The 226,856-nt window shown below is 68.3% G+C and carries 192 protein-coding genes, 1 tRNA gene and 9 pseudogenes (1 of these 202 running past the window's edge); 90 read left to right on the top strand and 112 right to left on the bottom strand.

Annotation, left to right across the window (positions count from 1 at the left end; genetic code table 11):
- Window positions 1–327 precede the first annotated feature (327 nt).
- Window positions 328–2,721, top strand: coding sequence for a putative bifunctional diguanylate cyclase/phosphodiesterase (locus AC07NN_RS02435; protein ID WP_494637548.1), 2,394 nt, complete (start codon window positions 328–330; stop codon window positions 2,719–2,721).
- Window positions 2,722–2,911: 190 nt separating this feature from the next.
- Window positions 2,912–6,472 (top strand): TonB-dependent receptor, encoded by a 3,561-nt coding sequence (locus AC07NN_RS02430; protein WP_494637547.1) that lies wholly within the window; start codon window positions 2,912–2,914, stop codon window positions 6,470–6,472.
- An 89-nt stretch (window positions 6,473–6,561) separates the two neighbouring features.
- Here AC07NN_RS02430 and AC07NN_RS02425 read toward each other — a convergent pair whose 3' ends face one another.
- Window positions 6,562–6,810 carry a GlsB/YeaQ/YmgE family stress response membrane protein gene (locus AC07NN_RS02425; RefSeq protein ID WP_494637546.1) on the bottom strand — a complete coding sequence of 83 codons (249 nt, stop codon included), beginning with the start codon at window positions 6,808–6,810 and terminating at the stop codon, window positions 6,562–6,564.
- A 100-nt stretch (window positions 6,811–6,910) separates the two neighbouring features.
- On the opposite strand from AC07NN_RS02425, the gene AC07NN_RS02420 reads away from it, so the two are divergent.
- On the top strand, window positions 6,911–8,071 hold the full coding sequence (locus tag AC07NN_RS02420; protein WP_494637545.1) for an aminotransferase: 1,161 nt from the start codon (window positions 6,911–6,913) through the stop codon (window positions 8,069–8,071).
- A 173-nt stretch (window positions 8,072–8,244) separates the two neighbouring features.
- Here the strand turns inward: AC07NN_RS02420 and AC07NN_RS02415 are convergent, their stop codons facing one another.
- Together AC07NN_RS02415 and AC07NN_RS02410 are read right to left on the bottom strand one after the other, a co-directional pair.
- Complete coding sequence (locus AC07NN_RS02415) at window positions 8,245–10,797, bottom strand: hybrid sensor histidine kinase/response regulator (RefSeq protein WP_494637544.1); 2,553 nt, start codon at window positions 10,795–10,797, stop codon at window positions 8,245–8,247.
- A gap of 79 nt (window positions 10,798–10,876) precedes the next feature.
- Window positions 10,877–11,641: an SDR family oxidoreductase gene (locus AC07NN_RS02410; protein WP_494637543.1), complete on the bottom strand. Its 765-nt coding sequence runs from the start codon at window positions 11,639–11,641 to the stop codon at window positions 10,877–10,879.
- A gap of 272 nt (window positions 11,642–11,913) precedes the next feature.
- On the opposite strand from AC07NN_RS02410, the gene AC07NN_RS02405 reads away from it, so the two are divergent.
- Window positions 11,914–12,399 carry an SRPBCC family protein gene (locus AC07NN_RS02405; protein WP_494637542.1) on the top strand — a complete coding sequence of 162 codons (486 nt, stop codon included), beginning with the start codon at window positions 11,914–11,916 and terminating at the stop codon, window positions 12,397–12,399.
- Window positions 12,400–12,623: 224 nt separating this feature from the next.
- A complete protein-coding gene (locus AC07NN_RS02400; RefSeq protein ID WP_494637541.1) occupies window positions 12,624–13,988 on the top strand; it encodes an MFS transporter in 1,365 nt (454 codons plus the stop codon).
- On the opposite strand, the gene AC07NN_RS02395 is transcribed toward AC07NN_RS02400, so the two are convergent.
- The 4 genes from AC07NN_RS02395 to AC07NN_RS02380 all read right to left on the bottom strand — a co-directional run bounded on the left by AC07NN_RS02395 (window position 13,979) and on the right by AC07NN_RS02380 (window position 17,976).
- Window positions 13,979–14,749, bottom strand: a complete 771-nt coding sequence (locus AC07NN_RS02395) for a hypothetical protein (protein ID WP_494637540.1) — start codon at window positions 14,747–14,749, stop codon at window positions 13,979–13,981. The genes AC07NN_RS02400 and AC07NN_RS02395 overlap by 10 nt on opposite strands.
- A 31-nt stretch (window positions 14,750–14,780) precedes the next feature.
- A complete protein-coding gene (locus AC07NN_RS02390; protein WP_494637539.1) occupies window positions 14,781–16,769 on the bottom strand; it encodes a methylmalonyl-CoA mutase family protein in 1,989 nt (662 codons plus the stop codon).
- 98 nt (window positions 16,770–16,867) lie between these two features.
- Complete coding sequence (locus AC07NN_RS02385; protein WP_494637538.1) at window positions 16,868–17,128, bottom strand: hypothetical protein; 261 nt, start codon at window positions 17,126–17,128, stop codon at window positions 16,868–16,870.
- Window positions 17,129–17,244: 116 nt separating this feature from the next.
- Entirely contained in the window at window positions 17,245–17,976 is a 732-nt protein-coding gene (locus tag AC07NN_RS02380) for an enoyl-CoA hydratase/isomerase family protein (protein WP_494637537.1), read from the bottom strand.
- Between the two features lie 269 nt (window positions 17,977–18,245).
- Between AC07NN_RS02380 and ccrA the strand changes: the two genes are divergently transcribed.
- Window positions 18,246–19,520, top strand: a complete 1,275-nt coding sequence (gene ccrA, locus AC07NN_RS02375; RefSeq protein ID WP_494637536.1) for a crotonyl-CoA carboxylase/reductase — start codon at window positions 18,246–18,248, stop codon at window positions 19,518–19,520.
- An 89-nt stretch (window positions 19,521–19,609) separates the two neighbouring features.
- Here ccrA and AC07NN_RS02370 read toward each other — a convergent pair whose 3' ends face one another.
- Entirely contained in the window at window positions 19,610–19,999 is a 390-nt protein-coding gene (locus AC07NN_RS02370) for a nuclear transport factor 2 family protein (RefSeq protein ID WP_494637535.1), read from the bottom strand.
- Window positions 20,000–20,034: 35 nt separating this feature from the next.
- Window positions 20,035–21,243 (bottom strand): MFS transporter, encoded by a 1,209-nt coding sequence (locus AC07NN_RS02365; RefSeq protein WP_494637534.1) that lies wholly within the window; start codon window positions 21,241–21,243, stop codon window positions 20,035–20,037.
- 174 nt (window positions 21,244–21,417) lie between these two features.
- Between AC07NN_RS02365 and AC07NN_RS02360 the strand changes: the two genes are divergently transcribed.
- The gene (locus tag AC07NN_RS02360) at window positions 21,418–21,987 is read left to right on the top strand and encodes a DUF1353 domain-containing protein (protein ID WP_494637533.1); all 570 of its coding nucleotides are present in this window, start codon (window positions 21,418–21,420) and stop codon (window positions 21,985–21,987) included.
- A gap of 1,311 nt (window positions 21,988–23,298) precedes the next feature.
- Here the strand turns inward: AC07NN_RS02360 and AC07NN_RS02355 are convergent.
- From AC07NN_RS02355 to AC07NN_RS02340, 4 genes are read right to left on the bottom strand one after another with little or no spacing between them, the layout of a single operon-like run.
- Entirely contained in the window at window positions 23,299–26,109 is a 2,811-nt protein-coding gene (locus AC07NN_RS02355; protein ID WP_494637532.1) for an AAA family ATPase, read from the bottom strand.
- Window positions 26,106–27,173 carry a hypothetical protein gene (locus AC07NN_RS02350; RefSeq protein WP_494637531.1) on the bottom strand — a complete coding sequence of 356 codons (1,068 nt, stop codon included), beginning with the start codon at window positions 27,171–27,173 and terminating at the stop codon, window positions 26,106–26,108. The genes AC07NN_RS02355 and AC07NN_RS02350 overlap by 4 nt, the downstream gene beginning before the upstream one ends.
- Before the next feature lie 2 nt (window positions 27,174–27,175).
- Complete coding sequence (locus AC07NN_RS02345; RefSeq protein WP_494637530.1) at window positions 27,176–28,201, bottom strand: trypsin-like peptidase domain-containing protein; 1,026 nt, start codon at window positions 28,199–28,201, stop codon at window positions 27,176–27,178.
- Between the two features lie 9 nt (window positions 28,202–28,210).
- Window positions 28,211–29,623: a hypothetical protein gene (locus AC07NN_RS02340; protein WP_494637529.1), complete on the bottom strand. Its 1,413-nt coding sequence runs from the start codon at window positions 29,621–29,623 to the stop codon at window positions 28,211–28,213.
- A gap of 128 nt (window positions 29,624–29,751) precedes the next feature.
- Between AC07NN_RS02340 and AC07NN_RS02335 the strand changes: the two genes are divergently transcribed.
- Entirely contained in the window at window positions 29,752–30,840 is a 1,089-nt protein-coding gene (locus AC07NN_RS02335; RefSeq protein ID WP_494637528.1) for a hypothetical protein, read from the top strand.
- 132 nt (window positions 30,841–30,972) lie between these two features.
- On the opposite strand, the gene AC07NN_RS02330 is transcribed toward AC07NN_RS02335, so the two are convergent.
- Window positions 30,973–31,272 carry a hypothetical protein gene (locus tag AC07NN_RS02330; protein WP_494637527.1) on the bottom strand — a complete coding sequence of 100 codons (300 nt, stop codon included), beginning with the start codon at window positions 31,270–31,272 and terminating at the stop codon, window positions 30,973–30,975.
- 274 nt (window positions 31,273–31,546) lie between these two features.
- On the opposite strand from AC07NN_RS02330, the gene AC07NN_RS02325 reads away from it, so the two are divergent.
- The 4 genes from AC07NN_RS02325 to AC07NN_RS02310 all read left to right on the top strand — a co-directional run bounded on the left by AC07NN_RS02325 (window position 31,547) and on the right by AC07NN_RS02310 (window position 35,292).
- Window positions 31,547–33,025: a M20 family peptidase gene (locus AC07NN_RS02325; protein ID WP_494637526.1), complete on the top strand. Its 1,479-nt coding sequence runs from the start codon at window positions 31,547–31,549 to the stop codon at window positions 33,023–33,025.
- Window positions 33,026–33,311: 286 nt separating this feature from the next.
- The gene (locus AC07NN_RS02320) at window positions 33,312–33,491 is read left to right on the top strand and encodes a hypothetical protein (RefSeq protein ID WP_494637525.1); all 180 of its coding nucleotides are present in this window, start codon (window positions 33,312–33,314) and stop codon (window positions 33,489–33,491) included.
- Window positions 33,492–33,524: 33 nt separating this feature from the next.
- Window positions 33,525–34,631 (top strand): Rieske 2Fe-2S domain-containing protein, encoded by a 1,107-nt coding sequence (locus tag AC07NN_RS02315; RefSeq protein WP_494637524.1) that lies wholly within the window; start codon window positions 33,525–33,527, stop codon window positions 34,629–34,631.
- A 142-nt stretch (window positions 34,632–34,773) separates the two neighbouring features.
- Window positions 34,774–35,292 (top strand): CPBP family glutamic-type intramembrane protease, encoded by a 519-nt coding sequence (locus AC07NN_RS02310; RefSeq protein ID WP_494637523.1) that lies wholly within the window; start codon window positions 34,774–34,776, stop codon window positions 35,290–35,292.
- 360 nt (window positions 35,293–35,652) lie between these two features.
- Here AC07NN_RS02310 and AC07NN_RS02305 read toward each other — a convergent pair whose 3' ends face one another.
- On the bottom strand, window positions 35,653–36,210 hold the full coding sequence (locus AC07NN_RS02305; protein WP_494637522.1) for an SH3 domain-containing protein: 558 nt from the start codon (window positions 36,208–36,210) through the stop codon (window positions 35,653–35,655).
- Window positions 36,211–36,414: 204 nt separating this feature from the next.
- Window positions 36,415–37,056, bottom strand: coding sequence for a glutathione S-transferase family protein (locus AC07NN_RS02300; protein WP_494637521.1), 642 nt, complete (start codon window positions 37,054–37,056; stop codon window positions 36,415–36,417).
- A 105-nt stretch (window positions 37,057–37,161) separates the two neighbouring features.
- On the opposite strand from AC07NN_RS02300, the gene AC07NN_RS02295 reads away from it, so the two are divergent.
- Together AC07NN_RS02295 and AC07NN_RS02290 are read left to right on the top strand one after the other, a co-directional pair.
- Window positions 37,162–38,856 (top strand): acyl-CoA dehydrogenase family protein, encoded by a 1,695-nt coding sequence (locus AC07NN_RS02295; RefSeq protein WP_494637520.1) that lies wholly within the window; start codon window positions 37,162–37,164, stop codon window positions 38,854–38,856.
- 228 nt (window positions 38,857–39,084) lie between these two features.
- Entirely contained in the window at window positions 39,085–40,707 is a 1,623-nt protein-coding gene (locus AC07NN_RS02290; RefSeq protein ID WP_494637519.1) for a serine hydrolase, read from the top strand.
- Between the two features lie 6 nt (window positions 40,708–40,713).
- On the opposite strand, the gene AC07NN_RS02285 is transcribed toward AC07NN_RS02290, so the two are convergent.
- Together AC07NN_RS02285 and AC07NN_RS02280 are read right to left on the bottom strand one after the other, a co-directional pair.
- The gene (locus AC07NN_RS02285) at window positions 40,714–42,264 is read right to left on the bottom strand and encodes a M56 family metallopeptidase (protein WP_494637518.1); all 1,551 of its coding nucleotides are present in this window, start codon (window positions 42,262–42,264) and stop codon (window positions 40,714–40,716) included.
- Complete coding sequence (locus AC07NN_RS02280) at window positions 42,257–42,625, bottom strand: BlaI/MecI/CopY family transcriptional regulator (protein WP_494637517.1); 369 nt, start codon at window positions 42,623–42,625, stop codon at window positions 42,257–42,259. The genes AC07NN_RS02285 and AC07NN_RS02280 overlap by 8 nt, the downstream gene beginning before the upstream one ends.
- A 106-nt stretch (window positions 42,626–42,731) precedes the next feature.
- On the opposite strand from AC07NN_RS02280, the gene AC07NN_RS02275 reads away from it, so the two are divergent.
- Window positions 42,732–44,906, top strand: a complete 2,175-nt coding sequence (locus AC07NN_RS02275; RefSeq protein WP_494637516.1) for a TonB-dependent receptor domain-containing protein — start codon at window positions 42,732–42,734, stop codon at window positions 44,904–44,906.
- A 16-nt stretch (window positions 44,907–44,922) separates the two neighbouring features.
- On the opposite strand, the gene AC07NN_RS02270 is transcribed toward AC07NN_RS02275, so the two are convergent.
- The 4 genes and pseudogenes from AC07NN_RS02270 to AC07NN_RS02255 form a co-directional block, all read right to left on the bottom strand.
- A complete protein-coding gene (locus tag AC07NN_RS02270; RefSeq protein ID WP_494637515.1) occupies window positions 44,923–45,531 on the bottom strand; it encodes a TetR/AcrR family transcriptional regulator in 609 nt (202 codons plus the stop codon).
- A 78-nt stretch (window positions 45,532–45,609) separates the two neighbouring features.
- Complete coding sequence (locus AC07NN_RS02265) at window positions 45,610–46,257, bottom strand: TetR family transcriptional regulator (protein WP_494638173.1); 648 nt, start codon at window positions 46,255–46,257, stop codon at window positions 45,610–45,612.
- Window positions 46,254–46,478, bottom strand: a complete 225-nt coding sequence (locus tag AC07NN_RS02260; protein WP_492857875.1) for a CC0731 family SpdR-regulated protein — start codon at window positions 46,476–46,478, stop codon at window positions 46,254–46,256. Before AC07NN_RS02260 ends, AC07NN_RS02265 begins: the two co-directional genes overlap by 4 nt.
- Window positions 46,417–46,549, bottom strand: a pseudogene (locus AC07NN_RS02255) (hypothetical protein); the annotation flags it as partial. The pseudogene AC07NN_RS02255 and the gene AC07NN_RS02260, both read right to left, overlap by 62 nt.
- A gap of 293 nt (window positions 46,550–46,842) precedes the next feature.
- Between AC07NN_RS02255 and AC07NN_RS02250 the strand changes: the two are divergent.
- Complete coding sequence (locus AC07NN_RS02250; protein WP_494637514.1) at window positions 46,843–47,043, top strand: twin transmembrane helix small protein; 201 nt, start codon at window positions 46,843–46,845, stop codon at window positions 47,041–47,043.
- A gap of 40 nt (window positions 47,044–47,083) precedes the next feature.
- The gene (locus AC07NN_RS02245; RefSeq protein ID WP_494637513.1) at window positions 47,084–47,662 is read left to right on the top strand and encodes a cob(I)yrinic acid a,c-diamide adenosyltransferase; all 579 of its coding nucleotides are present in this window, start codon (window positions 47,084–47,086) and stop codon (window positions 47,660–47,662) included.
- Window positions 47,663–47,773: 111 nt separating this feature from the next.
- On the opposite strand, the gene AC07NN_RS02240 is transcribed toward AC07NN_RS02245, so the two are convergent.
- Window positions 47,774–48,109: a hypothetical protein gene (locus AC07NN_RS02240; RefSeq protein WP_494637512.1), complete on the bottom strand. Its 336-nt coding sequence runs from the start codon at window positions 48,107–48,109 to the stop codon at window positions 47,774–47,776.
- Between the two features lie 208 nt (window positions 48,110–48,317).
- Here AC07NN_RS02240 and AC07NN_RS02235 point away from each other — a divergent pair, with 208 nt between their 5' ends.
- Both AC07NN_RS02235 and AC07NN_RS02230 read left to right on the top strand, forming a co-directional pair.
- Window positions 48,318–49,064 carry an electron transfer flavoprotein subunit beta/FixA family protein gene (locus tag AC07NN_RS02235; protein ID WP_494637511.1) on the top strand — a complete coding sequence of 249 codons (747 nt, stop codon included), beginning with the start codon at window positions 48,318–48,320 and terminating at the stop codon, window positions 49,062–49,064.
- Window positions 49,064–50,005 (top strand): electron transfer flavoprotein subunit alpha/FixB family protein, encoded by a 942-nt coding sequence (locus AC07NN_RS02230; protein ID WP_494637510.1) that lies wholly within the window; start codon window positions 49,064–49,066, stop codon window positions 50,003–50,005. Before AC07NN_RS02235 ends, AC07NN_RS02230 begins: the two co-directional genes overlap by 1 nt.
- Before the next feature lie 99 nt (window positions 50,006–50,104).
- On the opposite strand, the gene AC07NN_RS02225 is transcribed toward AC07NN_RS02230, so the two are convergent.
- Window positions 50,105–50,227, bottom strand: a complete 123-nt coding sequence (locus tag AC07NN_RS02225) for a hypothetical protein (RefSeq protein ID WP_494637509.1) — start codon at window positions 50,225–50,227, stop codon at window positions 50,105–50,107.
- A 161-nt stretch (window positions 50,228–50,388) separates the two neighbouring features.
- Here AC07NN_RS02225 and gcvA point away from each other — a divergent pair, with 161 nt between their 5' ends.
- Both gcvA and AC07NN_RS02215 read left to right on the top strand, forming a co-directional pair.
- On the top strand, window positions 50,389–51,282 hold the full coding sequence (gene gcvA / locus AC07NN_RS02220; protein WP_494637508.1) for a transcriptional regulator GcvA: 894 nt from the start codon (window positions 50,389–50,391) through the stop codon (window positions 51,280–51,282).
- A gap of 33 nt (window positions 51,283–51,315) precedes the next feature.
- Window positions 51,316–52,137: a hypothetical protein gene (locus AC07NN_RS02215; RefSeq protein WP_494637507.1), complete on the top strand. Its 822-nt coding sequence runs from the start codon at window positions 51,316–51,318 to the stop codon at window positions 52,135–52,137.
- Window positions 52,138–52,141: 4 nt separating this feature from the next.
- Here the strand turns inward: AC07NN_RS02215 and AC07NN_RS02210 are convergent, their stop codons facing one another.
- A complete protein-coding gene (locus tag AC07NN_RS02210; RefSeq protein ID WP_494637506.1) occupies window positions 52,142–52,678 on the bottom strand; it encodes a YcxB family protein in 537 nt (178 codons plus the stop codon).
- A 59-nt stretch (window positions 52,679–52,737) separates the two neighbouring features.
- Entirely contained in the window at window positions 52,738–53,754 is a 1,017-nt protein-coding gene (locus AC07NN_RS02205) for an NAD(P)H-binding protein (protein ID WP_494637505.1), read from the bottom strand.
- Window positions 53,755–53,847: 93 nt separating this feature from the next.
- On the opposite strand from AC07NN_RS02205, the gene AC07NN_RS02200 reads away from it, so the two are divergent.
- Together AC07NN_RS02200 and AC07NN_RS02195 are read left to right on the top strand one after the other, a co-directional pair.
- Window positions 53,848–54,762, top strand: coding sequence for a LysR family transcriptional regulator (locus AC07NN_RS02200; RefSeq protein WP_494637504.1), 915 nt, complete (start codon window positions 53,848–53,850; stop codon window positions 54,760–54,762).
- 119 nt (window positions 54,763–54,881) lie between these two features.
- Window positions 54,882–58,904, top strand: coding sequence for a beta strand repeat-containing protein (locus AC07NN_RS02195; RefSeq protein WP_494637503.1), 4,023 nt, complete (start codon window positions 54,882–54,884; stop codon window positions 58,902–58,904).
- Window positions 58,905–58,950: 46 nt separating this feature from the next.
- Here the strand turns inward: AC07NN_RS02195 and AC07NN_RS02190 are convergent.
- A pseudogene (locus AC07NN_RS02190) lies at window positions 58,951–59,103 on the bottom strand (hypothetical protein); the annotation flags it as partial.
- Between the two features lie 115 nt (window positions 59,104–59,218).
- Here AC07NN_RS02190 and AC07NN_RS02185 point away from each other — a divergent pair.
- Window positions 59,219–61,708, top strand: coding sequence for a TonB-dependent receptor (locus AC07NN_RS02185; RefSeq protein ID WP_494637502.1), 2,490 nt, complete (start codon window positions 59,219–59,221; stop codon window positions 61,706–61,708).
- A 166-nt stretch (window positions 61,709–61,874) separates the two neighbouring features.
- On the opposite strand, the gene efp is transcribed toward AC07NN_RS02185, so the two are convergent.
- On the bottom strand, window positions 61,875–62,441 hold the full coding sequence (gene efp, locus AC07NN_RS02180; protein ID WP_494637501.1) for an elongation factor P: 567 nt from the start codon (window positions 62,439–62,441) through the stop codon (window positions 61,875–61,877).
- Between the two features lie 117 nt (window positions 62,442–62,558).
- On the opposite strand from efp, the gene epmA reads away from it, so the two are divergent.
- Window positions 62,559–63,605: an EF-P lysine aminoacylase EpmA gene (gene epmA, locus AC07NN_RS02175; RefSeq protein ID WP_494637500.1), complete on the top strand. Its 1,047-nt coding sequence runs from the start codon at window positions 62,559–62,561 to the stop codon at window positions 63,603–63,605.
- Window positions 63,606–63,609: 4 nt separating this feature from the next.
- Here epmA and AC07NN_RS02170 read toward each other — a convergent pair whose 3' ends face one another.
- Together AC07NN_RS02170 and cytX are read right to left on the bottom strand one after the other, a co-directional pair.
- On the bottom strand, window positions 63,610–64,098 hold the full coding sequence (locus AC07NN_RS02170) for a hypothetical protein (protein WP_494637499.1): 489 nt from the start codon (window positions 64,096–64,098) through the stop codon (window positions 63,610–63,612).
- Window positions 64,099–64,155: 57 nt separating this feature from the next.
- Window positions 64,156–65,433, bottom strand: a complete 1,278-nt coding sequence (gene cytX, locus AC07NN_RS02165) for a putative hydroxymethylpyrimidine transporter CytX (RefSeq protein WP_494637498.1) — start codon at window positions 65,431–65,433, stop codon at window positions 64,156–64,158.
- 133 nt (window positions 65,434–65,566) lie between these two features.
- On the opposite strand from cytX, the gene AC07NN_RS02160 reads away from it, so the two are divergent.
- The 5 genes from AC07NN_RS02160 (at window position 65,567) to AC07NN_RS02140 (ending at window position 70,621) form a co-directional block, all read left to right on the top strand.
- Window positions 65,567–66,607 (top strand): lysine-2,3-aminomutase-like protein, encoded by a 1,041-nt coding sequence (locus AC07NN_RS02160; RefSeq protein WP_494637497.1) that lies wholly within the window; start codon window positions 65,567–65,569, stop codon window positions 66,605–66,607.
- A 138-nt stretch (window positions 66,608–66,745) separates the two neighbouring features.
- Window positions 66,746–67,624, top strand: a complete 879-nt coding sequence (locus tag AC07NN_RS02155) for a 3-hydroxybutyryl-CoA dehydrogenase (protein ID WP_494637496.1) — start codon at window positions 66,746–66,748, stop codon at window positions 67,622–67,624.
- Between the two features lie 36 nt (window positions 67,625–67,660).
- On the top strand, window positions 67,661–68,911 hold the full coding sequence (locus tag AC07NN_RS02150) for a DUF418 domain-containing protein (protein WP_494637495.1): 1,251 nt from the start codon (window positions 67,661–67,663) through the stop codon (window positions 68,909–68,911).
- Window positions 68,912–69,382 (top strand): DUF6790 family protein, encoded by a 471-nt coding sequence (locus tag AC07NN_RS02145; protein ID WP_494637494.1) that lies wholly within the window; start codon window positions 68,912–68,914, stop codon window positions 69,380–69,382. It begins immediately after the preceding gene.
- A gap of 201 nt (window positions 69,383–69,583) precedes the next feature.
- Complete coding sequence (locus AC07NN_RS02140; protein WP_494637493.1) at window positions 69,584–70,621, top strand: AraC-like ligand-binding domain-containing protein; 1,038 nt, start codon at window positions 69,584–69,586, stop codon at window positions 70,619–70,621.
- On the opposite strand, the gene feoB is transcribed toward AC07NN_RS02140, so the two are convergent.
- Window positions 70,618–72,525, bottom strand: a complete 1,908-nt coding sequence (gene feoB, locus AC07NN_RS02135; protein WP_494637492.1) for a ferrous iron transport protein B — start codon at window positions 72,523–72,525, stop codon at window positions 70,618–70,620. The two genes, AC07NN_RS02140 and feoB, sit on opposite strands and share 4 nt — an antisense overlap.
- A gap of 4 nt (window positions 72,526–72,529) precedes the next feature.
- Window positions 72,530–72,853: a FeoA family protein gene (locus AC07NN_RS02130; RefSeq protein WP_494637491.1), complete on the bottom strand. Its 324-nt coding sequence runs from the start codon at window positions 72,851–72,853 to the stop codon at window positions 72,530–72,532.
- 188 nt (window positions 72,854–73,041) lie between these two features.
- Here AC07NN_RS02130 and tipF point away from each other — a divergent pair, with 188 nt between their 5' ends.
- Complete coding sequence (gene tipF / locus AC07NN_RS02125) at window positions 73,042–74,316, top strand: flagella assembly cyclic-di-GMP phosphodiesterase TipF (protein ID WP_494637490.1); 1,275 nt, start codon at window positions 73,042–73,044, stop codon at window positions 74,314–74,316.
- Here tipF and AC07NN_RS02120 read toward each other — a convergent pair whose 3' ends face one another.
- On the bottom strand, window positions 74,317–75,909 hold the full coding sequence (locus tag AC07NN_RS02120) for a hypothetical protein (RefSeq protein ID WP_494637489.1): 1,593 nt from the start codon (window positions 75,907–75,909) through the stop codon (window positions 74,317–74,319).
- Between the two features lie 215 nt (window positions 75,910–76,124).
- On the opposite strand from AC07NN_RS02120, the gene AC07NN_RS02115 reads away from it, so the two are divergent.
- From AC07NN_RS02115 to AC07NN_RS02105, 3 genes and pseudogenes are all read left to right on the top strand, one after another.
- Window positions 76,125–76,850 carry a methylated-DNA--[protein]-cysteine S-methyltransferase gene (locus tag AC07NN_RS02115; protein ID WP_494637488.1) on the top strand — a complete coding sequence of 242 codons (726 nt, stop codon included), beginning with the start codon at window positions 76,125–76,127 and terminating at the stop codon, window positions 76,848–76,850.
- Window positions 76,847–77,533, top strand: coding sequence for a 2OG-Fe(II) oxygenase (locus AC07NN_RS02110; RefSeq protein ID WP_494637487.1), 687 nt, complete (start codon window positions 76,847–76,849; stop codon window positions 77,531–77,533). Before AC07NN_RS02115 ends, AC07NN_RS02110 begins: the two co-directional genes overlap by 4 nt.
- A 10-nt stretch (window positions 77,534–77,543) precedes the next feature.
- Window positions 77,544–77,660 (top strand): annotated as a pseudogene (locus AC07NN_RS02105) (hypothetical protein); the annotation flags it as partial.
- A 17-nt stretch (window positions 77,661–77,677) separates the two neighbouring features.
- Here AC07NN_RS02105 and AC07NN_RS02100 read toward each other — a convergent pair.
- Complete coding sequence (locus AC07NN_RS02100; protein WP_494637486.1) at window positions 77,678–78,244, bottom strand: NnrU family protein; 567 nt, start codon at window positions 78,242–78,244, stop codon at window positions 77,678–77,680.
- A gap of 148 nt (window positions 78,245–78,392) precedes the next feature.
- Here AC07NN_RS02100 and AC07NN_RS02095 point away from each other — a divergent pair, with 148 nt between their 5' ends.
- From AC07NN_RS02095 to AC07NN_RS02065, 7 genes are all read left to right on the top strand, one after another.
- The gene (locus AC07NN_RS02095) at window positions 78,393–79,253 is read left to right on the top strand and encodes a TIGR01459 family HAD-type hydrolase (RefSeq protein WP_494637485.1); all 861 of its coding nucleotides are present in this window, start codon (window positions 78,393–78,395) and stop codon (window positions 79,251–79,253) included.
- Between the two features lie 114 nt (window positions 79,254–79,367).
- Complete coding sequence (locus AC07NN_RS02090) at window positions 79,368–79,790, top strand: MaoC family dehydratase (protein ID WP_494637484.1); 423 nt, start codon at window positions 79,368–79,370, stop codon at window positions 79,788–79,790.
- Window positions 79,790–80,731 carry a bifunctional riboflavin kinase/FAD synthetase gene (locus AC07NN_RS02085; RefSeq protein ID WP_494637483.1) on the top strand — a complete coding sequence of 314 codons (942 nt, stop codon included), beginning with the start codon at window positions 79,790–79,792 and terminating at the stop codon, window positions 80,729–80,731. Before AC07NN_RS02090 ends, AC07NN_RS02085 begins: the two co-directional genes overlap by 1 nt.
- Window positions 80,732–80,908: 177 nt before the next feature.
- Window positions 80,909–80,953 (top strand): hypothetical protein, encoded by a 45-nt coding sequence (locus AC07NN_RS02080; RefSeq protein ID WP_181242883.1) that lies wholly within the window; start codon window positions 80,909–80,911, stop codon window positions 80,951–80,953.
- Window positions 80,954–81,032: 79 nt separating this feature from the next.
- The gene (gene ileS / locus AC07NN_RS02075; RefSeq protein WP_494637482.1) at window positions 81,033–83,942 is read left to right on the top strand and encodes an isoleucine--tRNA ligase; all 2,910 of its coding nucleotides are present in this window, start codon (window positions 81,033–81,035) and stop codon (window positions 83,940–83,942) included.
- Between the two features lie 149 nt (window positions 83,943–84,091).
- Window positions 84,092–84,601, top strand: coding sequence for a signal peptidase II (lspA, locus tag AC07NN_RS02070; protein ID WP_494637481.1), 510 nt, complete (start codon window positions 84,092–84,094; stop codon window positions 84,599–84,601).
- A 125-nt stretch (window positions 84,602–84,726) separates the two neighbouring features.
- Window positions 84,727–85,299 (top strand): DUF3035 domain-containing protein, encoded by a 573-nt coding sequence (locus AC07NN_RS02065; protein ID WP_494637480.1) that lies wholly within the window; start codon window positions 84,727–84,729, stop codon window positions 85,297–85,299.
- A gap of 90 nt (window positions 85,300–85,389) precedes the next feature.
- Here AC07NN_RS02065 and AC07NN_RS02060 read toward each other — a convergent pair whose 3' ends face one another.
- From AC07NN_RS02060 to AC07NN_RS02045, 4 genes and pseudogenes are all read right to left on the bottom strand, one after another.
- Entirely contained in the window at window positions 85,390–87,168 is a 1,779-nt protein-coding gene (locus AC07NN_RS02060; RefSeq protein WP_494637479.1) for a tetratricopeptide repeat protein, read from the bottom strand.
- A gap of 187 nt (window positions 87,169–87,355) precedes the next feature.
- Entirely contained in the window at window positions 87,356–88,264 is a 909-nt protein-coding gene (locus AC07NN_RS02055; protein WP_494637478.1) for a TraB/GumN family protein, read from the bottom strand.
- A 54-nt stretch (window positions 88,265–88,318) separates the two neighbouring features.
- The gene (locus AC07NN_RS02050) at window positions 88,319–89,272 is read right to left on the bottom strand and encodes a TraB/GumN family protein (RefSeq protein WP_494637477.1); all 954 of its coding nucleotides are present in this window, start codon (window positions 89,270–89,272) and stop codon (window positions 88,319–88,321) included.
- Between the two features lie 70 nt (window positions 89,273–89,342).
- A pseudogene (locus AC07NN_RS02045) lies at window positions 89,343–90,402 on the bottom strand (TraB/GumN family protein).
- 105 nt (window positions 90,403–90,507) lie between these two features.
- Between AC07NN_RS02045 and mutL the strand changes: the two are divergent.
- Together mutL and AC07NN_RS02035 are read left to right on the top strand one after the other, a co-directional pair.
- Entirely contained in the window at window positions 90,508–92,418 is a 1,911-nt protein-coding gene (gene mutL, locus AC07NN_RS02040) for a DNA mismatch repair endonuclease MutL (protein WP_494638171.1), read from the top strand.
- A 7-nt stretch (window positions 92,419–92,425) separates the two neighbouring features.
- A pseudogene (locus AC07NN_RS02035) lies at window positions 92,426–92,522 on the top strand (hypothetical protein); the annotation flags it as partial.
- Between the two features lie 4 nt (window positions 92,523–92,526).
- On the opposite strand, the gene AC07NN_RS02030 reads toward AC07NN_RS02035, so the two are convergent.
- The gene (locus AC07NN_RS02030; RefSeq protein ID WP_494637476.1) at window positions 92,527–93,297 is read right to left on the bottom strand and encodes a MerR family transcriptional regulator; all 771 of its coding nucleotides are present in this window, start codon (window positions 93,295–93,297) and stop codon (window positions 92,527–92,529) included.
- A 117-nt stretch (window positions 93,298–93,414) separates the two neighbouring features.
- On the opposite strand from AC07NN_RS02030, the gene AC07NN_RS02025 reads away from it, so the two are divergent.
- Window positions 93,415–93,825 carry a VOC family protein gene (locus AC07NN_RS02025; RefSeq protein ID WP_494637475.1) on the top strand — a complete coding sequence of 137 codons (411 nt, stop codon included), beginning with the start codon at window positions 93,415–93,417 and terminating at the stop codon, window positions 93,823–93,825.
- A 206-nt stretch (window positions 93,826–94,031) separates the two neighbouring features.
- On the opposite strand, the gene AC07NN_RS02020 is transcribed toward AC07NN_RS02025, so the two are convergent.
- Window positions 94,032–95,402, bottom strand: a complete 1,371-nt coding sequence (locus AC07NN_RS02020; RefSeq protein WP_494637474.1) for a hypothetical protein — start codon at window positions 95,400–95,402, stop codon at window positions 94,032–94,034.
- 119 nt (window positions 95,403–95,521) lie between these two features.
- Complete coding sequence (locus AC07NN_RS02015; RefSeq protein ID WP_494637473.1) at window positions 95,522–96,118, bottom strand: GNAT family N-acetyltransferase; 597 nt, start codon at window positions 96,116–96,118, stop codon at window positions 95,522–95,524.
- Between the two features lie 156 nt (window positions 96,119–96,274).
- Between AC07NN_RS02015 and AC07NN_RS02010 the strand changes: the two genes are divergently transcribed.
- Together AC07NN_RS02010 and AC07NN_RS02005 are read left to right on the top strand one after the other, a co-directional pair.
- Entirely contained in the window at window positions 96,275–97,582 is a 1,308-nt protein-coding gene (locus AC07NN_RS02010) for an acyl-CoA dehydrogenase family protein (protein WP_494637472.1), read from the top strand.
- A gap of 166 nt (window positions 97,583–97,748) precedes the next feature.
- Window positions 97,749–98,261 (top strand): methylated-DNA--[protein]-cysteine S-methyltransferase, encoded by a 513-nt coding sequence (locus AC07NN_RS02005; RefSeq protein WP_494637471.1) that lies wholly within the window; start codon window positions 97,749–97,751, stop codon window positions 98,259–98,261.
- A gap of 12 nt (window positions 98,262–98,273) precedes the next feature.
- Here AC07NN_RS02005 and AC07NN_RS02000 read toward each other — a convergent pair.
- The 3 genes and pseudogenes from AC07NN_RS02000 to AC07NN_RS01990 all read right to left on the bottom strand — a co-directional run.
- Window positions 98,274–98,358: pseudogene (locus tag AC07NN_RS02000) on the bottom strand (hypothetical protein); the annotation flags it as partial.
- Between the two features lie 3 nt (window positions 98,359–98,361).
- Window positions 98,362–98,790 carry a DUF4345 family protein gene (locus tag AC07NN_RS01995; protein WP_494637470.1) on the bottom strand — a complete coding sequence of 143 codons (429 nt, stop codon included), beginning with the start codon at window positions 98,788–98,790 and terminating at the stop codon, window positions 98,362–98,364.
- Window positions 98,791–98,808: 18 nt separating this feature from the next.
- Window positions 98,809–99,192, bottom strand: a complete 384-nt coding sequence (locus AC07NN_RS01990; RefSeq protein ID WP_494637469.1) for a VOC family protein — start codon at window positions 99,190–99,192, stop codon at window positions 98,809–98,811.
- Between the two features lie 178 nt (window positions 99,193–99,370).
- Here AC07NN_RS01990 and groES point away from each other — a divergent pair, with 178 nt between their 5' ends.
- From groES to AC07NN_RS01970, 4 genes are all read left to right on the top strand, one after another.
- Window positions 99,371–99,661 (top strand): co-chaperone GroES, encoded by a 291-nt coding sequence (gene groES / locus AC07NN_RS01985; RefSeq protein WP_172270611.1) that lies wholly within the window; start codon window positions 99,371–99,373, stop codon window positions 99,659–99,661.
- 62 nt (window positions 99,662–99,723) lie between these two features.
- Window positions 99,724–101,367 (top strand): chaperonin GroEL, encoded by a 1,644-nt coding sequence (gene groL / locus AC07NN_RS01980; RefSeq protein WP_494637468.1) that lies wholly within the window; start codon window positions 99,724–99,726, stop codon window positions 101,365–101,367.
- Between the two features lie 185 nt (window positions 101,368–101,552).
- Window positions 101,553–101,684, top strand: a complete 132-nt coding sequence (locus tag AC07NN_RS01975; protein ID WP_494637467.1) for a hypothetical protein — start codon at window positions 101,553–101,555, stop codon at window positions 101,682–101,684.
- 49 nt (window positions 101,685–101,733) lie between these two features.
- Window positions 101,734–102,048 (top strand): hypothetical protein, encoded by a 315-nt coding sequence (locus AC07NN_RS01970; RefSeq protein ID WP_494637466.1) that lies wholly within the window; start codon window positions 101,734–101,736, stop codon window positions 102,046–102,048.
- An 8-nt stretch (window positions 102,049–102,056) separates the two neighbouring features.
- Here the strand turns inward: AC07NN_RS01970 and AC07NN_RS01965 are convergent, their stop codons facing one another.
- The gene (locus AC07NN_RS01965; protein WP_494637465.1) at window positions 102,057–103,106 is read right to left on the bottom strand and encodes an IMCp domain-containing protein; all 1,050 of its coding nucleotides are present in this window, start codon (window positions 103,104–103,106) and stop codon (window positions 102,057–102,059) included.
- A 176-nt stretch (window positions 103,107–103,282) separates the two neighbouring features.
- Between AC07NN_RS01965 and AC07NN_RS01960 the strand changes: the two genes are divergently transcribed.
- The gene (locus tag AC07NN_RS01960; protein WP_494637464.1) at window positions 103,283–104,443 is read left to right on the top strand and encodes a DUF3089 domain-containing protein; all 1,161 of its coding nucleotides are present in this window, start codon (window positions 103,283–103,285) and stop codon (window positions 104,441–104,443) included.
- 82 nt (window positions 104,444–104,525) lie between these two features.
- Here the strand turns inward: AC07NN_RS01960 and AC07NN_RS01955 are convergent, their stop codons facing one another.
- Complete coding sequence (locus tag AC07NN_RS01955; RefSeq protein ID WP_494637463.1) at window positions 104,526–104,708, bottom strand: DUF1328 domain-containing protein; 183 nt, start codon at window positions 104,706–104,708, stop codon at window positions 104,526–104,528.
- A 106-nt stretch (window positions 104,709–104,814) separates the two neighbouring features.
- Between AC07NN_RS01955 and cobT the strand changes: the two genes are divergently transcribed.
- The 4 genes from cobT (at window position 104,815) to AC07NN_RS01935 (ending at window position 108,892) form a co-directional block, all read left to right on the top strand.
- Entirely contained in the window at window positions 104,815–106,740 is a 1,926-nt protein-coding gene (gene cobT, locus AC07NN_RS01950; RefSeq protein ID WP_494637462.1) for a cobaltochelatase subunit CobT, read from the top strand.
- Window positions 106,737–107,822, top strand: coding sequence for an esterase-like activity of phytase family protein (locus AC07NN_RS01945; protein WP_494637461.1), 1,086 nt, complete (start codon window positions 106,737–106,739; stop codon window positions 107,820–107,822). Before cobT ends, AC07NN_RS01945 begins: the two co-directional genes overlap by 4 nt.
- A 207-nt stretch (window positions 107,823–108,029) precedes the next feature.
- Window positions 108,030–108,341: a hypothetical protein gene (locus AC07NN_RS01940; RefSeq protein ID WP_494637460.1), complete on the top strand. Its 312-nt coding sequence runs from the start codon at window positions 108,030–108,032 to the stop codon at window positions 108,339–108,341.
- A 251-nt stretch (window positions 108,342–108,592) separates the two neighbouring features.
- A complete protein-coding gene (locus AC07NN_RS01935) occupies window positions 108,593–108,892 on the top strand; it encodes a hypothetical protein (protein WP_494637459.1) in 300 nt (99 codons plus the stop codon).
- Window positions 108,893–108,955: 63 nt separating this feature from the next.
- Here the strand turns inward: AC07NN_RS01935 and AC07NN_RS01930 are convergent, their stop codons facing one another.
- The 3 genes from AC07NN_RS01930 to rpmB all read right to left on the bottom strand — a co-directional run bounded on the left by AC07NN_RS01930 (window position 108,956) and on the right by rpmB (window position 111,915).
- On the bottom strand, window positions 108,956–110,344 hold the full coding sequence (locus AC07NN_RS01930; RefSeq protein ID WP_494637458.1) for a nicotinate phosphoribosyltransferase: 1,389 nt from the start codon (window positions 110,342–110,344) through the stop codon (window positions 108,956–108,958).
- A 61-nt stretch (window positions 110,345–110,405) separates the two neighbouring features.
- Window positions 110,406–111,446, bottom strand: coding sequence for a bifunctional nicotinamide-nucleotide adenylyltransferase/Nudix hydroxylase (locus AC07NN_RS01925; RefSeq protein WP_494637457.1), 1,041 nt, complete (start codon window positions 111,444–111,446; stop codon window positions 110,406–110,408).
- 169 nt (window positions 111,447–111,615) lie between these two features.
- Window positions 111,616–111,915, bottom strand: coding sequence for a 50S ribosomal protein L28 (gene rpmB, locus AC07NN_RS01920; protein WP_125155294.1), 300 nt, complete (start codon window positions 111,913–111,915; stop codon window positions 111,616–111,618).
- A 279-nt stretch (window positions 111,916–112,194) separates the two neighbouring features.
- On the opposite strand from rpmB, the gene AC07NN_RS01915 reads away from it, so the two are divergent.
- Window positions 112,195–112,674, top strand: a complete 480-nt coding sequence (locus AC07NN_RS01915; protein WP_494637456.1) for a DUF3617 domain-containing protein — start codon at window positions 112,195–112,197, stop codon at window positions 112,672–112,674.
- A gap of 334 nt (window positions 112,675–113,008) precedes the next feature.
- Here the strand turns inward: AC07NN_RS01915 and AC07NN_RS01910 are convergent, their stop codons facing one another.
- A complete protein-coding gene (locus AC07NN_RS01910) occupies window positions 113,009–113,581 on the bottom strand; it encodes a methylated-DNA--[protein]-cysteine S-methyltransferase (protein WP_494637455.1) in 573 nt (190 codons plus the stop codon).
- Window positions 113,582–113,664: 83 nt separating this feature from the next.
- Here AC07NN_RS01910 and AC07NN_RS01905 point away from each other — a divergent pair, with 83 nt between their 5' ends.
- Window positions 113,665–115,296 (top strand): amidohydrolase, encoded by a 1,632-nt coding sequence (locus AC07NN_RS01905; protein ID WP_494637454.1) that lies wholly within the window; start codon window positions 113,665–113,667, stop codon window positions 115,294–115,296.
- Window positions 115,297–115,337: 41 nt separating this feature from the next.
- On the opposite strand, the gene AC07NN_RS01900 is transcribed toward AC07NN_RS01905, so the two are convergent.
- Window positions 115,338–116,078 carry a hypothetical protein gene (locus tag AC07NN_RS01900; protein ID WP_494637453.1) on the bottom strand — a complete coding sequence of 247 codons (741 nt, stop codon included), beginning with the start codon at window positions 116,076–116,078 and terminating at the stop codon, window positions 115,338–115,340.
- A 69-nt stretch (window positions 116,079–116,147) separates the two neighbouring features.
- On the opposite strand from AC07NN_RS01900, the gene AC07NN_RS01895 reads away from it, so the two are divergent.
- On the top strand, window positions 116,148–116,651 hold the full coding sequence (locus tag AC07NN_RS01895) for a hypothetical protein (RefSeq protein WP_494637452.1): 504 nt from the start codon (window positions 116,148–116,150) through the stop codon (window positions 116,649–116,651).
- 59 nt (window positions 116,652–116,710) lie between these two features.
- Here AC07NN_RS01895 and arr read toward each other — a convergent pair whose 3' ends face one another.
- The gene (arr, locus tag AC07NN_RS01890; protein WP_494637451.1) at window positions 116,711–117,106 is read right to left on the bottom strand and encodes an NAD(+)--rifampin ADP-ribosyltransferase; all 396 of its coding nucleotides are present in this window, start codon (window positions 117,104–117,106) and stop codon (window positions 116,711–116,713) included.
- Window positions 117,107–117,275: 169 nt separating this feature from the next.
- Between arr and AC07NN_RS01885 the strand changes: the two genes are divergently transcribed.
- From AC07NN_RS01885 to AC07NN_RS01875, 3 genes are read left to right on the top strand one after another with little or no spacing between them, the layout of a single operon-like run.
- Window positions 117,276–119,828 (top strand): helicase-related protein, encoded by a 2,553-nt coding sequence (locus AC07NN_RS01885; RefSeq protein WP_494637450.1) that lies wholly within the window; start codon window positions 117,276–117,278, stop codon window positions 119,826–119,828.
- A complete protein-coding gene (locus AC07NN_RS01880; RefSeq protein ID WP_494637449.1) occupies window positions 119,825–120,118 on the top strand; it encodes an RNA-binding S4 domain-containing protein in 294 nt (97 codons plus the stop codon). The genes AC07NN_RS01885 and AC07NN_RS01880 overlap by 4 nt, the downstream gene beginning before the upstream one ends.
- 51 nt (window positions 120,119–120,169) lie before the next feature.
- On the top strand, window positions 120,170–120,967 hold the full coding sequence (locus tag AC07NN_RS01875; RefSeq protein WP_494637448.1) for a hypothetical protein: 798 nt from the start codon (window positions 120,170–120,172) through the stop codon (window positions 120,965–120,967).
- On the opposite strand, the gene AC07NN_RS01870 is transcribed toward AC07NN_RS01875, so the two are convergent.
- Entirely contained in the window at window positions 120,964–123,048 is a 2,085-nt protein-coding gene (locus AC07NN_RS01870; RefSeq protein ID WP_494637447.1) for a putative bifunctional diguanylate cyclase/phosphodiesterase, read from the bottom strand. The genes AC07NN_RS01875 and AC07NN_RS01870 overlap by 4 nt on opposite strands.
- Window positions 123,049–123,312: 264 nt before the next feature.
- Here AC07NN_RS01870 and fdxA point away from each other — a divergent pair, with 264 nt between their 5' ends.
- The 6 genes from fdxA to nhaA all read left to right on the top strand — a co-directional run bounded on the left by fdxA (window position 123,313) and on the right by nhaA (window position 130,818).
- Window positions 123,313–123,654 (top strand): ferredoxin FdxA, encoded by a 342-nt coding sequence (gene fdxA / locus AC07NN_RS01865; RefSeq protein ID WP_494637446.1) that lies wholly within the window; start codon window positions 123,313–123,315, stop codon window positions 123,652–123,654.
- Window positions 123,655–124,007: 353 nt separating this feature from the next.
- Window positions 124,008–124,511: a CarD family transcriptional regulator gene (locus AC07NN_RS01860; protein WP_494637445.1), complete on the top strand. Its 504-nt coding sequence runs from the start codon at window positions 124,008–124,010 to the stop codon at window positions 124,509–124,511.
- A 189-nt stretch (window positions 124,512–124,700) separates the two neighbouring features.
- On the top strand, window positions 124,701–125,981 hold the full coding sequence (locus AC07NN_RS01855) for a hypothetical protein (protein WP_494637444.1): 1,281 nt from the start codon (window positions 124,701–124,703) through the stop codon (window positions 125,979–125,981).
- Window positions 125,982–126,117: 136 nt separating this feature from the next.
- Window positions 126,118–128,295: an ATP-binding protein gene (locus tag AC07NN_RS01850; RefSeq protein WP_494637443.1), complete on the top strand. Its 2,178-nt coding sequence runs from the start codon at window positions 126,118–126,120 to the stop codon at window positions 128,293–128,295.
- Window positions 128,296–128,363: 68 nt separating this feature from the next.
- Entirely contained in the window at window positions 128,364–129,656 is a 1,293-nt protein-coding gene (locus tag AC07NN_RS01845) for a DUF5690 family protein (RefSeq protein ID WP_494637442.1), read from the top strand.
- A 1-nt stretch (window position 129,657) separates the two neighbouring features.
- Window positions 129,658–130,818 carry a Na+/H+ antiporter NhaA gene (gene nhaA, locus AC07NN_RS01840; protein WP_494637441.1) on the top strand — a complete coding sequence of 387 codons (1,161 nt, stop codon included), beginning with the start codon at window positions 129,658–129,660 and terminating at the stop codon, window positions 130,816–130,818.
- A 142-nt stretch (window positions 130,819–130,960) separates the two neighbouring features.
- Here the strand turns inward: nhaA and AC07NN_RS01835 are convergent, their stop codons facing one another.
- The 11 genes and pseudogenes from AC07NN_RS01835 to AC07NN_RS01785 form a co-directional block, all read right to left on the bottom strand.
- Window positions 130,961–132,715: a hypothetical protein gene (locus AC07NN_RS01835; RefSeq protein WP_494637440.1), complete on the bottom strand. Its 1,755-nt coding sequence runs from the start codon at window positions 132,713–132,715 to the stop codon at window positions 130,961–130,963.
- Entirely contained in the window at window positions 132,708–134,636 is a 1,929-nt protein-coding gene (locus AC07NN_RS01830; protein WP_494637439.1) for an ATP-binding protein, read from the bottom strand. The genes AC07NN_RS01835 and AC07NN_RS01830 overlap by 8 nt, the downstream gene beginning before the upstream one ends.
- On the bottom strand, window positions 134,637–135,743 hold the full coding sequence (locus AC07NN_RS01825) for a protein-glutamate methylesterase/protein-glutamine glutaminase (protein WP_494637438.1): 1,107 nt from the start codon (window positions 135,741–135,743) through the stop codon (window positions 134,637–134,639).
- Complete coding sequence (locus tag AC07NN_RS01820) at window positions 135,740–136,606, bottom strand: CheR family methyltransferase (RefSeq protein WP_494637437.1); 867 nt, start codon at window positions 136,604–136,606, stop codon at window positions 135,740–135,742. Before AC07NN_RS01820 ends, AC07NN_RS01825 begins: the two co-directional genes overlap by 4 nt.
- Window positions 136,607–136,667: 61 nt before the next feature.
- Complete coding sequence (locus tag AC07NN_RS01815; RefSeq protein ID WP_494637436.1) at window positions 136,668–137,144, bottom strand: chemotaxis protein CheW; 477 nt, start codon at window positions 137,142–137,144, stop codon at window positions 136,668–136,670.
- 1 nt (window position 137,145) lies between these two features.
- Window positions 137,146–138,348, bottom strand: a pseudogene (locus AC07NN_RS01810) (methyl-accepting chemotaxis protein); the annotation flags it as partial.
- A 63-nt stretch (window positions 138,349–138,411) separates the two neighbouring features.
- Window positions 138,412–138,951 (bottom strand): annotated as a pseudogene (locus AC07NN_RS01805) (MCP four helix bundle domain-containing protein); the annotation flags it as partial.
- Window positions 138,952–138,969: 18 nt separating this feature from the next.
- Window positions 138,970–139,482 (bottom strand): chemotaxis protein CheW, encoded by a 513-nt coding sequence (locus tag AC07NN_RS01800; RefSeq protein WP_494637435.1) that lies wholly within the window; start codon window positions 139,480–139,482, stop codon window positions 138,970–138,972.
- Window positions 139,482–141,443, bottom strand: coding sequence for a chemotaxis protein CheA (locus tag AC07NN_RS01795; RefSeq protein ID WP_494637434.1), 1,962 nt, complete (start codon window positions 141,441–141,443; stop codon window positions 139,482–139,484). The genes AC07NN_RS01800 and AC07NN_RS01795 overlap by 1 nt, the downstream gene beginning before the upstream one ends.
- Window positions 141,440–141,808 (bottom strand): response regulator, encoded by a 369-nt coding sequence (locus tag AC07NN_RS01790; protein ID WP_494637433.1) that lies wholly within the window; start codon window positions 141,806–141,808, stop codon window positions 141,440–141,442. Before AC07NN_RS01790 ends, AC07NN_RS01795 begins: the two co-directional genes overlap by 4 nt.
- Entirely contained in the window at window positions 141,805–142,254 is a 450-nt protein-coding gene (locus AC07NN_RS01785) for an STAS domain-containing protein (RefSeq protein ID WP_494637432.1), read from the bottom strand. The genes AC07NN_RS01790 and AC07NN_RS01785 overlap by 4 nt, the downstream gene beginning before the upstream one ends.
- A gap of 312 nt (window positions 142,255–142,566) precedes the next feature.
- Between AC07NN_RS01785 and AC07NN_RS01780 the strand changes: the two genes are divergently transcribed.
- Window positions 142,567–143,157, top strand: coding sequence for a helix-turn-helix domain-containing protein (locus AC07NN_RS01780; RefSeq protein ID WP_494637431.1), 591 nt, complete (start codon window positions 142,567–142,569; stop codon window positions 143,155–143,157).
- On the opposite strand, the gene AC07NN_RS01775 is transcribed toward AC07NN_RS01780, so the two are convergent.
- Complete coding sequence (locus AC07NN_RS01775; RefSeq protein ID WP_494637430.1) at window positions 143,154–144,311, bottom strand: PAS domain-containing protein; 1,158 nt, start codon at window positions 144,309–144,311, stop codon at window positions 143,154–143,156. The two genes, AC07NN_RS01780 and AC07NN_RS01775, sit on opposite strands and share 4 nt — an antisense overlap.
- 176 nt (window positions 144,312–144,487) lie before the next feature.
- Window positions 144,488–144,973: an Lrp/AsnC family transcriptional regulator gene (locus AC07NN_RS01770; RefSeq protein ID WP_494637429.1), complete on the bottom strand. Its 486-nt coding sequence runs from the start codon at window positions 144,971–144,973 to the stop codon at window positions 144,488–144,490.
- 101 nt (window positions 144,974–145,074) lie between these two features.
- Here AC07NN_RS01770 and AC07NN_RS01765 point away from each other — a divergent pair, with 101 nt between their 5' ends.
- From AC07NN_RS01765 to AC07NN_RS01750, 4 genes are all read left to right on the top strand, one after another.
- Entirely contained in the window at window positions 145,075–146,067 is a 993-nt protein-coding gene (locus AC07NN_RS01765; RefSeq protein ID WP_494637428.1) for a pyridoxal-phosphate dependent enzyme, read from the top strand.
- The gene (locus AC07NN_RS01760; protein ID WP_494637427.1) at window positions 146,064–146,684 is read left to right on the top strand and encodes a glutathione S-transferase family protein; all 621 of its coding nucleotides are present in this window, start codon (window positions 146,064–146,066) and stop codon (window positions 146,682–146,684) included. Before AC07NN_RS01765 ends, AC07NN_RS01760 begins: the two co-directional genes overlap by 4 nt.
- Before the next feature lie 72 nt (window positions 146,685–146,756).
- The gene (locus AC07NN_RS01755; RefSeq protein WP_494637426.1) at window positions 146,757–147,152 is read left to right on the top strand and encodes a DUF6491 family protein; all 396 of its coding nucleotides are present in this window, start codon (window positions 146,757–146,759) and stop codon (window positions 147,150–147,152) included.
- Window positions 147,153–147,212: 60 nt separating this feature from the next.
- Window positions 147,213–148,004, top strand: a complete 792-nt coding sequence (locus tag AC07NN_RS01750; RefSeq protein WP_494637425.1) for a DUF7847 domain-containing protein — start codon at window positions 147,213–147,215, stop codon at window positions 148,002–148,004.
- Between the two features lie 9 nt (window positions 148,005–148,013).
- Here AC07NN_RS01750 and AC07NN_RS01745 read toward each other — a convergent pair whose 3' ends face one another.
- The 6 genes from AC07NN_RS01745 to AC07NN_RS01720 are packed head-to-tail and all read right to left on the bottom strand — an operon-like array spanning window position 148,014 to window position 154,047.
- Window positions 148,014–148,928 (bottom strand): RDD family protein, encoded by a 915-nt coding sequence (locus tag AC07NN_RS01745; protein ID WP_494637424.1) that lies wholly within the window; start codon window positions 148,926–148,928, stop codon window positions 148,014–148,016.
- Entirely contained in the window at window positions 148,921–149,943 is a 1,023-nt protein-coding gene (locus AC07NN_RS01740) for a stage II sporulation protein M (RefSeq protein ID WP_494637423.1), read from the bottom strand. The genes AC07NN_RS01745 and AC07NN_RS01740 overlap by 8 nt, the downstream gene beginning before the upstream one ends.
- The gene (locus AC07NN_RS01735; protein ID WP_494637422.1) at window positions 149,940–151,250 is read right to left on the bottom strand and encodes a DUF58 domain-containing protein; all 1,311 of its coding nucleotides are present in this window, start codon (window positions 151,248–151,250) and stop codon (window positions 149,940–149,942) included. Before AC07NN_RS01735 ends, AC07NN_RS01740 begins: the two co-directional genes overlap by 4 nt.
- 10 nt (window positions 151,251–151,260) lie before the next feature.
- Window positions 151,261–152,217 (bottom strand): AAA family ATPase, encoded by a 957-nt coding sequence (locus AC07NN_RS01730; protein ID WP_494637421.1) that lies wholly within the window; start codon window positions 152,215–152,217, stop codon window positions 151,261–151,263.
- Complete coding sequence (locus AC07NN_RS01725) at window positions 152,204–153,424, bottom strand: hypothetical protein (RefSeq protein WP_494637420.1); 1,221 nt, start codon at window positions 153,422–153,424, stop codon at window positions 152,204–152,206. The genes AC07NN_RS01730 and AC07NN_RS01725 overlap by 14 nt, the downstream gene beginning before the upstream one ends.
- Window positions 153,421–154,047, bottom strand: a complete 627-nt coding sequence (locus AC07NN_RS01720; RefSeq protein ID WP_494637419.1) for a DUF4129 domain-containing protein — start codon at window positions 154,045–154,047, stop codon at window positions 153,421–153,423. The genes AC07NN_RS01725 and AC07NN_RS01720 overlap by 4 nt, the downstream gene beginning before the upstream one ends.
- Before the next feature lie 141 nt (window positions 154,048–154,188).
- Here AC07NN_RS01720 and AC07NN_RS01715 point away from each other — a divergent pair, with 141 nt between their 5' ends.
- Entirely contained in the window at window positions 154,189–154,515 is a 327-nt protein-coding gene (locus tag AC07NN_RS01715) for an ArsR/SmtB family transcription factor (RefSeq protein ID WP_494637418.1), read from the top strand.
- On the top strand, window positions 154,512–154,994 hold the full coding sequence (locus AC07NN_RS01710) for an SRPBCC family protein (RefSeq protein ID WP_494637417.1): 483 nt from the start codon (window positions 154,512–154,514) through the stop codon (window positions 154,992–154,994). Before AC07NN_RS01715 ends, AC07NN_RS01710 begins: the two co-directional genes overlap by 4 nt.
- A 1-nt stretch (window position 154,995) precedes the next feature.
- Here the strand turns inward: AC07NN_RS01710 and AC07NN_RS01705 are convergent, their stop codons facing one another.
- The 8 genes from AC07NN_RS01705 to AC07NN_RS01670 form a co-directional block, all read right to left on the bottom strand.
- A complete protein-coding gene (locus AC07NN_RS01705) occupies window positions 154,996–155,517 on the bottom strand; it encodes a hypothetical protein (RefSeq protein WP_494637416.1) in 522 nt (173 codons plus the stop codon).
- Between the two features lie 115 nt (window positions 155,518–155,632).
- A complete protein-coding gene (locus AC07NN_RS01700; protein ID WP_494637415.1) occupies window positions 155,633–157,201 on the bottom strand; it encodes a serine hydrolase in 1,569 nt (522 codons plus the stop codon).
- Window positions 157,198–158,319, bottom strand: a complete 1,122-nt coding sequence (locus AC07NN_RS01695; protein ID WP_494637414.1) for a YkvI family membrane protein — start codon at window positions 158,317–158,319, stop codon at window positions 157,198–157,200. The genes AC07NN_RS01700 and AC07NN_RS01695 overlap by 4 nt, the downstream gene beginning before the upstream one ends.
- On the bottom strand, window positions 158,316–159,371 hold the full coding sequence (locus AC07NN_RS01690; RefSeq protein ID WP_494637413.1) for an N-acetyltransferase DgcN family protein: 1,056 nt from the start codon (window positions 159,369–159,371) through the stop codon (window positions 158,316–158,318). Before AC07NN_RS01690 ends, AC07NN_RS01695 begins: the two co-directional genes overlap by 4 nt.
- Window positions 159,372–159,375: 4 nt before the next feature.
- Window positions 159,376–161,622, bottom strand: a complete 2,247-nt coding sequence (locus AC07NN_RS01685) for a TonB-dependent receptor (protein ID WP_494637412.1) — start codon at window positions 161,620–161,622, stop codon at window positions 159,376–159,378.
- Between the two features lie 169 nt (window positions 161,623–161,791).
- A complete protein-coding gene (locus AC07NN_RS01680; protein WP_494637411.1) occupies window positions 161,792–163,066 on the bottom strand; it encodes a peptide MFS transporter in 1,275 nt (424 codons plus the stop codon).
- Window positions 163,063–164,076, bottom strand: a complete 1,014-nt coding sequence (locus tag AC07NN_RS01675) for a dipeptide epimerase (protein WP_494637410.1) — start codon at window positions 164,074–164,076, stop codon at window positions 163,063–163,065. Before AC07NN_RS01675 ends, AC07NN_RS01680 begins: the two co-directional genes overlap by 4 nt.
- On the bottom strand, window positions 164,076–166,112 hold the full coding sequence (locus AC07NN_RS01670; protein WP_494637409.1) for a serine hydrolase domain-containing protein: 2,037 nt from the start codon (window positions 166,110–166,112) through the stop codon (window positions 164,076–164,078). Before AC07NN_RS01670 ends, AC07NN_RS01675 begins: the two co-directional genes overlap by 1 nt.
- Before the next feature lie 135 nt (window positions 166,113–166,247).
- On the opposite strand from AC07NN_RS01670, the gene AC07NN_RS01665 reads away from it, so the two are divergent.
- Window positions 166,248–166,889, top strand: a complete 642-nt coding sequence (locus tag AC07NN_RS01665; protein WP_494637408.1) for a helix-turn-helix domain-containing protein — start codon at window positions 166,248–166,250, stop codon at window positions 166,887–166,889.
- Between the two features lie 13 nt (window positions 166,890–166,902).
- On the opposite strand, the gene AC07NN_RS01660 is transcribed toward AC07NN_RS01665, so the two are convergent.
- Together AC07NN_RS01660 and AC07NN_RS01655 are read right to left on the bottom strand one after the other, a co-directional pair.
- Complete coding sequence (locus tag AC07NN_RS01660; protein ID WP_494637407.1) at window positions 166,903–167,478, bottom strand: cytochrome P460 family protein; 576 nt, start codon at window positions 167,476–167,478, stop codon at window positions 166,903–166,905.
- Window positions 167,479–167,660: 182 nt separating this feature from the next.
- The gene (locus AC07NN_RS01655) at window positions 167,661–170,606 is read right to left on the bottom strand and encodes a TonB-dependent receptor (RefSeq protein WP_494637406.1); all 2,946 of its coding nucleotides are present in this window, start codon (window positions 170,604–170,606) and stop codon (window positions 167,661–167,663) included.
- Between the two features lie 564 nt (window positions 170,607–171,170).
- On the opposite strand from AC07NN_RS01655, the gene AC07NN_RS01650 reads away from it, so the two are divergent.
- Both AC07NN_RS01650 and AC07NN_RS01645 read left to right on the top strand, forming a co-directional pair.
- Entirely contained in the window at window positions 171,171–172,136 is a 966-nt protein-coding gene (locus AC07NN_RS01650) for a GNAT family N-acetyltransferase (protein ID WP_494637405.1), read from the top strand.
- A gap of 8 nt (window positions 172,137–172,144) precedes the next feature.
- Window positions 172,145–172,795, top strand: coding sequence for a PIG-L deacetylase family protein (locus AC07NN_RS01645; protein ID WP_494637404.1), 651 nt, complete (start codon window positions 172,145–172,147; stop codon window positions 172,793–172,795).
- Window positions 172,796–172,801: 6 nt separating this feature from the next.
- Here the strand turns inward: AC07NN_RS01645 and AC07NN_RS01640 are convergent.
- A tRNA-Arg gene (locus AC07NN_RS01640) sits at window positions 172,802–172,878 on the bottom strand.
- A gap of 113 nt (window positions 172,879–172,991) precedes the next feature.
- Here AC07NN_RS01640 and AC07NN_RS01635 point away from each other — a divergent pair.
- From AC07NN_RS01635 to AC07NN_RS01625, 3 genes are all read left to right on the top strand, one after another.
- Window positions 172,992–174,260, top strand: a complete 1,269-nt coding sequence (locus AC07NN_RS01635) for a dicarboxylate/amino acid:cation symporter (RefSeq protein WP_494638169.1) — start codon at window positions 172,992–172,994, stop codon at window positions 174,258–174,260.
- A 283-nt stretch (window positions 174,261–174,543) separates the two neighbouring features.
- Window positions 174,544–175,638 carry a sensor histidine kinase gene (locus AC07NN_RS01630; RefSeq protein ID WP_494637403.1) on the top strand — a complete coding sequence of 365 codons (1,095 nt, stop codon included), beginning with the start codon at window positions 174,544–174,546 and terminating at the stop codon, window positions 175,636–175,638.
- Entirely contained in the window at window positions 175,635–175,988 is a 354-nt protein-coding gene (locus AC07NN_RS01625) for a response regulator (RefSeq protein WP_494637402.1), read from the top strand. Before AC07NN_RS01630 ends, AC07NN_RS01625 begins: the two co-directional genes overlap by 4 nt.
- On the opposite strand, the gene AC07NN_RS01620 is transcribed toward AC07NN_RS01625, so the two are convergent.
- Window positions 175,985–176,878, bottom strand: coding sequence for a LysR family transcriptional regulator (locus AC07NN_RS01620; protein ID WP_494637401.1), 894 nt, complete (start codon window positions 176,876–176,878; stop codon window positions 175,985–175,987). The genes AC07NN_RS01625 and AC07NN_RS01620 overlap by 4 nt on opposite strands.
- A gap of 121 nt (window positions 176,879–176,999) precedes the next feature.
- Between AC07NN_RS01620 and AC07NN_RS01615 the strand changes: the two genes are divergently transcribed.
- Entirely contained in the window at window positions 177,000–177,842 is an 843-nt protein-coding gene (locus tag AC07NN_RS01615; protein WP_494637400.1) for an oxidoreductase, read from the top strand.
- Window positions 177,843–177,906: 64 nt separating this feature from the next.
- On the opposite strand, the gene AC07NN_RS01610 is transcribed toward AC07NN_RS01615, so the two are convergent.
- The 12 genes from AC07NN_RS01610 to AC07NN_RS01555 form a co-directional block, all read right to left on the bottom strand.
- Entirely contained in the window at window positions 177,907–178,989 is a 1,083-nt protein-coding gene (locus AC07NN_RS01610; protein ID WP_494637399.1) for an esterase-like activity of phytase family protein, read from the bottom strand.
- Window positions 178,986–180,221: a glycosyltransferase family 61 protein gene (locus AC07NN_RS01605; RefSeq protein ID WP_494637398.1), complete on the bottom strand. Its 1,236-nt coding sequence runs from the start codon at window positions 180,219–180,221 to the stop codon at window positions 178,986–178,988. Before AC07NN_RS01605 ends, AC07NN_RS01610 begins: the two co-directional genes overlap by 4 nt.
- Window positions 180,218–182,686 (bottom strand): glycoside hydrolase family 99-like domain-containing protein, encoded by a 2,469-nt coding sequence (locus tag AC07NN_RS01600; RefSeq protein ID WP_494637397.1) that lies wholly within the window; start codon window positions 182,684–182,686, stop codon window positions 180,218–180,220. The genes AC07NN_RS01605 and AC07NN_RS01600 overlap by 4 nt, the downstream gene beginning before the upstream one ends.
- Window positions 182,653–183,405, bottom strand: coding sequence for an ABC transporter ATP-binding protein (locus AC07NN_RS01595; protein WP_494637396.1), 753 nt, complete (start codon window positions 183,403–183,405; stop codon window positions 182,653–182,655). Before AC07NN_RS01595 ends, AC07NN_RS01600 begins: the two co-directional genes overlap by 34 nt.
- Window positions 183,406–183,415: 10 nt before the next feature.
- On the bottom strand, window positions 183,416–184,207 hold the full coding sequence (locus AC07NN_RS01590; RefSeq protein ID WP_494637395.1) for an ABC transporter permease: 792 nt from the start codon (window positions 184,205–184,207) through the stop codon (window positions 183,416–183,418).
- Window positions 184,208–184,342: 135 nt separating this feature from the next.
- Complete coding sequence (locus AC07NN_RS01585; RefSeq protein WP_494637394.1) at window positions 184,343–186,361, bottom strand: glycoside hydrolase family 97 protein; 2,019 nt, start codon at window positions 186,359–186,361, stop codon at window positions 184,343–184,345.
- A gap of 180 nt (window positions 186,362–186,541) precedes the next feature.
- On the bottom strand, window positions 186,542–187,258 hold the full coding sequence (locus tag AC07NN_RS01580; RefSeq protein ID WP_494637393.1) for a DUF6445 family protein: 717 nt from the start codon (window positions 187,256–187,258) through the stop codon (window positions 186,542–186,544).
- Window positions 187,255–188,295, bottom strand: a complete 1,041-nt coding sequence (locus AC07NN_RS01575; protein ID WP_494637392.1) for a cupin-like domain-containing protein — start codon at window positions 188,293–188,295, stop codon at window positions 187,255–187,257. Before AC07NN_RS01575 ends, AC07NN_RS01580 begins: the two co-directional genes overlap by 4 nt.
- Window positions 188,288–189,790, bottom strand: coding sequence for a tryptophan 7-halogenase (locus tag AC07NN_RS01570; protein WP_494637391.1), 1,503 nt, complete (start codon window positions 189,788–189,790; stop codon window positions 188,288–188,290). Before AC07NN_RS01570 ends, AC07NN_RS01575 begins: the two co-directional genes overlap by 8 nt.
- Window positions 189,787–191,346, bottom strand: coding sequence for a tryptophan halogenase family protein (locus AC07NN_RS01565; protein ID WP_494637390.1), 1,560 nt, complete (start codon window positions 191,344–191,346; stop codon window positions 189,787–189,789). The genes AC07NN_RS01570 and AC07NN_RS01565 overlap by 4 nt, the downstream gene beginning before the upstream one ends.
- Window positions 191,347–191,413: 67 nt before the next feature.
- Window positions 191,414–194,782, bottom strand: a complete 3,369-nt coding sequence (locus tag AC07NN_RS01560) for a TonB-dependent receptor (protein WP_494637389.1) — start codon at window positions 194,780–194,782, stop codon at window positions 191,414–191,416.
- Between the two features lie 508 nt (window positions 194,783–195,290).
- A complete protein-coding gene (locus AC07NN_RS01555; protein ID WP_494638167.1) occupies window positions 195,291–196,739 on the bottom strand; it encodes an MFS transporter in 1,449 nt (482 codons plus the stop codon).
- Between the two features lie 143 nt (window positions 196,740–196,882).
- Between AC07NN_RS01555 and AC07NN_RS01550 the strand changes: the two genes are divergently transcribed.
- Window positions 196,883–197,896: a LacI family DNA-binding transcriptional regulator gene (locus AC07NN_RS01550; RefSeq protein WP_494637388.1), complete on the top strand. Its 1,014-nt coding sequence runs from the start codon at window positions 196,883–196,885 to the stop codon at window positions 197,894–197,896.
- On the opposite strand, the gene AC07NN_RS01545 is transcribed toward AC07NN_RS01550, so the two are convergent.
- Window positions 197,893–198,690, bottom strand: coding sequence for a LytTR family DNA-binding domain-containing protein (locus AC07NN_RS01545; protein ID WP_494637387.1), 798 nt, complete (start codon window positions 198,688–198,690; stop codon window positions 197,893–197,895). The genes AC07NN_RS01550 and AC07NN_RS01545 overlap by 4 nt on opposite strands.
- An 88-nt stretch (window positions 198,691–198,778) precedes the next feature.
- Here AC07NN_RS01545 and AC07NN_RS01540 point away from each other — a divergent pair, with 88 nt between their 5' ends.
- A complete protein-coding gene (locus AC07NN_RS01540; RefSeq protein WP_494637386.1) occupies window positions 198,779–199,408 on the top strand; it encodes a DUF2306 domain-containing protein in 630 nt (209 codons plus the stop codon).
- A 117-nt stretch (window positions 199,409–199,525) separates the two neighbouring features.
- Window positions 199,526–201,703, top strand: coding sequence for a catalase/peroxidase HPI (katG, locus tag AC07NN_RS01535; protein WP_494637385.1), 2,178 nt, complete (start codon window positions 199,526–199,528; stop codon window positions 201,701–201,703).
- A 62-nt stretch (window positions 201,704–201,765) separates the two neighbouring features.
- On the opposite strand, the gene AC07NN_RS01530 is transcribed toward katG, so the two are convergent.
- The 7 genes from AC07NN_RS01530 to AC07NN_RS01500 form a co-directional block, all read right to left on the bottom strand.
- Window positions 201,766–203,037, bottom strand: coding sequence for a lipase family protein (locus AC07NN_RS01530; protein ID WP_494637384.1), 1,272 nt, complete (start codon window positions 203,035–203,037; stop codon window positions 201,766–201,768).
- A gap of 91 nt (window positions 203,038–203,128) precedes the next feature.
- Window positions 203,129–205,279, bottom strand: a complete 2,151-nt coding sequence (locus AC07NN_RS01525) for a TonB-dependent receptor (protein WP_494637383.1) — start codon at window positions 205,277–205,279, stop codon at window positions 203,129–203,131.
- 265 nt (window positions 205,280–205,544) lie between these two features.
- Window positions 205,545–206,819, bottom strand: a complete 1,275-nt coding sequence (locus tag AC07NN_RS01520; RefSeq protein ID WP_494637382.1) for a glycerate kinase type-2 family protein — start codon at window positions 206,817–206,819, stop codon at window positions 205,545–205,547.
- On the bottom strand, window positions 206,816–207,889 hold the full coding sequence (locus AC07NN_RS01515) for an AbrB family transcriptional regulator (protein WP_494637381.1): 1,074 nt from the start codon (window positions 207,887–207,889) through the stop codon (window positions 206,816–206,818). The genes AC07NN_RS01520 and AC07NN_RS01515 overlap by 4 nt, the downstream gene beginning before the upstream one ends.
- On the bottom strand, window positions 207,889–208,650 hold the full coding sequence (locus tag AC07NN_RS01510; RefSeq protein WP_494637380.1) for a class II aldolase/adducin family protein: 762 nt from the start codon (window positions 208,648–208,650) through the stop codon (window positions 207,889–207,891). The genes AC07NN_RS01515 and AC07NN_RS01510 overlap by 1 nt, the downstream gene beginning before the upstream one ends.
- Before the next feature lie 10 nt (window positions 208,651–208,660).
- Window positions 208,661–208,969 carry a DUF4387 domain-containing protein gene (locus tag AC07NN_RS01505; RefSeq protein WP_494637379.1) on the bottom strand — a complete coding sequence of 103 codons (309 nt, stop codon included), beginning with the start codon at window positions 208,967–208,969 and terminating at the stop codon, window positions 208,661–208,663.
- Entirely contained in the window at window positions 208,969–210,354 is a 1,386-nt protein-coding gene (locus AC07NN_RS01500; protein ID WP_494637378.1) for an acyclic terpene utilization AtuA family protein, read from the bottom strand. The genes AC07NN_RS01505 and AC07NN_RS01500 overlap by 1 nt, the downstream gene beginning before the upstream one ends.
- A gap of 297 nt (window positions 210,355–210,651) precedes the next feature.
- Between AC07NN_RS01500 and AC07NN_RS01495 the strand changes: the two genes are divergently transcribed.
- Together AC07NN_RS01495 and AC07NN_RS01490 are read left to right on the top strand one after the other, a co-directional pair.
- Complete coding sequence (locus tag AC07NN_RS01495; RefSeq protein ID WP_494637377.1) at window positions 210,652–211,665, top strand: phosphoglycerate dehydrogenase; 1,014 nt, start codon at window positions 210,652–210,654, stop codon at window positions 211,663–211,665.
- A 13-nt stretch (window positions 211,666–211,678) separates the two neighbouring features.
- Window positions 211,679–212,611 carry a LysR family transcriptional regulator gene (locus tag AC07NN_RS01490; protein WP_494637376.1) on the top strand — a complete coding sequence of 311 codons (933 nt, stop codon included), beginning with the start codon at window positions 211,679–211,681 and terminating at the stop codon, window positions 212,609–212,611.
- Between the two features lie 239 nt (window positions 212,612–212,850).
- Here the strand turns inward: AC07NN_RS01490 and AC07NN_RS01485 are convergent, their stop codons facing one another.
- Complete coding sequence (locus AC07NN_RS01485; RefSeq protein ID WP_494638165.1) at window positions 212,851–214,179, bottom strand: CitMHS family transporter; 1,329 nt, start codon at window positions 214,177–214,179, stop codon at window positions 212,851–212,853.
- Window positions 214,180–214,328: 149 nt separating this feature from the next.
- Between AC07NN_RS01485 and AC07NN_RS01480 the strand changes: the two genes are divergently transcribed.
- From AC07NN_RS01480 to AC07NN_RS01470, 3 genes are all read left to right on the top strand, one after another.
- On the top strand, window positions 214,329–215,096 hold the full coding sequence (locus tag AC07NN_RS01480; RefSeq protein ID WP_494637375.1) for a GntR family transcriptional regulator: 768 nt from the start codon (window positions 214,329–214,331) through the stop codon (window positions 215,094–215,096).
- A gap of 292 nt (window positions 215,097–215,388) precedes the next feature.
- Complete coding sequence (locus tag AC07NN_RS01475) at window positions 215,389–216,501, top strand: tartrate dehydrogenase (RefSeq protein WP_494637374.1); 1,113 nt, start codon at window positions 215,389–215,391, stop codon at window positions 216,499–216,501.
- A 44-nt stretch (window positions 216,502–216,545) separates the two neighbouring features.
- Window positions 216,546–216,653 carry a hypothetical protein gene (locus AC07NN_RS01470; RefSeq protein WP_494638163.1) on the top strand — a complete coding sequence of 36 codons (108 nt, stop codon included), beginning with the start codon at window positions 216,546–216,548 and terminating at the stop codon, window positions 216,651–216,653.
- A gap of 65 nt (window positions 216,654–216,718) precedes the next feature.
- Here AC07NN_RS01470 and AC07NN_RS01465 read toward each other — a convergent pair.
- From AC07NN_RS01465 to AC07NN_RS01450, 4 genes and pseudogenes are all read right to left on the bottom strand, one after another.
- A pseudogene (locus AC07NN_RS01465) lies at window positions 216,719–217,037 on the bottom strand (site-specific integrase); the annotation flags it as partial.
- Window positions 216,997–217,368 (bottom strand): hypothetical protein, encoded by a 372-nt coding sequence (locus AC07NN_RS01460; protein ID WP_494638205.1) that lies wholly within the window; start codon window positions 217,366–217,368, stop codon window positions 216,997–216,999. The pseudogene AC07NN_RS01465 and the gene AC07NN_RS01460, both read right to left, overlap by 41 nt.
- A gap of 105 nt (window positions 217,369–217,473) precedes the next feature.
- A complete protein-coding gene (locus tag AC07NN_RS01455) occupies window positions 217,474–218,256 on the bottom strand; it encodes a hypothetical protein (RefSeq protein WP_494637373.1) in 783 nt (260 codons plus the stop codon).
- Window positions 218,257–218,297: 41 nt separating this feature from the next.
- Window positions 218,298–219,617 (bottom strand): DUF418 domain-containing protein, encoded by a 1,320-nt coding sequence (locus AC07NN_RS01450; RefSeq protein WP_494637372.1) that lies wholly within the window; start codon window positions 219,615–219,617, stop codon window positions 218,298–218,300.
- Between the two features lie 456 nt (window positions 219,618–220,073).
- Here AC07NN_RS01450 and AC07NN_RS01445 point away from each other — a divergent pair, with 456 nt between their 5' ends.
- Window positions 220,074–222,065, top strand: a complete 1,992-nt coding sequence (locus AC07NN_RS01445; protein WP_494637371.1) for a winged helix-turn-helix domain-containing protein — start codon at window positions 220,074–220,076, stop codon at window positions 222,063–222,065.
- A 3-nt stretch (window positions 222,066–222,068) separates the two neighbouring features.
- On the opposite strand, the gene AC07NN_RS01440 is transcribed toward AC07NN_RS01445, so the two are convergent.
- The 3 genes from AC07NN_RS01440 to AC07NN_RS01430 all read right to left on the bottom strand — a co-directional run.
- Window positions 222,069–225,092 carry a TonB-dependent receptor domain-containing protein gene (locus AC07NN_RS01440; RefSeq protein ID WP_494637370.1) on the bottom strand — a complete coding sequence of 1,008 codons (3,024 nt, stop codon included), beginning with the start codon at window positions 225,090–225,092 and terminating at the stop codon, window positions 222,069–222,071.
- Between the two features lie 151 nt (window positions 225,093–225,243).
- Entirely contained in the window at window positions 225,244–226,296 is a 1,053-nt protein-coding gene (locus tag AC07NN_RS01435; RefSeq protein WP_494637369.1) for an alpha/beta fold hydrolase, read from the bottom strand.
- 189 nt (window positions 226,297–226,485) lie between these two features.
- Window positions 226,486–226,856, bottom strand: partial view of a tetratricopeptide repeat protein gene (locus AC07NN_RS01430; RefSeq protein WP_494637368.1) — the 3' end only. It continues 1,486 nt past the right edge of the window; the window shows 371 of its 1,857 coding nt (coding positions 1,487–1,857); its start codon lies beyond the right edge, outside the window; its stop codon occupies window positions 226,486–226,488.

Raw genomic sequence — 226,856 nt, 5'->3', positions numbered from 1 at the left:
TTGGGGCCGCCGTTCGAAAGGACGGCGGCCTTTTTCTTTGGGATCACCCCTTTTCCTCCGATTTCCCCGGCGAATGCCGGGGCCCAGATGGAAGAACGCCCGGGTGGGCTCTAATAGCGGGGCGACTTTCCAGCCCCCCAGGCGCCGTGAGATCTGGGTCCCGGCATTCGCCGGGAAGATCGGCGTGAGAAGAGCCTCGCGCGAACACACGCCCCAACTCATTTCGCGCCTCGGTCTTCTTGAGTCGCGCAATCGACTTAACCGTGTTTTTACCCGACCGAACGATGGTCTCCGCAGGGAAATTCGCTCCGTCTCGCCAGAGGGCCCGTGCGCACTGTCGCCAGCACGTTGATCCATCGCGGCCTCGCCGCCCTGTCGCCCTCGGTCCCCGAGGCGATGGCGGGTCGCGTGCGCATGGAGCAGGTGCAGAGCATCCTGCGCATGACGCCCGTGATGATGGGCGCCAACATCGTCATCGCCTTCCTGGTTTCGCTGGCCGCCCTGACCGGGCAACACCGCGTCGGCGTCGGCGTGTGGGCCGCCCTGGTCATCTGCTACGCCCTGCTGGGCCTCAAGGGCTGGGTCGCCGCCCAGAACCGCAAGTCGGTCAAGTCCACGGTCTCGGCGCGCGGCGTCAATCGCATCACCTTGCAGGCCGGCCTCCTGGGTTGCCTGTGGGGCGCCCTGCCGATCCTGACCATGTCCGGGACCAACGACTATTCCGGCGCCATGCCGATGCTGGTCGCCTCGGTGATCGCCGGCATGATCGGCTGTGGCGGCTTCGCCATGCTGACCCTGCCCGCCGCCGCCATCGCCTATTCGACCCCGATGGTCGCCGGCTCGCTCTACGTGCTGGCCGTCAGCGGCAATCCGATCCTTTACGCCCTGGGCGGCCTGCTGATCTTCTGCCACATGGTGGTCAGCGTCTCGTGCCTGTCGCACGCCAAGATCTTCGCCGACCGCATGGTCGCCGCCGAGGAGCTGGAGAAGCAGACGCAGGTCGTGTCCCTGCTGCTCTCCGACTTCGAGGAAGGCGCCAGCGACTGGCTGTGGGAGGTCGACGCCCACGGCGCCCTGACCTACGTCTCCGACCGCATGGCCGCCGCGTCCGGCGCCGACAAGGACGCCCTGATCGGTCGTCCGATGTCGGAGCTTTGCGGCGCGCCCGAGGGGCCCGCCGGCCCCATCGCCTCGCTCACCGCCCTGTTCGCCGAGCAGAAGACCTTCCGTGACGTGACGGTCCCGATCCGCGTCGGCGCCGAACATCACTGGTGGTCGCTGTCGGCCAAGCCCGTGCACGACCTGGACGGCCAGTTCACCGGCTTCCGGGGCGTCGGCGCCGACATCACCCAGGCTCGCGAGGACCAGGCCCGCATCTCGCGCCTGGCCCACTACGACGTCCTGACCCAGTTGCCCAACCGCCTGTCGTTCCTGCAGGCCCTGGGCAAGGCCTTCGCCGACCATGGCAAGATCGAAGCCGCCGGCTGCGCCGTGCTGTGCCTGGACCTCGACCACTTCAAGGGCGTCAATGACAGCCTGGGCCACCCGATCGGCGACGACTTGCTGATCCAGGCCGCCGCCCGCCTGCGCGATGTCGTGGGCGATGCGGGGCTGGTCTCGCGCCTGGGCGGCGACGAGTTCGCCGTGGTCATCGCCCCCTCGCCGGGCGCCGAGGCCCTGGGCGCCCTGTCCCAGTCGATCGTCGACCAGCTCTCGCGCCCCTACGACGTGCGCGGCCACAACGTGCTGATCGGCGCCAGCGTCGGCATCGCCGTCGCGCCGCAGGACGCCGAGGATCCCGACGGCCTGCTGAAGAACGCCGACCTGGCCCTCTACCGCGCCAAGGGCGACGGTCGCGGCGCCTGGCGCTTCTTCGAGACCTCGATGGACGTCTGGGCCCAGGAGCGCCGCGCGCTGGAACTGGACCTGCGCGACGCCCTGGCCAACAACGAGCTGAAGCTGTTCTTCCAACCGCTGATCGGCGCCAGCGAGCACGAGGCGACCGGCTTCGAGGCCCTGCTGCGCTGGCAGCATCCGCGCCGGGGCCTGGTGCCGCCGGGCGAGTTCATCGAGTGCGCCGAGCAATGGGGCCTGATCGGTCGCATCGGCGAGTGGGTGCTTAACGAGGCCTGCCGCACCGCCGCGACCTGGCCTTCGCACCTGACCGTGGCCGTGAACCTGTCGCCCAACCAGTTCGCCTCGGGCGATCTCGTGGCCCAGGTCCAGGCCGCCCTGACCGCCTCGGGCCTGGCCCCCGCGCGCCTGGAGCTGGAGATCACCGAGGGCCTGCTGCTGCACGACAGCGCCAAGACCCTGGAGCAGCTGGCCGCCCTGAAGGCCCTGGGCGTCAAGATCGCCATGGACGACTTCGGCACCGGCTATTCCAGCCTGGCCTATCTGTGGCGGTTCCCGTTCGACCGCATCAAGATCGACCGCTCGTTCGTGGCCGAGATGCAGGACAACACGGCCATCGCCGACATCCTGCGCACCATCGCCCTGCTGGGCCAGACCCTGAAGCTGGAGGTCACGGCCGAGGGCGTCGAGACCCAGGCCCAGGCGACCCTGCTGGCCGACATGCGCTGCAACACCTTCCAGGGCTTCCTGTACGGCCGCCCGATGCCGGTGTGCGACATCCCCAGCTTCCTGGTCTCGAACCTGGCCCGCCAGATGCGCCGCGAGGGCGAGGCGGGCGCCGCCACCGACGAGACTGCCGTCGGGTAAATCCCGATCGTCCGGCTGCGGAAAAACACGCCAAGCAGCCCGTGCTCCGTGCTCACCGACCGGGCGTTCCGCAATGAAGTTTCGATTTACTTGGAAGCGTCACAAATAACGCAACAGCCTGTCAGCAAGGCGAAGTAGGGGCCGTTCCAGGCGCCCTTTGTACGGGGCCGCCCGACTCGCAGGGGGTTCCATGACATTGATCCGTAAACTGGCCGCCGGTGCGGCCCTCGGCGCTCTGACGCTGGCCGTCGCGCCCGCCTACGCCCAACAGACCACCGCCGCCATCCGGGGCGTGACCGTCAGCGAGGGCGGCGCGCCGATCGCCGGCGTCACCGTGACCGTCACCCACGTGCCCAGCGGCACCGACCAGACCGCCGTCACCAACGAAGCCGGCGCGTTCGACGTGCGCGGCCTGCGCGTCGGCGGTCCCTACAAGATCACCGCCACCGGCCAGGGCCTGGCACCCCAGGCGCTGGGCGACCTGTTCCTGAACGTCGGCGACGCCCAGCGCGTGCGCCTGACCCTGGTCCCGGCCAGCGAGGTCTCGGAAGTCGTCATCACCGCCGCCAAGGCCGCCAGCACCACCCAGCTGGCCAATGTCGGCTCGCGCACCACCCTGGGCCGCCAGCAGATCGAGGCCGTCGTCTCGGTCAAGCGCGACATCCGCGACATCGGCCGCCGCGACCCGCTGGCCAATCTCGACTTCGTGGCGCGCGGCACCGGTCCGTCGGGCGGCCTCTACATCGCCGGCTCCTCGCCGCGCGCCAACCGCATCACCATCGACGGCGTCCGCTCGGCCGACAGCTACGGCCTCAACACCGGCGGCCTGTCGACCAACCGCGGCCCCGTCTCGTTCGAAGCCCTGGAGCAGGTCTCGATCCAGGCCGTGCCGTTCGACGTCGAGGACGGCGACTTCACCGGCGGCGCCCTGAACCTGATCATGCGCTCGGGCGGCAACAGCTTCCACGGCACCCTGTTCGACAACTATCGCACCACCCGCATGGTCGGGAACGAGGTGCCGAACGTCGGCTTCACCAACAACGACATCCTCCAGGCCCCGCTGACCGGCTATCGCAAGGTCAAGAACAAGATCCACGAGAGCAATTTCGGCTTCTTCCTCTCGGGTCCGATCATCCCGGACAAGCTGTTCTTCGCCACCTCGTACGAGAAGTTCAAAAGCTTCGACACCACGGGCGTCGGCCCGCTGGGCGCCGGCTTCGCCGCCAACTTCAACCGCATCCCCGGCATCTCGACCGGCGCCGGCGCCTCGCAGGCCGACATCGACGCGGTCCTGGCCAACTGGAACAGCTATTCGGCCTCCAGCCTGCTGAAGCCGGGCCAGGTCAGCCTGGTCAAGCCGATCCTCGACGAGAAGTCGTCGGTGAAGATCGACTACAACATCAACAATGACCACCGCTTGACGGCCACCTATCGCCACGCCTTCAGCTCGGTCTGGAAGCGCAGCCCGTCGACCACCGCCATCAGCCTCGACACCAACTGGTACGTCCAGCCGGAGAACGAGGACAACTACGCCCTGCAGCTGAACTCGCGCTGGACCCCGACCCTGTCGACCGAGGCCCGCGTCGCGTTCCGCGGCTACCAGCGCGGCCAGATGCCGCCGGAAGGCCAGGGCTTCGCCAACATCTCGATCTGCTCCGACCCGACCTCGGGCACGGGCTCGGCCGCCTTCTCGTGCTCGTCGGGCGTACCGTCGATCAACTTCGGCCCCGACCAGTTCCGCCAGGCCAACGTCCTGAAGACCAAGGACACCTCGGGTTCGTTCATCGCCAACTTCACCGGCATCGAGAACCACCAGATCAAGGCCGGCTACCAGTACCGCGGCATGGAGATCTACAACCTGTTCCTGCAGGCCGCGCGCGGGGTCTACTACTTCGACTCCGTCGCCGATTTCCAGAACGGCTTCTCCAACCAGCTGTCCTACGGCAACTCGCTGACCGGCACGGCCACCGACGCCGCCGCCGTGCTGGGCTACAAGGTCCACACCCTGCTGGCCCAGGACACCTGGGACGTCACCGACGCCCTGACCGTGAACTTCGGCGTCCGCTGGGATCACTACGCCGGCGACGAGAAGCCGACGCTGAACACCAACTTCCAGACCCGCTACGGCTATACGAACCAGACCACCTATGACGGCATCGACGTCGTCATGCCGCGCGTCTCGGCCAAGTACAACGGCGAGTGGTTCGAGCTGTCGGGCGGCGTCGGCCTGGTCTCGGGCGGCATCCCGGACGTGTTTCTGGGCAACAGCTACGGCGGCACCACCGGCGCCCTGACCAACAGCTTCGCCATCCGTCGCGACAGCAAGGGCACGGCGACCACGGCCGACGACACCTTCGTCGACACGGCCACCAACATCGCCATCGACCCGGCCATCGGCAACGCCCTGCTGACCATCAACAAGAGCAATCCGGGCTTCATCACCAGCCCGGCCTCGGTCGCCCAGGGCCTGCTGACCGCCGACAGCGCCAGCCGCCGCAACGCCTACACCAACTCGCTGGCGCCTGGCTTCGACATGGCCTCGGACTGGAAGACCAACCTGTCGTTCAAGACCACCCTGTGGGACATCGATTTCGGCGTCGACGCGGTGGCCAGCTGGTCGAACACCAACGTCGCCTTCCGCGACATCCGCGCCCGCCTGCTGACCGTCAACGGCGCCGTGCAGTACACGCCGGACGGTCGCGCCCGCTATGACGGCCTGGTCATCGCCGGCGCCACGCCGGCGGCGGTCAACGCCAACCGCGCGGCCCTGGGCCTGCCGGTCTCGACCAACCCCGACCTCGCCAATCTCGGCCTGTTCGGCGACATCCAGGCCTACAACCCGTCCAAGAAGAACTGGACGCGGACCCTGGCCTTCTCGGCGGCCCGCAAGATCTTCGGCGTCGACACCTGGGCGGCCTACACCTGGCAGGACGGTCGCCAGTACGGCGGCATCTCGGAGTTCGGCACCACGGCCGGCGGCAACGCCACCAGCGGCGCCTACTATCCCGACCAGGGCTTCGACCGCGATCCCAACGCGGCCACCCTGGGCAAGTCCAACAACCTGATCCGCAACTCGCTGAAGCTGAACCTGAGCTACAAGGCCGAGCTGGTCCCCGGTTGGGTCTCGCGCTTCAGCCTGTTCGGCGAGCGCCACTCGGGCCGTCCGATCACCTTCCTGATGACCGACCCCGCCGGCGGCCGCAACCCGACCTTCGGCGTGTCGCGCGACGACGCGCTGGCCTACATCCCGAACCTGGGCTCCCCGGACGCCGCCAACCCGCTGAAGTTCGTCAGCAGCGGCGGCACGACGGTCTTCTTCGACAGCCAGGCCTCGGTCGACAAGCTCAAGGCCCTGGTCAAGCAGTTCGACCTGCCGCAGGGCCAGATCGTGCCGCGCGGCTTCGGCAAGAACCCCAGCGTCGACCGCTTCGACTTCCAGTACGCCCAGGAGATCCCGGTTCCGATCCAGGGCCACAGCCTGCTGTTCACGGTGGACATCGCCAACGTGGGCAACCTGCTGAACAAGAAGTGGGGCGTGGTGAAAGAGTACACCAACAGCCGCTCGGGCGGCGTGGTGGTCAACGCCCAGTGCGCCAAGGCCGACGGCACGGTGGCCGGCGCGGCCGACCCGACCTGCGTGGCCTATCGCTACAGCTACACCACCGCCTCGCCGACGACCCTGGCCACCCCGACGGTCGACCAGACCGCCAGCCTGTGGTCGGTGGGCTTCGGCCTGAAGTACCGCTTCTGATCGGACGGAAACGTCCCTCGAAGGCAGAAGGGCGCGGCCTCGGCCGCGCCCTTTTTCGTTCGGCCCAAAAGCCGGGTTCTTCCGAAGACCTAGTTCTTCTTCAGCAGGCTCAGCAGCCAGAGCAGCAGGATCGCGCCCAGGCTCGAGATCACCAGGCTGCCGATCCAGCCCCAGAAGTGGATGCCCAGCACCCCGGCGACGAAGCCGCCGAGCAGCGAGCCGACCAGGCCCACGATCAGGTTCATCCAGAACCCGTGGTCGCGCTTCATCACCTTCTCGGCGATGAAGCCGGCCAGAACGCCGATGATGATGGCCCCAATGAATCCAACGCCGTGCATGCGACTCGCCTCCCGTTCGCGCGTGTTGGCGCGAAGCTAGGGAAAAGCGCGGGGTCCGACCAGTGTTTCAGCGACCACCGGTCGTGCTACGCCAAGCGCCATGGTCCATCCCGTCTTCGACAACCTGCCCACCACGATCTTCGAGCGCATGAGCGGCCTGGCCCGCCAGCACGGCGCGATCAACCTCGGCCAGGGCTTTCCCGACGACCAGGGCCCCCTGCCTGTGCGCGAGGCCGCGGCGCGGGCGCTGATCGAGGGCTCCAACCAGTATCCGCCGATGCGCGGCCTGCCCGAACTGCGCGCCGCCGTCGCCGGCCACTACGTCCGCGCCCAGGACCTGCAGCTCGACCCCGACAGCGAGATCGTCGTCACGTCCGGCGCCACCGAGGCCCTGGCCGCCGCCTTCACGGCGCTGATCTCACCGGGAGACGAGGTGGTGCTGTTCCAGCCGCTGTACGACGCCTACCTGCCGCTGGTGCGCCGGGCGGGCGGGATCCCCAAGCTGGTTCGCCTGGCCCCACCGCACTGGCGCTTCGACCGGGCGATGCTGGAGGCGGCCTTCAGCGACAAGACCCGCATGGTCGTCCTCAACAGTCCCCTGAACCCGGCCGCCACCATCGCGCCGGACGAGGACCTGGCCCTGCTCGCCGCGTTCTGCGTCAGGCACGACGCCATCGCCGTCTGCGACGAGGTCTGGGAAGCCGTGGTCTTCGACGGCCGCAAGCATCGCCCGCTGATGACCTTCCCCGGCATGCGCGAGCGCACGGTGAAGATCGGCTCGGCCGGCAAGCTGTTCGGCATGACCGGCTGGAAGGTCGGCTTCCTGATGGCCGCCCCGCCCCTGGCCAAGGCCCTGGCGGCGGCCCACCAGTTCCTAACCTTCACCACCCCGCCCAACCTGCAGGCCGGCGTGGCCTGGGGGCTGGAGAACCACCGCGCCTGGTTCGACGAAATGCCCGCCGACCTGCAGCGCTCCCGCGACCGCCTGACCGCCGGACTCAGGGCCGCCGGCTATGTCGTGCTGGAGAGCCAGGGGACCTACTTCCTCAACGTCGACCTGACGGCGTCGGGCATCGCGGTCGACGACGTGACCTTCTGCGAGCGCTGCGTGGTCGAGCACGGCGTCGCGGCGATCCCGGTGTCGGCGTTCTTCGCCGAGGACGCGGTGACGAACGTGGTGCGGCTGTGCTTCGCGAAGGCCGACGCGACGCTGGACGAGGGGGTCAAGCGGCTGGCGGCGGCGCTAGCGGCTTTCAGCTAAACCCTCTCCCCTTGAGGGAGAGGGTGGCCCGCGAAGCGGGTCGGGTGAGGGGTTGATGAAAGCATCCGCCGCGACAAGCGGCTGACGTTAGGGCGCCAAGCCGACAGGACGATCGACCCCTCATCCGTCGCCTGCGGCGACACCTTCTCCCGCAAGGGGAGAAGGAAGGTTGGCTAAAGCGCGCCCAACCCCGCCGCCAAATCCCGCGCCGCGCCCCGCGCCAGGCAGCGGTCCATGGCTGACAGCAGGTTCCGCAGGTCGATCGGCTTGGCGACGTGGGCGTCGCAGCCCGCCTCCAGGCAGGTCTTGATCTGCGCCGACATCACGTCGGCCGTCAGGGCGATCACCGGCAGCCTCGCGAACCGCGCGTCCAGGCGCAGCCGCCGCGTGGCTTCCAGCCCGTCCATCACCGGCATGTTGACGTCCATCAGCACGATGTCGACCGGCTCGCGCTCCAGGGCGTCCAGGGCCTGCTGGCCATTCTCGGCCTCGATCAGCTCGCACTCAAAGGGCTCGAGGAACAGACGGATGACCCGGCGGTTGACCGGATGGTCGTCGACCACCAGCACCCGGCGACCATGCAGGGCGGTGAAGCCGACCTCCTCCTCGCCGCCCTCCTCTTCCCAGACCGGCGCCTCGGGCGCTTCGGCGGCGTCGACGATCATCTCGATGGTGAAGACCGAGCCGACGCCCTCCTGGCTCTCGACGCGGATCTCGCCGCGCATCATCTCGACCAGGCGGCGGGTGATGTTGAGGCCCAGCCCCGTGCCGCCGAAATTGCGCGTGGTCGAGGCGTCGGCCTGGGTGAAGGGGCGGAACAGCTTGGCGACCGTCGCCTCGCTCATGCCGATGCCGGTGTCGCTGACCCGCAGCCGCACGCGCACCCGGCCATCGGGCTCGGGATAGGTCGCCAGGCCCACCTCGACCTTGCCGTGGGTGGTGAACTTTAGGGCGTTGGAGACCAGGTTCGTCAGGCACTGGCGCACCCGCACGCCGTCGAACAGCAGCGGCCCCGGCGCCTCGCTCTCCAGCTTGAAGGCGATCGAGACGCCTTTTTCGCGCGCCGTCGGCTGGTAGCCGCCGACGAGGCGGGCGCAGCTCTGGACGATGTCGCCGACCGTGGGCGCGATCTCCAGCTTGCCGGCCTCGATCTTGGAGAGGTCCAGGATGTCGTTCAGCAGCACCAGCAGCGTGTCGCCGCTGTCCAGGATCAGGTCGACCTGTTCGCGCTGCTCCTCGGTCAGGTCGCCGGCCCGCAGCGCCTGGCCCAGGCCCAGCATGCCGTTCAGCGGCGTGCGCAACTCGTGGCTCATCACCGCCAGGAAGGCCGACTTGGCCTGGCTGGCGGCCTCGGCGCGCTCCTGGGCGCCCTTGAAGCGGCGCGAGGCGCGGCGCTGGTGCACGGCCCAGCCGACGCCGCCGGCGACCAGCACGCCCAGCAGCACGGCGATGACCACCGACGCCCGCGCCAGGCTGCGGTTCAGCCGCACCTCCTCGGTCAGGCGGCGGCTCTCGTCGCGCTTGGCCCGCAGCTCGCTGTCGAGGGCGGCCGACATCTCGGAGACGCCGCGCGAATGGGCCTTGTTGGCGGCCAGGCCGTCGGCCTTGCGCCAGGCGTCCAGCTTCTGGAAGGCCTCGACATTGCGGCCCTCGGCCTGGTGGAGATAGGCCTCGATCAGCATCTCCACGTGCGGATCGCGCGGCGCCAGGGCCTCGGGGATGGTCTTGAGGTGCTCCAGGTCGGCGCGGGCCGGGGCGGCCTGGCCCAGCTGGGCCTCGGCCAGGGCCCGCTGCGCCAGCATCCGCACCTGCAGGCGGCGATCGGGCGCGACCAGCAGCTTGGCGGCCGGCGCCAGGCAGGCCAGCACCCGCGTCGGCGAGCCGCGCAGGTCGGCGATGCGGGCGCACAGATAGCGATCCCAGGTCAGCAGGTCGGGATCGCCGTCGGCCAGGGTCAGCTTGTGGTGGACGGCCGCGAAGCCCTCGGCGGCGCTCAGCTCGCCCAGGTCGGCCGCCGTATAGGCGATGTCGTAGACCCGCTCGATCTTGCGCACATAGAAGGCGTCGCGCTCGTCCAGCCGCGCGGCCTGGGCCATGTGGTCCAGGGCCCCTTCCTTGTCGCCGATGTCCGACAGCGTGTAGCTGTGCACCTGGTGCAGCTCGGCCAGCACCGGCTGGGCGATGCGGCCGCGCTTCTCGAGGTCGGCGGTCAGCTCGGCGGCCAGGCGTGCGGCCTCGGCCCAGCGGCCCACCTGGCCCAGGTGCCGCACGCGCTCGATCCCCGCCATCAGCCGGATGTCCGGCCCCGACCGGGTCATGAATGTCTTCCAGTCGGCGTCGGTGAACGCCCGGAAGCCGTGGGTCTCGTTGCGGTAGGCCAGGACCTCCAGCGCGACCAGCGCCTCCAGCCCCTCGTCCTTGTCGCGCGCGGCGACCTCGCGGGCGCGGGCGACCCAGGTGTCGAAACTGCCCTGGATCTGGTTGCTCTTGTACGCGTAGAGCACCCGCCACAGGCCATAGAGCCGGGCCGCGCCCTTCTCGCGCAGGGCGCGGCGGCCGGCGCGTTCGATGTCTTCGTTGTCGCGCGGCGGATCGCGGATCTCGTGCGCGCCGATCTCGCGGGAGAGCTGGTCCAGGCGCTGGGCCAGGGACGCGCCGTCCTGCGCCCACGCGGCGCCGGCCGCGAGGGTTGCGATCAGGACGATGGTCGAAAGAAGCCGCCGCAAATCCGTATCCAGAAACTCGCGGTCAGCCTTCGCGGCGATTGATGTAGGACGGGTTAAGCATACCGCCGCAGTTGCAGCGTTATATGGTCGCCCCGCCGTCCACCACCATGGCTTGTCCCGTCATGAAGCGTCCCGCCGGCGAGGCCAGATAGACCGCCGCCCCGGCGATCTCGTCCGGCTCGCCGATGCGGCGCAGCGGCACGCCCTTGGTCGAGCGCTCCAGCGTGGCCGGATCGTCCCACAGGGCCTTGGCGAAGTCGGTCTTGATCAGGCCCGGCGCGATGCAGTTGACCCGCACGTTGTCCGGCCCGAACTCGTGGGCGAGGTTGCGCGCCAGCTGGAAGTCGGCGGCCTTGGAGATGTTGTAGGCCCCGATGATGGCGTTGCCGCGCAGGCCGCCGATCGAGCTGACGATGATCACCGCCCCGTCCTTCCGCGCCCGCATCTCCGGCGCGACCATGCCGATCAGCCAGTGATTGCTGATGATGTTGTTGTCCAGGATCTTGCGGAACTGGTCGTCGCTGATCCCGGCCAACGGGCCGTAATAGGGATTGCTGGCCGCGTTGCAGACGCAGATGTCGACCTGGCCGAACGCCTTTTTCGTCTCGTCGACCAGGTTCTGCAGGTCGTCCTTGGAGGCGATGTTGGCCGGGACCGCGATGGCCGTCCCGGCCCCGTGCCTGGCGTTCAGGTCGGCCGCCACCGCTTCGCAGGGTTCCAGCTTGCGCGAGGAGATCACCACCCTGGCCCCGTGCTCGGCCATCCGCTCGGCGATCGCCTTGCCGATCCCCCGCGAGGACCCGGTGATGATCGCCACCTTGCCGGTCAGGTCGAAGAGGCTCATGGCGCGCACCCTAAACGTTTGTTTGAATTTCAGGCACAGTGCGGCGGGGAGCGCGGGCGGTCAAGACCAAGGCGCCGAGCCCTCGCCCTTCGACGGGCTCAGGGTGAGGTCTCTACTGACCCGGCGTCCAAAGTCGTTCTCACCCTGAGCCTGTCGAAGGGCGAGGACGCCTCCCAGAGAGACGCCTCAAAAAAATATCGCGGGCGATGTCGCACGCGGTGGAAGTCGTTCGTCCTTGAGGCAAGAGTTCACACCAACAAGGAGACGCCCCAATGCCCCTCGACACCGCCACCACCTTCCCCGCCGACCGCGAGCTCGTCCTGGAGCGCGTTCTCGAGGCCTCGGCCGAGAACCTCTACAAGTGCTGGACCACGCCGGAGCTGATGGAGCAGTGGTTCTGCCCCAAGCCCTGGACCGTCTCCAACGTCCGCACGGACGTGCGCACCGGCGGCAACACCTATCTGGAAATGAACGGCCCGAACGGCGAGGTCATGCCGCAGCCGGGCGTCTATCTGGAAGTCGTGCCGAACCAGAAGATCGTCTTCACCGACGCCTTCACCGAGACCTGGCAGCCCTCGGCCAAGCCGTTCATGGTCGCCATCATCACCTTCGAGGACCTGGGCGACGGCAAGACCCGCTACCGCGCGGTCGCCCGCCACTGGAGCGCCGAGGACAAGGCGACCCACGAGCAGATGGGCTTCCACGAAGGCTGGGGCATCGTCGCGGGTCAGCTGGAGGCGCTGGCCAAGACGCTCTAGCGCCCCCTTCATCCGTCATCCCGCGCTTTATGCGCGGGACCCATGGTTCAGCTTCCGCGTGAAGGCGTGAACCCGCTCCGCACCTGCGGCGGACAAATGGGTCCCGCGAACACGTCGCGGGATGACGGAGTAATTTGAGTTTCACCCCCAAGCTTCCCATACCGCCCCCGCGCCCCTAGATGAGCCCCGGGGCAACGGGGTCCCTTGCGTACGGGGGGACCTCCATGGCCGGCCTACAGATCGACCGCACCCTCGCCCCCCGCTTCGCCCTGCTCTGCCTGGGCATCTGGCTGAACGCCGCCGACACCCTTGTCACCGCCACCATCATGCCCAGCGTCGCGGGCGAGATCGGCGGCTACGAATATTTCGGCTGGTCGGTCGCGGCCTATCTCACCGGCTCCATCGTCGCCGGCGCCTGTTCGGGCAAGCTGTCGATGGCGCTGGGCCTGCGCACCGCCACGGCCCTGACCGGCCTGACCTACGCCATCGGCTGCGCCATGAGCGCGCTCGCGCCGGAGTTCGTCACCTTCATCTTGGGCCGCCTGATCCAGGGCCTGGGCGCGGGGGCCGTGGTGGCCCTCTGCTATGTCGCCATCACCGCCCTGTTCCCCGAACACCTGTGGCCGCGCGTCTACGGCGCCGTGGCCGGCGTCTGGGGCGCGGCGACCTTGCTCGGCCCCATGCTGGGCGGCCTGTTCGCCGCCGCAGGCTTCTGGCGCGGAGCGTTCTGGATGTTCGTGATCCAGGCGATCATCTTCGTCGTCGCCGTCATGGTCATGCTGCCCGCCGGCAACCGAGACGCGGGCCGAGGGCGCATCCCGACCCTGCAGCTGATCCTGCTGGTCATCGGCGTCACCCTGATCGGCGCGGCGGGCATCGTCGCCTCGCCGACCGCGGCCGTCGCGCTCGCCATCGGCGGCGTCATCGGCATGGCCGCCATGCTGGCCGCCAACACCCGCACCCACGACCGCCTGCTGCCCAAGTCGGCCGCCGACCTCACCACCGCCACGGGACTTGGCCTGCTGACCATCTTCGCCACCGAGGCGGCGGTGATCGGCTTCACGGTCTATGGCCCCGCCTTCATCCAGGCCCGCCACGACGCCTCGCCCCTGGTCGCCGGCTATGTCACCGGGGCCATCGCCGCCGGCTGGACCCTGTGCGCCATGGTCTTCGGCCACGTGCCCGCCGAGAAGGACGGCCGCATGGTCCGCATCGGCGCCGGCGTGATCCTGCTGGGCGCGATCCTCAGCGCCTGGACCGTGGCGCGCGGCAGCCTGTGGGAAATCTCCGGCGCCTTCCTCGTCCTCGGCTGCGGCTTCGGCCTCTGCCACGCCTTCATCGCCCGCCGCGCCATCGCCGGCGCCCCCGCCGAGGAACAGGCCATGGCCTCCTCGGCTGTCCCCACCGCGCAGTTGATCGGCGGCGCCGCCGGATCGGCGGGGATCGGCGCCATGGCCAACGTCCTGGGCTTCAGCCACGGCGTCGACCTGACCCTGGCCCCGACGAACGGGCTGGTGCTGTTCGGGGGATTGCTGCCGCTGGCCGTGGTGGGATTCGTGGCGGCGTGGCGGCTGGGCCGTCAGCCGTAGGTCGTCACCTTGGCGGTGTCTGGCACGTCCGTGGCGCCGTGGATCGGCAGGACGAAACCGTTCGAGGCCCAGAGCTCGATCCGCAGGTCCGGATGCACCGCGCGCAGCGCCGCCAGGGCCTCGTTGGCGTAGAGGCCCGTCGGGGCCAGGGGCAGGATCAGCATCCCGTCGCGCCGCCCGGCGGCCTGGAAGGCTTCCTCCGTCAGCATCAGGCGCAGGTCGCGTTCCCGGGCGGGCTGGAGCGCGAAGGCGATCTCGTTCCAGGCGATGGTCCTGCGCCAGGCCGGCGCGAAGACGCCTGTCTCGTCCACCTGCAGCTCGACCTTGGCCCGCCAGATCCGCAGCGCGTTGCGCGTCATCAGCGTCGGCACCAGCAGCGCGACGGCCACCGCGCCCGTCAGCCGCGGCAGGTCCCTCATCCGCCAGAGGTCCAGCCCGATGCGGAGCGCCCAGGCGAGGAAGACGACCCCGAACGGGATGGGCAGCAGTTGCCGCAGCCGCTCGGCGAGCGTGGTCCGCCATTGGCCAGGCGTCGCGGCGTTGAAGCGACCCAGCATCCGCTCGACCCGCTCGTGCGACAACAGCCATACGGCGCCCACGACCACGAACACCGCCAAGGTGAACGAAATGTCGTGCTGCTCCCGGAACGGCTGGTCGAGCCAACGGCAGAACAGGATCAGCCCGATCACCAGCGCGTAGCTGGCGGCCGTCGACTTCCAGGCCCTGGATAGCGTCTCGCGCGAGAACAGCTTGCGGATCATAGGTTCAATCTAGGCGGGCGCCGCCCCGCTGTCACGCCTCCGCCAGCGCCGTCGCCTCCACCAGCTTCACCACGTCGCCCATGATCTGGGTGATCTTGAAGTCCTTGGGCGTATAGATCCGCGCCACGCCCATCTGTTTCAGGATCAGGGCGTCCTCGGGCGGGATGATGCCGCCGGCGACGACGGGGATGTCGCCCAGGCCCTCGGCGCGCATGATCCTCACGACCTCCTGCACCAGATCCAAGTGCGAGCCCGACAGGATCGACAGGCCGACCACGTGGGCGCGGCTCTCCTTGGCGCGGCGGACGATCTCCTCCGGCGTCGAGCGGATGCCGTCATAGACCACCTCCATGCCGCAGGCGCGGGCGCGGGTGGCGATCTGTTCGGCGCCGTTGGAGTGGCCGTCCAGGCCCGGCTTGCCGACGAGATAGGTCAGGGTGCGGCCCAGGACTTCCGAGACCCGCTCGACCTCGCGCTTCACCGCCTCGACGTCCTCGGCCTCATTGGTCGAGACCACGATCGCCACGCCGGTCGGGCCGCGATACTCGCCGAACACTTCGCGGAGAGCCCCGGCCCATTCGCCGGTGGTGACGCCGGCCTTGGCGGCGACGATGGAGGGCTCCATGACATTGCGGCCCTCGCAGGCGGCGGCCTTGAGGTCGGCGAGAGCGGCGTCCGCTGCCGCCTGATCGCGGCCCTCGCGCCAGGCCCTGATGCGGGCGACGACGTCGGCCTCGAGGCGCGGATCGACCGTCTCGATCGAGCTCTCGCCAGCCGACAGCGGCGAGGCCTCAGTGTCGGTCCAGCGGTTGACGCCCACGACGGTCATGTCGCCGGTCTCGACCGAACGCACCCGCTTGGCATTGGAGGCCACCAGCTCGGACTTCATGTAGTCGATGGCGTTGGACGCCCCGCCCAGGTCGTCGATCAGGGCCAGCTGCTCCATCGCGCCCTTCGACAGCTCGGCGACCTTGGCCTCGACCACGTGGGAGCCGTCGAACAGGTCCTCGTATTCCAGCAGATCGGTCTCGTAGGCCAACACCTGCTGCAGCCGCAGCGACCACTGCTGGTCGAACGGACGCGGCAAGCCCAGAGCCTCGTTCCAGGCCGGCAGCTGCAAGGCCCGGCAACGGGCGTCCTTGCTGAGCGTGACGGCCAGGGCCTCGATGAGAATCCGGTAGACGTTGTTCTCGGGCTGCTGCTCGGTCAGGCCCAGGCTGTTGACCTGCACCCCGTAGCGGAACCGTCGCGCCTTCTTGTCCTGCACGCCGTAGCGCTCCAGCAGGATCTGGTCCCACAGCTTGGTGAAGCTGCGCATCTTGCAGAGCTCGGTCACGAACCGCACCCCGGCATTGACGAAGAAGCTGATCCGCGAGGCGACGATCTCGAAGTCCTCGTCGGGCACCTGGCCGCCGGCCTTGACCGTGTCGAGCACCGAGATCGCCGTCGCCAGGGCGAAGGCCAGCTCCTGCTCCGGCGTCGCCCCGGCCTCCTGCAGGTGGTAGCTGCAGACGTTCATCGGGTTCCATTTCGGAACCTCGCGATAGCACCAGGCGATCATGTCGCCGATGAGCCTTAAGGACGGGCCCGGCGGGAAGATGTAGGTGCCGCGCGACAGATATTCCTTGATCAGGTCGTTCTGGGTGGTGCCCTGCAGCAGAGCCCGATCCGCGCCCTGCTCGTCCGCCAGCGCCACGTACATCGCCAGCAGCCAGGCGGCCGGGGCGTTGATGGTCATGGAGGTGTTCATCTTCTCCAGCGGGATCTCGCTGAAGAGGGCGCGCATGTCGCCCAGATGGCTGATCGGCACCCCGACCTTGCCGACCTCGCCCCGGGCCAGGATGTGGTCGGGGTCGTAGCCGGTCTGGGTCGGCAGGTCGAAGGCCACCGACAGGCCCGTCTGCCCCTTGGCCAGGTTGGCCCGGTAGAGCGCGTTGGACTTCTCCGCCGTCGAGTGGCCGGCATAGGTGCGGAAGATCCACGGCGGATCCGGCGCGTGCTGGTACGGCTTCGAGGACATGGCGGGCTCCCGGCGTTTTTAGTTCTTGTTATCGCCGATCATGATCCCGGATTTGCTGCGATGCAATACTGAGTTCGCAGGTGCGAATTGGGCGTGGATCAGCCCTTCAGCCAGACCTCGACCCACCAGTCCTCGGAATTGTCGTCGAGGGCTGAGGTCGTCCAGGCCAGAATGTCCGGATGGGTCACCCAGAAACCGAGCGGCGGCGCATGGCCGGTGTTCTCGAAGCGGAGGTCAGCTTCCCGATCCTCGGGCACATTGGCGTTCGGCATCGCCCATTGCTCGTCCGGAGGCACGGCCGCGCCATCGTGGAAGTGCAGCGCCGCCTCGATCAGTCCCGCCTTCGAAGGCGTCGTCACTACCTTGTGCGTGGCGGGATGACGCTCAAGGAACGCGACACCTCGGTCATCGGTGAGAACGACGGGCTTGAACGACGAAGGCGGGGGCGTGGTCATGGCGGGAAGCTAGGCGCCCTTCACCGCCCCGTAAACACCGCCGGCCGCTTGGCGATGAACGCGGTCCGCGCCTCGGCATGATCGGCGCTGGCCGCGAGGTCCGGGATCTCGGTCTCGGTGGTCGACACCCCCGACGCCACCCGCTTGGTCGCCTCGATCGCCAACGGCGCGCGCGAGGCGATGGTGCGCGCCATGGCGAGCGCAGCGTCCAGCAACCCTGCCGCCGGATGCACCTCCGCCACCACCCCGTCCGCCAGCGCCCGCGCCGCGTCGAACGGCGCGCCAGTCAGCAGATGCGGCTTGGCGCGGCTCTCGCCGACCAGCTTCACCAGCCGTCCGGCCGAGGCCGTCAGCCCCATCCGCACCGCCGAGCAGGCGAAGCTGGCGCGGTCGCTGGCCAGGCGGATGTCGGCGGCCAGGGCCAGTTCCAGCCCGCCGCCGATGCACCAGCCGTCGATCGCCGCGATCACCGGAACCCGGCAGGCGGCGATGCTCCCGCACATGTCCAAGAAGTGCAGGATCGCCGCCGTCTGGGTCGGCACGTCGCGGCTGAGGCTCTCGGCCAGGTCGTCGCCGGTGCAGAACGCCCCGTTGCGCCCCGTCAGCACCACGACCCGCACCGCCCGGTCCGCCTCCACGCTGGCGAAGGCCTCCAGCAGCCGCACCCGCTCGGCCATGGCCAGGACATTGGCGGGCGCGGTGTCCAGTTCGATCAGCGCGATCGAAGGTTCGGGATGCGACAGGTGGATCATGCCGCCAGCGTGGCCCGCGCCGGTTTCGCCCGCAACCTTCCCCGCAAGTCACCCGGGGCGGGCATTCGCAGTCGCGATGTTGCGACGCACAAGATTCCGCTTGCCAGTTTCAAACATCTGTCTCAGCCTGAGGGTCTTCCGGGCGGATTTTTGCGCTCGGGAGCCAAAAACAGACCCCACGGGAGGCGAATTCACCGCTTCACCACGGGGCGGCGCAGCCGAGTTTGACCTTCGAGCGTTGTTGCATCGCAGAAGGAACGGGGAGTGAGATGACGACGCAAACGCTTGAGAAGACCGAGCTGAAGGACCTGTACGAGATCGGTGAGATCCCGCCGGCCTTCCACGTGCCGAAAACCATGTACGCCTGGAGCATCCGCAAGGAGCGCCACGGTCCGCCGTCCACGGCGATGCAGGTCGAGGTGGTCCCCACCTGGGAGATCGGCGAGGACGAGGTGCTGGTCCTCGTGATGGCCGCCGGGGTCAACTACAACGGCGTCTGGGCCGCGCTCGGCGAGCCGATCAGCCCGCTGGATGGCCACAAGCAGCCCTACCACATCGCCGGTTCCGACGCCTCGGGCATCGTCTGGAAGGTCGGCTCCAAGGTGAAGCGGTGGAAGCTGGGCGACGAGGTCGTCATCCACTGTAACCAGGACGACGGCGACGACGAGGAGTGCAACGGCGGCGACCCGATGTACTCGTCCAGCCAGCGGATCTGGGGCTACGAGACGCCCGACGGCAGCTTCGCCCAGTTCTGCCGGGTGCAGTCGCGCCAGCTGCTGCCACGCCCCAAGCACCTGACCTGGGAAGAAGCCGCCTGCTACACGCTCACCCTGGCCACCGCCTACCGCATGCTGTTCGGCCACAAGCCGCATGAGCTGAAGCCCGGCCAGAACGTGCTGGTCTGGGGCGCGTCCGGCGGTCTGGGCGTCTTCGCCGTGCAGCTGGCCGCCGTGGCCGGGGCCAACGCCATCGGCGTGGTCAGCGACGACGACAAGCGCGAGTTCGTGCTGTCGATGGGCGCCAAGGCGGTGCTGAACCGCAAGGAATTCAACTGCTGGGGCCAGCTGCCCAAGGTCAACGGCCCCGAGTTCGGCGACTACATGAAGGAGAGCCGCAAGTTCGGCAAAGCCATCTGGCAAATCACCGGCAACAAGGATGTCGACCTGGTGTTCGAACACCCCGGCGAGTCGACCTTCCCGGTGTCGGTGTTCCTGGTCAAGCGCGGCGGCATGGTCGCCATCTGCGCCGGCACCTCGGGCTTCAACCTGACCATGGACGCCCGCTTCCTGTGGATGCGCCAGAAGCGCGTCCAGGGCAGCCACTTCGCCAACCTGATGCAGGCCTCGGCCGCCAATCAGCTGGTCATCGACCGCCGCGTCGACCCGTGCCTGTCGGAGGTCTTCCCCTGGAAGGACATCCCCGCCGCCCACGAGAAGATGCTGGCCAACCAGCACCTGCCGGGGAACATGGCGGTCCTGGTCTGCGCCCAGCGTCCGGGCCTGCGGACGGTGGAAGAGGTGCAGGAGCTGAGCGGGGCGCTTTAGGGCCTCCCTTCTCACCGTTCAAAAACATTCCGTCATTCCCGCCACAAGGGCGGGAATGACGGAGATTTATTGAGCGGGCGAGAGCCGCCCTACGCCAGGAACCCGTCCGCCAGCGCCTGGTCGCTCTCGTGCACCCAGCACGCGTCGAGCTTCCCCTCCCGCGCCGTATAGACCAGCAGCCGCTCGACCACCGCCTCGCGACCATCGCGGCTGAACAGCTCCCGCGCCAGGATCGCCGCGCGCTCCTTGCCCACCAGCACATCCGCGATCTCGACCAGCCGGCGGTTGGTGCGGCGCGAGACCTCGGCCAGCACCGCCAGCGCCTTGGCCTTGCCCGCGTGCACGCCGGCCAGCGAATTGCGCCCCGCATAGTGCAGGGTGAAGTCGTCGTGATAGCAGCCGACCATGGTCGCCAGGTCGCCGGCCTTCCAGGCCTGGGCGTAGGTCTCGACGAGGTCGCCGACGGTGCTGGAAGACATGGAGATTCTCGCGGTTCGGATGGGAAGCAGGCGGTCTAGCCGACGCCCCGCCCAGAGCTGTCAGCAGGCGCCTTGGCGAAGGCCACCATCGCCCCCGAGGCCAGGCCCGTCAGCAGGGCCACCGGGACCAGCGCCCGCACCACGGTCCCGCCGACCATGCCCGCGCCGATCAGCTCGGCGGCGGCCAGCGGTCCAAAGATCGAGCCCAGCCGGCTGGCGGCGATGGCCGCGCCGACGCCCGTCCCGCGCACCGCGTCGGCATAGAGCAGCGGCGACTGGGCGTAGAGCGTGAACTGCCCGCCCATCAGCAGGAAGCCCGCGCCGAACGCCAGGGCCGCGATCGCGCCGCCGTCGCCCGCCGCCGCCAGCGCCAGGAACGCCAGGGCCAGCCCCGCGAAGGCGCCCAGCAGCGGCCAGCGCGGTCCGAACCGGTCGACCAGCAGGCCAAAGACGACGCCGCCGCTCGCCCCGCCCAGATTGAACAAGGCCGCCGCCCCGAACGCCGCGCTCTTGGGCAGGCCGCGCGCGACCAGGAGGGTCGGCAGCCAGTTCAGCAACAGGTGCAGCATCAGCGCCGCCAGGGCCACGGCGATCCAGAGGCTCAAGCTCACCGGCAGGCGGGACGGCGCGAACAGCGCCGCCAGGGCCGTCCGCCCCTGCCGTTCGATCGCCTCGGGCCGGCCCAGCGGCAGCACCCCATGCAGCAGCGGCGCCGCCAGCAGGGGCGCGACGCCGCCGAACACGAAGATCATCCGCCAGTCCTCGGCCAGCGGCGAACGCGCCAAGAGGCCCGCGACCGCCCCGCCCAGCGGCAGGCCCGCCGTGACCACCGCCACCAGGGTCGCCTTGCGCGCCGGACCGGCCTGCTCCGAGGCCAGGGCGATCAGCATCGGCATGGCGCCGCCAAGGCCCAGGCCCGTCAGGAACCGCACCGCCAGCAGACCGCCCAGACCGTGCGCCAGGGGCGTCAGCAGCGAGAACACCCCGAACGCCGCGACCGAGGCCGTCAGCACCGGCCGCCGCCCGATCCGGTCGGCGATCACCCCGCCCCCGGACGCCCCGACCATCAGCCCGATCAGGCTGGCGCTGAACGCCCACCCCGCCTGGCCCGGCGTCAGTCCCAAAGCCGGAACCATGCGCGGCGCCGCCACGCCCATCGACTGGATGTCGAACCCCTCCAGCATGGCCGCCAGCAGGCAGACCAGCAGTACGGCCCAGACAGGCCTGGCCTTGGCGTCGTCCATCTTCCGCTCCCCCGAACGGCGCGAGACTAAGGCGCTCCCAGGCCCGGCGCACGGGGTTTCGGCGCGAGATGCAACCTCATAGAGTAATCACGAGTCACACAGCCTGAAAGGGTTGACGGACAACCTCGCAAGGCCGCACGGTTCGGCTTCGGATGGGCTGGGGGAGCAGGACCGATGCCGTTCACGACATTGCCAGAAGCCAAGGGGCCGGAGGCCACGGGCGGCCTGGAGGCCTACGTCAAGACCATGCCCAAGCCCTTGGTCGTCGCCATCCTCGACCAGCAGGACGAGCGCGAAGGCCGCACCACCGCGATCGTCACCTATGGGTTCGCCTACGAGCATCCGGCGTCGGGCGCGCGCATGGAGGTGCCCGCCGGCTACATCACCGACTTCGCCTCGATCCCGGCGCCGGTGCGCGGCATGTTCCCGCCGTTCGGCCGGCACGCCAAGGCGGCGGTGCTGCACGACTGGCTCTACCTGGTCGGCGAGCCCGGCAAGAAGCCCTTCGCCGATCGCGTGTTCGTGGACGCCATGGAGGAGCTGGGCGTCAGCTGGGCGCGGCGCACCACCATGTACAAGGCCGTGCAGGTCGGCGGCGGCGGCGGCTATCGTCGCGAAGGCAACGCCTGGAAGGAAGCCTTCGGCGACTGGCTCACGGGCGACCGAAAGCCCCCCAACACCGAGCGCGGCGACCACTACCAGGCCAAATGGCCGACCCCGCCCCGCGCGGACTACAAGCCGTAGGCCCCAAAGCAGACGCACTGAACGTCCGGAAAGGGTGGACTTCGAACTCTCAGCCACTGAGATTGCAGGCAGCAAGCCGCTAAGGAAAGATCATCTGAATGGCCGACGCTGCCAAAGAGCACTCCAGCGCTCCGCCAAGGGAAGCGAGGAGTTCGGCTTCACAATACGCCCCCACCTCCTGGGCGGGCAAATGCGACCGCATCATAGTAAATAACGCTACGCTCAACGGAGGATTATCTGGTGAAAGAATGTCCGGATTGTAAAGGCAAAGGCTGGCTAGGACGGCCTGTTAGAAGCGCTTCAGTAGCTGCAATTATATATAGGACTGACGAGCGGCACGAAGATTGTTCGACGTGCGAGCGCACTGGATATGTTCCCGAAAGTCATAGGAAAAGCTTTTGGGGAAAAGACGTTGTTGACTGCCCTTCATGCGGAAGGGGCACCCGACGAACCGTCACCATTAGGCACTGCACCAATTGCGGCTCCAGCCTTTGGTAGTTGCACAAGGATACGGCTTTACATCTGACTATTTTAGAAATTTACCGGACAGAATTATTCATCGCCCATTGCTCTAGTTTTTGATGCATTATCTTATGATTTTACAGCTCTGATCGAAACTATATCTGACGATAAAATCCCAAATAGGCCTTTGAATTGGCAATAAATTTTAATGTCTCCGTCGACATTTACATTTATCGTATTGGATTGTCCGACATAATGGACGTCAGCGTAGCTGGTTCGCGTGAATGACGGCGGCCCCCAATGATCAAATCTCGCCTGTATCGCGTGTTGACCATGAGAAATATAGAAGCTGGCCGAATCTCCATTTGATACGTCGGACTCTGCCGATCCATCTACATAAATCGTAAGAGTAATGTATCGTCCATCGGAGCGTTTATCTCTATGGACAATGGCAGTTGGCATCCCGACCTCCAAGATGAATTTTCAATGGCATCAAAGATATCGCACTCAGCTAGCATGTTTGATGCCGTGCCGTGAAGCGATCTAGACGCTGAAGATGCATGCTGCCGAGTTCACGTCGATGAAGGCCAAAATCGTTGATTCCACTCACCTTGGGTCCTGCGGCCTTCGGTTATTGAATCGGCTCGCCCTTTTAGGCGAATACCTGGGGCGGAGCGCCGTGCACTCGCGGGATTCACCGACCGGTCTATATCGTCATCACTCGCATCGGCCCGATAGCGGCCCTTCCGAACTTCGCCAAAGGGTCGAAAGCCGACTTCGCCGCCTCCGCATTCCCCGCCATCAGGACGGGCATGACGAGCAGTTCAGCTGCTTGCCGCCAATGCCCCCCTAACCCAGAAACGCCGACCGTTCGGCCAAGGGCTGGGAGACGGCGCGTTCGAGGGTCCAGTCGACTTCCTCCCGCAGCGCGCGGATCAGCGGCGTCAGGTCATCGGGTCCGCCGTAGATCAGTTTCATGCTCAGGCCGGTCAGTTCGCGCAGCGACTCCACCGGCCTGCCCACCAGGGCCACGCCGAGCGCCGCGAGGCGTTGCGGCGAGCCGGCGGCGCTGGGAAAGGCTTCCTGGGTTTCAAAGGCCGCGCCGAGCAGTCGCGTGAGGGCTTCACGCGCGTTGCCGTCGAGCGTCGGATCCGTCAGCAGGTCCGACAGCTCCGCGACCGTCTCCCGCGCCAGCACCCGGCGCGAGAACAGCGCGTAACCGACCCGACGCATCAGCTCCAGCGCCGCCCGGCCCTCGGCGCCCCGCCGGCGATCGGTGCGGCCGGCCAGCCGCTTGCGACGGGTGCGCATCAGGCCGATGCGCGCGCCCAGCGCCACCAGGGTCGCCTCCTCCTCGTCCGATAGTCGCTGCGCCACGGCGGCGGACCAGAAGGTCTCGGCCTCGCTGAGCTTGCCCTGCCCCTCCAGCGCCCCGGCGGCGGCGTTGAACACGCCGGCCAGCACCCGGGGCGGCAAGCGGCGCGGCGTGTTGCGCAGGCGCCGCCCGGCCTGGGTCAGGTCCTCGACCCGCCCGACGGACACCAGCGCCTCGGCATAGAGGTCGGCCAGGGGCCCTTGCAGGGTGTCGGCGCCATAGCGGACCAGGGTCTCCATCGGCATGGCGCCAGCCTGCAGCTCGCGCTGCACCACGCCCCGCAGCTCGAACAGTCGCGCCTCCTCCGCCTGGAATCCGGCCGCCGTGGCCACATCGCCGGCAGGCGTGGGCGCCACGCTCTGCAACGACGCAGCCCCCAACTGACGGCGGAGCCAGGCGCGCGCCTTAGGCGGAAACTGATCCTGGACGGGGCGCAGGCGATCGGCGAAGCCGCGCCATTCCGCCCCGAGGCTCTGCTCGTCCTCGTCGAGTCGCAGGCGGTGATAGAGCTCCTCGACCCGCGCGACCTCGCCAGGCTCGCCCTGATAGAACTGCACGGCGCGCCGGTTGATCGCCAGGGCCTTGTCCGCCAGCTCGCCCTTCGCCGCCGCCGCGTCCAGGTCGCGCAGCATCAGCGCGCGGACGTCCGGTCTGTGCCAGACGGCGGCGGGGTCGGGATCGGAAGGGTCGTGCTGGAACAGCTGGCCTTCCTTGCGCGCCTTTTCGAGAAGGGCGCCGGGCGTCACCGTCGACAGGTCCAGGCCGCAAGGCTCGGCCAGGACCGCCGCGATCACCCCCGCCGTCAGGCGGCGCACCAGCAGGCCGGGGAAGGCGATCTTGCGCAGTTCCGGGTCGCGCACCCGATAGAGCACGCGATCGTAAAGCGCCGCCTGCAGCCGCTCGGGATGGTCGCGCAGCGTCCCGGCCCACTTGGCCGGATCGGCCTCCGCCCCCTCCTTCTCCAGCAGGGCGGCGGCCAGGCGCACGGCGAGCGGAGAGCGGCCGACCGCCTTCAGCACCTGGCCGATGATCCGGTCGCTGACTTCGACGCCGAGCCGCGCGCATTCGGCCGCGAGATAGGCCCTGGCCTCGGCCGGGCGCAGTTCGGTGAGCCGGACATGAAAGTTCGGTTCGATGTCGCGCCATGGCGGAGCGTCGTCATAGTCGTAGGCCTGCCCCGCCGGCCGCACCTCGGGATACCAGCGCGAGCCGTAGACCAGCAGCACGCTGTCGGCCCCGGCCCTGTCGAGCGCCGCCGCAGCGGCCATAGGACTGCGCGCGGCCACGTCGTCGAAGCCCAGCACCTGCTCGGCGCTGTCGGCGAAGATCAGGATACGGCACTCCCGCCCCGGGCGTCGCAACAGCTCCACGAGGTCCCAGGCAAGGTTGCCGTAGAGTTCCGAGCTGCGCAGGGAGCCGCTGGCTTCCAACCCCGGGTGGGAAGCTTGCGACGGGCTCGTCAGCGCGTCCAGTCGCGGCAGGTCCTCCCGCGCCACCCAGCGCCGCGCCTGGCGGACCAGTTCGGCCATGATGGTCGCCGGCCGCGCCTGCTGCAGGTCGCGCCGGTCGAAGTCGAGGTGGAAGACGGCCGACGGGCGCAGCGCTTCGTCCCCCTCCAGGATGTCGGCGACGAAGCGGCTGACCAGCAGAGACTTGCCCATGCCGCCGGCCCCTTCCACCAGCGCCAGCACCTGGGAGCGCGGGTCCCGCCAGGCCGCGTGCAGCTTGGCGAGCTCCTTTTCCCGTCCCACGAACCGATGCAGGTCCGGGCCGCCGACCATCTGCAGGAAGTCCAGGCGCTCGACCTGTTCGCGCAGTTCCGAAGGAACGAAGGACAGCGCCGCGCCCGCCGCCTGGGCGATGGCGCCGACCCGGGCCAGGGTCGACAGCTGCTCGCGATCCTGCAGGTCCGGCTTGATCGGCTCGTCGCCCAGCAGGGTGGCCAGCAACAGCTCGCTTTCGTTGCGCTCGGCCTCCGGCCGCGCCGCCAGCCGCCGCCGAGCCTCCTCCAGCCCGATCGCCTTCAGGACATCGATCCGGGCCTGGGTCGGCAGCCGCAGCGCCTCGATCCCGGCCTCGTCCAGCGCCGGCTTCGCGGCCACCTGCAGGTCCAGCGCCACGTCCGACGCCTGGTCGGCCTGCGCGTCGGAATGGGCGGGGTTGGCGTCGAACCATTCGGCCAGCAGCTCGCCCGCGCGGAAGCGCTCGCGCACCGCCGCCTCGGCCCAGAGGTCCCGTTCCGGACCGGGGCGCGCGAGATCGGGAATGGCGAGGAGCGGGCTCACGCCTGCACCCGGTTCCGCAACTCGGCCAGGCGCGCCATCACGGCGGCGCCCAGTTCACGGCCCTGCTGCGTCCCCGCCAGGGCCAGCACCGCCTGGGTTTCGGCTTCGAGATCCGCCGCGCTCAGTTGGACCTCTCCCACCGCGTTCACGGCCTTGACCGCCGAGCGCAGTTCGTCGGCCTGGAGGCTGGTCAGCCGCTCGCGCCGGGTCAACTGGAAGGGATCTTCCACGCCCGAAGTCGGATCCGGTCCCAGCAGGAACAGCGTGACGCCGGCGAAGTCCTTGTTCAGGCGCATCTGCGCCAGCTGCATGACGAACAGCCTGGTCTCCGGCGGCACGTCGCGATCCAGGTTGTCGAACACCAGCCAGACGTCCTTGCCCCATGGCGCCGGCAGCGACTGGACCCGGGCCACGAACTCGCCGCTGAAGCGCTGCGCCAGGGTGACGCCTGTGACGCCTTCGCTGGTCGGCGCGACCCCGTCCTGCAGCCCCAGCACGCGGGTCAGGTACTCGAACAGTCCCGCGACGCTCTGGGACCTCAGCGTCGGCCCGAGCAGGTCGACGAGCAGTGGCCGAACCTCCTGCCCCGCCGCCACATGCTGGATCAGATGCCACGAATGGCTGCGGCCCAGGCCCCGGTCGCCCTCGACCATGATCACCGGATAGTCCTTGCGCTCGGTCAGACCCTTGAGCAGGGCTCGCAGCGGCGAGCGGTTCACGACCGGCACGCCGCCGGCGAGACAGTGCTCGTAGGGCGGACCGGCGGCGATGGCCCGCGCCTCGCCGGCCCGCAGCCGCTCAAGGGTCGCCTCGAGATCGGCGACGGCTTGGTGCTCCGGCCAAAGGACCGCTGCAGCTGCATAGAATTCGATCGCGTAGTGCATGTTGCGTTGCAGCCAGCCCACGAAGTCCATGGCCACCACCGCCATGAGCACTTGAGGGCGCGCGAAATCCCTGTAGTCGACCACGATGGCGTCCATCAGGAAGACGCCGAAGTCGTCGGGAGCCTGGAAGTTCCTCGTCCAGCCCAACAGCGTCCGTTGCTCATCGCGCGTCAGCTGCATGGCTAGACCGGCGCCCCCTTGGCGCGGGCGTCGGCGAGGATCAGCTGCAGGGGGATCGCCTGATTGTAGCCGGGATCGCCCGCCGCCGGACCGTTCTGGTGGCCGACATGGTGCAGGGCCACGAACCGCAGGGCGGCGTCGAACACCGGCGCGCCCGAGGAGCCCTGCTCGGTATTGACGCTGTGCCGCAGGCGCGTCGGCCCCTTGGCGAGCACCGCCCCGATGTCGATCTTCATCGGCTGCGCCTTGGGATGCTGCAGCACCACCAGGCCGCTGTTCAGGATGAGCTCCGACTGGGGCGCGATCGTATCGGCATAGCCTCGAGGCTCGCCCCCGTCGACGATCGGCCGATCGCCCAGCGGCGCGGCCAGCTTCAGCAGCGCATAGTCCAGGAACTGCAGCGAGTCGTTCATCGGCCCGGGCACGGTGTCCTCCGGCGCATGGCTGCTGGAGGCCAGCACGCGGGTCGCCTTCACCTCCATGGACGGCGTCTGATAGGGCCCGACGCCTTTTCGGTCGTCGAAGATGCAGGTGACCGTCGAGGTCAGCGCCCCGTCCGCCGCCAGGACGTTGGCGACCACGTGCCGGTTCGTCAGCACCAGGTCGGGAGCGATCAGCGTTCCCGTGCCGTTGAGATCGCAGGCGATGCGACAGACCTGGCCCTCTAGCCGCGACAGGTCGGACCGGAAGACCTCGACGTCCTCATAGGGTGACTCAGGCCGACTGAGCAGCGCCTCCAGACCGGCCGTGGAAACCTTCGTGAAGCCCAGTCGGTCCAGGATCTGGGCGAACTCCGTCACGGCTGGGCGGGCATCGCGCGCCGCCGCCACCAGCTGCTCCATCGTGTTGTGCTGGTCGAAGCGGGTGTAGATGTCGAGCGCCTGGTTCTGCCACAGCAACCCCGGCCGCACGACGGCGCCATAGTTCAGGTCGAACCGCTCCTTCAGGATCAGCGCCATCGACTGATCGTCGAAGCTGTCGCGCAAGGCCCGGAGGAAGATCTTGACGTCCGCAGGCTGCAGTTTCACCGCGCCCTCCTAAAGCGTCACGTCCGAGGCCGCGAGCAACGCCTTGAGCATCACCGCCGCGCCGCACTGCTTGGAAACGAAGTTGGGGTCGTAGACGCCGTCCTCGACATACTTCCCCTTCGCGTAGTGGTTGGAGAAGCTCCAGAGGTACGGGCTGTTGATCCCCTGCTTGCGGTAGCCGAAGCCGTTGTAGCCCTCGAACCGGAACAGGGCGCGCGCCAGGCCCCAGTCGGCCTGGCCCGAATGGCCCTCGTACTCGATGGCGTCCACCGCGCTCGACACCCAGTCGCTGGGCGGATTCCACACCAGCGGCCGGCCTTTCGGAACCCGCACGGTCCGGGCCCCCAGGGGATCGCCGTTGTGCAGGTGGGCGGCGAAGTTGAACGACGCCTCCAGCGCATGGACGATGCCGATGAACCACCAGGGCGCGCCGGTGCGCGCGGACACGGCGGCGTACTGCGACCGGTACTGCAGCAGCTTCTGCCGGTGCCAGGCGACCTGGCCCTTCCACTCGGGCCGCACGATGCAGCTGGCGAACAGAGCCTCGTAGCCCGCCTTCAGCGCCTCGTAGCTGTTGGGGTCCGGCGCGACGGCCGGTGCGCTGGGGATCGGTGGCGGGGTCAAGGTGGCGGGCGCCGTCGGCCGCGGCTCGCTGGGTCCGGGACGGGTCAGGACGGCATAGCGGGCCAGGAGTTCGCCCGCCTGGTGGGCGACCACGGGATCGGCGCTGTCCTGCAGGTCGGTCAGGCGCTGGAACAACGGCGTCAGTCCCACCAGGGTCTGGGCCGCCGCATCCAGGGCCGCGATCTGCGCGTCCCGTTCGGCCCAGACGACCGGCGCGGCCGCTTCCATCGGCGTGGCCAGGCCGTTCGGTGCGACGGTGGTCAGCGCCCACTTGGCGGTGGAGTCGAACAGCGCCTTGGCGCTCTGCACGGACAGATGCACATGGTGATTGTGCGGGTTCTTTCCGCCATAGGGCCGCCAGGCCCAGGCCGCCGCCCCGCCCTTCGGCTCGGACGCGCAGATGCGGCGGTTCCAGATGATGTACTTGATGCGCGGATCGCGGCTGGCGCGCAGCCCTTCGGCCAGGGTCTCGCCGTCGCAGCCGCCGGCCGGATCGTGGGTGAAGTCGCGGGCCGTCACCACCCCGACGCCGCCGTCGGGGATCCAGGGATTGTGGTCGGAGTCCCGCGTGGCGTGGGCCGCGTCGCCGATGCCGCCGTCGCTGACCTTGCTGCGGTTCGGCGCCAGCTGGTTGATCTGGGCCCGCAGGGTCTCCAGCGCCTGGGCCATGCGCCACTTCGCGACCGCCGCCTCCAGTCCGCCGACCGAACGGCTCGAGCGGTCGTCGGGGTCGCCGTGCCCCTCGTCGTCGAGCTCGGAGGCGATCTCGTCCGTGGGCCGATCGGTCAGCCCTCTCACTACCGGTTCCATGCGAACGCCCCCCGTCTGCGACTTCGGTCAGAACTCAAAGAACGCTGTAATTTTAACTTGCCGAAGATACAACGTGAGCGCAAGCGTACCTCGAATAAAGCCTGAGGAGGTATGTGATGGCCGTGTTGCGTATCCTCGGCGACGAAGTCGTCAGCCGGTCCCGTTACCTCAGCGAAGCGACGTCGCGCGCCAGCCTGGAAGCGTTCGCGACCCCGGAGTCGCATCCGCTCAAGGCGGCCTTTTCCACGCCCGGCCTGGAGGCCGACGGCGGTCCCGGCGCGACCGAGTTCGCGCCGATCGGCCTCGGAAAGCCGCTCACCATCCTGATCCGCGATGTCTATACGGGCCGCCACCCGAAGAAGAGCGTCCTCGGCGGCGGCGGCAAGCAGATGGCGGTGGTCTCCGCCTTGAAGGACTACGCCACCTTCGCGCCCTCCAGCCGCGCCGTGAACTTCATGGAACGGGACATCGGCGCCCACAGACGCCTGCGGGCGCCGGCCGCCACCAGCGCCGGCACCAACATCGTCGCCTATTCGCCGGCCGTGCTGTCCGACCAGCTGCACTACACCATCGAGATGTCGTTCGACCGCTTCCCCGACGGGCTGCTGGAGGCCGTCAGCGGGGCGTTCAAGACCGCCGCCAACCTGCCCATCCTGCTGCCGGCCCAGAACTACCTGCTGGCCGCCGGCAGCGTCATCAAGATCGCCTCCGACTGGGGCAACGCCCTGGTCGACGGCAAGGCGGCCTTCAGCATCACCGACACCCTGGACTTCAACATCCCCGGCTCCGTGCCGCCCTCGGCGGACTTCCGCGTCCTCGGAAGCGATGAGCACGAGGGCCTGAAATATGATCCGACGCGCGGCCTCCTGCGCGCCGACGGCAAACCCTATGACGGCGACGAGCCCTATGTCGTGGTCAGCCTGGACGGCGCCGCCCGCCCGGCCCTCGAAACCTTCGCGCCGACCCTGGCCACGGCCGAGCAGCTCAAGCAGTTCTTCGCCATGAAGGACGGGGGCGAAGCCAGCGTCGAGGCCGTGCTGGAAGGCCTCAAGCTGGCCAACGACATCAAGTACCGCGACCAGGCCAAGACCCTGTCGGCGGCCCTCGCGACCGAGCCCGACGGCCCGAAGAAGCAAGAGATGCAAAAGCGCCTCAGCGCCCTGAAGGACAACATCGTCAGCCCGGACCTGAAGCTGAAGGATTAGGGCGGAACGACATTCATCGGGTGTCGATATCAATCCGTCGCCTTCCTGGGCCTTGTGCCCAGGAAGGCGGGGTTTGTTGGCTCGATTGACCATCGATCCGACCCAGCCCCTCTCCCCACCGGAGCCCCTGCCTCACAATCGCCCGCGTCGGCCGCCCTTCAGCCTGTCGATGGCGCGGGCCGGGCGAGGCTCCGGCGCATCGGGAGACGGCGGGACCGGGAAGCCGGCCGGCGCGGGCCTCCGCGTCCCGGTTATCGCCGCGACCTTCCGGGCGGCGCTGGCCAGTTCGCCGCAGACCCTGGCCTTTTCGCGGGCCTTGCGGACCTCGGCAGGGTCGTCGCTGGTGTCGATGGTCGCCCAGGCGGCGTCGATGATGGCCATCAGCTTGGCTTGGACGCGGTCGCACCAGGTGTGTACGGAGGCTTGGGTCATGGCCTTAAGTGTCCCTCCGCTCGCGGGACCGGGGACAAGAAACCTGCGTTTTCGCGTAAGCCCCCGGATTCGCTGACCTCGCCTCCGAAAAGCACGGGGATTGGCGCTTCTCGCCCCCGCAACCCTGTGGATAACTTTTCCACTGGCGAGCGCGCCGGGACCCGCGCAAGCTCACCCGGAGATCGCGCCCGGCAATAACGAGATTGTCGTGTATCGAAATCCGGCGCACAGTCGCCAAACAAGTGTTTCGGCCAGGGCGTCGGGGAGAGAAGCGATGGGTCTCGGGGGTAAGGTCGCGTTGACGGCCGTGGGCGCGGTGCTGTTGCTGGCCGGCGTGGTCGCCGTGAAGACCGCCACGTTCAAGGCGCCGGCCCAGGTCGACCCGGCTTCCCTGAAGCTGGCCGCCTCGCGCCCGGTCGACGTGGCCAAGGCCGCCAATCACCTGGCCGAGGCCGTCCGCTTCCAGACCATCAGCCACCAGGAAAAGGCCGACGATCAGCCGGCCGAATGGGACAAGCTGCACGCCTGGCTGCAGGCGACCTACCCGCAGGCCCATGCGGCCATGACGCGCGAAGTCATCGCCGAACATACCCTGGTCTACACCTGGCCCGGCTCGAATCCCGCCCTGCCGCCGATCGTGCTGATGGCCCACCAGGACGTGGTGCCGGTGACGCCGGGCAGCGAAGGCCAGTGGACCCATCCGCCGTTCGACGGCGTCGTCGCCGACGGCGCGGTCTGGGGCCGGGGCGCGATCGACGACAAGGGCTCGCTGGTCACCCTGTTCGAGGCGCTCGAAGGCGTCGTGGCCAGCGGCTTCAAGCCCACGCGCACGGTCATCATCGTCAGCGGCCACGACGAAGAAGTGCGCGGCGTCGGGGCCCGCGCCGCCGCCGCCCTGCTGAAGTCGCGCAACATCAAGGCCCAGTTCGTCCTCGACGAAGGCATGGCCGTGGTCGCCGACCACCCGGTCACCGGCAAGCCCGCCGCCATCATCGGCACGGCCGAGAAGGGCTATGCGACCATGAAGGTCGTGGCCCCAGCCGTCGGCGGCCACTCCTCGGCCCCGCCGGCCGACGGCGGCGGCGTCGTCAACCTGGCGCGCGCGGTCACCGCGATCAGCGACCACCAGGCCCCGATGAAGTTCCAGGGCCCGGGCGCCGACATGCTGAAGGCCATCGCCCCGCACGCTTCGCCCGCGGTGAAGATCTTCGCCGCCAACACCTGGCTGTTCTCGCCGCTCCTGGTGAAGGTCACGGCCAAGACCCCGGCCGGCGCGGCCATGCTGCACACCACCATCGCCCCGACCATGATCAAGGGCTCGCCGAAGGAGAATGTCCTGCCGCAGGACGCCACGGCCTGGATCAACTACCGCATCGCGCCGGGCGACACGTCCAGGATCGTCATGGACCGCGCCAAGAGCGCCGTCGGCAAGCTGCCGGTCGAGCTCTCCTGGACCAAGACCCCGGACGAGCCCTCGCCGATCTCCTCGACCAACTCGGAGGCCTGGAAGACCCTGGCCGGCCTGGCCGCCGACGAAAGCAAGGCCCCGGTCGTGCCGGGCCTGGTCACCGCCGGCACCGACAGCCGCTACATGGGCGGGGTGGCCACCGACGTCTACCGCTTCCAGCCCCTACAGCTGAAGGTCGCCGAGACCAAGATCATCCACGGCACCGACGAGCATATCAGCCTCGACAATGTCGAGCGCATGGTGCGGTTCTACCAGCGCCTGGTGGAGACGGCGGCGTCGCGGTGATCCCCTAACGCGCTCATCCCCGCGGAAGCGGGGACCCAAGCGGCCTATCCATCATCCCTATCGTCATTCCCGCCCTTGTGGCGGGAACCCCTGGTCTAGCTGACACGTGAGATGCAAGCGGATCGCTGGCGATCCGCCCCAACTGCACCTGCGGCCGATAGAGGGGTTCCCGCCCCAAGGGCGGGAATGACGGGATGTATTTGGGATTCAGCTTGGGTCCCCGCGTTCGAGGGGAGGAGCGGTGATATAGTGGCGTCGAACCAGGGGGACGCTCTAGAACAGTCTCATGTCCGAAGACGCAGCCGAACCCTTTGAAACCAAGCCTTCTGAGGGCGTCGTCGAGACAGTCGCCGATTTCCTGCATCGTCGTGCGGGCAATGCGCGTCCTTCCGACCTTATCGCTTTCCTCGACCGGGCTGGCGATGCGACGCCGGACGCCGGAGACGAACCGCTCAAGGCGTCGTAAAGACGCAATCGACTTCATCCATTCAAGACCGCCATGCCAGACGACGCCGCCACCTCCGCCAAGAGCAAGCTGCCCGCCGACAAGTTCGGCGAGGGCTTCGTCTATGACGCCTGGTACGTCGCCTGCCTCTCGCCGGACCTGAAGGCCGGCAAGAAGGAGAAGCGCGAATATCTGGGCGAGCCGATCCTGATCGGCCGCACCCGCGCCGGCCAGGTCTACGCCATCCGCGACATCTGCCCCCACCGCGCCGCCGCCCTCTCGGCCGGCCGCCTGCATCGCGAGGCCGATGGCGCCGACAGCGTCGAGTGCCCCTATCACGGCTGGCGCTTCGGGCCGGACGGGGCCTGCAAGGCCATCCCGTCCCTGACCGCCGACGCCGATTTCGACATTTCCAAGGTGCGGGTGCGCCGCTATCCGACGGTCGAGAGCCAGGGCTTGGTCTGGATCTGGATGAGCTCAAACCCGCGCTTCGACGGCGAGCCCCCGGAAGCCCCGCCAGTCATCCCCGGGATCGTCGGCGGCAAGCCCAAGCTGGTCGATCACCTCGACTACGACATCCATATCGACCACGCGGTGCTGGGCCTGATCGACCCGGCCCACGGCCCCTACGTCCATCAGCAATGGTGGTGGCGGACCAAGACCAGCCAGCACGAGAAGAAGAAGCGCTTCGTCCCGACCGAGGCCGGCTTCACCATGGCCCGGCACGAACCGTCCAAGAACTCCAAGGCCTACGCCATCCTGGGCGGCGAGCCGCTGACCGAGATCACCTTCCGCCTGCCGGGCCTGCGCTGGGAGCATGTGACGGTCGGCGACAAGCAAGTGCTGGCCCTGTCGGCGATGACGCCGATCAACGCGAACAAGACCCGGATGAACCAGATCATGTGGTCGGATCACTGGGCCTTCACGGCGCTCTATCCGATCATCCGCGTGGCCGCCCGGGCGTTCCTGCGCCAAGACGGCCGCATCGTCGAAAACCAGACCCCGGGCCTGGCCCAGAACCCGCCGCTGATGTGGGTGGGCGACGCGGATCAACAGGCCCGCTGGTACCACCAGTGCAAGCGGGAATGGGCGGCCAGCCGGCGCGAAGGCCGGGCGTTCGTCAATCCGGTAAAGGACTCGACGCTGCGGTGGCGGACGTAAAACTCCCTCTCCCCTTGCGGGAGAGGGTGGCCCGCGAAGCGGGTCGGGTGAGGGGTCGCGCTCCGCTGTCGGACAGGCCTTTCAACCCCTCATCCGTCAGCTACGCTGACACCTTCTCCCGCAAGGGGAGAAGGGAACGGGTATGGCGCTGAACTTCAAGATCTACCAAACCCGCCTCCTCACCAGCCTCGCCACCCTGCCCACCCCGCGCGGCTGGGCGTTCTGCCTCGCTGCCTCCGCCGCCACCTTGGCACTGATGATGGCGATCGGCTTCGTCACGGGCCTCTATCACCTGACCCCGACCCAGCCCGGCCTGCCGCTGCGCCTGCTGGTCGTGTTCTTCATCCCGGCCCTCGGCGAGGAGCTGCCGTTCCGGGGTCTGTTGACGCCTGGCCCCGACGAAGTGGCCAGGCCCAGGCTCGAGATCGCGGTCTCTACCGCCCTCTACACGGGCTGGCACGTCTTCGAGGCGGTCACCTTCCTGAAATCGGCGGCGAACATCTTCCTGCGTCCCGACTTCCTGGCCTGCTGCGCGGTGCTGGGCCTGGGCTGCGCGGTGATGAAGTTGAAGACCGGCTCGATCTGGCCCGCCGTGATCCTGCACTGGCTGCTGGTCGTCGTCTGGCAGACCTGGTTGGGCGGCGTCAGCGCGCTCGCCTAAACATTACGTCGTCGAAAGAACCACGTTCGTCGATCTAACCAAAGGTTCACTGGGTTCCCGCCTTGGTTGCGCGTATGTCTGCGGCCGCAACCAAGGACGCGAGAGACATGAACCGCCTCACCATTCGCCTGACCTTGGCCGTCGTCATGACCGCCCTGGCGGTGACGGCGGTCGTGGTCCCCCACTAGGCTCCCAAAACGAAAAAAGCCCGCCCCGTCAGATACGCGACGGGGCGGGCCTCTTTTCGAAACGCGGCCAGAGGGACGGAGCGGACGCGCCCCGAAAGCTCGGCGAGGGTGACAGCCGAAAGTGGTTGCCGGTTTCGGCGCCCGTCACCCTCGAAAAGCCAAGACCCCCGCGTTAGGCGCGGTAGGTGTAGGCGCTGGAGACGTAGCCGACGCCGACGCCGTCCTGGCCGACCAGGATCCACTTGCCGTCACCGGTGCGGCCCAGGGCCTGGAAGGTCGTGCCCGAGCTGACCGAACCCAGCTTGGCGCCGTTAGGCGCGGCGCGCAGGTTGACGGTCGAGCGGGTGACCATCTTCTTCTCGATCTTGACCAGCGGAGCGGCCTGGACGGTCTGGGCGTAGCGGTAGCCGCCCGACTTGTAGATGCCGCCGACTTCCTTGGCCGCGTCGCTCTTCTGCATGCCGCAGCCGACCGCCGAACCGGCGCCCGCGCCGACCACGGCGCCGATGGCCGTGCCCGTGCCGCGATCGCCCTTGCCGGCGATCTTGTTGCCGGCGAAGGCGCCCAGCAGACCGCCGACGACGGCGCCGACTTCCTGCTTGGAGCCCGAGGCCTTGCAGCCGACGACGCCGGCGCTGGCTTGCGGGGCGGCGGCCAGGGTCAGGGCCGTGGCGGCCGCGCCGATGGTCAGGGTGATGGTCTTGATCTTGGTGGTGATGGTGGTGGTCATGGTCTTTGTCCCTTTTGAAAGTTTCCGGGGTCAGCAACCCCGTGAGACAGACCATGACAGGGCGAAGCTGAACGGCTGCGCGGACCGGTTCAGCAGATTTCGTTCATGTTGAAAAAAGTTTGGAGAGGCTCTCGACTGCCCACCTAAAACTCCGTCATTCCCGCCACAAGGGCGGGAATGACGGAGTTTTAGGTGGGCCGACTTCTACGCCCCCAGCGCGTAGGGCCCGCTCTTTTCCAGCGCCACCTTCCACGCCGGCCGCGCATGCATGCGCTCGATCCACGCCGCCATGTGCGGATACTCCGCCAGCTTGCCCATCGCCTTGGCCACCTCGGGCACGAAGCTCATCTGGATGTCCGCGCCGGTCAGCCCCTCGCCGACGAAATACTCCCGCCCGGCCAGCTGGTCGTTCACGTACGACAGGTGGTTGGCGATCTCGCCCTGGATGCGCGGGTGCAGCGGCGCGCCGGCCTCGCCCAGGCGGCCGACATACATGTTGAGCATCAGCGGCAGCATGGCCGAGCCCTCGGCATAGTGCAGCCACTGCTGATAGCGGTCGTAGTCGGCGCTGGCCGGATCGGGGGCCAAGCGGCCCTCGCCGTGGCGGCGGATGACGTAGTCGATGATCGCCCCGGACTCGATCACCGTCAGGTCGCCTCCATTTTCGTTTTTGGCAACGATCACCGGCGACTTGCCCAGCGGATGGATGGCGGTCAGCGACGGCGGGGCCAAGCGCGTCTTGGGATCGCGGGTGTGGAAGACGATCTCGTAGGGGACGCCAAGCTCCTCCAGCAGCCACAGGATCCGCTGCGAGCGCGACTCGTTCAGGTGATGGACGGTGAGCACGTTTCTTCCCCTTTTTGTGATTTTATGCTGCACTGCGACATTGCTCGCAGGTGCGAAAAGAGCCACAGTGAAAGAAAACAACTGTTTGGCGCAGGGGAGCAAGCCATGACCGACACGGTCGCCGCGAACACGAACGAGACCCTCATCCTGCCTGGCCTGACGGGCCTGTTGCGCGAAGCCGCTGACGCGGCCGGATTGTTCGTCGCCGAAGCCAAACCCGCCGTGCTGGGCCACATCGCCCCCGACGGCGGCAAGGTCGACCGCAAGCTGGCCGACGTCCATCAGCACCGCGTCCACGGCTACGGCTGGTACGCGGCCTATGCCGAGCTGATGAACCAGGTCGCCGGCTGGGCCGAGCGCCTGGAGGCCGAGGGCCGGTTCGGCGAGATCGAGGCCCTGCTGGCTCAGCTGCTGTTTTCCGAATACGCCGCTCAGCTGATCGGCGGCGTGCCGATGAACCAGGGCGAGATCGTCCGCCCGGCGCACTTGGTCGAAGACCGCGCGGTGATGAACCGCCTGTTCTCCAACGGCATCATGAAGCTGATGGTCGAGGGCGGCACCCAGGCCGTGAAGACCCGCATCGCCCAGCGCCTGGCCGAGGCGCGCGGCCGTCCGACCCTTGAGTACACGGGCCTCGACGAAACCTTCGAGATGATCCGCGACCAGTTCCACGCCTTCGCGGAAGAGAAAGTCACCCCCTTCGCCCACGAATGGCACCTGAAGGACCAGTTGATCCCGATCGAACTGGTCGAGGAGCTGGGCGAACTGGGCGTGTTCGGCCTGACTATCCCCGAAGAATTTGGCGGCTCGGGCATGGGCAAGACCGCCATGTGCGTGGTGTCCGAAGAGCTGTCCCGCGCCTGGATCGGCGTCGGCTCGCTGGCCACCCGCTCGGAGATCGCCGGCGAGCTGATCCTGACCGGCGGCACCGACGCCCAGAAGGAATACTGGCTGCCCAGGATCGCCAGCGCCGAGATCCTGCCGACCGCCGTCTTCACCGAGCCGAACACAGGCTCTGACCTCGGTAGCCTGCGCACGCGGGCGACGCTGGACGGCGACAACTATGTGGTCACCGGGAACAAGACCTGGATCACTCATGCCGCCCGCGCCGATGTCATGACCCTGCTGGTCCGCACCGACCCGGCCACCACCGACTATCGCGGCCTCTCCATGCTGCTGGCTCCCAAGCCGCGGGGCGTCGAGGGGAACGACTTCCCGGCCCAGGGCATGAGCGGCGGCGAGATCGGGGTGATCGGCTACCGCGGCATGAAGGAGTTCGAATTGGGCTTCGACGGCTTCACCGTGCCGGCCGAGAACCTGCTGGGCGGCGTCCCGGGCCAGGGCTTCAAGCAGCTGATGGCCACCTTCGAGAGCGCCCGCATCCAGACCGCCGCCCGCGCCGTCGGCGTCGCCCAGGCGGCGCTGGAGACCGGCCTCGGCTACGCCCTGGACCGCCAGCAGTTCGGCCAGGCGATCTTCCACTTCCCGCGCGTCGCCAACAAGCTGGCCATGATGGCCGCCGAGATCATGGGCGTGCGCCAGCTGACCTACTACGCCGCCCGCCAGAAGGACGAAGGCAAGCGCTGCGACCTCGAGGCCGGAATGGCGAAACTGATCGCCGCGCGGGTGGCGTGGGCCTCGGCGGACAATGCGCTGCAGATCCACGGCGGGAACGGGTTCGCGATGGAGTACGCGGCGAGCCGCCTGCTGGCGGACGCGCGGATCCTGAACATCTTCGAGGGCGCCGGGGAGATCCAGGCGCAGGTGATCGCGCGGCGGCTGCTGGATGGCGGGAACTAGCCTGTCCGCTCAATCCACAAAGCCCCCTCTCTCTTAGAGAGAGGGCTGGGGTGAGAGGTTACGGTGCCCGACGGAGCGCCGGCACGCCGTCAGACCTCGTAACCTCTCACCCTCCCATCGCTTCGCGACGGGTCCCTCCCTCTCTCTCAGAGAGAGGGTCGATATTTGCGGCCTTGCCGCTTCCTCAAGCATCAGCATAGCGTGAGCCTTCCATTCGAAGGATCGCCCATGCTCGCCACGACCCGCCGCACCGCCCTCCTCTCGGCCCTGGCCACCACGGGCCTGGCGGCGTTCGACAACCGGGCCTGGGCTCAGGAGACCGGCGCCGTCGGCGCGGCCGTCGACAAGTTCGCCCAGGAGGTCATGGCCGGCTTCCCCGACCAGCCGGGCCTGGGCGTCACGGTCATCGAGAACGGCAAGGTCACCCTGGCCAAGGGTTATGGCGTCAAGCGCCTGGGCAGCCCGGACAAGGTCGACGAGAACACCGCCTTCGGGATCGCCTCCAACACCAAGGCCATGACCGCCGCCCTGCTGGCCATGCTGGTCGAGGAGGGCAAGGTCGAGTGGGACGCGCCGGTCGTCAAATACATGCCGGCCTTCCAGATGAGCGATCCGGTCGTCACCAAGCTGATGACCGTCCGCGACCTCCTGGTCCACCGCAGCGGCCTGACCCTGGGCGCCGGCGACCTGATGATCTGGCCCTCGCCCACCCACACCCGCGCCGACATCGTGGCCGGCCTGAAGTACCTGCCCATCGGCGGCCAGTTCCGGGGCGGCTACGCCTATGACAACGTCCTCTATGTCGCCGCCGGCGCCCTGATCGAGGCCGTCACGGGCCAGAAGTGGGAAGAGGTCATCAAGGCCCGGATCTTCCAGCCGCTAGGCATGAGCGACACCGTCTCCAGCCCAGCCCTCGTGGACCGCGCCCACCGCGCCGAGCCGCACTGCCGCCTGGGTCCGCCCGTGCGAGGCCTGGGTCCTCAGACGGTGCTGCCGTTCGACGCCAGCTTCGACGCGGCCGGTCCGGCAGGCGGGGTGAACTCGACGCCCAAGGACATCGCCAAGTGGATGCAGGTCCAGCTGGGCCTGGGCCTTTCGGCCGACGGCAAGCGCCTCTGGAGCGAGCAGCAGGCGCGCGAGATGTGGAAGCCGCAGACCATCACCGCCTCTTCGGACGGCCCGACCGTCGAGAACCCCGGGCGCCCGACGATGCAGGCCTATGCCCTGGGCTGGTTCGTCCAGGATCATCGCGGCGAGCGCCTGCTGTGGCACACCGGCGGCCTGGCCGGCTTCATCTCGTACACGGGCCTGCTGCCGGGCCGGAAATCCGGCATCATGGTGATGACCAACGCCGAGGAGAGTCCGGTGCTGCGCTCGATGCGCTACGGCGGGCCCGACCGCCTGCAGGGCCGCAGCGACTATGACTGGATCGCGTCCAGCAAGCGCCTCCAGGCCGAGAACGACGCCAACACCATCAAGGACGCCGCCAAGGCCACGACGCCCTCGTCCGGCGTCAAGCCCAGCCTGCCGCTGGAAGCCTATGCCGGCGTCTATCGCGATCCCTGGTACGGCACTGTGACCATCACGGTGGTCCCTCCGAAGAAGGGCGACAAGACCAAGGCCAAGAGCCTGCACGTCTCGTTCGACAAGACCCCGCTGCTGCGCGGCAAGCTGGACGCCTTCGACGGCGAGACCTTCAAGAGCACCTTCGACGACCGCACCCAGGAGGACGCCTTCTTCAGCTTCGACCTGAAGGACGGCAAGGTGGTCTCGGCCCTGGTCCGCGCGGTCTCGCCGCTGGCCGACTTCAGCTACGACTACCAGGACCTGCGACTGACGAAGGTGGGGTAGGCGCCCCTACCCCCGCAGCGGGCGCTCCGGCCGGTCCGGCCGGTCCGGGAAACCCGGCCGAGGCGCGCGCTCGAACGCGTCGCGATAGGCCAGCATCCGGCGGCCCTCCTCGATCTCGTCCGAGGTCTCGGGTCGCAGGGTGGCGGTGACCAGGAAGTCCTGGCCGGTGGGCAGTTTCACCACGCGGGTCTCGCCGGCCGCCAGGTCGACCGAGGCCGTCTGGTCGGGCCAGAACTCGCGGCCCAGGCTGATCGTCACCCGCAGGCGCTCGCCCTCCTGGACGACGCTGGTGAACAGCGAATAGCGGCTGCCGCTGCGCTCATAGGCGCCCTTGCGGTACATGCGCTGCGACCCAAAGGCGGTGAAGTCGGCCCACAGCGGCACGCCGTCGGGGGCGACGCCGCTGGCCTGCACCCGCACCGCCAAACCGGGCTCGACGGCCGAACGGTCGGCGACCGCGTGGATGATCCGCAGCTTGCGCAGGCCGGCCGCCGGGATCAGCGGCAGCAGCTCCGGCATCGGCGCGGCGACCAGTTTGGTCTCGTCCAGCCGCGCCCGCGCCAGGCGCTCGGCCTCCTGCGCCAGAGACGGCGACGGGGCTTGCGGCGCCGGCGCCTTGGGCGAGATCAGGATCTTTGGGCCGACGGCTGGAGCCGGGCTCGTGTCCTGGACGCTCACTGTCGGCTTGAGGGTCAGCACGACCTCCGGAGGACGCACGCTCCAGACCATCCCCGCGCCTGCTCCGCCCATCACCAGGGTCAAGGCTACGCCGGCGAGGCGGCGGGTGGGACTGGGCGCCGGGCGCGACAGCAGCCGCACGCGCTGGGCCAACGGATGGGCCGACCAGTGGCAGCCCAGCGGCAGCGGGCGGGCGGCCAGCTGGGTCTTCAGCATGGCCTCGGCATAGGCCTTGCGGGCCTTGGGATAGGCGGCGACCACGCGGGCGTCGCAGGCCAGTTCCTGATCGATGCGCAGCCAGCGGCTCATCACGTGGACCGCCGGATTGAACCAGCAGAGGCAGGTCAGCAGGGCCAGCAAGGCGTTCACCGGCGGGTCGCGGCGCGCCACATGGGTCTGCTCGTGCGCCAGCACCACCTCCTGCTCACGCGGGGTGTAACGGGCGTCGAAATCGTCGGGGATCACCACGCGCGGGCGCAGGATGCCGACCACTGCGGGTCCAGCCTTTCCGGCCTTGGCGGCGCGGGCGAACTGCACTTGCCTCCAGGCCAGCCAGGCCATGCAGGCGACGAGGCCCAGCAGCCAGAGGACGACCAACAGCGGCCGGGTGTCGAAGGGCGCGGCAGAGGCCGCCGCCGCCTCGGCGAAGGTCTCGCCGGTGATGGCGCGGGCCTGCTCGGGCAGGGTCGGCACGGGGACCGTCATCACCCGCGCCGGCAGCAGCAGCCCCACCACCGCCAGCGGCGGCAGGCTCCACAGCCCATAGGCCACGCGCGCCCCGAACAGCCGGCGGATCGGCAGGCGCACGGCCATCACCACGGCCACGGCGACCGCCAGGGCCAGGTTGACGCTCACCAGGCCGAAGAAGAGATCAACCATCGTCCTCGATCTCCGCGATGAGGTCCTTGAGCAGCTTCACGTCCTTAGCGCTCAGGGTGCGGTGCTGCGCGAAGTGTGCGACCAATGGGGCGACCTCGCCGCCGAACAGGCGATCGACCAGGCTCTGGCTCTCGGACTGCACGTAGTCGTCGCGGGAAACGAGGGGGCGGTAGAGGTAGCCGCCCGCCTCGCGGGCGCCGGCGATGGCGCCCTTCCTCAGCAGGCGGGTGATCAGGGTCTTCACGGTGCCGGGGGCCCAGTCGTGGGCCTCGCCGACCTCGGCCACCACACCGTCGGGCGTCAGCGGGCCGCTGCGCCACAGGGCTTCCATGATCTGGCTCTCGGCGCCGGATATCCGCACGAGCCTGCTCCACATTACAGAGATTACATTTGTATTCTGCGCGAGAGTACAGCTGTATCATACTCGAGTTCACCGCTGACGCCAGCGGCCAAGAGGGGAAGTTCCAGTGTCCATCGGTCTCGTCGCGGTCGTGCTCGCCGCCGCCCAAGCCGCCTCCGCCGCCACGGCGCCCGCGCCTCCGGTCACGGTTCAGAAGCCGACAGAGAAGCCCGCCGAGACCTCGACGGGCGTCAGCGCCGTCACGGTGACCTCCGAGGCGCCGCCGCTGCGCACCTCGATCGACCGCCGCAGCTACAGCGTCTCGGGCGACCTGGCCGCCCAGTCCGGCGGCATCGCCGACGCCCTGCGCAACGTCCCCTCGGTCGAGGTCGACGTGCAGGGCAATGTCAGCCTGCGCGGCGATCCCTCGGTGACCATCCTGATCGACGGCAAGCCCTCGGGCCTGTTTCAGGGCGAGGGCCGTGGCCAGGCACTGCAACAGATGCCGGCCGAGCGCATCGACCGCGTCGAGGTGATCACCAACCCCTCGGCCGAGTTCCGTTCGGACGGTACGGGCGGGATCATCAACCTGATCACCAAGAAGGCCAAGGGCGCCGGCCGCACCGGCTCGATCCGCGTGACCGGCGGCGACCATGGCCGCAACGGCCTGTCGGGCAATGTCGGCTACAACAGCGGCAAGCTGTCGGCCTCGGGCGATGTCAACTATCGCCGCGACTTCGCCGACCAGGTCGACTACGAGCGCCGCCAGCAGGCCAATCTGGACAGCGAGACCAAGGGGACCACCGATTTCGACTTCGAGAGCCTGACCAGCCAGGCGACGGTCGACTACGACGTCTCCGACAAGCTGCGCATTGGCGGCGAGGCGCGGGTCAGCCGCTTCAACCTGGGCGTCGACGCCGAGGCCGACACCGTCCGCCGCGACGCCACCGGCGCGACGGTCCAGGCCTATGACCGCGACCTCACCATCCGCCAGAAACGCGACAACGGCGCGCTCAGCGCCAACCTGGTCCGCCGCTTCGACGGCGACGGCCACCAGCTGACCCTGAAGGCCACCTATGAGGCGGTCGACGACAACCGCACGCGGACCGGCCACACGGTCTATCGCCTGCCGACCACCACGGGCAGCTACGACCAGCAGCGGCTGGGCTACGACGTGCGCCAGACCCTGTTCAAGGGCGACTATGTCCGGCCGATGGGTTCGGGCCAGACCCTGAAGCTGGGCTTCGACCTGCAGTTCGACGACAACAACTACACCAACACCGGCCTGCGTGGCCCGTCGCTGGGCGGGCTGACCGTCGACCCGGGCCTGACCAGCCAGTTCTTCTACGAGCAGCAACTGAGCCAGGCCTATGTCACCTACGAGCGGCCGGTCGGCGAGCTGACCGTGCTGGCCGGCCTGCGCTTCGAGCAGTCGAAGCTGGACCTGACGGCGCTGGGCAAGAAGAACGACAACGACACCACCAAGCTGATGCCCAGCCTGCACCTGTCGTACAAGCTGAACGACCAGCAGAAGCTGACGGCCAGCTACAGCCAGCGCCTGCAGCGTCCCGGCCCGTTCGACCTGAACCCCGTGCCGTTCCTGCTGGATCCGATGAACTACCGCGTCGGCAATCCGAACCTGAAGCCCCAGCAGACGCACTCGTTCGAGCTGGGCTGGCAGTACCGCAAGGCGCCGCTGACGGCCCTGGCGACCCTGTACTACCGCCAGAACGAGAAGGTGGTGACGGACGTGGTCACCGACAGCGGCGGCGGCGTCTTCGTCACCACTCGCGCCAATGTCGCCCAGACCCGCAACGGCGGCCTTGAACTGGTCCTGAACGGCAAGCTGACACCCAAGCTGACCTACAACTTCAGCACCAACACCTTCTGGGTCGAGCTGGACGGCTCGAACCTCGGCATCCCGGGCAAGCGCTCGGCCTTCACCACGCAAGGGCGCGGCAGCGTCAGCTGGCAGGTCACGCCCAAGGACCTGCTGCAGATCAACGGCTTCGTCTCGGGCAAGCGCCTGACGGCCCAGGGCTACGCCATGCCCGCCACGGGGATCGACCTGGGCTATCGCCGCAAGATCAACGACCAGATCTCGCTGCTGGTCACCGCCCAGGACTTCCTGAACGTCTTCCGCGACAAGCAGGTGATCGACACGCCGACTCTGAAGAGCCTGGTCGTCCGCGACGTCGACGCCCGGATGCTGCGCGTGACCCTGGCCTGGACCTTCGGAACCGGCAAGGCGCGCAAGGACCCCGGCTTCGACTTCCAGGGTCCGGGCGGCCCGCCGCAGTAGCGTTGAGGAAAGCCGCCTAGCGCGGCTTCCAGCCCTCGGCGATCACCCCGATCTGGCGATCCATGACCGCCGACATCTCGGCCGCCGGCAGGTTGCCGCCCGCCGCGGCGCTCATGCGGTAGTTCCAGGCGTAGGACGCCTTCAGGGTGTCGACGAGCAGGGCCAGGTCCAGGTCGACCCGAACCTCGCCCTTGCGCTGGCCGTCCACGAGGACGTCGAGCAGCATCTGGGTCAGGCGCGGATTGCGGCCGTAGGGCGTGACGCCCGGATCGTTGTTCGGATTATACGAGGCGGCGATGTGGGCCAGGAACAGCTTGGCCCGGCGCGTCTCGAACTCGTAGTGGATGGCGAAGATCGAGCACAGGCGATCGGCCGTGCTGCCCCGCAGGAACGGAATGACCCGGTCGAACTCGGCATAGAGCTCGTCCAGGCGATGGGTCATGACGTGGCTCAGCACCTCCGCCTTGGAGGCGAAGGTGGTGAACACGCTACCGACGGAAACCCCCGCACGCTCCGCGATGGCGCGGATGGTGGTCTCCTCGTAGCCGACGTCATTGAACAGGTCGCGCGCGGCTTCGAGAACCTTCTCTCGCGTTGCGGCCTTCTGATCATCTCTTACGCCCACGCACGTCCCCCTCGAACACGCTAGCGTCATTGTTGGATCGAAGACGCTCCGTCCTCCCCCGGACGGAGCGCCGTCGGGTTAAGCGCGGGCGCCCGCGAAGATGACTTTCAGTTGATCCGAAAGCCGCGCCAGCAGAGCCTCAACCGACCAGCCGTCGTAGACGGCGCGGCGGTAGTTGGCGACATACACGTCCCAGGTGATCTCAGCCAAGAGCTTGGCGTCGATATCTTTCTTCAACTGGCCTTCATCGACGGCGCGCTGGAGGGCGTCGGCGATCAGCTTGAAGATGTGCTTCAGGTCGGTGCGGGCGCGGCGCTCGGCGGCTTCCGAACGGGTCCACGACACGGCGATGCTGGCGCGCAGCAGCGGCAGTTGCTCGACGTGGAAGCCGTAGGCGATGCCGAACAGGCCCAGCAGGGCTTCGTCGATCGTCTTGGCGGTGCGCGAGGCCTGGGTCATCTGGGCGTAGATGACTTCGTAGTCGGCGGTCAGGATTTCTTCGAACAGCTCCGACTTGTCGGCGAAGCTGGCGAACACGGCGCCGGTCGACATGCCGGCGGCGTTGGCGATGTCACGGATCGTGGCGCCTTCGTAGCCGCGCTCGCTGAACAGGCGGCGGGCGGCGGCCAGGACGCGCTCACGGGTGCGCTGCTTGGCCAGCGCGCGACGGGTCAGCTTTACCGGGGTTTCGGCGCCGGACTCGATGTTGACGGACACAAAGCTCATGCGGCGGCCTCCAGGCGGGCGAGAGCGGCTTCGGCCCGCTTCTCGAATTCGATGCAGTATTCGTCGACGACGTTCTGAAGAACGTCGGCGTAGCGGCGGGCCAGCTGGCGACCGTCTTGCGCGGCGTCGCGCAGGTCGGTGATCAGCTGACGAACTTCGGCCAGGGCCTCTTCGCGATCGGACGCGGAGTGCGCGGCGGCGGTCGCTAGGCGAGCGCTCATGCGGGTCTCTCCTGTCCCCCGGTTGGGTGGGAAAAAGCGTTGAACCGATCGCGGTGGGGGAGGGTGATCATGTTCAACGAACGCGTACATCAAAATAGGAAGCGGGGGCAATAACGCTAGGGGGACGCCAGTGCAACCGCGAAAACGAACCGAAATCGCCGAACTTTGGCGTACGGTCTAGATATGGGAGCGATCCCAAAGCGTCACTGCGACAAATGTACTCAACGAACAGGTTCGCCGAATTGACTCAACGGACGGTGATCAGTGAACACGTTCGCACGCGATGCGGTGGCGGAGCGCGCCCGGCTCCTTAGGGCTCCGGGCTCTATGGCGCAGTCGGGTTCCGCGCCTTATTCTCGGCGGCATGAGCCACCTGTTCGACTTTCTCGTCCCCGCCGCGCTTCTGGCGGTTCTGATCGCCTTGGCGGCCGGCCTCTACGCCCTGTTCCGTGGGGGCGATTTCGGCCGCTCCTACTCGAACAAGCTGATGCGGCTGCGCGTGCTTCTGCAGTTTATCGCCGTCATCGTCCTGGTCGCCGCCGCCTTCTGGTGGCGCAAGGGCTGATCCTCCCTAACCCCATTCGCCGAACGAGAGTCCGCGACCGATGGTCACGCTGAACCGCATCTATACCCGCACGGGCGACGGCGGCTCGACGCGCCTGGCCACCGGAGCCCCGGTCAGCAAGGCTTCGCTGCGGGTCGAGGCCTATGGCGGGGTCGACGAGACCAACGCCGCGATCGGCCAGGCGCGACAGCACACCGCAGCCGATGCGACGCTCGACGTGATCCTGGAGCGCATCCAGAACGACCTCTTCGACCTGGGCGCGGACCTCGCCACGCCCGAGCAGCACGGCAAGCCCGAGTGGGAGCCGCTGCGCATCGTCGAGAGCCAGGTCGAGCGGCTGGAGCAGGAGATCGACCTGCTGAACGGCGAGATGAGTCCTTTGACGTCGTTCGTGCTCCCCGCCGGGTCGCCAGCGGCTGCCGCCCTGCACGTGGCGCGCACCGTCTGTCGCCGGGCCGAGCGGACCTGCGTGGCGCTGTCGGAGACGGAGGGGGAGATCGTGGGCAAGCCGGCGATCAAGTACCTGAACCGGCTGTCGGACCTGCTGTTCGTGGTCGCGCGCTGGAGCAACGACAAGGGTCGCGCGGACGTGCTGTGGAAGCCGGGCGCGACGCGGTGAGACCAAAACCCCGCCCTTCGACAAGCTCAGGGTGAGGTTTTGACTGCGAAGCCCTAGCCATGATCCTCACCCTGAGCTTGTCGAAGGGCGAGGATCACGCAGGGCGCTGACCTACTTCTTTTCCGCAGCCACCGGAGCGGCCTTCGCCGCCGGAGCCGGAGCCGCCGCCGGCGCGTCCGGATCCACCGCCGCCTTGGTCGGCGCGTCGGCCGTCGGGCCGTCCGCCTTCTGGCCGTTCAGCGGCGGCGTGCCGCGCGGGCGGCGGGTCCAGGTCTCGATCGGATAGACGCTGGCGCACTTCAGCCACTTGCCGGCCCAGGCGCCGCCGCTCTTCTCGCACTTCTCCTTCGGCCACACCCACAGGCCGTGGTAGGCGACGACGCCGGCGCTGCCGAGCAGGAACAGGCCCAGGAAGGCGTACTTCAAGCGGTTGATCGTCTTGTTCATGCGCCGCCCCTTACCGCCTTTCAGCGTTCAAGGGAATTGGGCCGCGTCGGTGTTGCGGCGCCACATGGTCCGGGAAATCGTACAAGTGTTTGAACGTTGAGCCCCTTACGGCATTACGTTTACGCGAAGGGAAACTTGCATTGCGGCGCCGAAGAGGTAAGTCGGTTGCCGAGCAGGAGAAACACAAGCCTGGAGGCGGTGGAAACCGATGAAGGTCCTAGTCCCGGTCAAACGGGTTATCGATTACAACGTGAAGGCCCGCGTTAAGGCGGACCAGACCGGCGTCGACCTTGCGAACGTCAAGATGTCGATGAACCCCTTCTGCGAGATCGCGGTCGAGGAAGCCGTCCGTCTCAAGGAAAAAGGCGTGGCGACCGAGGTCGTCATCGTCAGCATCGGTCCGGCGCAAGCCCAGGAAACGATCCGCACGGCGCTGGCCATGGGCGGCGACCGTGGCGTCCTGATCACCTCCGACGCCGACCTCGAGCCGCTGGCCGTCGCCAAGCTGCTGGCCGCCGTGGTGGCTGAAGAAGGCCCGAACCTCGTCCTGATGGGCAAGCAGGCGATCGATGGCGACAACAACGCCGTCGGCCAGATGCTGTCGGCCCTGCTGGGCTGGCCGCAAGCTACCTACGCCTCGGCCCTCGAAGTCTCGGGTTCGACCGCCAAGGTCACCCGCGAAGTCGATGGCGGTCTGCAGACCCTGGACGTTGACCTGCCGGCCGTCGTCACCGCCGACCTGCGCCTCAACGAGCCGCGCTACGCTTCGCTGCCCAACATCATGAAGGCGAAGAAGAAGGAAATCGCGCAGAAGACCGTCGCCGACTACGGCGTCGACGTCGCTCCGCGCCTGAAGGTCCTGAAGGTCACCGAGCCCGCCAAGCGCTCGGCCGGCATCAAGGTCGAAACCGCCGCTGACCTCGTGTCGAAGCTCAACACCGCGGGGGTGCTGTAATGGCTGTTCTCGTCGTCGCCGATAACGACAACGCGCACCTGCGCGATGGCACCCACAAGACCGTCACCGCCGCCCTGAAGATCTCGGGCGACGTGGACGTGCTGGTCCTGGGCAAGGGCGCCAAGGCCGTGGCCGACGCCGCCGCCAAGATCGCCGGCGTCCGCAAGGTGCTGCTGGCCGAGTCCGACGCCCTGGGCCACGGCGTGGCCGAAGCGCAAGCCGACGCGGTGCTGGCTCTCGCCGGCAACTATGATGCGATCCTCGTCCCGGCCACCGCCGGCGGCAAGAACTTCGCCCCGCGCGTCGCCGCCAAGCTGGACGTCGCCCCGATCTCGGAAATCATCGAAGTCGTGTCGGCCGACACCTTCGTGCGCCCGATCTACGCCGGCAACGCCTTGGAGACCATCCAGTCGTCGGACGGCAAGAAGGTGATCACCGTCCGTCCGACCGCCTTCGCGGCGGCGGCTGAAGGTGGCTCGGCCTCGGTCGAGAGCGTCGCTGGCGCTGACGCCGGCAAGACCCGCTTCGTCAGCGAAGAGATGGTCAAGTCGGACCGCCCGGAACTGGCCGCGGCCAAGATCGTCGTCTCGGGCGGTCGCGCCATGGGTTCGGCCGAGGAGTTCCAGCGCGTCATCGAGCCGCTGGCCGACAAGCTGGGCGCCGCCGTCGGCGCCTCGCGCGCGGCCGTCGACGCCGGCTATGCCCCGAACGACTACCAGGTCGGCCAGACGGGCAAGGTCGTGGCGCCGTCGCTGTACGTCGCCATCGGCATCTCGGGCGCCATCCAGCATCTGGCCGGCATGAAGGACTCCAAAGTGATCGTCGCGATCAACAAGGACGCCGACGCGCCGATCTTCCAGGTGGCCGACTTCGGCCTGGTGGCCGACTACAAGACGGCCGTGCCGGAACTGATGGACGCCCTGACCGCCGCCGGCAAATAAGCCAGGCGGCCGGAAGGCTCCAGACAACAGAAAGGCCCGGAGGCGACTCCGGGCCTTTTTCGTTTGGGCTTCTTTCGCCGTTTTGGCATGAGCCCGGTCCTATCGCACGGTGACGATCGGCTTGGCCCAGGCGGCGTTAGGGTCGGCGAGCGTCGGCGACTTGGCGGTCACGCTCGAGGCAAGGGCGAGCACCAGCGCGCCCGCGATCAGCAGGGTCTTCATTGTCATTCCTCGGGATTAGGTCTGGGGGATCTTCGGGGTCTTGCGGGGCGGGCCGTGATCAGCGGCTCCACGAGACTGAATATGACGAAGGCGACCCCGCTTTACGAACGATGCTATCTGCGGGAACTTGTGAGCTGGACTAACATCCCTACATCTTGACCATGCGTCTGCCGCCCTTCTCCTCGCTGGTCGCCCTGGAGGCCGCCGCTCGCCACAAGAGCTACAGCCGGGCGGCCGACGAGCTGTTCGTCACCCACGGCGCCGTCAGTCAGCAGGTCCGCAAGCTGGAGGAGGAGCTGGGAGTCCAGCTGTTCGCCCGGCGCGGCAACCAGATGGAGCCCACCTCCACCGGCGCGGCCCTGGCGACCCAGATCGCCGAAGCCATGACCACCCTGCGCCATGGGGTCGAAAGCGCCCGCCGCGCCGCCAGCGGCCCGATCGTGGTTTCGACCGGCGCCGCCTTCGCCACCCGCTGGCTGGTCACCCAACTGGCCCGCCTCTCGGCCGAGACCGGCGAGCTGGACCTGACCATCCGGGTCGAGGACCGGATGTCCGACCTCGTCACCGACGGCGCCGACGTCGCCTTTCGCTTCGGCGTCGGGCCTTGGCCGGGCACGGAGTCAGTGCGGCTGATCGACGAGGTGCTGTTCCCGGTGTGCAGCCCTGACCTGCTGAAGCGCTATCGGATCGAGAAGCCCGAGGACCTGCTGCAGGCCCCGCTGCTGCGCCACACCGGCCTGCCGTGGTCGACCTGGTTCAAGGCCATGGGCGTCGAAACGCCAGAGCTGCCGCCGGCCCTGGGCTTCGACGACAGCTCGATGATGCTGGACGCGGCCGCCCAAGGGCTCGGCGTGGCCCTGGCCCGCAGCGGCATCGCCCGCCGCGACCTGGGCGACGGCCGCCTGGTCCGCCCCCTGCCCGGCGAAGTCGACGTGGCGACGGGCCACCACTTCGTCTGGCGCCCCGAGAACCCGAAGCTGCCGAGGATCCTGAAGATCCGCGACTGGTTCCTGAAGGAGATGGACGGGGAGCGGAGAGAGCGAGAACGCTTCTAGATATCCAATTATATCGACATCATAAGGATTGATATGGGTGAGTTTCCAATTGATCGTTACTTCGGGGAACAAATACTTCCCGAGGACAGCTATCTTCGAAGACTACCAATGTGCACGGACAACGAGCAGCGCATTCGCTTGGATGCGCTAGTCCATATTGCGGATTCCGTCACATATGCCTTCAGAAATATCAGGAACACAGCAATAACCTGCGGACGGAATGGTGGCGACATCTCAAGTCTTGAGCGCACCGCCTTGTTCAGCATGGCTTGGACCATTGTGGATGATCTTCACGCCGCTCGCCTCCTGCTCCGCTCCTTAGTAAAGACACCAGGTCAATCTCTTTCGTCCTGGCTCGAAGATACGCAGTGTTTTCACGAAATGCGACGGATGATGGATCATCTTGATCAGAACGTCTCCAACATCGCCTCCCAGAGGACACGACGCCAGCCAATATTCGGATCTCTCTCGTTTCTTTATATCAACGACGATGACATCGTTGAGGTGGATGGCATTTCAAAGATCACTAAAGGCACCAGCTTCATGCTGATGACCGGCAAGGTATCTGAGGGATTTCGAATTCCAGCTCTAGCTCCTGGCCCTACCGGCTTCGCAACACCAGTGGATCTATTTTTCTTCAATGCGTTTGATCAACTTGTCGAATTGGGACCTATGATCCGGCGCCTAGGAGAGCTGCTTGCGGAGATAGAGACGAAGGTTGAAAGCTCTCTGGTTCGCGCCGCCCAAGCGTACGTAGACCAGCATGGCGGTGAAGAATCCGAACTATTAGCTGAAGCACCACGGGATTTTCTCGTTATGGTTGAATTTAAGATGGATGCACTAGCTCAAACCTGAAAGACTAGGCCGCCCTCTTCCGCGCCCCGGCCTTGCCGATCGCCGCGGTCAGATGTCCGCGGATCTCGGAGACCTGTTCGGCGGTCAAGCTGCGCTTGGGCAGCAGGTTGAAGATGGAATCGCTCTGGAACAGCAGCAGGATGGCGTCGTCCTCCAGCCACCGCACATAGTCGCCCCACGCTAGGCGGCTGTGCCCCGTCTCGCCGGTCACCCGCATGCCGTCCCGGTCCCAGTCGTAGGTGATCTCGCCGCCCAGGCCCTTCTGCTGCGTCATGATCTTTTTGGCGCGGCGGGGCAGCAGCACGAAGTCCTGCAGAAGGTTCGAAGCGACCAGGACCACGACCAGGATCGGCATGGTGACGTCCTGGAACGCCGCCTGCCAGCCATAGTCGGCGACGTTCGGCCAGAGCGCCCAGAGATAGATGGCGACCAGGAAAACCGGCACAAATCGCGAGACCTGGACGACCACGCTCTTGCGACGCTGGAGCCGCCAACCAGCCAGCAGATCCTGGGCGGTGAGTGTGATAGTGGCGGACGACATGGCGGCTCCAGGCAAACCTAAGGCTGCAGGCCTAGCCGACCCCGCCGCTCGCGCCAAGCTCAAGCCGCCCGCGCCACGCGCAGCGTCAGTGCGGCCTCGGCCACCGGCACCCCCAACCCCCGCATCGTCGCCGCCACCGCCACGTCCAGCGGCGTGCGCGGTTCCTCGCCCAGGAAGGCGACCAGCTTGCGGTTGTCCAGACGGACCGGCGAGCGCCAGAACGGCCGCATCTCGGCCAGTTCGCGCAGGGTTTCGCTGAACAGGCCGGCGATCGGCAGCAGGCCCCATGGCAGGCTCCGGACATTGGGACGGCTTTGACCGGCCGCGCGGGCGATGGCGCGGATCATGGCCGTCCCGTCCGCGTCCCAATGGCCGTCGAAGTGGAAGCGCGCGAAGGCCGGCTGCTCGGCCTCGCGGTCGGCCAGGCGGGCGAAGGTCTCGCCGACGTCGGGCAGATAGGCCCAGGCGTGGCCGACGCCCCCATGACGGGAAATGTCGCCCGGATAGAGGATGGCCTTCACCGCCTCGCCCGGCTTGACCAGGCCCGAGGCGAACCAGCTGTTCTGGGTGGAGCGCGGCCCGAAGTAGTCGCCGGCCCGCAGGATCAGCGAGCGGACGCCTTCGCTAGCGGCGGCCTCAAGTCGTGCCTCCATCGCGATCCGGATCTGGCCCTTGCGGGTGAAGGCGCGCTGGGGCGTGGTCTCGTCGATCAGAGCCTGGGCGGCGGGGTCGTAGTTGTAGATCGTGCCCGGCAGCAGGATGCGCGCACCGCTGGCCCGGGCGGCGGCGAGGGTGTTGTCGATCATCGGCAGCACTTGCTGCGCCCAGCCGCGATAACCGGGCGGGTTCACGGCGTGGATGATGACGGCGGCGCCCTGGGCGGCGGCGACCACCGCGTCGCGGTCCATGGCGTCACCCTTCACGTACTGGACGCCCGGCAGGTTCCCCTTGGCCGGATCGCGCACCAGGGCGCGGACGGTCCAGCCGTGGCGGACCAAGGCGGCGGCGGTCTCTCCGCCCACGCCGCCATTGGCGCCGAGGACGAGGGCGAGGCGGTTCGGGTTGGTGGTGGTCATGGGCGGCTCCTCAGCTACGTGATGACCAGAAGGTGCCGTACGACCCGCCTGATAGAAATTGCCGAGAATGAGCGATCAGATTATCAAAAATAGATGAGCCTCGATCTCCCCACCGCCACGGACTGGGAACGGCAGCGCGCCTTCCTGGCCGTGATCGACACCGGCAGCCTGTCGGCCGCCGCCCGCCAGCTGGGCGCGGCCCAGCCCACGGTGCGCCGACGGATCGAGGACCTGGAGGCCCAGCTGGGCGTGGCGCTGTTCACCCGCTCGCCCTCGGGCCTGACGCCCACGGCCCTGGGTCGCGAACTGGCCCAGCACGCGCGCGCCATGGCCATGGCCGCCGCCTCCCTGGCCCGCGCGGCCTCGGCGGAGGCGGAGGCGGCCTCGGGCGTGGTGCGGATCACCGCCAGCGAGGTGGTCGGCATGGAGGTGCTGCCCGCCATCCTGGCGCGGCTGCGCGAGGATCATCCGGGCCTGGTCTTCGAGCTGGCCCTGACCAACCGCAGCGAGGACCTGCTGCGCCGCGAGGCCGATATCGCCGTGCGCATGGTCCGCCCCACCCAGGAAGCCCTGGTCGCCAAGCGGGTCGGGAACATCAGCCTGGGCATGCACGCCCACAAGCGCCTGCTGGACGCCTGGGGCCGTCCCGCCACCTTCGAGGAGGCCCGCCGCCTGCCGCTGGTCGGCTACGAGACCGAGACCATCGGCGTGCGGACGGTGAAGGCGATGGGCCTGGACATGCGGGTCGAGGACTTCTCGTTCCGCTCCGACAACGATGTGGCCCAGCTGCAGGCGATCCGCGCGGGGCTGGGGCTGGGCATCTGCCAGGTCGGCCTGGCCGCCCGCGACCCGATGCTGGAGCGGGTGCTGGCGGGCAGCTTCCACTTCGATCTGGAGACCTTCGTCGTCACCCACGAGGACCTGAAGGACGTCCGCCGGGTGCGCCTGGTGTTCGACGCCCTGGTCGCGGGCTTGACGGATTATGCCCGGATCGGAAATACAGTTTGAACTAAACACGACTCCACCTAAAGTGGATGCGCGCGAATCGCTGCCTGGAAGTTGGCGGCGCTGTGAGCCGCGAGCCTTCCGGAAGCGAAGGGGGCCGGTCAGTCCAGTGGAGTAAGCTGATGGCGGTCGTCGGCCCGGACACCTCGGCCCTATCCAGCCTGTCGACGACCCGGATCGCGGCCCTGACCGGCGCGGCCCTGGCGGCGACCCCGGCGACGGAGTTCGCCAGGCTGACCGCCCAGCAGGTGGCGGCGATCTCGGTCACGGCGATCGGCTCGCTCAGCGCCGAGCAGTTCGCGGCCTTCGAGACCCGCCAGGTCAACGGCCTGACCGCCGCCCAACTGCCGCGCCTGTCGACGGCGATCACCTTCAGCCAGAGCCAGCTGGAGGTGTTGAGCCAGGCCCAGACCCAGGCGCTGTCGCGCACCCAGGTCGCCAGCCTGAGCACCCAGGCGCTGGACGGCCTACGGACCACCCAGATGTCGGCCCTGACGGTCACGGCGTTGTCGGCCCTCTCGCAGGAGCAGGTGCGCAGCCTGTCCCTGGCCCAGGTGCGGGCCCTGTCCACGCCCCAGGTGCGGTCCTTGTCGGCCACCGACGTCGCCGAGTTCAGCACCGACCAGATCGCGGCCCTGACCACCGCCCAGGTCGGCAGCCTGACCCCGACACAGTTTGGCGGCTTCTCGGCCGAGCAGGTCGCCGCCCTGACTCCCACCCAGTTCGGCGCGCTGTCGGCGGTCACCCTGCGCGGCCTGTCGGCCCAGACGGTGGCCCTGACCACCGCAGACCAGTGGCGCGGCGCCAGCATCGCGCAGATGTCGGCGCTCAACGCCGACCAGCTGAAGGCCCTGGGCGCCACGCGTCTGGCGGGCCTGGCCCCGAGCCAGGTCCGCGCCCTGTCGGCCACCGAGGTCGGTCGCGCGGGCTCGGCGCTGCTGGACGCCCTGACGCCCGCCCAGCTGGCCGGCCTGGCCGCGAACCAGACCGCCGCCCTGTCGATCACGGCGATCGCGGGCCTCTCCACATCCCAGATCGCGGCGCTGGATCCGGCCGCGATCAGCGGCCTGGCGGCCACCGGCGTCTCGCGGCTGAACGCCACTCAGGTGGACGCGCTCAGCGCCAACCAGATCGCCCGCCTGAACGCCACCCAGTTGAAGGGCCTGAACGGCGAGGACTTCAACGAGTTCACCCGGGTGCAGTTGAAGGCCTTCACCGCCACCCAGATCCGCGAACTGCCGCCCGAGCGCCTGGCGGGCCTGTCGGACGAGGACTTCGGCCAGTTCACGACCAGCCAGATCAAGGCCCTGACCGCGCTGCAGCTGAAGGCCCTGTCGACCACCGACATCGCGGCCCTCTCCAGCGAGCAGGCCGGGGCGCTGGCCGGCGGCCAGATCGCCGCCCTGTCCGGAACCCAGCTGGCCGTCCTGCGCGGCGTCGGCCCGCTCGCCCCCGTCCAACTTCAGAGCGTCTCGGCGACCCAGTTGAAGGCGTTCTCGGTCACCGATATCGGCCGCCTGTCCTCGACCGAGCTGCGGGGCCTGACCGGAACCCAGATCGCGGGCCTGTCGCCCGAGGCCCTGTCGTCGCTGGACGCCGACGAGACCGCCCAGCTGTCGCTCAACCAGATGAAGGGCCTGACGGTCACCCAGCTGCGGGGCCTGTCGGAGACCGATGTCGGCCAGTTCAGCACGACCCAGATCGGCGTCCTGGACGGGACCCAGGTCGGCGGCCTGCTGACCCGGCTGCCGGCCACGGCGGTCGGAGCCCTGGGCGGAACCCAGATCGCCAAGCTGCCGGCCACGGCGCTGGCGGCGCTATCGACCACCCAGATCGCCGCCCTCGGCCCGTTCCAGCTGCGCGCCCTGACCGCCGACCAGGTGGCCGGCATGCCCTCGACCATGGCCGGCGCCCTCAGCGCCACCCAGGTCGGCGCGCTGACTCCCAGCCAGATATCCGGCCTGTCGGCGACCAATCTCAGCCGCCTGTCGCCCGAGGGCCTGGGACGGCTGGACGCCAACCAGATCCGCGGCCTGACGACCGGCCAGATCAAGGGCCTGGCCACCACGGTCTTCGCCGCCTTCGGACCGACCCAGGTCGCGGCCCTGACCGCCACCCAGATCGGCGCGCTGTCGGCCGAGCTGATCGGCGGGTTCTCGGCCACGCAATGGGCGGGCCTGAGCGCCAGCCAGATCCAGGGCCTGGGGACCACCCAGCTGGGGACTCTGGACGCCGCCGACCTGCAGGCACTGAGCGTCACCCAGTGGACCGCCCTGCGCTCCACCCAGCTGACCGGGCTCTCGACCACCGCCCTGGCGAACCTGGACACCACGCGCCTGGCGCAGCTGACGCCGCTGCAGATCTCCGGCCTCGCCCCCGCCGCCGTGTCGGCCCTGGACGCCGCCCACGTCGCGGCCCTGTCGACCGCCCAGGTCGGCGCGCTGACCTTCACCCAGCTGCGCGGCCTCTCCGCCGAGGACATCGGCGAGTTCAGCGCCACCCAGGTGAGCGCGCTCTCCGCCACCCAGGTGCCCGGCCTGACCGCCACCGGCATGGCCGCCCTGGGCGCGAACCAGCTGGCCGCCATGACCGACGCCCAGCTGAAGGCCCTGGCGGCCTCGCAGATTTCGGCCCTGCGGCCGTCGCAGGTCGGCGGCCTGTCGACCACCCAGCTGGCGGCCCTGACCTCGGTGCAGCTCGGTTCGCTGGCGACCGACGCCCTGCCCGCCCTGTCCGCGACCCAGGTCTCGGGCCTGGCCGCCACCCAGCTGGCCGGCCTGTCGGCGACCCAGGCGGCCAGTCTGACCGGCGAGCAGCTGGCGGGTCTGGCCACCACCCAGGTCAGCGGCCTATCGGGCGGCTTCCTGGCCGCCCTGACGCCGACCGCCTTCTCGGCCCTGACCGCCACCCAGGTCGCGCGGCTGTCGACCACCCAGGTCCAGGGCCTCTCCACCACCCAGGTCGGATCGCTGTCGGCGACCGACTTCGCCGAGTTCTCCGCCAGCCAGCTCTCCGGCTTCACCCCGGCCCAGATCGGCGCGCTGTCGGCGACCAGTATGGGCGCCCTGCCCAGCACGGTGATCGCCGGCATGTCGGCCACCCAGTTCGCCGGCCTGACCTCGACCCAGCTGACGGCCCTGCCCGACGCCCTGGTGCGCGGGCGCCTCGGCCAACTGGGCGCCAGCCAGATGGCCGGGGTCTCGACCACGGTGATGGCCAGCCTGGACGCCACCGAGCTGGCGTCGCTGTCGGCCGCTCAGATCGGCTCCCTGTCGTCCTCGGCCTTCGCGGCCCTGGGAACCAGCCGCCTGCCCAATCTGAGCGCCACCCAGGTCGGTGGCCTCTCGACGACCCAGATCGCCGGCCTGGACGCATCGACCTTCGGCGCGCTGTCGGAGACCCAGGTCGCGGCGCTGTCGGCCGGCCAGGTCGGGGCGGTGCGCGGCGAGATCCTCTCGGCCCTGAACGCCACCCAGTTCGCCCGCCTGACCGCCACCCAGGTGCGCGGCCTGACGACCAGCCAGATCGAACAGTTCGACACGGCCGACATCGGCGACTTCACCGCCACCCAGATCGCCGCCCTGGGCGCGGCGCAGATCGAGGGCTTCTCGGCCGCCGACATCTCGGCGCTGAGCATGACCCAGGTCGCGGCCATGACCGCCGGCCAGATCGCGGCCCTGACGCCGGTGCAGGTGCGCGGTCTGTCGTCGGTCGATATCGGTGAGTTCAGCAAGACCCAGGTGGCGGCCCTGACCAGCAGCCAGGTCGGGGCTCTGTCCCTGACGGCGCTGGGCGGTCTCTCCAGCGATCAGTTCGGCGGCCTGACCGCCGCCCAGGTCCGGGGCTTCACCGCCGACCAGTTGGCGGCGCTGGGGACCGACGGCCTGGCCCGCCTCTCCGGAGCGCAGCTTGGCGCCCTGACCACCACCCAGGTCGGCCAGCTGCCGACCCGGGCGATCCAGGCGCTGAGCGCCACCCAGATCGACCAGATCATGCCCAGCCAGATCCCGGGCTTCACCAGCGAGCAGATCGCCGCCTTCAGTCCGACCCAGCTGGGCGAGCTGTCCCGCGCCCAGATCAACAAGCTGACCGCCGCGCAACTGGACGCCATGAACCGCGCCCAGCTGGAGGCGATCGGGCTGTAGGGGGCGGTCGCCAACTCGGCCTTCTAAAAACCTCCCGTCATTCCCGCCTTGTGGCGGGAACCCCTGGTTCAGCTGGCACGTGAGACGCTAGCGGATCGCCAGCGATCCGCCCCCACCGCACCTGCGACCGACAGAGGGGTTCCCGCCACAAGGGCGGGAATGACGGGTATTTGGAAAGGTCAGAGGGCGAGCTTCCCAAATCCGCCCCTGTGGCCCGGCGCCACCATCACGCGAGCGTCATGGATCAGTCGCCGGCTCGTCTCACCGCGCCCCTATCCCCGGCCCAATCGCATTCGCGAAGGGGATAAGGGCACATGCATTCCACGAAGACGAACGGCCGCCAGACGCGGCTCTGGTGCGGCGCGGCCTTGGCCGCCCTGATGGCTGGCGGCCTGGCCACGAGCGCCCATGCCGCCGACGCGGCTGTGGCGACGACCGCCGCCAACCCGACCGGCGACACCGATTCGACCGTCGAGCAGGTCATCATCACCAGCCAGCGCGAGACGCGTTCGGCGGTGGCCATGGAAGCCCAGCAGATCCAGCGCGTCCTCCCCGGCGCCAATCCGCTGAAGGCCATCCAGTTCCTGCCCGGCGTCGTCTATCGGACCGCCGATCCGTGGGGCAACAACGAGCAGAACCTGTCGCTGTTCGTCCACGGCTTCTCGACCCAGCAGCTGGGCTACACCCTGGACGGCGTGCCGCTGGGCGACCAGCAGTACGGCAACTACAACGGCCTGTCGGTCTCGCGCGCGATCACCAGCGAGAACGTCAGCCGCGTGACCCTGTCGTCGGGCGCCGGCTCGCTGGGCGTGGCCTCGACCAGCAACCTGGGCGGCGCCATCGAAACCTTCAGCCGCGATCCGTCGGCCGAGCGCGGCTTCAACATCCGCCAGACGGTGGGCAGCAACGAGACCAGCCGCACCTTCGTGCGTCTCGACACCGGCGAGATGGCCAACGGCTTCAAGGGCTTCATCTCGTACGTGCGCCAGGACGCCAAGGCCTGGGACTTCGACGGCCACCAGCGCGGCCACCAGGTGAACCTGAAGCTGGTCCACGAGGGCGAGAAGGGCGAGCTGACCCTCTATGCCGACTGGCAGATGAAGGTGGAGCCGAACGAAGACGCCACCGCCATGGGCAACCAGCAGACCGCCGCCGCGGCCAGCTTCACGCCCTATACGCGTCCGTTCATCTATCCCGACCTGGCCGCCTGCACGAGCCGCCTGACGGGCGGGCCAGGCACCCCTCCGCCGGCCCAGGGCAACAACTTCTCGAACTGCTTCAGCGCCGCCCAGCGTGAAGACATCATCGGCTACGTGAAGTACGCCTGGAGGCCAGTGGAAGGGTTTAGTTGGACCAACCAAGTCTACCACCACTACAACTTCGGTCGCGGCATCGTGGCCGGCCCGGTCAACACCGCCGGCCTGCCCGCGCTGTTCGCCACCTACTATCCGAACCTGGTGGTCGGCGGCTCGGCCACCAGCGCCGGCACCCTGGCCAACATCGTCGCCCTGATGGGCGGCTCGGGCAACGCGGTGCGCACCACCGAGTACCGCATCAACCGCACCGGCCTGCTGTCGACGGCCGAATGGACCCTGGGCGACCACCAGATCAAGGGCGGCGTCTGGTTCGAGCACAACGAACCGGCCCAGCACCGCGTCTGGTACCCGATGACGGCCGAGAACAACGACCTGTCGCCCTACGACGTGCCGCGCGGCAAGAAGGCCCTGACCCAGTACGCCGCTGAGTTCTTCACCAACGACATCCAGCTGCACCTGCAGGACCAGTGGCGTGTGACCCCCAGCCTGCTGCTGCAGGCGGGCTTCAAGTCGAGCCTGCAGGACGCGACCGGCAAGTTCCCGATCAACCAGCAGAACCTGCCGACGGTGGCCGTGCCGGTCCGCTATCCGACGGGCAGCATCGAGTCGAACAAGTGGTTCCTGCCGCAGCTGGGCCTGCTGTGGGACATCAGCGAGAACGACCAGCTGTTCATCAACGCCCAGCAGAACATGCGTCAGTTCATCCCATACGGCGCGGGCAGCGGCTTCTACGGCTTCTCGGCGTGGAGCCTGGGCACCCAGGCGGCGTTCGAGCTGTTCAAGTCGACCGTGAAGCCGGAAACGGCCTGGACCTACGAGCTGGGCCTGCGCTCGCGCCGTGACGTCAGCCTCGGCCCGATCACCGGCGTCGAGGGCCAGGTCAACGTCTACGACGTGAAGTTCAAGAACCGCCTGCTGAACATCGCGCCCTACAACTTCATCAACCCGGCGCCGGCCATCCTGGCCAATGTCGGCGGTGTGACCACCAAGGGCGTCGATGTCGCCGGCACCCTGAAGTTCGGCGAGCACTTCCAGCTCTACAACGCGCTCTCGTACAATTCGTCGAAGTACGACAGCGACTACCAGAGCGGCACGACCCTGGTGGGCGGCATCTCGACGCCGGTCACGGTCGCCACCTCAGGCAAGTACGTCCCGCTGACGCCGAAGTGGATGAACAAGACCATCGCTCGCGTGAACTACGGCAAGTTCGAAGCCCAGATCAGCGGCGACTATGTCGGCAAGCGCTACGTCACCTACCTGAACGACCTGTCGGTGAAGGCGATGATGCTGGTCGACCTGCAGGCCGGCTACAGCTTCGACACACCGACCGACGGCATGGTCAAAGGCCTGCGCCTGACGGCCAATGTCACCAACCTCTTCGACAAGAAGGGCGTCTCGACGGCCGGCGTGACCAGCAACTCGGGCGGCTACACGGCCTTCCCGCAGGCGCCGCGCATGGGCTACCTGACGCTATCGGCGGAGTTCTAGTCGGAGAAACGGAAACCTCGCCCTTCGACAAGCTCAGGGTGAGGTTTCCGACTGATACCGGTCCAAAAGTAGTCCTCATCCTGAGCCTGTCGAAGGACGAGGACGGCCCAAGAAAAAGGCCCGGCGGTTTCCCGCCGGGCCTTCGATCTTTCAAACCCCTAAGGACTTAGTCCTTGGCGCGTTCCTGATAGGAATTGTCTTCCGTCAGGATGATCACGCGGGTGCCGACGGTGATGTACGGCGGCACGGTCGTCTTGACGCCGTTGCTGAGCACGGCCGGCTTGTACGACGACGAGGCGGTCTGGCCCTTCACCGACGGTTCGGTGTCGACGATTTCCAGGACCACGGTGCGCGGCAGTTCGATGGCGATCGGCACGTCGTTGTGCGTCGACAGCTGCACCGTCATGTTCTCTTGCAGGTACGGCGCGGCGTCGCCGATCACTTCTTCCGTGGCCACGAGCTGGTCGTAGCTTTCCGGATTCATGAAGTGGAAGCCTTCGGCGTCCTGGTACAGGAAGGTGTGGTTGCGCTGGTCGACGAAGGCGCGCTCGACCTGCTCGGTCGTGCGATAGCGCTCCGAAACCTTCACCCCGTCCGAGATGCGGCGCATGTTCAGCTGGGTCACCGGAGTGCCCTTGCCGGGGTGGATGTTGTCGACCGTCAGGACGACATAGAGCTTGCCGTCCATATCGACGACGGCGCCTTTGCGGAGCGAGCTGGCAGCGACCTTCACGTAGTTATCGTCCTTAGATGAAAGCGCGCGCGAGGCCGCGGGCGCGATCGTGCTATTGATCCTTGCCCGCCCTCCTATAGCGAACGGGCCGAAATCTCCAGCTTCTTCGGTTTGACCTTGTCCCAGACCTCTTCCACCTGGTGGCGCAGCGACGTCCACGCCGACCGCCGACCGTTCCTGCTGGCCCGCAACCGGATCACCAAGGCCTTCCGCGCCTGGTTCGACGGGCAAGGGTTCGAGGAGGTCGAGGCCGCGGCCCTGCAGGTCTCGCCGGGCAACGAGGCGCACCTGCACGCCTTCGCCACGCAGGCGCTGACGATCTCGGGCGAGGCCTCGCCGCTCTACCTGCACACCTCGCCGGAATTCGCCTGCAAGAAGCTGCTGGCGGCGGGCGAGGAGAAGATCTTCAGCCTGGGCAAGGTGTGGCGAAACCGCGAGCGCGGGCCGCTGCACCATCCCGAGTTCACGATGCTGGAGTGGTACCGGGCCGACGCACCCTACCAGACCCTGATGGACGACTGCGCGACCCTCTTGGCCCTGGCGGCCGAGACGGCGGGGACCAAGCGCTTCGACTTCCGGGGCATGACCTGCGATCCCTTCGCCGAGCCGGAACGGCTGTCGGTGGCCGAGGCGTTCCAGCGTCATGCGGGGGTCGACCTCTTGGCCAGCGTCGCCGCCGACGGCTCCACCGACCGCGACGCCCTCGCCGCCAAGGCCCGCGCCGCCGGGATCCGCGTGGCGGAGGACGATGGCTGGGCCGACATCTTCAGCCGGATCATCGTCGAGAAGGTCGAGCCGCGCCTGGGCGAAGGCCGCGCCACGGTGCTGTGCGAGTATCCGATCTCGGAAGCCGCCCTGGCGCGGCCCAAGGACGCCGACCCGCGCGTGGCCGAACGGTTCGAGCTCTATGCCTGCGGTGTCGAGCTGGCCAACGCCTTCGGCGAACTCACCGACCCGGCCGAGCAGCGCCGCCGGTTCATGATCGAGATGGACGAGAAGGCCCGCATCTATGGCGAGCGCTATCCGATCGACGAGGACTTCCTCGCCGCCCTGGCGCACATGCCGGAGGCTTCCGGCTCGGCCCTGGGCTTCGACCGGCTGGTGCTGCTGGCCACCGGCGCGCGGCGGATCGAGGACGTGGTCTGGACGCCGGTGGCGGGTTGAAGCCTTAGGTCGGCAAGGCGGTGACCAGAGGCGCCGTTTCGATTTCCTGGATGAAGGATTGGGTCAGGTTGCCGCTGGCCTTCTCACGTTCCCAGGCCATGCGCCCCATCGCCCCCTCGATATAGGCCCGCCCCCACTGGCGTCGCTTCTTCCAGATCTCGGGCGGCAGGCCACGACGGTGCGAGACGAACCACTGAGCCTCCAGACGATGCAGGAAGGCGCGGCTGACGAAATTCAACTGGGCGAGTTCAGCGCTTGAGAAGGTTTCGGGCTCGGCGTCCGGCGCGAAGCTCCGAACGGAAAGCTCGGCGAGCGCCGGATCCTGGGCGATCGCAAGGTTGAAGTCTGACCAAGTGATCTCCCCCTCGAAGGCGGTCTGCATCTCCCGCTCGTTGCGGCTGCGCCGGTATTCGAAGAAGGCGTAGAGCAAGGTGACCACCACGCCGGCCCCGCTGACGAAGTCGCCAAGATTGCCCAGATTCTGAATTGTCATGCCCGCCCCCGAGATGTCGTAGGAGACGGCGGCGAGCGCCGATCCGTCAAGCGTCGGTTAGTCGACCTTGCGCCTCCGCACCGCGCCGACACCCCAATAGACCAGCGCCGCCGCCACGAAGCTCGGCAAGGTCGCGCCGAGGTCGGGGGCCAGACGGCTCAAGGCCTGGTAGGTCGCGATCCCCAGCGCCCAGGCAACCAGCCCCGGCAGGTTCAGCGCCCCGATCGCCGCGAGGCCGCCGGACAGCGGCTGGCGACGGCGGACGACGAAGTGGTCGGTCAGCAGCACGCCGAACAGCGGCGCGAACACCGAGCCGATCAGCAGCAGGAAGCCCTCGTACTGCGCCATCGGGGCGAACAGCGCGACGGTCGTGCAGACGCCGCCGAAGATCAGGGCCAGGTTGGCCGGCGGCATCTTGATCAGGGTCGCGGTCGAGACGGCGGCCGAGTGGATGTCGGCGAAGGTGTTGTCGGTCTCGTCGATGACGATCAGCAGCAGGGCGATACCGCCGCCGCTGGCGGCCAGGGCGGCCAGCAACAGGCTGCTCTCGCCGCTGGCGGCGACTAGGGCGTAGGCCGCGCCCAGGCCCATGAACCAGATATTGGCCAGCACATAGCCGGCGAACGTGCCCTTGAACGCGCCGCTCGCATTGCGGCTGAAGCGGCTGTAGTCGGCGATCAGCGGCAGCCACGACAGCGGCATGGCGATCACGAGATCGACGCCCGCGCCGAAGCTCATCTCACCGGTGCCCGCCTTGGCGATCAGGGCGCCCAGGTCGTGGTCGGCCAGCAGTCGCCAGCTCAGCCACGCCGCGCCGGCCAGCAGCAGCCACAGGCCCCAGGCGCGCAGGAAGCGGCGCACGAACGACAGCGGCCCCTGGATGGCCAGGAAGGTGGCCAGGCCGCCGAACACCAGGGTCCAGGCGACCGGGCTGGAGAAGCCGGTCGCCTGCCTGGTCAGGGCGTCGGCGGCGTCGCGCATGGCGATGATCTCGAACGCGCCCCAGCCGGTCAGCTGCAGGGCGTTGAGCACCGTCGGCACGCTGGCGCCCCGCGCGCCCAGGACCAGCCGCAGCGAGCCCATGGCCGAGAGGCCCGTATCGGCCCCGACCACCCCGGCGGCGGCCAGCAGCAACGCGCCCAGCACCGAGCCGACGATGATGGCCGCCAGGGCCATGCCCAGGCTGAGACCCGGGACCAGGAAGGCGCCCGCCTGCAGGACCAGCAGGCCGATGCCCAGGCTGAACCACAGCGAAAAGGCTTCGGACATCCCGAACGCGCGGCGCTCGGCCGGGACGGGGGTCAACGGATCGTAGGTGCTGTCGAGCTCGGCCATGGATTCCGTTTAGCAGGTTGGGGCTGAGACGCGAACTCACTTGCCCCCACCTGACCTGCTCCGCAGGTCGTCCGCCCCCGGAGGGGGCCAGTATTTGCCTCCGCCCCCAAAATCCCGCATATCCCCGCCCCTCATGTCCCCCGCCCAGAAGACCCTCCGCGACGCCCGGTCCTTGACCGAGGCCGGGCTGGTCCCGCCCGAGCGCCTGCCGGCGCTGGAGGCGGTGGCGGCGCGGTATGCGGTGGCGATCACGCCGGCGATGGCCGAGCTGATCGACCCGGCCAACGCCAACGACCCGATCGCCCGCCAGTTCATCCCCTCGTCGGAAGAGTTGGTGAGCTCGCCCGGCGAGGACGGCGACCCGATCGGCGACAATGTCCACAGCCCGGTCGAGGGCATCGTCCACCGCTATCGCGACCGGGTCCTGCTGAAGCCGACCCACACCTGCGCGGTCTATTGCCGGTTCTGCTTCCGCCGCGAGATGGTCGGGCCCGAGGGCTTGTCGAACCTCTCCCCCGCCCAGCTGGACGCGGCCTTCGCCTATATCGCCGGCCGCCCGGAGATCTGGGAGGTCATCGTCACCGGCGGCGACCCGTTCGTGCTGTCGCCGCGCCGCCTGGCCGACCTGATGGACCGGCTGGAAGCTATCCCGCATGTCAGGATCGTCCGCTTCCACACCCGCGTCCCGGCGGTCGATCCGGACGCCGTGACCGACGACCTGGTCGCGGCCCTGAAGCGCTCGACCAAGACGGTCTATGTCGCCCTGCACGCCAACCACGTCCGCGAGCTGACCCCGGCCGCCCGCGCGGCCTGCGCCCGGATCATCGACGCCGGGATCCCGATGCTGTCCCAGACGGTGCTGCTGCGCGGGGTCAATGACGACGCCGAGACGCTGGCCGACCTGATGCGGGCCTTCGTCGAGACGCGGATCCGGCCCTACTACCTGCACCATGGCGACCACGCCCCGGGTACGGCCCACCTGCGCACCACCCTGGCCGAGGGTCAGGCGATCATGAAGGCGCTGCGCGGGACGGTCTCGGGCCTGGCCCAGCCGACCTATGTGCTCGACATCCCCGGCGGCCACGGCAAGGTCCCGGTGGGTCCCAACTACGTCACCGAAGGCGTTGTCGAGGATCCGAACGGCGCGGTCCGGCCCTATCCGCCGACCGCCTGACGCCGGCGTAAGGCCGGGCTTGCGTTGCGTCGCAGCAAAGCCTTGGCGAGGGCATGGTTTCTCGTGCTAGAAAAGTCGTCACATCCGTAGGCGCGGGCGTCGCGGCCCGACGTGACTTCAAGCGAAGGCTTGGCTTTTATGAGTGAAATCAAGACGGTCGGCGTTATCGGCGCCGGCCAGATGGGGTCCGGCATCGCGCATGTCGTCGCCCTGGGCGGTTACGACGTGCGTCTCCACGATCTCTCGCGTGAGCGGATCGACGCCGGCCTGGCCCTGATCGAGAAAAACCTGGCTCGCCAAGTCGGGCGCGGGATCATCGACGACGCCGCGATGCAGGCCGCCCTGGCGCGCATCGTTCCGGCCGAGAGCCTCGAGGAGATCGGCGCCACCGACCTCGCCATCGAGGCCGCGACCGAGAACGAGGAGATCAAGAAGTCGATCTTCCGCAGCCTGCAGCCGCACCTCTCGCCCACCACGATCCTGGCCTCGAACACCTCGTCGATCTCGATCACGCGCCTGGCCTCGGTGACCGACCGTCCCGAGCGCTTCATCGGCCTGCACTTCATGAACCCCGTGCCGCTGATGAAGCTGGTGGAGATCATCCGCGGCATCGCCACGGACGTCCCGACCTACGAGCGCGCGGTCACCTTCGCCCAGTCGCTGGGCAAGATCACCAGCAACGCCGAGGACTTCCCCGCCTTCATCGTCAACCGCGTGCTGGTGCCGATGATCAACGAGGCGATCTACACGCTGTACGAAGGGGTCGGCACGGTCGACGCCATCGACACGGCGATGAAGCTGGGCGCCAATCATCCGATGGGCCCGCTGGAACTGGGCGACTTCATCGGCCTGGATACCGTGCTGAGCATCATGAACGTGCTCTACGAGGGCCTGGCCGACAGCAAGTACCGTCCCTGCCCGCTGCTGGTGAAGTATGTCGAGGCCGGGTGGCTTGGCAAAAAGACCGGCCGCGGGTTCTATGACTACCGAGGCGAGACGCCGGTTCCCACACGCTAAGGGCGTACGGCGTCTCTCGGAACGGGGGGACGCCGAATGACCGCCACGGACGCGAACGACCACGACATCGTACCGGTCCTGCGACCGGTCGCCGCCGGCGAGCGGCATCTCAGTCTCGACACCCTGCGCGGCCTGGGCGTGATGGGCATCCTGGCCGTCAACGCCGTGGGCTTCGCCCAGCCGATGTCAGTCTATGTCTCGCCGGAGCTGTCGCCCCACCCGCTGGTCGGGGCCGAGGCGACCGCTTGGTGGGTGGTCCAGACCTTCTTCCACTACAAGTTCGTCACCCTGTTCTCGATGCTGTTCGGCGTGTCGATCCTGCTGGTCGGCGGCGAGCGCTCGGACAAGCCGCGCGGCGCCCTGCTGCGCCGCCGCCTGGGCTGGCTGTTCGTGATCGGCCTGATCCACGGCCTGGTCATTTGGTTCGGCGACATCCTGCTGCTCTATGCCTGCACCGGCTTCCTGGCGATGCTGGCCAGGTCCTGGACGCCCAAGCGGCTATTCGCCGTCAGCATTCCCATCCTGCTGCTGGGCTCGATCCTGGCCGTCGTGCCGCTGCTCTTCCTGGAAGGCGCCCCGCCGGAGATCCAGAAGCAGGTCATCGCCGGCATGGGCCAGCCGGGCGGCGACGTCCCCGTGGCGACCTCGATCGCGGCCATGAAGGCGGGCCTGGTCTCGGCCATGGCCGAGAACGCCAAGCAGTGGCTGGTGCTGCAGCCGGCCAGCGTGATCGTCTTCATCTGGCGCACGGGCGCGCTGATGCTGCTGGGCATGGCGCTGTTCAAGACCGGCTTCCTGACCGGCAAGGCCAAGACCTGGGTCTATGCCGTGCTGATCGCCCTCGGCGCGGCGGGCCTGGCCTGGACCGGCTGGGAGAACAGCGAAAAGCTCGCCACCCACTTCGCCAAGCCGCAGGCCATGGGCCGGTTCAACCTGGCCTACGAGTTCATGACCCTGCCGATCACCCTGGGCTACGCCTCGCTGGCGATCCTGCTGATCCGTTCGGCGGTGGTGCGCAAGCTGCTGACGCCGCTGTCGCGCCTGGGCCAGATGGCCTTCACCAACTACCTGACCCAGTCGATCATCATGACCACGATCTTCTGGAGTGGCCGGGGCCTGGGCTATTTCGGCGACTTCAACCGCGTGCAGCTGTGGGAATGCGTCATCGCCATCTGGGTGCTGCAGCTGATTTGGTCACCGCTGTGGTTGGCCCGCTTCCGCATGGGGCCGCTGGAGTGGGTGTGGCGGCGGCTGTCCTACGGCAAGGGCCTGGAGCGGGCGGTCTAGATGTACGTCGCCGTCGTCTTGCTGACGATGCTGCTGCTGCCCAGTGCGTCGGTGCTGGTCGAGCACGCGATGCGGCCCGAGGCGCAGCTCCTGGCCCTGGTCGGCCGGTGGTTCGTGTTCTGGGGCGTCGGCGTGCGCCTGGGCCTGGCCGGCCTGCGCCAGCTGCTGCAGCCGGGCTTCACCGCGCGGGAGATCTTCCACATGCAGGGCGACGAGGCCCTGCCGCTGGTGCGGGAGCTGGGGGTGGCCAACCTGGCCTCGGCCGTCGTGGCCCTGGCTTCGATCGTCGCGCCCAGCTTCGTGCTGCCGGCGGCGATCTCGGCCGGGATCTTCTACGCCGTCGCCGGGGTTCGCCACGCCCTCGAGCGGGGACGCTCATCGAACGAGACGGTCGCCATGGTCAGCGACCTGTTCATGGCCGTGGTGCTGGTGGGCTTCGTCCTGGCCACGCTGGCGAGCGGCGCGCGCTAGGACCTTGCGGGTCGAAGGATCGGGAGGGTTGGGCCGCCGAGCCCCTCTGGGACTCGACGACCACAGCGCGGTCAGCCTGATACCCCACCAGCGACCGCACGGCGCACTCTTGGCGCGCGGCGACCGAGCTGTCATTGACTGAGCGTCCACGTTCTTTTGCCCGGTCGTCTCCGGCAAGGCACGGCGTTCGGGGGAACTTCAGTGAGCGTGCATCTCAGGCGGGATCTCTGGGTCCTGGACGCGAAGGTCCAGTCCGACGCCGTCGAGCAGTACCGCAAGGCCTGCGCGCACCTGTTCGACATCACCCTGCTGTCGCCTGAGGCGGACTTCCACAATCGGATGGACGGCTACCAGCTGGGCCACATGGTCCTGGCCCGCTGCGTCGGCGTGCCCCAGCGCTTCGAGCGCAAGCTGTCCCACATCATGGCCGACCCCACCGACACCGTCATGGCGGTGCTGGACCTCGAGCAGGCCGTATGGGGCGCCGACTATGACGGCCGCGCCGCCAGCAACGAGATGGGCGAGATCCGGGTGGTGGACATGGCCCGCCCCTCAGACCTAACCAGCCAGACCGGCTACTGCACGCTCTATCTGATCGTCCCGCGCGGCCTGCTGGACCCGCAGGTCGCGGGGCTCGACTTCCACGGCAGGGTCCTGTCGGAAGCCAGTCCGACGGGACGCCTGTTCGCCGCCCACCTGCGCACGCTCTGGGCGTCGGTCGGGACGTCGGGAGGGTCGATCACGCAGATCGAAGCGCCGATGGTCGCCAAGGCGACGACCGCCCTGCTGAGCAGCGCCATCCTGGCGTGCGGCGAATCCATGGGCGCCGATCCACGCCCCCTGGAGAAGGTGCTGCTGGTCTCGGGCCAGCAGTTCGTGGCCCAGCGTCTGGACGATCCGGACCTGTCGCCGGAGATGGTGCGCCAGCACCTGGGCGTCTCACGCAGCCAGCTCTACAAGGTGTTCGAGCCGGCCGGCGGCGTCAGCGCCTTCATCCAGCGGCGACGCCTGGACCAGGCGTTCGACGTCATCCTGCAGGATCGCGCCGAGCAGCTGACCCTGGCCGAGGTCAGCTATCGCCACGGCTTTCGCTCGGACGCCCATTTCAGCCGCGCCTTCAGCGCCCGCTTCGGCGTGACGCCGGGGCGGCTGCGCAAGGTGGGCGAGGCCGCGCGCCAGGAAGGCCTGTCCGCCCAGGAACGGCCGGACGACGTCTTCGCCTGGCTGAAGCGGCTCTAGCCCGCGCCCAGCGCCACGGCGATGTGATAGGTCGCGAACGAGGCGATGTAGGCCAGGCCGGTCATGTACAGGAACATCACCGTCGGCCAGGTCCAGCCGTTGGTCTCGCGCTTGACCACGCCCAGGGTCGCCGCGCACTGCGGGGCGAAGATGTACCAGGCCAGGAACGACAGGGCCGTGGCCAGCGACCACTTGCCGGCCAGGAGGACGCCGAGCTTGGTGCCCGCATCGTCGTCGCCGCCGACCGCGTAGACCGTGCCCAGCGCCGCCACCGCGACCTCGCGGGCGGCGAAGCCCGGGATCAGGGCGATGGTCATCTGCCAGTTGAAGCCGATGGGGGCCATGACCGGGGCGATGAAGTGACCGATGCGGCCGGCGAAGCTGTAGTCGATGGCCGGCCCCGTCGCGCCTTCCGGCGGATAGGGGAAGGTCGACAGCACCCAGACCAGCACCATCAGCGGCAGAATGATCCGGCCGGCGCGGCTCAGGAAGATCCGGGCGCGGGTCCACAGGTTCATCAGGACGTTGCGCGGCTCGGGCCAGCGATAGGTCGGCAGCTCCATCATGAAAGGCTCGACCGCGCCGCGCCAGAAGACGCTGCGGATCACGAACGACACGGCCAACGCGCTGACGATGCCGCCGGCATAGAGGCCGAACATCACCAGGCCTTGCAGCGACAGCACGCCCCAGACGGTCTGGTTCGGGATGAAGGCCCCGATGATCAGGGTGTAGACCGGAATCCGCGCCGAGCAGGTCATCAGCGGAGCGACCAGGATGGTGGTCAGGCGGTCGTGCTTGTTGTCGATCACCCGCGTGGACATGATCCCGGGGATGGCGCAGGCGAAGCTGCTGAGCAGCGGGATGAAAGCCCGGCCGTGCAGGCCGGCGCCGCCCATGATCTTGTCCATCAGGAAGGCCGCGCGGGCCATGTAGCCGCTGTCTTCCAACAGCAGGATGAAGAAGAACAGGATCAGGATCTGCGGCAGGAACACCAGTACGCTGCCGACGCCCGCGATCAGGCCGTCGGCGATGAAACTGGCGAGTAGTCCGTGCGGCAGCACCTCGCCGACCCAGCCGGCCAGGCCCGCGAAGCCCGCGTCGATGGCGTCGGCCGGGACCGTGGCCCAGGTGAAAACCGCCTGGAACATCACGAACAGCAGGGCGAACAGGATGGCCAGGCCCGCGACCGGATGCAGCAGCACGCCGTCAATCTTGCCGGTCACCGTGTCGGGGCGCTCCGGCGGCTTCACGCAGATCTTGAAGATGCGCTGGGCCTCGGCGTGGGCGGCGCGGATCTCGGCGGCGGTCGGCTCGTGCCAGACGCTCTCGGCCTCCACTCGGCGCTCGGAGACCAGGGCCTCGACCTTCTCCAGCAGCTCGGGCAGGCCGCGCTTGCGGGTCGCCACCGTGGTGACGATCGGCGCGCCCAGTTCCTTGGAGAGCAGGTCCAGATCGATACGCAGGCCCTGGCGCTGGGCGATGTCGAACATGTTGAGGGCCAGCACGAATGGGCGGCCGACCTGCTTGAGCTCCAGCACCAGGCGCAGGACCAGGCGCAGGTTGGTGGCGTCGGCCACGCAGATCAGCACCTCGGGCGCGACCTCGCCGGCCAGCTTGCCCAGCACCGCATCGCGCGTGACGACCTCGTCGGGGCTGCGGGCGCGCAGGGAATAGGTGCCCGGCAGGTCGAGCACGCGCATCTGGCGGCCAGCGGCCGTGGTCAGCACGCCCTCCTTCCGCTCGACAGTGACGCCGGCATAGTTGGCCACCTTCTGGCGGCTGCCGGTCAGGGCGTTGAAGAGCGCCGTCTTGCCCGAGTTGGGATTGCCGACCAGGGCGATCCGGGTGGCGGTGGTGTTCTGAGCAGGAGCGTCGGAAGCGGCGACAGCGGTATCGAGGGTCAAGGTCTTAGCGTCCGTCGAACTTCACGGAGACGGCGCCAGCCTCGCGGCGGCGCAACGCCACGCGCGTATCGTCGACGCGGACGGCGATCGGGTCGCGCCCGAACAGCCCCTCGTGCAGCACCTCGATCGCGGCCCCTTCCACGAAGCCCATCTCCAGCAGGCGTCGCTCCAGCTCCTCCGCCGCCACGGCCTCGGCCGCGCCGGACACGCCGGTGACCTTGACGATGACGCCGCGCTCGCCGCGCCCGGCCGAGGCCAGGGGACGCACGCCTGCGGGATCAGTCCCGGCTGGGTTGAATTCGGGGGACAGCACGAACGCTTCGGACATAATGGCTCCGATTGGATTGCGAACGATTATCAGTCGAACTCTGCAATGTCGATTCAACGATCCTGCGGTTCTGAGCTATGCTGGCTGCTTAAGGGCTGTTGGGACCGAATGGCGCAGGGTCGTTAATAGATTCGACTCTTCGACCGCTGCTCGGTCTGATTGCGTGTAACGATTCGTATGGGCGAATTATGCGTAGGCTGATGTTGGCGCTCCTGACGGGCGCCTATCTTTGTCTGGCTCTGGTCGTCTCCCTCTTCCTGGTCAGGACGGGAGCGACGCCGGCTGTCGGCGTCTCGGCCTTCATCGGCACATTCGGCCTGTGCTTCGCCTTCCACGGCCTGATCGCCCAGGCGTTCATGGGCGCGGGCCTGCGCGGCGAGATCGACACCGTCCGCGAAGCCCACGCCATCCTCCTGGACCAGATCGAGAAGGTCGACGCCCGCATCTCCGACCTGGTCGAGACCGTCGCCGTCGACGCCGAGCGTCGCTCCGAGCAACTGACGACCGAGGTCCACCAGCTGGAAGACCTGATCCAGCAGATGAACGACAAGCTGGAGCACCAGCTCAGCCACCAGGTCGCCGCCGCCTCGGCGCGCCACACCAGCCAGGGCCGCGAGCGCGCGCCGCACGCCAGCCACATGCTGCAGGTCGTGCAGGACGCGCTCGCCGAGAACCGCGTCGACCTCTACCTGCAACCAATCGTCAGCCTGCCTCAGCGCCGGACCGTCTTCTACGAAAGCTTCTCGCGCCTGCGCGACGAGAGCGGCCGCGTGATGATGCCCGCCGAGTACCTGGCCGTGGCCGAGCCGGAAGGCCTGATGACGGCCATCGACAACCTGCTGCTGTTCCGCTGCGTGCAGATCGTCCGTCGGCTGGCCAAGCAGGACCGCAAGATCGGTATCTTCTGCAACATCTCGCTGGCCAGCCTGGGCGACGAGAGCTTCTTCCCGCAGTTCCTCGAGTTCATGCAGGGCAACAAGGACCTGGCTGGTTCGGTGATCTTCGAGCTGGGCCAAGGCGCGTTCGACCGCCGCGGCGCAGTCGAGGCCCGCCACATGGCGCGCCTGGCCAGCCTGGGCTTCAGCTTCAGCCTCGACAAGGTCGCCGACCTCGACCTGGACTTCCAGGACCTGGCCCGCGCCGACGTGCGCTATCTGAAGGTCGGCGCCCAGATGATGCTGGACCAGCTGGAAGAGCAGGACGGCAAGCTGATCATCGCCTCGCTGCCCGACCTGAACGCCAACGACTTCGCCGCCCTGACCCGCCGCTACGGCATCGAGGTCATCGTCGAGAAGGTCGAGGCCGAGAAGCAGATCGTCGACATCCTGGATCTCGACATCGGCTATGGCCAAGGCCACCTGTTCGGCGAACCGCGCGCCATCCGCGACGCGGTCCTGGCCGAGGCCGAACCGCCGGCGGACTTCATGCGCGGGGCGATGCGCCGCCGCGCGGTGGGCTGGTAATCAACGCCACTTGGTGACCGTCCACGCCTTGGGCGGGGACGGCAGCGGCCGACGGCACGGCAGGGTCGCGACGACCTTGCCCTCGAAGCTCAGCGGAACCTCGCCGGAACCCGGAGCGCACAGCGCGACCGCCGCGTCGTAGGCGCCCGAAGCCTCCTTGCGGATGTCCTTGCCCGCGATCGCATCGACCGACGGATCGCCCTTCACCGCCTCGCACGAATTGCGCATCCGCAGCTGGACCGAACCGGCGGCGTTGAGGTTGAAGCCATAGTTCTCGCAGGGGCCGCTGAGCACCGCGATCAGCAGCGCGCGGCGGTCGACATCGTCGGAGCGGCCTGGCTCCAGGCTGGCGCCCAGACCCTTGAACGCCGTGGTCAGGCGGGCCCAGCGGTCGCCCTCGGCCGGCTGCATCAGAAGGTTCAGCGCATCGTCCGGCGTCGCCTTCATGCCGGCCGCCGCCAGGAAGCCCTTGGCGTCATAGCCGCCGTCACCGGCCCTGGCGTAGGCGAAGACCTCGCGCCAGGCGTCCAGGACGTCCTGCTTGCCGCCCGAGGCGGCGCGCAGCTTCAGGTCGGCCGCCCACTGGATGGCCACGCCGCAGTCATAGATGGCCTTGCCACTCTTGGGCGGCTTGTCGGCCATGCCCTTGTCGCCCAGGGCCACGGCGCAGTCGGTCAGGCGGCCCGCGAGGGCGTCGCCGACCTCGCGCTCGCTCAAGGCCCCGGTCTCGCGCGCGGCCAACAGCGCGGCGTATTCGGCCGCGCCCTCGTGCAGCCAGGCCTGCTTGACCGGCTCGCGGGAATTGAACGGCCCCCGGTTCCAGAAGTGGAAGGCCTCGTGGGCGACGAAGTTGGCGACCCGTCCGTCGGTCTCCGTCGCGCTGTCCTTGCCATAGAAGCGCAGCGACATGGCCGGCCCGTCGACGACATCGCCCTGCCAGCCGGGCTCGCCATCGGGGACGCGGGTGGCGATCAGGGTCGGGGTGTGCGTCGGCCCGGCGCCCAGGCGACGCGTATAGTAGGCTGTCGCGCCCTGCCCCGCCTTCACGATCTGGGCGCGCAGGGTCTTGGCGACGTTCGGCGCCACGACCAGGGTCGCCGGTCCGGTCGACACATAGGCCGCCGGGCCGACATAGACATAGCCCGCCAGCGAAACCTTGCCCGCGACCTTGCGCGGCAGGGTCAGCCAGCCCTTGGGCGTCGTCACCGTGGCCGTCGGGGCGGCGGCCTTCTCGGCCGTGAAATAGGGGCCGTAGACCTGCCAGCCGTCGCCGATCCGGGTCAGGGCCGGGTAGCTGCGGTCGCGCACGGCGGTGTCCGGCGTCAGGGTGACGGAGAAGGTCGAGAACGGCTTGCCGTCGTCGCGCTTCAGCACGCCGTCCTTCAGGGTCATGCCGGCGGGCGCATGCCAGGTGTCGGCGCGAACCTCCTCGGCCGTCTCGTCGAAGACGAACTTCTCGACCGGTTCGGCGAGGGTGAAGATGGCGGTCACGCCGCTGGCGCCGGACTTCAGCGCGACCTGGGCGCCGGGACCCGCCAGCGCGTTGGTCGCCAGGAGAGCCATCGCCAGACCGCCGACCACGCTGCGCCGCATAAGGACCTTCCCACCAAGAGCTTGACCTCTTGGTAGGGCGCCGCGCCGGAGCAAGCCAGCGCGGCGTTCGCGCCAGGCGGCCTTCTCGGCGGCCGGGGCCGGGCCTGGAGGCGGTCGCGATAGACTGCTGACAGGTTTGGGCGCGCGGCCGCAAGCATCGGAATGATTCAGGGCGGCGACCGGCGCATGGTCTCTCCAACGAAAGGAGACCCGCGATGACCGCCCTCACCTATCTCGATGACGACGCCCGCTGGGACGCCATGCGCGCCAAGGACCGCGCCACCGAAGGCGTGTTCTACATCGGCGTGCGCACGACCGGCGTCTACTGTGTCGCCAGCTGCGGCGGCCGCCCGCTGCGCAAGAACGTCGCCTTCTACGCCACCCGCGAAGAGTGCCGCGCCGCCGGCCTGCGCGCCTGCCTGCGCTGCAAGCCCGACATCAACCGCGAGACCCTGCGCTGGGGGATCGCCGAGACCAGCCTGGGCCTGGCCCTGGTCGCCCGCTCCGACGCCGGCCTGCGCCTGGTCACCCTGGGCGACGACGCCGAGGCGCTGAAGGCCGACCTGGAGAAGCGTTTCAAGCACGCCCGGATCGTCCGGGACGACCAGGACCTGGCCGCTGATCTGGAAGCCGTGGGCGATCTCGTCGACCACCCCGACCACCGCCTGGCCCTGCCGATCGACGACCAGGGCACGGACCTGCAGAAGGCCGTCTGGGCGGCGCTGCGCGAGATCCCGGCCGGCGAGACCGCCTCCTATGCCGACATCGCCCGCGCCATCGGCCGGCCCAGCGCCTTCCGCGCCGTGGCCCAGGCCTGCGGGGCCAACCCGCTGGCGGTGATCACGCCCTGCCACCGCGTGGTCCGCTCGGACGGCGGCCTGTCCGGCTACCGTTGGGGCGTCGAGCGCAAGCGGGCTCTTCTGGCTCGGGAAGCCGCGTGACACTGGACTGGCCCCGTATCGCCGCCGAACTCGACGCGCGCGGCTGGGCCCTGACCGGCCCGATGCTGAAGCCCGAGACCTGCGCGGCCATCGCCGACCTCTATCCCCAGGACGCGGGCTTCCGCAGCCGAGTGGTCATGGCCCGCCACGGCTTCGGACGCGGCGAGTACAAGTACTTCAGCTATCCCCTGCCGGACGTCGCGCAGCGGCTCCGGCAGGGGCTGTATGGCCCGCTGTCGGCGATCGCCAACGCCTGGGTCGAGCGGCTCGGCGAAGAGCGGCGCTTCCCCGAGGCGCTGGACGGCATGCTGGCGCGGTGTCGGGAAGCCGGGCAAGTGCGGCCGACGCCGCTGCTGCTGGCCTATGGGCCGGGTGACTACAACTGCCTGCACCAGGACCTCTATGGCGAGCACGTCTTCCCGCTGCAGGCGGCGTTCCTGCTGGACGAGCCGGGGCGAGACTTCGAGGGCGGCGAGTTCGTGATCGTCGAACAACGGCCGAGGCAGCAGAGCGTGCCGCAGGTCGTGCCGCTGAGGCAGGGCGAAGGCGTGATTTTCGCGGTGCGCGAGCGGCCAGCCGAGGGCGTGCGCGGCGTGCACCGGCGGGTGTTGCGGCATGGGGTAAGTGAGGTGCGCAGCGGGCGGCGGCGGACGCTGGGCGTGATCTTCCACGACGCGACTTAAACCTGGGAGCGCCCCCTCCGTCTCGCTGCGTATCCGCAGCGATCCACCTCCCCCGCAAGCGGGGCAGGAAGGCAGCTTCCTCCTCACCCGTGAAACGGGGGAGGTGGCGCGGCGCGAAGCGACGTGACGGAGGGGGCGCTTGCCTCACCCCAGCGGCGAAACCCCGAACAGAACCTTGTGCACCGCAAACACGAACAGCGCCCACAGCGCCGTGCCCGCCACCACCGCGATCACGTCGGCGATCGGCTTGGTCACGACCGGCGCGGGCTCGTTGCGGCCGATCGCCGAGATCAGGTCGAGGATCGCCCAGACCAGAAACGACCCGAACAGCAGCGCCGAAGCCTGGTCGCCATTGGCCAGCAGATGGCCGCTGGCCCAGGCGATCGTGCCCAGCAGCATCGGATGGCGGACCGCCGCCTTGATCCGCCCGACCGGCCCGTTCGACATCGCCATCAGCACGAAGGCGACCCAGACCAGACCCCAGGCGGCCTTCCGGCCCCACATCGGCGGATCATAGAGCTGCGGCGCCATCGGCCGGGCCAGGATCCAGCCCCAGATGATCAGGCCCAGCCCGACGGCCGCGAGCAGGGAATAGAGGCCCTTCCAGCGCTTGGGATTGGCGGCGATCTGCGCGTCGCGGAACGGCCTGGCCAGGATCCGCACCGAGTGGATTCCCAAGAACACGACCAAGCCCAGGATCAGTATCGTCATCGGCCCCTCCCATTTGAGGAGGAGGATAGTCACGTAACGTCGGTCTCCGGAAGCTACGCCGTTCGCCCCTTGAATCCCGCGCCCTGAGGGACAGCTAAGGCCCGTGGCGACATTGACGCCCGCGCCTTCACTCGGTACCGCCCAAGCCATGATGGATTTCCCCGCCGGCCTGTCCGCCCTTTCCGACCGCTACGACGTGGTGCTGTGCGACGTGTGGGGCGTGATCCACAACGGGGTTCAAAGCTTCCCCGAGGCCTGCAACGCCCTGACCAAGTGGGCGCAGACCAAGGGCCCGGTGGTGCTGATCTCCAACGCGCCGCGCCCCTCGGCCGACGTGGTTTCGCAGCTGGACGGCCTGAAGGTGCCGCGCTCGGCTTGGAACGCCTTCGTCAGCTCGGGCGACGCCACCCGCGCCCTGCTGGAGCCGCATGCGGGGACCAAGGTCTGGAAGGTCGGCCCCGAGCGCGACGCGCCGCTGTGGGCCGGGTTCGACCTGACCCTGGCCGGTCCCGAGGACGCCGACTTCATCCTGAGCTCGGGCCTCTATGACGACGAGACCGAGGTCCCCGAGGACTATCGCGACCGCCTGAAGGTCGCCGCCGACCGGGGCCTGCTCTTCATCTGCGCCAATCCCGACCGCGTGGTGCAGCGCGGCGACCGCCTGATCTTCTGCGCCGGCGCCCTGGCCGATCTCTATGAGAGCCTGGGCGGCAAGGTGGTCATGGCCGGCAAGCCCTACGCCGCCATCTACGACCTGGCCCTGATCGAAGCGGAGCGTCTGCTGGGCCGTCCCGTCGATCGCGACCGCGTGCTGTGCATCGGCGACGGCGTCATCACCGACGTGAAGGGCGCCCACGACCAGAAACTGGCCTGCCTGTTCATCGCCAAGGGCATCCACGGCGAGAAGGCCGTCGGTCCCGATGGCCAGCTGATCCCCGACGCCGTCCACGCCCTGCTGGACGCCGAGGCCGTGGGCGCAACCCACGCGGTCGGCGATCTGGTCTGGTGAAGTCCGCCTTCTTCAAACGCGCATCCAGACGCAAAACCGTAGGCACTTTTGCTGGATGCGCTTCCCCGGCTATGCTGTGTGCAACGCACAATAAAAACCACAGGGGAGCGCGTCATGCAGGGTAAGTTTCTGGAAGAGCTGAGCATTGGCCAATCGGCCGAGCTGGTCCGCACGGTCGGCGAGAGCGACATCGAGGCCTTCGCCGAGGTCACGGGCGACAACAATCCCGTCCACCTGGACGCCGACTACGCCGCCGGCACCAACTTCGGCGAGCGCATCGCTCACGGCATGCTGTCGGCCGGCTACATCTCGGCGGTGCTGGGCACCACCCTGCCCGGCCCGGGCGCGATCTACCTGTCGCAAGCCCTGCGCTTCAAGCGGCCGGTGAAGATCGGCGACGCCGTCACCGCCAGCGTCACGATCACCGATATCAACGAAGCCAAGGCCCAGGTCACCCTGGCCACCGTCTGCAAGGTCAACGGCAAGGCCGTTGTCGATGGCGAGGCCCTGGTCATGGTTCCGCGCAAGGCCGCCTGATGCATCTGAAGACCGTCCACGCCTGGAAGGACCTGCCCGCCGAGGAGCGCGGCGCGTCCGTCGCGCTCGGCAATTTCGACGGCGTGCATCGCGGTCACCAGCAGGTGATCGCCCAGGCGGCGAAAGCAGCCCTGGACGGCAAGACGCCGCTGGGCGTGATCACCTTCGATCCGCACCCGCGCCGCCTGTTCCGCCCGACCGAGCCGGCCTTCAAGCTGATGACCCACGCCCAGCAGGCCCGCGCCCTGGGCGGCCTGGGCGTCGACCTGCTGTACCTGCTGCCGTTCGACTTCGAGATGGCCAGCTTCGGCGACCGCGAGTTCGTCGAGAAGGTCCTGGTCGAGGGCCTGGGCGTGAAGCACGTCGCCGCCGGCTTCGACATCTCGTTCGGCCGTGGCCGCACGGGCAGCGGCGACCTCCTGAAGACCTATGGCCAGGAGTACGGCTTCACCGTCTCGATCGCCGAGCCGGTCGCCAGCCGCGACGGCGACAAGTTCTCGTCGACCAGCGTCCGCGACGCCCTGCGCAACGGCGAGCCCGATCAGGCCGCGCGCATCCTGGGCCGTCCGTTCGCCATCGAAGGCGTGGTGCGCCGGGGCCAGCAGCTGGGCCGCCAGTTGGGCTTCCCGACCGCCAATGTCGAGGTCGAGGACTATGTGGTCCCCAAGCTGGGCGTCTATGCCACCCGCACCCGCCTGCCCGACGGGCGCGAGGTGCCGGGCGTGGCCAACCTGGGCAACAACCCGACCACCGGCATCGTCGAGACGCGGCTGGAGACCTGGCTGTTCGACTTCGACGAGGACCTCTACGGCCAGATCATCGAGACGGACCTGATCGCCTTCCTGCGTCCGGAACTGAAGTTCGACAGCCTGGAGCTAATGGTCGAGCAGATCCGCCGGGACGAGCAGGCGGCCCGGGCGATCGTGGCGCCGGCGTTTTAGATCCGAAAATCCTCCCCCTAGCGGGGGAGGTGGCGCGAAGCGCCGGAGGGGGAAGGTCTCCTGACCCGGCCTCTTCCCTCTCCGTCGGCTACGCCGACACCTCTCCCCTGGGGAGAGGATTTGGGGCGTGCTCCCGAAGCCTTTGCGCCCAGGGCCGCCCTCTGCTATCCCGACCCCATGAGTTCCGTTCGGAAGATTTCGCGAATTATCCGCCCGGCGTGACGCCGCCGGACGATCATCCAGCGCGCGCCGGGTTTTCCCGCCCTCTTCCGACACCTTTTCAAAGCCGGACACTTATTCCATGGCCGACGACGCCACGACCGCCCGCGACTATCGCGAAACCGTCTTCCTTCCCGACACCCCGTTCCCGATGCGCGGGGGCCTGCCCAAGAAGGAGCCCGAGATCCTGGAGGGCTGGGCCGCCCTCTCCGACAAGGGCCTCTACGGCGCGGTTCGCGCCAAGCGCCAGGCCGACGGCGCGCCGCTGTTCGTGCTGCACGACGGCCCGCCCTATGCCAACGGGGCCATCCACATCGGCCACGCGCTGAACAAGACGCTGAAGGACTTCGTGGTCCGCTCGCGCTTCGCCCTGGGCTACGACGTCGACTACGTGCCGGGCTGGGACTGCCACGGCCTGCCGATCGAGTGGAAGATCGAGGAGCAGTTCCGCGCCAAGGGCCGCCGCAAGGACGAGGTCCCGGCCGAGGAATTCCGCCGCGAATGCCGCGCCTATGCTGGCGGCTGGATTGAGGCCCAGAAGGTCGAGTTCCAGCGCCTGGGCGTGCTGGGCGACTGGTGGAACCGCTACGCCACCATGGACTTCACCTCTGAAGCCACCATCGTGGCCGAGTTCCACAAGTTCCTGGCCACCGGCCAGCTCTATCGCGGCTCCAAGCCCGTGATGTGGAGCCCGGTCGAGCGCACGGCCCTGGCCGACGCCGAGATCGAGTACCACGACCACGTCTCGCCCACGATCTGGGTGAAGTTCCCGGTCGTCGAGGGCTCGGACGTCGCGGCCGGCGCCAGCGTGGTGATCTGGACCACCACGCCCTGGACCATCCCGGCCAACCGCGCGGTCTCGTACAACCCGGATGTCGCCTACGCCGCCTATGAGGTCACGGCCCTGGAGGAGAACCTCGAGTTCGCCCCCTGGTCCGCGCCGGGCGATCGCCTGATCGTGGCCGAGAAGCTGGTCGACGACGTCATGAAGGCGGCCAAGGTCGCGGCGTTCAAGAAGATCGAGAGCGTCGACTGCGAAGGCATGGTCCTGGCCCACCCGCTGGCGGCCTTGGACACCCACTACGCCTTCGCCGTGCCGATGCTGGCCGGCGACCACGTCACCGACGACGCGGGGACGGGCTTCGTCCACACCGCCCCGGGCCACGGCGCCGACGACTACAATGTCTGGCTGGCCCACGGCCATCGCGAGATCCCCGACACCGTCGACCCGGACGGCGCCTACTACGCGCACGTGCCGATGTTCGGCGGCCTCAAGGTCATCGAGACCGAAGGCAAGAAGACCGGCAAGTTCGGGGCCGCCAACGGCGCGGTGATGGACAAGCTGATCGAGGCCGGCGCCCTGCTGGCGCGCGGCCGCGTCGAGCACAGCTATCCGCACAGCTGGCGCTCGAAGGCCCCGGTGATCTTCCGCAACACCCCACAGTGGTTCATCCGCATGGACCACGCGGTGGAGAGCCTGGGCGGCAAGACCCTGCGCGAAGTCGCGGTGCAAGCCATCGCCGACACCGCCTTCCACCCCGACGCCGGCCGCAACCGCATCGGCTCGATGGTCGAGACGCGTCCCGACTGGCTGATCAGCCGCCAGCGCAACTGGGGCACGCCCCTGGCCATGTTCGTGGACAAGCACACCGGCCATCCGCTGAACGACCCGGCCGTCAACGCCCGCATCCTGGACGCCATCCGCGAGGGCGGCGCCGACGCCTGGTTCACGCGTCCCGACGCCGACTTCCTGGGCGTCCATGACCCGGCCCAGTACGAGAAGATCACCGACATCCTGGATGTCTGGTTCGACTCGGGCTGCACCCACGCCTTCACGATCGAGGGTCGCGACGACAGCCGCTCGCCGGCCGACCTCTATCTGGAAGGCTCGGACCAGCACCGCGGCTGGTTCCAGTCGTCGCTTCTCGAAGGCTGCGGCACCCGTGGCCGCGCGCCCTACAAAGCGGTTCTCACCCACGGGTTCACCCAGGACGAGAACGGCGAGAAGATGTCCAAGTCCAAGGGCAACACCGTCGAGCCGCAGACCATCACCAAGGAAAGCGGCGCCGAGATCCTGCGTCTGTGGGCGGCGATGGTCGACTATTCGGAAGACCAGCGGATCGGCAAGACGATCCTGGCCACCACCACCGACGCCTATCGCAAGCTGCGCAACACCACGCGCTATCTGCTGGGCGCCCTGGCCGGCTTCGACGAGGCCGAGCGGGTCACCGACTACGCTGACTTCCCGCCGCTGGAGAAGTACATCCTGCACCGCCTGTGGGAGTTGGATCGCGACGTTCGCGCCGCCTACGAGGCCTATCGCTTCAGCGACGTGGTCCGGCCGCTGATCGAGTTCTGCCAGGGGGATCTCTCGACCCTGTTCTTCGACATCCGCAAGGACAGCCTCTATTGCGACCGTCCCGACGCGATCCGTCGCCGGGCCTATCGCACGGTGCTGGACTATGTGTTCGAGCGCCTGACGATCTGGCTCTCGCCGCTGACCAGCTTCACCATGGAAGAGGCGTGGCAGACGCGCTTCCCCGAGGCGGGCTCCAACAGCCTGCGGGTGATCCCGGCGACGCCCGCCGAGTGGAAGAACGACGCCGAAGCCGCCCGCTGGGCCAAGGTCGAGACCGTGATGTCGGTCGTGACCGGCGCCCTGGAAGTCGAACGCCGCGAAAAGCGCATCGGTTCGGCCCTTGAGGCCTCGCCGGTGGTCCATGTCGCCGACGAGGGCCTGCTGGCTGCCTTCGACGGCCTGGACGCCGCCGAGGTGTTCCGCACGTCGTCCGCCACGCTGGCGGCCGGCGACACCGGCGCGTTCCGGACCGACGAGGTCAAGGGCGTGTCGGTCGATCCGACCCTGGCCGAGGGGAACAAGTGCGCCCGCTCGTGGCGCATCCTCCCCGAAGTGGGAACCGACGCGCGCTATCCGGAGCTTAGCCTTCGCGACGCCGAAGCGGTGGCGTACTGGGACGCGCAGCGAGGCTGAAGACTAGCTTCCCTTCTCCCCTTGCGGGAGAAGGTGTCGCGCAGCGACGGATGAGGGGTCGCATGGCGAGCCCGGTGAGACCCCTCATCCGACCTGCTTCGCAGGCCACCTTCTCCCGCAAGGGGAGAAGGAACGTTGGGAACGAGAGCTTGGCGTCATTGAAAATCACCCGCCTCGGCTGGACGGCCTATGCTGTCGCCGCCGCGACCCTGGTTCTGGACCAGGTCTCCAAGCTCTGGGTCCTGGGCCTGCTGGGCCGCGAGGAAGGGTCGAGCCTCCCGCTGCTGGGGCCGGTCCACCTGACCATGGTCCATAACTACGGCATGAGCTTTGGCCTGCTGCGCGACCACGTGGAGTGGGGCCGCTGGCTGCTGACAGGCTTCTCACTCCTCGTGGTGATCGGCCTCTCCCTCTGGGCGCGCAAGTCGAGCAAGCTGCTGCCGGCCCTGGGCATCGGCATGATCATCGGCGGCGCCATCGGCAACAACCTGATCGACCGGGTGCTGTACGGCTATGTCGTCGATTTCGTCGACGTCTCGCGCTTCTACTTCCCGTGGGTGTTCAACGTCGCCGACTCGGGCATTTCGATCGGCGTGGCCTGCCTGTTGCTGGACAGCTTCCTGTCCGAGGAAAACAAGCTGTCGCACCAGACCGAGTAACTTCGCCTAATGTCTTTTGGGCCGAATGACGCCGCATTCGCGTGGGAGATTGGCGCCCGCGCGATGATGTCGTATCGAGAGCGTCCGAAATTTTGGCCGGGGGACGGCCGCTGGAGCATGGTTAGATGAGTTTCAATCGGGTCGCGACCGTGAGCGCCCTGACCGCCGTGGCCGCCATCGGCCTGGCCGGCTGCACCTCGACCCAGAAAGCCCTGGGCATGAGCAAGGTGGTCCCCGACGAGTTCCGCGTCGTCAGCAAGGCCCCGCTGGCCGTGCCGCCGGACTACGCCCTGCGCCCGCCGGCGCCCGGCGAGCCGCGTCCGCAGGAACTGCAGCCGGAAAGCGCCGCTCGCGCCGCCCTGATCGGTCAGAGCAACGCCGCCGGCCGTTCAGAAGGCGAGAAGCTGCTGGTCGCCCGCGCCGGCACCGACAAGGCTGACCCGCTGATCCGCTTCGTCGTCGACGACGAAAACGGCGACCTGGCCCACAAGGACGAGAGCTTCGCCAGCAAGGTGATGTTCTGGAAGAAGGGCCAGCCCAAGGCGACCAACGTAGCCACCGCCGCCGAGTCGGGCGCCAACGCCCCGCTGGAAGTCGACGCCGCCGCCGAAGAAGCCCGTCTGAAGAAGATCCTGGGTCCGGGTGGCGTGGTCATCAGCCGCGAGAAGAAGACCGGCATCAAGCTGCCGGGCCTCTAAGGCTGGATCGCTAGAGAATCAGAACGGCCCGGGACCTCGCGGTTCCGGGCCGTTTTCGTTTGCGGGCGATCCCGACGCAACCTTGCTCGGTCAGTTCTGACGGCGCAGCACCTGTAGGCGGACCCGGTCGGCCGGCGAAAGGTCGAGCTGCCCCGCTCTCTTCCACTTCGCTTCGGCAGCGTCCCGCTTGCCCTGCCGCGTCAAAGCCTCGCCCCACTTGATATGGAGCGCCCCCCAGTTCGGGGCTCGCTCGGCGGCCGCGGCATAGGCTCTTATCGCGGCGCTTGGCTGTCCCAGCGCGAGGAACGCATCACCCTGCCCCTTGAGAGGATCGGCCCAGCGAGGGCCGCGCGATTGCGCCTCCTTGAACAGCGACAGCGCTTGGCGGATCTCGCCACGCCCAAGTCTGGCTTCCCCCCATCGCTGATAGGACACTGGCAAGGACGGCCCCTGCCGCAAGGCCTCGGCGAACCAGCGATCCGCTCCCGCATGATCGCTCTTCGCGTCAGCGAGCTTCGCGCGCGCCAAAAGGCAGGGGTGGCAGTCGCGCGGCGTCGCCATCAGGAAGGCCTCTGCCTCGCCGAAGCGGCCGACCGCCGTCAGCGCTTCTGCCGCGCTGGCGGCGGCGCTGCTCTCCTTCGGATGCTCCCCAGCCGCGGAAATCAACCCGACAATGGCGGCTTCCACCGCCGACGAGTCCGCCCTCTCACGGGCCAGTTCAAGCATCACCGGCAAGTAGTAGGAGGTCGAGCGCGCCTTGATGGGGGGTAACGCGCGCGCGGCCGCAGTTGGCTCGTGCAAGGATATGAACGCGAGCGCTTTTCGGTAGCCCGCGTCCTCAGCCATTCCACTGTAGTCAGGAAGCCGCGCGCTCTCGTCGGCCAGGTGGAGCGCGCGGACGAATTCACCCTCCCTCATCGCGATGGCTGCCAGATGTTCATTGATGTTCTGCGCCCGCGCCGCTGGCGCTGTGTCCGCGTGCTTAGCCTCCCACTTCACGTAGGTCCGGGACCACTTCAGCCCCTCTTCGTCCCGTCCCAAGACCCGCAGCGTGCGCGACATGGCCGACTGCCCCGGGCCGAACGGACCTTGGCGCATCGAAGCCGTGAAGTGTTGGATCGCACCGGCATAGTCGTATCTCCGCCGAGCGGTGAGGCCGAGCGCGATATGGGCCCAGGCCTGATCCGTTGGATCGCCGTTGCGGATCAGGCGATCAAAGATCGCGTCTGCCTCCGCCGATCGGTTCCCCTTGCTCAGGTAGATCGCGTATCGATAGGGCTGGGTCTGCGCGTAGAGGTTCTCCGCCGCTCGATCCAGCAAAGGTTCAATATCAGCGTTGCTTCCGCTGACCACGCCCGCCGGAGTCTCGACGCCGGAGGCGCGGATGCTGAGCTTCAGGGCCGTATCGGTGCGGAAAAGCTCGCCCGAGACCTCGGTCTTGCGTCCGAACCGGCCAATCAGGTGTTCGACGTCGGCTAGGGTCAGCCCCGTCGAGGGAATCTCCAGTTTCAGATCCTGCTCGGTCCAGGCGTCCTTGTAGCTGATAGCCGGGCGGGCGGTGTCCGTCGCCAGCTGCAGCGCGCGGACGCGGTCCAGCACCAGGCCCGCGACGGCTTCACCCGTAAGCCCCTTCGCGGCGAGATCGGGCGGAACGGAGAAGGGCGCCACCACCAGAGTGTGACGACGGCTCGCGTCCCACATCATCCACCCGACGAAGCCAATAGCTACCGCGACGGCCGCCATAAGAAGTCGTTGCAGCAGAAGGCTAGTCCGCTCCTTGTCAATCTGCAGGCGCAGCAGCTTGCGCTGATCGACCAACAGCAGGCGCGCGTCCTCATGAGGCGTGGAGCCCTCGACGATCGCCTCCATGGCTATCTCGATGGGATCCGGCGTCGTCGGCGGCGCAGTCTTCCGCGCCCGCCCACGCCCTTGCGTCGTCTTTCCTTCAGCCATTTCGCCCCCAAGCTCGACCATCGTTGATCGACCGTAGAGAGAGCGTCAACCGCTTAGGTAGTGATGGCGCGGGTAGGCTGACGTCGCGAGGGCGATGACAGTCTCACCCCTCGTCCTCCAGTTGGGCCGGCGTCTCGATGCGGTAGCCGCGCTTGCGCAGTTGATCGAGCACGCCGCCTTCGCGCAGCAGACCGATCAGTCCGACAAAGGCCACGGCGCCCTCGCCGCGATCCAGGGCGGCGGCGATCGCGTCGGCCATCCGGCCCTCGCTGTTCTCCAGCCTGCTCTGCATGGCCGACATCGTCTGGACGCAGGGATCGTAGGTGGTCGGCCCGATGAGCAGAGCGCGCACATCGCCCTGCATCCAGGCCTGCGCCCTCTGCTGGCGCAGGGCCGCCGGGTCGCGCGGCCGCATCGCCCAGCGGACGCAGGTGAGGCCGTCGTGTCCGCCCCGCTTGAAGCTCTCCTTCATGCCCTGCGCCATCTGGCCGCCGACCATCGTGAAGCGCGCGCCCAGGCGACGCGCTTTCGCGTCGAGATCCTGGGGCTTGCTGGGCTTGGGCCTGGCCCTTGTCTCGAGGTCGAACTTGATGAGCATGCCCGCCATGTTCGGGCGGAACCTGGCGTAAAAGCCCGATGGGCGCTTGGCCAGGGTCTCGATCTCGGCCAGGCGGCCGCGTTCGGCTTCGCTCAGCTCCGCCATCCAGTCCCGGTCGGTGTCCAGCGTACCCTTCTCGAAGTTGGTCTTGCTGGGCGGGATGCCGATGACCTGGCGCGAGGCCTTCACCCGGCGCTCGAACGCCCTGCTGTCCCACTTGGCGTCGGCCGGCACCTGGACGCCGATGCCCAGCACCCAGACCTTGGCGTCGCCCTTGGAAACGCTCCACCAGGCCGGCCCGGGGGTTCGCGCATTGACGACCAGGGCGTCGACAAGGGCGGTCTCGCCATCTTGCCGGGCCAGGACCGGCGTCGCGGCCGACGCTAGGGCCAGCGCCATCAGAACAGCCTTCACGAAACCCCCGCCTCAACCTGAGATTTTACATGTCGGATCGAACCGGCCGCCCCGTCAATCCCCCGGCGTGCGGACGGTGATCCCCTTGGCGCGCAGCTTGTCCAGCACGCCATCCTCGGCGACCAGGCCGCGCATCGAGAAGACCGCCACGGCGTGGCCGGGGGTCTTCAAGAGATCGCTGAGGGCCGCGACCTCGTCGTCCACCGACTGGCGCATGGCCTCGGGCATGCCCGGCAGCAGCAGTTGGCAGCGCTCGGCGCTGCGGGGGCCGGCCAGGGCCGCCTTCACCCGCCCTTGAGCCCAGGCCTGCGCCGCCGCGCGGCGGCCGGCGGGACCGGCCTCAACGGTGTCCAGGGTTTCGGACAGGCAGGCTAGGCCGGCCTCCTCTGTGTGGTCGCGGACCAGGGTCTTGAGCATCGGCATGGCCTTGTGGATCTGGGCCGGACGCGGCTTGGCCTTGTGCTTGCGAGCCAGGGCCTTGATCGTCTTCTCCGGCTCCATGCCCTCGAGATCGGCCTTCTTGTCGGCCTTGCTCGACAGCTGGAGCGCGATGATCAGCGGTTTCCAGTCCTCCCAGCCGTCGGGGTCCTTGGGATCGGCCGCCGCCCAGGCGCGCTGCATCCGGGCGGAGAGCGCCGGCGCGCGCAACGTCCACGACCCGTCGCCCTTGGCCTTCTTGCGCAGGCTCAGCAGGGCCGGCAGGTCGCCCAGGCCGGCGCGCCACTCGGGATCGGTCAGCACGGCGAAGGCCCCGTCCAAGCGGTGCTCCAGCACCGACTTGTCCCAGGCCATGCCCTTGGGCAGAGCGCCAGGCGTACCCAGTACATAGATCGTGGTGTCGGCGTCGCTGACCCGCCACCACGCCGGGCCGGGCAGCTTGGCGCTGACCACCAGGGCCTCGACCACATTGGCCTGCGGGTCGTCGATGGCCCCACTGGCGACTTGGGCCTGGGCGCCGGTCGCGGCGGTGACGCCCGCCAAGGCGAGGCCGATCAGTGTCGAACGCATGTCGTTCATATCCCCCTGCCGCCCCCGAAGCTGACTGACCATCGTTCGACGATGCGGCGGAAGCTTGACCTTATTCCGGCGCAACCACGGTGAAGCCCTTGGCGCGCAGGCGGTCCAGCACGCCGTCCTGGGTCAGCAGAGAGCGCAGTTCGATCACCGCCACCGCCTTGCCGGGCTTCCTCAGGGCCGAGGTGATGGCGCCGACGGCGTCGTCCTGGCCGTCCTTGAACTGGCGGGCGATCCAGGGCGTGGAGGCCAGGCAGCGCTGATAGCCGCGCTCGGCCGCGACGACCTCGCGCACCTGGCCCTCGGCCCACTGCTCGGCGGTCTCGCGGATGCTGGCCAGGCCGTTCTCGGCCTGCTTGAGGCCGGCGTCCAGACACAGCTCCTGCAAGGGCTGAGGCGCGTCGGCCAGCGACTTGACCATGCCGATCAGGTCGTAGTCGTCCAACTTCTTCACGCGAGGCTTGACGGCGACTTCCTTGCTCTTGGCGAGATCGCGGAAGCGGTCGGTGTCGTTGCCCAAAGAAATCGAGACGTTGTCGCCGTCCCGGTTGGCGATGACGAAACCCGCCAGCGCCGGCTTGATCTTGTCGAATTCGTCGAGCTTCTTTCCTCGGGCTTTCAGCTGCTTCTCCAGCCGCGCGCGCAGGTCGGGCGGCAGGGTCTCGCGCATCGGCCTTTCCGTCATGAACTGCTTGCCGCGCCCCGGGATCAGGCCCAGCAGGCCCAGGATGCTGATGTCCGGCTGCTGGCCGATGATCAGCACATTGGCCCCGTCCAGTCGGCGGCGCATCACCGAGTCGTCGAAGTCCAGCTTGTCCGGCATGAAGGCCGGGACGCCCATCACATAGACCGTGGTGTCGGCGTCGGTGACCTTCCACCAGGCCGGTCCGGGCAGGCGGGCGTTGACGATCAGCTCCTCGACCAGATTGGCCTGGCTGTCGACCGGCGTCAGGTCCACGGGCTTGGTCTGATGAATGGAGACCTCGTTCTTGCCCTGGGCTTGGGCCAGGGCGGAACCGCCACACAGAAGAGAAAGCGCCAGGCCGGCGGCGGCGAAACGGGTCAGAGTCACTATGTGTCTTCCTCGAACGGCGGCGGAATCGAGCTAAAGTGCCCGGTCTCACTGTCGTTGGCCGATCGGTGCTCGGTCGGTCAACTTAAGGAGTTGCAATGCTGAGGCTTCCTTCCTCGCTTTGAGGGGCCTCGGCTTGCCACGTGAAAGTCTGTCGATGCCGATCCGCCGCCTGCCGCCCGAGACCGTCAACCGCATCGCCGCCGGCGAGGTGGTCGAACGGCCCGCGAGCGCCATCAAGGAACTGGTCGACAACGCCATCGACGCTGGCGCGACCCGGATCGAGGTCGAGGCCCACGGCGGCGGCCTGACCCGAATTCTCGTCGCCGACGACGGCTGCGGTCTCTCGGCCGAGGAACTGCCGGTCGCCATCGAGCGCCACGCGACCTCCAAGCTGGCGCCCGACGAGGACGGCCTCTGGGACCTGCTGCGCATCCACACCATGGGCTTCCGGGGCGAGGCCCTGCCGTCGATCGGCTCGGTGGCGCGGCTGACGATCAGCTCGCGCGCCAAGGGGACCGCCGACGCCCATTCGATCCTGGTCGAGGGCGGCAGCGTCGGCGACGTCGCGCCGGCCGCCTTCCCCGGCCCGCACGGGGCGCGGATCGAGGTGCGCGACCTCTTCTACGCCACGCCCGCGCGCCTGAAGTTCATGAAGTCCGAGCGCGCCGAATCCCTGGCGATCACCGAGGAGCTCAAGCGCCAGGCGATGGCCAATGAGAGCGTCGGCTTCTCGCTGGACATCGACGGCCGCCGCATCCTGCGCCTGCCGCCCGAGCATCCGGGGCCCCAGGGACGTCTGGCGCGCCTCGCCGCCGTGCTAGGCAGGGACTTCCAGGACAACGCCATCGAGATCGACCAGACCCGCGACGGCGTGCGGCTGTCGGGCTTTGCCGGCTTGCCGACCTACAACCGCGGCAACGCCGCCCACCAGTACCTGTTCGTCAACGGCCGTCCGGTGCGCGACCGCTTGCTGCAGGGCGCCTTGCGCGCGGCCTATGCCGATTTCCTGGCGCGCGACCGCCACCCGACGGCGGCGCTATACGTCACGCTCGACACCAGCGAGGTCGACGTCAACGTCCACCCCGCCAAGGCCGAGGTGCGCTTCCGCGACCCGGCCCTGGTGCGCGGCCTGATCGTCGGGGCGCTGCGCCACGCCCTGGCCGGCGCCGGCCACCGCGCCTCGACCACCGTCGCCAACCAGGCCCTGGACAGCATCCGCGCCCAGCAGAGCCCGTTCCCGGGGTATCAGCCCCAATACCAGCCAGGCCCCTCGCCTGCCGGCTTCTCGGCCTGGCGCGAGGGCGGCTGGACGCCGCCGACGCAGCGGCCGATGGATCTGCCGGGGCTGAACGAGGTCTCCGCGCGGGTCGAACCCAGCTTCGGCGGCGAACTCGCCGAGGTCGTGCGCGAGGCCTACACCTCCGTCGCCTTCGAGAACCGTCCGGCGCCGGACTACGCGGCTTCCGCGCCGTTCGACCCGGTCGACTTCCCGCTCGGCGCGGCACGGGCCCAGGTGCACGAGACCTATATCGTCGCCCAGACCCGCGATGGCATGGTCATCGTCGACCAACACGCCGCCCACGAACGCCTGGTCTATGAGCGCATGAAGGGCGAGATGGCGACCGGCGGCGTGGCTCGCCAGACCCTGCTGCTGCCCGAGGTCGTCGACCTCGACCCCGCCGAGGCCGAGCGCGTGGTCGCCCGCGCCGAGGAGCTGGCGAGCCTCGGTTTGGTCATCGAGAGCTTCGGCCCCGGCGCGGTGCTGGTGCGCGAGACGCCGGCCCTGCTGGGCAAGACCGACGCCGCCGCCCTGGTCCGCGACATCGCCGACGACCTCGCCGAGAACGGCCAAGCCCTGGCCTTGAAGGAACGCCTGGAGGAGGTCTGCTCGACCATGGCCTGCCACGGCAGCGTCCGCGCCGGCCGCCGCCTGAACGGCGCCGAGATGAACGCCCTGCTCCGCGAGATGGAAGCCACGCCGCATTCCGGCCAGTGCAACCACGGGCGGCCGACCTATGTGGAGCTGAAGCTGGCGGATATCGAGAAGCTGTTCGGGCGGCGGTAGGGCGTGGCCCTCGCCCTTCGACAAGCTCAGGGTGAGGACCAAACAAAGCCGCAGTAGAAAAACTCATCCTGAGCCTGTCGAAGGACGAGGTTTTCGGCTCCGCCGGCGCTAGCCGCGCTTCTCCGCACAAACTCGCATCGCCTCGGCCAGGTACTCCGTCAGCCCCGACGCCAGCGCCTCGTAGCGCGCGGTGAATTCCGGGTGCTCCAGATAGAGCCGACCCAGCCCCGCGAAGGCCTCCGGGGTCGGATCGCGGTTCCAGCTCACGCCGATCCACTCCCACCAGCGGCGCATGATCGCCCCGACGGCGTCGCTGTCGGCGGGCAGGCCCTGGGTCAGCGCCTTGGCCATCTCGGCCTCCAGCGCCGCGCCCTCGGCCATCAGCGCCGCGATATCCGCCTTGCTCATGCCCTTGCGCCGCTGCTTGGCCTCCGCGATGCGCTCGGGCATGTCGCCGCCGTAGCGGTCGACCAGCCAGGCTTCGTGCTCGGCCTGCTTCTCGGGCGAGAAGCCTTCGAACAGTCGGTTGTCGTCCATCGTCTCGTCTCCTTCGAGGTCGGCGAGGGTGCGGTCGACGACGTCCACCAGCTCGGCATAGCGCTGAGCCTCGGCCGCCAGGCGGACCCGATGGGCGCGCAGGGCGGCGGCGAGGTCGAAGCCGGGCTCGTCCAGCGCGGCCTGGATGTCCTTGAGCGGAGTCTCCAGGGCGCGATGGAACAGGATCTGCTGCAGGCGCAGCAGGTCCTCGCGGTCGTAGTAGCGATAGCCGTTGGCCCCGACGGCGCGGGGCCGCAGCAGGCCTATGGCGTCATAGTGGTGCAAAGCGCGCACCGAGACGCCGGACAGTCTCGCCATCTGTTTGACCGTGTAGACGCTCACGTCGATCTTTCCCTCTCGATGGCGAGATCACTCAGGTCTGACGCGGCGTGAGGGTCAAGCGGGGCCAGAACCGAACTGCGCAGCGGCGCGTTCGCCTCCAAACCCGGAGGCCTTCCGATGCAAATCCATCGCGGTCGACTGATCGACCACATCCAGCTTCGCGCCCGTGACCTGGAGACCACCAAGCGCTTCTACCGCGCGGTGCTGGAGGTGCTGGGCGTGCCGTTCAACGAGGATGACACACACCTGGACGCCGACGAGATCTGGATCGACGCGGGCGAGCCGGCGACGCACATCCACCTGGCCTTCCAGGCCAGGGATCGCGAGACGGTCGAGCGGTTCCACAAGGCGGGACTGAGCGCCGGCGGCCGCGACAACGGCGGACCGGGCGAACGGCCCTATCATCCGGGCTACTACGCCGCGTTCCTGTACGACCCGGACGGCAACAACATCGAGGCGGTGTTCCACGGGCCGCACGAGCGGTCGGCGGACAGCGTGGTGTTCACTTTCGAGATGCCGAAGGGTTAGGGCGCCGGCTTCTGGCTCCAACGCCCCAACACACTTCCGTCATTCCCGCCCTTGTGGCGGGAACCCCTGGTTCAACTGACCCGTGAGACGCCAGCGGACTGCTCAGCAGTCCGCCACCACCGCACCTGCGGCGGAGAGAGGGGTTCCCGCCACGAGGGCGGGAATGACGGGAGAAATTTGGAGCGGCCGATTGGAGGCCGATCCCCCTAGGCCGCGTTCTGGCTCAGGGCCAGCGGCGCGCCTTCGGCGGCGGCGACGGGCTTTTCCATCAGCGCGGTCACGGCCGGGCCCTGCACGCGGGTGATGCCGCCGGCCTTGCAGGCCTCCAGCTCGACCGCCGAGGAGACGTTGGCCACGGCCTGGGCCACTTCCTTGGCGGCGTAGGCGCTCTTGCGCTCAACGAACTTGAGGATCTGCTTCAGGCGGTCATGCTCCGTCTCACCCGACAGCACCAGGGTGATGGTGTCGACCAGCTCGGGCGGCAGGCCCTGGATCGGGAAGGTCGGGTCGCCGACCCGCACGTCCATCTTCGAGAAGCTGCCCTTCAGGAACGCGCGCATCTGCTGCAGCATGCCGATCGAGGCCTCGCGCGGCGTGGCGTAGATCGTGGCGGTCAGGCGTGGCTGCTGGTCCAGCGGGTAGCGCGACAGGCGGCTCTTGTAGGCGTCCTGCGAGGCAGGCGTGGTCAGGTTCCAGAAGCCGAACGGCACGTGGACCTCGCCGAACGCCGCGCCCTTCAGGGCGGCCTGGACGTCGGTCAGGCAGATCAGGTCGCGCTTCAGCAGCTTGTCGTCGTCCTCGGGCGCGGGTCCGATCAGGTCGGAGCGCAGGCCGATGGCCGATCCGACGAAGGCGCCTTGGGCCAGGTCGTAGACGCCCCACCAGCCGGTCTGGGCCGGCGGCGGCGGGGTGTCGATCTTGGCGGCGGACTTAGCGGCCGGCGTCGGCTGCGGCGCCTTTGGCTTGGCCGGCGCTTCAGGCGCGACGGCCTGGACCGGAGCGGCGGGCGCGGCGGACGCCTTTTCGGCGAGCGGAACGGTCGAGACCGCGGCGGCCTTCTTCGGTTCGGCCACGGGCTGGGTCGCGACGGCGGCGCTGGCCTTGGGCGGAGTCGCGACGGCGGCCTTCTCGGCGGCGTAGACCTTGGCCTCCTCGCGGGTGGCCGGCATGGGCTCGATGGAGTCGGCGGTGACGACATGGACGCGACCCGGCGCGCCTTCGTAGCCCTCGCCGGCCATAAGGCCCGCCAGTTCCTTCTGCGACAGGGCCGCGAACTGCAGAACGGCCTGCTCGTCGCCTTCGAAGGTCATCAGGGCGATCTGGCCGATGGGGCGGCCCGGGAAGAGGACCTTTTCCAGCTCGATCGCCAGTTCCTGCACCTCGGCGGGATCCAGGTGCTCGACATTGTGGTCGGCCAGCACGAAGGCCAGGGGCGCGACGGCCCCGCATTTGCGCGGCGCGCGCCAGCGGGCTTTCAGGAACGCGTCGGCGACCCCCTGAGCCTTGTGCTTGGGGACTTCACCCGGACGGCTCTCACCGTCGGTGAACAGGATTCGCAGGCAAGCGATGGCCGTCATGAGGTCCGAAGCTACGGACTCAGTATTTTAGAATTCTTACAACCGCAGAGATAACGACGTTTTATTTGCACCCTGACGCACGCTGCGGACGCGCGCGCCGCCTCGGCTCGCCCAAAACGCTAGACGAACGTCTCGCTGAGGCGGAATTCCAGGCGCTCGCGGATCGCCGGCCAGTCGTAGTCGGTGATCGAGAACACGGCCGTGTCGCGCACGTGGCCGGTCCAGGTGACCTTGTGGCTGCGCAGCACGCCTTCCTTGCTGGCGCCCAGCTTTTCCACGGCCGCCTGGCTGCGGGCGTTGCGGACGTCGACATTGAATTCGACGCGGATGGCGCCGGCCTTTTCGAAAGCGTGGGCCAGCATCAGGCGCTTGCTCTCCGGATTGACCGGACCCGAGCGCGCATCGGGGTTCAGGAAGGTCGAACCGATCTCCAGGCCCCCATGCAGCCTGCGGATATTGAGGTAGCTGGAGGTGCCGATGACCTTGCCATCCGACAGGCGACGGATGGCGAAGCCGACGCGTTCGCCCCGGTCCGTCTCGCCTTCCAGCGCGCCCCAGAAGTCGTCGAAGCCCTCGCCGCAGCCGTTGACCGACATGATCTCCCAGCTCTCGGGATCACAGTTGATGGCGGCCTTCAGCTCGTCGCGGTGATCGACGGTAACGGGTTCGAGCCGGACGTAGCGGCCCTGCAGGATGTCGGCGGTCAGGTTCAGCATGACCGTGTTTTCGGCCAGGAGGCGCGCCCTGACAACCCGCCTTGGCGCGTTTGACGCGACGTTACGTCGCGACCCGACTTGCCGCCCGCGTAAAGGCGGTCTAGAACACTTCAAACAAGCGTTTGAAGCACCGACCAGCGGGTAGAGGGAACGGCCATGGACTTCGATATCTCCCCCACGCAACGCGGCTTCCTGGATCGCGTCACCGCGTTCATGGAAGAGCACATCGTCCCGGCGATCCCGGTCTACGAGGCCGAGATGAACGTCCTCGGCGCCGAGCGCTGGAAGGTCGTCCAGGTCGTCGAGGAGCTGAAGGCCAAGGCCAAGGCGGCCGGCCTGTGGAACTTCTTCATGCCGCCGCACAGCGGCCAGACCCATGTCGACGACACGTTCCAGTTCGAGGGCGTGCAGCTGACCAACCTCGAATACAGCCTGATCGCCGAGCAGCTGGGCAAGATCGGCTTCGCCTCGGAGGTGTTCAACTGCTCGGCGCCCGATACGGGCAACATGGAAGTGCTGATGCGCTACGGCACGCTGGCGCAGAAGGAGCGCTGGCTGCGCCCGCTGATGAACGGCCAGATCCGGTCGGCCTTCCTGATGACCGAACCGGCCGTGGCCAGCTCGGACGCCACCAATATCGAGACCCGCATCGAGCGCGACGGCGACCACTATGTGATCAACGGCCGCAAGTGGTGGTCCTCGGGCGTGGGCGATCCGCGCTGCAAGGTCGCCATCGTCATGGGCAAGACCGATCCCGACAACGCCAGCCGCCACCAGCAGCAGAGCCAGGTCCTGGTGCCGCTGGACGCGCCGGGCATCGAGATCGTGCGCATGCTGCCGGTGTTCGGCTATGACGACGCCCCGCACGGCCACGCCGAGGTCATCCTCAAGGACGTGCGCGTGCCGATCGAGGACGCCCTGCTGCTGGGCGAAGGCCGCGGCTTCGAGATCGCCCAGGGTCGCCTGGGCCCCGGCCGCATCCACCACTGCATGCGCACCATCGGCACGGCGGAAGTCGCGCTGGAGAAGATGTGCAAGCGCTTGATGAGCCGGAAGGCCTTCGGCAAGTACGTCTCGGACCACTCGGTGTGGGAAGAGCGCGTCGCCGACGCCCGTATCGACATCGAGATGTGCCGCCTGCTCTGCCTGAAGGCCGCCGACATGATGGACAAGGCCGGCAACAAGTCGGCCCGTCTCGAGATCGCCATGATCAAGGTCGCGGCCCCGCGCCTGGCCTTGAAGATCATTGACGACGCCATCCAGGCCCACGGCGGCGGCGGCGTGACCACCGACTTCGGTCTCGCCAAGGCCTATGCCGGTATCCGCACCCTGCGCCTGGCCGACGGCCCGGACGAGGTCCACCAGCGCACGATCGCCCGGATGGAGTACGGCAAGTACGGCGACCTGGTGTTCAAGCAGAAGGCCGAGAAGGAAGCGGCCATGCAGGTGCCGGGGATTCGGTAAGGCGGCGCTACCCCCTCAGTCGCTTCGCGACAGCTCGCCCATGAAGGGGGAGCACGCCTAGGATCTCCTCCCCCTTCATGGGGGAGGTGGCCCCCAGGGCCGGAGGGGGTTGCACTATCGCAAATTCCGGGCGGACACCCTCGCCTCGCCCGGCGATGATCGCGCCATGAGTCGCCCCGCCCGCCTGCTCCTCGACCGCCAGCCCTCGCCCATCGGCGAGCTGCTGATCGTCACGGACGAGCACGGCGCCCTGCGCGCCCTCGACTTCCACGACTACGAGCACCGCCTCGACCGTCTGCTGAAGACGCACTACGGCCCTCTACGCCCCGAACCCGGCGCCGCCCCGGCCGCGATCCGCGAGGCGATGGCCGCCTATTTCACCGGTGAGTTCGCGGCGCTGCGCTCGATAGCCTGGGCCACCAACGGCACGGCCTTCCAGCACGCGGTGTGGACGGCGCTGACGCAGATCCCGGCTGGAGAGACCATCACCTATTCGGAACTGGCCAGCCGCGCCGGGCGTCCGGCCGCGATCCGCGCCGCCGGTCACGCCAACGGCTCCAATCCCTTGAGCATCGTCGCGCCCTGCCACCGGGTGATCGGCATGGACGGCGCGCTGACCGGCTATGGCGGCGGCATTGAGCGTAAGCGCTGGCTACTCGGCCACGAAAGGGCGATCTAGCGCGGTACCGAAACCTCGTCCTTCGACAAGCTCAGGATGAGGTTTCTATTGCGGCCTCACAGTCGTCCTCATCCTGAGCCTGTCGAAGGACGAGGACGCTCTAGGCCAGGCCGGCCACGCCGCGCACGACGACCCGGCCGATCTGGAAGAACGGCAAGGCCAGGGTCAGGCCGATCAGGCCGTTGAACACCATCGAACCGGTGTTGAAGCGCCCCTGGGCGCCGTCCAGCGCCGCCGAGATCGCCCGGCCCGCCCCCGCGCCCAGCCAGGCGACCGCCAGGGCCAGGGCCATGGCCGCGCCGATCCTCGGCTGGTAGCCCAGATAGAGCGCCGCCACGCCGTGCGAGGCGATCAACACCCCGCCCAGCGCCCGGCCCTCGGCGAACAGCGGGGCCTTGAAGGAGTCCTCGTCGGCGATGCCCGCCAGGCCCAGCATGGTCTGCGGCCGCGCCAGGATCATGCCGCCCAGCGTGCCGCCGATGATGCAGGCCACGACCGCCAGGAACAGCGACAGGACATAGCTCGACATGGGCTCCGGGGCTCCCGACTATTCTGGCGCGCGGCAGACGGCTTCGACGTTGAAACCGTCCGGATCCAGCACGAACGCGCCGTAATAGTCTTTATCGTAATGTGGGCGAAGTCCGGGCGCGCCATTATCGCGACCGCCCGCCTTCAGGGCGGCTTCGTAAAAGGCGTCGACCTCGGCGCGGGTCTTCGCCGAGAAGGCCACGTGCAGCTTGCCCTTGGTGGCGTCCTGCTCGGCGACCCAGAACATCGGACGCACCTTGCCGTAGCCGACCGCGTCGACGCCGCCCGTGAATTCCTTGGGCACGACATACAGCTGCCGGATGCCCAGCGGAGCCAGGGCGGCGTCATAAAAGGCCGTCGAGCGCTGGTAATCCATCACACCCAGACCCATGTGATCGAACATCGAAAGCCTCCTGAAATTCAGCCCTTCGCGAAAAGTTCGCGGGCGTCGTCCTTGACTCCCCCGAGCCCCCTGCCTAACTCACGCCCGACGTTGGCACTCGATGGGAGCGACTGCTAACAGCGCAGCTCCCCCCGACCAGCGAAGCCTTTATCTGCAACCGTTCCGACGGAGAACACCCATGAAATTTCGTCCCCTGGGCGACCGCGTCCTCGTGAAGCGCGTCGAAGAAGAAACCAAGACCAAGGGCGGGATCATCATCCCCGACACCGCCAAGGAAAAGCCGCAGGAAGGCGAAGTCGTCGCCGTCGGCCCCGGCGCGCGTAACGACAAGGGCGACGTCGTCGCCCTGGACGTCAAGGCTGGCGACCGCATCCTGTTCGGCAAGTGGTCGGGCACGGAAGTGAAGGTCGACGGTCAGGACCTCCTGATCATGAAGGAAAGCGACGTCCTGGGCGTGGTCGAGGGCTAATCCCTCCCGCCGTCTAGACGCTTCCTTCTTCCCAGAATTCCAGATTTAGAAAGGCGCCCAACATGGCCGCTAAAGACGTTTATTTCGGCTCGGACGCGCGCGACAAGATGCTGCGCGGCGTCAATGTCCTCGCCAACGCGGTGAAGGTCACCCTGGGCCCCAAGGGCCGCAACGTCGTCATCGAAAAGTCGTTCGGCGCCCCGCGCACCACCAAGGACGGCGTCTCGGTCGCCAAGGAAATCGAACTGGCTGACAAGTTCGAGAACCTCGGCGCGCAGATGATCCGCGAAGTCGCCTCGAAGACCAACGACAAGGCCGGCGACGGCACCACGACCGCCACGGTCCTGGCCCAAGCCATCGTCCAGGAAGGCCTCAAGTCGGTCGCCGCCGGCATGAACCCGATGGACCTGAAGCGCGGCATCGACAAGGCCGTCCTGATCGCCGTCGAGGACATCAAGTCGTCGTCGAAGAAGGTCACGACCAACGCTGAAATCGCCCAGGTCGGCACCATCTCGGCCAACGGCGACAAGGAAGTTGGCGAGATGATCGCCAAGGCCATGGACAAGGTCGGCAACGAAGGCGTCATCACGGTTGAAGAAGCCAAGACCGCCGAAACCGAACTCGACGTCGTCGAAGGCATGCAGTTCGACCGCGGCTACCTGTCGCCGTACTTCATCACCAACGCCGACAAGATGGAAGTTCAGCTGGAAGAGCCGCTGATCCTCCTGTTCGAAAAGAAGCTGTCGTCGCTGCAGCCGCTGCTGCCGGTGCTGGAAGCCGTCGTCCAGTCGGGCCGCCCGCTGGTCATCATCGCTGAAGACGTCGAAGGCGAGGCCCTGGCCACGCTGGTCGTCAACAAGCTGCGTGGCGGCCTGCGCGTCGCCGCCGTCAAGGCTCCGGGCTTCGGCGACCGCCGCAAGGCCATGCTGGAAGACATCGCCATCCTGACCGGCGCTCAAGTCGTCAGCGAAGATCTCGGCATCAAGCTCGAGAACGTCTCGCTGGACATGCTGGGCCGCGCCAAGAAGATCTCGATCACCAAGGACGACACCACGATCGTGGACGGCGTTGGTGAGAAGGCCGACATCGAGGCCCGCATCTCGCAGATCAAGCGCCAGATCGAAGAAACCACGTCGGACTACGACAAGGAAAAGCTGCAAGAGCGTCTGGCCAAGCTGGCCGGTGGCGTTGCGGTCATCCGCGTCGGCGGCTCGACCGAAGTCGAAGTGAAGGAAAAGAAGGACCGCGTTGACGACGCCCTGAACGCGACCCGCGCGGCCGCCGACGAAGGCATCGTCCCGGGTGGCGGCACCGCTCTGCTGTGGGCCTCCAAGGCCCTGGCCGGCGTGACCGGCGACAACGACGACCAGACGGCCGGCATCGCCATCGTCCGTCGCGCCCTGCAATCGCCGATCCGCCAGATCGCCGAGAACGCCGGCGTCGAAGGTTCGATCGTGGTCGGCAAGATCCTGGAAAACGCCAGCAGCTCGTTCGGCTTCAACGCCCAGACCGAGCAGTATGTCGACCTGGTCGTCGACGGCGTTATCGACCCGGCCAAGGTCGTCCGCACGGCTCTGCAGAACGCCGCCTCGGTGGCCGGCCTGCTGATCACCACGGAAGCCGCGATCGTCGAAGCCCCCAAGAAGGGCGGCGCTGGCGCTCCGGGCGGCGGTATGCCGGGTGGCATGGGCGACATGGACTTCTAATTTAGAAGTCCAGCTCACCGCTGAAAATGAGAAGGGCGGGACCGCGAGGTCCCGCCCTTTTTCTATGTCCGATAACGCTCCGTATAACGCCGTTCTGAAATTCCCGTGATGAGCGAAATTCGCATGCAACCGGGCAGCCTGGATGGCGTTAACATCCGGTTAAGGTTCTGGGCATGGAGGCGTTGATGTCTGTCGTGCGTTTGTCCCCCAGTCATCGTCGGCGTCGCACGTCGAAGACGACGATGGTCGTGTTCGCGCTCTCGGCCTGGCTGGTGCTGGGTCTGGTGAGCCAGGCCGCGTTCCAGCTTATCGGCTGATTTTCAGAGAATCCCTTGCGTCGGGCCGCGCCGGAGCTACATCCGGCGCATGTTCCGCCAACGCCCCGACGCCGATCTCATCGTTCAAGGCTGGGTCATCGGCGTAATGGTCGAGGTCCCGGGCGAGCGCGCGCCCGTGCGCCACTACTTCGCCGTCGGCAAGGCCGATCGGGCGCAGGCCGAGTGGACGGCCGTGGATCTGGCGATGAACGCCGGCTCGGTGGCCTCCAGCCCCGTGGGCGGCAAGGAGCCGGTCGAGGCGCTGCGCGAGATCGTCGCCTATCGCATGCGTGAACTGGGCCTGAGGCCCGGCGAAGCGCGGGCTCTCGGTGACAAGAACCCGCGTCGCTGGTTGTCGCTGTAGTCTAGGTCTTAGTGGTGCTTGCCGCCGCCACCGCCGCAGGCGTTGCAACCGCCACGACCACCGCCGCCGACGCGGACCGAGGCTGACGCCGCCGCGGAGGCCGAGGCCGAAGCCGAGCTCCTGGCGTAACCGCCCGCATAGCCGCCGGCGTAACCACCGCCGCCGACCAGGCCGACGCCGCCATAGCCGCCGCCACCGCCGCCCGACATGTGGCCGACATAGCCCATCGGCAGCGGGGGCGGTTCGATCTGGTAGCCCCAGGCCGAAGCCGGCGCCGCATTGGCGTTCCAGCCGCCGCCGGCGCCGTAGCGCGAGCTCGAATAGCCGCCACCGTTGGAATAGCTGCCGCCATACGAAGAGCTCTCATAGCTCTCTTCGTAGCGCGAGCTTTCCGACTCGTAGCTCTCCTCGCGCATGTCGACGGCCGCGCCGCCGCGATAGTCGCGATACTCGCGGCGCGGGCCGCAATCGCACTCACGACGCGGCGGAGGCGGGGGCGGCATGCGGTCCACATAGACCTTGCGCTCGATATAGACGGGCTTCTCGATGATGCGATCCACCGGCACCTCGACGCGCTTTTCTACGTAGACTGGGCGATCGACGGGGACCTGCACGATCTTTTCGACCGGCACCCGGACGATGCGATCGACGGGAACTTCCACCCGCTTCTCGATAATCCGCTCGACCGGCACTTCGACGCGCTTTTCCACGTACACCGGCTTTTCGACGATCTTGGTCACCGGGACCTGGACGATCCGCTCGACCGGCACCTCGACGCGTTTCTCGACATAGACCGGACGGTCGATGACCTTCTCGACGACCTGGGTCACCGGGCGGTCGACATAGACCGGCACCTTCTTCTCGACGACCACGGGCCTGTCCACGACCCGATCGACATAGACCACCTTGGTGCGGACCTTGGGCGCGGCGGTCCGTTTCGGGACATGCTCGCCGCGCACGGGCGCGCCGGGGAAACCGTCGGCCAGGGCCGGGGAAACGGCGACGCCGCCGGCGAAAACGGCGGTGGCGCCGACAAAAAGCAGGGTCCGGAGGGTCATCGGAGACCTCGTTACGAAAAACTGTGCTGTCCCGGGGTGGGACGACTCCCCCTGCCCGCCGCAATCCTCGGGCCAAGCCCGCTCAAAGCCCCCTTGGCGAGCGTCGTTCTTTTGGCCATGCTCCACGCCAAACGATCGTTTGAGCCCATTGGGGCCCGGTCTTTGGGGAGATGACGATGGCGAAGTTCCTGGCCGCTCTAGGCCTTACCGCTGGCCTGGCCCTGTCGAGCGCGGCCTGCGCCCAGACGCCCGCTGCCCCAGCCACGCCGAACGACTACGGCAAGACCGAGAACTGGCTGTGCCTGCCGGGCCGCCAGGACGCCTGCGTCGTCGACCAGACCACCACGGTCGTAGCGGCAGACGGCAAGACCTCGGTCGAGGCGTTCAAGGCGGCGACCGCCCCGGCCTATGACTGTTTCTATGTCTATCCGACGGTCTCGACCGATCCGGGCGGCAACAGCGACATGGTCATCGACGAGGCCGAGCGCCGCGTGGTCGAGCAGCAGTTGGCCCGCTTCGCCGGCCAGTGCCGGGTGTTCGCCCCGATGTACCGCCAGGTGACCCTGGCGGCCCTGCGCGCGATCATGATGGGCCAGCCCTCGCCGGGCAACGGCCTGTTGGCCTATGGCGACGTGGCCGACGCCTGGAACTGGTACCTGACCCATGAGAACAAAGGGCGCGGCGTCGTGATCATGGGCCACAGCCAGGGCTCGCGCCTGCTGCTGGACCTTCTGAAGAACGAGGTCGATGGCAAGCCCGCCCAGAAGCAGATGATCTCAGCCTATATCCTGGGCATGAACACGGCGGTGGACGCCAAGGGCAATTTCGGCTCGATCCCGCTCTGCTCCAAGGCCGACCAGGCCGGCTGCCTGGTGACCTATGTCTCATTCCGTGAAAGCAGCCCGCCGCCGGCCAACAGCCGCTTCGGCAAGACCGACGACCAGGGCCGCCGCGCCGGCTGCGTGAACCCCGCCGCCCTCTTGGCCGGCAAGGCCTCGACCGACGAGGCGACGGTGCACGCGTACCTGAGCAGCAAGGCCTTCCTGTCGAGCGGGGAGCCGAAGGCCTTCGCCAAGGACCTGAAGGTCTCGACCCCGTTCGTGGCGCTGCCCGGCCTGCTGTCGGCCAAGTGCGTCAGCGCGGGCGACTTCACCTATCTGTCGGTCAAGGTGAACGCCGACCCGGCCGACCCGCGCACCGACGAACTCACGGGCGACGTCGTGGTGGCCGGTAACATCCTGAAGGACTGGGGCCTGCACCTGATCGACGTGAATGTGGAGATGGGCGACCTGAACGCCCTGGTGGCGCGCCAGGCCAAGGCGTACGCGGGACGCTAGGGCCATTTCCCACCAGCCCTAGCGCCATCTCATGCCGGCGGCGGGGTCGACTCCGCTCCGGCCCGCGCAAGGCGGCGAAAGGCTACTTCGGTCCTGTCGCCGCCTTGAACACCGTTGCGCCCAGCAGCATCACGACCACGAAACCGACCAGGAACAAGAAGAACAGGATCTTGGCGACACCGGCGGCCGCACCGGCGACACCGGTGAAACCGAGCGCGCCGGCGATCAGGGCGACGATGGCGAGAATGATGGCCCACTTGAGCATTTCAGTTTCCTTCGAGGGGCGCACGAGCGGCGCCATTACAAAATCAACGCCCCGTTCGCGCACGCCGTTCCTTGTTTTCGCCGCCCGGCGCCGCTAACTCGAAGCCATGGCCTCCAAGCCCGAAAGCCCGACCGAACCCTTCAAGCGCGCCCTGGCGCACGCGGCCCGTTCGCTCGCCGAGACGGCCGATCTGGAGGTCGTGTTCTCGGGCGACGGTCCCCAGCTCCTGGGCAAGCGGGCGGTGCTGCCGCATCCGCCGCGTGACCTGAATTCCAAAGAAGCCGCGCGCATCCGGGGCCTGGCCGACCAGATGGCCCTGCGCCTGGCGCACCACGACCCGATGGCCCACGCCCGGGCGCGGCCCAGCTCTCCCGACGGCCAGGCGGCCTTCGAGTCGATCGAGCAGGCGCGCCTGGAAGCGATCGGCGCCAATGCGCTCGGCGGCGTCCGCCAGAACCTGACCGCCGCGCTCGAAGCCCGGCTGGAGAAGCAGGGCCTGACCCGCGCCATCGCCACCGACCGCCAATCCGCCCCCATGGCCGAGATCCTGGGCCTGATGGTGCGCGAGCGCCTGACCGGCGACGCCCCGCCGGACGGGGCCAAGGCGCTGGTCGACATCCTGCGCAACGACATCGAGATGAAGGCCGGCAAGGACCTGGATCGCCTGGCCGCCGCCATCGACGACCAGGCCGCCTTCGCCCGCGTCACCCGCGAGATCCTGCGCGACCTCGACCTGGGCGAGGAGATGTCCGACGCCACCGAAAGCTCGGACGAGGACGAGGGCGAGGACGACAGCCCCACCGAGACCTCCGACGAGGATCAGGGCGAGGGCGAAGGCGAGCAGCCCGAGGGCTCCTCGCCGCAGGAAAGCGAAGCCTCCGACCGCGAGACCGAGGCCGGCGACGAGGAAATGGTCCAGTCGGACCAGGACGGCGAGCCCGAGGAGTCCGACGAGAGCCCGGAGATGGGCGACGGCGCCAAGCCAGCCCGTCCGGACACCGGCCAGGCCCAGGGCGGCGAGCCGCTCTACAAGGTCTTCACGACGGCTCATGACGAGGTCGTCGACGCCGAGGACCTGTGCGACGCCGAGGAACTGACGCGCCTGCGGGCCTATCTGGACCAGCAGCTGTCGGCGCTCTCCAGCGTCGTCTCGCGCCTGGCCAACAAGCTGCAGCGCCGCCTGCTGGCCCAGCAGAACCGCGCCTGGACCTTCGATCTCGAGGAAGGGATGCTGGACGTCGCCCGCCTGACGCGGGTGATCATCGACCCGACCGCGCCGCTGTCGTTCAAGCAGGAAGAGGACCAGGAGTTCCGCGACACGGTCGTGACCCTGCTGATCGACAATTCCGGCTCGATGCGCGGCCGCCCGATCATGGTGGCGGCGATCTGCGCCGACATCCTGGCCCGCACCCTGGAGCGCTGCGGGGTCAAGACCGAGGTGCTGGGCTTCACCACCCGCGCCTGGAAGGGCGGCACCAGCCGCGACGAGTGGATCAAGCAGGGCAAGCCCGCCGCGCCGGGCCGCCTGAACGACCTGCGCCACATCATCTACAAGGCCGCCGATGCGCCCTGGCGCCGGGCCCGCAAGAACCTCGGTTTGATGATGCGCGAGGGCCTCCTGAAGGAGAACATCGACGGCGAGGCCCTGATGTGGGCGCACCAGCGGATCATCGGCCGGCCCGAAGCCCGCCGCATTCTGATGGTGATTTCCGATGGCGCGCCGGTGGACGACTCCACCCTCAGCGTGAACTCGGGCCACTATCTGGAGCGCCACTTGCGCCAGGTCATCGGTGAGATCGAGGGCAAGAGCCCCGTGGAGCTGATCGCCATCGGCATCGGCCATGACGTCACGCGCTACTACCGCCGCGCCGTCACCATCGTCGATGTCGAGCAACTGGGCGGCGTTCTGGTCGAGCAACTGGCGGCCCTGTTCGACGAAGAGCCGCGCCAGATCGCCCGCACGCGCGGCTTGCTGGCCCCGCCGCCGGTCGTTACGCCGCAAGCCGCGAAGCCCGCCAAGGTCCGCGCGTGATCGGATTGCGGACGGTCCTGGTGCTGGGGCTGGTCGGCGGCCTCGGCGGCTTCGCGACCCAGTGCTCGCCGCGCAAGCCCAAGCCCGCCCCCGTGGTCGTCACCCCGCCCGCGCCGGTCAAGGCCGGGCCGGAGATCGGCGTGCAGACCACGCCCGTGCCCCTGGACGCCGCCAACCCGGCCAAGACGGCCGTGGACGGCTTCACCTATGCCGGGGGCCTGGTGCTCACCAGCACCGACACCACGCGCCTGCACGGCCTGTCGGACCTGGCGGTCGGGGCCAACGGCCAGATGATGGCCATCACCGACGACGGCGACCTGTTCGAGGCCAAGATCCAGCTGGACGCCGCCGGCCGCCTGGTCGGCGTGACCGACGGCAAGCTGCAGCCGCTGAAGGGCCTGGACGGCCAGCCGCTGCAGGGCAAGCAGAACGCCGACGCCGAGGGCCTGGCCGTGCTGCCCAATGGCGACCGCCTGGTCAGCTTCGAGCGCAATCACCGCATCTGGCTCTATCCGATGCTGCCGGACGGCGGCTGGGGAACGCCCCGCGCCGTCCCCAAGCCCGCGACCATCCTGCCCGAGAACGAGGGCATCGAGGCGATCTCGGCCTATCCCGCCGCCGGTCCCGACGCCTATCTGGTCGGCGGCGAGGAGGGCGAAGTCTGGCTTTGCCGCGTGTCGGCCGACTGCAAGTCGCTGCCGCCGCAGTCGGGACCGGACTTCACCTGGGGCCTGACGGGCTTCGCCCCCTTCCAGGGTGCGGCGTTCGCCAGCCTGCACCGGGGCTTCGACCCGATCCGAGGCTGGCGGGCCGTGGTCCGCTTCATCTCCGACCCGACCCTCCCCCTGGCCAAGCAGCGCACCTCGGCCACGCTGCGCTTCGACGGCGCCATGCCGCGCGACAATTTCGAGGGGCTGGCCCTGACCCGCTCGCCTAGCGGCGGGACGCGGATCTACGTGGTCTCGGACGACGGCGCGATCGGCCAGCAACGCACCCTGCTACTGGCCTTCGACTGGACGCCGCCGCCCCCTCCTCCGCCGCTACCGCCCAAGCCCGTCAAGAAGCCGGTCCGGAAGCGCTAAATGCCGTTTCGTTTCGAACGAGACGGTTTCGTTGTCAACTATATGATTATATTGGATTTTTTGTCGCACCCCGCGACTTGACCATTGATTTAGACACCGGTGTCATCTACACATGACCTCGACGGACGACGAAGGCGAGAACTTCGAGCCGTCAGAGGAACGCACCTGGAGGCGGTTGAATCCAACCTCCTTTCCGGGACTATCAAAATGATCCGTCTGCTCATCATCGCTCTCTCGGCCCTCATGGCCACCACGGCCGCCACCTCGGCCAGCGCCGGTGAAATCACCGTCAAGGTCGCCGGTCGCGCCACCGCCGCGGTCCACGCCGACATCGTCGACGCGGCCAAGCAACTCTGCCAGGAAGACCTGCAGGGCAACCCGGCCGCTTCGGAAATCGCTCCGTACTGCGTGCGCGAAGTGGCTCGTGAAGCCATCGCCCGCACCAAGAGCGCCGACCTGGTCGCCTACGACCGCGCCCAAGGCCGCAGCGTCTATTTCCTGCGCGTCGCTTCGCGCTAATCGCGACGCCTAGTAGCTTGAAGAGCCCGCGAAACCTTGGTTTCGCGGGCTTTTTCACGTCCGCAATCGGTTGTTCGCGCGCGAACCATCAATTTTGCACGCGAAGGACGCATTGCAACATAACCGTTGATAACCCAAGAGAACGTTGCTATATGCAACGCGACGGCCCAGCACGGCGACAGACCGGGACGGACCGTCAGGGGAACGCGTCTGGAGGTGGTTGCTCACAACCCCCTTTCGGAACCACTGTCATGATCCGTTCGATCGTTCTGGCCGCCTCGGCCATCGCTCTGTTCGCTTCCGCTCCGGCCTCGGCCGCTGAAATGCGCGTCAAGGTCGCCGGCAAGTCGGCCGCCGAAGTCCGCGCCGAAATCGTCAAGGCCGCCTCGACCGTGTGCTGGGCCGACGTCCGTGGCGAAGCGCTCGCCGGCTACCTGTACCCGGCCTGCATCCGCGCCTCGGTCAACGACGCCGTGTCGAAGATCAACAACCCGGCCCTGACCGCCTACAACACGGCCAACCCGGCTTCGGGCGCTGTCGTCGCTCGCTAATCCACAGCGTCGACACCAAGCTTTCAAACCCGCCGCGGCTCAGTCGCGGCGGGTTTTGCTTTTTCAGGCCTCGCTACGCGCGCGGATATCGGCCAGCGCCTGGTCGACCAGCAGGGCGCCGTCCTCCCAGACCGTGACCATGGCGTCGCGCCAGCCCGGCTCGGGCGCGAAGCCCTCCGGCGCCGCCACGGTGCGATAGCCGTCCGCGCCGTCGGTCAGCAGCATCAGCCGGCCGGCCTTGCTGCGCTTGCCCGGATCGGTCACCGGATCCTTGCTGACGTCGATCCAACGCCCGTCGACCTTGGCGGCCGAGCACTTCAGCGCGAACTTCTGGGTGTCGCGGTCCAGTTGCTGCAACAGGCCTCCGCCCATGCCGAAGGCCAGGTTCTCGGCGCTGAAGCCGTCGGCGACGATCCGCTCGAGGATCGCGGCGATGCTCACCGGATTGACCCCGTCGCCCTGGATGACGCGGACATGGTTCAGCACCTTGTAGCCCTTGCCGTTCACCGTGGAGCCGAAGGTCTGGTCCAGCAGGCGCAGGGTTTCGGCGACGATCGTCACCGGGTCGCCCGAGTCGGGGCGGACCACCAGGGTCGCACCGCTGTCGGCCACCGCCTGGCGAAGCTCACCACCCCAGAGATCCCGAACCGCGTGGAACAGGTCGTAGCTGTCGGACACCACCGAGAACAGGCCGCCCGGCTTGCCGAAACGGGTCAGCATGTTGCGGTAGGCCTCGACCTCGCTCTCGCGGCCCCAGCTGGTGATGGTGCTGTGCTCGGCGGCGGGGATCGAGAAGGCGGCCATCGGCTCGTTGTACCAGGCGCGGCCGCCCAGCACGGCGCTCAGGGTGTCGCTGCCCTGGAAGTTCACCAGGTGCGCCAGCCCGCCCAGGGCCGCCGATTCCTGGCTGGAGACGCCCCGCGCCCCGAAGTCGTGTAGCTTGAAGGGCAGTTCGGTCGCAGCATTGTCGCTGGTCTTCTCCAGGGCCGCGCGGAGGGTCTGCTTCACGCCCCAGCTGATCGTGGCGACCGTGACCGGGTACCAGACCCGCAGCAGCAGGGTCTCCAGGTAGGACGGCAGCCAGTAGCATTCGGGATCGGTGTTCTCGATCGTCATCAGCGCCTGGTGGGTCGGCACGACCGTTCCTTCCGGCACGGCGCGGATCCGGACCGGCAGGCGGCCACCGTGGACGTCGACGATCCGCCGCCAGCCGGCTTCGTTGAAGGGCTCGCCGTGAACGGCCAGCAGCTCGGCGGCCTCGTCGACCATGGCGTGGGTGACCGGCTTGGCCAGTTGCGTCTTGAGAATGGCCTGCAGGCCGAAGAAGACGGTGCGGTCATAGCGTCCGCCCCGGCTCTCGACATACGAGAAGGCGCCGGTCGTGCCGGGCGGGTACTGCAGCCAGTGGCTGGCTTTGTAGCTGTCGGTGTTCAGGATCAGGTTGTCGAACATCGCGGAAGCTCCTTCGCGCGGAAGATGACCGTCCCGTCTGTCAGGACGGCGCGTGGGTTCGTCAGGCGCCGCCGACGAAGTGTTCGAGGATGTGGAAGTGATCCTCGAAGAACTGCTCCTCCATCAGCATCGCCTCGCTGATCGGGGTCCAGCGGACCCTGTCGGCGTCGTCGGCGGCGCGGACCTTGGGCAGGTCGCCGGCGGGGAAGTCGAAGTGGAAGGCGTGGGTGATGGTGCGCCCCCGCAGCGACCGACCAGGATGGTCGAACACCTGCCGCGCCTTGATCGAGCCGCGCAGCACGGCCGGCGGCACTTTCAGGCGGGTTTCCTCGTGCAGTTCGCGGATGGCGGCGGCCAGAACCGTCTCCTCCTGGTTCACGAAGCCGCCCGGCAGCGCCCACAGCCCCTTGCCCGGCTCGGCCCGGCGGCGGACCAGCAGGACGTGGCCGGAGTGGACCACCACCGCATCGGCGGTGACGAAGGTCGGCGGATAGGGGGCGACGGCCCAGCTCTGGCGATAGGTGGCGATGAAGGCGGCCTCGCGGGCCAGCTGGGCGTAGGCGGGCGAGCCGGCGCGAAAGGCCTCCAGCATGCCGAACACCGGCGCGGGCACATTGGCCTCGACCAGCCGCAGGGCGCCCGCTTCGCCGGAGAACAGCCAGGCGCGCAGCTCGGTCGCCGACAGCACCTCGGCGTGCTGCACGTCGACCAGGGGCCATTGCGGGAAGGCGGCCAGATAGGCGCCGGTCGCGCCGTCCTTGTCGCGGCCGATCAGGCCCACGCGGACCTCGGCACCCGCGCCGTCGGCCTCGAGCGCTTCGGCGACCAGGCGCTGGACGTCGGCGACCCACAGGGTCTCGCTATAGAGATGGTCGCGCAGCGGCTTGACGATCAGGCGTCCGGCCTGGTCCTCGGCGGCGGCGCGGATCATGACCGCGCGCTCACTGGCGTTGAACGGATTGCGGACGGTGCGCGGCTGGCCGGCGCTGCCGACCAGAACGATGACCTTGTCGGCCAGGCGAAGCGCGTGCTCCAGCACCGCGCGGTGGCCGTTATGGAACGGCTGGAAGCGTCCGATCAGGACGAGATAGTCGTAGCGCATGAGGCTCCCCCACGCTGGTTGACGCCGCCGGTCTATCCAGCGACAGACTTATGCTAATTTTGAGCATAAGCACTTGTCAAGCGCGCGATCGCCTTTTGGTGCGGAAACGACGAAAAACCCGCCAGGCGCGAGCCCGGCGGGTTTTCAGTAGTTAGTCGACCGTGAAGCCTTAGGCGGCTTGAGCGGCGGCCTTGGCCTTGGCCTTGACCTGCGACTTGATCTTCAGGGCGCGCGGCGACAGCTGCTCGTCCTTGGCGCCCAGCAGGAACACGTCCAGGCCACCCTTGAAGTCCAGGGTGCGCAGGGCGGCGTTGCTGATACGCAGCTTGAAGCTCTGGCCCAGCGACTCCGACTGGAGCGTGGCGGGCGACAGGGCCGGCAGGAAGCGGCGCTTGGTCTTGATGTTCGAGTGGCTCACATTGTGGCCGACCATCGGACCGATACCGGTAAGTTCGCAACGGCGCGACATGGTGGTTACCTTGGCTTGGGCGAGACCGCTCAGCTCTGTGAAGAGCCTGGCCCCGCTAAGATATGAATTCGGACACACGGTTGGACCAGGCCGACCGCGCGAGAGCGGGCGATATAGGCGAAGGCTCCCCCTTGAGTCAAGGCTGGTCTGGCCCGGCGGCCAACGATCTCTCGCATCCGCGTCCACGCCCCGGGGAAGGGAACCGCCCGCCCTATCGCCGCCTTCAAGCACGGTTCATCTGCCACTCTATATAGGAGCGGCATGAAGGAGACCCGCCGTATGCGTCCGACCGCCCTCACCGCTTCCGCCCTGACCTTGACCTTGGGCGTCGCTGTCGCCGGTTTCAGCCTGGCCCAGCCGGTGGTGCGCGCCCCGGCCGCCAAGGCTTCCGCGAGCAAGACGACGATTCTCCCCGGCCACTGGGAATACGGCTACCGGCTGGCCGGCATCCCGGTCAGCAGCGAGACCAAGTGCCTCAAGCCCGCCGACGTCGAGCAGTTCTCGCGCGGCATCTGCACCCGCAAGTACCGCTGCGACTACACGACCAATGTCGTCCAGAACGGCAAGATCCAGCTGAAGGGCACCTGGACCGACAAGAAGGACCGCGTCTCGCCGGTGTCGGCCGAGGGCTCGTACGGACCCGAGAGCTTCAAGATGGACATCCACATAAAGACGATCAGCGGCATGCCCCTGGCCGGCAGCCTCAGCGCCAAGCGCGTCTCGGCCGAGTGCCCGGCCGAGGAAACGGCCGGCAACTAGGCCGGCTTCCTGAAACCGATTTGTGGTTAATCGGCTTTAAGCTACAATAGCTTGTAGGGAACAAACACTGAATCGGGGAACGTCGCCGATTCGGTCATGATTCGTTTCGCCCCTGTTCGAAGAAGCGTTAGCGCGCGTTAAGAGACGTGGGCGGACGGCTTTCGACTTCATCCAAAACTCCCCCCTCATTCCCGCCCTTGTGGCGGGAACCTCTGGCTCAGCTGATACGTGAGACGCAAGCGGACTGCTGAGCAGTCCGCCCCTCCCGCGCCTGCAGCGGATAGAGGGGTTCCCGCCACAAGGGCGGGAATGACGGAGCGCTATAGGGAGCGCCCTACCGCCGCGGCGGCGCGATCGAGAACTCCAGGTCGAACAGCGTCGGCGCCGCGCTGGTCTTGGCCTTCTCGATGGTCAGGAGCTTGGCCTTGGTCTCGGCCCCGCCCGGCGCGGAGAAACCACCCATGCCGCCGGACGAGCCCAGCACCCGGTGGCAGGGCACCACGATCGGCCAGGGGTTCTCGCCCAGGGCCTTGCCCACCGCCCGCGCCGCGCCCGGCTCGCCCATGGCCTTGGCCACCTCGCCATAGGTCGAGGTGTCGCCCGGCGTGATGGCCCGGGCGATCTCGTAGACCCGCAGATTGAAGGCCGGCTGGCTGGAAAGATCGAGGGCGATATCCGAAAGATCGTCGCGGCCGCCGGCCAGCAGGTCGCGAACCCGCTCGATGATCTTCTCGATCTCCGACGTCGGCTCGCGCTCGACCGCTTCGGGGAAACGCTTGCGCAGACGCGCCCAGGCCGCGCCGGGCGTGCTCTCGGGCAATTGCATGCCGACGAGGCCGTGGTCGCCCCAGGCGATGCCACAGCGTCCGATGATGGTGTCGAAAAGGGCGAAACCCGGGGCGGTCATGCGGAAAAAATAGCAGGCCTGTTGCGACTTTCGAGGGGTCGGCCATACGTTTTCCGTTTCTTGCTACGCTTGGGAGAGAATCCTTGCGCCGTTTCGCCCTCGCCGCCCTGCTGGCGGCCACTTCCTTGACGACGGCGCAGGCCGCTGACCTGCTGATCCATGGCGGTCCGATCCACACCGGGGTCGAGGCCAAGCCGACCGCCGAGGCGGTGTTGGTCCGCGACGACAAGATCCTGTTCGTCGGCGACCTGGCGACCGCCAAGGCCAAGGCCGCCAAGGATGTCCGCGACATCGACCTGAAGGGCGCGGCCGCCTATCCGGGCTTCGTCGACGCCCACGCCCACCTGATGGGCATCGGCTTGCGCGAGCTGACCCTGAATCTCGACCAGACCCAGTCGCTGGCCGAGCTCGTTTCCACCGTGAAGGCCTATGCCGCCGCCCATCCCGAGGGCGCGATCTACGGCCGGGGCTGGATCGAGACCCACTGGCCGGAGAAGCGCTTCCCGACCAAGGCGGACCTGGACGCCATCGCGCCGGGCCGGGTGATCGTGCTGGGCCGCTCGGACGGCCACGCCAGCGTCGCTTCCAGCGCGGCCCTCGCCAAGGCCGGCGTGACGGCCGCGACGGCCGATCCCGCCGGCGGCAAGATCCTGAAAGGGACCGACGGCCAGCCGGACGGCATGCTGATCGACCACGCCCAAGCCCTGGTGAACGACGTTATCCCACCGCCGAACGAGGCCCTGAAGCGCGAGGCCCTGCGCAAGGCCGGAACGCTGTACGCCTCGCGCGGCTGGACCGCCCTCGACAATATGAGCGTCATGAGCGACGACCTCGCCTTGCTGCGCGACGAGGCCGCCAAGGGCGCGTTCCACATCCGCGTCGACAACTACATGGACCCCAGCGGCGCGGCCGAGGTGCTGAGCAAGGGCCCGCAAACGGACGCCACGGGTCTCATTCGCGTACGTGGCGTCAAGCTCTATATGGACGGCGCCCTGGGTTCGCGCGGCGCGGCCCTGCTCGAGCCCTATAGCGACGCCGAGGGCCTGGGCCTGCAGCTGACCCCGCAGGACAAGGGCCTGGCCCTGATGAAGCAGGCCAAGGCCGTCGGGGCTCAGGTGGCCATGCACGCCATCGGTGACCGCGGCAACCGCATGACCCTGGACTGGTTCGAGGAGAGCCTGGGAGGCGACACCGCCGCCCGCTGGCGCATCGAGCATTCGCAGATCGTCGCCGACACCGACGTGCCGCGCTTCGCCAAGCTGGGGGTCATCGCCTCGATGCAGCCCAGCCACGCCATCGGCGACCTCTATTTCGCCCCCGCGCGCCTGGGCAAGGCGCGCCTGCACGAGGGCTATCGCTGGAACGACTTCCTGAAGGCCGGCGTCGTCGTGGCCGCCGGCTCGGACGCTCCCGTCGAGGTCGGCGACCCGCGCATCGAGTTCTACGCCGCCGTCTACCGCCACAGCCTGACCGGCTTCGCCAACGAGGACTGGCATCTGGAAGAAGCCGTCACCCGCGCCCAGGCCCTGAAGATGCTGACCCTGGCCCCGGCCTACGCCGTCTTCCGCGAGAAGGAGCTGGGCACGCTAGAGGCCGGGAAGAAGGCGGACGTGACGGCCTTCAGCAAGGACCTGATGACGGTGGAGCCGAAGGAGATCCTGACGGCCGAACCGGTGCTGACGGTGGTGGATGGGAAGCTGGTGTTCAGCCGCTAACTCCAAACGGACTGAGCCGGCAGAAGTGACATTGCAGGGCGCTAGAACGGAGAGGTTCCGTAGGGCGGAAAGACCGACAAATCGCCCAGGCCTGTAGATATTTGCGGAATTCCGATTCCAGTGCCATCGGCAATCTTTGTTGCCACAAAATTAGTTCTCGCCTCCGCCTGTCGAAAATACGACGAGCTATTATTATAGGTAGAAGCCGTGCCGCCGCTCTTTAGGTGAGCATCATAGAGTTGCTGCGCGCCCTGAAAATTCGAAATAGTGTTGTGCGCTATTTCGTGAAGCATCAAGAAATTTATGCCATTCTGATCGTATGCAAGGTACCCATTAAGCGTACCAATTGTAATGTAAAGTGTATCTCCATAGTTTCTGCCGCCATATCCAGCCGGCATTCCGCCATTATCAACTATAACTATTTTCTGAAAATTCTGAAGAGTCCGCTTAATATCTCCAGCCGGAATGCTAATTCCACCGCCAACATCTATCATTTGGGTTGAAGGAATCGCGTCCAGCGCCGCCGCAAACGCAGAGAGCTTGTTCCCAAACGCGGCTATCAGATTAGGGATGATCCACGGCTTTGTGGGATTTTCAGTAACCGTACTCTCAATGGCCGTTGAATATGGGCCAAAGTATAGGGGATATTGCTTTAGTTGTTCCGGTAAATTATTATATATACTTGCTTTCCATGTGAGAAAGTCGATCGTCGTCGCGTAGGATACATCGATCCCGGCTGGCAAGGTGATGATGATCGGAGCAATGACATTATCGTCAGGCATGCTTGGCCTCAGGGCTAAATCCAAATAAACTCTGGATAGCTACGCCATTACGATAAATCTGAGGTTGTCATGCCGTCAATGGAAATGATGCCCGCGTACTCGACGGAAATGCCGGTTTCCGCCCGCCAAGCTTGCGCGATTTTGAAAAGCGCGGCGCTGGAATTGAGCAGGCGCCGGGTGATGTACGATGTCGGCCGATCCAGCATCGAGTTCTCCGCTGAGTATTTTCCAGAGGTCGATGAACTTCGTGACAATAGCTACTGGAATAGCGAAATTGGCTTCCCGCGCAGTTTGGCTTCGCCGTCTCGTAAGGGCTCGTGGCGATCGCCCAACTGCAAAATCAAGCGATCCCGCGATCCGGACAGCGGCGTGTATTTGACCTTTTACCGGCCGCTCCTGGCGCGCGGCGGGAAAGAGGCTCTTATTGCAGTCGGGGCGAGCCTGGGCGTCCGCGAGCATCTTCCTGGCGTCGCCAGCGCCCAACGATTTCCGACTTACATCTGCAAAGTGAGGAAGGTTTCAGGCCGCTGGGTCACCCGCACATGCTCGAACGCCATTGAGCGCCTTTTCTGACAGCCAATCCGTACGACCAAAAGCACTAGGCCGCGCTATGCGACCCAGCATTGAGCACCTCAGTCCTCGATCGCCTCCACGCCCTGACGGTCAAGCTCCGCGAGCCGGTCGCGCATGGTCTTCAGTTGCTCCGGGGTATGCCGCGTCCAGGCCTCGACCTCGCCGACGATCCGTAGCGGCTCCCGCGTGCGGTAGGACCTGGTCGGATTGCCCGGGAACTTCTTGTCGGTGAGGTTCGGGTCGTCCTCGAACGGCCCCGTCGGCTCGACGATGTAGATGCGCTCGCGCCCTTCGCCCTGGGCCAGTTCCGCGCCCCAGGTCGCGGCCTCCAAGGTGGCGGCGAAATAGACGAACAGCGCGGCCTTGCGCTTGCCGTAGTTGGAATTGAAGCCCGCGCCGATCAGGTCGCCGGTCGCCAGGTCGGCCTTGGTCCCATGATAGAAGATGTCGGTCATCGGTGACGGCCCTCTCGCTGCGGGACCGGTGGTCCCTCCAAGGGCGCTACAACCTGCGCATATTTCGTCGGCCGCCAATTCTTGATCTTGAGTTTTTCACCCCCAAATCCCCTTCAGGCGAGGCGCTCCAAAGCTTGCCTCCCCACGATTCCCGCCCCACCTTTAGGTCATGAGTGACCGTTCGACCGGCCTGGCCCCTTCGAAGCTGACCGCCGTCCTGGGGCCCACCAACACCGGCAAGACCCACCTCGCCGTCGAACGGATGCTGGGTCACGCCTCGGGCATGATCGGCCTGCCGCTGCGCCTGCTGGCGCGCGAGATCTATGACCGGGTGGTCAAGCTGCGCGGCAAGGCCTCGGTGGCCCTGATCACCGGCGAAGAGAAGATCGTCCCGGCCCGCGCCGCCTATTTCGTCTGCACGGTCGAGGCCATGCCGCTGGGCCGCGAGGTCGAGTTCCTGGCCGTCGACGAGATCCAGCTGTGCGCCGATCCCGAGCGCGGCCACATCTTCACCCACCGCCTGCTGCATGCGCGCGGCAAGTTCGAGACCATGTTCCTGGGCTCGGCGACCATGGCGCCGCTGGTGCGCCGCCTGCTGCCGGACGCCGAGATCGTCGGGCGCGAGCGGTTTTCCAACCTCTCCTATGCCGGCTCCAAGAAGCTGACCCGCCTGCCCCGGCGGACGGCGATCGTCGCCTTCTCGACCGACGCGGTCTACGCCATCGCCGAGCTGATCCGGCGCCAGCGCGGCGGGGCGGCGGTCGTGATGGGCTCCTTGAGCCCCCGCACCCGCAACGCCCAGGTCGCGCTTTACCAGTCCGGCGAGGTCGACTTCCTGGTCGCCACCGACGCCATCGGCATGGGCCTGAACATGGACGTCGACCACGTGGCCTTCGCTGGCCTGCGCAAGTTCGACGGCAAGCGCACGCGCTGGCTCTATCCGCAGGAGGTCGGCCAGATCGCCGGCCGGGCGGGCCGCTACACCCGCGACGGCACCTTCGGGGTGACCAGCGACTGCGAGGAGATCGACGAGGACCTGGTCGAGGCCGTCGAGAGCCACACCTTCGAGCCGATCACCCAGGCCGAGTGGCGCAACGCGCGACTGGACTTCGGCTCGCTGCCCGGCCTGCTGCGCTCGCTGAACGAGACGCCGGGACGCAAGAGCCTGTCGCTGTCGCAGGAGGCCCTGGACGAGCGAACCCTGCGCGCCCTGGCCAAGGACGAGGACGTCATCAAGCGCTGCAAGACCGACCGCTCGGCCCTGCTGCGGCTGTGGGACGTCTGCCAGACGCCGGACTTCCGCAAGACCACCGACGACGACCACCAGCGCATGGCGCGCACCCTGTTCGACGACCTGACCACCGGCCGCAAGCGCCTGCCCGAGGACTGGATCAACAGCCAGTACAAGGCGCTGGACCGCGTGGACGGCGAGATCGACAGCCTGGCCGCGCGGCTGTCGGGCGTGCGCACGCTCAGCTACATCGCCAACCGCCCGGACTGGGTGGCCAACCCCGCCCACTGGCAGGGCCTGACCCGCCAGCTCGAGGATCGGATCAGCGACACCCTGCACGAGAAGCTGATGGCCCGGTTCATCGACCGCCGCACCAGCGTGTTGATGAAGCAGTTGGGCGAGCGCGAGACGCTCTATGCCGGGGTCGGCCAGGACGGCGAGGTCACCGTCGAGGGCCATGTGGTCGGCCACCTGGCGGGCGTGGCCTTCACCCCGGCCAAGGCCAACTCGCCGCTGGAGGAGAAGGCCCTGCGCAACGCCGCCCAGCGCGCGGTCGGGCCCGAGATCGCTCGCCGCCTGGGCCTGTTGGCCAGCGAGGCCGACGACGCCTTCGCCTTGACGCCCGACGGCGCGATCCTGTGGCGCGGCGAGGTGGCGGGGGCCGTGCGTCGCGATTTGCCCCTACTCTCACCCCGCGCCCGCCTGCTGGGCGAGCTGGGTCCCGCCGCCGCCCGCGAGCGAGCCGAGCGGCGGCTCGACGCCTTCCTGGCCGCCCAGGTCGACAAGCAGCTGGCGCCGCTGCGCAAGCTGGAACGGGCGCTCGGCGGCGGCGAGCTTCGCGGCCTGCCGCGCGGCGTCGCCCACCGCCTGCTGGAGGCCGGTGGCGTGCTGGACAAGCGTCCGGTCGATCCGGAGCTGAAGGCCTTGAGCCAGGGCGAACGCCGGACGCTCAAGGGCCTGGGCGTGCGGATCGGGGCGTTCAGCCTCTACAGCCCGGGCGTCCTGCGGGCCGAGGCCATCGCCTGCGCCCGCGCCTTGAACCCGTCCGGCTGGCGCGGGGCGCTGACGACGCTGGAGCCCCTGCCCAAACCCGAACCCAGCGCCCGCGAACTGGCCGCCAGCGGGCTGCGCGCCGTGGCCGGCTTCAGTATCCCGGTCGAGGCGCTGGAGAAGCTGGACACCCTGCTGCGCGCCGAACAGAAGCTGGGCGGCGTGGTGCTGACCGAGGCCGCGCTGACCGAGCTGGGCTGGACCGACAAGCAGGCCGCCGCCGTGCTGCGCGCCCTGGACTACACGCCGGCGATCCGAGCCCGGCCGAACCAGCCCATCGTCTGGAAGCGGCGCGGAGCGGCCAAGCTGGAGCAGAAGCCGGTCGAGGCCCGGCCGGACTCGCCGTTCGCGGCCCTGGCCAAGCTGACCGAGCCGCCGCCCCGGCGGAAGAAGCCGCGCCGCCGCAAGCCGGCCGCGACGCCGAAGAAAGCCGCGTCATGACCCACGACGACGCGATCAACGACGCCGTCCGCTCCGATATCTGGCTGTGGCGGGCGCGGTTCTTCAAGACCCGCTCCCTGGCGGCCAAGTTCGTCGACGAGGGCCGCATCCGCGTGACCCGCTCCGGCGCCGAGAGCCGCCTCGACAAGCCCTCACGCACCGTGAAGCCGGGGGACCTGCTGGTGTTCGGCCTGGCCGGGCGGCTGATCTCGATCCGGGTGCTGGACTGCGGCGAACGGCGCGGCCCGGCCACCGAGGCGCGCGGCCTTTACGAGGCCGTCGAGGGCTAGACGCCGCCCTGCGATCCGCTACCTTGGGTGGAGTTTCGTGCGGAGGGGTTGATGGCGTCGCGTCTATTGCTTGGCTTGGCGGGCCTGGCCTTGCTTCTGGCCTCCCCTGTCCACGCGGCCGAGCCTCCGCCGCCCATCCGAGCGTTCGAACTTCCCGACCTGCAGAAGCTGGGCCTGGCGCTCTATCGTCAGGACATCGCCGCCTGGCGCGCCACCGATGCCCTGCGCGCCAAGGTTCCGGACCTGGCCGCCGCCGGCGTGAAGGGCTGGCTGGTCGAGGACGACGGCAAGATCGCCAAGGTTCGCTTCCTGCGCGATACGGGCGCGGGCCTGGAAGCCGGCTATGACGTCGAGGTCACCAGCAAGGGCGCCGGCGCCGTGGTCGAGCCCTCCGACCGCGCCCTGACGGCCGAGGAGCGGACCATGTTCGCCGCCCGCCAGACGGCGACGGCCAACCTGCCGCCCAAGCTATGCCGCGCCGGCTACAACAGCGCCATCGTCAAGGACCCGGACGGCGACGGCTGGCTGGTCTGGATGCTGGCGCCCAGCCCGGCGGCCGGGGCGATCCCGGTCGGCGGCCATTTCCGCTTCACGATCAGCGCCGACGGCAAGACCGTGGAGCGCCGCGACGCCCTGTCGGCGAGCTGCCTGGTGCTGCAGCCACCGCAATTGCCGCCAGGCGCGCAGCCGGCGGGCCTCGTGGCCAGCCACATCGTCTCGCCGACGCCGATCGAGACGCACGTCTTCCTCAGCCTGCTCTATCGGCAGCCGTTCTACGTGGTGACCGGCAAGGACCAGGTCTGGTCGGTCTCGGGCCCGCGCATCGCGCCGGTCCAGCTCAAGAACTAGGCCCGGAACCCCTTCAGGAACCCCGCCACCTCGCTGGCCGGCATCGGCCGGCCGAAGTGGTAGCCCTGGACCTGGTCGCAGCCATAGTGCTCCAGCGCCTTCAGCTGGGCGGCGTCCTCGACCCCTTCGGCGACGACCTTCATGCCCATGGAGGTGCCCAGGGTGATGACGGCCTTCACGATGGCCTCGTCCTCGGTGTTCTGGACGAAGGACTTGTCGATCTTCAGGCGGTCGATCGGGAACTGGCGCAGATTGGCGAGACTGGCGTAGCCGGTGCCGAAGTCGTCGAGCGCGATCATCACCCCGGCGTCGTGCAGCTGGCGGACGGTGTCGCTGACCAGGTCCGAGCCCCAGCCCATATAGACGTTCTCGGTGACCTCGATGGTCAGGCGCTCGCACGGCACGTTCCAGCGGGCCAGGCGCTCCTGGATCTCCTCGGCCAGCCGGCCGCTGCGGAACTGGGCCGAGCTGATATTGACCGCCACGCGGCCGAACTCGACGCCGTCGTCCAGCCACTGGCGCATCTGGCGCAACGCCGACTCGAAGGCGACGTCGCCCAGCTTCAGCGAGAGGTCCTGATCCTCGAAGGCGGCCATGAACCGTGCCGGGGTCAGGATGCCCTGCTCGGGGTGCGCCCAGCGCATCAGCCCCTCGAAGCCGGCCACCTTGCCTTCGCGGATGTCGACGACCGGCTGATAGAACAGCGTGAACTCGTTCTCGGTCAGCGCCGCGCGCACGTCGCGCAGCAGCTCGATCCGCTGCTCGACCTCGGACCGCATCGACGGCTCGAACACGATGCTGCGGTTGCGGCCCGCTTCCTTCGCCCGATAGAGGGCGATGTCGGCGTTCTTGATCATGTGGGCCGGATCGGCGTCCGGATCGCCGTGCAGGGCCGCGCCGATGCTGGCGCTGGCCGTGAAGCTGCGGCCGCCGTGCTCGATCGGGCGGCGCAGCAGGTCCTGCAGCGTCTTGATCGGCCGCAGCATGTCAGCCTCGCCGTGCAGGCCGCGCAGGATCACCGCGAACTCGTCACCGCCCAGGCGCGCGACCGTATCGCCGGCGCGGAAGGCGTGCTGCAGCATGCCCGCCAGGCGCTTGAGCAGGGCGTCGCCGGCGTCGTGGCCGAGGGTGTCGTTGATGTCCTTGAAGTGATCGACGTCGATCATGATCAGGCCGAACATCTCGCCCAGCGTCTCCGACGCCGTCACCGCTTCCTGGAAGCGATGCTGGAACAGGGCGCGGTTGGGCAGGCCGGTCAGCGGATCGCGGAAGGCCAGGGTCTCGATCGCCTCGGTATGACGGCGGCGGTCGGTGATGTCCTTGAACAGGTTGACCAGCTTCTCGGGCTGGCCATCCGCGCCGATAAAGACCTTGCCGACCGAGCGGACCCAGGTCTCGACGTCGTCGTCGCGATTGAGGCGGAACTCGAACACCCGCGCCTCGCCCAGCTTGCGGCTGGCCACGGCGTCGGCGCAGCGCTGGCGGTCCTCGGGATGGACGATCTCCAGCGGATCCTTGTCGAACTCGCAGTATTTGCGCAGTTCGGAGTCGACGCCGGAGAAATAGACTTCCTTGGTGCGCAGGTCGTATTCGCGGACCAGCAGCTCATCCAGCTCCAGCGCCATGGTCAGGCGCTGCTTGTCGCGCTCGGCGCGCAGGACGCTCTCAGCATAGCCCGTGACGTCGCGGGCCGTGACCATGACGGCGTAGGTCTCGTCGACCTCGCGGCAGGCGCTGAACTCGGTGCGCCAGACGTGCTGGACGCCATGCGGGTCGATGGTCGGCAGATAGCGCGAAAAGGCGATGCCTTCCTCGGCGCAGGCGAACAGCGAGGCGATGTCCTCGGACGCCACGATGCCGCCGGCCGCGGCGTCGTCGCCGATCGACAGGCCGCCGGCGATGCCCTGATCGCTCCATTCGCGGCTGACGGCGACCAGGGTCAGGTCGCGATCCAGCAAGGCGGCGGCGAACGGAATCTCGCGCACGAACTCGCCGAACGCGCGCGCACGCGCCCTGGCTAGGGCGCGTGTTCCGCTGTCGGCTTCCATGGTCGGCTGGATAGCCAAGGCTTCAATCTTCATCGTGTCGGGTTTCCGACTTTGTTTTTATTGGGCGTTTCCCGAGCGGCATAATCATGTTCGTTCAATAAGAAATGGTTTGCGTCGAGACGGCGCGTTGTCGCGCGGCGGGGCGTCTCAGGACGTGCTAAGGTGTTCAGAAGGAGACGCGTCCTGGCCGCGTCTTGAGAATTCCTGGGCGTCCAGGCCAGTAAGCCGCATTGACAAGCGGCCCCTGGGCTTCGAAAACGCGCCCCGCCGACACCCGTCCGACCATTAGAGTTTTCGATGACCTACATCGTCACCGACGCCTGCGTCCGCTGCAAGTTCATGGACTGCGTGGAGGTGTGCCCGGTCGATTGCTTCTACGAAGGCGAGAACTTCCTCGTCATCAATCCCGACGAATGCATCGACTGCGGCGTCTGCGAACCGGAGTGCCCGGTGGACGCCATCAAGCCGGACACCGAGGACGAAGCCGACGGCAAGTGGCTGAAGATCAACGCCGACTACGCCAAGGTCTGGCCGAACATCACGGTCAAGGGCGAACCGCCCGCCGACCGCGAGGAATTCGAGCGCGAGACGGGCAAGTACGAGAAGTACTTCAGCGAAAAGCCGGGCACGGGTTCCTAACCCCAGCCCCGAATTCTCAAGCTTGAACCGGCGCCGCAATGCGAAAGCTTGGCGGCGCGTTCCCGCCTGCTGGGACGCAACCCTTTCATAGGGCTGAATTTTATGCTATTGTCGCTGCCGACGTGACGGTTGCGGCTAATCGCGACGGTCCGTCTTGTCAAAGAAGCCGGTTCGAGAAGCCAATCTCAACCGGCTCGCCCGATCGAAGGCGAAGGGTGTCTTAGAGATCTATTCCAAATCCTGACTGGCTTGGCGCCGCGCAACCACCATTCGCGGAGCGCGAAGCCGTCGTTTTTGATTTGGAACGGAACACGGCGTTCGGACCTGGCAGGTCCGTATTGAAGAGGACGAACATGAGCAAGAGCGGTCTGGAATTCTCGGTCGGCGATCACGTCGTTTATCCCGCGCACGGCGTGGGCACCATTCAGGCGGTCGAGACCCAGGAAGTGGCCGGTATGTCGCTCGAAGTCTACGTCATCACCTTCGACCACGAAAAGATGACGCTGCGCGTCCCGACCAAGAAGGCCAAGACGGCCGGCCTGCGTCCGCTGGCCGAAGGCGGCACGGTTTCGCAAGCCCTGACGACCCTGAAGGGCCGCGCTCGCGTGAAGCGCACCATGTGGTCGCGTCGCGCCCAGGAATACGAAGCCAAGATCAACTCGGGCGATCTCATCTCGATCGCCGAGGTCGTTCGCGACCTGCACCGCGCCGAGAACCAGCCGGAACAGTCCTATTCTGAACGCCAGCTGTATGAATCGGCCCTGGACCGCATGGCCCGCGAAGTCGCCGCCATCGAGCGCATCGACCGCGAAGCCGCCATCGGCATCCTGACCAAGTCGCTGGTCAAGGCCGCCTAAGCGGTTCTTCCAGAGCTGGACTACGAAGACGCCCTCCGCCCAGCGGAGGGCGTTTTTGTTTGGGCGCTCGGCAGGCGGCGGCGCGAACCGCAAGTCCACCATCCGGTCTAACTGCTCCGCGCCGGCCTTTGTGGTGTCCTGACGGCCAAGGCCTCGCCGCGCGTGGCCGCCGAGAAGGGACCACCGATCATGGCCGTCGTCACCGCCGGGAGCGCCTTTCCGCTCGATTTCCGCCTGCTGGACCTGTCGGGGCTGCTGGCCGGGACCGCCACGACGCGCACCTCGACCAGCCTGGTGATCAACTACGGCGGCGGCGACCGCGACGAGTTCTACGGGACCGGCTTCACCTACAACGCCTTCGGCGAGCCGACCGGCGGCACGATCACCGGCTATCGCGCCTATGAGAGCGGCTCTCTCGTGGCGATGGTCGAGGGGGCCTCGGCCTCGGCGGCCCAGTTCATGACCTTCGTCAAGAACAACGACACGACCAACGGCGTCTTCTACATCCTCTCGGGCGACGACCAGATCTCGGGCTCGGCCTTCGCGGACTACCTGGCCGGCGGCGCGGGCAACGACACGCTGTCGGGCTTCGGCGGCGACGACACCCTGATCGGCAATTCCGGCAACGACAGCCTGATCGGCGGCGCGGGCGTCGACACCGCCGCCTATGGCGCCGCGGCCGAGAACTTCACCCTGACCCGGACCGCCAAGGGCTGGACCGTCACCGACAAGACCGGCGCGTTCGGGAACGACACGCTGACGGAGATGGAGCGCATCCAGTTCTCCAACAGGCTGGTCAATCTGGAGACCACCGACACCACGGTGAACAGCTACGCGACCAACCTGCTGCGGACGGGTTCGGCCAGCGAGATCTCGACCCTGGTCGCCAACGGCCTGAAGACCAACGCCGAAGCCATCCTCCAGCTGATCAAGGAAGCCGGCGCTTCGACCTCGGTGGCGACGCTGGCCTACCAGTTCTTCACCGGCAAGATCCCGGGGCAGGGCGGCGTCGACTACCTGGTCTCGCCGACCGGGCCCAACCCCAACAATCTCAACAGCGCCTACTACCAGAGCTTCAACCTCGAGAACCGCTACATCAACTTCGCGGTCAACCTCGGCAAGCTGGGCGAGGGCAAGGCGCAGTTCGACGCGAAATACGCCGCCCTGACGCTCTTCGACGCGACGCGCGAGGCCTACAAGACGATCTTCGGGATCACGCCCACCGACGCCAAGATCCACGCCCTGATCGACACTCGCACCGACTACTTCGCGGCCTATGGCGGCGACGGGGCCAACGGACAGGGAACCAAGGCCGCCATGGTGGGCTGGCTGCTGGCCGAGGCGGTCAAGGCCGATGTCGGCATGTACGCCAAGGCCAACGACGCCTTTCTGACCGACCTCGCCGACGGCGCGGCCTTCGCGATCGACCTGGTCGCCGTATACGGCAAGGCCGAGTACGCCAATTTCTGACGCCGCGGGCGAGCCCGCCCGATGTGGAGCGGCGCGCAACCAGACGCCGCTTGTCGCGATCTGGAAACCGCCGTCATATGGTCGTTCGCGACCGTACGGGCGCCCTCCGGGGGAGGCGTCGAGGACGGCCCGGATCGTGCGCGGAGACCTCGTGGAGTCCGGCCCTCTGAAGCGTCTAGATGGGGCGACCTCGCTGGCTCAGCGCTTGAGCCTGCTGACCGTCCTGTTCCTGGCGCCGATCATCATCCTGCTGTCGACCATGACGGCCTACGCCCTGCGTGACATCACTTTCACCGAGCGCGAGGTGCGTGGGGCGACGCTGCTGGAACAGGCCTGGCCGATCGTCGCCGGCCAGACGCTGCCCGCCGCCCCGCGCCCCGATCTCGACGCCCTGAAGGCGCCGGCCAAGAACCTCGGCGTCGAGGAAGAGCTTCAGGCCTTCGCCGTCGCCCAACCCGACAACCGCGCCGAGGCGGGCGCGGCCCTGATCGGGGCGATCGCCGACGCCTCGAACCTGACCCTGGACCGCGACTTGGCCCGCTTCTACCTGGGCGACGCCTCCACCGTCGGTCTGCCGGCCCTGTGGGTATCCATCCACCGCCTGGACCAGGCCGCCACCCTGCCCGCGCCCCTGGCCGGCCGCCGCGAGCGCATCGTCGCCGCGTTCGAGCGCCTGAACACCCAGTCCGAGATCCTGGACCTGGCCCTCACCAAGGCCGCGCGCCATCACCCGGACTCCGCCGTCACCGAGCAATTGAAGGCCCGCCGCGCGCAGATGGCCCTGGCGCGGACGGCCGTCATGGCCCAGCGGGACGCCGTGGCCGCCGGCGGACAGCCCGATCAGACCCGCCTGCGCGCCGCCGCCAGCGACGCCTGGGCGACCAGCGCCGGCCAGCTGCGCGCCTCGGTCAAGCAGGAGCTGGACCTGCTGACCATCCGCTTCGCCCTCAGCCTGGCGCTGGTCGCGGTTTCGGTCGCCGGCGCCCTGGCCCTGACCGTCACCATCCATCGCGGCATCAACGGCCGGGTCAACGACCTGATCGTGGCCATGTCACGCCTGATCGGCGGCGACCTCTCGGTCGAGGTTCCCCACCTAGACCAGCGCAACGAGTTCGGCCGCATCGCCGAGACGGTGCTGGCCTTCCGCGAGAGCCAGGCCGAGCGCGCCCTGCTGGAGGAGGAGGCCGCCGCCGCCGCCCGCGCCAAGTCCGAGTTCCTGGCCAATATCAGCCACGAGATCCGCACGCCCCTGAACGGGGTGATCGGTGGGACCAGCGCCCTCTCAGGCACGTCGCTCAGCCCCGACCAGCGCCGGATGGTCGACCTGATCCGCGCCTCGGGCGCCGATGTCGAACGCCTTATGTCGGACATCCTGGACGTCGCCCGCATCGATGCCGGCGACCTGCGGGTGGAGCTGTCCTCGTTCGACCTGACCGACGTGATCGAGGAGGCCGTCGCGCCACTGCGACTGCGCGCCGCCGAGAAGGGCCTAACCCTGCGCCTCGATCTCAACGCCCAGACGGACGGGCTGTTCGAGGGCGATCCAGGACGGCTGTCGCAGGTGGTGGCCAATCTCACCGCCAACGCGGTCAAATTCACCGACAAGGGCGAGGTCATCGTCTCCATCGCCACCATCCCGACCGACGCGCCGGCCACCCGCCGCCTGACGGTCGAGGTGCGCGACACCGGGGTCGGGTTCGACGAGACCCAGCTGCCGCGCCTGCTGGAGCCCTTCACCCAGGCCGACGGCTCGATGTCGCGCCGTCATGGCGGCAGCGGCCTGGGCCTGCCGATCTGCAAGGCGATCGTCGAGCTGCTGGGCGGCAAGCTGGAGGCGCGCTCACGGCGCGGCGCCGGCAGCTGCTTCCGCTTCAGTGTGCCGCTGCGCGTGGCCGCCGACGCGCCGCCCGTGCCGGCCAACGAGCCCACCGAGCGCCCGGCCCGCGTGCTGCTGGTCGAGGACCACGAGGTCAATCGCGCCGTCGTCGAACTGCTGCTGGCCCCGCTGGGCGTCCAGCTGGTCATGGCCTGCGACGGCCAGGAGGGCATCGACGCCTTCGAGGGCGACCACTTCGACCTCGTGCTAATGGACATGCAGATGCCGCGCGTGGACGGCCTGGCCGCCACCCGCCGGCTGCGCGACATCGAGGCCCGGCGCGGCAACGGTCGCACGCCGATCGTCATGCTCACCGCCAATATCGGCCCGGAGCACCAGTTGGCCGCCCTGGCCGCCGGCGCCGATGCTCACCTGGCCAAGCCGATCGACCGCGAGCGGCTGTGGAGCGTGATCATCGGCGGGTCGGCGGCGGCCTGACCCTCGGTTCCGATTGCCCTTCTCGGACGAAGCGGGCTAGCTGAGGACCAACGAGGGGACCAAGCAGCATGACCGATGCGACCGCGCCTAAGGGCGCTTCAGGGGGCGCCGTCACCCGCTTCCTGAGCTCGGCCCCGCCCTGGCTGTTCGCCCTCTACGGCGGTCTCTCGTCGTTCGCCGTCTATTTCGCGATGTTCGGCTATCGCAAGCCGTTCACGGCGGCGGCTTTCGCCCATCCGGAAGGCTGGCCCTTCGCCTTTGACTTCAAGATCGCCCTGGTGATCGCCCAGGTCGCCGGCTACGCGACGGCCAAGTTCATCGGGGTCAAGGTGATCTCCGAGATGCAGGCCAGCCGGCGGGCCATGACCATCCTGACGCTGATCTTCGGCGCGGAGATGTCGCTGCTGCTGTTCGGCACCTTGCCGACGGTCATCGGGCCGATGGCCATGTACCTGAACGGCCTGTGCCTGGGCATGATCTGGGGCCTGGTGTTCGGCTTCCTGGAAGGGCGCCGCCTGACCGAGGTGCTGGGCGCCATGCTGTGCGCCAGCTTCATCCTGTCGTCGGGCGTGGCCAAGTCGGTCGGCAAGATGCTGCTGCTGTCGAATGTCGACGAGCGCTGGATGCCCGCCCTTTCCGGCCTGATCTTCGCCCCGCTGATGCTGATCGCGGTCGTCGCCCTGGCCCAGTTGCCGCCGCCCAACGCCGCCGACGAGGCCGAGCGGGTCAAGCGCGCGCCGATGAACGCCAAGGATCGCGCGGCCCTGTTCGCCGCCCACGCCCCGGCCCTGATCCTGCTGATCGCGGTCTATGTGATCCTCACCGCGCTGCGCGACTTCCGCGACAACTTCTCGGCCGAGATCTGGGCCGAGCTGGGCTTCAAGAACGCCGCCTCGATCTTCACCCTGTCCGAGCTGCCGGTCGCGGCCATCGTGCTGGTCGGCCTGGCCGCCCTGATGGGGGTCAAGGACAACCGCCGTGCGGTGGCCTTCAACATCGGCTTCGTGGCCCTGGGCTTTGTCCTGCTGGGCGGCTCGACCCTGGCCTACCAGCTGCACGCGCTGCCGCCGGTCTGGTGGATGATCCTGGCCGGGGCCGGGCTCTACATGGGCTACACGCCGTTCAACGCCATGCTGTTCGACCGGATGATCGCCGCGACCGGCAAGATCGGGACGGCGGGCTTTCTGATCTATGTCGCCGACTCGTTCGGCTATATCGGCAGCATCTCGCTCTTGCTGGTGAAATCGTTCGCCAAGCTCGACATCGAGTGGGGCCAGTTCCTGGCCGGCGGGGCCTATATCGCCTGCGGCCTGGGCCTGGTCGGCCTGTTCTTCGCCAACCGGTTCCTGAGGACGCTCTGACATGGCGTTGCGCGCGATCAGCCTACGAGCGCGGCGGGCGCTCGCCGATTTCCTGAAGGACGAGGCCGCCGGTGGCTATGTCCTGATGGCCGCCGCCGCGCTGGCCCTGGTCGTCGCCAATTCGCCGCTGGCCCCGACCTATTTCGGCGCGCTGCACCGCTATCTTGGGCCGATGAGCGCCCTGCACTGGATCAACGACGGGCTGATGGCCCTGTTCTTCCTGCTGGTCGGGCTGGAGATCAAGCGCGAGGTGCTGGACGGCCAGCTGTCACGCCCCGCCGACGTGTTTCTGCCCGGCGCGGCGGCCCTGGGCGGGGTGATCCTGCCGGCGACGATCTACCTCGCCTTCAATCTCGGGCGCCCCGACAGCGTCGCCGGCTGGGCCATACCCTCGGCCACCGACATCGCCTTCGCCCTGGGCGTTCTGGCCCTGATGGGACCGCGCGTGCCCACCTCGCTGAAGGTGTTCCTGACCGCCATCGCCATCATGGACGACCTAGCGGCCATCGTGATCATCGCGCTCTTCTACACAGAGCAGCTGCACCTTCTGGCCCTGGCCGGCGCGGGCGTGGTGCTGCTGGTCCTAGTGGCCCTGAATCGGCTGAAGGTCATGAGCCTGTGGCCCTACCTGTTGCTCGGCGCGCTGTTGTGGGTGCTGGTGCTGAAGTCCGGGATCCACGCCACCCTGGCCGGTGTCGCGCTGGCCTTGACCATCCCGCTGCGCGCCGACGACCACTCGCCGCTGCATCGGCTGGAGCACGCCCTGCACAAGCCGGTCGCCTTCGTCGTCACCCCGATCTTCGGCTTCGCCAACGCCGGGCTGTCGTTCGCGGGAGTGGGCCTGGCGGCCCTGCTCGATCCCGTGCCGCTGGGCGTGGCGCTGGGCCTGTTCGTCGGCAAGCAGTTGGGCGTGTTCGCCGTCGCCTTCGGCCTGATCAAGGCGGGCTGGGCGCGGCTGCCACGCGGGGCCTCGTTCGGCCAGCTCTACGGCGTGGCCGTGCTGTGCGGCGTCGGCTTCACCATGAGCCTGTTCATCGGCGGTCTGGCGTTCGGCGATCCGAAGCTGATCGACGAGACCAAGATCGGCGTCCTGGTCGGGTCACTGGCTTCCGCGTTGGTCGGCATGGCCATCCTGCGGGTCGCCCCAGCCAAGGCCGACTAGCCCTCTATCCGCTCATCCCCGCGAAAGCGGGGACCCAAGCCGAACCAAGGATTCTCCCCTGAGCATGAGCAAGCCACAAGTCCGCTTGGGTCTCCGCTTTCGCGGGGAAGAGCGGGGTTTTGGGACTCAGAGATGGCCGGCCCTAGAAGAACACGTCATCCAAGTCCGCCTCAGCGGATGGCGCCTCGACGACTGCCTCGGTCGCCACTGCGGCCGCCGGAACCAGCTCGCCTACCACCGCCCGGTGCACGTCGCGCTCCTGGGCCATGCTGTACTGCTTGAACAACGCGTCGAGGCACGCGGTCAGCACCTCGTCCGGCTCGGCCTCGAACGCGGGCGGCACGCAGGGCAGAGCGTCCAGCGCGGTGGAGGCGGCTTCCAGGAGCAGGCCGATCTCGCGGCGGCAGTCCATGCGCGCGGCGGCCTGGTTCATGGCCTCGACCACCGCCCCGCCCTGCTTGGCCAGGTCGACGATCTCGCCACCGCCCGAGCCGCCGGCTTCGCGGATGCGGGTCAGGGCGGTCTGCAGCACGTCGGAAATCTCGGCCGTCGCGGGATTGCCCGAGGCTTCGCCGCCGCCAAGGCCGGCCGCGCCGCCGATCAGGGTCTCGACCCCGGCCAGGGTGCGGTCGGCGGCCACTTCCAGCTTGGAGGCGTGGCCGCGCAGCTCGACAGCGATCACGGTGATCGGCTTGCCCTGCTCGCCGATGCGCGAGCAGCGCAGGGTGGCGTTCAGGGCCATCTGGTGGACATTGACCTGGATGCGGCGGATGCCGTCGATCCGCTGGGCCAGACGCTCGGCGGCGGCGGCCACGGCCTGGCCAACCTCCAGCGCGGCCTGGTCGGCGGCGGTCATCTCCTCGACCAGGGCCAGGGCCTTGCCGACGTGGGTCTCGATCCGGCCCAGGAAGTCGCCGTCGCTGCGGTCGGCGCGGCCATAGGCCAGGTCCTGAAGCTGCAGGATCTCACGCGTGTCGGCGGCGATGCCGGCCATGTTGCGCTCGATGGCCTCCATCTCCAGACCGAAGTCTTCCATGGTGGCCGACAGCTGCGCCTTCAGCAGGGCCAGCATGGCCGAGCGGATGCGCTCGCGGCGCGCGCCGCAGAGATCGGCGTCCAGGCCGTTCAGCAGCTGCAGGCCGAACTGCACGTGCTCGGCGCGCTGGCGGGTGATGTCGCCGACCTGCAGGGCCATCAGCACCCCACCGACCTTCTTGCGGGTGTCGCGGGCCAGCTGGGCGACCTGGTTGGCCACGCCCGCCACCTGCACCCGTTGCAGGGCCAGCTGGGCGGCGTTGGCCTCGATGGCGTCGGGAGTGTCCAGGGCCAGTTCGGCGCAGTGGACCCGCAGGTTGCTCTCGTAGATCAGGGCCGAGCGCAGGTCGTGGTCCAGCAGGCGCAGGTCCTCGTCGAACGACTCCAGGTGCTCGCGGCCCACGGCGATGCAGTCGGCGATCTCCTGGGCGAAGACGGCGAAGTCGCCGTTGTCGCCCTCGACCCCGCCGGCGGCGATCTTGATGTAGAGCGCGACCACCCGCAGGTAGGCCAGGTTCTGGTGCATGTCGACGATATGGCCGGCGAGGTCGCGGCTCATCGTCTCCAGCTTCTCCAGCGCCAGGTGGCGGCCGGCCAGGCCGTCGGGCAGCACGCGCAGGCCCGAGGCGGCCGTGGCCAGGTCTCGGGTCGTGGCGTCGACCATCGACTGGTCCATCGCCTTGGCCAGGGTCTCCAGCGAGCCGATCAGCACGCCGACGCTGCCGGTGGCCTCGGCCAGGACGTCGCCGGTCTTGAGGAACTGGCCCTCGATGGTCTTGGCCACCGCGCCCAGGCGGTCGGCGACGGCCAGGGTCTCGGGATCGGAGGCGGCGGCTTGCAGGCGCATAGCGGGTTCAGCCATGGACGGTTTCCCCTCGCTGGACAGAGGCCAGGACTTCGTTGAGGGCGGAGAACAGGGCCGCCGCCGTGATTGGTTTTTCGATATGCAGGTCCGCGCCGGCCGAGCGGCTGGCGGCGACGTGTTCTTCACCGGCATTGGCGGTCAGCATGATGATCGGGGCCCGGGCGGCGCCGCGCTCGATCTCAAGACGACGGATCTCGCGCACGGCCGACAGGCCGTCCATGACCGGCATCTGCACATCCATCAGCACCACGTCGACCGGACCTTCGGTGAAGGCGCAGACCGCCTCGCGACCGTTCTCGACGCTGACCACCTCGGCCGCGTCGGCCAGCATCAGCTCGACCACGCGACGGTTGGTCGGATGGTCGTCGGCCAGCAGGATGCGGACGGCGCGCTCGGCCTCCAGGGCGTCGGTGTCCGCGCCGCACTGGGCCGCGGCGGCGCTGCGCGGCAGCGGCAGGCTGAACCAGAACTTCGAGCCCTCATGCGGGCGGCTGTCGCAATCCAGCTCGCCCCCCATCAGGCTGACCAGCTCGCGCGAGATCGACAGGCCCAGGCCCGAGCCGCCGAAGCGGCGGGTGATCGAGACGTCGGCCTGCTGGAAGCGCTCGAAGATCCGCGCCTTCTCGATCTCGTCGAAGCCGATGCCGGTGTCGGAGACGCAGAAGCGCACCGCGCCTTCGTCGTCGCGGAAGGCGGTCAGCGAGACCGAGCCGCGCTCGGTGAACTTGGCGGCGTTGCTGATCAGATTGACCAGCACCTGGCGCAGGCGGACCGGATCGCCGGTCACCACCGCTTCCAGCTCCGGCAGGACGGCGACCGTGAAGTCGACCGGCTTCTCGCTCATGGCCAGGCGCGAGGAGTCCTCGACGGCGCGCAGCAGGTCGCCGAGGTGGAACGGCTGGTCCTCGACCGTGACGCGGCCGGCCTCGATGCGGGCCAGGTCGAGGATGTCGCCCAGCAGGCGCTCCAGCATGACGGCCGAGTTGCGGATGATGCCGACCAGCTCACGGGAGTCGTCCGGCAGCTTGTGCTTGGCCAGGAGGTCGGCGCCGGCCACGACGCCATTCATCGGCGTGCGGATCTCGTGGCTCATGTTCGCGAGGAAGCTGCTCTTGGCCAGGCTGGCGCGCTCGGCGGCGCGGACAGCCTCCTCCAGCGCCTGGGCCTGGGCCAGGCGTTCGCGGACGTCCTCGCCGACGGTAATGATGTAGCGCGCGCCCAGGTCGTCGAAAGTGGCCAGCACCTTGATGTCGAAGATGCCGCCGCCCAGGGTCTCGGGCATCCGAACCGCAGGGATCAGCCGCGTCTCGCCGGACTTCAGCGTCTCTGCTTCGGTCTGCTCCAGCAGCGTGGTCAAGGCAGGCCCGAGCAGGCTCTTTGCGTCCGTGACCAGCGCCGTCTCGGCGTCGATGCCCAGGGCGGTCTCGACCGCGCGGTTCCAAAGCACATAGCGCCCCGTATCGCTGGTCCGCACGGTCAGCGGCAGTGGCAGCGACTGCAGGACCGCTTCGGTCAGGGCGTGGGCCTCGACCTCGTCGGTCACATCCCGCGACAGGACCATCAGGGAGACCAGTTCACCGTCGCCGTCGGGCACCGGCGAGATCAAGGTCTCCCAGTAGGTTGGACCGCAGGACTCCAGGGCGAAGGTGCGGAAGCAGGCCAGCTGGCCCGTTACCGCCGTGCACAGGGCCCGCTCGACCGAGAAGCGACTCTCCTCGGGCCAGACCTCGACCAGCGGGCTCATGGCGGGCAAACAGCCCCCATGCTCAGAATTGGCGCGCTCGGCATGGGCGTGAGCGGCCGGGTTCATGGTCTCGATGCGCCCGTCCAGCGTCAGCATCCACTGGCGGAACGGCAAGGCGCCGCCCGCCCGGGTGGCGCGCAGGGAGTCGCGAAGGTCGGCGCGCGCCTCGATCATCTAGCGTTCGGTCCCGCGCAGGATCTCGCCGGCGATGCGTTGCAGCGGCAGGACGCGGTCGATGCAGTTGCGGGCGATGGCTTCCTTGGGCATGCCGAACACGACCGAGGTCGCCTCGTCTTGGGCGATGGTGAAGGCCCCGGCGTTCTTCATCTCTTCCATCCCGCACGCGCCGTCGTCGCCCATGCCGGTCATGATCACGCCCAGGGCATTGGGACCGACATTGCGGGCGGCGGAGCGGAACAGGACGTCTACGGACGGACGGTGGCGCGAGACCAGCGGGCCGTCCTTGACCGAGACGTAGTAACGGGCGCCGCTGCGCTCGATCATGGTGTGCTTGTTGCCCGGCGCGATCAGCACGCGGCCGCGCAGGACGGCGTCGCCATCCTCGGCCTCCTTGACCTCCATGGCGCACAGGCTGTCGAGGCGCTTGGCGAACGAGGCGGTGAAACGCTCGGGCATGTGCTGGACGACGACGATGCCGGGCGCGGCGGCCGGCATGGCCTCCAGCACCTCGCGCAGGGCCTCGGTGCCGCCGGTGGAGGCGCCAATGCAGACGATCATCTCGGTCGTCTTGGCCATCGCCCGGCTGGTGGGCGGCGGCAGCATGGCGTCGGCGGTCAGCTTCTTTTCCGGCACGACGCGGCGCGGCGGCGGGGTGCGCAGGGCCGGACGCGGCATGCGATCGAAATTGCCCACCCGCTTGGCGCGGGCCGCGCCCTTGACCGCGTCGCAGATCGTGATGCGCGCCTCGGCCAGGTGCTCGGCCACGCCCACGCGCGGCTTGAGGATCACGTCGACGGCGCCGGCTTCCAGGGCCTGGTGCAGGGTCTCGGACCCGCCCTCGACCAGGGACGAGCACATGACCACCGGCACCGGGTGCTGGGCCATCAAGCGGCGCAGGAAGGTGACGCCGTCCATGCGCGGCATCTCGACGTCCAGGGTGATGACGTCGGGGATTTCCTCGGCGATGCGCTTGGCGGCGACGAACGGGTCGGACGCCGCGCCCATCACCTCGATCTCGGGGTCGCTCTCCAGCACCGCCGTCAGGGTCTGGCGGACCACGGCGGAGTCGTCGACAATCAGGACACGGATCTTGTCGCTCATGACCGTTGGAACACCGTATGGGCGACGGGCGTGACGGGCAGGTCGACGCCGACGATCGATTCCGAATGGCCCAGGATCAGGTAACCACCCGGACGCAGGTGGTCGCACAGCGTGCCCAGCACCTTGGCCTGGGTCGGCTTGTCGAAATAGATCAGCACGTTGCGCAGGAAGATGACGTCGAAGTCGCGATCGGCCGGGAAGGCGTCGTCGAGCAGGTTCAGACGGGCTACGGAGAGCTTGGCGCGCAGCTCGGCCGCGATGCGCACCTCGGGGCGACGCGGATCCTTGGCCCGGCGCACGTAACGCGCGCGCAGGTCCATCGGCACCGGATCGATCATCTGCTCGGAGTAGCGGCCGGCCGTGGCCTGCTCCAGCACCTGGGTGCAGAGGTCGGTCCCGAGGATCGAATAGTCGATGCGGCGGACCTCGCGGCTGAACTCCTCCAGCACCATGGCCATGGTGTAGGCCTCGGCGCCGATCGAGCACGCGGCGCTCCAGATCTTGAGGGTCTTGCGACCGCTCTTGACCAGGGCCGGCAGCCCCTCTTCGCGCAGGAAGTCGAAGTGCTGCGGCTCGCGGAAGAAGTCGGTCTTGTTGGTGGTGATCGCGTCGATCAGCCGGATCTCTTCCCGCTCCAGGCCGTCGCCGTCGAACAGGTAGTCGCAATAGTCGTCCACCGTCAGGTAGCCGCTGTCGCGCATGCAGCGTCGAAGCCGCCCCTCCAGCATCGTCCGCTTGTTCGGCGGCATGCGGATGCCGCTGTAGTCGTGGATGAACTTGGCCAGCCGGTTGAAGTTGCGCAGGCTCAGCGCCTCGCTCGACGAGGGGTCCTGCGGCTTCATCTGGGCGGCGAGATTCGACAAGGGCGGGCTCCGGAGCGCCGCGTTTTGCGGCGCGAATTGAGCGAAGGGTTCAACCGACTGTTCAGGCGGCGTGGCGGAGGGCGTCGGCGTCCTGTGCGGTGAGCATGCGGGTCATCTCGAACAGGACGACGAAGCCGCTCTCGCGCCGGACGACGCCCTGGATGTAGTCCGAGCGCCACGGCACCCCGATGTCGGGGGCCGGCTCGACCTGGTCGGACCGCACGGTGATCACTTCGATCACCCGGTCGGCCACCAGGCCAAGCGACAGGAGGCGGTCGTCCAGGGGGACGTCCAGCACCAGGATCCGGGTGCTGGGGCCCGGCGCCACCGGCGCCAGGCCCAGCTTGCGGCGCAGGTCCAGGGTGGGGGTGCCCTGGCCGCGCACATCGGTCAGCCCCAGGAGGAAGGGCGGACCATCGGGGATGGCGAACGGCGCGCGGTACTCCAAGATCTCGCGGACGTAGGCCACAGGGATCGCGAAGACCTCGTCGCCCAGGCTCAGGGTCACGAACTGAAGTTCGTCAGCCGGGCGGGACATCTTACGCATACTCCCGGAAGTCGCGGTCGTCCTCGTCCGGACCGCCGGTCGACAGGTCCAGGGCGAAGCCACGCGCGCGGCTCTGTTGTTGGGCCACGGCGTTCGGCTTGCGCGCGGCCGGAGCCTTGGCGGCGGCCTTGGCCGGCTTGCGGGCGGCCGGGCGGATCGCCGCGACCTTGCGCGAATTGCCGTCCTCGATGCGGAAGTAGGCGATCGAGGCCTGCAGTTCCTCGGCCTGGGCGGCCAGCTCTTCCGAGGTCGCCGACATCTTGTCGGAGGCGTCGGCGTTCTGCTGGGTGACCTTGTCCAGCTGCTGCAGGGCTTCGTTGATCTGCGAGGTGCCGATGTCCTGCTCGCGGCAGGCGGCGCTGATCTCGGCGACCAGTTCGGCGGTCTTGCGGATGTCCGGCACCAGGCTGGTCAGCATGTCGCCGGCCGATTGGGCGGCCTTGACAGTTTCCGACGACACCGCGCCGATCTCGGCGGCGGCGGTCTGGCTGCGTTCGGCCAGCTTGCGCACTTCCGAGGCGACAACCGCGAAGCCCTTGCCGTGCTCGCCCGCGCGGGCGGCTTCGACAGCGGCGTTCAGGGCCAGCAGGTCGGTCTGGCGCGCGATCTCCTGCACGATGGTGATCTTCTCGGCGATGGTCTGCATGGCCTCGACGGCGCGCTTGACCGCCTGGCCGCTGACCTCGGCGTCAGCCGACGACTGGCGGGCGATCTTCTCGGTCTGGGCGGCGTTCTCGGCGTTCTGCTTGATGTTGGCGGCCATCTCTTCCATCGAGGCCGAGGCCTCTTCGGCCGAAGCGGCCTGCTCGGTGGCGCCTTGGCTGACCTGCTCCGAGGCCGCCGACAGTTCCTGGCTGCCCGCCGAGACGTTCTGCGAGGCCGAGATGGCGTCGGCCACCACGCCGCGCAGGCGATCGACCATGCGCTCCAGGGCCATGCCCAGGGTGTCCTTGTCCGACAGCGGCTGCGGCTGGACCGTCAGGTCGCCGTCGGCCACGCGATCCGCCAGGGCGGCGGTCTCGCGCAGGTTGGCGGCCATGGTGTTGAAGTTGTCGATCAGGTCCTTGATCTCGTCGTTGGTCTTGATCTCGACGTTCTGATCCAGGTCACCGATCGCGACGGCCTGGGCCATGCCGATGGCGCTCTTCAAGCCACGGGCGATGCTCAGCGAGATCCAGACGCCGGCGGCGGCCGAGATCACCAGGATCAGGGCGGCGGCGGTCATCAGCAGCAGACGGGCGCCGGTGTATTGCTTGTCGGTGTCGGTGTCGGTCTGCTTGACCGCGTCATCGGCGGCCTTGGTCATGGCGTTGATCGAGTCGACGACCTTGCCGTATTGCACGCGCACCTCACCCATCGACAGGGCGGCGGCCTTCACGTTGCTGTCGGGGGTGTTGATCTTGGCCAGGCTGCGCAGTTCGTCCTGCGAGGCCATGTATTCCGGCCAGACCTCGTCGATCTTGCGCAGTTCGTCGGCCATCTGCGGCGTGGCGATCTTGGCCAGTTCACGACGTTCCTCGACGACCCGGGCGCGGTGCATCAGCACCTTGGCGTCGTATTCCTCGACCTTCTTGGCGTCGGTGGTGAGGATCAGGTTCTTTTCGTTGCGCAGCATGGCGTTGACGTCGTCGACCATGTTGTTGGCCACGCGCGCCTGGGCCACGGGCCCGTTCATCAGGTGGGTGATCGACGTGTTCAGCGACGACAGCTGAGCGATGCCCAGGCCGGCCATCACCGTGGCGAGCAGAGTGACCAGACCGAAGGCCAGGCCGAGTTTGAGCTTGATCGTGAAGCGCATGAGCTTGCTCCGGGGCCCTTAGGACTGAGCCGTGGTCTGGGAAGAGGTTTGAGAGGAGGTCCGGCCGCGCGCGGCGAAGATGCGCGTAAGGTCGGGTACGATGATCAGGTCGTCCGAACGCTTGGCCAGGCAGCGGATGAAATCCTGGCGCCAGCGCATGCCGACGCGAGGCGGCAGTTCGGTGTCGGCGTAGTCGATGGTGGTGACCTCGTGGACCTTGTCGGCGCGCAGACCGATCAGCGTCGGCTGGTCGCTGACGTCGAACTCGATCACCACGATGCGGCTGTGGGTCGTGGTCGCGGCCCGCTCCAGCCCGAAGGCCAGGCGCAGGTCGACCAGCGGGATTACACGGCCGCGGAAGTTGATGACCGCGCCCGCGAAGGCCGGCGCGCCGGGCACGTCGGTCTCGGGCTGCAGGTCCAGCACCTCGCGGACCAGGCCGGCTTCCAGGCCGAAGGTCTCGCCGTGCAGGTCGAAGGTCAGGGCCTCGATGGCCCCATCCTGACTGGAATTGGTCTGTTCGAAGCTCATCAGCTGGCCGCCTGGAACTGTTCGTCGAGGCGCTGACCGGCCGCGACGAGGTTGGTGACCTCGAGGATCAGGGCCACGCCGCCGTCGCCCAGGATGGTCGCGCCCGAGAACGTCTCGAGATCGGCGTGGAAGGCGCAGAGCGATTTGATGACCGTCTGGTGGTCGCCGATGATCTGGTCGACGGCCAGGCCGACGCGGCCTTGGGCGGTCGAGACCACCACCACCTTCTGGTACGGATCGGGCTGGCCGGAGACGCTGAACAGCTCGCGCAGGCGGACGAAGGGCGTGATCTGGCCGCGCAGGGTCAGGAAGTTGCGCCCCGTGGAGCGCTGGTCCTGCTCGGCGGTCAGCTCGACGCATTCCTCGACGGCGGCCAGCGGGATCACGTAGCGGCCATTGCCGACGCGGACGAGCAGGCCGTCGATGATGGCCAGGGTCAGCGGGATGCGCAGGGCGATCTGCGAGCCCAGGCCCGGCATCGACGACATCTCGATCGAGCCGCCCAGGCCTTCGATGGCGCTCTTGACCACATCCATGCCGACGCCGCGACCCGACAGGTTGGTCACCTGGCCGGCGGTCGAGAAGCCCGGACGGAAGATCAGGTGCAGCAGTTCCTGATCGCTCAGGACCTGGCCGGCGGTGATCAGGCCGTTCTCCTCGGCCTTGGCCCGGACGCGGGCGCGGTCCACGCCCCGACCGTCGTCGGAGATGGTGATGATCACCTCGGCGCCGGCCTGGCGGGCCGACAGGTTGATCGTGCCGGTGTCGGACTTGCCGGCGGCGAGGCGCTGTTCGGGCGTCTCCAGGCCGTGGTCGGCGGCGTTGCGGATCAGGTGGACCAGCGGATCGGCGAGGCGCTCGATCACGGTCTTGTCCAGCTCGGTCGTCTCACCGTCGGTGGTGAAGGCGATGGTCTTGCCGGTGTCGCGCGCCAGGTCGTGGACCAGGCGGCGGAAGCGACCGAACAGCTGGATGATCGGCACCATGCGCACGACCATCATGATCTCGCGCAGTTCCGAGGCCAGCTGCTCGATCTCTTCCGAGACCGACAGCAGGTGGACGTCGCTGCTGGAGAGGGCGACCTGCTTCAGGCGCGACTGGGCGATGACCAGCTCGCCGACGCGGTCCATCAGCTCGTCCAGGCGATCGGCCGGGACGCGGATCATTTCCGAGGCGCGGCTGCGGCCTTCCGTCTGCGGAGCATCGTTGGCCGGCTTGGGCGGTTCGATCGCGGCGACGGCGGTTCCCACAACCGCCGCCTCCGCGACCTCGTCGAGCTGGGGAGCCGCGACGATCTCGGAGATATCCAGCGTCATGTCGTCGATGACGAAGATGAAGACGTCCTCTATGGCCGAGCGCGGCTTGTCGGTGGTGACGACCACGTCCCACGAAAGGCGGCAGTCCGTCGGAACCAGGTCCTCGAGCGCCGGGATGGCGTCGGTGATCGCGGTGACCTCGCAGTCGCCGAGGTCGCGCAGCTCATCCAGCAGCGGCAGCGGACGGCCGCCATTGACGAAGGTCTCGGGCGGCAGCGAGAAGCGCACGCGCCAGGTCTTGGTCGCCGGGGCCGCGGGCGGCGGAGCCGAACCCGCGCCCTCGACGGCGCGCTGCAGGTCTTCCAGCAGGGCGGCCTCGACACCGGGCTCGAAAGCCTCGCCCTCGGCAAGGGTGCGCATGTGATCGCGGGCGGCCAGCACGGCATGGACCAGCGCCGGCGAGGCGGCGACCTCGCCCTTCCGCACGCGGTCGAACGCCGTCTCGCAGTGATGGGTGAAGCCGGCCAGGGCGTCGAAGCCGAACATCGAGCCCGAACCCTTCAGGGTGTGCAGGCTGCGGAACACCGCATCGATCAGCTCGCGATCGTCCAGGCGCTCGGCCAGGGTCAACAGGTCCAGCTCGACCTGCTCCAGCAGATCCCGAGCCTCAAGCCTGAAAGTGGCGACGGGATCCAGGCCGCTCACCGGGCGAGGACCTTCTTGACGACCGTGATCAGCTGGTCGGGGTTGAACGGCTTGGTCAGCCAGCCCGTGGCCCCCGCCGCCTTGGCCTGGGCCTTGATGTCGGCGTCGGACTCGGTGGTCAGGAAGATGATCGGCACGCCCGCGTGCTTGGGCTTGGCCCGCAGCGTACGGATCATGGTCAGACCGTCCATGATCGGCATGTTCAGGTCGGTGATGATCAGCTGGAAGTCGCCGGCGTCGGCCTGGGTCACGCCCGCCTGGCCGTGCTCGGCCTCGGTCACGGCGTAGCCTTCGCCGGTCAGGGCGATCTTGATCGCCTGTCGCAGGCTGGCCGAGTCGTCCACCGTCAGGATCGAGGCGCTCATGGGGTCACCGTGTCTTGAAGCCAAAAGGCGGCGCGGTCAGGCGCGCCAAGGAAGCCGCCGCGCTCGAGCACGACGCGCGTCGGACCGGAGGCCGGCGCGGAAAGGGTGAGGGAACGGCCGCGTCGGACAGCCGACGTTCGAGCCGCTTCCAGGAGCTGCACGAGGGTCAGATCGGCGTCCGTGACGCCTTCCAGATCGACCACGATCGGCAGGTCCTGCTCGAAGGCCACCAAGACCTTCTCGTGCGCTTCAGTGATCGCAGGGAGCGACAAATTGCCGCACAGCGCCACACAGAAGTTGTCGCCTTGTGGTGTCGCCATATCGCGCGCCACTTCCATCAATCTGTTTTTGATCGCCGCCCCCGATGGCGCGATTTCCGCAACCCGTAACGCCGTTTTTTCACGCGAATATTTGAGCGACGCGTGATGAAGACTGAACACAGCCATTAGGCGTAAGGAGCGTGAATTTTCCCTTAATTATGAGAATCCCTGAGAAGTTCTCACTGCGACTGAGAATCGCACCACTATGATGGAGCTCATCCCTGTGGCTGCTCAGTACGAAGCGGCCCTAGAGCCCGACCGGTGGTCGGGCTCCAGATTCAAGTTGGGAGCGCGTTTGGCCGGCGAAACCGCCGACACTTTCGCCTAACGCGCTCTATGACCAGTCGACGGCGAGTGAGGGCGACGTCGACGTGCGTAAGCGACCTGCGGAGATGGAACGTGCCTGTCGCCCTTAAACTCCAGACGGCCCGCTGACCGATGCGGCAACGGCTGTCCAGCGGCGCCGGCCTCGCGGTCCGGAAGCTGAGGCTCGCCAAGGGCCTGACCCTCGCCGAATTGAGCGAGCGCTCTGGCGTGCCGCTGTCCAGCCTGTCGAAGCTGGAGCTGGGCCAAGTCTCGCTGACCTATGACAAGCTGATGCGCCTGTGCCGCTCGCTGGAGGTCGATCTCGAGCAGGTCGTGCGCCACGAAGCCGAAGCCGCCCCCGCCCCCAGCGGCCGCCGCGTCGTCACCCGCGCCGGCGAAGGCCAGGCCGTGCGCGTCGGTCCGCACCTGGGAACCGTGACGGCGGCCGAGCTGCTGGCCAAACCGTTCGCTCCGGCGATTCTCAACATCACCGCCCGCTCATTGACCGAGCACGGGCCGTTCGTGCGCTTGTCGGGCGAGGTCTATCTGCTGGCCCTGGAAGGTTCGGCGGTGTTGCACGCCGAGAGCTACTCGCCGCTGACACTGAACCCCGGCGACGGCGTCTATTTCGACGCTCGCGCGCCGCACGCCCTGCTGGCCCAGGGCAAGAAGGCCAAGGTGCTGCTGGTCGCCCCGCCCGGCGATCCGACGCTCGAAAGCTAGCTGGCGGCCGGCTTCAGGAGGAACACGAAGCCGTCGGCTTCTTCCTCCGGCAGGCTGACCTCGACATCCCACAGTTCGGTCGCGCCGAAGCGGCGGGCCAGGCGGCGACGGCGACGGCTGATCACGTCACCTGCCGCCTTGGGCGTGGCGTGGCTGAGCGCGTCGCGGTCGCCGGGCTCGAACAGGTCCCAGACCGACGCGCCCTCCATCTCGTCGGGATCGAAATCCAGCTCGGCGCAGGCCGGCGAGGTGAAGACCACGACCCCCTCGCGATCGGTGCGCAGCACCAGGGCGCGGGTGTGGTCGGACAACAGCGAGGCTCGCATCTCGTTGACCAGCACCTGGCTCCAGGCCGAGCGCGCGTCGATCAGCGACAGGCGCAGCGCGTCCACGCCCCGGGCGATGCGGCCCATGTCGTGGCGGTCGTCCAGGTAGGGTGTCGCGCCGCTGGTGTCGTTCTCGGTCAGGCGATCGATCTGGGCGACCAGCTGGGTGATCCGCCGCCCCAGGCCGCGCGCCATGCTGACCGCCAGCCAGACGCCCAGGATCACGCTGCCACCCACGAGCAGGAGGCCCAGCATGACCTTCTGCAGCATGGCGTCCCGGCGCTGGGCCAGCAGGCCGGAGAGGTCGCGGGCGGTGTCTTCCCACAGGCCGGGCGCGGCCTGCGCCATCACGTTCGCCGGCGCGGTGCTCAGCTGGTCCAGCTTGCCGGCGCGCGCCTTCAGGACGTCCTTCAGCTTGCCGCCCGGCAGACCGGCGGCGGCTTGCGAAAGGTTCAGCGAGGCTCGGTGAGCGATCCGCGCGCGCTCGACGGAATCCTCGCGGTAGCCGAGCGCCAGGATCACCAGGTCAGAGGTGACCGCGTCGGCCAGATGATAGGTCTCGGAATAGGGATCGAGGATCACGGTGGAGCTCACCGAGGCGATCCGCTCGATCACGGCGCGCTCGCCGTTGCCGGCTTCGGCGCGCACGTCCGGCCAGATCGCGCGCAACGCCGCCACGTCCTGGATCTCACGACCCAGGAAGGCGAAGTCCGACCGCGTGCGTTCAGCCTGGAACAGTAGAAGCAGGAAAAGAGGCGCCAGGAAGAACGCGCAGAGGATTGCGATGCGAGCCCTGAAGTTCATCTTCTTTAGGAGCGAAAGGGGCACGTGAAAGGTCCGCCAAGTTCGCCCGCTACAAAGCCTGCCGCAAGTTCTTATCGAACCCGCGATCATGCCCCCCAGCACGGCCTGTGCCGGGGCAGTATCAAACCTGACGCGCGCAGGGCGTTGTGGCGTTTTGACGCACGTGTGTCGGCGTCCTGACTCGCCGTCGGGTCGCAAGCCTAGTCCAGCGGCTCGGCCCCCACCGGAACCGTCAGCCCGACCTTGGTCCGCTCCATCACCACCGAGGTGCGGAAGCGCCGGACATTGCCGTTCTCGAAGAACAGGCGATGGGTCAGGGCCTCGAAATCGGCCATGTCCCTGGCCACGCAGACCAGGGCGAAGTCGCTCTCGCCGGTGACGTAATAGGCCTGCTGGACCTGCGGCTCGTCACGGATCGCCGCGCGGAAGGCGGCCAGCTGTTCGCGGCGTTCGCGCTCCAGCTCGACCATGATGATGAAGGTCATCGGCACACCGACCGCCGCCGGGCTGAGCACGGCAGCCTCGCGCTCGATCACGCCGTTGCTGCGCAGCCGCTTCAGCCGCCGCTGCACCGAGGCGACCGAGAGGCCGCAGGCGTGGGCCAGGGCGTCGACGCCCTGGGTGGCGTCGGTCTGCAGGGCTTCCAGCAGGATACGGTCGGCATTGTCGAGGCCGGCGGACGACATGATCGATTTCACTCATCTGGTGGCGTAATTTCGGGAAACTTAGTCATTCGAGGCGCACTCGGCGAGACAAATGGCGCGCTCGATTTGGCTAGGCTGAGCCCATGACGCTCACCTTCGCTCCCGATCCCGCCCGGCCGCTACGCACCCTGCGGGGCCTGCCGAGCTTCGCCGCCACGCCGCTGCGCGACCTCGACCTGCCCAACGGTCCGACCGTGCTGCTCAAGGACGAGCGCGCCCGCATGGGCCTGTCTTCCTTCAAGGCCGTAGGCGGCATTCACGCCGTCGCCGTGCTGCTGGAAGAGCTCCGCCGCGAGACGCCCAACGCCGCGCCAACCTTCGTCTGCGCCAGCGCCGGCAACCACGGCTACGCCGTCGCCGAGGGCGCGAAGCTGTTCGGAGTGAAAGCGCGGGTCTTCCTGCCCCGTTCGACGCCCGCGCCGCTCGTCCATCGCCTGGAGGCCGTCGGCGCCGAGGTGGTGGTTCGCGACGGCCGCTATGACGACATCTTGCTGGACGCCAAGGCCGACGCCGCCGCGACCGGCGCGATCCTGCTGTCCGACGGCGGCACGCCCGACCACCTCCGACCGCCGGCCTTGGTCATGGAGGGCTACACGATCATCGCCGAGGAACTGCGGGCGGTGTTCGAGGTCTCGGGCCGCTGGCCGACGCATATCTTCCTGCAAGCCGGCGTCGGCGGGCTGGCCGGCGCCATCGCCCACATGGTCCGCGAGACCTGGCGCGCGCAGCCCATCCTGATCGTCGTTGAGCCGGACGCCGCGCGATGCCTGGCCGCCAGCGCCGAGGCGGGTCGCCCCGTCCGCGTCGAGGGGCCGGACTCGATCATGGGCCGCCTCGACTGCAAGGCGCCGTCGATCCTGGCTCACGCCATCCTGGCGCGCTGCGACGTCGCCTACGCCGCCGTCAGCGACGCGGCCGCCCGCACCGCCGCCGACCACCTGGCCTTCGCGGGCCTGGCCACCACGCCTTCGGGCGCGGCGGGCTTCGCCGCGCTGATGGCCGCCGATCTCCCGGCCGATTCCCGGCCGCTGATCTTCCTGACCGAAAGCCCTCTAGCTGAAGGATTTGTGGCGTGAAGCTGCTCTACCAGACCCATTCGCCCTACGCCCGCAAGGCCCTGGTCTTCGCCCATGAGGCGGGCCTGGCCGACCGCATCGAGGTCATCCATCACGAGACCAGCCCCACCCTGCGCAACGAAGCCGTCCATGCCCTGAACCCGCTGGGCAAGGTTCCGGTGCTGATCACCGATACCGGCGAGGCGATCTTCGATTCCCGGGTGATCTGCGAGTATCTCGACAGCGTGCGCGATGGCCCGCCACTGATCCCAACCGATCCGGCCGAGCGGATCGCCGCCCTGCGCTTGCAGGCGGTGGCCGACGGTCTGTCGGACGCCGGGATCCTGGTTCGCTGGGAGACCGTGCGGCGTCCGCCGGCGCTGCGCTATCCACCGCTGGCCGAGGGTCACCTGGCCAAGGTCGCGTCGGGCTGCGCCTTCCTGGAGCGCGAATTCCGGCCGCGCAAGACGCCGGGCCTGGCGGAAATCGCCATCGCCACGGCGCTCTCCTGGATCGCGTTCCGCGAGGTCTACGACGTCCGTTCCGCCTGCCCGATCCTGGCCGCCTGGCTGGAGGCGTTCGAGGGGCGTCCGTCGATGCTGGCCACCACCTTGGAGGGCGAAACCGTCGATGCTTGAAACAAACCCGCCTTGAGCCCGTCACGCTTTGGCGCGAGGATGACCATGGCGGGCGCCACCAGGAGTACGAAGATGATGCGCACCATGATCGCTTCGGCCGCTTTGCTGGCCATCCTCGCCGCCGGCCCGGCCCTGGCCGAAGCCAAGGGCAAGCCCGACCGCTCGTCCTGTTTCCTCGTCTCGTCGATCAACGGCTGGACCCCGGTCGACGACAGGACCGTGGACGTGACGATCACGCCCAAGAACGTCTGGCGCCTGACCCTGTTCGCGGCCTCGCCCAACATCGACTGGACCCTGCGGATCGGCATCGATACGCGCGGCCAGTCCTGGCTGTGCTCGGGACGGACCTTGGGCGCGGAGATCTTCGTGCCCGGCGACATCGGCATGCGCCGCTATCCGATCACCGACGTCCGCAGGCTGACCCCGGAAGAGCTGGCCGCGACCAAGGACAGCAAGAAGAAGTCCTAGTCCGGTTGCCGGCCGTCGGTTCGCCCTCTAGGCTCGCCTCAATCTTGGGGTGAGCAGCTGATGACGACTTACGAAGCGGTGAGCGGTTCCTTCGATTTCGGCCGCGTGGTCCAGCGCACGTTCAAGATCATCGGCGACAACTTCGCGCTGTTCGCCCTGGGCGGCCTGATCCTGGTCACCGGGCCGGTCTTCTTCGGCAGCCTGGCCGCCCTCGGGGCGCGACAGGCCGGCCAGCTTTTCCCGCTCGCCACGTTCGTGGGCGTCATCGCGTCCAGCATCGGCACGCTCTTCATGCAGGGCGCCATGACCTATGCCGTGCTCCAGCGCCTTGGCGGCCGGCAAGCCTCGCTGGGCAAGATCGCCAGCGTGGGGCTGAGGTTCTTCCTCCCGCTGCTGGGCTTGGCGATCGTCCAGGGCATCGGCACGCTCATCGGCTATATGCTGCTGTTCGTGCCCGGGATCATCCTGGGTGTCGTCTGGTGCGTCAGCGCGCCCTCCATGGTCATCGAGGAACGGGGCATCTTCGAAGCCCTGCAGCGCAGCCGCGACCTGACGCGAGGCCATCGCTGGGCGATCTTCGGCCTGTTCGTCGTCTACTTCATCCTCAGCATCATCCTGGGCATGGTCATCGGCGGCGTCGGCGCCGCCGCGGGTTTCAGCGCGGTGGGAGGCCTGGGCGCGACCAAGGTTACGGACTTCACTCCGGTGCTGGTCGTCTCGACCTTCATTTCCTCGCTGGTCAATGGCGCGCAGAGCATGCTGATCGCCGCCGGCGTGGCCTCGATCTACTACGAACTGCGGGCCACCAAGGAAGGCGTCTCGCCGGACCACCTGGCGTCGGTCTTCGACTGAGGCCGCGCCCTAGACGTCGTGCTTGTCGCGACGTCGGACCCCCATAAGCAGCCGCGACTCCAGTCGCCTGCGCAGCGCCGCATAGTAGGCGCTGAGGAAGTCGTAGTCGTCGTCGTTCGGCGCGCGGGTCCAGCCGATCTTGCCGGCGATCCGCTCGGCCACCACGCGCACGGTCCTGCGGTCGCGCTGGCGCAGGACGTCCTCCAACACGTGCAGCTCCTTGGCCCCGTAGGCGTCCATCTGCTCCAGGGTGAAGGCGTAGCGCGACAGCCGCTCGGCCCCGTCGTCGGCCATGTCGCGGATCAGGCTCCGCTTGGGCGTGCGCACCACCCAGGTGCCGCCGACCAGGTCGCCCACCCGCAGGCGGTCGGCGTTGAACAGCGGGAACAGCACGAAGATCGCCGCCCAGGTGAAGCCCAGCAGGTACATCCAGCTCTCGACGCCGCCATCGCCGGTCGGGGCGAACAGGATGGCGATCGGCAGGAAGACCTCCAGCTCGCGCATGGCGTTGCGGGCGAAGATGGCGCCGGGCCGCAGCCGCCCGCCGTCGCGCATGGCCACCCGCAGGCCCATGATCCGCTTGCCCGGCGTCGCGGCGGCGGCCGAGAGCTCGAAGCCGATGAAGTAGAAGTTGCGCAGCACGAAGAAGCCCAGCAGCCAGATCACCGCCATGATCTCGGCCCCGTTCGCGCCGATGGCCCGGACGGCGCCCATGCCCATGAACACGACCACCAGCGAGACGACGATCAGCGTCCCGATGATGATCGCCGCGTCCAGCATGAAGGCCCCGGCGCGCTGCCCAGCATCGCCCAGCTCCAGGCGCAGATCGACGCCCTCCGGGGTGATGAAGGCGCGGGTCATCTTGGCCTCGCCGGAGACCTTGACCTTGGTTTTGGTCGTATCCTGGGCGGAAGCCTTAGCCATCGCGGCGGGCTCCTTCGACGCCGCGCGGACGCGGGCCGTAGAAGTAGAGACCCCACATCACGGCCGTCACCGCCGCCACCGCGTAGCGCGCCGGCGTCAGGGTGATCAGCTGGCGGCCGAAGCCTTCCAGCAGACCGGCCAGGAACAGCATCACCACCACGCCGCCCATCACGGTCGCGGCGTGACGTCCGGCCTCGGCGATGGCGTCCAGGCGTCGTCGCTCGCCGGGGAAGGCCACCGCCCAGCCGACGCGCAGCCCCGCCGCTCCCGCCAGGGCCACGGCGAACAACTCGGTCACGCCGTGGATCAGCAGCCAGCCGCCGGCCTCGACGCCCAGCCCCCGGCTGACGAACAGGGTGACGAACACCCCCAGGGTCGCGCCGTTGTAGAACATCAGCCCCGCCGTCGGCAGGCACAGGGCGAACCCCAGGGCGAAGGCCATCAGGGCGACCTGGGCGTTGTGGGTGAACAGGAAGGTCGCGAAGACCGTCAGCCCCTGCTTGTCCCCGCCGAACAGTGTGTCGCGCAGCAACTCGGTCGAGGCTGTCGGGTCGCGCCCCCCCGTCATGGCCTTGGGCATGAAGGCGTAGAACCAGTCGGCCTCCTGCAGCATCAGCCACGAGGCGATCAGCGCCCCGACCGCCATGAAGGCGACGCTGACCAGGGTCTCGCGCCACAACCCCTTTACCGCCCGCGGCCAGGTCTCGCTGAAGAAGGTCGTCAGCTGACCGCGCAACGTCTCGCGCGAGCCGTAGACGAAGAAGTACGAGCGGGCGCAGAGCGTCTCCAGATAGTCGACCAGAGCCCGATCCAGCGAGGTGGCCCGCGCCACCGACAGCGCCGACAGCGCCGAGCGATACAGCACCGGCGCGGCCAGCAGGTCCTCGTCCGAGAGGTCGGCGATCGAGCCCTTCTCGACCTTGCCGATCAGGCGCTCCAGCCGCCGCCAGTCGGCCTCGCGCTCCTGGCGGAAGCGCTGGCTCTTCAGGCGCGGGTCAACCTTCACATCGATCACAAGAGGTCCCTCCGCTTGAGGTCGACATAGGCGTTGATCAGGGCGGGCCCGATGGCGGCGGCCGGGGCCTCGATGACGTGGGCGCCCAAGCGGCGCAGGCGGGCGATGACCGTGTCGCGCTCGCGCAGCAGGCTGGCGGCGACCACCGCGCGGGAGACATCTGCGGCCTCGTCCGGATCGGTCGCGACCATGCCTTCCAGCTCCTCGTCCTGCATGACGACGAACAGAACGAGGTGCCGCTCCAGCAGCCGCGCCGAGGCCTCGATCATCAGCTCGGCGGCGGTGGCGTCGGTGAAGTCGGTGAACACCACCACCAACGACCGGCGCCCCAGCTTGGTCGCCAGGGTGGTCAGGGCCAGGGTGTAGTTGGTCTCCGCGGCCGAGTAGTCGATCTTGCCGGCCGCGTGCTGCAGCTGGCGGAAGGCGTCGGCGCCGGCCACCACGCCGGTCAGCAGGCGCGGGGCGCTGTCGAAGGCGAAGAAACCCGCCCGGTCGCCGGACCTCAGGCAGGCATAGGCCAGGAGCAGGCCGGCATTGATCGCCCGGTCGATGCGGGGCGCGCCGCCGACGGGCTCGCACATGGCCCGGCCGCAATCCATGGCCATGACGACGTGGTGGTTGCGCTCGGTGCGGAACTCCTTGGCCAGCAGGTGCTGGTGGCGGGCCGACTGCTTCCAGTCGATGGCCCGGCGGTCCATGCCGGCGCTGAACTCCTTCAGGGCCTCGAACTCCGAGCCCTCGCCCCTGTCGATCTGGCTCTTGGCGCCGATCATGGCGTCGCGGTCCAGCATCTTCACGGCGTCTTCGCGGACGCCCCGCAGGTCGGTCCCGACGGGCGCGTCGATGTCGAGGTCGAACAGCTTCTGCTTCCAGACGAGACCCAGCGGGCCGGTCCAGCGGACCCACAGCCTGTGCAACTTGCCCTCGCCGCGCCGCTCCGGCGTCAAAGAGAAGGCGAAGGTCCCCACCCGCGCCTCGATCTCGGCCCCGACCACGGTGTGGGCCACGCCCAGGCGCGCATCGGCCTCCAGCGCTGCCTCGGCCAGGGCCGGGGCGCGGCCGTCGAACCGCGCCGTGAACGCCGCCTCGGCCGGGCGCGCCACCGACAGGAACGGCCGCTCCGGCGCGTCCAGCGCCAGCTTGGTCCGCGAGCCGCCGGACAGGGCGTCAGCCGTCATGGCCAGCAGCATCAGGCCGATCCAAGCCGGACCCGACAGCCAGCCCGCCGGCGTCATGACGCCAACCAGCAACGCCACCGGAAGTCCGATGGCGGCGGCGATCACGGCGCGGCGCGTGGGGTAGATCACGTGAGATAGCTCATCGGGGCGCCGCCACCCGCTCGACCAGGCCCTTGAGCACCAGGTCGACCTTGCGGCCTTCGATCTCGGCGGCGGCCGACAGCACGAGGCGATGGCGCAGGGCCGGGATCGCCAGGGCCTTCACGTCGTCGGGCACCACATAGTCGCGGCCGTCCAGGGCGGCGCGGGCGCGGGCGGCGACCGCCAGCATGGCCCCGGCGCGCGGCGAGGCGCCGGTCTCGATGTCGGTGGAGTCGCGTGTGGCCCGCACCAGATCGACGATGTAGCCGACCACCTCGTCGGTCAGCCGCACCTGGGCGACGGTCTCGACGGCGGCGTCGATGGCGGCCCGCTCCAGCACCGGCGTCACGCCGAACGAGGCGGGATCCATCTGACCGGTCCGCTGGCCGTGGCCGACAATGATCGCCCGCTCCTGCTCCACGCTCGGATAGTCCAGCACGTGCTTGAACAGGAAACGGTCCAGCTGAGCCTCGGGCAGCGGATAGGTGCCCTGTTGCTCGATCGGGTTCTGGGTGGCCACCACGGTGAAGCGCGGGCTGAGCGCGTGGGAGACGCCGTCGATGGTGACGTGGCGCTCCTGCATGGCTTCCAGCAAGGCGGCCTGGGTCTTGGGCGGCGTGCGGTTGATCTCGTCGGCCAGCAGCAGCTCGCAGAACACCGGCCCGCGCGTCAGGCTGAAGGTCGAGGTCTGGAAGTTGAACAGGTTGGCCCCGATCACGTCGCCCGGCATCAGGTCCGGCGTGAACTGGATGCGGCCGTAGTCCAGCGCCACGCTGCGCGCGAAGCTCTGGGCCAAGAGCGTCTTGGCGGTGCCGGGCGGACCTTCCAGCAGCACGTGGCCGCCGGCAAACAGGGCGATCAGCAGCAGGTTCACCGCCTCGTCCTGGCCCACGACGGCCTTGCCGATCTCGGCGCGGATCCTGGCGGCCAGCGCCCCCACATTAGTGACGTCCACGGATCAGCTCCTGTTTCCAAGCATGAAGGTCGCGGGCCACGCGCGTCAGGTCCGACACGGTCGCGGCCCGCGCGCGCTCTGCGAGCGCCGAATAGGTATGGGTCGCGCCGACCGTCCGGCTGACGCGATCCAGGAAGTCGTCGAGGGCTTGGCCCTCCAGCCCGCGCGGCGCGCCGATGGCCCGCGCGGCCGAGGCGCGGATCAGCTCGGCATAGCGCGGGGCCATGCGCGCCTCGCGGCCGGCCAGGCGGATCAGGCCGGCGGTGTTGTCGGCCAGGGCCGTCTTGCCCAGGGCCACGGCGCGGCGCGCCTGCAGCGAAGGCCCGAAGCGCGCCACCGCCTGCAGGCCCGCCAGCACGGCCAGGGCGACCATCACCAGGGTCGCGCCCAGCAGCGGCGGCTCCAGGGCCAGGCGCAGCAGGCTGCGGGTGCGCTTGAAGCCGTGCAGGGTGACGTCGAAGATCACCGGCGTGCCCTTGGCCCGGATCAGGTTCAGCATGCCCACCGCGTTGCGGGCGCCGTTCACGGTCTTGAGCCCGGTGGTGTTGAGCAGGTCGGCGTCGGCCAGCACGTAGGTCTGGGTCTTGGCGTGCATGGCCAGCACCGCCGCGCCGTTTTGATCCTTCAGCACCGGCGTCCAGCCCTCGCCCGACAGGGTGCGCGAAGCGCGCTCGCGCACAGGACCGCCCATCGCCTGGCCGCTCGGCCGCGACAGCCGCACCTCGCGATCGCCTTTAAGGGTCTGCAAGGTGAGCCCCTTGCGCAACGACTGTGGCAGGACGGCGAGGCTGACCTTGTCCGGCTCGACCTCCAGCGTCGTCGCCCACCCCTTGTGACGCGGATCGGGTCCTGCGCGCCACTTGGGCAGGACGATCAGGATCGGCCCCAGCTCCTCGAAGGCGTCGAAGGCCTTGAGGTCGACGGTCGAGCCGGCGGGCGGCGTCAGCACCAGGAGCCCCCCCGCGGCGGAGGGCAGGTTTCCACGGCTGGTCAGCACCGGCTCGCCCGACAGGGTGAGCAGGCGCGCCAGGGCCGCATAGCCGACCGACGAGCGCGACAGGGCGTGGCCGCCGCCATCGTCGCCCTTCTTCAGTTCCGGCGCATAGGCCGACAGTACGCCCAAGCCCGCCACGCTGATGATCCCGACCAGGACCAGGACGATCATGGTCATCGGCGAAAAGCCGCCTTGCGCCTTCCACCGGCTCATCCGCGCCACCCCTCGGGCAGGGCGAAAGCCTCGTAGGCCGAGCGACAGGCGGCGAAGTCGTCGCCGTCCACGGGGCGGCCGCCGAACAGGCCGCGCTCGACCACCCGGGCGATGCTGGCGAAGGCGGGGCGAGCAGCGTCCGGCAGGGCGGGCAGGACGGCGATCTCGCGCGCGGTCAGCGAGATGCGCAGCGCCCTGGGGCGGTGTTTCTGGATGTCCTCGACGCTGCGCAGCAGGATCAGGTGCGCGGCCTCCAGGAACTGGCCCTGAGCCGCCAGTTGGTCGGCGGCGGCCAGCAGGTCGCGGGCGTGGCCGGCGTCGGGCCGCCAGGGCGGATCGGCGCTCAGGCGCGGCCCTTCGGGGCGAGCGGCCGGCTTGCGTAGGCGCAGGATCTCTCGGGCGATGGCGTAGAGGATCAGCAGGACCAGCACCGCCAGCCCGATCCAGAACACGTATTTCATGTAGGGCGCGAGATGGCCGAGGAACTTGCCGAGCGCGATCAGCCATTCCGGCGGCTTGGGCGGAACCAGGGTCTGGTGGTCGAACTGGAAGGTGGAATCGTCACGCAGGCGCTGCTGCGCCAACTGGACCTTCGCATCGGACGCCGTCTCAGAAACCCTCACGCCCCGAACCCAAAGTCGCTCCAATGCGCGACCGAAGCGCTGCGCCCCAACCCACGACGCGGGCATCATCGGCTCAACCTTACGACGTGGCAATGGGGTTCGACGCTTGACTCATCCGTTAGCAAACACTAACCGTTAGTCATGACTAACGTTCAAGGCGCCTTGACGGCTCTGGTCGACCCTACCCGGAGGGCGGTGTTCGACCGCCTGTCGGAGGGACCATCCGACGTCGGCTCGCTGGCGGCGCGGCTGCCTGTCAGCCGCTCGGCCGTCTCCCAGCACCTGAAGGTGCTGAAGGACGCGGGCCTGCTGACCGACGAGGCGATCGGGACCCGCCGGGTCTACCGCATCGATCCGGCGGGCCTGGGGCCGCTGCGCGCCTGGCTGGATCAACATTGGGACCGGGCTCTCAGCGCCTTCGCCGCGCTCGCAGACCATTTGGCCGACGAACTGGAGGACGAAGAATGACCGCCACCCTCATCCGCCCCGCGCCGATCCGCAAACGACTGGAGCTGCGGGCCACGCCCGAGCGCGCCTTCGCGGTCTTCACCGAGGCGATGGGCAAGTGGTGGCCCAAGGAGCACTCTATCGTCCTGGCCCTGCACCAGACCCCGCAGGTCGAGGTGAAGATCGAGCCCCAGGTCGGCGGTCGCTGGTACGAGATCGGCGAGAGCGGCGCGGAGTATCAGTGGGGCGAGGTCCGCGCCTGGGAGCCGCCGGCCCGCCTGGTGCTGGTCTGGCGGCTGAACGCCGAGTTCCAGTACGACCCGAACCTGGACACCGAGGTCGAGATCCGCTTCGTCCCGCGCCCCGAGGGCGGCACGGTCGTGGAGTTCGAGCATCGCGGCCTGGAGGCCTTCGGCGCCAATGCGGCCGAGATCATGGCAGGCATGGACGCCGGCTGGGGCATGATCCTGGGCCAGTTCGAGGCCTTGGCGGCGGCGTAGCCTACTCCGCCTGTCCGCCTACCAGGGCCTGGGCGTAGTGGTGGCGATCGATGATCGGGCGGCAGAAGATCAGCACGCCGTCGATCACCGCCGGCTCGGTCAGCAGGGCCTTGAACCAGACATTGGCCTCGTGCGCGCCGGCGTGCAGCGCCGTGACCCGGTAGCTGTGCCGGCCGGTCACGGCGGCGGCGGCCGAGACATGGGGATCGTCACGCAGGCGTGCTTCCAGATTGCTCAGGTCCTGACCGTCGCAGAGCCGCGTGCGCAGGTCGGCGATACAGTGGCAGACGGTGTCTGGCAGCTTCACGCGATCGATCAGCTTGAGCATGCCGCTCTGCTTGAAGCGGCTGATGATCCGGAACGCCGTCGTCTGCGAGACGTCGAACAGCTGGGCCAGTTCCTGCACTGTCGGCAGGGGCTTGCCCTCCAGCTTGGCGATGATCTCGAGGTCGGCGGCCAGGCCGTCGCGCGGCGCCGTCGCCTGACGCGAGGGCTGCGGCGGTCCGGGTCTGATCTGGTTCACGGGCGCCTCGCCTGGTCGCCCCACCGCGACCCGGCGAGTTAAACGCGGAAGCGCCTGAATAGCAATGAAATTCTCTGATTAGAGAATTTGCGCCCGTTAAGAGAAATGCTCGGACTCAGGGCTTCTTCGGGGTGAACAGCAGGTCGTGATAGTCCCAGCTGAAGTCGACGATCGGCGAGACCGCCTTCATCGTCACGCGCTCCACCCCGCCGTCGGCGTTGAGGTTGAAGGTGACATAGGCCGGCTCAAGGGTCTTGTCGTCGAAGCGGGTGACGAAGGTGTCGTACTGCCAGTGCTCCAGCTTGCCGGCCATGCGCGGGGTCGACTTGAAGTCGATCCGCAGGCCGCCCTCGCCGTTGGTCACCGCGATGTCGCCATACCAGGGATCGCTGTAGGTCCCCGCGTACTTGGTCGTCGGTAGCGAGGGCCCGACACCGGCCGGCTTGGCCTGGACGGCGCCCAGGCTCTTCAGCGCTCCGGCGACCAGCTGCTTCTTGTAGGCGATGTACTTGTCGCCCCACGGCTCGGGCTTGAGACCCAGATAGTGGTCCAGCAGCTCGTACATCAGTCCACGGACGAGTTCGCCGTCCTCGCTGTTCAGCTCGATCGAGAAACCGACATTGCGCTCGGGGATCAGCACCACGGCGGTCTTGAAGCCCAGCACCGCGCCGCCGTGCCAGACGATCTGGGTCCCGCGATAGTCCTGGATCTGCCAGCCCAGGGCGTAGGCCTGGAAGGTCGGCTTGGTGACCTCCATGCCGGCTGGAGCCCGCTCCAGCGGCTGGATCACCGTGGGCTGCCACATGGCCTTGCTCTGGGCCTCGCTGAACAGGCGCTTACCGTCGGGCAGAGCGCCCTTGGCCAGCTGCAGCTTCAGCCACTTGGTCATGTCGTTGGCGCTGACCGCCATGCCGCCGGCCGGCGCTGCGCTGGTCGACAGCTCGTCGCGCTCGTCGAGGACCTCCTGGTCGCCCGCCCCGCGCAGGCCGCCGTTCATGCGGGCGTGCGGCTGGGCGCGGTTGGCGATCTGGAAGCGGCGGCCATCGGTGGTCGAGGTCGCCATGCCGGCGGGCGCGAAGACGTGCTCGCGGACATAGTCCTCCCAGGTCTGGCCGGTGACCGCCTCGATCATCTGGCCGGCGACCATGTAGAGGACGTTGTCGTAGGCGTAGCCGCTGCGGAAGCTGGTGGCGGGCTTGAGATAGCGCAGGCGGCGCACGGCCTCGGCGCGGGGGATGTTGCTGCGCGGCACGAACAGCAGGTCGCCCTGCCCCAGGCCCAGGCCGCTGCGATGGACCAGAAGGTCGCGCACGGTCAGCTCGCGTGTCACCCACGGGTCGTACATCTGGAAGCCCGGCAGGCGGTCGGCGACCTTGTCGTCCCAGGAGAGCTTGCCGGCGTCGACCAGGGTGGCCAGGGCCGCCACGGTCATCGCCTTGCCGGTCGAGCCGGTCATGAACAGGGTGTCGCCGTCGACCTTCTCGGGACTGCCCAGCTTGCGCACGCCGTAACCCTTGGCCAGCACGGTCTGGCCCTCGTCGACGATGGCGATCGACAGGCCCGGCGCGCCGACCTTCTGGCGCAGCGCCTCGACATGGGCGTCGAAGTCCTTGGGCGGCTGGACGACGGGACCGGCGGCCATGGGGGCCGCCTGGAGCGCGGCGGCGAGGACGAGGCTGATCATGGGACCTCCGGCTGAAAGGCGGGACGCTTGGCGAGACGGATGAGCCCGATGGTCGCCAACGGAGCGACGTAGAGCGCGATCAGGGCGTAGGCGAGCAGGCGATAGCCGCCGGCGATCAAGCCGACCAGCCCGACCCGCTCGGCCAGCACCATGCAGAAGACGAGCAGGGCCAGAGCACAGAGCGCCCGGGCGCGGACGCCGAACGGACGGCCCAGCCGCGCCTGGACAGCGCCGGCGACGCGTTCGTTGATGGCGTGGACCGCGCCCGTGCCGCTCTCCAGCAGGGCCGCGAACACCATCACCTGGAACAGCAGGCGGAAGATCGGCAGGTTCAGCTTGGCCAGCAGCACGTCGGACGGCAGGGCCGCTGCGCTGACCTCGGGCGCGTAGGCGCACATGCAGACGAAGAAGACGAAGGCCGGGATCATGGCCAGCGGCCCGGCGATCAGGCCGGCCGTCACGGCGTCGCGGTCGCTGAGCAGGTGGCGGGTCACCGGCAGGATGATCACCGCGCCGATGATATTGTAGCCGGCATAGGTGGCTCCGCCGGCCAGGGCGTCGCCGCCGAACTGGAACGGAACCGAGAAGGCCGCCGCCACGTCGTGGCCGAAGGTCGTCAGGGCCAGCACCAGGAACAGGCCATAGACGCCGTAGAGCAGGATCGAGACCCAGGCGAACAGTTGCTCGACCACCTTGTTGCCGAAGGCGGTGAAGGCCGTGACGCCGGCCAGCAGGGCCAGCATCCCGGCCCACTTGGGCGCGCCGAACACGGCGTGGCCGATCTCGCCCGCCGCCGCGCCGAACACGGCCAGCACGATGACCACGAAGAAGGCGTAGGCCAGTTCGAAGGCGATCCAGCCGCGCCCCAACAGGGCCTGGAAGAAGCTGCGATAGTCCCGCGCCCCGTTCGCCCGCGCGAACAGGAAGGTCAGGACGCACATGCCGCTCCAGATCAGCGTCGCCAGCGTCAGGCCGACGAGGCCGCCCCAGGGGCCGGCGGGCATGAAGAACTCGGCGATCTCGCGACCGGTGGCGTAGCCGCCGCCGATGACGGCGGCCTTGAACGCCAGGCCCGGCAGCAGCCAGCGGCTGAACCAACCGGAAGCCTGACCGCTCATGCGAGGCAGGAATCCAGCAGGCGCTCGAACTCGGGTCCGCCGCGCAGCGGGTCGGCGGTCGGCAAGCCCAGGCGCGTGGCCACGGCCTCGATCTCGGCCGCCGCCGCCTCGGGCGACAGCTTGCCGGTGTTGAGGCTGATCCCGGCGCAGCGGATGTTCGGATTGGTCACCCGGCCCAGGGCGATGGTCGCCTCGATCACCGCCTCGATGGTCGGCAGGCTGTAGCCGGCATGGCCGAGGATCTCGGTGCGGCCCGGCTCGTGGCAGACGACGAAGGCGTCGGGCTGGCTACCCTGCAGCAGGCCCAGCGACACCGCGCCATAGGCCGGATGCATCAGCGAGCCCTGCCCCTCGATCACGTCGATATGGCTGGCGTCGGCGGCCGGGCTCAGCATCTCGGCCGCGCCGGCGATGAAGTCGGAGACCACCGCGTCGATCGGCATGCCGGCGCCGGCGATCATGATCCCGGTCTGGCCGGTGGCGCGGAAATCGACGTCCAGCCCCCTGCCCTTCAGCCCTCGGGCGATGGCCAGGGCGGCGTACTTCTTGCCCAGAGCGCAGTCCGTGCCGACGGTCAGGATCCGGCGGCCGGAGCGCCGCGCGCCCGAGCCGACGGGAATACCCGGCGGCGGCGTGCGCACGTCGATCAGTCGACGCCCGGTCCGCTCGGCGGCGGCCTTCAGCTCGGGAATGTCCGACAGCCTGGCGTGCATGCCCGAGATGATGTCGAGGCCTGCTTCCAGGGCCTCGATCAGGCCGGCGATCCAGCTGGACGGGATGACCCCGCCCGCATTGGCCACGCCGATCACCATGCCCCGCGCGCCCTCCGCCGCCGCCTGGGCAGGGGCCAGCGCCGGCAAGCCGGTGCTGACCCGCGCGCCAGGCAGGACGAACTCGCCGACGCAGCGGTCGCCGACCCAGTCGCGCAGGCCGAACGCCGTCTTGGCGTAGCCGGGCTCGACGGTGTCGCCGAGGAACAGGAGGTAGGGCGACGGCAGGCCGCCCTCCTCTTCCCGCGCCTCGTCTCGCGTGACTCTGGCGATAGCGCTCATCCGATCAGAAGCCGGCCGTGAGGCTGACGCCGATCGTGCGCGGACGGAGCACGCCGGTGCCCATCGACCCGCCCGGATAGACCGGCAGGCCGTTGGCGGTGAGCGCGCTGGTCGAGATCTTGCCGTCGCCGTCGGTGGCGTTCTTCACATAGGCCTCCAGGTCGACCTTGCCGATGGTGATCCCGGCCCGCAGGTCGAGCACTTCGTAGGACGACAGTTGGCGCTGCTTGCCGTTCGCGGTCCGATAGGTGGCGTCGAAGGTGCCGCCCTGCTTGCCCACCATCCGCAGCGAGGCGCCGACATAGGCCTGCTTGTCGCCGATGGTCCACGAGTAGTCGCCGTTGAAGCCCATGCTGAGCTTGGGCGTGAAGGGCAGCTTGTCGCCCTTCTTGCCGCCGACCAGGGCGCTGGTGTCGCCGGCCAGCGTCACCTCGGTATAGGCGCCGTTCGCCGACAGCGTCAGGCCGTTGGCCAGGCGCGCCGTGGCGTTGAACTCGACGCCTTCGCTCTTGGCGTCGGCGCCGTTGGCGTTGATGCCGAAGTTGTTGACGACCGTCAGCAGCTGGATGCCCTTCCAGTCGATGTGGAAGGCGGCCACGTCCAGGGTCAGGCGATGGTCGGCGCTCTCGCCCTTGAAGCCGACCTCGTAGCTGGTGACCGTGTCCGGCGCGAAGCTGGACGGGGTGTTGGCCGGGGCGCTGGGCGGGATCACGTTCGGGCCGCCGGGGCGATAGCCCTTGGCGACGCGACCATAGACCGAGCGGTTCTCGTCGATCTTGAACTTCGGGGCCAGCGAGTAGGTGAAGACGTTGTCCGAGGACTTCAGGTTGCTGTTGACCGGCGTGCCTCCGGCCAGCGCGCCCTTGGCCGCCTGGCTGGCGACCTGGTCGTTGTGGCTGTAGCGGCCGCCCAGGTCGACATCGAAGCGCTCGCCCAGATGGACCGTGGCGTTGGCGAAGCCGGCATACTCCTTGTAGCGCGAGCTCAGGCTGACCTCGGCCAGCAGGGGCAGGGTCGTCAGCTGGTTCAGCGTGCCCGGCGCCACGGCGATGTACTGCTGGAAGATCAGGCCCTTCTCGTCGGTATGGTAGCCGCCGATCAGCCACTCGAACGCCGCGCCCTCGTTGGAGACCAGGCGGACTTCCTGGGTGTATTTGCGATTGTTGGTGTTCTGGCCGAGATACAGGTCGTTGGCCGCGCCGAACACCGACTTGATCAGACCACTGAGGTTGAACGAGGCGTCGTCGCGCTTGGTCTGGTTCAGCTCGCTGTAGCTGGTGGACGCCGTCAGCGTGCCGATGCCGACGTCGTAGTTCATCACGGCGTTGTAGACGCGGTAGTCGACGTCCGAGAACGCCGGCACGAACTGCGACAGGGTCGGCCGGCCGTACCGGGTCTTCAGGGTGTTGGGGTCGCTCTCGACCACGGTCGGGGCGTCGGCCTTGATGTCCTGCAGCACCGTCGTCAGGCGCAGGTCGAACTTGTCGTTCGGCTTGAACATCAGCGAGGCGCGGCCGCCATAGACCTTGGCGTCGTTGATGTTCTCCTCGACGTCGGAGCCGCCGGTGCCGATCGAGTCGATGAAGCCGCCGTCCTTGCGGTAGAAGCCCGAGGCGCGCACGGCGACCGTCTGGCTCAGCGGGATGTTGACCACGGCCGTGGTGCGATACGACATGTCGCCGCCCTTGGCCTGCTCGACCGCGACGCGGCCGCGGGCGCTGTAGCCGCCGGTGTCGGGGGTGTTGGTCACGAACTTCAGCAGACCGCCCATCGAGCTGGCGCCGTAGAGCGTGCCTTGCGGGCCGCGCAGCACCTCGATGCGGGCCACGTCGAAGGTGTCGAAGTCGCCGGCCAGGACGGCGCCGTTGACCAGCGCGCTGCTCGAGCCGAACGGGGTCTCGTCCATATAGACGGCCACGGTCGAGGCGACGCCGCCGGTGTTGACGCCGCGCATGACCAGGCGGCCCTGGCCGGGCGTGCTCTGAACCAGCTGCAGGCCGGGCACCAGCTTGAGGTAGTCGGCGAAGGTGGTCGCCTGCACGGTCTCCAGCGCGTCACCCGACACGACCGAGATCGCCTGCGGGATGTCGATGACCGTCTGTTCCCGTTTCTGGGCGGTGACGACGATCTCCTCGACGGTGGAGACGGACTTTGAACTTGGGTCCGCATCGGCCGCGAAGGCCGGGGCCTGAGCCATCAGCAGCGCGCCGGCGGCGCTGGTGATCAGCAAGGTCGCACGATTGAGCTTCATCCTATTCCCCCTCGTTGAATGCGCGCGACGGCCCCGGAGAGACCTGCCCCTTCCGTCGGCGCTGGGGCCTGCTCGGATATTCCCGTGCTCGACCCTGCCTATTACGAATGTGTAATCCTAATTAGGACACTGTTATCCCAATCAGAGAATTGTCAATCGCAATTGGAAACTAGTTGGAGGAACCGTTCGCCTCGGCGCGGCGCGCCCAAGGATCGATCAGTCGCAGGAGGATCGCGGCGGTAACGGCCAGCCCCGCGAGCAGGGCGAAATAGGCCGTGTGGCTCATTCGGCTCCACAGCGTGCCGACGAGGCCGGCGCTGAGGCTGCCGGCGAAGATGGTCAGGTACCAGGCCGCGACCGTGGTCGCGCCGAACCCTGGCGGCGCCAGGCGCGCGAACAGGCCAAGGCCCGTCGGCAGGATGAAGAGTTCGCCGAAGGTGTAGATGCCGAAGAACACCACCAGCCACAGCCAGTGCGCCTTGCCCCCGCTGAAGGCGTCGACCGCGCAGAGTACGCCATAGGCCCCGGCGACGATCAGGGCGCCGGTCGCCATGCGCTGGGCCGGAGACGCTCCCTGCCCGTGGTCGGCCCGGCGCTTCCACCCGGCCAGCAGCATCGGCGTCATGGCCATGACCAGCAGCGGGTTCAGTGACTGGAACCAGGTCATCGGCACGGTCCAGGATCCGAGGCTGCGGTTCACCCCCGCGTCAGCCCAGAGGGCGACCGTATTGCCGGCCTGCTCGTAGGCGCCGCGGAACACCGTTACCGACAGCGCGACCCCGGCCAGCACCAGCACGGTCGGCAGGCCCATCCGGCCCTTGGCCGTGGGCTCGACCTTGGTCGGCTTCTGCTCGGCCGGCAGGTACTTCTGGCCCCACAGGTAGATCAGCAGGCCGGCCAGCATGCCGATGCCCGCCAGGGCGAAACCGACGTGCCAGCCGAACAGCTCGCCCAGGGTCCCGCACAGCAGCGGCGCGAGAAAGCCGCCGATGTTGATGCCCAGATAGTAGACGTTATAGGCCCAGCCCCGCCGAGGATCGTCGGCCGCATAGAGGTCGTTGATCTGGCTCGGCAGGGTCGGCAGGAACAGCCCGTTGCCCAGGGCGATCGTCGCCAGGGCGACGAAGAGCAGGTTCTCGAAACCCATCATGAAATGGCCGGCGGCCATGACACTGGCGCCGATGATGATCGCGCGCCGCTTGCCCAGCAGCCGGTCGGCGATCACCCCGCCGACGATCGGCGTAAAATAGGCGCAGGCCGTGTAGGTCCCGTAGATCAGGGACGAGGTCCCCTGGGCGATCAGCAGCTGCTTGGTCATGTAGTAGACCAGCAGCGCGCGCATGCCGAAGTAGGAGAACTGTTCCCACATGTTCGTCAGGAACAGGACGGTCAGGCCGCGCGGCTGACCGAACCACGGCGAGGCGTCGAGGGCCTTCTGGGTCATGCGGCGACTGCTTGCGCCGGAGCGCCCCAGACGCCGTCACCGGCCCAGACGGTCCCGTCGCGATAGACCGCGCCCGGCGGGCGGTCCTCGGCCAGGAAGGTCGCGCCGTCGAGGTCGACGAGATCGCAGACCTGGCCCAGCACGAAGCCGGGACCGGTGGCGAGGCTGGTCCCGACCATGGTCCCGACCATGACGCCCAGGCCCAGCCGCCGCGCCTTGGCGGCCATCAGCAGGCCCTCGGTCAGGCCGCCGCACTTGTCGAGCTTGATGTTGATGACTTGGAAACGGCCCACCATGGTCGCCACGTCGGGCAGCGACACACAGCTTTCATCGGCCGCGATCGGGATGGGGCTGTCGAAGCCTTCCAGCTCGTGCTCATGGCCGCGCGCGAGAGGTTGCTCCAGCAGCGAGACGTTCTGCTCGACCAGGGTCTCGACCAGTCCGTCCAGGTCGGCGCGGGCGAAGCCCTGGTTGCCGTCGACACCCAGCCAGGCGTCCGGGCGGGCAGCGCGGATGGCCCGCACCCGGGCCTGGTCCAGGGCGAGATCCCCGGTCAGCTTGATCTTGATCGACCTGGCCTGGGTGTAGCCGATCGCGCCCTGGGCCATGACCTCGGGCGTGTCGGCGCCCAGGGTGAAGGTGGTGCGCAGCGGCCGGGGCGCGTCCATGCCCGCCAGCTTCCAGACGTGGAGACCGGTGCAGGCGGCCTCCAGGTCCCAGAGCGCGCAGTCGATGGCGTTGCGCGCCCCGCCCGGTGGCAGGATGAAGCGCAGCGCTTCGCGGGTCGGCCAGGCCTCGATGGCCTCGCGCACCGCCTCGATCTGCGCCCGCATCCCGTCGACGCTCTCGCGCAGGAAGAAGACCCCGGACGCCTCGCCGCGTCCGCTTCGACCACCTTCCGACAGTGTCACGACGATGATCTCGGACGTGTCGAAGACGTGGCCGGCGATGCGGAAGGGCTGGGCCAGGCGAAGGGTTTCGCTGGCGATGTCCAGGGTCAGGCGGCCCATCAGTAGTGCACCGACAGGGCCAGCAGGTGGAAGGTCAGGGCGACATAGGTCAGCAGCAGCGCGGCCAGCAGCAGCAGCACGCTCCAGAGCTTGCGCGCCCAGCCGCGGCCGTCGGTCCAGGTCAGCCACAGGTTCCAGCCGGCGGTGAGCACGGCGATCGGGAACACGACCCAGCCCAGGCCCTGGAGCAGCAGCATGATCCCGTCCATGCCCCCGGCCATGGCCGCGGCGCTTTTGGTCATGCTGGTCACGCCGACGGCCCAGGCGATCATCAGGCCCAGCAACAGGCCCGCCCCGCCGCGCGCGGCGCGCGAGGCCAGCAGCGCCTTGCCAGTGATGTCGGCCTTGGTCTTGTAGCGGCGACGGATCATCGCCACGACCGGCCAGTAGAGGAAGGTCAGGGCCAGGACGCCGATGCTGGCCATCAGGGCCGGCATGATCCAGGCGCCGTTCTGGCCGGCCGGGATGCGGTCGAAGACCATGAAGGGCGAACCGAAGTCCCAGCTCCAGCGGACCGGCTTGCCGTCGACGACCTGGGCGGCCAGGCGATCGTGACCGCCGACCTCGCGCCAGACATAGGGGGCGATCTCGACCCATTCCTTGGGACGGCCGTTGGCGCCCAGGATGCTGGGGACGATCAGCTCGCCCTTGGGACCCACGGCGACCTTGGCCTGACCCATCATGTAGAACAGCGACAGGAAGGTGCTGTCGGCGCGGCGGCTGACCGACCACGGACCGGCCATGGCCTTGGCGTGCTCGGCGGACGTCTTGGCGTCGACCTTGCCGTCCGGCGCGCCGCCGGTCGCGGGCAGATAGCGGTCCGAGAAGTCGCGGAAGATGGCCGTGCGCAGCGTGCCCGCCGCGCCCTGGCGACCGCCGCTGTTCAGCGACAGATAGAGGCCGACGTTCTCGTTCATGTAGAGGTGCAGCGAGGAGTGGAAGCCCTCGGTGTCGCCCAGGTGGCCGATCACGTACCGATTGTTGATCGAGGTCTGGAAGAAGCCCAGCTCCATGCGGTCCAGCGGGCCGATCAGCGACTTGGGGTTCACCTTGTCCAGCGGGCTGTAGTGCATGGTGTGGGCCGTCTCGGCCGACAGGATCCGCGCGCCTTCCAGCTCGCCGCCCTGCAGGTGGGCGATCATGAAGCGGCCCATGTCCGAGCCGGTCGACGAGGCCGAGCCGGCCGGGGCGGGACCGACGATCTCGAAGCCCTTCGAGGGCTGGCCGGGCTTGCCGTAGCCGATGGCGTCCGTGCCGGCCAGGTTGGCGGGCAGCGGCTGGCGGAAGGTGGTGTTGGCCATCTTCAGCGGGGCCATCACGTGGTGGTCGAGATAGTCGTTGAACTTCTCGCCCGACACGCGCTCGACGATGTAGGCGGCCAGGGCCGTGCCGTAGTTCGAATAGGCCGGCGTCACGCCCGCGTCGAAGATACGCTTGGGCACATGGTTCTTCAGGTACGCGCCCAGCTCAGGCTCGGGCTTGCCGTAGAAGATCAGCTCCTTGACCACCTCCTCGAAGCCGGCCGTGTGGGTCATCAACTGGCGGGTGGTGACGGGCTTGCCGTTGCGGGCCGGAATCTTGAAGTCGAGATAGGTGTTGATGTCGGCGTCGAGGTCGATCTTGCCGGCCTCGACCTGCTGCATCACGGCGGTCCAGGTGAACAGCTTCGAGATCGAGCCTGGACGGAAAAGCGTCTTGTAGGGGTCGACCGTCGTCTTCTTGTCGCGATCGGCATAGCCGAAGCCGCGCGTCGTCAGGATCTGGCCGTCCTTGACCACCGTGACCACCGCGCCGGGAATATCGCCCGTGCGCAGGGCGTAGGGCATGTAGCCGTCCAGCCAGAGGTCGACATCGGCCTTGGTCAGGCCTGGTGCGGTCGCCGGCGCGACCTGCGCGGCCGGCGCGGGCTTGGCCGCCATGGCCGCCTTGGCCACCGGCGGCGGCGCCGTTTCCTGCCGTGTCTGGCCGTCGGCCGGGCTGACGCCCGCCGCCAGCAGCGCGAACACCGCAAACGCGGCCCCCTTGATCGCTCGCATCCCTTGCCTCCCCTAAGACTGACAGCGGGATTGCCCCCGGTCGGCCCAGCCGATAAATTGGGTGAACAATCCTGATCAGGACAATTGCTATCCTGATTGGAAAATTCGTCAACCGCCTTCGAGGAGTCGCGGCGCGTGCCTGCTAACGTCCACACGCTTGGAACCCTGCTTCGTGGACTGAGAGATCGTGAGGGCTGGACCCTCAAGCAGATGAGCGAGAAGAGCGGCATCCCCGTCTCGACGCTCTCGAAGGTCGAGCACGACCGCCTGACCCTGACCTACGACAAGCTGCAGCAGCTTTCGCAGCGGCTGGGCATGCGGATGTCGGAGCTGTTCGCGGAAGAGGGCGCCGCCAGCGCGCCGCAAGCCGTCACGGCCCGCCGCAGCCTGGGCGAGATCGAGCGCGCCGTGCGCGTCGAGACCCCCAACTACGACTACTACTACCTGCACACCGAGTTGCGCGGGAAACGCATGATCCCGGTGATCACCAAGATCCGCGCCAAGACCGCCGAGCAGTTCGGCGACCTCGTGCGCCACGCGGGCGAGGAATACATCTACGTCCTGAAGGGCCGGATCGTCGTGAACACCGAGTTCTACGACCCGGTGATCCTGGAAGAAGGCCAGTCGATCTATATCGACTCCAGCATGGGCCACGCCTACGTCGCCGCCGAAGGCTGCGAGGAGGCCGAGGTCCTGGGCGTCATGTCCAGCTCGGACGAGGAGCTGATGAAGGCGCTGCTGGACCTACACGAGGATCAGAAGGCGGCGGGGCGCTAAGGGCGCCAAGCGCTCAACGAGCGCTGTCGCCCGCTCTCGCGGCCATGGCCGGATAGTGCTGGGCGAACGTGCCCTGCACGGCGCCGGTCGAATTGTGACAGGCCGCGCAGGCGTTGCCCGCCGGGAGCGGCTTGGCCGAAGCGGCGCCCGGCCGGAACACATAGAATCGCCGCCCGTCGGGATGCCGGCTGTCGAGAACCTCAAGGCTGAGAAGACGCTCGACGCGCTGGGCGTACAGGACGCGCTCGCCTTTCTTGGCGGGGCCAGGGGCGCCGTTGCGCTCGAGGCCGTAGAAGGTCACGGCGAGAGTCGCGCCATCGGGAAACCGGCCATCGGATCGAAAGCGATCGTACGCCTCGGGTCGCACCTGCACGTGACGCATCTCGTCGGGTTGCTCCAGGCCGTCGGCGTCGAGGCGCAGCGTCGTCCCCAGGGTGACCCATCGGTCGAGGTCCGTCGGCCGGGTCAGCTCGCTAACCGTGACCTCGGCGGACACCTGGCCGTTCGCCGGGCGGTTGGTCGCCGCGACCAGGGTCGCGATGGCGATCGCGCAGATGCCAAGGCGCGGAAGATAGAGGGCGGGATCCATGGTCGTGGGCTCGTCTCGGGGCGACAGGCCTCACGGGTCAGGCATCCCCGGCCCAGCTCGCAACGGCTATGCGACAAGGGGGGCGCTGGTTGCGTCCAAAGTCCGCCTTTCGGAGTTCGCCAAAAGAAAAGGGCGCGCCGAAGCGCGCCCCGAGGGAGAAGTCCGCCTAGAAGGAGGGAAGCCTAGAACCGCAGCGTCACCGCCAGCGAAACGTTCCGCCCGGCCCGCATCTGGAACAGCGTGTCCTGGCGCTTGCTGTCGATGTAGAGGCGGTTCTGTTCGTCGGTCAGGTTCTGGACCTCCAGGATGACCTTGATGGAGTCGTTCACGCTGTAGGAGGCCGAGGCGTCGACATAGATGGTGTCGTCGTTGCCCTGCAGGTCGCTGCCCGGCGAGGCCGGGATGCCGCGAATGAACTTGTCGCGGTAGTTGGCCGTGGCGCGGGCGCTGAACTTCTTGTCCTCGTAGTAGAGCGTCGCCGAGGCGGTGTTCTTCGAGAGGCCCACGAGGTCCGCCGTGGTCGTCGCCGTCGGCACGCCGCCGGCGCTGGCCAGAATGTAGTCGATCTGCGAGGTCACCCGCGTGTAGTTGGCCAGCACGCCGAAGTTCTTGAACACGCCCGGCAGGAAGGTCAGCGGAGCCTGCAGGTTGAACTCCACGCCCTTCAGTGGACCGCCGGGGGTGTTGAACGGCGTCGAGACCGTGAACAGCTCGTCCGGCAGGGTGTTGGAACCGATCAGCAGCTCGTTGGGCAGGCCCAGCTGGTTGAACGGGATCTGCGTGTTGACCCGCTGGATGTAGGTGTTGATGTCCTTGTAGAAGAACGCCGCCGAGATCAGCGAGCCGGGGGCGAAGTACCATTCGACGGCCGCGTCGAAGGTCTTGGCGCGGATCGGGTCCAGGAACGGGTTGTTGACGGTGCCGGTCCGGGTGATCGGGTTGACGCCGCTGGTCGGAGTCAGGGTGCCCAGTTCCGGACGGGTCATCACCTTGGCGGCCGCGAAGCGCAGCAGCAGGTCAGGGCTGGTCTCGATCACCAGGTTGGCCGAGGGCAGCCAGTCGTTATAGGTCCGCTCGACCTCGCCGTAGCGGCCGACCAGGCCGGTGGGCGAAGCGGCCGACGAGACGGCGACATTGCCCGAGCTCATCTGGTCGGTGTGGACGTAGCGCACGCCGACGTCGCCGCGCACGCCCAGGCCGTGGACGTCGTCCAGGTCGAACTCGCCCATCAGGTAGCCGGCCGAGACCTTCTCGCGGATGCGGGCGTCCGCGTGGCCGCAGTTGACGGCGCAGACGCGCGACTGGCCCAGCTTGAGCGCGTCATAGAGCTTCTTCCAGTCCAGCGCCGCCCAGGTCGACGGCGCGCCATGGCCCCACAGGCTGTCGAGGCCGGTGACCTGCTTGGAAAGGCTGGCGACCGTCGTCCCGGTCGGCAGGGCCGTCACCAGGGTGTCGGGGGTGTAGTACCGGGTCTCGAAACCCTTCTGCTCGGCGCGACGGAACTGGCCGCCGGCGCGGATCTTCAGGGCGTCGTTGACCTTGAAGTCGAGGTCGACCTCGCTCTTCATGCCGAAGGTGCGCGAGCCGCCCGGCTTGCCCTGCAGGCTGAAGCCGCCCAGCACCGTGCCGTCGGCCAGGCCCGGGGCGTAGGTGAAGTTGGCCGGGTTGGAGACGTCGAACCCGTACTTCAGGACGGGCGTGCTCTTGCCGTCGCGATAGTCCAGCGAATAGCCGTCGACGTCGATCGCATCCATGAAGGTCTGCATGCGCATCTTGTCTTCCCAGACAGACTTGTTGACCCCGACCACGCCGGAGACGGTCAGGCGGTCGGTCAAGTCATGCTTGAAGTTCAGATTGGCCTGCTTGTAGGTCGTGACGAAGTTCGAGTGCAGGCCCTCGGAACGGACGTCGACGCCGTCGAACAGGGCGTATTGCACCGAGCCGTTCGGGGCCAGCTTGACGTCGCGGATCGACATCATCGGCTGGCCGTTGTTGGACGCGCTGCGGGCCAGGGAGATGGCCTCGATATACTGGTCGTCGCGAGTGACCTCGAAGCGCGAGTACAGGACGTCCAGCGAGACGTCCGTGCGGTCGTCGGGCTGGTACTGCAGCGAGAACGCGCCGCCGGTGCGCTTCTGGGTCTGTTCGGAGTTGGTGTAGCGCGGGATGCGCGGGAAGAACGCGCCGCTGCCGGGCGTCGTCGCCGCGTCCGAACGGCGCGCGTCGAAGACCGCCTGGTATGCCGCCAGGGTGCTGGTGCGCGGATTGCCGGTGCTGCAGTTGGCCGCGTCGGTGCCCTTGGCGGCATTGAACGCCGGGTTCGGGGTCGCGTAGCCGACGGGCGAGCAGAACAGGCCGTTGGTGTTGGCCGACAGGATGTCGACGGCCGAGTAGCCGACCTCGCGCAGGTGGCGCTTCTGGTAGCTCAGCGCGCCCAGCACGCCGATCTTGCCGTCGGCGAACTTCTTGGACGCCAGGGCCGAGATGCGCGGGTCAATGTCCTTGGCCACCGAGTTGCGGCTGCCGCGGGCGGTGATGGTGAACACCTGGTCGCCGCGCTGGTCCAGCGGACGCGGGGCCGACAGGTCGACCGTGGCGCCCAGCGAGCCTTCCTCGACATCGGCCGAGGTGGTCTTGCGCACCGTCAGCGCCGAGAAGATGTCGGTCGGGAAGACGTTGAAGTCGAACGAGCGGCCGCTGTTGCCCGCGCCGTAGATGTCGGAGGCGCCGGTCTGGGACGCGCCTTCCATGCCGTTGATGCGCACGCGGGTGAAGCCGGCGCCCAGGCCGCGCACGCTGATGTTGCGGCCTTCGCCGCCGTCGCCGCGCGCCAGGGCCACGCCCGGGATCCGCTGCATCGACTCGGCCAGGTTGGCGTCGGGGAACTTGCCGATATCCTCGGCGACGATGGTGTCGATCGCGGCCGCCTCGGCCTTCTTCTCGACCAGGGCCTTGCTCAGCGAGGCGCGGAAGCCCGAGACGACGATCGTCTCGACCTCGGTGGCCTCCTGCGGCGCGGACGCCGGCGCTGTCTGGGCCTGAGCCGCCAGGCCAGAACCGACAGCAGCGGCCAGGGCCAGCAGGGAAACGGCCACGACCCGGCGGCGACGCGTGATGATGCGTTCCATCAAAATTCCTCCCTTTTTGGCTTTTCACGATCGCCCCGAAGGGTCGTCGCCAAGCCTTTTCGTGAACTCGAAGACCGAAGGGCGCGCCCGAGCCGACCCGTGCGGCGCCCGCCTGACCTAGTGCAGGACCCCGCGCGCGCCTCCGCCGAAGTCCCACAATAAGAGTATTAATCCCATAATTTGGAATAAGGGGTTATCTCATAGGTGGAGATCGGGCGCAAGAACTTGTCAGACAAATTAACGGCGTTCGCGCGCCGCTGCTCTTTGCTCAAGGCCGCTCCAGGAGGGAAATCCCGTTCTCGAGCCCGCGCCTGCGGATCAACACGACCAGGCGTCGCCTCGCGCCGGCGGCAACCCTGGGTGGATGGGGGATGCGCCGCCAGTCTTGTGCGACACGGCTTTCTGCGCCCTAATCGGGGCGGCCGCCGGCGACCACTCTTGGATGATCGGCCGGCCAAATCGCGTCGGCGCGAACTCAAGCTGTAGCGCGCTTGCCGCAGCGTCCGCTGGGCCGGCGACGCGTGTGCGATCTACCGTCGTTCCAGGTGAAGGGGGACTAGAGCATTGGTCACAACGGGTTCCACGGACTGGTCGATTCGCGCGGCTGGTCCGGCCGACAAGCCGGCGATCCTGGCGCTGATCAACCTGATCCAGCCGCACATACCGTGGTCCTCGGAACACTATGACTGGCAGTTCTTTCAGGGCCCCGCCGGCCCGGCGGAGGTTCGGATCATCGAAGCCGACGACCGCGTCGTTTCCCTGTACGTCGGAGCCCGCAAGCACCTGTGGGTGGACGGTGCGGTTCGGCGCGGGATCATGGTGCAGGACGTGCTGACCGATCCCGACTATCGAGGCCGAGGCTTCCTCAATGGCATGGCGACCGCATTCCTTGCGGAAATGCGCGACTGGGGCGACTGCGGCTACACCTTCCCGAACAAGCTCTCAGAGAACAGTTTCCGTCGCTCTGGCTGGACCGAATTGACCCCCATTCCGGCGCTTCAACTCTCCCTCGCCACCGACGCCAAGGGTGGAAGCGAGTCAGGCGGCGATCGCCTGACGGAGGTCGCCGCGTTCGAGCCTTCGATGGACGAAATCTGGCGCTCGGCGGGCTTGCGAGTCGGCGTGGTGCGCGACGCCGCCTATCTCAATTGGCGCTACGGCCGGCCCCAGACGGCGTATCGCCGATACCTGGTCGAAGGTGATCGCGGGTACGTGGTCCTCAAGGTCTATGATCGCGGCGACGCGAAGGTGATGCACATCTGCGATCTCGTGCTGCGGGCCGACGCGCGACAGCTCTGCGACGCGGTGCTGGCGGACGTGCGCGGGCTGGCGGCCGATATTGGCGCGAGCCTTCTCACGGCGTGGCTGCCGGCGGGTCACCCGTACCGGCCGCAGTTCGAGGCGGCGGGCCTGGCGCCGGATCCGACCAACGACCGATTTGCGTTCACCACCGGACCAGACGCCGCGCTTGGCGTCCTGTGCCAGCCATCGCACTGGCATCTGTCCCAGGGCGACAGCGACGTTTACTAGGGGCCATGATGCGAAACGCTTTGATCCTCGTCGCGCACGCCGACGACGAGACGCTCGGCTCGGGCGGGCTGATCCAGAAGCTCGTCAAGCAGCAGTGGAACGTCGACGTGGTCATCATGTCCGACGGCACGCTCACTGTTCGCGGGGTTGTCGAGGACAATCGCGAGGATGCAGTGACGGCCTGCAAGATCCTGGGCCTAACGAAGCCGCCGGTCTTCCTCGGGTTCGAGGACCAGAAGTTCGACACCTATCCGATGGCCGATCTGGCCAACGCCGTCCTGGAGCTGCGGCTGGAGCCGGACCTCATCGTCACCCACGTCGACACCGACCTCAACATGGACCACCGGCTGGTGTGCGAGGCGGCGAAGATCGTCGGGCGCCCCAAGCGCAAGCCCGTCGCCATCCTCGGCAGCGAGATCCCGAACACCTCGTTCTGGAACGGCCACGTGTTCCCAGCCAACTACTATGTCGACATCAGCGGCGAGATCGAGACCAAGATCGAGGCCTTCGCCGCCTATGGGAACGAGCTGCAGGCCTATCCCCACCCCTGGTCGCGCGAGGGCTTGAAGCTGCTCAGCCAGTATCACGGGATGCAATGCGGCTGCCCGCATGCCGAGGCCTACCACATCATCAGGGGGCACTCCGGGCTGCTGCCGTAGAGAGCCTGGCGGCCCGGGAGGGACTCGAACCCCCGACCTTCGCTTTAGGAAAGCGCTGCTCTATCCTGCTGAGCTACCGGGCCCGCTTCGAGGCGGGCGTTGGGTCAATAGCGCAAGATGGCGGGGATGCGAACCCCGCTGACAACGGCTAGAGACTGACTCAGGGCGAAGCTGGGGGGCGAACGCTGTGCGGCATCTGAAGTCGATCTATGTCCAGGTCCTGATCGCGATCGCGCTGGGCATACTGGTCGGGGCGTTGTGGCCGAAGATCGGGGTGGCCGTGAAACCCCTCGGCGACGGTTTCATCAAGCTGATCAAGCTGGTCATCGCGCCGGTGATCTTCTGCACCGTGGCCGGCGGCATCGCCCGGATGGGCGACATCAAGGCGTTCGGTCGGGTGGGCGTCAAAGCCCTGGTCTATTTCGAGGTGGTCTCGACCCTGGCGCTGGTGCTGGGCCTGGTGGTCGGACGCATCGTCCAGCCGGGCGCCGGCTTCAACATTGACCCCGCGACGCTCGATCCCTCCATCGCCGCCGGCTATGTCGAGAAGGCCAAGCACGGCGACAGCCTGGTCGAGTACCTGCTGCACCTGATCCCCGACACCTTCTTCAGCGCTTTCAGCGAAGGCAACCTGCTGCAGGTTCTGGTGATCGCCATCCTGACGGGCTTCGCCTGCACGCGGATGGGCGACTTCGGCGACAAGGCCGCCAATGTGCTGGAGGACGCCTCCAAGCTGTTCTTCGGCATCATCCACGTGGTGGTCCGCCTGGCGCCGATCGGCGCGTTCGGGGCCATGGGCTTCACCATCGGCAAGTACGGCGTCGGCGCGCTGATGCAACTGGGCGCGCTGGTGGCGACCTTCTACGTCACCGCGCTGCTGTTCGTGCTGGTGGTGCTGGGGACGATCGCCTGGGCCAGCGGCTTCTCGATCCTGCGGTTCCTGGCCTATATCCGCGAGGAGCTGCTGATCGTGCTGGGCACCAGCTCGTCGGAGTCGGTGCTGCCGCAGATCATGGAGAAGCTGGAGAACGCCGGGGCCCGCCGCTCGGTGGTCGGGCTGGTGATCCCCACCGGCTACAGCTTCAATCTCGACGGCACCAACATCTACATGACCCTGGCCACCCTGTTCCTGGCCCAGGCGACCAACACCCACATCAGCCTCGGCCAGGAGCTGGCCCTGCTGGGCATCGCCATGCTGACGTCCAAGGGCGCGTCGGGTGTGACGGGGGCGGGCTTCATCACCCTGGCCGCGACCCTGGCGGTCGTGCCCGACATCCCGATCGCGGCGCTGGCCGTGCTGGTCGGGGTCGATCGGTTCATGAGCGAATGCCGCGCCCTGACCAATCTCGTCGGCAACGGCGTCGCCACCCTGGTGGTCGCGCGCTGGGAGGGCGCTCTGGACCGCGACCGTTTGACGCGTGTCCTGAAGGGCGAGCCGGCGACAACCGACGCGAGCACGGTCTGACATCATTGAGTGCGAAGTCGCGCACTGTTCGCCTAGCGCCTTGACCTCAAACGGTTATCCAAACGGTTGCATGCTCTAGCTTGAGCGCTCTCGCTTCGCCGACGAAGCGGCGTCGACGGAGCACAACCCACACGCATGTGTGATCGCGCGGATCGCCTTTTGGCGGCTCCGCTTGTCCGGCGTCGTCTGCGTGTTAGGGTTTCAAATACAACCGACGTGCGATGTTGGATTCATGTTGGATTATGCGCCTCGAGATGACGTCCACCAGTCCGAATCGGACCTGATGACGCTCATCGAAACGATCGAGGCCCTGTCGGCGACCCGCACCATCACCGAAGTGGCCGACGTCGTCCGCAAGGCGGCGCGACGCATTTCCGGCGCCGACGGCGTGGCCTTCGTCCTCCGCGATAACGAGCAGTGCTGGTACTTCGACGAAGACGCGATCGGCCCATTGTGGAAGGGCAAGCGCTTCCCGCTGACCGCCTGCATTTCCGGCTGGGCGATGCTGAACCGCGAGACGGTGGTGATCCCGGACATCTATCTGGACGACCGCATTCCACACGACGCCTACCGCCCCACCTTCGTCAAAAGTCTGGTGATGACGCCGGTGCGGATGGAGGACCCGGTCGCCGCGATCGGCGCCTATTGGGCCAAGAGCCACACCCCCTCGCCCGAGGTCGTGCAGAAGCTGCAGGTCATGGCGCGCGCCACCGCCTCGGCCCTGGAGAGCGGCCGCCTGCATGACAGCCTGGTCGACTCGCGCCAGCACGGGACCTTCCTGCTGCAGGAGCTGGACCACCGGGTGAAGAACACCCTGGCCATCGTCCAGTCGATCTCGCGCCAGACCCTGCGCGCCACCCCCTCGCCCGACGCCTTCGCCGAGGTGTTCGAGAACCGCATCCTGGCCCTGTCGCAGGCCCACGAGCTGCTGACCCGCCGCGCGTGGGGCCGCGCCGAGTTCCACGACATCCTGAGCAAGGCCCTGGCGCCGTTCAGCCCAGAGCTGGCCGAGCGCTTCGACATCGTCGGCCCGGCCGTCACCTTCAGCGCCGAGACCTCGGTCTCGGTGCACATGACCCTGCACGAGCTGGCCGTGAACGCGGCCAAGTACGGCGCCCTGTCGACTCCTGAGGGCCGGGTGGTGATCCGCTGGTCGGTCGACGAGGCTGCGACGCCACCGATGCTGACCCTGGGCTGGCGCGAGGTCGGCGGTCCCGCGCTGGACGGCCCGCCTGAGCGCCGCGGTTTCGGCGTCCAGATGATCGAGCGCGGCATGGCCCGCGACCTGGGCGGCAAGGCCGCTCTCGACTTCACGCCCGAAGGCGTGGTCTACACCCTCCGCGCCCCACTCTCGCAGAGGATGAGTCTCGCCGCATGAAGCCAGCCAAGGTCATGATCGTCGAGGACGAGGCGCTGGTGGCCATGATGGTCGAGGACATGCTCGACGACCTGGGATGTGTGGTGGCCGGCTCGTTCGGCGCGGTTCGCGACGCCCTGGCCTGGCTGGGCGGCAACCCGGCGCCCGACGGCGCGGTGCTGGACGTCAATATCGGCGGCGAGATGGTCTTCCCCGTGGCCGAACAGCTGCGCGAGCGTGGCGTGCCGTTCGTCTTCGCCACCGGCTATGGCGATCTGCCGCGCAAGGGCTTCGAGAGCATCGAGGTGCTGGCCAAGCCGATCAATGTCAGCGCGCTTCGCCTGGCCGTGAACAAGTTCCGCGCCGACTAGGCGCCGCCTTCGCGCAAGAAGTCGATGAAGGCCCGCAGCGGCGCGGGCGCCCGGCGTCGGCTGGGATAGTAGAGGTAGAAGCCCCCGTAGTACGGGCACCAGTCCTCCAGCACCCGCACCAGCCTGCCCGCCGCGATCAGGTCCGCGACCTGGTCCTCGAAGGCGAAAGTCACCCCCACCCCGTCCAGCGCCGCCTGGATCATCAGGCCCTGGTCGCTGAGAGTCAGGGGTCCGTCGACCTCGATGTTCAGTTCGACCCCGCCGCGTTCGAACTCCCAGTGATAGAAACGGCCACTGGCGAAGCGGAAGCGGATGCAGGGCAGGTCCTTCAGCTGCTCGGGCGTCGTGGGCTTGGCGTGGCGCTCGAAGAAGGCCGGCGAGGCGACGATGGCGGTGCGCTGGCGTCCCCCGATCGGCACGGCGACCATGTCCTGGGCGATGGTCTCGCCAAAGCGCACCCCGGCGTCGCAGCCCTCGGCGACCATGTCGACCAGCTTGCCGTCGACGAGGATCTCGACCTTCACGCCGGGCTGCCTGGCGATGAAGCGGTTGACTGCCGGTAGCAGCGCCACCTCGGCCGCGCCGCGCGAGGCGTTGATGCGCAGCATGCCCATCGGCTGCCCCCGAAAGTTGTTGAGGTCGTCCAGGGCGTCGTCGATGTCGCGGAAGGCCGGCGACACCCGCTCGAACAGGGCCTCGCCAGCCTCGGTCAGGGCGACGCTGCGAGTGGTGCGGTTGACCAGGCGCAGGTCCAGCCGCTCCTCGATGCCACGTAGGGCGTGGCTCAGGGCCGAGGGCGTGCAGCCCAGTTCGTCGGCGGCCCGGCGGAAGCTCTTGTGGCGGGCGATGGCCAGGAAGCTGGCCAGGTCAGCGGGGGCGACGGGGCGCATTGATGAATCAAGCTCACGATCTCGGCGACAAAGGCGATGATTATCTCATCGAAGGCCGAGGTCTAGATGTTCGGCCGTCGCCGCGCTGATCCCCGACGCGGCCCAACGGAAAGAACGGACAATGCGCACCTGGTTCATCACCGGCGCCTCGCGCGGCTTCGGCGCCCTGATCGCCGAGAAGGCCCTGGCCAAGGGCGACGCCGTCGTCGCCACCGCCCGCAATCCCCAATCGGTCATCGACCGCCTGGGCGCGCACGACAAGCTGCTGGCCGTCGCCCTGGACGTAACCGATGAGGCGCAAGGCCACGCCGCCGCCAAGGCCGCCGTCGAGCGCTTCGGCCGCATCGACGTGCTCGTCAACAACGCCGGCTACGGCCTGCTCGGCGCGGTCGAGGAAGCCACGGGCGCCGAGATCGAGGCGCTGTACCGCACCAACGTCTTCGGCCTGCTGGCCGCGACCCGGGCCGTGCTGCCGCACATGCGTCGCCAACGGTCGGGCCGGATCCTGAACCTGTCGTCGGTGGGCGGCCTGCGCTCGGCGGCGGGCTTCGGCGTCTACTGCTCGACCAAGTTCGCGGTGGAGGGCCTCACCCAGGCCCTGGCCGCCGAGCTGGCGCCGCTAGGGATCTTCGCCACCGCCGTCGAGCCGGGCTATTTCCGCACGGACTTCCTGGACGCGACCTCGCTCAGCGTCAGCCCGTCCACCATCGCCGACTATCACGAGACGGCCGGCGCCGTGCGGACCCGCGCGGCCCAGATCAGCCACGCCCAGCCCGGCGATCCGCGCCGCCTGGCCCAGGTGCTGGTCGAGTTCGTCGACGCCCCCAACCCGCCGGTTCGTTTGCCCCTCGGCAGCGACACGGCGGCGGCGATGGAGGCCGTAGCGGCCGAGCTGATTTCGACGCTGGGCGACTGGCGGACGGTGGCGGAGTCGACGGACTTTCCGGCGGAGGAAGCGGCTTAGATCACGCCGCGCAACAACACCGTGTCATCCCGGAAGCCTCGAAGAGGCTGTCCGGGATGACAATTTAGGGTCCGAACCGCAACACCAGGATCTGGTTCGCCTGGTTGGCGTCGTAGTTGTCATCCGAGGCCAACACCAAGGTCCGGCTCCCGTCCTTCAGGCGCGGCCCCCAGGCCATGCCTTCCAGGTTGTCGATCCGGACGCCCAGGCTGTCGAAGTTCAGCAGCAGCCTCTTCTCGACCGCCCGCACCGGTGTCGCCGCGAGGCTCTCGACTTTCGAGACGTCCTGAGCCTTGGCGAGATCGGTCACATACAGGCGGATGTGGTAACTGTAGCGCCCGTCCGCGCCTTTGGCCGCCGAGCGCTCCAGCACCAGCAGGCGATGGTCGTCCAGGGTCAGGATCTCGCTGACGCCGTTGTCGTTCACGCCGACCGGCGAGGCGACCTGCACCGGATCGACGCGATAGGCGTACTGGGCCAGCAGCCTGCCTGAGCGATCCACACGGGTCAGTCGGGCGAGACCGCCCTCGGCCACCGACGGGATCGGGCCATCCTGCGCCAGCGGCCATTCCATCGACAGCCACAGAGACCGTCCGTCGACGGACCAGCTGATCCCCTCGGTCGTGGTGTTCTTGCGCGCGCCGGTCTTGCCGCCCTCGTGGAAGGTCAGGTTTTCGGGAACCACATGCCGCGCGATCGAGGTCCCGTCGGCTTTCATCGATCGCACGGCCGGCGGATAGCCGTGGTCGAAGTCGCCCTCGGTGACCCAGACCAGATCGTGGCTCAGGGGGTCGAAGCGGATGGCCTCGCCGTCGGCGGCCTCGGTCCCGGCCTTGCGATCCGGGAAGGTCACGCCGTCCTCGCGGCGCAAGGGGACCATCGTGTCCAGGGTCGGCCCACAGGGCATGCCCGGCCGGACATCGATCCGTCCCAGGAAGAAATGCGACGGCCCGCGCTCGGACTTGTCGTCGCTGATGAAGGCCCACAAGCCCGAACGCGGGTCGTAGTCGATGCCCGAGACACCACCGTAGCCGCCGCCCTGGAACACGATGCCCTTGGGCGTCTCGCAGGCCTTGATCAGCGACACGCGCTCTTTGGCGACGGCCGGCGTCGCCAGCAGCAGGGCGGCCAGGACCAGGGCCTTCATAGTCTCAGCTCCATGGGACGGCCCTCTGGCTCGGTGGCGGCAGGCATGGTCTCGGCGCGGTCGAGCACGAAGGCCAGCCGCCGCCGGAACGCGTCCGGATCGATGGTGAAGGGTTGGGTCTGGGGCGCGATGGTATGCAGCCTCGCCCGGCCGTCGGCGGGCAGGATGTAGCCGACGTCGTGGCGGCGGAAATGCCCGATCCGCGACTGCACCTCGACCAGCCAGTTCAGCGACACGACCTGGCAGCCCGCCGGCGACAGCAGGGCGTTGTGCAGGCCCGAGCCGAACTCGCCGACCACCACCCGAGCGCGGGAGAAGATCCGCGCCTGCTCCTCCCAGGGCAGGGTCTCGGGCCGCAGGACGGTCAGGCCCATCTCCTGGGCGATCCCCTCGATCTCGGCCTCGTTGGCCATCTCGCGGAAGGTCGTCGGCGTACGCACCCCCGCCCGGCTGACGAAGACCTTGTCGAAGCCGCCGTCGGGCCAGACCGAGGCCTGCTGCTCCAGGCTCCCGCGCAGGGCGTCGTGGAAGAAGTAGTCCTTGTGCAGCATGTGCGGCAGCAGGGCCGCACCGATCTCCACCGCCTCGCGGCGCGGATCGTAGGTGACGATCTCCAGGCCCGAGACCACTTGGCTGGCAATCCGCGCCATGTAGGCGGGCGCGCTGGCCGGCAGCAGCAGCGGCGCAACGATCCCCGCCTCGATCAGCGCCCGGATCAGGAAGAGCTTCGGATACATCTCGGTCAGCCAGTGACCCCAGACATAGTTGAAGTGGGTGATGACGAAGGCGCGCGGTAGGCTCTTGCGGACCGGCGCCGTGAAGTTCCAGGCCTCAGGCGTCAGGCCGTGCTCGTACCAGTGGCGGACGTAGAACGGATAGGCGCTCTCGGCGTAGACGAGCTCACCATCCAACTTCAGGTGCGCGCCCAGGCCGCCGGCGACGACGCGGTGGGCGACGAGGAGGTCGATGTCGGGCGCGACGCCGGACGGGTCGTGCAGGGCGTTCAGCTGCTCGCCCTCGGTGGGCCATAGCAGCGGTCGCGCCGGGACCGGCCCGCTGGTCTCCATCAGCCGCACCCGTGCGGTCCGATGGACGCCACCCAAAGCCTCACCGACCGAGACGCGGTCGCTGTCCGAGATATCAACCCAGGCCACTGGTCCAGGAGCCGCTTCCGGCAGCAAGGTCTTCAGCTTGCGCCCCACACGTCCGGCCAGACGCGTGAGCGGGTTCACAGCTCGAAGCTCGCGCGGTAGCCGGCCCCGATGGCGATGGCGGCGCTCAGCCGCTCGATCGCGTGAGCCGTGGTGCCGTCCACGCGCCCCAGCTCGGCCTCGAAGCCGATCGCCTCGTCGGTCAGGTCGGCCAGTGGCGCGAAGGCTTCCGTCCGCCCCCAGAACATCGAGCCGGCCGCGAACGGCGTATCGGGGCGCAGCTTCAGGTCCATGCGCTGGGCCAGGCGCTCCACCTGCGCGCGGTTGTTGGCCATGACGTCCTGCTCGCCCAGCTGCATGCGGGCGTCGGAGGCCGCCAGCAGGCCCAGCTTCAGATCCTCGGCAAAGCGGCCCAACGCCAGGCTCACGGCGTCGGCGCCGACCAGGCCGTCGACCAGGGCTGTGCGCCAGTCGTCGCCGTCGGCGCGGTGCGGCGAGCGCTTGGTGTGCAGTTTGCAAAACACCGAATAGCCCAGACCGCGCGCGGTCCGCAGCGCCTCGACGAACGGGCGGATGTCGCGACCCCGGTTCTCGACCACCAGGACCAGGGCCTTCGGGAAGGTCGCGCGCAGGCGGACGAGATCGGCCTCGCTCCAGCGCTCGGGGATGGTGACGATCAGGTCGGCGCGATCACCGACGCCGGCCAGGCGCTCGGCGAACCACTCGATCAGTTCGGGATAGTAGAGGTGCAGCAGCACCGCTGTGCCCGAGGTTCGAGCGAAGCCGGCCGTCGCCTCCGCCACCAGCGGATGCTCGGGTGTCAGGTCCGGCGCCCACGGCTTCAGCGCGGCGGCGGTGGCGTGCAGATAGGCGTGGCCGAACCAGCGGTCGGGCTCCAGATAGGCGCCCTCGCCCCACTCGTTCCAGGCGTTGACGAACACCAGCGCCTCGTCGGCCGGCTTGGCGGCGGCCACGTGGGCCAGCGCCCCCGACAGCCAGTCGCGATAGAGCACCGGATCGGCGCCGTGAAACACCTTGCCGCCACCCGGTTTGCGGGCCTGGTTGTCCCAGCCCGGCATGACCGTCGGCACGAAGTTGGGATCGGCCGTCTTCAGCGCCGCCAGCTTGTCGGCCGCCACGGTCGCGTAGTCGTAGACCTCGCCCTGGAAGCTTCCGTGCAGCGGGGTGACCTTGTCGGTGACCTGGCCCTTGTCGATGCCATGCGGCGGGAAGTCGATCAGGCCGTCGAAGCCGTGGCTCTCATAGTCCGCGAAGCCGAACGCCGTGGTGCAGTAGAGCGCCAGCTCGCCCAGGCCCAGCTCGCGCGCCAGGGTCCGCCAGCGCTGCGTCGTGGCCTTGGAGTCCGGCAGCAGTTCGGGGCGATAGACCACCAGGACCGGCTTGCCGCCCACTCGCACGTAGCGCGGATCGGCCATGTAGCGGGCCATGTCGCGGAAGACGGCCAGGTCGTCTTCGGGCGAGTGGTTCTGGCCGATCAGGACGTTGCTCTCGTCGCCGTCCCAGCGCCGTGTCCAGTTCTCGTTGGCCCAGCAGAGGGCGAACGGCAGGTCCAGGGACGGGTCGGCCAGATAAGCGTCCAGCGGCCGCTCCAGCAGCCGCTTCCCGTCGAACCAGTAGTAGTGGAAGCAGAAGCCCGCGATCCCGGCGTTGCGGGCCATCGTCACCTGCTGGGCCATCACCTCAGGCAGGCGCAGGTCGTAGTAGCCCAGATCGGCCGGCAAGCGTGGCTGGTAGTGGCCCAGGAACTGCGGCTGGGCCTTGGAGACGTTGGTCCACTCGGTGAAGCCCTTGCCCCACCAGGCGTCATTCTCCGGGAACGGATGGAATTGCGGCAGGTAGAAGGCCAGCACCCGAGGCGCGTCGGCCTTGATCCGCACCGGCTCCATCATCGGGCCGGCATAGTGCGGGCTGCGGGTGTTCTGGGCGACGTTGAAGGCGTGGACATAGGTCTCGCGCCAGGCGTCGCCGCCGTCGGCCGAGCGGACCGGGCGCACCGCCCCACGCAAGGACTTGCTCCGCCGCCACAGCGCCGCCGCCGGGGCGCGCAGCGGGCCCAGCACCGCCTTGGCCGTCTCGACCAGCGGGCCCAGCGCGCCGCGCGGATCCGCGTCCAGCTTGCCGGCTCCCGCGACCTTGAAGCCGCCGATCGCGAAGCGGCCCGCCGCTTCGGACAGGATCAGGCGCACGCCCAGCAGCCGACGCCCTCGCGCCGGCAGCACCGCGAACAGGCCCTCGGTCCCGGGCTTCAGCCGCGCGAAGGAGTCCTCGGAATAGCCGCCACCCCAGTCGGCCTGCACCGAGGCGCCAGCCAGGGTTCCTTCGAGAGCGACGATGTCGACATCGATGCGGATCGACCGCACCTCGGCGATCCTGTCACTCGACGTCCACTGCAGGAAGGCGCCGCCGGTCTTGGCCTCGAACACCGCACGGCCGTCGACGGGAGCCGCCGAGGCGGCGTCGCGACCGGGTTTCAGGCCAAGGGCGGCCGGGCTCATGCGGCCTGGGCTGCGCGGTAGGCGTTCCATTCCTCGGTCGTGCCGAGGAACACGATGTTGCCGGCCTGCAGTTCGCAGACGCGGTTGCAGACCTTGTTGACCATCTCGTGGTCGTGGGTGGCGATGACGACGATCTTGGCGTCCTCGACCATCTTGTGCATCCGGTCGGTGGCCTTCTGCATGAAGGCCGCGTCACCGGCGCTGAGCCACTCGTCCAGCACCAGGATGTCGGCCTCGAACTCGGTGGCGACCGTGAACATCAGGCGCGCCAGCATGCCGGCGGAGTAGGTGCGGACCGGCAGGTGCAGGAAGTCGCCCAGGCCTGAGAACTCGGCGATGGCCTCGACGCGACTGTCGATCACCTTGCGCGTCAGGCGGCGCATCATGCCCAGCTTGTGGATGTTGCGAAGGCCGGTGGCCTCCATGTCCAGGCCGGCGTTGATGGCGATCATCGAGGTGATGTCGCCGTCGATCTCAAGGTCGCCCCGCGTCGGGTGATAGATGCCGGCGATGACCTTGAGCAGGGTCGTCTTGCCCGAGCCGTTGTGGCCCACCAGGGCGATGCGGTCGCCCTCGGTGATCTCAAGATTGATGTTCGACAGCGCCTTGACCGCGGCGACGTCGCCGGCGGCCTTGTACATCTTGCCGCCGACCGCGAGGTTGAACACGGCGCTGCGCAGCGACTGCGAGCGCAGGCTGTAGACGAAGTAGTCGAGATCGACGTCCGTCAGCTTGATCCGGTGAGTCATCGCCGTCTCCCTACAGCCAGAAGACCACGCGCTTGCGGAACAAGGCCAGCAGCACGAGTGCGATGAGGGCGAAGACGCCCATGGTGCCCAGGCTCCACCACCAGTCGACGGCGGCGGGCGCATGGCCGGTCAGGGGCGCGCGGAGCAGCTCCACCTGGTGGGCCAGCGGGTTGTAGTCGACCACCCAGCGGTGCTTTCCGCTGATATTCGTGGACACCCAGAACACCGGCGTCACGTAGAAGGCCAGTTGCACCACGTAGCTCATCATGTAGGCCACGTCGCGGAAGCGGGTCGACGGGATGGCGATGATGAACCCCAGGAAGCAGACGATCAGCATGATCAGCGCCACCGCCGGGATCAGCGTCCAGTGCGGGATCGAGAACCGGTTCAGCAGCAGCATCATCGCCCAGAAGGCGATCATCTGGAAAAGGAAGTTCGTCGCCGACTTCTGGGCGTGCAGGAACACGTAGAAGGTCAGCGGCAGGCGCTGGCTCTGCATCAGGCCGGCATTGTAGAGGAAGATCGCCTGGGCCTCGGCGATCGTGGTCCCGACCAGCGACCAGGCCAGCAGGCCGGCCACCACCTGCGGGTAGTTCTTCATGATGTCAGCGCCCATCAGGGCGCTGACCAGGAAGGCCAGGGCGAAGGCGACGACCAGCAGGTTGCAGGCCATCCAGAAGGGACCCAGGATCGAGCGCTGGAAGCGCGCCGCCGTCTGGTCCAGGCCGAGCCGCCACCACAAGGGCGCGAGACGGATGCCGTCTCCCACGTCCTTCAGCGCCGCCTTCAGGGAACTCGGCATTCGCAACCTTCCAAAGCGCCCCGAGGGCGATCAGCAAGGCGTCTGCTTACAGAGCCCCGAGCCGCCCGACAATGCTTAGGAGGGTCCCCGAGCGCCGGTCTCTGAACACGGCGCCCGGAGTGTTGCGTAAAAACTTTAGTCGAGGGCCTTGAAGCGCACGGCGGTTCCCCCGCCAGGGGCCATGTCGAAGTCCAGGCTGTCCTTGGCGGTGACGACCTTCTTCTCGACCGTCAGGGCGCCGGGGTTGTTGCGATAGTCGGCCCAGGGGCCGTCCCGATAGATCTGAGCCTCGTAGCGTTTACCAGGAGCCAGGAAGTCTAGCTTCTGGGTCAACTTGCGGGCCGTCTCGTCGGTCAACGCGCCCAGGAACCAGTCCTTGCCGCCGCGCGGCTGGCGGGCGACGACGATGTAGTCGCCGATCTGGCCCTGCAGGGTCTTGGACGTCTCCCAGTCGGTGGCCACGTCGCGGATGAACTGGAAGGCGTCGGGACGGGCCTCGTAGTTCTCCGGCAGGTCGGCCGCCATGTGGATCGGGCTGTAGAGCACCACGTACAGCGCCAGCTGCACGGCGATGGTCGACTGGCCGCGACGGGTCAGCTCGTCCTTGCCGTGGACCACGTCCATGATGCCCGGCGTGAAGTCCATCGGCCCCGCCAGCATGCGGGTGAAGGGCAGGATCACCGTGTGCTCGGGCGGGTTGGTCGGATTGCCCCAGGCGTTGAACTCCTGCCCGCGCGCGCCCTCGCGGCTCAGCATGTTGGGCCAGGTGCGGCGCAGGCCGGTGTCCTTGACCGGCTCGTGGGCGTCGATCGAGATCTTGTGGCGAGCCGCGACCTCGGCGACGTGCAGGTTGTGGCGGACCATGTACTGGCCGGCGAACCACTGCTGCTGGCCGTCCTGGTCGAGGATCGTGCCGCTGTGGCGGACATAGCCGGTCTTCACCTGGCTGACCCCGACGCTCTCATAGAGCTTCATGGCGTCTTCCAGCTGGGCCTCGTAGTTGGGCACCGCGCCGGCCGTCTCGTTGTGGCCGATCAGCTTGACCCCCTTGGACTTGCCGTAGTCGGTGATCGCCTTGATGTCGAAGTCCGGATAGGCCTGGGTGAAGCTGAACTTCTCGCCGTTGGCGATCCAGTCGCCGTCCCAGCCCTTGTTCCAGCCCTCGACCAGCACGCCGTCGAAGCCGTACTTGGCCGCGAAGTCGATATAGCGCTTGGTGTTGGCGGTCGTCGCGCCGTGGATCTGGCCGCTGCCCCAGGTCGAGCGGTTCAGGTGCATCTCCCACCAGATGCCGACATACTTGCCGGGCTGGATCCAGGAGGTGTCGGCCAGCTTGCTGGGTTCGTTGAGGTTCAACTCGATGCGGCTGTCGGCCAGAGCGCCGGCGCTGTCGCCGATCAGCACGGTGCGCCAGGGCGTGGTGAAGGCGCCGGTCTTCCTGGCCAGGGTCCCGTCCTGCCAAGGCATCAGCTTGGCCTTGTATGTCCCCGCGCCATTGCCGGCGAGCAGCATCGACGGAAAGTCGACCAGGGCCGCTTCGTGGATGGAGAGGTGCAGGCCGCCCTTCTCGCGCAGGGTCAGAGGCGTCTCGGCCAGGGTGATCCGGCGCGCGTCGGTCTGGGTATAGAGGTACTCGTCGCGCTCCTGGCCCAGGGCCTCGTACCACCAGGCGTCATAGGCCCCGACGGGTTTGAACTCGGTGCGGTCGTCGGTGACCGCCACGGCCTGGCCGGCCGGGATGGCGGTGTAGGCATAGCGGAAGCCCAGGCCATCATCGAACAGGCGGAAGACGACGTCGAAGCTCTTGTTCAGCGGCGTGTCGCCGGCCAGGGAGACGGTCAGTTCCGAATGGTTGTCGCGGATGACCCGCTGCTCGCCCCAGGGCTGCTCCCAGGTCGTGTCCGAGGCCGAACGCTTGGCGGCGGTGATGCCCGTGATCCGCGCCTGCGGCTCGCCCGCGAACGACAGCCCCATCGGCGCGGCCGCCAGCACCGGCTTGCCGCTCTTGCTCACCTCGTAGAAGGCCTGACCGTCCTTGGTGAAGACGCACACCTCGATCACCTTGCCCGGCGACTGGGCGCATTCGCGTTCCGCGGCCTGAGCGATCGCCGGCGAGGCCAGGGCGGCCAGCAAGGCGAGGGTTCGGAAGCTCATCGAACGGTCTTTCTTCGAAAAGGGCGCCCCGGCTCCGCAGGATGGGGAGCCGGAGACGCAGGGGGGAGGACTTGGGCCGGCCCGATACGAGGGTCGACCGAACACAAGAAGGGCTCCGTGGCGCGCGCCGAATTGCCCGCGCCTGACGAAGATCGGACGAGAGGAGGTCGAGGGCGGGCGCTATCCGGTGTCGACCGCCTCGATGAAGCCATTGGCCGTCAACCGGCCCGTGGCGGGATCGGCCGCGCCGCCACCCTGGCCCAGCAGGCCAGCGTGGAGGACGTGGCCTCGGTAGAGGATCAGCCGATTGAAGACCGGCTCGACCGCATCGATCAGGTCGTAGCCGGGCGTCTCGGCGCCGGCGAAGCTGCAGCGCTCCTGGGAGAGTTCGGCCTCGACGGCGGCGGCGTAGGCGCCCGTGCGTGAGGCGTCCACGGACTCGAAACCCGTGGCCTGGTGCCGGAAGAAGCCCGTGCCGCCGAAGTCGCCCTGGCAGAAGTAGTGGACCATGGCCAGCCGACCGGGGTCCGGCGCGTCCAGGTGCGGCAGGGTCTGCACCGGTGTCGCGGCCTCCACCGGCGTGGTGGCCAGGGCGAAGAAGCCGAAAAACTTCAGCATCGCCTGGGCCGAGACACCGAACGCCGCCTCGATCGGGCCGCGCAGGGCGGTGACCACCGTGCGGTAGTAGGCCTCGGGCAGATTGGCGTTGAGCCCCGGATAGTTCGTGTGCGGCGGCCGGTAGAAGTCGGCGGCGCGGGCCGCGTCGACCATCGCCCACGGATCGGCCAGCACGTCGTCGACGACCAGCAGCGGCTGCTGCTCGATTCCGACCTTGCGCAGGCGGATGCTGATGTCCGGACCCAGCAGCAGGGGTTTGACGGCGGTCGCGACGCTCATGTCGGCGACCTCAGCAGGGCCATCTTCAGCTGCTGCTTCAGGGCCGAGCGCTGGGCGGAGCTCAGCGCCCCGAGCGCTCCGCGCAGAGCCTCGGGGATGTGCGCCGTCGCCTCGCCTCGATCGCCGAAGACGTACGCAGCGAACATCTCGCGCCAATAGGCCTTCTCGCCCTCTGGCAGGTCCTTCAGCGCCAGCAGGGCGATCTGGAAGGCGTCGACCGGGCGCTCCAGCCCGACCGCCGTATCGCCCCACCAGTAGTTGACCATGGCGTTGTAGGGCTCGAGCGAGGTGACGTGATGCCACCAGTGCTTGGGCATGAAGAGGGCGTCGCCGGGCTCCAGCCACGCCACGCGGGCGGCGGCGTAGGCGTCGCGGTACTTCGGGAATCGCGCCAGGTCCGGCGCTTCCGGATCGACCAGCGACAGCGGCGGCGGGTTCTCCAGCGGACCGACATAGAGGTTGCTGACCTGCTCGGGCGGGAACAGCACGAACCGGCGGCGACCAGCGAGCACGACCGCCAGATTGTGGTCGCGGTCGTTGTGGGTCTGGGTGCGCAGCGGCCCACCGACCCACAGGCGCGGCATGACCTTGGCCGAGACCAGCGGCATCGGGTTCTGGCGCACGAACTCGGGCATGTGGGTCCCGAGCGGCAGCATCTGGATGGCCACGAACGGCGCATCCTTCTGGCCCAGCAGGCTCTCGATACGGTCCAGGGTCTGGCCGATCCCGGCGTTGCGCTTGGAAAAGCTGAACTCGCGCATGTCCGGGCCGTAGGCGTACCAGCCGTTGGTGCTGGCCGGGGCCTCCATGACGGGGCCTGGCAAGCCGGCGTCCATCGCCTTGAGATAGGCGTTCATCGACCCTGGCGAGCGACCGGCGGCCAGGGCCGGCCAGGCGTCAGCCAGGCCCTTGATCACCACCGGCGCCTCGGCCGCGACGATGCGCTCGAACCCTTCCGGCGACGGCGCGGCGACGGCGGCCACACGCGGCAGGGCTTCCAGGCTCAGGGCGGGGTCGATGGCGAGGCCGCTATCCATGGACGGGCTCCCGACCGCAGAAGCTTTCCAGATAGAGGTCGTGGGTCGGCTGGCGCTCGACCTGATCCTTGATGAAGCCGAGGATGCGCCGGAACTCGTGCTTCATCAGCTCGGGCGAGGTCGCATCGATCATCGGCGCGTGGCTGTCGGGCGTGACGCCGTGGCCGACAAACACCGCCCGCCAGCTGTCGTTCGAGAGGCTGTCGTATTCGAACGGGGCGATCTCACCGCGCGCGCGGAACAGGGCAATACGCTGAGCCAGCTCCGGAGAGGTCGCCGCCTGGCGCGCGCGGGTCCAGAAGTCCGAGGCGCCGTAGCGGTTCAGGGCGTAGTGCAGCTGCTGGAAGTCGCGCACCCGCTCGAACTGCTCGCGCGTGGCCTTGCCGTAGGCGGCGCGCTCGTAGGTCCAGTCGGCGCAGACCGGGAACAGGGTCAGCAGCTGGACGAGGCCCATCTGCACCGCGTGCAGGTCGACACCGTGCAGGGGATCGAACACGCAGGCCGCCTCGCCGAGGGCGACGACGTTGTGCTCCCAGGCCGACAGGCGGCGGCCCGGATCGGAAATCGCGATCGCGGCGTCCTTGAACGGCAGCCCGGAGGCCGCGCCGGCGGCCTGTAGCGCCTCTTCATCCGTACACAGATCGGAGGCGTAGACCTGCACGATGTGCGTCTGGTTCTGCGCCGGATGCAGGGCCGTCCAGCCCCGCGCCCAGGCGCGGCTCTCGGCATAGGCCGGGATCGACGGGAAGGCGGGCGCCACGGCGGTCAGGATGCGATCGGCCGGGAAGGCCGTGCGCCAGGAGTCGCGCCCCACGCCGAGCACGCCGTCGATCAGCAGGCCCTCGGCCGCGGTGTCGACGAAGAGATCTCCGGCGACCTTGCGGCCTTCGCCGAGGTCCAGCGTGGCGATGCCGCCGTCCTCGCCGCGTTCGGCGGAGACGCTCAGCGCCTGCAGGGCCTCGACGCCCCGGCGGACGGCCAGGCTCTTGAGCACGCCCGCATAGGCCTGGGCCGGCAGGTGGTAGCCGTATTCGCTGCGCCCGAAGGTCTCGATGTCGTCATCGGTCAGGACGAACCGGCCATGCTTGGCGGCGGCGGCGGTCAGCGAGAAGTCCGCGAACTCGGCGTTCAGGCCCAGGCCTCGCGCCTTCAGCCAGAACGGGAAGAAGTCGCGACCGTCGATCGGCGCGCCGTGCGTCCCCTGGGCGTGGAAGAAGGCGCCCGCCTGACCCGTCAGGTCCGAGAAATTGCCACCCAGCGAGAAGGTCCCGCCGGTCAGTCGCATCAGGCTCGACTCGTCCAGGCCCATCTGGTTGTGCAGGGCCTCCAGCGCCGGCTGGGTGGCGTGGACGCTGGCCGGCGTGAGGCGGCTGGGCAGCTCCACCGCCGTGACCGCCACGCCGGCCGGCTCCAGCGCGGCGCGCAGGACGGCGGCGGACAGCCACAGCGCGGCGTCGCGTCCCACAACCACGACCCTGTTCGGCGCGGCGCTCATTGGGCGACCGCCTTGGGCATGGGAACGGCCTCGGCCGCGCCCGGCGCATATCGCGCGATGAAGTCAGCGTGGGAGCTCATCGCCGCGACGTTCGTATCGATCCGCGTCTTCAGGTCGGCCAGCTTGGCGCCCAGCACGTCCAACGGGATCGTCTCGGCCAGGCGGTCATAGGCCCGGGGCGTGATCCCTTGCCCTTCCAGCACCGACAGCCAGCTGTCGCGCGAGAACAGGCCGTACTTGTAGTCCGGCAGGCCGGCCCGGCGCTCGAACAGGGCCAGCTTTTCTTCGAGGCTGGCGGGGATTTCCATGGCCCGGACATGATCCCACAGCGGCTGCCCCACGCGCTGGTTCAGGCGGTAGTGCAGGATCAGAAAGTCACGGATGCGGTCGTACTGGATCTCGAACAGCCGGTTGAACTCGGCCGACAGGCGCGGGTCCATGCCGGTCTGCTTGGTCGGCATCAGGTTGATCAGGTCGATCACCGCCGCCTGGATCAGGAAGATGCTGGTCGACTCCAAGGGCTCCAGGAAGCCGCTGGCCAAGCCCATGGCCACGACGTTGCGGGTCCAGCCCGACTTCCGACGACCGGCGGCGAAGCGCAGCAGCTTGGGCTCCATCTGGGCCGGGGCGTCGAGTTGAGCCAGCAAGGTCTCCCGCGCCCGCTCCTCGTCCATAAAGGCGCTGGAGAACACGTAGCCGTTGCCCGTGCGGTGCTGCAGCGGGATGCGCCAGATCCAGCCGCCCTCCTGGGCGGTGGAGCGGGTGTAGGGGCTGAACTCACCGGCCCGGCCGCAGGGTACGGCCATGGCGCGATCGCACGGCAGCCACTTGGTCCAGCCTTCCCACTCGGCCTTCATCAGCCCGCCCAAGAGCAGCGAGCGGAAGCCCGAGCAGTCGATGAAGAGGTCGCCCTCGATCCGCTGACCGGACTTGAGGGTCAGGCCCGTCACGTCGCCGCGCTCGCCGTCCTGGGCGATGTCGGTGACCATGCCCTCGATGCGCGTCACGCCCCGGGCGATCGACCACCGCCGCAGGAAGGCCGCGTAGAGACCGGCGTCGAAATGGTAGGCGTAAGCATAGGTCGAACGGATGGACTTCTGATCCTCGTTCGGAAATTCGAAGGCGTTCGCTCGGCTGGCGGCGACGGCGTAGGAATAGTCCTGCAGCGGCGCCGGGTTCAGCCCGGCCAGATGGCCCCGCGCCCAGTGATGCTGGAAATCGACCCCGGCCCACGATTCTCCGAACGTGCCGAACGGGTGGATGTAGCGGTCGCCCGCCTGGCCCCAGTTCCGAAACTCGATGCCGAGTTTGAACGTGCCTTGGGTCTGCGACATGAACTGGACTTCGTCGATGCCCAGCATGTCGTTGAAGGTCTTGATGTGCGGCAGGGTCGCTTCACCCACGCCCACCGTCGCGATCTCGTCGGACTCGACCAGGGTAATCGCGTAGTCGCGAGGATCCAGAAGGCGCGACATTCCCGCCGCGCACATCCACCCCGCCGTTCCCCCGCCGACGATGACGACCCTGAAGGTCGCTCTGTTTTCGTCTGTCCGCATGGTCGGACCTCAAACTGGAGCCCATGCCGCCGCGGAGGAGACCGCGACGGCATGGGGCCTTTGGCGTCTAGTACTTGAAGCGGACGCCGAACTGAACGCGACGGTCGTTACGGATCCAGCCGCTGTCTTTCTTCACCGGCGCCGCATTGGGCGTCAGGCCGCTGTCGCCGAACACCTGCTGCTGGAACACCGAAGTGGTGTTGAGCAGGTTCGAGCCTTCCAGCGAAACCTCGATCTTGTCGTTGACCGAGTAGCGGATCGAGCCGTCCAGATAGCCGGCGGCCTTCTGGTAGATCGGCATGCCGATGCAGCAGTCGAGGTTGTTGGTCAGGAACGACGAGCGCCAGTTGTAGGCCAGGCGCATGGCGATCGGACCTTTCTCATACAGGCCCACGAGGTTGTAGGCGTTGTCGGAGATGCCGGCGAGGCGGTGGCTGTCCATGACCTGGCCGTTGACCTGCAGGCCGCCGCCGAAGGCGATGGTGCCGCCGGCCGCATAGCCGGGCTGGTTGGCCAGGTTGGAGTTGCTGATCCCCGACTGCTTGGTGTGGGTCCAGTTGGCCTGGAAACCCAGGCCGCTCCAGATCCCCGGCAGGAAGTCGAAGAAGGTCTGGTAGGCCAGCTCGAAGCCCTTCAGCTCACCGCCGCCATTGCCGTTGCGCGGGCCGCGCACCAACACGTTCTGGGTCGAACCGTTGTTGGTGAACGAGCGCAGGAACTCGCCGTAGGCGATGGAGCCGTTCAGCTTCTTGTAGAACAGCGCCGCCGTGAACGAGCTCGAAGGCGTGAAGTAGTTCTCGTAGGTCACGTCGAACTGGTCGGCGGTGATCGGCTTGAGCGCCGCGTAGCCGGAGTCCGCGTTGAACTGGAAGTTATAGCCGGCGACGTTGGCCGCCGTCTTCGGACCCGCCGGGTCCTTCCAGATGATGTACGGCGAGTCCGGACCGGTGTTGATGGCCGGGCTCTGCACGCCGACGAAGTTGCGCAGCAGGCCGAAGTCCGGACGCGACAGGGCGCGCGAAGCGGCGAAGCGGACGAACTGCTTGTCGGTCAAGCCGAAGCGGACGTTGAAGCTGGGCAGCCAGTTGTCGTGCTTCTGGCCGAAGCTGTTCAGCGACGAGCCGCCGTTCGAGAAGGCCAGTAGGTCGGGCTTCAGCCAGCATGAGATGTTGGTGACGTTGTTGCCCGACAGCGGCGTGGCGCACGGGATGGCCGCCGCGGTCGCGTACCAGGTGTTGACCGGGAAGGCGACGCCGCCCGAGCTCGACACGTCGGTGCTGACATAGCGGATGCCGACATTGCCCTGGACGGTGACGCCGTCGAAGATCGTCTTGTCGTCGCCGCCGAAGCGCAGCATCGCGTAGGCCGCCTTGGTCTTCTCCTGCACCTTCAGCATTTCAGGCGGGATGAAGCAGCCCTCGGTGTTGGCGGTGCGCTCGCACAGCGGGGTCCACTGCATCGGCGAGTTGGTGGTCTTGCCGGAGAGCGCCTTGATCAGGCCGTCGTGGTCCGCCAGCGTGTCCTTGCTGAGGAAGACCATGTTCCCGTTCGGGAAAACCTTGCCGTTGTAGAAGTCGCCGAGGCTGTCGACGCTCCAGATGCCGGCGCCGTAGCCCTTGAAGGTGTCGGTGCGACCGCAGGCCGCCGGATAGGCGGTCGGCGTGGTGTTGTCGATGTTGAAGCCCGGACCGTTGCAGTTCCACGGCGCGGCCACCGGCGACCAGTTGTAGGTCGAGTAGCGAACGTTCTGCTTACGGTCGGCAAAGCGCACGCCCACCTTCAGCGAGTTCAGCCAGCCGCCGTTGTCGAAGCTGTATTCGGCGTCGCCGCGCAGGGCCAGTTCCTTGGCGTCGTTGTCCTCGTAGTGGTCCTGGATGAACGGGATCCAGTAGTTGTGCGGGTTGGCGATGCCGCCCGGGGCGTAGTTGACGTTCGAGCCCGGCAGCAGGGTGATCTTCGGCGTGCCGTCCTTGTTCACCTCGTACTTGGCGTCGGCCATCGTGCGGTTGGCGACCAGGATGTCGTAGTTGTTGGTGGTGGCCTTGATGTACTGGCTGTCGAAGCTGGTGTGCAGCTTGTCGCTGACATCCCATTCCAGGTGCATCGAGAAGTCCTTGGTGCCCTCGGAGTGGTTGAAGTTCCGGGCCTGGTTCTCGATGTAGAGGCCTTCGCGCTGGGTGGCGCAGGCGGGTGCGCCGGCGCCGCAGTAGTTGACGAACGGCAGGCCGGCCACGGCCGAGCCCCGCGCGATGTTGTCGGCGGTGCTGCCGCCCCAGTCGCCGGTCGGCTGGGTCAGCGTGCCGGAGGTCAGCATGCCGTCGGCGCCGAAGGTGAAGGCCGAGGCGCCGGCCGCCGGAGCGATGAACGCGGTCGTCTGCGGCGAGAAGGCCGGCGAGGCCCACAGGCCGAACATGCCGACGTTCACGCTGCGCTCGAGCCAGGCGTTCTTGTAGTAGCTGTCGTTGTACGTGGCCGAGAAGCGGACGTTGCCCTCGTTGTTCTCGTACTGGAAGGCCAGGGCCGAGCCGTGGCGCTTACGGTCGTAGACGACCTGCGAGTAGTTGACCTGGTCGGGCATGAACACCCAGCCCGACCCGCCGTACGGGTTGGCCGTACAGGCGATGGTGCCGTCCGACTTCACGATCGCCTTGCCGCTGGCGTCCTGGTAGCCGGCCGAGCAGAAGGTGCCGATGCGCTGCATCACCACGCCTTCGGTCTGGGTCAGGACGTGCGAGTTGGCGTAGTTGGCCATCAGGCCGATACGGCCGGCGTCGGTGTCCCAGGTCTTGGTGATGACGCCCGAATATTCGTAGGTCGTCTTCTTGGACTTGTCGCCGTAGTTGGCCTTGCCGGTGACCGAGATCACCTGGCCCTTGGTGTCGAACGGCAGGCGGGTGCGCAGGTTGACCGTGCCGGCGATACCGCCTTCGATCATCTCGGCCGTCTGGTTCTTGTAGCTGTCGACGCCGGCCATCAGTTCCGGCGAGATGTCGTTGAAGTTCAGGCCGCGCGCGGCGTCGGCCGAGAAGCTGTCACGACCGTTGAACTCGGTGCGCACCTGGGTCAGGCCGCGGATCAGCACGCTGGCCGGTTCGGCCGAGAAGTGCGAGCTGTCGTCGCTGGACTGCAGGCGGGAAACGGTGATGCCGGGCACGCGCTGCAGCGCTTCGGCCACGGACTTGTCGGGGAAGGCCCCGATGTCGGTCGCGGTGATCGAGTCGACCACCGTGTCGGCGTTCTTCTTGATGACCTGGGCGGTTTCCAGCGACTTGCGCACGCCGACCACGACGACCTCGTCGACGGTGTCGTCCGGACCGGTCTTGGCCGTCTCTTGCGCATAGGCTTGACCGGCCACGCCGAGCGCGGCGAGCGCCACCAGCGAAACAGTCCCCCGCAGGACGGTCTTTCGGCCACGGCCGAAATCGAAGTTCCTCATCCCTCTGCTCCCTAACGTCTTGATCGCCCGCGCCTGAACCGCGGGTCATTTGTGTCTGCGCACGCGCCCGCTCACCGACCGGGACGCTGTTGGTTGTCTTTGCTTGATCTCGCGGGCCCATAGGTCGCTTGCCGTCGACCGGGCCGTATCCCACCGCGCTCGCCTTTCGGCGCTGCTCCCTCCTTCGTTCCCCCGCCAGAAAGCACCGCGCAATTTTTGCGCTACGTTCGGCCGCCGCGATGGCGCGAAGCCATCGGAACACGCGGCCGTCGCGCTTTCGTGTTGCGTTGTTTTTGCGCGAACTTGCGCCTGTTGCAATAGCAGCGTTACGGAAATTTACGCAAAATGCGCGCAAACAGGCGCAACTCCCTTGTCGATCAGAGCTTTCGACCGGTGTTACGCAAAATAGTTGCGCAATTTTTGCGTTGAGCCATAGTGACGCTCGATGAAGGGACTCACCGTTCAACAGCGCAAAAAGGGCGCCTTGCTCGCGACCCGCGATGCGGGATCAGCCGCGTTCGGCGTGGTCCTTGATGGTCAGGGCCAGGACGGCCGCGATGGCGAAGGCGCCGCCGGCCAGGGCCAGGGCCAGGATCGCCTGCCCGCCAAACAGGCGCGCCACCAGGGGTCCCAGGATGGTGGCCGCCACCAGCTGCGGGATCACCAGGAACAGATTGTGGATGCCCATATAGACGCCCATCTTCCCCGGCGGCACGGCGCTGGAGAGCATGGCGTAGGGGGCCGACATGATCGACGCCCAGGCCAGGCCGATGCCGACGATCGGAACCCACAGCAGCACCGGATCGTCGATCAGCACGAAGCCGGCGAAGCCCAGCGCGCCGAGCGCCAGGCAGACGGCGTGGCTGGCGGGACGCCCGATCCGGCGCGCCAACAGCGGCAGGGCCAGGGCGGTCAGGGCGGCGACGCCGTTGTAGCCGGCGAACAGCACGCCGACCCAGTCAGCCCCGGCGTTGTAGGCGGCCGAGGCGGTGTCGACCGCGTCGTAGTGGCGGGCGGTCACGGCGGGCGTGGTGTAGATCCACATGGCGAACAGGCCGAACCACGTGAAGAACTGGACCACCGCCAGGCGCTTGAGCACCTCCGGCATGTGGACGATGTCCTCGACCACCTCGAACAGACCGACCGAGTCTCGCCCCTTGCCGCGCAGCCAACTGGTCGCCAGCTGGGCCGCGCCGAAGATCGCGCCCATGATCGCCAGCACGTAGATTTCGCGACCCCAGCGGCCGAACCAGGCGCTCAGGGCCACGATGGCGGCGGCCGCGATCCAGAGCAGGCCACTGTTGCGCATCCAGAGGACGGTCTCGGGCGAGGGCGTCCGCGCCTCGACCGCCAGCCCCTGGGCGACGAGACACTCCGGCGGGGTCTCGGTGGTGGTGAAGACCGTCCACAGCACCGCGACCATCAGGCCGACGGCGCCGACATAGAAGGCCGCGTGCACCGAGGGCGGCAGGACGCCCGGTGCGGCCTGGCCCGAGACGCCGAACCAGTGGGTCAGGATCCACGGCAGGGCCGAGGCGAACACCGCCCCCGCGCCGATGAAGAACACCTGCATGGCGAAACCGGTCGTGCGCTGCTCGTTGGGCAGCGAGTCGGCGACGAAGGCGCGGAACGGCTCCATGGCCACGTTGATCGAGGCGGTCAGCAGCCACAGCATCAGGCTGGCGGTCAGCACGGTCGGGGCGTTGGGCGTCAGGATCAGGGCGACCGCGGTCAGCAGCGAGCCGTACAGCAGGTAGGGCCGGCGACGCCCCAGGCGTCCCCAGGTCCGGTCGCTCAGATGACCGATGATCGGTTGCACCAAGAGGCCGGTGATCGGCGCCGCGATCCACAGGATGGCCAGCTCGTTCACGTCCGCGCCCAGGGTCTGGAAGATCCGGCTGGTGTTGACGTTCTGCAGACCCCACACGATCTGCACGCCGAACAGGCCGCAGCACATGTTCCAGATCTGAAGGAAGCTCAGGCGGGCCTTGGCCGGCGGCGACGCGGTCACGACCGCGCCCGCAAGGTCTTGCGACTCTCCTGGCAAAGGCTTCCTTTTCCCCCGGCCTTACGGCCTTTTCTTCTTATTGCTTGAGCGCGATGACCGACGATAACAGCAACAACATCACGCTTGAAGACCTCGCGGCGATCGCCGGGGTGTCGGTGTCGACCGTCTCGCGGGCGCTGAACGACCACCACTCGATCAGCACCAAGACCAAGCAGAAGATCTGGGCCCTGGCCAAGGAGAAGGGCTACTCGTTCCGCCGCTACATGCCGGCCGGGCCGCTGGGAGCCGAGGGCGCGATCGCCATCGTCCTGCCCCGCACCCACGGCCGCCCGCTGCCGCTGTCGCACCCGTTCTTCCTGGAGCTGCTGGCCAATATCGGCGAGGCCGCCCGCGATCGCGGCTGCGACTTCACGGTCAGCCACACCGCCCCGGCCAACTACGACGACCTCTATCTGGCGGCGACGGCGAACCGGGCCAACGGGACGATCTTCCTGGGCCAAGGCGACCTGCACGAAGCCTTCAACCAGTTGGCCGCCACCGACGCCCGCTTCGTGGTCTGGGGCGCCCAGCTGCCGGGCCAGAAGTACTGCTCGATCGGCTCGGACAACTTCCTGGGCGGCCGCCGCGCGACGCTCCACCTGGCGCGCCTGGGCCGCAAGCGCATCGTGTTCCTCGGCGAGACCCACCCCGAGGCCATTCAGCGCCGCGAAGGCTATCTGGACGCCCTGCGCGAGAGCGGCCTGGAGCCCGAACCGTCGCTGGTGCTGCCGGTCGATTTCGAAATCGAGTCGGCCGACGCCGCCGTCAGCCGCCTGCTGCGCCGGGGCGCGACCTTCGACGCCATCTTCGCCTCGTCCGACCTGATCGCCCTGGGCGCCATCCGGGCGTTGCAGCGCGCCGGCATCAAGGTGCCCGAAGACGTCTCGATCGTCGGCTATGACGACATGATGCTGAGCCGCCTCTCGACCCCGGCGCTCAGCACGATCAAGCAGGACACCCACAAGGCCGGCCGCCTGCTGGTCTCGCGCATCCTCGACCAGGACGGCGACCACGATCCGGAGACCCTGCCCACCGACCTGATCGTGCGGGAGTCCTGCGGAGGCTAGAACCAGCCCGCCTCTTTCAGCACCGGCGCATAGGTGCGACTGACCGGGACTTCGAGACCGCCCACCAGCCGCGCCTCGCCGACCCCGCGTCGCCAGCGCACGCCCTCGACCGCCTCGGCCGAGACCCACCACGAGCGGTGGACGCGCCAGCCGTGGGCCTGGGTTAGTTCATCGAGCGCGTCGGCGAAGCGCAGGGTGATCAGCTCCTCGCCGGCGTCGGTGTGGACCTTCAGGTAGTGGTCGTGCGCCTCGACGGCGATCAGCCGGGCCGTGCGCCGCCTGGCCGACAGCCGCCGCCGGAAGGTCGCCTCGGCCTCGGGGAGCGGCGGAGCGATCACGGTGCGGGTCTCGACCCGCGCGGGCAGGCGTCGCCAGAGCAGGGTCCGCACCACCATCACCGCCAGCGAGATCGGCCACACCTGGACAAGCACCAGCCGCAAGTAGCCTATCCCGTCGAACCGGCCGCCCATCAGCAGATGCTCGGTCGTCAGGACGTGCAGCGACACCAACGGCGTCATCAACACCGTGACCACGGCCACCCGCCGCCAGGTCGCGGTCATGCGCCGTCGGAGGACCTCGTCGACCACGATGCCGATCAGCCCGCCGCCGACGATGCAGAGCATCCAGTAGACATAGCGCCAGACCGTCGGGACGCGCTCGGACGCGAACGGGCCCAGGAAGCCCATCAGCAGGCCGATGGCGAGCAGCATGGCGAGGTCGATCAGCCATCGCCGCGCATTCGCCCCACCGATCTTTCCCGTCGTCTCCGCGTCCATGCCGTCCCGTTCGCGCAACCTTGGCGCCGTTCGCGAAGCAAGGCCTAGCGAGCCGCCGCCCGGCCCGCAACGACGTTCGGCGAAACCCGCCAACGAGGATCTCCGCTTGACCAACGCCGTCGCCCTGCTCCCGACCAGGACCGCCACCTGGCCCGTCCGCATCGCCTGGACCATCGCCGCCCTCCTCTGCCTGGGGATCGCCGCCTATTCCGCCAAGTACCTGCTGCACCCGCCCCAGACCCCGGCCCAGGCGCTACGCAATCCGCTGGGCGTGCCGTGGCTGTTCATCCACGTCGCCGGCGCGGTCACGGCGCTGGTGCTGGGCTCCTGGCAGTTCCTGCCCGCCCTGCGCCGTGGCGCCGTTCCGCCTCACCGCTGGGTCGGACGGGTCTATGTCCTGGGATGCCTGGTCGGCGGCGCGGCGGGCCTGATCCTGGCGCCCGGCTCCAGCGCCGGCCCGATCGCCTCGGCCGGCTTCGGCAGTCTCGCCGTCATCTGGATCACTGTGAACCTGCTGGGCTGGCGCGCCGCCGTGCAAGGCCGCTTCGCCGAGCACCGCCGCTGGATGATCCGCTCCTGGGCCCTGACCCTGGCCGCCGTCACCCTGCGCCTCTACCTGCCGCTGGTGCTGGTCTTGGACCTGCCGTTCCTGCCCTGGTACCGCGCGATCTCGTTCCTGGCCTGGGTCCCCAACCTGATCGCGGCCGAGCTTTGGCTCCGTCTGCGGACGACCTAGTGACTGAGCCTATCGAGCCGATAGGAACAATCAATTGTACCTATCATCGAAGTCGCGCGCTGATGGTTCCTCGTCGGGTTAGGCGCACAAGGCAAAAGCCAGAGCGGAGGAACGACTATGGATGCGAAGGTCGAGGACAGCGTTCAGGGCCAATGCCCAATGGGACGCGGAAGCAGCGGCAGAGCTAATCGAGATTGGTGGCCCCAGAACCTGCGACTGGAGGGGCTGAACCAGCACGCGCCCCGCTCCAATCCGATGGGCGATGCGTTCGACTACGCCGAGGCGTTCAAGAGCCTCGACCTGGACGCCGTGATCGCCGACCTGCACGCCCTGATGACGGATTCCCAGGAGTGGTGGCCGGCCGACTTCGGCCACTATGGCGGCCTCTTCATCCGCCTGGCCTGGCACAGCGCCGGCACCTATCGCACCAGCGACGGCCGCGGCGGCGCGGGCGGCGGGCAACAACGCTTCGCCCCGCTGAACAGCTGGCCGGACAACGCCAACCTGGACAAGGCGCGTCGCCTGCTCTGGCCGATCAAGCAGAAGTACGGCGCCAATCTCTCCTGGGCCGACCTCTATGTGCTGGTCGGCAACGTCGCCCTGGAATCCATGGGCTTCAAGACGTTCGGCTTCGGCGGCGGCCGCGCCGACCAGTGGGAGCCGGAAGAGCTGTACTGGGGTCCCGAAGGTTCGTGGCTAGGCGACGAGCGCTACAGCGGCGAGCGCCAGCTGCATCCGGCCCTGGGCGCGGTGCAGATGGGCCTGATCTACGTCAATCCGGAAGGCCCGAACGCCAATCCGGATCCGCTGGCCTCGGCGCATGACATCCGCGCCACCTTCGCCCGCATGGCCATGAACGACGAAGAGACCGTCGCGCTGATCGCCGGGGGCCACACCTTCGGCAAGACCCACGGCGCGGGCGATCCCTCGTTCGTCGGTCCCGAACCGGAAGGCGGCCAGATCGAGGCGGCCGGCCTGGGCTGGGCCAGCAAGCACGGCACGGGTTTGGGCGCCGACGCGATCACGTCCGGCCTGGAAGTCACCTGGACCCAGACGCCGACGCGGTGGAGCAACCACTTCTTCGACAACCTCTTCAAGTACGAGTACGAGCTGACCAAGAGCCCGGGCGGCGCCCAGCAATGGGAGGCCAAGGACGCGCCGGCCGACATTCCGAACGCGTTTGACGCGTCCAAGACGCAACGCCCGAGAATGCTGACCTCGGACCTGGCCCTGCGCTTCGACCCCGAATACGAGAAGATCTCGCGCCGGTTCTACGAGAACCCCGACCAGTTCGCCGACGCCTTCGCCCGCGCCTGGTTCAAGCTGACCCACCGCGACATGGGCGACAAGCGCCGCTACCTCGGCAAGCTCGTCCCGGCCGAGACCCTGATCTGGCAGGACCCGGTCCCGGCCGTGGACCACCCGCTGGTCGACGCCGCCGACGTCAAGGCGCTGAAGGACAAGATCCTGGCGACCGGCCTGTCGGTGTCGGAACTGGTCTCGACCGCCTGGGCCTCGGCCTCGACCTGGCGCAAGTCGGACAAGCGCGGCGGCGCCAACGGCGCCCGCGTGCGCCTGGCGCCGCAGAAGGACTGGGCGGTCAACGACCCACCCGTCCTCGCCAAGGTGCTCAGCGCCCTGGAAGGCGTGCAGAAGGACTTCAACGGCTCGGCCTCGGGCGGCAAGAAGGTCTCGCTGGCCGACCTGATCGTCCTGGCCGGTTCGGCTGCGGTCGAGAAGGCCGCCAAGGACGCCGGTACGCCGGTCGAGGTCCCGTTCTCGGCGGGCCGCACGGACGCCTCGGCCGAACAGACCGACGCGGAGTCGTTCGAGCCGCTGGAACCGCTGTCGGACGGCTTCCGCAACTATCGTGCGGCCGGGACCCAGTTCATGGCCCCGGAAGAGGCCCTGGTCGACCGCGCCCAGCTCTTGGGCCTGTCGGGTCCGGAACTGACGGTGCTGGTCGGCGGCCTGCGGGTCCTGGGGGCCAACACGGGCGGCTCCAAGGACGGGGTCTTCACTGACCGCATCGGCGTGCTGACGACGGACTTCTTCGTCAACCTGCTCAGCATGGGCACGACCTGGAGCCCGACAGCCGTCAACGCCTTCGCCGGCCATGATCGCAAGAGCAGCCAGGCCCGCTGGACCGCCAGCCGCGTCGACCTGATCTTCGGCTCCCACGCCGAACTGCGGGCCCTGGCCGAGGTCTATGGCAGCGCGGACTCGCAAGGCAAGTTCGTGAAGGACTTCGTGGCGGCCTGGACCAAGGTGATGAACGCCGACCGGCTGAACTGACACCGGCGGCTCGGAAGACCAGAGAGGGCGGTCAGCGAAAGCCGGCCGCCCTTTTTCTTTCGTCAGTCGTCGTTGAACGGCGCGTTGGGATTGCGGACACCTGGCGGACCGGGCGGCGCGATGTTCGCGCAGGTCGAGGCGGGCTTCGCGCCCCGCAGGCCGGCCCGGGCGAAGGTCACGGCCTGGTCGAACGAACCGTGCATGGCCCCGTCATGGCCCAGGCCCTCGTAGCGATACCAGGCGACCCTGTCGCCAGCCGCGCACATGGCGGCGACGGCTCCGTACTGGCGCATCGGCGGCGTGGTGGCGTCGGCCAGGCCCGTGCCGACCAGCACCGGGACGCCCATCGGCTTCATCGGCATGTCGGTGACCGGGATCCGGACGGCGGCCAGGTCGTCCAGCGAGATCGACAGGGCGTCGGCGAGGCTACCGACCTTCAGCTGCCGAGAGAGGACGCCGATCTCCTTCGTGCAGCCCTGCCGCGCCGCCTGGAGCAGTTGCTTGCCTTGCGGGCTCAGGATGTCCTCGACCGGCGGTGCGCCGTCGCGCAGGCCGCCGGACACGAAGCTCAGGAACATGTTGGCCGAGTTGCGCGTCGGCAGCGAAACCGGCCCTTCCGGAAAGGTGCTGACGAGGCCGGTGGCGACCACGCCCACGACCTTCAGGTCCGGCGCATAGGTCCGCGACAGCCGCGCCGCCCCCAGCGCCGCGCCGGAGCCCTGCGACTGCCCGGCGATCAGCACCTTGCTGGAGATCAGCCGGGTTCGACCGACCCGCGCGGCGCGGGCGGCGTCCAGGACCGACCGCCCTTCGGCCTGCCAGTAGAGGTACGGGTGCGGCCCCGGACCGCCCAGTCCCTGGTAGTCGGTCACGACCACCGCGAAGCCAGCCTCGAGCCAGCGGTTGATGTAGACGGCGTCGCGCGCCCGGAAACCGGTCCAGGACGGGGCGCAGGCGTCGGCGATCCCCAGCGTGCCGTGGGCCCAGGCCACCAGCGGCCAGCCGCCGGCGGGAGCCTTCCCCTTCGGGAGGTAGAGCCCGCCGCTGACCGGGACCTGCCCGGAGCCCCACCGGACATCCTCGGACGTGTAGAGGAGGCGCAGCCCCGTACCGGCCGCCGTGATCTCCGGCTGGCCCGGCATCGGCTCCTCGCGCAGGAGCGCGCCGGGCTCGGCCGGCAGGCGAGAGGTCCAGCGGTAGAAGGGCGAAAGGTCCATGTCGCCGGCGACCGCGCCGGTCGGCAACTGGCCGCCGATCGCGGTGTCCGGGAGCAGCGCGCCGAAGGCGATCAGGCCTGCGGCGACCGTGGCCGGAAGGCTCTTGTTGATGGGCATCACGTCCTCGAAAGCTTGCCGTACTCGGCGTTGGGCGTCGCCCGCCTGTGGGGAGAGAACCCGGCGGCCAGCGCCGCCGGGCTCGTCGTCTCTAGAAGTTCCAGCGCAAGGTCGCGCCGTAGGTGCGCGGGGCGTTGTAGGCGACGAAGAAGGTCGAGTTGAACAGGACCTGCAGGGTGCGGCTGCGCTCGTCGGTCAGGTTCTTGCCCCAGACCGACAGGCTCCAGGTCTTGTCCGGGCTGGTATAGCCGGCGTTGGCGTCGACGAACTCCGACGGGTCGCGGATCTCCGGCGGCTCGTTGTTGTTGTCGTCATAGATCAGGCTCTCGTAGCGGTACTCGGCGGTGGCCTTGAACTCGCCCCCGTTCGGCAGGTCCAGCGTGTAGCTGGGCGACACCGTCAGCTTGTTGCGCGGCGTGCGGCTGAGGCGATTGCCCGCCAGATTGATCGGGTTGTTGGCGTCGTCGACGGTCTTGAAGTCGTCGAAAGTCGCGTCGGTGTAGGCGTAGTTGACGCCCAGGTCGAAGCCGCCGCCGATCCGCCACGCCAGGGAGGTCTCGTAACCCTTGATCGTGGCCTTGCCGGCGTTGTTGGTGATCTTGGCCAGCCCCACCGTCTGCCCGGTCTGCAGGTCGGTGTAGTCGATCAGGTAGATCGAGTTGTTCCAGGTCAGCCGGTTCTCGAAGAACTGCTCCTTAAGGCCCAGCTCGTACTGGGTGGCGTATTCCGGATGGAACGGCGTGACGGCGGCCAGCTGCGAGCTGGGCGCGTCCTGGAAGCCGCCGCTCTTGAAGCCCCTCGAGATGGTCGCATACAGCATGTGGGCCGGGCGGATGTGGTAGTCGGCCCCCAGGCGCCAGGTCACGGCGCTGAAGCTCGCGCTCGCCCGAGCGTCCAGCGGGAACACCGTCTGGAACTGCTGCGGGCCAAGATTGACGATGTGATAGTCCTTCTTGTCCTTGGTGTAGCGCACGCCCGCGACCACGTTCAGGCGGTCGTTCACCGGATAGGTGACGTCGCCATAGACCGCGTAGCTGTCGAGCTTGGCGTCCTGCACCACGCGCTCGTTGCCCGCGAAGTTGATGGTGTTGTTGACCGTGATCCGGTCGGTGTCGGCGTTGTAGGAATAGACGCCCACCACCCAGGTCGCCCGGCTGTCCTTGGGCGACAGCAGGCGCAGCTCGTTGCTGGTCAGCTTGCTGTTCTCCAGGTCACCGCCCTGGATGCCGCGCGTGCCGTTCGAGCCGTCGAAGTCGTAGTAGGACTCGTAGTCGACCTCCCGGTGCGAGCCGAGATAGCTCAGCGTGGCGAAGGGCAGCGACCAGCTGACTTCCGCCCGCAGGCCGTAGGTGTCGCGATCCTGGCGGCCGTCCATGGTGGCCAGGCTCTTCTTCGGGTCCAGCGACAGCGGGTAGCGATCGGGGCGGCTGGTGAACAGCACGTGGTTGGCCGGCCCGCTGTCGCGATCGGTGGTCACATCCGCCGTCAGGTGGACGCGAAGATCGTCGTTCGGCTCGAACAGCAGCTGGGCGCGAGCGCTGCGCGTGTCGCCACGCTCTAGCTGGCCGCCGGTGACGGTGCTGGTGGCGTAGCCGTCGTGCTTGCGCAGGCTGCCGCTCAGGCGCAGGGCCGCCTTGCCCTCGCCGAACGGCGCGTTGACCATCGCTGCGACCTCCCGGCGGTCGTAGTTGCCCAGCGTGCCTTCCAGCGCGGCCGAGAAGCCCGACAGCTCCGGCGCCTTGGTGATGACGTTGATGGCGCCGCCCACCACGTTGCGGCCGTAGAGCGTGCCTTGCGGTCCTTTCAGGACCTCGATGCGCTCGATGTCGAAGACGTCGAAGGCGATGGCCGACGGACGGCCCAGATAGACTTCGTCGAGGAAGACCGCCGCGCTGGGATCACCCGCCGAGCCGCGGTCGGACGAGCCGATCCCGCGAATGAAGAGCCGCGGCTCGCTGGCCGGGAAGGCGTCGAAGCTGAGGCCCGGCGTCCGGGTGATGACGTCCTGGACGCCGACGATGTGGGCGTCCTCGATCTGCTCGGACCCGAAGGCCGTCACGGTCACCGGCACGTCCTGCAGCCTCTGGCTGCGGCGCTGGGCGGTGACCAGGATTTCCTCGAGCACCTCGCCCGGCGCGGCGGCCGGCTGAGCGGCCTTCTCCTGGGCGTGGGCCGGCATGGCCAGCAGCATGCCGAGGGCGGCGCTGGCCAAGAGGGACGCGCGTCCAACTCCAACTTGCATATCTTCCTCCCACCCCCGTTTTTCCGGGGTTTTTGTGATGTGTGTGAGCAGAGACGGCGGCTTCACTGGAAAGCCCCAAGACCTGCGAAGCTCGGCGAGGCCGAACCGGCAGACTTCCGCGCCACACGCCCCTCATCTTTCCCTCGAAGCCTTTCGACGGCTTCGAGAGGACCTTGAATTTGGCGAACGAGAGTCCTTAACCCGCGCGGGCATGTGCTCGTGATGCAAAGAGCGAATGGAATGATTTGCGCGCTGGCGGTTGCCTTCATCGGTCGCGCGAGGCCCCCGGCGGCGACAGCGTGATGGCGCGGAAATCGTTGACATTGGTCAGGGTCGGGCCGGTGAACAACAGGCCGCCGATGGCCTCGAAGAGGCCGTAGGCGTCGTTGTCGGCCAGGCGCTCGATGGGGGAGACGCCGGCGGTCCTGGCGCGCGCCAGGCTCCCGGGATCGAGCATCGCGCCGGCGTTGTCCTCGACTCCGTCGATGCCGTCGGTGTCGGCCGCCAGGGCATGGATCCCCGGCGCGCCGTCCAGGGCGACGCCCAGGGCCAGCAGGTACTCGGTGTTGCGCCCTCCTCGCCCCGAGCCTCGCACCATGACGGTGGTTTCGCCGCCGGAGATCAGGACGCAGGGCCGAGCGTCGGCGCCCAGTCCCCGGGCCAGGTTCAGCGCCAGCTTCGCATGGGCCGCACCGACCTCGCGGGCCTCGCCCTCGATCGCATCGCCCAGAACGATCGGCTGGTAGCCCAGCTGGCGCGCGACCGTCGCGGCCGCGTCCAGCGACCGCGACGGCGTGGCGATCAGGCGGTAGTCGTCGGGCGCATTCAGCGTCGGACTGTTGCACGCCGGATCGGCCAGCCAGGCGCGGACACTCGGCGGCATATCGATGCCACGGCCCGCGAGAATCGCCAGCGCTTCAGCGCCCGTGCCGGCATCGGCCACCGTCGGGCCGGACGCGATGATCGCGGGATCGTCGCCAGGCGCGTCCGAGATCGCCAGGGTGACAGCCCTCGCCGGGCCGGCGGCGGCGCGAAGCCGGCCGCCCTTGACCAGTGACAGGCGCCGGCGAACGGCGTTGATCTCCGCGATCGGCGCGCCGCTGCGCAGCAGGGCTTTGACGATGAAGCGCTTGTCGTCCAGCGAGACGCCCGGCGGCGGCGCGGTCAGCAGGGCCGAGCCGCCGCCCGACAGCAGGCAGATCACCAGGTCGTCGGCGGTCAGGCCCTCCAGGCAGGCCAGCAGCGCGGCGGTCGCTCGCACGCCGTTGAGGTCCGGGGTCGGATGGGCCGCCTCCAGCACCTTGATCGATCGGGTCGGCGTCGCGTGGCCGTAGCGGGTGATGACCAGGCCGCTCAGCGGCGCCGGCCAATGGTCTTCGAGCGTCGCCGCCATGGCCGCGGCGGCCTTGCCCGCGCCGACCACGACGGCCCGCCCCTTGGGCGGCGACGGCAGATGCGGCGGCAGGCAGTGACGCGGATCGGCCGCCGCCACGGCGGCGTCGAACATCCGGCGCAGGTCCGACTTCGGGTCGAACGTCATCCCACGACCTCGGCCGGCGTGCGCCGGGCCAGGAACTGGGCGGCGTAGGGACCGACCAGCAGCACCAGGATGATCCGGACGACCTGGGCCGACAGGATGAAGGGCAGGTCCACCGGCGTCGACGCGGCGATGATCAGGATGGAGTCGACGCCGCCGGGGCTGGTGGCCAGGTAGCCCGTCAGCAGGTCGACGCCGCAGAGCAGGCTGACCAGCAGGCCCGAGGCGCCGCACAGGACGATCAGCAGCAGGGCCGCGCCGATGATCCTCGGCAGCGCCCGGGCGCTATGCACGAGGGTCGGCCGCGTGAAGCTGAGACCGATCGACCAGCCGACCACCGCATAGGCGAAGGCGGCCAGCACCGGCGGAACCTGCAGGTGGAACCTCCCCGTCGCCAGCAACGCCGCGCCCGCCAAGCCGGGGATCAGGAACACGCCGGCCGGAAACTTCAGCACCCTGGCCAGGACGCCCCCCGCCACGCACAGGACCAGGGCGCCCAGCAGGCCCAGGGGATCGAGCGGCGGAAACCAGCCCGCCGCCTGCGGATGGCCCGTCGGCAGCGACGGCGCCAGGTGGGCCAGGCCGATGGCCGAGCTGGCCACGAGCAGCACCCGGAAATACTGCATCAGCGCCACGATCCGCGCGTCGGCCCCGGTCTCTTGCGCCAAGGCGATCATCCCGGCCGCACCGCCCGGCGACAGTCCCCAGACCGCCGTGGAACCGCCGAACCATCCCGCTTTCGACAGCAACCAGCCCAGTCCCAAGCTGAAGCCCAAGGTCGTGGCGCCGATGTAGAGGAAGGCCGGCAGATGCCCGACCAGCTCCGGCCCCATGGCGGAGCCCATGGCGACGGCGACCAGGCAGCCGATCAGGGTCGAGCTGGCTAGCCGAAGGCCCGGCGGCGGTCGGATGCTCGCGCCGCCGATCCCGAACACGATGCCGACCAGCAGCGGCCCCAGCAGCAGCGCCGCCGGCGCATGCACGGCTTTGAGCACGACGACCAGCACCGCCGTGGCCAGCGCCAGCAGACCCCATTGTATCTCCGCCCGCTTCAGCAGGCTCGAGGTCGTCATCAGGCGGCGTAGCCGGGGTTGAGACGATCCAGGCGACGCAGCAGGCCCGGCCAGACCAGCCGGTCGGCCACGACACTCAGGCCGCGCGACTGTTCCTCGACGACGTCCTGGACGTGGTCGTGCGGGATCCGCAGCGGCGCGCCCGCCTGGGCCGCGACCTGCATCGCGCAGGAGCGCTCCAGGAAGTACATGGTCGTGAAGGCCTCGGCGACCGTGCGCCCGGTAACCAGGGTGCCGTGGTTGCGCAGGATCATGGCGCTCTTGTCGCCCAGGTCCGCCACCAGTCTCGGCCGCTCGTCATGGTCCAGGGCCACGCCCTCGAAGTCGTGATAGGCGACCTTGCCGTTCAGCAGCATGGAGGTCTGGTTCAGCGGCAGCAGGCCGGCGTCCTGCGAGGAAACGGCGGTCCCGGCCACCGTGTGCAGGTGCATCACGCAGCCGGCGTCCTCTCGCGCCTCGTGCACGGCCGAATGGATGGTGAAGCCGGCCGGATTGACCATCTCCGTGGTCTGGCCGACCACATTGCCGTGGAGGTCGACCTTGACCAGCGACGAGGCGGTGATTTCCTCGAACATCCAGCCGAACGGGTTGATCAGGAAGTGGTGCTCGGGTCCCGGCACGCGGGCCGAGATGTGGGTGAAGATCAGATCGTCCCACCCGAACAGCGCCACCAGCCGGTAGGCGGCGGCCAGGTCGATCCGGAGCGCGGCTTCCAGCGCGCCGGTCTCGGAGGTCGGGACCTCCAGGGCATGGGCGTTCATCGCCGCCTCCTCAGTCCAGGTTGACGTCGAGCAGCCGCACATATTGCTGGCCGCAGTGCATGTCGCGCTCGACCTCTCCGCCTTGCGGCGCGGCGCGGGCGTACGAGATCTTCACGACGTTCAGGCTGGGAACGGCGAACCGCTTCACCAGGGCGGGGTCGGCGCCGAACAGCCGCTGGATCGTGTCCGGCCCCAGGGCCGGGCTCTGGCTGTACTGGGCGAAGCTCTCGGGCCCGTCGAAGAACAGGTCCAGGGTCACCCAGTAGGGCCCGGCGTTCTTGGAGCGCACGTGGTGGCAGACATCCCTGACGGTCGCCATCAAGCGGCCTCCTCTTTGCGCAGGTCGACCCAGGCGGTGCGGACCAGTTCCATGGGGTCGTCGACATGGACGACGTGGTTCAGCTTGAACTCGTAGACCTGGCCGCGTTCGACATCGGCCGGCGTGAAGGCGAAGCCGTAGCTGGGCAGCTCCTTGTCCATCGAGATCGGGTAGTGGAAGAAATAGGCGTTGCAGGCCTTGGCGATCTGGGTCGCCAGCTCCTGGGTGTCGGCGGTGGCGACAAACAGCACGCCCAGCTCGCGCGGCGCCGGCGTTCCCGGCGGCGGCCTCTCGCCCGACACCGCGTTCCAGCCGTACATCCGCAGCGAGATGTGGAAGTCGCCGGCCTCCGGGCCCAGCGACTTGCGGGCGCGCTCGTAGAGGGCGGCCAGCATCTTGTCGTGGAACTCGTCGACGCGGGCCAGGACGTCCGGGTCCTGGATGCCGACCAGCATCAGCGTCTGGTAGCGCCCGCCGGCCGCGCCCTCCAGCTTCAGGGTGTAGGGCTTGGGATCCCACACCGAGCCGGTGACCCGCACCGTGCGCTCGTCGGTCGAGACATAGACCGCGTCGGTCACGTCCAGCACGCCGCCCGGCTCGGTCAGGCGGAAGGGATCGCTGTTCTCGTACAGCATGTGGGCCGAGACGCTGTGCGGGGTGCAGAGGTTATTGACCGCCAGCGGCTCGATCTCGAAGCCGTCCTGGTCGATGGTCAGCAGCACGCCTGAGCCGCGATCCCGGTGCACGCTGCATTGCGAGCCGCATTCGGAGACCTTGCCCGCGTGCCAGGCCGGCCCCTGGGGCGCGCCGTGCAGCAGGGCGAAGCTGGCGATCACCGCCGTGTCGGTGGTCCGGCCGCCCAGGATGAGATCCGCGCCGGCCCGCAGCGCCGCGATGTAGGGCTCCGGACCCAGGGCAGCGACGATGTGGTCGCAGCTGTCGATGGTGGCGTCGTCCAGCGCGCCCAGCGGCGCCAGGGCGGTGATCCTGCCGGCGGCGTTCCTGGCCTTCAGCACGGCCTTGTCCTGCTCCGAATAGAGCAAGGCGATCCGGGGCGAGAGGCCCAGCTCCGCCGCGATCTCGACGGCGATGTCGCGGGTCCAGTCGACGTTCAGGTCGCCGCCCGCCTGACCGCTGGTGCCGATGATGACGGGGATGCCCGCCTCGGCCCCGGCCTTCATCAGGATGGCCAGGTCGCGCTTCACCGAGCCGCGATTGTTCTTCGACATGCCCAGCGCCAGATAGGCCGCGCCGCTGTCGGTCGAGCCGGCGTCGGAGGCGATGGCGTGGGCGCCCAGGCCGACGCCGCGCCTGACCTCTTCTTCCACCACCCCCGCGCCCAGCGAGCCGACGGGGACGATGATCTTGATGGGACCGTCTAGCATTCCGGGCTCCTCCTTGCCGACGCCGGCTGCCGCCTTCGCCATGGGCTCGATTCCATGAATTCAGAACTTCTGATTTTTGGATGCAAAATTAGATTGCCGTCGGGTCGGCCGCGTTGCAACGTCTTGCAACCTTCGGCGGCCGGTCCCGCGTCCGTCTGAAATCGCCCCCCCTCTGTAGCCAGCGGACCGCGCCTGCCGTGTTGCGTTGTTTCGATTGAATGATGCGCGAGACGGGCTGGCGCCGGCCTGGGGCCCCGTTTCCTTTGGCCCGGCCACACGCGCAGGAGATTTCAGAGCATGCCCCACCCCCGCAAGGTCGTCGTCACCCAGCGCTTCTTTGACGACCGCACCCAGGCCTATCTCCGGGCCAACGGCTGCGAGGTGGAGATCGCGCCCCTGCCGGCGGGCAAGGCCGACGGCGACCTGGACCACGACACGCTGGTCGAGATGCTGGCCGGCGCGGCGGGCTGGATCGTCGGCCACGCGCGGGTGACGCGCGAGTTGCTGGCGGCGCTGCCGGACCTCCAGGTCGTGTCCCGCCGAGGCGTTGGCTACGAGCGCGTGGACCTCGAGGCCGCCCGCGACCTGGGCCGTGTCGTCGCCATCGCGGCGGGTGGCAACGACGCCTCGGTCGCCGACCATGTCATCGGGCTGATGCTCTCCGTCGGCCGGCGGTTCCGCGAGTCCCAGCAGCGGATGCTGGACGGCGACTGGTCGATCCTGATGGGCGGCGACCTCTGCGAGAAGACCGTCGGCGTCGTCGGCCTGGGCCGGATCGGCAGGAGCGTCGCCAAGCGCCTGGCCGGCTTCGACTGCAAGGTGCTGGTCCACACCACCCATCCCGACGACGACTATGCGCGCGCCACGGGCGTCGCGTTCGTGGACCTGCCCGAACTTCTGGCCCGCAGCGACTATGTCACCCTGCACGCGCCCCTGACGCCGGCGACGCGGTTCATGATCGACGCATCCGCCATCGAGACGATGAAACCCGGCGCGATCCTGATCAACACGGCGCGCGGCGGCCTGGTTGAGGACGCCCACCTGCTGGACGCCCTCCGCGCCGGCCAATTGGGCGGCGCGGGCCTCGACGTCTTCGTCAGCGAGAGCGACCCGGCCTACAGGCCCGTATCCCAGGCCCTGCTGGCCCTGCCCAATGTCGTGGGCACGCCGCACGCGGGCGCCTCGTCGCGCGAAGGCCTGGACCGCACCAACATGGTCGCCGCGCGCGCGGTCGTCGCCGTCCTGGATGGCGCCGATCCCGCGCCCGAATGCGTGGTCGCCGACGGCCGCCCTGGTCGCCGAGCGGCCTAGAAGGAACACCGCGATGGAGCTCGATTGGCTCGAAGACTTCCTGGCCCTGGTCGAGCATCAGCATTTCGGGCGCGCGGCCGAGGCCCGCAACGTCTCACAGCCCGCCTTCAGCCGCCGCGTGCGCCTGCTCGAGAACTGGCTGGGCGCGCCGCTGTTCAATCGCGACACCCACCGCGTCGCCCTGACCCCGGCCGGCGAGCAATGGCGGCCGACCGCCGAGGACCTGCTGCGCCGGCTCTATCTGGGCCGCGAGCAGACCCGGGCCATCGCCGAAGGCCACGTCTCGACCGTGCGCTTCGCCTCGACCCACGCCCTGTCGATCACCTTCTTCCCGCAGTGGCTGGAGGAGATCGAGGCCGAACAGCCGCTGAGTTCGGCGGTCAGCCTGACGACCGACAACATGGCCGGCTGCGAACGGATGATGCTGCAGGGCCAGGCCCAGTTCCTGCTCTGCCATCATCACCCGTCGACGCCGGTGTCCTTCAAGCCGAACTACTTCACCTCGATCGACGTGGGGCAGGACACCCTGATCCCGGTCAGCGCGCCGTCGCCCGACGACCCGGCGCAGCCGCGCTTCGCCCTGCCCGGACAGCTCGGCGCGCCCGTGCCCTATCTGGCCTTCACCGAGGTGTCGGGCATGGGACGCATCCTGGCCTCGACCCACGCTCTGGAAGGCCCGTCGATGTGGCTGGCGCCCGGCTTCACCTCGCACGTGGCGACGGTGCTGGCGGCCATGGCCCGCGCGGGCCGAGGGCTGGCCTGGCTGCCGCTCAGCCTGATCGCCGGCGACCTGGAGCGGGGCGTTCTGGTCCGGGCCGGCGACGCCCAGTGGGACGTGCCGATCGACATCCGCCTCTTCCGCCCGAGAGCCCGCCAGAACCCGGTCGCCGAGGCCTTCTGGGCGCGGCTCAAGACGCGCGCGGAACCGACGACGGACCTCGCCTAGGAAGAGACCGGGCGCACCGAGGGTGGCGATGCGCCCGGGTCGATCCGCCCCTTGGCTCCAGGGCCATCCCGCCGATTGCAAGCGGATGGACCATCGGCCGTCGTTCCAAGCCGCCAAGGCCGCTCGACAAGTTGCATCGAGGTTGCCTCGCCGCGACGAGACCCTCGCAGTCTAGCCCACGCCCAGGCCGCTCCGCGCGCCTGTCGGGCGCATGGTTCGATGCGGAACTTCGATCACGCTCAGCCCGCGCCGACGACCGGGATCGCCCCGGTCAGCATGGCCGCGCTCAGCACCACCAGGCAGATCAGCGCCGACCACTTCAGCGCGAAGCGCTGGGCGTCGGCGACATCCACCCCCACCAGGCCGCAGGCCAGGTAGATCGGGGCCAGCAGCGGGCTCATCGAGTGGACCGGCTGGCCGATCAGCGCGGCGCGGGCGATCGCCGCCGGCTCGATCCCGAAATTGGCGCCGGCCTGGGCGATCACTGGCACGACCCCGAAATAGTAGGCGTCGTTCGACATCACGAAGGTCAGGGGCAGGCTGACCACGGCGGTGATCGGCGCCAGGTACGGCCCGATGCTGGGCGGGATGATCGACAGCGCCGCATTGGCCATGGCCGTCGACATGCCGGTCCCGTTGAGGATGCCGGTGAAGGCGCCGGCCGCGAAGATCAGCACCACCACGTTGACGACATTGTCGGCGTGGGCCGCGATCCGCGCCTTCTGTTCCTTCACGCTGGGATAGTTCACCGTCGCGGCGATGGCGAAGCCGGCCATCATCAGCACCGGCAGCGGCGCCAGGCCCAGCACCATGCCCAGGATCAGGCAGACGGTTAGCGCGACATTGAACCAGAAGAGCTTGGGACGGCGCGTCGCGGCCTGTTCGGCATCCTCGGCGGCCAGCACGGCGGGCGGCGTCGCGATGCGCTCGCCGCCGGTCGCCGAGACCCCGAGGCGACGGCGCTCCGCTTGGCCGAACATCCAGGCCATGGCCAGGATGCCCAGCAGGCCCACGGCCGCCGGTAGCAACATCGGCCCTACGACCTTGGCCAGGTCGACATGCACCGCCGTGGCCGCCCGCGCCGCCGGTCCGCCCCACGGCACATAGTTCATCAGCGAATTGGACAGCCCCAGAAGGGTCAGCAGGATCAGCGGGTTCATACCGATCCGCCGATAGACCGGCAGCATGGCCGAGACCACGATCAGCACCGTCGTCGTGCCGTCGCCGTCGATCGAGACGACCATGGCCAGGATCGCGGTCCCGACAGCGATGCGCAGCGGGTCCTCGCCGACGATGGACAGCACCTTCCTAACCAGCGGATCGAACAGCCCCGCATCCATCATGATCGCGAAATAGAGCACCGCGAACGACAGCATCAGCGCGGTCGGCGCCACCTGCCCCACCCCGGTCAGGATCATCTCGCCCAGCCTGGGACCGGCCCCGGCCACCAGACCGAACAGGATCGGGATCAGCAGCAGGGCGGCGATCGCCGACATCCGCTTGGTCATGATCAGGGTCATGAAGGTGATCACCATCGCCAGCCCGAGGACGGCGGGGTGAAGAAGCATGTCGGTCACGAGACGGTCTCCGGGCCGATTGGGTTCGGCGCTGTCGTTGGGATGGAGCGGCGGACGCGGGCTTGCGCAACCGTCGCCCTGGCTGTGTAAGAAGGCTCTGACGAACCGGCCGCGCGCCGGTCCGGGGAGAAGACGAACCGATGGCGACCCAGACCCGAGGCCAGGACGCGGAGCTCGCGCTCCAGACCGATCCGCCTCAGGCCGAGCCGGCGACCAACACGGTGCTGATGAGCCTGCGGGAGCGGATCGTCACCGGCCAGATCCCGCCCGGGACGCGCTTGCGCGCGGAGGGCCTGGCGGCCGAGCTGGACGTCTCGCGCACGCCGATCCGCAGCGCCCTGGCGGTGCTCTCCGCCGAGGGCCTGGTCGAATACGGCACCAACCGGGGCTACACCGTCCGCACCGTCAGCATCGGCGACGTGTTCGACGCCATCGAGGTCCGCGCCGGGCTGGAGGGCCAGTCCGCGCGTCTGTCCGTCGACCTGGGCTGGGAACCGCAGGCGCTGGAGCGTCTGGCCGCCCTCGCCCGCCAGGGTCGCGTTATCGTCGACCGGGGCGAGTGGTCCGAAGCGATCGAGGAGGACTGGTACCGGATCAATCACGGCTTCCACCGGACCATCCATCACGCCTCCCAGAACCGGGTGCTGCGCAACGCCATCCGCATGACCCTGATCTATCCGGTGCTCGGCGATCCGGCCCGTCTGTGCCCCAGCATCGCGGCGGCCACGCCGCTGCGCGCGCGCCAGATCGGCGCGACGCCGCCGGCCTTCATCCTGACCTCGCAGGACGATCACGAGCGGCTGGTCGACGCCATCGCCCGCCAGGACGGCGCGCTGGCCGAACGGGTCATGGCCGCGCATGTCCTGGCTACGAAACGTCGTCTGCATGAGATCGCTGTCCGCCGTTGATCGACGATTATCCGGTCGGCCACGGTTAGCGAGAACCCCGATGGGCGGCAAACGCGCCTGAGGGCTCCACGACGTCGCAGAGGCGTTCGGCGGGTGGCCGCTCGAAGCGCGGACACCGACGCGACACACCTGAAAATCCATACAAGACAAGGTGATAGAGCGTCACGTACGCCGCGACCGTCCTCGCGGCGGCCGCCCGATTCCGCGGCGGGCATCATTTCATGCCAATTCCGCATTAGCCCGCCGCGTCGGCGCTGGCCTACCCCGAAGCGGCCACGCCAAGGGGATCCGGATGAACGACGCGCGCCACTACCGCATTGCGGTCATCCCGGGCGACGGGATCGGCAAGGAGGTCGTTCCCGAGGGCCTGCGCGTGCTCGAGGCCGTCGCGACGCGCTTCGGCTGCCGCTTCAACGTCGACCACTTCGATTTCGCCTCGTGCGACTACTATCTCGCGCACGGCCAGATGATGCCGGACGACTGGAAGGCCCGGATCGGCGGCCACGACGCGATCTTCTTCGGCGCGGTCGGGTGGCCCGAGACCGTGCCTGACCACGTCTCGCTCTGGGGCTCGCTGATCCAGTTCCGCCGCGAGTTCGACCAGTATGTGAACCTGCGGCCGGTCAAGCTGATGCCGGGCGTGCCCAGTCCGCTGGCCAACCGCGCCCCGGGCGACATCGACTTCTATGTCGTGCGCGAAAATACCGAGGGCGAGTACTCGTCGATCGGTGGACGGATCTTCCCCGGCACCGCGCGCGAGGTGGTGATGCAGGAGACCGTGATGACCCGCGTGGGCGTCGACCGGATTCTGAAATACGCCTTCGACCTGGCCGCCCGGCGGGACAAGAAGCACCTGACCTCGGCCACCAAGTCGAACGGCATCTCGATCACCATGCCCTACTGGGACGAGCGGGTCGAAGCCATGGCCCCGGCCTATCCGCAGGTGCGCTGGGACAAGTACCATATCGACATCCTGACCGCGCATTTCGTGCAGCACCCGGACTGGTTCGACGTGGTGGTGGCCTCCAACCTGTTCGGCGACATCCTGTCGGACCTGGGTCCAGCCTGCACCGGCACCATCGGCATCGCCCCGGCCGGCAACATCAATCCCGAGCGGACCTTCCCGTCGCTGTTCGAGCCCGTCCACGGCAGCGCGCCCGACATCGCCGGCCAGGGGATCGCAAATCCGGTCGGCCAAATCTGGTCGGCGGCCCTGATGCTGGACCATCTGGGCGAGCGCGAGGCCGCCGCGGCCGTCGTGCAGGCCATCGAGACCGTCCTGGCCCAACCCGCCCTACGCACCCGCGACCTGGGCGGCCCGCTCGGCACGGTGGCCTGTGGCCAGGCGATCGCCGAAGCGCTCCTTGGCGACCGGGCCGCATCGGCGCGAACGGCTAGCGCCTGACAGCGCGTCCGCAGAACTAAACTGGCCAATACTGGTTTTGCGACATCCGGTCGCTAAAACGCTTCGTCGCCCGCGCGCCGCTGCGCAAGGTGCACGAGTGCGTCTTCGGCGTGCTGGCGATGGAGAGCGAACCGATCGATCCGAGGCTGTAGCTGCGACAGGTCCTGAGAACGTCTTAAGGTGCGTTCTCAGGACCAATCGCGCTGGCACGCGTGAGCTAAAGATCGATCTGCTCCGACATTTCAAGAGCATCGTCGACCTCGATACCCAAGTATCGGACGGTGCTTTCCAGCTTCCGGTGTCCGAGCAGAAGCTGGCAACCGCGCATACTGTCTGGTGCTGACGTGTTCACCTGGGCGACTACGGCTTGGGAACAGCCAATCGTCGTAACGACGCCCGCGGATCTTGAGCCAAGCAGCCAATGCATCTCCCGTCGGCTCTGTGATCTCGAAAGCGACCGGCTTCAAGCTGGCTGGCAGCGCCGGCGACGCTCGATCACAAGGCCTGAATCGACAGCCCCGTAGTCCTGCTCCGACAGGCGTGAGCCGCTGCCACGACCCGACCGTCCCGTGAGGTCTCCAGGATATGGCCCATCTCCGAGGCCAGTCCGTCCGCCAAGCTGCCGATAGCATCACGCATATCGAAATCTCGAACGCGTCCCGAGCCTCTTCTCCCGCCCAACCGCTCGCGAACGTCGATCGCCAGCGCCGCCGCCTTCGCGCAACGGATTTCGATCGCCGATGGAGAGCTTTCCGCAGTCACCGGCGTGGCAAGAAAACGGTCGATGTCGATCAGCGCACCGCGCAAGGCGGACTCGCCGTCACCCAGCGATTGTGGTCCGTAGTCGCCCGCCGCGGACATCGTCACGGCAAGGCCTGCAAGCAACGAAGAAAGCCACCCCACCTCTAGCCCCTCTCGCTAGCTCGGCCGCTTCGGATCCGGCCCGGCAAACGAGCCGGATCCGCGCCAGCGCTATTGCTTGATCACGGTGTAGGTCGTGACCGTCGCGTATTTCCGGTCCTCGCTCCTGACGGCGGCTGTTCGTCCATCCGCCGATGGCTTGAACGTCATGACCGATACGATCTGACCGTCCCGCCAGCTGGTCTCCTCCAGCGCCCCACTCGCGACCTTGCGAACGGTGACCTGGGTTCCAGCCGGATCCCCGACCACGGGGGTCTTTCCGCCGCCGAGCTTGGCCGCGTACGTGTAGCCATTGGGCGTGGACATCTTGACGGCGTCGGCCTCGACCTTGAACGTCAGGGTCAGCGCCGCGTCGGAAATGTTCGCCGCTTTCTCCGCGCGCCATGCGCCCGAGAGCGCATGCGCGCCCGCGGGTCCAGGCTTCACGCGAACCAGGGCGTTGTCGCCGCTGACCGGCTTGCCGTCGGGCGCGGTATGGTCGACCCAGTGCACGGACAAGGACTTGCCGTCGGCCGAAACCTTCACGGTCGATACCGAGGCCAGCTTTCCCTTTAGCTTGTCGGTTTCCTCGATCGTGCGGGCGTCGATCACCTTGATGGAGATCTCGTCCAGATAGGGATAGCCGGAGACCTTCTGCAAAGCGCCATTGGCTTTGACGGTGATGGCCGGCTTACAGGACGAACAGCTGTAGACCCCGTCCTTCAGAAGAAAGACCGACGGCCGTTCGGGAAACTTCGCCGAGGCCACGTCGGCCTTCCAGGTCCCGTCCAGCGCATCGGCCAAGGCCGGCGAGGTAGCGGCAAGGGCCACAAACAGAACAGCGGCTTTCATCATCTCAATCCCTCCTGATGGTGATCGTGCTCGATTGACGTCGGTTACTCGGCGGCGGCCGGAACGGCGGCGCGGGCGGGTTGGGCCAGGGGGCGCCTTTGCCCATAGGTGATCCAGCGCAGGAGCCATTCCGCCGGGCCCATCTCGAACCGCCCGAGCCACAGCACCGCGAAGGCGATCTGGACGGCCCAGATCAGCGCCGCGATCCCCATGAGCTGGGCAAAGCCGAAGCGGTCGTAGAAGCCAAGGCCATAGAACAGGACCGAGGTGATGACCGATTGGCCGATATAGGTGGTCAGCGCCATGCGCCCGACAGCAGCCAGCCCGCCTTGCAAAACGCCCAGCCAGCCCTGCTTCAGCAGCGACATCGTCAGGCCTAGAACGCCCAGCGTCATGGCCAGACGACCCGGCTCGTAGAGGAAGGCGTTCGCAACGGTCACTTCCGCGCTGGGTTGGAATCCGGCCCGCCAGCGCAGCGCCTCGATACTTCCCCGCAACAGCAGGCCAAGCGCCAATCCACCGACGGCAAGCGCGCCGTAGAAGCCGGCCGACCGCTCTCCGCCAAGGACGCCGTTGCGCAACAGCACCATCCCAACCAGCATGAAGCCTAGGGATTCCAGCACCGTCAGCGAGGCCTCGAACCCGTCGAGGTTCCAGGTCTGCCACTTCTCCAGGCTCCAGGTCACGATCGACGGGAAAGCGGTTCGCTCGGCCCGCTCCTTGGCCCGCTCTTGGGGAGAGGTGATCTTCTTGATGATCTCGTCGCGCTTTTCGAGCGCCTTCTTCTGCTCGTCGGTCGGGGTCTTGCCGGCGGCCTTGGCCACGACGGCGGCCTCGGCGAGCCGATAACCTTCGGCTCTCTCCAGGGCCTTGCCCCCCATGGCCGTCGTCATGACGAGAAGCGCCACCGCCGCCGCGAGGGCCAGCACGCGCGTGTCGGCCTTGCGGAAGAGCACCAGGAAGAGCCCCGTCACGCCGTAGTTGAACAGGATTTCCCCGGGCCAGAGGAAGATCGCGAAATTGGCCAATCCCAGCGCCATCAGCGCGAAGCAGCGCGTGAAGTAGGCCTGCCCCGCCGCGCGCTCGCGCCCCGGGTCCGACTGGGTCAGCATGACCAGCATTCCCGCACCGAAGAGCAAGGTGAAGAGGCCGCGCATCGTCCCGGCGACCGCCACGTTCTGGATGGAGAAGGCGATCCAGTCGAGGCTGGCCGTCGCGGGCAAGGGCGGCCTGGTCCAGTCCCAGCGCAGGCCCATGGCCGGGATATTCATCAGCAGAATGCCCAACGCGGCCACACCGCGCAGGACGTCGAGCGATCGTATCCGCGCCGAGCTACCGACCGGCCCAAGCTTAATACCGTCCATCCTCATGATCCCCCGTGCTGATCCATGGCCTTTTCGATGAGCGCGCCGCGCCAATCGGCAGCCTTATTCGCCAACGAGTCCTTGGCGGCCATCCCGCACGCCAGGCCCAACAGGAAAGCCAGCGGAGCCCCCATCGCCAGGCCGCTCAGCCACCAGATCGCCGATGACGCAGAGAGGGCGCGTCGCATCGTTGTCCCATCAGTTTGCGGCCGAGCGGCCTGGCCACGGGGTTCCGCATCCCGCTCCAGAAGCATGCTGAAACGCCCGGCCGCCGGTACAGCCCCGGTTGCGGTTGCTTTGCTGATGAAACGCTGATCTTCTTCGGATGAGGGGATCGGGGGCGATGACCGACAATCAGAAAGCTAGCAACAGCAAGCCTTTGCGGCGTGCGGTGACGACTCGCGCCTCGGCTTTCGGATGTTCGCCTTGATGCAACCCAGACCTGCGACGCCCAGCATGGATCGTATTGTCCTGGCCCATCTTCGCGCCTTTCGCCTGGGCGCGGTGCTCGTCGAGCCGCCCCTGCGGCGCCTGACGCATGACGACGGCCGCCGGGAAGTTCTTGAGCCGCGCATCATGCAGGTCCTGGCGGCGTTGGCCGCCGCCGAGGGCGCGATCCTTTCGAGGGAGGACTTGATCGAGGCCTGCTGGGAAGGCCGGTTCGTCAGCAAGGACTCGCTCAACCGGGTCATCTCCCGGCTGCGGGCCTACGCGGCGGGGATCGGCGCGGGCAGCTTCGAGGTCATCACGCTGAACAAGACCGGCTATCAACTGGTGGCCCGGAAAACGCCCGACGTCGACGCGCTGGCGCGCCCGACGGAGCGTCCCCGCCTGGATCGCCGGTGGCTGATCGGTGGCGGCGCGGCCGCGCTCGGCGCGACTACGATCGGCGGCCTTTTCGCCCGGCGCAACACCCGCCGCTCGAAGGGACCTTTGACGCTGGCGGTGCTTCCCTTCGCCGACGAAGGGTCTGGCGGCCAAACCCTGGGCAAGGCTCTTGCCCGAGAGCTGCGGCAGAGTCTGTCCCGTGTGGCGGGCTTGAGGACAATCTCCGACGCCTCGAGCTTCAACGTCGCCGAGCAACGTCTGTCACCGCGAGACGCCGCACGAAGACTGGGGGCCGACCTGCTGGTCATCGGATCCCTGGGTCGTCGTGGAGCCGGCGTCCAGGCCGAAATGCAGCTCCTCGACGGCCCGACCCAGGCGGAGCTTTGGTCCCATGAAGCGTCTGGCGCGGCTGACGATTTGATCGGCGTCGGCGACAGCCTCGCCAGCGGCCTGCTGGAGGAGATCGTCGCCCGCGTCGCGACCAAGGGCTTCTCACCGACCCTCCCGCCTCGGCGACGATCCGACCCGCGCGCCTATCCGCATGTGATCCGCGCCGAGGCCGCCTTCCTGCGGACCCGCTCCCTCCTCCTGCTCCCCGACAAGCCCGGCGCCGAGGCGGCGGCTGACGAGGCCTATGAAGAGGCCATGGCCGCGCTGGCCATCGACCCGAACGAGACGCGGGCCTTGCTGACGCTCTGGGGACTGGCGCGCAACGGCTGGTCCAAGCGCCTGATGGCGACGCTGCCGCCCGGCCAGGATCTCAATCTCGGCGCGATGGTCTATGTGCGACGCGCCTTGCTGGCCGATCCCAATGATCCGGCCGCCCTCGCCGCGCTGGGCGACCAGCATCGCCGTGACTGGAACTGGACCCAATCGGAAGCCCTGCTCAAACGCGCCGTCGCCGCCGATCCAGGATTGGTCGAAGCGCGATGGGCCTATGGCACCCTGCTGGGCACGCTCAATCGCCCGGCCGAAGGCCTGGCCCAGGCTCGCGAACTCGTCTTGCTCGACCCCGAGAACATCTCGCGCCGGGGCTATCTCCTGGCGCGCCTGGAGTATGCCGCGGGCGAGCGGACGCAGGCCTTGAGCGACTATCGAGCCTCGCTCGAGCGGTCAAAGGCCAATCTGTTCGATATTCGCGAGCTCTACATGACCTTCCTGACCGAAGGAAACGCCGCGGGCCTCGATGAGCTGACCGGGCGGACGCAGAGTCTGCTGCCTCGGGACAAACCCATGTCCTCGGAGACCGGCAAGCTGCTGGAGCGCCTTCGGGTGGCGGCGGCCGCCTTGCGCGGACGGCCCGCCGAACTGCTGGCGATGGTGGACGCCGACGTCGCCGACGTCATCGAGCTGACCGCGACGAAGGGCGGCCGGCGCGGCGGCGACATCCTGTTCCTGGCGGCGCTCGAATATGCCTGGGCCGGCGCCGCCGAGCGCGCGCTCGATACGCTTGATCGCGCCGTCAACGCCGGGTCGCTGAACTGGATCGTCTCCCTGCCCTACGGCCGCAACCCCTTCCCCAAGGCGGTGCGGGAGCATCATCGCTTCGCCATGATCTGGGAGCGCGACCCGCGCCTGGCCGAACTGCTCCGCCTGAGAAGGGTCGGCGCGGCGACGTGATCGTCAGAAGGCTCGCCTCAGGGTCAGGTACCAATACCGACCGTACGGATTGTAGAGCGCGCCCAGATAGCCGGTCGAGGAAAGCGGCGGGTCGCGATCAAGGAGATTGCGCGCGCCCAAGCGTAGGTGCGTTCGCCCTCCGCCCGGCCGGTAGTCGACATAGGCGCCCGCCACCCACTGGCTCTTGACGGTGTAAGGCGTCCCGTCGCTGGCCAGAAGCGCCGTGTCGAGCACCGAGCCGGTGTAGGCGGCCGAAACGCCGACCCGATAGTCGCCACGCGACCAGGTCAGCTGCCCGCTGGCCTTCCATCTGGGCTTGCCGTTCTTGCGCAGCAGGTCGCCAGGATCGCTCAGCGGCGTGGCGGCGTTGATCGCTCCGGCCGCCCGGGCCGCGAAGAGCGCTTTCACAGGCTCCGACAAGGCCTGGGAAAACTGGTCCATGTAGACGGCGTCCACATCCAGGCTGAGCGCCCCCCAGGCCCGGTCGCGCAAGCGCCAGGACAGGGAGAAATCGACGCCACTGACCGTCTGGGCCTGCAGCATGCGGAACTGATCCTTGATCTCCTGGATCGCGCCGACCGGCGCCAGGCCTGTTCCGGTGAACAACGCCACATCATCGCTGGTCGGCGCGGCGCGCGCGACGGCGGCGTTGGCTCCCCCGCCCACCCGCGCCAGATAGTCGGCGATGGCCAGATTGGTCGACCCCAGGAGGCCGACCACGCTTGTCTGGTCGATCCGCCAGCGGTCCGCGCTCAACGTCAGCTCACCTAGACGCGCGGGCAGGAAGGCAGGCGAGAAGACGACGCCCAAGGTTCGGCTCTGGCTATGCTCGGCCTTAAGGTCGGGATTGCCCGAGGTCGTGAAGCGGACGTTCACCGACCGCGTACAGGCCGAGAAGGTCTTGATCCGACCGGCGCGGAGATCGGCCTCGCAGAGGTAATAGTCGACGATGGCGTTCGAGCGCGAATAGCTGAAGGGATTGGTGGTCTCAAGGTTCGGCGCCCGGAAGCCTTTCTGCCAGGCGCCGCGCAGGCGCAGGCTGGCGACGGGCTCCCAAGACAGGGCGATCTTGGGCGTGAGCACGCCGCCGAAGTCGCTGTAGCGCTCGGCCCGGCCGGCCAGATGCAGGTCGATCCGTCGCGCGAAGGGGATTTCGAAGTCTGGCGAAATCAAGGGCGCGGCCAGCTCCGCATAGGCCGAGACGACCTCGCGAGCGCCGCGGGTGCTGGGGGTGTCGTTCGTGCCGGTGACGCCGCTGGCGCTCACCAGGCCCGTCACCGGGTCCGTGAACGGCGTGCTTCCGTCCAGGCGCGGATCGCGGCGGTCGCTCTGGGTTTCCCGTCGCGCCTCGAGGCCAGCGGCGAAGCCGACGCCTCCCCCTGGCAAGCTCAGCAGATCGGGGGTCGACAGCTTGAAGTCGGCCAGCGCCAGGCTGCTGGCGGACCGGCGCTTGATCCGGACCCGGATCGCATCGAGGGCGGGCTGGCTACTGGTCGTGCAGTCGCGCCCCTGGGGTCCGGACAGACACCCACCGTTGAAGGGATTGTAGGCGTCCGGCGTCGAGAGACCGAGTTTGGTCGCGAGCTTGGCGCTGTCGATGCCGTCTGACCGATCCAGCGCGTCGGCGCGCGAATAGAGCAAGGCCGTATCCCAGGCGAACCTCGCCCGCCCACCCTTGAGGCCGACCAGAACGCGGGCCTGGCTGTTGTCGACCTTGACGATGTTCGGACCCAGGTCGTTGAAGCGATAACCGCTGATGGTCACGCTCGCGCCCCCGGCCGGAACGTTGGTGAGGCCCAGCAGCCGATTGGGATTGGTCCGTCCGTCGGCGAACACGACCGGGCCGAAGGGATTGTAGTAGTTGCCGGCCGGCACGCCGATCGCCACCAGACTTGAACCCTGTAGGGTCAGCGCGCGGGAGGCGGCGGCGTAGACGCCCAATTCGCCATAGGCCTCCATGCCCTCGGCGACCTCGTAGCCCCCGGTCAGGAAGAGGTTCAGCCGGCGGACGGCCGGCGAGGCCGTCGTCTGGTCAAGCGCGGGTCCGTCGTAGCGCAGCAGGTTGGCGGCGCTGCTCGCGGTCAAGGAGCCCGCCCCCAGACACAGCCCAGACCCCAGGCTGGCCGCGCAGCCCGCCAAGGCGTCTGGCTGGATGTGGGCGACGCCGGCCGTGGTGGTGATCGCCACGCCATTCTGTCGGGCCGCGCCCGTGACGCCCAGCACGCCGAGGGTCGTGAACGAGCTCAGCGCTCCGCGCGTATCCGGCGCGCTGCTCACGGCATAGGCCGCGTTGCCGGAGAACAGCGGGCGCAGGTCGAGCGTTCGCGTATAGGGTTCGTCGCTGGGGCGCTGCGCGGTCCGATCGGTGACGTCGAGCGCCAATACGGCGTGACCGCGACCATCGGCGGTCTCGCCGCCAGCCAAGACGTCCGCGCCGGTCTCTCGCCGATGGGTTCCTTCGGCCCAGCCATAGCGGAGGTTCATCGAGACCCCGGCTTGACGGGACGGCATGACGGCGTTGACCACGCCGGCGACGGCGTCGGCGCCATAGATGGCCGAGGCGCCGTCAGCCAACACCTCCAGGCTGGAAAGCCCCGTGGCCGGCAGCGCATTGGCGTTGTAGCCGAGCAGAGGAACCGTACCCGACGACTGGCTGGTGGGATGGGTCACCGAGCGCCGACCATTGATCAGCACCAGGGTGTAGCCGACACCCAGGCTGCGCAGATTGATCGAATTGATGTCGCCGCGCGCGGAATTGCTGGTCTGGACGTTGTTGTTGGCATGGATGAAGACATCGCCCATCTGCGGCAGGGCGCGCAGGAGATCATCACCCGACACCGCGCCGATGGCTTCGATACGGTCAGCGGTGATGACCCTGGTGGTCGAGGTCGCCGCGACGGCCGCGCTCCGAAGGCGGCTGCCCACGATCACCACTTCGTCGATCGCGGCCAGCCCCTGAGCCTGACTGCTCGGAGCCTGACCAGTCTGAGCCTGCGCCGCGCCCGCCCAGGTCAAGCCAAGCGCCACCCCCGTCGCCCATCGCATGCCGCCGGTCGCCCCCGCCCCGGTTCAATCTCCACGCAAGCTTAAGCGTCAGATCACCTCTGGTCGAGCCTGACGCCGCGCGCGTGGAGCGCCTCTATTCGGCCCCGTTGCATACCCGTCAGGTCGCCGCAGCTTACGGACGACCTTTGTCGTTGGCGCGCACCTGGGCGATCACCGTCCTGATCGCATCGATCACCGCCTCGGGCCTTTCGCGATGGATGTAGTGGGCCGCGTCCGGCGCCGGACGATTGACGCCGTGGGTCGAGAGCGCGGCGATTTCGTCATGACCCTTGCGGAAGGCCTGCGTGAAGCGTGCGTAGTCATCGAGGACTTCCGACGGGGCGCCGGGAACGTCCTGGACCTTGAGGGCCGTCAGGACGACAAGCGGCATGGCCCCGTAGTCGCGGCGGCGATTGACCGCGAGTTGGCCATCGCGGTCGAAATTCTCGACCAGCGAGACCATCGTGTCGAACACGGCCGGATCGGTCTGGGAGCGCGTCATGGCCTGACCGAGTTCTGGCGGATAGCGCGACGGCTGGGATAGGCATTCGTCGGGATCGGGCTTGCCAATCGCCACCTTGCCGCTGCGCAGGTCGGCGGCGCAGCGGCGCAGCGCTGCAACGTACTTGCCGTAGTAATCGTCGAAGAAGGTCCGGAGTCTGGGCGTCATCCTGGACATGATGGCCATTTGATCGGGAATGCTGGGGTCCACCAGCACCATGCCCTTTACCTCCCCAGGATGCCGATCAGCAAAGAGCAGGGTCTCATAACCGCCAAGCGAATGGCCGACCATGACATAGGGCCCAGCGATCCCGCCTCGCTGAAGCGCCGCCTCAAGATCCGCTGTCGTATTGTCGACGGTCTGCGGCTTGGAACTCGGCGAGCTGAAACCAAAACCCGGCCGATCCCAGGCGCAGACGCGGGTGGTCTTGGCGATCGTCGGCTGGACCATGCTCCAGGTTTCAGCCCAGTCACCCAGTCCCGACGTCATGACGACCGTTGGCGATCCCTGCCCCATGCAGACCATGTGAATGGAGCGCCCGTCGGCGAGTCTTACCGAATGCTCCAGGCTGCCGTAGGCGGCCAGAGCCGGATCAGGCCCGCCCCGGCCCTCCGCCGCCATCGCCGCGCCCCAGGGGGCCAGGAGCGCCATGAATGCAACGGCGCGCAGGAGTTGTCTGGTCACGATGGTCGCCCCCGAATGTAGCTTGGGCGGAAAACTACGGGCGGGCGCCGCCATTGTAAGTGCGGCAGACGGGTCCGCAGCCGATCATCAGCATTTCATCAGCAATCCGCGCGAATTCGGCGCAAGGCGACACACGCGGCGTCGCCGGCTATCGCGCGACGATCGCGCTGGTCCTACAATGGGGTCTGGCTAGCGCTTCTCCGCCAGCAGACGCGCCACCCGCGCGCGATCCTCGGGCGAGAGCGGCAGGGATCGGGCCGTGCGCCAGTGCGAGGTGGCTTCCTCGATCTTGCCGAGAGCCGCCAGGGCCTGCCCCCATTGCAGATGCAGCCGCCCCCAGCTCGGCGCCAGACGAGCCGCGGCCTTGTACCTCACGATCGCCGCCTTGGGGTTTCCTTCGGCCAGCAGTGCGTCGCCCCAATAGGCCAGGGGATCGGCGAAGCGCGGCCCCCGTTTTGCGGCCTCGGCGAACATCGCTATGGCGCCTGCGCGGTCCCCCCGCGCCAACCTCGCCACGCCAAGTTCACTGAAGGCGTGCGGTATCGAGGGGGCCTGACGGA

Source organism: Caulobacter sp. GW821-FHT09H08 (genome assembly GCF_059415885.1).
Note: the sequence above shows the minus strand (reverse complement) of the source record. Positions and strands in the feature narration are given on the sequence as shown.

What these genes read in the sequence shown, in the direction of transcription:
- AC07NN_RS02430 (WP_494637547.1), top strand. Translation starts at nt 2,912, where the DNA reads ATGACATTGATCCGTAAACTGGCCGCCGGTGCGGCCCTCGGCGCTCTG.
- AC07NN_RS02425 (WP_494637546.1), bottom strand. Translation starts at nt 6,810, where the DNA reads ATGCACGGCGTTGGATTCATTGGGGCCATCATCATCGGCGTTCTGGCC.
- AC07NN_RS02420 (WP_494637545.1), top strand. Translation starts at nt 6,911, where the DNA reads ATGGTCCATCCCGTCTTCGACAACCTGCCCACCACGATCTTCGAGCGC.
- AC07NN_RS02410 (WP_494637543.1), bottom strand. Translation starts at nt 11,641, where the DNA reads ATGAGCCTCTTCGACCTGACCGGCAAGGTGGCGATCATCACCGGGTCC.
- AC07NN_RS02405 (WP_494637542.1), top strand. Translation starts at nt 11,914, where the DNA reads ATGCCCCTCGACACCGCCACCACCTTCCCCGCCGACCGCGAGCTCGTC.
- AC07NN_RS02400 (WP_494637541.1), top strand. Translation starts at nt 12,624, where the DNA reads ATGGCCGGCCTACAGATCGACCGCACCCTCGCCCCCCGCTTCGCCCTG.
- AC07NN_RS02395 (WP_494637540.1), bottom strand. Translation starts at nt 14,749, where the DNA reads ATGATCCGCAAGCTGTTCTCGCGCGAGACGCTATCCAGGGCCTGGAAG.
- AC07NN_RS02390 (WP_494637539.1), bottom strand. Translation starts at nt 16,769, where the DNA reads ATGTCCTCGAAGCCGTACCAGCACGCGCCGGATCCGCCGTGGATCTTC.
- AC07NN_RS02380 (WP_494637537.1), bottom strand. Translation starts at nt 17,976, where the DNA reads ATGATCCACCTGTCGCATCCCGAACCTTCGATCGCGCTGATCGAACTG.
- ccrA (WP_494637536.1), top strand. Translation starts at nt 18,246, where the DNA reads ATGACGACGCAAACGCTTGAGAAGACCGAGCTGAAGGACCTGTACGAG.
- AC07NN_RS02370 (WP_494637535.1), bottom strand. Translation starts at nt 19,999, where the DNA reads ATGTCTTCCAGCACCGTCGGCGACCTCGTCGAGACCTACGCCCAGGCC.
- AC07NN_RS02365 (WP_494637534.1), bottom strand. Translation starts at nt 21,243, where the DNA reads ATGGACGACGCCAAGGCCAGGCCTGTCTGGGCCGTACTGCTGGTCTGC.
- AC07NN_RS02360 (WP_494637533.1), top strand. Translation starts at nt 21,418, where the DNA reads ATGCCGTTCACGACATTGCCAGAAGCCAAGGGGCCGGAGGCCACGGGC.
- AC07NN_RS02350 (WP_494637531.1), bottom strand. Translation starts at nt 27,173, where the DNA reads ATGCAGCTGACGCGCGATGAGCAACGGACGCTGTTGGGCTGGACGAGG.
- AC07NN_RS02335 (WP_494637528.1), top strand. Translation starts at nt 29,752, where the DNA reads ATGGCCGTGTTGCGTATCCTCGGCGACGAAGTCGTCAGCCGGTCCCGT.
- AC07NN_RS02330 (WP_494637527.1), bottom strand. Translation starts at nt 31,272, where the DNA reads ATGACCCAAGCCTCCGTACACACCTGGTGCGACCGCGTCCAAGCCAAG.
- AC07NN_RS02325 (WP_494637526.1), top strand. Translation starts at nt 31,547, where the DNA reads ATGGGTCTCGGGGGTAAGGTCGCGTTGACGGCCGTGGGCGCGGTGCTG.
- AC07NN_RS02320 (WP_494637525.1), top strand. Translation starts at nt 33,312, where the DNA reads ATGTCCGAAGACGCAGCCGAACCCTTTGAAACCAAGCCTTCTGAGGGC.
- AC07NN_RS02315 (WP_494637524.1), top strand. Translation starts at nt 33,525, where the DNA reads ATGCCAGACGACGCCGCCACCTCCGCCAAGAGCAAGCTGCCCGCCGAC.
- AC07NN_RS02310 (WP_494637523.1), top strand. Translation starts at nt 34,774, where the DNA reads ATGGCGCTGAACTTCAAGATCTACCAAACCCGCCTCCTCACCAGCCTC.
- AC07NN_RS02305 (WP_494637522.1), bottom strand. Translation starts at nt 36,210, where the DNA reads ATGACCACCACCATCACCACCAAGATCAAGACCATCACCCTGACCATC.
- AC07NN_RS02295 (WP_494637520.1), top strand. Translation starts at nt 37,162, where the DNA reads ATGACCGACACGGTCGCCGCGAACACGAACGAGACCCTCATCCTGCCT.
- AC07NN_RS02290 (WP_494637519.1), top strand. Translation starts at nt 39,085, where the DNA reads ATGCTCGCCACGACCCGCCGCACCGCCCTCCTCTCGGCCCTGGCCACC.
- AC07NN_RS02285 (WP_494637518.1), bottom strand. Translation starts at nt 42,264, where the DNA reads ATGGTTGATCTCTTCTTCGGCCTGGTGAGCGTCAACCTGGCCCTGGCG.
- AC07NN_RS02265 (WP_494638173.1), bottom strand. Translation starts at nt 46,257, where the DNA reads ATGAGCTTTGTGTCCGTCAACATCGAGTCCGGCGCCGAAACCCCGGTA.
- AC07NN_RS02260 (WP_492857875.1), bottom strand. Translation starts at nt 46,478, where the DNA reads ATGAGCGCTCGCCTAGCGACCGCCGCCGCGCACTCCGCGTCCGATCGC.
- AC07NN_RS02250 (WP_494637514.1), top strand. Translation starts at nt 46,843, where the DNA reads ATGAGCCACCTGTTCGACTTTCTCGTCCCCGCCGCGCTTCTGGCGGTT.
- AC07NN_RS02245 (WP_494637513.1), top strand. Translation starts at nt 47,084, where the DNA reads ATGGTCACGCTGAACCGCATCTATACCCGCACGGGCGACGGCGGCTCG.
- AC07NN_RS02240 (WP_494637512.1), bottom strand. Translation starts at nt 48,109, where the DNA reads ATGAACAAGACGATCAACCGCTTGAAGTACGCCTTCCTGGGCCTGTTC.
- AC07NN_RS02235 (WP_494637511.1), top strand. Translation starts at nt 48,318, where the DNA reads ATGAAGGTCCTAGTCCCGGTCAAACGGGTTATCGATTACAACGTGAAG.
- AC07NN_RS02230 (WP_494637510.1), top strand. Translation starts at nt 49,064, where the DNA reads ATGGCTGTTCTCGTCGTCGCCGATAACGACAACGCGCACCTGCGCGAT.
- AC07NN_RS02225 (WP_494637509.1), bottom strand. Translation starts at nt 50,227, where the DNA reads ATGAAGACCCTGCTGATCGCGGGCGCGCTGGTGCTCGCCCTTGCCTCG.
- gcvA (WP_494637508.1), top strand. Translation starts at nt 50,389, where the DNA reads ATGCGTCTGCCGCCCTTCTCCTCGCTGGTCGCCCTGGAGGCCGCCGCT.
- AC07NN_RS02215 (WP_494637507.1), top strand. Translation starts at nt 51,316, where the DNA reads ATGGGTGAGTTTCCAATTGATCGTTACTTCGGGGAACAAATACTTCCC.
- AC07NN_RS02210 (WP_494637506.1), bottom strand. Translation starts at nt 52,678, where the DNA reads ATGTCGTCCGCCACTATCACACTCACCGCCCAGGATCTGCTGGCTGGT.
- AC07NN_RS02205 (WP_494637505.1), bottom strand. Translation starts at nt 53,754, where the DNA reads ATGACCACCACCAACCCGAACCGCCTCGCCCTCGTCCTCGGCGCCAAT.
- AC07NN_RS02200 (WP_494637504.1), top strand. Translation starts at nt 53,848, where the DNA reads ATGAGCCTCGATCTCCCCACCGCCACGGACTGGGAACGGCAGCGCGCC.
- AC07NN_RS02195 (WP_494637503.1), top strand. Translation starts at nt 54,882, where the DNA reads ATGGCGGTCGTCGGCCCGGACACCTCGGCCCTATCCAGCCTGTCGACG.
- AC07NN_RS02185 (WP_494637502.1), top strand. Translation starts at nt 59,219, where the DNA reads ATGCATTCCACGAAGACGAACGGCCGCCAGACGCGGCTCTGGTGCGGC.
- AC07NN_RS02170 (WP_494637499.1), bottom strand. Translation starts at nt 64,098, where the DNA reads ATGACAATTCAGAATCTGGGCAATCTTGGCGACTTCGTCAGCGGGGCC.
- cytX (WP_494637498.1), bottom strand. Translation starts at nt 65,433, where the DNA reads ATGGCCGAGCTCGACAGCACCTACGATCCGTTGACCCCCGTCCCGGCC.
- AC07NN_RS02160 (WP_494637497.1), top strand. Translation starts at nt 65,567, where the DNA reads ATGTCCCCCGCCCAGAAGACCCTCCGCGACGCCCGGTCCTTGACCGAG.
- AC07NN_RS02155 (WP_494637496.1), top strand. Translation starts at nt 66,746, where the DNA reads ATGAGTGAAATCAAGACGGTCGGCGTTATCGGCGCCGGCCAGATGGGG.
- AC07NN_RS02150 (WP_494637495.1), top strand. Translation starts at nt 67,661, where the DNA reads ATGACCGCCACGGACGCGAACGACCACGACATCGTACCGGTCCTGCGA.
- AC07NN_RS02145 (WP_494637494.1), top strand. Translation starts at nt 68,912, where the DNA reads ATGTACGTCGCCGTCGTCTTGCTGACGATGCTGCTGCTGCCCAGTGCG.
- AC07NN_RS02130 (WP_494637491.1), bottom strand. Translation starts at nt 72,853, where the DNA reads ATGTCCGAAGCGTTCGTGCTGTCCCCCGAATTCAACCCAGCCGGGACT.
- tipF (WP_494637490.1), top strand. Translation starts at nt 73,042, where the DNA reads ATGCGTAGGCTGATGTTGGCGCTCCTGACGGGCGCCTATCTTTGTCTG.
- AC07NN_RS02120 (WP_494637489.1), bottom strand. Translation starts at nt 75,909, where the DNA reads ATGCGGCGCAGCGTGGTCGGCGGTCTGGCGATGGCTCTCCTGGCGACC.
- AC07NN_RS02115 (WP_494637488.1), top strand. Translation starts at nt 76,125, where the DNA reads ATGACCGCCCTCACCTATCTCGATGACGACGCCCGCTGGGACGCCATG.
- AC07NN_RS02100 (WP_494637486.1), bottom strand. Translation starts at nt 78,244, where the DNA reads ATGACGATACTGATCCTGGGCTTGGTCGTGTTCTTGGGAATCCACTCG.
- AC07NN_RS02095 (WP_494637485.1), top strand. Translation starts at nt 78,393, where the DNA reads ATGATGGATTTCCCCGCCGGCCTGTCCGCCCTTTCCGACCGCTACGAC.
- AC07NN_RS02090 (WP_494637484.1), top strand. Translation starts at nt 79,368, where the DNA reads ATGCAGGGTAAGTTTCTGGAAGAGCTGAGCATTGGCCAATCGGCCGAG.
- AC07NN_RS02085 (WP_494637483.1), top strand. Translation starts at nt 79,790, where the DNA reads ATGCATCTGAAGACCGTCCACGCCTGGAAGGACCTGCCCGCCGAGGAG.
- ileS (WP_494637482.1), top strand. Translation starts at nt 81,033, where the DNA reads ATGGCCGACGACGCCACGACCGCCCGCGACTATCGCGAAACCGTCTTC.
- AC07NN_RS02065 (WP_494637480.1), top strand. Translation starts at nt 84,727, where the DNA reads ATGAGTTTCAATCGGGTCGCGACCGTGAGCGCCCTGACCGCCGTGGCC.
- AC07NN_RS02060 (WP_494637479.1), bottom strand. Translation starts at nt 87,168, where the DNA reads ATGGAGGCGATCGTCGAGGGCTCCACGCCTCATGAGGACGCGCGCCTG.
- AC07NN_RS02050 (WP_494637477.1), bottom strand. Translation starts at nt 89,272, where the DNA reads ATGCGTTCGACACTGATCGGCCTCGCCTTGGCGGGCGTCACCGCCGCG.
- mutL (WP_494638171.1), top strand. Translation starts at nt 90,508, where the DNA reads ATGCCGATCCGCCGCCTGCCGCCCGAGACCGTCAACCGCATCGCCGCC.
- AC07NN_RS02025 (WP_494637475.1), top strand. Translation starts at nt 93,415, where the DNA reads ATGCAAATCCATCGCGGTCGACTGATCGACCACATCCAGCTTCGCGCC.
- AC07NN_RS02020 (WP_494637474.1), bottom strand. Translation starts at nt 95,402, where the DNA reads ATGACGGCCATCGCTTGCCTGCGAATCCTGTTCACCGACGGTGAGAGC.
- AC07NN_RS02015 (WP_494637473.1), bottom strand. Translation starts at nt 96,118, where the DNA reads ATGCTGAACCTGACCGCCGACATCCTGCAGGGCCGCTACGTCCGGCTC.
- AC07NN_RS02010 (WP_494637472.1), top strand. Translation starts at nt 96,275, where the DNA reads ATGGACTTCGATATCTCCCCCACGCAACGCGGCTTCCTGGATCGCGTC.
- AC07NN_RS02005 (WP_494637471.1), top strand. Translation starts at nt 97,749, where the DNA reads ATGAGTCGCCCCGCCCGCCTGCTCCTCGACCGCCAGCCCTCGCCCATC.
- AC07NN_RS01995 (WP_494637470.1), bottom strand. Translation starts at nt 98,790, where the DNA reads ATGTCGAGCTATGTCCTGTCGCTGTTCCTGGCGGTCGTGGCCTGCATC.
- AC07NN_RS01990 (WP_494637469.1), bottom strand. Translation starts at nt 99,192, where the DNA reads ATGTTCGATCACATGGGTCTGGGTGTGATGGATTACCAGCGCTCGACG.
- groES (WP_172270611.1), top strand. Translation starts at nt 99,371, where the DNA reads ATGAAATTTCGTCCCCTGGGCGACCGCGTCCTCGTGAAGCGCGTCGAA.
- groL (WP_494637468.1), top strand. Translation starts at nt 99,724, where the DNA reads ATGGCCGCTAAAGACGTTTATTTCGGCTCGGACGCGCGCGACAAGATG.
- AC07NN_RS01975 (WP_494637467.1), top strand. Translation starts at nt 101,553, where the DNA reads ATGTCTGTCGTGCGTTTGTCCCCCAGTCATCGTCGGCGTCGCACGTCG.
- AC07NN_RS01970 (WP_494637466.1), top strand. Translation starts at nt 101,734, where the DNA reads ATGTTCCGCCAACGCCCCGACGCCGATCTCATCGTTCAAGGCTGGGTC.
- AC07NN_RS01965 (WP_494637465.1), bottom strand. Translation starts at nt 103,106, where the DNA reads ATGACCCTCCGGACCCTGCTTTTTGTCGGCGCCACCGCCGTTTTCGCC.
- AC07NN_RS01960 (WP_494637464.1), top strand. Translation starts at nt 103,283, where the DNA reads ATGGCGAAGTTCCTGGCCGCTCTAGGCCTTACCGCTGGCCTGGCCCTG.
- AC07NN_RS01955 (WP_494637463.1), bottom strand. Translation starts at nt 104,708, where the DNA reads ATGCTCAAGTGGGCCATCATTCTCGCCATCGTCGCCCTGATCGCCGGC.
- cobT (WP_494637462.1), top strand. Translation starts at nt 104,815, where the DNA reads ATGGCCTCCAAGCCCGAAAGCCCGACCGAACCCTTCAAGCGCGCCCTG.
- AC07NN_RS01940 (WP_494637460.1), top strand. Translation starts at nt 108,030, where the DNA reads ATGATCCGTCTGCTCATCATCGCTCTCTCGGCCCTCATGGCCACCACG.
- AC07NN_RS01935 (WP_494637459.1), top strand. Translation starts at nt 108,593, where the DNA reads ATGATCCGTTCGATCGTTCTGGCCGCCTCGGCCATCGCTCTGTTCGCT.
- AC07NN_RS01930 (WP_494637458.1), bottom strand. Translation starts at nt 110,344, where the DNA reads ATGTTCGACAACCTGATCCTGAACACCGACAGCTACAAAGCCAGCCAC.
- AC07NN_RS01925 (WP_494637457.1), bottom strand. Translation starts at nt 111,446, where the DNA reads ATGCGCTACGACTATCTCGTCCTGATCGGACGCTTCCAGCCGTTCCAT.
- rpmB (WP_125155294.1), bottom strand. Translation starts at nt 111,915, where the DNA reads ATGTCGCGCCGTTGCGAACTTACCGGTATCGGTCCGATGGTCGGCCAC.
- AC07NN_RS01915 (WP_494637456.1), top strand. Translation starts at nt 112,195, where the DNA reads ATGCGTCCGACCGCCCTCACCGCTTCCGCCCTGACCTTGACCTTGGGC.
- AC07NN_RS01910 (WP_494637455.1), bottom strand. Translation starts at nt 113,581, where the DNA reads ATGACCGCCCCGGGTTTCGCCCTTTTCGACACCATCATCGGACGCTGT.
- AC07NN_RS01900 (WP_494637453.1), bottom strand. Translation starts at nt 116,078, where the DNA reads ATGCCTGACGATAATGTCATTGCTCCGATCATCATCACCTTGCCAGCC.
- AC07NN_RS01895 (WP_494637452.1), top strand. Translation starts at nt 116,148, where the DNA reads ATGCCGTCAATGGAAATGATGCCCGCGTACTCGACGGAAATGCCGGTT.
- arr (WP_494637451.1), bottom strand. Translation starts at nt 117,106, where the DNA reads ATGACCGACATCTTCTATCATGGGACCAAGGCCGACCTGGCGACCGGC.
- AC07NN_RS01885 (WP_494637450.1), top strand. Translation starts at nt 117,276, where the DNA reads ATGAGTGACCGTTCGACCGGCCTGGCCCCTTCGAAGCTGACCGCCGTC.
- AC07NN_RS01880 (WP_494637449.1), top strand. Translation starts at nt 119,825, where the DNA reads ATGACCCACGACGACGCGATCAACGACGCCGTCCGCTCCGATATCTGG.
- AC07NN_RS01875 (WP_494637448.1), top strand. Translation starts at nt 120,170, where the DNA reads ATGGCGTCGCGTCTATTGCTTGGCTTGGCGGGCCTGGCCTTGCTTCTG.
- AC07NN_RS01870 (WP_494637447.1), bottom strand. Translation starts at nt 123,048, where the DNA reads ATGAAGATTGAAGCCTTGGCTATCCAGCCGACCATGGAAGCCGACAGC.
- fdxA (WP_494637446.1), top strand. Translation starts at nt 123,313, where the DNA reads ATGACCTACATCGTCACCGACGCCTGCGTCCGCTGCAAGTTCATGGAC.
- AC07NN_RS01860 (WP_494637445.1), top strand. Translation starts at nt 124,008, where the DNA reads ATGAGCAAGAGCGGTCTGGAATTCTCGGTCGGCGATCACGTCGTTTAT.
- AC07NN_RS01855 (WP_494637444.1), top strand. Translation starts at nt 124,701, where the DNA reads ATGGCCGTCGTCACCGCCGGGAGCGCCTTTCCGCTCGATTTCCGCCTG.
- AC07NN_RS01845 (WP_494637442.1), top strand. Translation starts at nt 128,364, where the DNA reads ATGACCGATGCGACCGCGCCTAAGGGCGCTTCAGGGGGCGCCGTCACC.
- nhaA (WP_494637441.1), top strand. Translation starts at nt 129,658, where the DNA reads ATGGCGTTGCGCGCGATCAGCCTACGAGCGCGGCGGGCGCTCGCCGAT.
- AC07NN_RS01835 (WP_494637440.1), bottom strand. Translation starts at nt 132,715, where the DNA reads ATGGCTGAACCCGCTATGCGCCTGCAAGCCGCCGCCTCCGATCCCGAG.
- AC07NN_RS01830 (WP_494637439.1), bottom strand. Translation starts at nt 134,636, where the DNA reads ATGATCGAGGCGCGCGCCGACCTTCGCGACTCCCTGCGCGCCACCCGG.
- AC07NN_RS01825 (WP_494637438.1), bottom strand. Translation starts at nt 135,743, where the DNA reads ATGAGCGACAAGATCCGTGTCCTGATTGTCGACGACTCCGCCGTGGTC.
- AC07NN_RS01815 (WP_494637436.1), bottom strand. Translation starts at nt 137,144, where the DNA reads ATGTCCCGCCCGGCTGACGAACTTCAGTTCGTGACCCTGAGCCTGGGC.
- AC07NN_RS01800 (WP_494637435.1), bottom strand. Translation starts at nt 139,482, where the DNA reads ATGAGCTTCGAACAGACCAATTCCAGTCAGGATGGGGCCATCGAGGCC.
- AC07NN_RS01790 (WP_494637433.1), bottom strand. Translation starts at nt 141,808, where the DNA reads ATGAGCGCCTCGATCCTGACGGTGGACGACTCGGCCAGCCTGCGACAG.
- AC07NN_RS01785 (WP_494637432.1), bottom strand. Translation starts at nt 142,254, where the DNA reads ATGGCTGTGTTCAGTCTTCATCACGCGTCGCTCAAATATTCGCGTGAA.
- AC07NN_RS01780 (WP_494637431.1), top strand. Translation starts at nt 142,567, where the DNA reads ATGCGGCAACGGCTGTCCAGCGGCGCCGGCCTCGCGGTCCGGAAGCTG.
- AC07NN_RS01770 (WP_494637429.1), bottom strand. Translation starts at nt 144,973, where the DNA reads ATGTCGTCCGCCGGCCTCGACAATGCCGACCGTATCCTGCTGGAAGCC.
- AC07NN_RS01765 (WP_494637428.1), top strand. Translation starts at nt 145,075, where the DNA reads ATGACGCTCACCTTCGCTCCCGATCCCGCCCGGCCGCTACGCACCCTG.
- AC07NN_RS01755 (WP_494637426.1), top strand. Translation starts at nt 146,757, where the DNA reads ATGATGCGCACCATGATCGCTTCGGCCGCTTTGCTGGCCATCCTCGCC.
- AC07NN_RS01750 (WP_494637425.1), top strand. Translation starts at nt 147,213, where the DNA reads ATGACGACTTACGAAGCGGTGAGCGGTTCCTTCGATTTCGGCCGCGTG.
- AC07NN_RS01745 (WP_494637424.1), bottom strand. Translation starts at nt 148,928, where the DNA reads ATGGCTAAGGCTTCCGCCCAGGATACGACCAAAACCAAGGTCAAGGTC.
- AC07NN_RS01725 (WP_494637420.1), bottom strand. Translation starts at nt 153,424, where the DNA reads ATGAGCCGGTGGAAGGCGCAAGGCGGCTTTTCGCCGATGACCATGATC.
- AC07NN_RS01715 (WP_494637418.1), top strand. Translation starts at nt 154,189, where the DNA reads ATGACTAACGTTCAAGGCGCCTTGACGGCTCTGGTCGACCCTACCCGG.
- AC07NN_RS01710 (WP_494637417.1), top strand. Translation starts at nt 154,512, where the DNA reads ATGACCGCCACCCTCATCCGCCCCGCGCCGATCCGCAAACGACTGGAG.
- AC07NN_RS01700 (WP_494637415.1), bottom strand. Translation starts at nt 157,201, where the DNA reads ATGATCAGCCTCGTCCTCGCCGCCGCGCTCCAGGCGGCCCCCATGGCC.
- AC07NN_RS01695 (WP_494637414.1), bottom strand. Translation starts at nt 158,319, where the DNA reads ATGAGCGGTCAGGCTTCCGGTTGGTTCAGCCGCTGGCTGCTGCCGGGC.
- AC07NN_RS01690 (WP_494637413.1), bottom strand. Translation starts at nt 159,371, where the DNA reads ATGAGCGCTATCGCCAGAGTCACGCGAGACGAGGCGCGGGAAGAGGAG.
- AC07NN_RS01685 (WP_494637412.1), bottom strand. Translation starts at nt 161,622, where the DNA reads ATGAAGCTCAATCGTGCGACCTTGCTGATCACCAGCGCCGCCGGCGCG.
- AC07NN_RS01680 (WP_494637411.1), bottom strand. Translation starts at nt 163,066, where the DNA reads ATGACCCAGAAGGCCCTCGACGCCTCGCCGTGGTTCGGTCAGCCGCGC.
- AC07NN_RS01675 (WP_494637410.1), bottom strand. Translation starts at nt 164,076, where the DNA reads ATGGGCCGCCTGACCCTGGACATCGCCAGCGAAACCCTTCGCCTGGCC.
- AC07NN_RS01670 (WP_494637409.1), bottom strand. Translation starts at nt 166,112, where the DNA reads ATGCGAGCGATCAAGGGGGCCGCGTTTGCGGTGTTCGCGCTGCTGGCG.
- AC07NN_RS01660 (WP_494637407.1), bottom strand. Translation starts at nt 167,478, where the DNA reads ATGGATCCCGCCCTCTATCTTCCGCGCCTTGGCATCTGCGCGATCGCC.
- AC07NN_RS01655 (WP_494637406.1), bottom strand. Translation starts at nt 170,606, where the DNA reads ATGGAACGCATCATCACGCGTCGCCGCCGGGTCGTGGCCGTTTCCCTG.
- AC07NN_RS01645 (WP_494637404.1), top strand. Translation starts at nt 172,145, where the DNA reads ATGCGAAACGCTTTGATCCTCGTCGCGCACGCCGACGACGAGACGCTC.
- AC07NN_RS01630 (WP_494637403.1), top strand. Translation starts at nt 174,544, where the DNA reads ATGACGCTCATCGAAACGATCGAGGCCCTGTCGGCGACCCGCACCATC.
- AC07NN_RS01625 (WP_494637402.1), top strand. Translation starts at nt 175,635, where the DNA reads ATGAAGCCAGCCAAGGTCATGATCGTCGAGGACGAGGCGCTGGTGGCC.
- AC07NN_RS01620 (WP_494637401.1), bottom strand. Translation starts at nt 176,878, where the DNA reads ATGCGCCCCGTCGCCCCCGCTGACCTGGCCAGCTTCCTGGCCATCGCC.
- AC07NN_RS01615 (WP_494637400.1), top strand. Translation starts at nt 177,000, where the DNA reads ATGCGCACCTGGTTCATCACCGGCGCCTCGCGCGGCTTCGGCGCCCTG.
- AC07NN_RS01610 (WP_494637399.1), bottom strand. Translation starts at nt 178,989, where the DNA reads ATGAAGGCCCTGGTCCTGGCCGCCCTGCTGCTGGCGACGCCGGCCGTC.
- AC07NN_RS01600 (WP_494637397.1), bottom strand. Translation starts at nt 182,686, where the DNA reads ATGGAACGCCTACCGCGCAGCCCAGGCCGCATGAGCCCGGCCGCCCTT.
- AC07NN_RS01595 (WP_494637396.1), bottom strand. Translation starts at nt 183,405, where the DNA reads ATGACTCACCGGATCAAGCTGACGGACGTCGATCTCGACTACTTCGTC.
- AC07NN_RS01590 (WP_494637395.1), bottom strand. Translation starts at nt 184,207, where the DNA reads ATGCCGAGTTCCCTGAAGGCGGCGCTGAAGGACGTGGGAGACGGCATC.
- AC07NN_RS01585 (WP_494637394.1), bottom strand. Translation starts at nt 186,361, where the DNA reads ATGAGCTTCCGAACCCTCGCCTTGCTGGCCGCCCTGGCCTCGCCGGCG.
- AC07NN_RS01580 (WP_494637393.1), bottom strand. Translation starts at nt 187,258, where the DNA reads ATGAGCGTCGCGACCGCCGTCAAACCCCTGCTGCTGGGTCCGGACATC.
- AC07NN_RS01575 (WP_494637392.1), bottom strand. Translation starts at nt 188,295, where the DNA reads ATGGATAGCGGCCTCGCCATCGACCCCGCCCTGAGCCTGGAAGCCCTG.
- AC07NN_RS01570 (WP_494637391.1), bottom strand. Translation starts at nt 189,790, where the DNA reads ATGAGCGCCGCGCCGAACAGGGTCGTGGTTGTGGGACGCGACGCCGCG.
- AC07NN_RS01565 (WP_494637390.1), bottom strand. Translation starts at nt 191,346, where the DNA reads ATGCGGACAGACGAAAACAGAGCGACCTTCAGGGTCGTCATCGTCGGC.
- AC07NN_RS01560 (WP_494637389.1), bottom strand. Translation starts at nt 194,782, where the DNA reads ATGAGGAACTTCGATTTCGGCCGTGGCCGAAAGACCGTCCTGCGGGGG.
- AC07NN_RS01555 (WP_494638167.1), bottom strand. Translation starts at nt 196,739, where the DNA reads ATGTGCTGCGGCCTGTTCGGCGTGCAGATCGTGTGGGGTCTGCAGAAC.
- AC07NN_RS01550 (WP_494637388.1), top strand. Translation starts at nt 196,883, where the DNA reads ATGACCGACGATAACAGCAACAACATCACGCTTGAAGACCTCGCGGCG.
- katG (WP_494637385.1), top strand. Translation starts at nt 199,526, where the DNA reads ATGGATGCGAAGGTCGAGGACAGCGTTCAGGGCCAATGCCCAATGGGA.
- AC07NN_RS01530 (WP_494637384.1), bottom strand. Translation starts at nt 203,037, where the DNA reads ATGCCCATCAACAAGAGCCTTCCGGCCACGGTCGCCGCAGGCCTGATC.
- AC07NN_RS01525 (WP_494637383.1), bottom strand. Translation starts at nt 205,279, where the DNA reads ATGCAAGTTGGAGTTGGACGCGCGTCCCTCTTGGCCAGCGCCGCCCTC.
- AC07NN_RS01520 (WP_494637382.1), bottom strand. Translation starts at nt 206,819, where the DNA reads ATGACGTTCGACCCGAAGTCGGACCTGCGCCGGATGTTCGACGCCGCC.
- AC07NN_RS01515 (WP_494637381.1), bottom strand. Translation starts at nt 207,889, where the DNA reads ATGACGACCTCGAGCCTGCTGAAGCGGGCGGAGATACAATGGGGTCTG.
- AC07NN_RS01510 (WP_494637380.1), bottom strand. Translation starts at nt 208,650, where the DNA reads ATGAACGCCCATGCCCTGGAGGTCCCGACCTCCGAGACCGGCGCGCTG.
- AC07NN_RS01505 (WP_494637379.1), bottom strand. Translation starts at nt 208,969, where the DNA reads ATGGCGACCGTCAGGGATGTCTGCCACCACGTGCGCTCCAAGAACGCC.
- AC07NN_RS01500 (WP_494637378.1), bottom strand. Translation starts at nt 210,354, where the DNA reads ATGCTAGACGGTCCCATCAAGATCATCGTCCCCGTCGGCTCGCTGGGC.
- AC07NN_RS01495 (WP_494637377.1), top strand. Translation starts at nt 210,652, where the DNA reads ATGCCCCACCCCCGCAAGGTCGTCGTCACCCAGCGCTTCTTTGACGAC.
- AC07NN_RS01490 (WP_494637376.1), top strand. Translation starts at nt 211,679, where the DNA reads ATGGAGCTCGATTGGCTCGAAGACTTCCTGGCCCTGGTCGAGCATCAG.
- AC07NN_RS01485 (WP_494638165.1), bottom strand. Translation starts at nt 214,179, where the DNA reads ATGCTTCTTCACCCCGCCGTCCTCGGGCTGGCGATGGTGATCACCTTC.
- AC07NN_RS01480 (WP_494637375.1), top strand. Translation starts at nt 214,329, where the DNA reads ATGGCGACCCAGACCCGAGGCCAGGACGCGGAGCTCGCGCTCCAGACC.
- AC07NN_RS01475 (WP_494637374.1), top strand. Translation starts at nt 215,389, where the DNA reads ATGAACGACGCGCGCCACTACCGCATTGCGGTCATCCCGGGCGACGGG.
- AC07NN_RS01455 (WP_494637373.1), bottom strand. Translation starts at nt 218,256, where the DNA reads ATGATGAAAGCCGCTGTTCTGTTTGTGGCCCTTGCCGCTACCTCGCCG.
- AC07NN_RS01450 (WP_494637372.1), bottom strand. Translation starts at nt 219,617, where the DNA reads ATGGACGGTATTAAGCTTGGGCCGGTCGGTAGCTCGGCGCGGATACGA.
- AC07NN_RS01445 (WP_494637371.1), top strand. Translation starts at nt 220,074, where the DNA reads ATGGATCGTATTGTCCTGGCCCATCTTCGCGCCTTTCGCCTGGGCGCG.